The following is a 224,253-nucleotide window of genomic DNA, read 5'->3' as shown; positions in this document are numbered from 1 at the left end:
TCGTGTCGCGGCATATCTCGAGTGCGGATCGTGGTCTGGGCGATTTTGCACGTTAACGCGCTTGAGAGTGCTTCATGCGTTTTCCTTGGATGTCATACCATCACCAAATGATCGCGGATCCAGGAAACATCGTGCCGCAAGTCGGCAAGTTGTTGAGCTGTTGCGCCATCGACATCAGCCAGAGAGGTGGTGTGCGGCGCCGCATCCACGACATAGCCGCCATATTCCTGATAAGCCTTCGCGAGAGCGAGGCCTTCTGGCGTCAGGCCGGCGTGATCGAGATCGAGGTTGGCGGGCAACGCAAAGTGAGCGCCCATTGGAATTGTTCCTTTGTAAGCCGAGACGCTATTCGCGTCCGCTGCCACTGCTGGAAATACGAATTGATCGTACTGCGTAGCGCCTGCCTTCAGTTGACTTTCATCGAGCTCAATCGATAGAGCATGATTGATGGATAGCTTGTTCAGTTCGTCTCCGGTGACCAGACCGCCAAGGAGCGATGCTCCCGAAAGCACGAATTCCGCCGCTGATGCCGGTCGCTGTGCCCCAGCCTGTTCCCTCCAGATCTCCTTCCACTAGGTAGGCCGCGTGCCATGTTTGATGGGCGGAGTCGTAAGTTGCCAACCATGCTTCCCAGTAGTGGACCCCGTCCGGATCAGTAAACACGACGTCGCCGTCGTTACCTAATGCTGTCAAATCTGATGGGGTCGCTAGTTGAAGGCTTCCGTGTGTGGAAAATGAGCCGCCCACGTTTGACAGGTTCAAAACGTCGAAATTCCAAGTCATGTGCGCCGCGTTCTGTGGCGTGTGATTTAGAAGGCCATTGTCCGACTGAATCCAGCTGTTACCCAGGGTAGCGTCCCTGAACTGCACGTTCTGGATGGCGTCCGGCGTTGTATAGTTCGTAGTATTTGGATCTATGGCCGCATTCCATGCGCTTGCATTGGAAAAGAAGCGAGCTTGATCAACAGAAGCGGCTTCGCAGTTTGTTAAAATGTGCGAGCCATCTAACGCAGTCTGATCTCGAAAAGTCAACGTCCCATTGCTGTTATAGACGTCGTGCTCGGCGACGTAGCTGTGTCCCGTGATGTTTGAAAGCATCACGTCCTTGCTCTTGTCGGCGTGGATGACAGTTTCGCTGACCATCACGCCGTTGGCATAGGTCTGCAAGTCCGATGAGCCGTCGGCCTGGACGATGGAGCGGGTGAGGATCTTGCCGGCCGCATCGTATTGTGCGGTGACCTTGGCTCCATCCGACCCCAGTGTGTAGTTGTAATCGAGCGAGCCGTTGGAGTGCGTACGCGTGATGCTGGTCAGGACACCTGCGGGATTATAGACGTCGTGCTCGGCGACGTAGCTGTGTCCCGTGATGTTTGAAAGCATCACGTCCTTGCTCTTGTCGGCGTGGATGACAGTTTCGCTGACCATCACGCCGTTGGCATAGGTCTGTAAGTCCGATGAGCCGTCGGCCTGGACGATGGAGCGGGTGAGGATCTTGCCGGCCGCATCGTATTGTGCGGTGACCTTGGCTCCATCCGACCCCAGTGTGTAGTTGTAATCGAGCGAGCCGTTGGAGTGCGTACGCGTGATGCTGGTCAGGACACCTGCGGGATTATAGACGTCGTGCTCGGCGACGTAGCTGTGTCCCGTGATGTTTGAAAGCATCACGTCCTTGCTCTTGTCGGCGTGGATGACAGTTTCGCTGACCATCACGCCGTTGGCATAGGTCTGTAAGTCCGATGAGCCGTCGGCCTGGACGATGGAGCGGGTGAGGATCTTGCCGGCCGCATCGTATTGTGCGGTGACCTTGGCTCCATCCGACCCCAGTGTGTAGTTGTAATCGAGCGAGCCGTTGGAGTGCGTACGCGTGATGCTGGTCAGGACACCTGCGGGATTATAGACGTCGTGCTCGGCGACGTAGCTGCGTCCCGTTATGTTTGAAAGCATCACGTCCTTGCTCTTGTCGGCGTGGATGACAGTTTCGCTGACCATCACGCCGTTGGCATAGGTCTGCAAGTCCGATGAGCCGTCGGCCTGGACGATGGAGCGGGTGAGGATCTTGCCGGCCGCATCGTATTGTGCGGTGACCTTGGCTCCATCCGACCCCAGTGTGTAGTTGTAATCGAGCGAGCCGTTGGAGTGCGTACGCGTGATGCTGGTCAGGACACCTGCGGGATTATAGACGTCGTGCTCGGCGACGTAGCTGTGTCCCGTGATGTTTGAAAGCATCACGTCCTTGCTCTTGTCGGCGTGGATGACAGTTTCGCTGACCATCACGCCGTTGGCATAGGTCTGTAAGTCCGATGAGCCGTCGGCCTGGACGATGGAGCGGGTGAGGATCTTGCCGGCCGCATCGTATTGTGCGGTGACCTTGGCTCCATCCGACCCCAGTGTGTAGTTGTAATCGAGCGAGCCGTTGGAGTGCGTACGCGTGATGCTGGTCAGGACACCTGCGGGATTATAGACGTCGTGCTCGGCGACGTAGCTGTGTCCCGTGATGTTTGAAAGCATCACGTCCTTGCTCTTGTCGGCGTGGATGACAGTTTCGCTGACCATCACGCCGTTGGCATAGGTCTGTAAGTCCGATGAGCCGTCGGCCTGGACGATGGAGCGGGTGAGGATCTTGCCGGCCGCATCGTATTGTGCGGTGACCTTGGCTCCATCCGACCCCAGTGTGTAGTTGTAATCGAGCGAGCCGTTGGAGTGCGTACGCGTGATGCTGGTCAGGACACCTGCGGGATTATAGACGTCGTGCTCGGCCACGTAGCTGCGTCCCGTGATGTTTGAAAGCATCACGTCCTTGCTCTTGTCGGCGTGGATGACAGTTTCGCTGACCATCACGCCGTTGGCATAGGTCTGTAAGTCCGATGAGCCGTCGGCCTGGACGATGGAGCGGGTGAGGATCTTGCCGGCCGCATCGTATTGTGCGGTGACCTTGGCTCCATCCGACCCCAGTGTGTAGTTGTAATCGAGCGAGCCGTTGGAGTGCGTACGCGTGATGCTGGTCAGGACACCTGCGGGATTATAGACGTCGTGCTCGGCCACGTAGCTGCGTCCCGTGATGTTTGAAAGAAGTACATCTTTGCTGTTGTTCGGATATGCAATGGTTCGAGAAATGAGTACGCCGTTGAGGTATTCGAGACTTTGAGTAGAGCCATCGGAGAGCCTAGTGACAACTTTCGTGGAAGCCATTTGCGTTCGCCCACCTTAATTTCGTTGGACGAATGATGTAGAGAACAGGAGGTGTTGATTTCGCAAAAGCTAGCGATCGAGTCCTTCGCAATTTCTAAAGCGAATGTTAGGAAATGAAGTTCCGCTCCTGGAACTAGACTGACATTCTCGAGCCTGCCCAAAGTGTTGGTCGGCGGCGTTCTGGCAGCTGGCATAGCTAAGTCGAAAAAACGGGCTATTGTTGTCTACCCTGAATAGCTGCTACTTCGATTGCATAGCGCAGGGTGATCTTCGCAGCTCGTCTAACCTCGTTGTCGAGTTCAAGGAAATTTCACTGCGCTGACCAATCTTCCTTCCGACGGTTGAATAGCGATGGACAATCGGCCTCAAGAAAATAGCCCGCGCAGGAAATGCCAAGTGGAAACACAATACGAGAAGAAGAATTGATCGACGAAATGGCCGAATGAGGGCCAACGGATAACGGCGGCGCCAAAAAGAATGATCGCGGCCGAGCCGATCAGCGTCTCTTTGATGTCGCGGTGCATGTTCGTCAGCCCACTGAGTTGAAAAGCTAGGCGTCCACTTTCATCAAAGATAAATCTCCTTAAGCGTGAAGTCTGCTGCGCGTTTCTAACCACAGGACCCGGCGCGGCACCGGGCGCTATAAACCGTTGGCGCCGGCGCGACAGGCACCGTATGGTTATCGATCAGGCTACGGAGCGAAGTACTAGCAGTCTGATTTTTTGGCAACGAGGTGTGTTCTGATCAACCCGATACTTAGAACGTTTGTTTTTCTCCCGACGGTCCTGCCCGCGGCGGCACTGGCCGGGGGGACATGTCTCCTGCATCCGGAGCCATTCAAGCTTCAATCGGACACGGTTCGCTGGTCGTTCAAGATCGCGTCGGGCGGGCAATGCATCCAGGGCTTGCGATGGTCGACGATCATGATCGATCATATCGCCATCACGGAGATGCCCAAATCAGGCCAGGTCATCATCCAGGGACCTTCGTTCCGCTACTTGTCCAATGAGGGCGCTCGCGGAAGCGATTCGTTCAAGCTGAGCATCACGGGATCGTCGATGCGGATCTCCGGCAACTCGTCGATCGAAGTCGAAGTAAGCGCAGAATAAGCTTGCTAGTCTATGCGATAATGCGTTCGGCGTGAAGATTTTGGCTTGCTCTGAAGGGCGATCCCGCCACTGCATGCTCAGCGCGGCGGATTATTGGTCAGCCCAGTGTTGTTGCTGTTGACATTGGGATTCGCCGAGACCGCCGGCGGCACGCCCTGACCAATGGGATTTTGGAATGGATTGTTGCTCGGTTGAGTGGCAACCCCCCTTGCGCGCGGACTGTGGCTGGCCCCTCTGACCTCGTTGCTGCGTTCCTTGAGCATCTGCCGCGGTCGAGGCGCCGAGCATCGCGATGACGAGAGCAGTGAGTACGGACGAACGCATTGTTGCCTCCATCTAACGCAGTTGACCGACAGCTCAATAAAGCTAGGCGCGGAATTGCGAATTGGAAGGCGTCAGGGCTTCTTGCAATCGGTGTAGAGAACCCCGGTGGTCAGGACCACGCGCTCGATGCAATGCCTGGCATCGGTGATCTCTCCCGGGACCGTGAAATCGTAGGCCTGTCCCCTGAGGATCAGGGCGTACCGACCCGGTGCCAATTCAAGCTCGGGATCCTCACTATGCAGCTCGTACATCTCGGGTGCGTTTGGGAGCGGTGATGAACGGAACGGGAACGACACGTTCCTGATCACCCAGGTCGCCTCGCCGTCATCCGGCCTCTTTCCGGCGGCCTCGGCGGAAAATTCACGGGTGACCCTCGCCAGGATGCGAACCTCGGCCCGATCGGCGGCATTGGCCGAGGAATCGCGGCGGAACACGACGAATTTCGGGTGCCCATTCGGTAACACGGTCGGGCTCGGTGCCTTGAGCGCGGCCGACACCGCAACGCGAATATCTGGTGGCTTGCCGGGGAGGAGCGGCAGCTCCACGAGACGATTGTCGGCGACCGCGTAGATGCCGTAGTCCGTCGGCCGCAACGGATCGGGCTTCACCGGGGGAGGCGTGGGCGCCGGTGCGCTCGCGGGCTGGACCGGCGGCGGGGAGGCAATTGCTGTTTCCTGAGGAGCGAGATCCCGAGCCAAGTTTTGTGTGAGGTGCCACAACCGCTCCCGCTGCTGGACAGCGAGCAAAACGCCGCCGAGGACGACAAGCATCGCGGCAGTTCGTCGCTTCAGCGCAAACTGCGGGCTTCGGCCGCGACCTGCCACGTGGTCCGGTCCGAGGCGCCAGGCTGGCTCCGGCAGCGTCGGCTGCGCCGCCGCGGCCTGAGCGGCAATAGAGCCTGGCAGCTGGTCCAGTCGGGCCGGGCCCTCTTCGCGCTGAACCTTGGTCGGCGAGGGCGCAATGAGCGGCTGTTGTTGCGAGAAGTGTTCAACGCCCCGGATTGCGGTCTCGAGCGCCTGCTGCGCGCGCTTGATATCTTTGGCATCGGCGTGCGTGAACTGCTCCAGCAGTTTGTAGCGGGCGAGGTCGTAAATGGCCTGACGCAAATGCTCGGGGTTGTTGTCCACCGTCTCGATCATGCGGGCGATGACGAGCGCGAATTGGATCTCCGTAGGAGCCTGGTCCGGCCGTTCGGGATCGTTAGGAATTAGGTCGCCCGAGGTCATCGCCTGGGTGGCATTCTTGAGTGCATGACAGTCAGATTAAACCAATCCGCCTGCCACGAATACGGCATTTTCGGCTGTATCGGCGCCATGCATCTCGACTAGAATGGCTGGATGCGGCGGATCAAGTGGTCCGGTCGTCAGAAAAGCTGTCGTGCGGGAACATCACATGGTCGCTAACCGGAAATCGCCCTTGATGCTACTGGCCGTGACGTGTCTTGCGGTCGGTGCCCTTCCAGGGCACGCATCGGCACTCACGGCCGAGCTTGCGCGGAAATGCAGTGCATTGACGGCCAAGCAATTTCCGCCGCGCGAGCCCGGCAACCCGGCAGCCGGCAGTGCAAAGGGGTCAGGGCGTGCTCAGCACGACTATTTCAACAAATGTGTCGTCAACAACGGCAGGATGGACGCTGAAACGTCGTCCAAGTGAACACCGTCCAAGTGAACACCGTTCAACTGATTGCGGAGTTAGGCCCCATCGCAGGCACATCAGGATTGGCGCTGTGCGGATGAGGAAGGCGTCTGTGGAGCAGGAATATTGCCTTCCTTCTCCATACAATTCCTGAAATAGGCTTGGCGATCCCCGCTCATCCGCACCGATCCGGGGCGCTGATACGGATAAGCGATGTAGGAATAATGCATGCACTTGCGGGCCACCTCTGCGCTTGGACCGGCGACCGCCGCGGTCGGAACGAGCATACAGGCTAGCATGGCGAGGTTGATTGCGATCTTCAATTTTGTCTCGCATCATGGGAGGACAAGTGTGTTCGAACGAACCAGCCGAACCGGCTTTATACCCGTTCGTTTCACGGTCTTGCCAGCGTCGTCTCGCAAACCTGCTAACGGGATTTAGCTTCACATTTACCAATGCGGGCCCTTTGCGGCCGGGCCTTACCGAACGTTAGCCCGAGTTGGCGCATCGTCCTCAAAAAAGGATGGCGCCAGTGAAACCGTTCACTTTTCCCGCTCTCGTTATGCCGATGATCAGCGCTCTTCTCATCGGCCAAGCCAACGCGACCCCAAATTGCCTGCGAGATCATCAGCCCTATAAGCTCGCCGGCGACAGTATCGATTGGTCGATGACGATCAAGCCGGGCGCCAACTGCATTCAGGGCCTTCGCTGGTCGACCATGCAAATCTATAGCGTGTCCGTCGCGGAGCAGCCGAGAGGCGGCGAGCTCACATTGGTCGGTCCCGGATTTCGCTATTTCGCCAACTCGGACTTCAAGGGTAGCGACAGTTTTGCGCTGGTGGTGGTGGGAAAGAACCGCCACGACGACGAGGGACGGTCGGTCATTCACATCAAGGTCAGCGCCTCAAACGAGGGTCTCGTCGCCAATCTGGCGGGCTATTGAACTGAGGCTTGCTGGACCGTCGATCTGGCGTTAGTGGCTGGAGTGCCGCTGGAGCATTCAGAGCAAGACTTCGTAGCGAAGTGCTCGAGCTGGACGCTGCTAACGCGCGCGCACGCTGCCGGATAGGCCGGCGCGCACGACGCCTCGTATGCGATACAGCTAAGGAAGAAGCCGGCTTGCCAGTCTGCCTAGTTTTTTGGCTGCGGAACTTGAACAAACTTCATCTCAATGTGGCAATGTCGCTCTTCTGGAGCGAGGAGCCCGTTCATCGTCGAACAATTCGACCGATCGCGCAGGCGAAGGGTGAGGAACGGGCCCGTCGCGACCGAGTTGTGCAATTGCATAGCAATGCGGTGGCGAAAATGCGCCGTTGGACTGAGGAAGAGATCTCACGGCTGAGGATGCTGGCGCAGAAGCGGCGTGCATCTCAAATCGCAATTGAACTCGGCCGGTCAACCGGTGAAGTTCATCGCAAAGCCCGTGAGCTGGGTCTGTCTCTGCGTCTCCAATCTCAGACCAAGCCTCCGAGCCCTTGAGAAGGCCGCATCGCCGGCGTTGTTTGCCCCTTCAAAGCAAAAGATCGTGGACCACGGTGAGCGACGTTTGCGCTCAACTCCGTTCCAATGAAACTCGGCGCCCAACACATTCTCATTGCGCTGGCCGCCTTCGCCCCCGGAGTGATCTCCCAGGAAAAAGTCTGTCTCATGCGGTCGACGCAGACGCTCGCAAGAGGGATCGTCGGCGAACCGTTGTTGCGGCGCTGGTTTCCCCGAACCGCTCCGCGGCCGCGCAATACGGGCTTTGAGACGTTCCATCCACATGCCGACGTTGTCATGGTCGGTGAGAGCCTCACCGAGGCGGCGGAATGGCGCGACATGTTTTCCCGGTACGAGCATTGCGAATCGCGGCATCAGCGGTGATCGCACGGATGACATTCTCCAGCGAATGGACGCCATCGCTGCCGTCGGAGCACAGCGCGTCTTTCTCATGGTGGGTTTTAACGACTTCGCGCTCGAATCAGCCGGTCGCTGTCTCTTTTGAGAATTATCGAGGGATCATCGATCGGCTTCCCGCGCAGAAAGTCGATGTCTACATCCAGTCCACCATCACGAATGATCGAGGACGGTGTACGGCGGGATACTTGATGACATTCGTGCTCTCAATGAGCTGCTGCGCGCCCATGCCGACCAGAACGGACTGACATTCATCGACTTGAACAAGTCACTGTCGTCTGCGGAGAAAGGTCTATCAAGCAGTATACTTATGAAGGAATTCACCGGCTCGGCCTGGGGTACCTACAGTGGAGGGGGCTATCGAGCGGCACGTCCGGTGAGAGGCGAGTGTCTGGGGCGCGTCGTTTCAGTTGAGGTCGGAGTAGCGTTCCTTCAGCAAGTAGCGGACTTCGTCGTGGGTTTCCTACGGCGCGGCATGAGGCCCCATAGTGGTGCGCCATTGCGCGATTCTCTATCGTCCGGGCGCAGACTTGATCTTCCCGCAAGACAGCGCGGTTAAGGTTTATTCGGACTACTCCAGAACCTGCTCCAATGTTGGGCGTGCGAGCAGATAAAGAAGTGTACTAAGATGTTCGGTGGAACATCTGTCCCTATTGGAGCTAGGTTTTTCATGCGAATCGCGATGATCGGCACGGGTTATGTGGGACTGGTGTCCGGGGCCTGCTTTGCGGATTTCGGTCACGAGGTCACTTGCGTCGACAAGGACGAGAAGAAGATCGCCAGCCTTCATCGCGGCGAGATTCCGATCTACGAGCCCGGTCTGGATGAGCTGGTTGCCAGCAACGTCAAGGCCAAGCGGCTGGACTTCACCACCGATCTGTCGAAGCCGGTCGCCGAGGCCGACGCCGTGTTCATCGCGGTCGGCACGCCCTCGCGCCGCGGCGACGGCCACGCCGATCTGTCCTATGTCTACGCCGCCGCGAGGGAGATCGCGCAGGCGCTGTCCGGCTTCACCGTGGTGGTGACCAAGTCGACCGTGCCGGTCGGCACCGGCGACGAGGTCGAGCGCATCATCCGCGAGGCCAATTCTAACGCCGACGTCGTCGTCGCCTCCAACCCCGAGTTCCTGCGCGAGGGCGCGGCGATTCGCGACTTCAAGTTCCCCGACCGCATCGTGGTCGGCACCTCCGACGAGCGCGGCCGCAAGGTGATGGGCGACCTCTATCGTCCGCTGTCGCTGAACCAGGCGCCGCTGATGTTCACCGCGCGCCGCACCGCGGAGATGATCAAATACGCCGCCAACGCGTTCCTGGCGACCAAGATCACCTTCATCAACGAGATCGCCGACCTGTCCGAAAAGGCCGGCGCCAACGTCCAGGAGGTCGCCCGCGGCATTGGCCTCGACAACCGCATCGGCACCAAGTTCCTGCATGCCGGTCCCGGCTTCGGCGGCTCGTGCTTTCCCAAGGACACCAAGGCGCTGATCAAGATCGCCCAGGACCATGACGTGCAGCTCCGCATCGTCGAATCCGTGCTGGCGGTCAACGAGAACCGCAAGCGCGCGATGGCGCGGAAGGTCAGCCAGGCGCTCGGCGGTAGCTTGCGCGGCAGGACCATCGCGGTGCTCGGCCTCACCTTCAAGCCCGACACCGACGACATGCGCGATGCGCCGTCGATCCCGCTGGTCACCGGCCTGATCGACATGGGCGCGACCGTCAAGGCCTTCGACCCGGTCGGCATGGAGCAGGCGAAGGGTGAGCTGCCCAGCATCACCTATTGCGAGGACGCCTATTCCTGCGCGCAAGGCGCCGACGCGGTCGTCATCGTCACCGAATGGGTCCAGTTCCGCGCGCTCGACCTCGACCGGCTGAAGAGCGCCATGGCCCAGCCCGTCATCGTCGACCTCCGCAATATCTATCGCCCGGAAGAGATGGAAGCGGCTGGATTTGTCTACGAAAGCATTGGGCGGAGCTCCGCCCCAAGCTGACTAATGATGCCGGGCTCGGTTTCCAAATGCAGACGCTGTCGCTTGGCACTTTCTAAATCGACCAATTTTGGATGATCGGCCCTGCAATGCGATTGATCGTGGAGACGACATAGATCGTAAAAGTCGGTCAAGCTCCACGGAGAGATGAACAGCTTCCGAGATGCTCCCTGCGTTGGGCAGCCCTGGGCCGCTTTGATGCACTACTTGGTTTTTCTTAGATTTTGGCGAATGTCATCTAGCGGGCTCTCGATGACGAGCTCCTTAGCTCGAGCGTCCATGTTCTGTCTCAGTGATTTGAGATGTTCGTGAAAAATTTAGAGTGCGGGCCTGGTGGTGACGTCGCATGTTGTTAATCTCCTTAAGCAACGGAAGGCGTCGCAGCTGGGCTCCGTTCAGAAGCGTTTCGAAGAGAGACAAATCTTCTCTCGCTTGAACGTAAACTTCGCTGTTGACGGCATGTTGATCGAAGCCGTGGGAGTGGAGGCGAGCCTCGATGTCGCGGGCCGCGGATGGGTCGAGCTGCCAATCCACGGCGTTCTTGACGGTATAGACCTCCGCGAGATCTTGAAAGTCAGGCGAGATGCCGATCACGTCGATGCGACGCAGCGCCATCTCGATTGCTTTTTGGCGATAGGCGTTGAGTAGTCTGTGGCGTAGAAGACGATAGCGCTGCATTTCCCAAGACAGTTCCGCGATATCGGCGGCCAGTAGCCATTCGATCGCCGTTTGAGGATTGATGTCCTGGAAGATGGCGGCCTGAACAGCGTGATAGTCACCGATGCGTTCTCCAGGGAGAAGGTGAGGAGGCGGACATAGCGCCTTGACCTCGTTCGGCATCGTGGTCGCGGGCCTCTGAAGCCGGTTGAGTTGCGGGTTCATTACCGCGGCGTCTCCGGGATCGAGGCTGATATCGCTGGGGTGATTTGTGAACCCTCTGCCACATGGACAGGGCTCGCATCCCAAAGCTCCTTGGCAATCGATAGCGGAGCGATCTGCAGGTTCGCCCACCAGCCTCGCTCATCACCGTGCCGATGAAGTGATCGATGGTGTGACCGGCACAGCGGCACCGTAAACTCGTCGCTGACTTTGCGTCCCAAGGCTCGTGGCTGCGCGAACTTCAGGTGATGCGCGTCGGCAGGCGCTTTTTGGCAGACCAGACAACCTTGGCTACGGACGAAGGCGAGATGGTTCTTGCTGCGTCGCCGCGGCGGCTCCTTTGGGAAGGCAAGGCCAGCATGCTCTGGAGGAGAGCCAGCGGCAGCTGCCTCAACACCGTTGGATGCTGTGCCGGAAGCTTCAGGGACCACGGACTCGTCGGCCAGTGGGCCGCGGGGCTGTTGTGCTGCATCAAAGTCGCTGAGGACTATTCCTTCGAGTCTCTCCTGGTAGGCTGTTTCGAGGATGCGGGCGTCCGCCTGCAGAAGGGTGTTCTTGAGAGGCAGGCTAGCCTTGGCCCAGATGAGCAGCTCGTCAGTGCCCTCTTGGCGGGTTAGCTCGCCGAGCAGCCGTTGCAGGAGTTCGGCTGAGCGTTCCGGCGGCAAGACGGGGGCGCGGTTTAGCACCTCTTTGGAGTGCTTTCCTTGCGGCTCTGGGACGGTTTTTGGCTCGGCAGCGGCCGGAGGGCCTGTGATGACGTCTGGCGCGTCCAGATCGTCCTCGCCGGCGATACCGACGAGGGCGAAGAGGGCATAGCGGCGGGCGTAGGTCAGGGCCGCCCCCATTCGATGCGGCGCCTCGACCTCCTTGGAGGCGCAGACCGGCAGGTCTGAGGAGATCCATTCTCCAGAGGCATGTGCCAACAGGGTGGTCAGGTGGATCTGGCCCGTGCCCTGCTCGATCCGGGTGGTCTGGATGGTGGCAATCTCCTGCTGGCTGAGTGTCTTGCGAACAATATCGAGGCCTGCGGCGAGCGAGGCGTAGCGGAAGATTTTCGCCTGCTCCCGCGGGAACGGGGAGCTGATGATCGCGGTCAGGGTCTTCTCGGGGTTCATCAGTTCAGCTTGAGCTCGGGCGAGGGCGGCAGCGATGGTCCCGATATGCTCGCTAGAGCGATGCATGGGAGCCCTCCTTGATCAGGGCTTCGAAGCTGACAGCGCCGGATTTGGAGCGCTTCGCCTTGATGCCATGCCCAGCCGCTTCCTTGGCATCTTCCGGAACGAGCCTCCTGAGATCAGCCTTGGCGGCCTCATGCTCGCCGTGGGCTTCTCGCGTCCGCAGGTAAGTCGCCGCCAAGTCCGCCCATTGATTGGAGGAGGACATATCAACGACCTTGACCGCCTCCAGGCGCGGTCGGGGCGCTTCGATGTTGAAGAGAACAGGAGGCTCCCCGATTTGGACGCAGCGCCAAAATTTCTTCTCGGCGGTGAGCAGGACGTGCTGGTACAATGGGTCAGCGTGGATCGTGATTTCGACCCATTTGCCACCGCCGGTGATGATCGAGAGCACCGAATTGCGGGCGGCCATTACCCACATGTTGTGTTGCAGCTGCGCCATGTGTTTCTCGGCGGCGGCCTCCTCGCTGAAAGCCCAAGGCAGCATGAACTTGGCTTCGAAGACCGCTCCCGACTGCTCGACGATACCATCCAGGGTTGCGGCCATCCATTTGTGGACAGGATGGCGGACGCGTCTTTGGATATCCTTGACGGTGTGGCCGCTCGCGCGTTGGTACCAGGCACGGTTGAGGACCTCAGTCACAGTCCCGAGTTGAACGATCAAGTTGTCCGAGAGATCTTCTGGCTCAATCTCACCACGTTTCTCACGCCATAGTCGCAGGAGGGCGTTCTGGTCGTCGCCCATGACGATGCGGGCATCCGAGCCGCCGATGAAATGGCGGCGAACGTTTGGATTGAAGTTGATGATCTGGCGCGGTGTGGCTGAATCTTGTGCTCGAATTGATGATGTCACCGGTAACTCCCACTCAGGAACGCGCGACGTGGCTTGCCGCACTGCCCGAAGCCCCGGACTTGCGGGGCGGAAATACCGGCGAATGGCGTTGTTGTTCGCCTGTTGGAATCAGTAACGCTCCGATCGGGCGTGAATTCCAGTCCTTTCTGCAGCAACATTCTTGCTCTTTTGCAGGGCTTATTGCTGTTCTTGGGCCGCAGAGGCATCGTTGGAAGGAGAAGCTCGGGCCAGCTATGACGTCAAAACGACAATTCGAAGCCAATCGAGCAAACGCAAAGAAAAGCACTGGCCCCAAGACGAAAAACGGTAAGTCTCGTTCGAGCCGCAATGCACTTCGCCACGGGCTGGCGCGCGCTGCAGCGGATCGAGACTGTGGGCTGATGGCGCTGAGGAGCAGCGCACTGGGTCTGATGTCCGAGATGAGTCCGGAGTTCGCGACCAATCTGGCGCGGGTTAAGCTGAGATTGAATGAAGTCCGAGCGATCCGCTCACGGATGCTCGCTTCTCTGTTGGAAGGGTCATCGCCTGGTCAGGCCAAAGGGATCATCGCACTTGACCGCTATGAGAAAGCCGCACACCGCGAGCAGCGAAGGGTGCTCAAAGCTCTTCGCACGGACAGCTGATCACGACGCGAGCACGGCAAACGATTGCAGGACTTCGCCATCCGCGAAGGATCAGCGACGGGAACCGAGCCAAATCGATAATGCGAAGCCAAGCGAAACTAACGCAAAAAAGCTTAAGCAATCCGAAAAGTCGGTAGGTCTCGTTCGAACCCCAAGCGCTTCGGGACGGGTTGGCCCGCGTTGCGACCGTCAATTGCGCAGGGGCTGACGCATAGCACACCGGGGTTCACGCCCGAGATGGTTCGGACTTCCGACTGATTAGGTGCGTGTTCGGCTGACATTGAATGAGGTCCGAGCCATTCGCTCTCGGATGCTCGTCGTCGTTGTTGGAAGTCTTTCACCTGGGCAGGCCGAGCGGGGTCATCGCACTGATCGTTACGAGAAAGCCGCTCAGCGCGAACAGCGGAAGGTCCTGAAAGCTTTTGGCACGGACGTCGGATCATCATGCAAGATTGATCGCCCCCGCGGCGCTTCAGGCTTTTTTGGTTCGTAGGAATTGACGCAACAGCCTCAGCGGGTCGGCGCCCAATGCCTCGGCAATGGCGATGAACTCAATGACATCCAAGCGACGTTCGCCACCCTCGTATTTTGCCACAAAAGACTGAGGCTTGCGCAGTTTTTTGGCGAGCCCCTGCTGTCGGATGCCGGCCTTATGCCGCGTGGCGACAAGCAGGGCGACCAATCGGGCATATTCGGCGGATCTGAGGGACTTTTCCATTGGCCGCCGGGCGCTTTGATTCGGCGGCGGCCAATGTGATCCCAGATCAGGATTATCCCAAAATAGGATCAGATTAACTCTGTTCTGATATCAACCCGCGAGCCCGCTCGACTTCCGGCGCGGGCAGAGCGAAGTCCGCATCAGTTGATTGGACAAGCGTGGTGTCGAGATGAGCAAACGAGGGCTGCTAAGCGTGACAAAGGGTAGGGGCGATGGTCCGGAAGCTGCACCGTTTAGGGTAGCCGACGTGCGCTATATCAAGCTGGGTCCCGGCCGCAAATGGGCCGGTGATGCGATCAGGCGTGGCATCGTCCCGCTCGATTTCCGCGGCGTTGGCCATGATGCTTGTAACAGGGGAGATTGGGCCGAGGTTCGCCGGCAATTGATTGCGATGGGCCGCAACGAGCGCGCTTTGAAGGACGACGAGCGCGAGCTGAAAGAGTTCTATGGTCTCGGGGAGGACACGCTGTGGTTTACGATCGCGGATGGATATGTGTGGTGGACGTTCGCGCAAGCGGAGGTTCTGGAAGGCGACAGAGCCGGCCTTGAGGGGCCGCCCAGATATCGTCCGGTGCGAGCCCCTTGGTCGAACAGAAGCCTGAGCGGTCTTGAATTGACCGAACGCAGTGTCAGCTCGGCTCTGAGCCGGACCGCGAGTTATCAGCGGGCCATCTGTGCCGTACAAGAGGCGGACTATTTGCTGCGACGGATCAGGGGTGAAGATGAGCCACTTCGCCTCAGAGCTGATCAATTGCGTGAGGAGATGGCGGCAACGGCAGCGGAGATGGTGTGCCGGTTGGATTGGCAGGATTTTGAGACGCTGGTCGATCTGATCTTCGCCCATGGCGGCTATAAGCGCGAAACCGCGCTCGGCGGAGCTCAGGCGGATGTCGATTTCGTCGCTCGGCAGCCACTGATCGGAAGCAGCGCCTGGGTGCAGGTCAAGTCACAGGCAACGCAAGCGACGTTCGAGGACTATCTTGAGCGCTTTCGGCGGCAGGCGAGCGGCGGCACCTTCTTCTTCGTTTATCACACAGCCCGCCAGCCGATCCGACCGCCGTTAGATATGCCCAACGTCCACGTCTGGTCGGCGGAGAAGGTCGCCGAAGATGCGATCGATGCCGGCCTGTTCCGATGGATAGCCGAGCGCATTCTTTAGTGGAGCATGGCCGCGAGCGCCTACCTGTGAACCCGCTGCGCGCGCCCGGCCCAGCTATTCAGCGGCTTCACTCGGGCAGGCCTGACCGCCGAGGCGCCGAGCTGCAACCCCCTCGAACGCCTCGCCTGTTGCTTCCAGTACTGCCTCGAGTCCACACACTGCCTTGAGCCTGCGGAGTGCAACGTCGCAATAGCGCGGATCGATCTCGATACCGTAGCCGATCCGGCCGGTTCGCTCAGCGGAGATGAGGGTTGTGCCCGAGCCGAGAAAGGGATCAAGGATGATGCCTTTGCGCCGCGAGCAGTCGCGGATCGCATCCTCGACCATTGCCACGGGCTTGACGGTTGGATGCAATTGAAGGTCGGCGCGCGATGATCCGAAAGCGTTTACACCGGCATAGTTCCATACGTTGGTCCGGTTACGGCCGAACTTGCCGAGCTCGATATTGTTGATATGCGGGGCGGAGCCTGATTTGAACACGCACACGAGTTCATGCTGGGATCGATAGAACGAGCCCATGCCGGCGTTGTTCTTGGTCCAGACGCAAAGGTTCTTCAGCTCGGTGTAGACACCCTCGGCAGCCGCGAGCATGTCCTGGATGTGCCGCCAATCAATGCACTGGAAGTGAATTGCACCGTTCACCGAGTGGGCGGCGAGGTTGCGAAAGACCGCGTTCAGGAAGGCGGTGAACTCGTGTTTGGACATTTCGCCTGAGGCCATGGCGAACTCAGGGTGGATAATCTCGCCGTGACAGGAGACGTTTCCGGCGATCGGCACATTGTAGGGCGGATCCGAGAACACCATCTGAGCTCGCGCGGCACCGAGCAGGGCTTGATAGGTCTGAGCTTGGGTCGAATCGCCGCAGATCAAGCGGTGCTCGCCAATCCGCCAGAGGTCTCCGCTTTGACTGATGGAGGGTCCTGCAGCCGGCTCGATGAGCTTGTCCGCTACGTTGTCGCTGCGCTGCGCCGCGTCCGCGATGTCGCCGACCAGGATATCGATTTCGGGCGCCTCAAATCCCGTGATGGTGACATCGAAATCAATCTTGAGTTCGGAGAGATATTGCAGTTCGAGCCCAAGCAGGCGCTTATCCCAACCCGCGTTCTCCGCAAGCTTGTTGTCCGCGATCACGTAGGCCCGGATCTCCGCTTCGCTCATGTCGGCAAGACGAACGGTCGGGACCTCGCTGATGTCGAGCAAGTTCGCCGCGGCAAGGCGGCCATGGCCGGCGATCACGCCGTTGTCCTGATCGACGAGGATCGGATTGGTAAAGCCGAATTTCTTGATCGCGGTGGCGATTTGCTCGATCTGTTTTTTGGAATGCGTGCGGGGATTGGTCGGTCGGGGGGTGAGGCGGGTTCGGTCCTGATAGATGATCGTGAGTTGGCGATGATGCGGCGGACGGGGTGAGTTGTTGTGCACGAAGGAGTCTCCTTGTTTGACTATCAAGGAGGCTTACTCGACGGCCCTCAGGGGCTCATCCATGAAAAAGTGTCGTTATTTTCGTGAACTTATCTCGTTCAAAAACGACTTCCAACTGATCGGGAGCTTCCACTCGCTAACGACCTGTTCGGCCAACCGTTCATGCAGTGGCTCGCGAGTTCGCCCCTTCGGGGTTTTAACAGCACCCGCCCGGTTCGCGCCCTTCCTCGCGCGCACCGCTTGTTTCAGTAGGCGCTCGTATTGCGCAATCGCCGCTGAGAGGCAGACCTGATAGTAGAGACTCCTTGCAGGGCGGCCTCGTTTCGCTTTCAGCTTGCCCCGCACAGCCTGAAGGACCACGGGTCGCAACCACGATGGAAGTGGTTTGGCCCAGTTTTGGTCCAGCAAAGCGGCAAGCTGCTCTGAATCGGGCATTATCCCGCTCTCGATGCGCGGTCGCCAGAACTCCAGGTTGGTTTCGTCAAATATTTCGTAAAGCGTCGGTTGCGGGTCAGTCATTGGTTTAAATTGCCGTATTTCCTGCTATGCGCGAGCAAGGCCTGGCCGTAGACTGTCGGCTCGCCGCGGACGGCTTTGATGAACTCCTCGGCATCAAGGTTGATTGCGGTGCCTGGCTCAACCTTGTCTCTGGTGCGCTCCTCCTCCTCAGCGATGAATTCTTCGATCGATACGAGCTCCGGCACCACCAGGTAAGCTGCTTTCTGATCCGCCGCGTTCGGAGTCAGGCGCGCCCGCAGCCTGCTGAGCTCTTCCGCCGCCGCGGGCGAGCCCTGCGCTGCGAGAGCCTTCAGCTTGAGCAGGGTGACATCAAGCCGCGTCATCCGCTGTCGCTTCCCCGTGAGTGCGACGGGGACTTTATTTAATGCGAACTTTCGGGTGATGCCGGCGACGCTAACCGCCCCTTTCGGCCGACCGGCCGGATTGCCCGATTGACCCTTCTTGAACCGCGAGTCTTGGGGTGGAGCCTTGCGCTTGCCCGCGGCGCTTTTTTGGTTCGTCCCGTTAGTAGACATTCTCGCCTCCCGCGCGGGCCTGGCGGAGCGCCTCCTCTTTCAGCGCTTTCAGCCGCGCAAGATCGCGCTGATAGTCAGCGAGATAGGGCCTCAACGTCTCCTCGCTCCATGGCGGCGGCCCCTCGCGCTCGAGAATGTAACCTGCAAGCTCGAGAGGGACGTTTTTCGGAGCATGCACCACGACTGAGCACTGCAGGACCTCGGAGTCGAACAGACCAGCACGCTCGCACTCGCGTAGGAACTGCTTGATCGCTCGAAGCTGCCCCTGGATTATCCTGGCAAATAGGCCGCGAAGCATGGCCGCATGTGGATGCAGCTTGGTCCTCCGCCCGTTGATCTTGACCTCGATGGGCTGGTCCAAAACCCTTGCGAGATCTGGCTTTCGCTCAGAACGAGCGTCCCTCGCTAGGCCATGCCGCGCCGGCTGTGGACGGACCCCGAATTGAGTGGCCTTCGGCGGCTTTCCGTAACCGACCTCATATGGACGCCGCTCGGCCGGCGGGTGCGGTGCGCCGCGCTTATCGCTGGCGCCTTCATCAAATTCCATCGTCTCATCTCCATTTTGGTGGGCGTTCACGCCTTGGAGTGAGACCTTTGTACAGCAGAAAGCCGCACAAAGACGCCACAGACCGAGGCGCGAGGATCGCGCATCTCATCATGTCGGTTCTCGTTCGGATTTCTGAAGCGGCGAGTTCAGGTTCGTTGAACCCCCTCGCTAACGCTTACTTAGGGATCAAAATCTCAGCCGTCAAACATATTTGGCGCTTGCGCTTCCTGCAGCGGACTGCACGCATCCCGAAGGTCCAATCGGCGCATTGCGGCGAGCTTCCGGTCGATGGGGCGCCGTTTCCTGCAAATCGCAGGCCGATTTCCCGTGACCGATTTTGTGGGAATTTGGCCGCCAAAACCCTGTCGTTATTGGTCATTTCCCCGAAGTGCGATAGAAGCAGGGCCGGTTTTGCGGCGTTCGCCCTGTTAATTCCCGTAAGGTGTCAGCCTCAGATCATCCATGACCGACGACACGCACACGATCCACAGCGGCCTTCTCACCGCGACCATCAAGGCCCACGGCGCCGAGCTGTGCTCGCTGAAGGACGCAAGCGGCCTCGAGTTCATCTGGCAGGCGGGGCCGGAATGGCCGCGCCATGCGCCGCTGCTGTTCCCGATCGTCGGGCGTCTTGCGGACGACGAATTGCGGCACCGGGGCAGGACCTACCGGATGACCCAGCACGGTTTTGCGCGTGACAGTCGCTTTGCCTGGGCTGGGCGCGATACGACCAGTTGCACGCTGGTGCTCGAAGACAGCGAGGCGACGCGCGCGCTCTATCCGTTCGCGTTCCGCCTGACGGCCATCTATACGATCGACGACGCCGGCCTTGATCTCGTGCTCACGATCGTCAACACCGGCAAGGAGATGTTGCCGGCTTCGCTCGGCGGACATCCGGCCTTCAACTGGCCGCTGCAGGCGGGTGTGCCCAAGGAAAGCTATGCGCTGACCTTCGCCAACGCAGAGGCATCTGCCGTCCGCCGTCTCGATGGTGGATTGCTGCGCGCGGCAGCGGAGCCGAGCCCGGTCAACGGCACGGTGCTGCCCTTGTCCGAATCCCTGTTCGTCGACGATGCCATCATCTTCGACCGGATCGAGAGCAGTTCGGTCCGCTATGCCGCCGGGCAGGACGCATCCGCCGCGCCGTGGCTGAAGATGTCCTGGCGCGGCTTTCGCGAACTCGGCGTCTGGTCGAAGCCCTCAGGCGCGCCGTTCATCTGCATCGAGCCCTGGCGCGGCTATGCCAGCCCCAAAGGCTTCGACGGCGAGTTCGCCGACAAGCCCGGCCTGATGCAGATCGCGCCTGGAGCGGAACAGCGTTTGTCGTATCGGATCGAGATCGGATCGTCCTGAGATCGAGGCGCTCAGACCTCGATCCGCGTCAGGTCCTCGCCGAGCACGACAGGGCCCGAATAGTCCTTTTGCACATCCGCGAGGAGCGCATTCAGCATGGTGTCGTCGGTGCGCGGCCGGTGATGGGTCAGCGCGAGCTTCTTGACGCCGGCCTTGGCCGCGACCTTGCCGACGGTATCGCCGCAGGCGATCGTGTATTTCGCAAGCCGGCGGAAATGCTCGTTGTTGATCTCCGGTGTTGCGAGAAAGCAGACCTGGACGAGCAGGTCGGCACCTTCCGCCAGCCGTTCGAGACCAGGGCAGGGGACGGTGTCGCCGGAAATCGCAATGACCTTGCCCTCAGCCTCGAAGCGGTAGCCGAGGCACATCCAGCGCGCGAGGAAGGCCGGCGACATGTCGAGGCCGTCGCCATGCGAGACCAGCTCGGCGGTGATCTTCCAGCGGCCGGTGTCGAGGATGGGACCTGGAACGATGTCCTTTGCGACGACCGGTTTCCAGCCGCCGAAGGTCGGTTCGCCCTGATCGCGCCAAGCGATATCCTTGTCGTAGACCTGCGTGACCAGCGTGTTGACGAGCCGTTCGGTATCCGGCGGCCCGAAGATGCGCAGCTCGTCCTTGCGCCCGTGCATCCATGAATTGAGCATCACATCGTAGAGGTCGCCGATGTGGTCGAAATGGTGGTGGGTGAGAAAGACCGTGTTGATGGCGCCGAGCGGCACGCCGGCCTTGCCGAGCTGCACCATCACGCCGCGGCCGGCGTCGAACAGGATGTTCTCCTCGCCGAGCCGGATCAGCGTGGTCGTCGCCATGCGGCGCGGGTCCGGGCGCGGGCCGCCGGTGCCGAGCAGGATGACCTCCATGCGCCTTCTCCAGTGTGAAGCCGGGAGCGCACAGTAGATACCAAGGCTGCGGCGAGGCAAGCGGCGAAGGACGCGCGTTCAGTGCACGCCGGTCGCCGTGGCCGCGACGACGGGGCCGATGGCCGGGCGGGCGGACGCCGATGAGGTCAGGCGCTGCGCCAGGTCCTGGGTGTGCCGCTCGACCAGGTGCCAGGTCGCGCGCGCGAGGAGATAGCTGAGCGCGATGGTGACGAGGTAAGTCACCAGCAGCGAGGCCAGCCCGTCCGCGAACGGCCAGATCCGGTGCAGGCCCGAGATCACCGCAAAGTGCGACAGATACATCGAATAGGAATTGCGGCCGAGCGCCTCGATCGGCGACCAGTGTACCGCGAGGCGGATGCAGCCCGCCACCATCGCGCCGAGCACGAGGTTGATGATCAGATAGTTGAACTCGTGGGCGCCGGTCGCGCGATTGGCGAAGAAGGACAGCGCGATAAAGACGCAGAAGATCGCGGCGTCGGATCTGGTGAAGCCGTCGCGCAGCGAGAAGAACAGCGCACAGCCGATCAGGAAGACGGGCAGCTGGTTCAGGAAGCTGTAGTGCAGTGTGGTCCAGACGAAGGAGTCGTGGCCGGGGCCGTAATAGGCCGAGAACAGCTCGAAGGCCCACGGCTTGAACAGGCAGACATTGACGAGGTGCAGCAGAAGCGCGAGCGCGAGATAGAGACCGCGGCGCGATCCGAAGGCGACGATCAGGAGCGGGAAGACGAGATAGAACGTCATCTCCGCCGCGATCGACCAGTCTCCCGGCACCACGCTGTTGACGCTGTCGGGCCAGAAGCCGTGCAGGAACGTCGCGGTCAGGATCACCTGCAGCGGCCCGATTCCATTGGGCGCGTTGTAGCTCGGTCCCGTACCGTTGAGGACGAGGTAGAGCGGGATCGCGAGCCAGAACAGCGGCGCGATGCGCAAGGCACGCCGGATGTAGAATTTGCGCGTCGGGCTCGTTTCGCCGGCGCGCTGCGTCCACATCAGGCACATCGTCATCGCGCTGACGAAGTAGAACACGTTGACGCCGGTCCAGCCGCACATGAAGGCGTAGTCGATTGCGTGGATGTTCGACGGAAATGACTGCGAGACGTGGATCGCGATCACGCCGAGGATGGCGAGGCCGCGCAGGAAGTCGAGCGTGTGCGAGCGACTGAGGTGCGCTGCGCCTCGTTCGGTTCGACCGGCAGCCGACCGGGCCTGCCCCTGCATAACGCCTGCTCCGTGGTTTCGCACACCTGCAAGCGGAGACAATAGAGGCGCGGCCGGCTTTTCCGAAGCCGAAGGCTGTCTTTACGTTAACCAGTGGTTGAATCGGGAGCCGAATGTACCGGATCGGCGCTCGGCCGCCCCGACGCCGCTTGGCGCAAGCCAGGGCGGGCGCGATGGTGCGCGGCACGAGAATTGTGGGCCAATTCGGCTGCGCCGCAAGCTGATCGGCAGCGGCAGGCCCGTGATCGCGACCGCCGGCGTCGGCTACAGGCTCGCACTCAGCGAGCGGCTCTAGAGCACGATCCGGAAAAGTGCGCAGCGGTTTTCCGACAAGATCGTGCTCAAACATAACCTGAAGCGCAGGGGACGCATTGCGGTCAGCGCGAGGCGACCCGTTTCCACTTCGCTTCGATCCGCGCCCTGATGAGGCTGACCCTCGCTTCATGCGCGGCCCAATAGGCGCGGCTGGCGGCTGCCGTGCCCTGGCGGTAGCGCGCATAGACGTCCTTGGGACGCGTCGGCACCTTCTGCGCCGTCTTTGCTGCCTTTGCTGCCGCCGGAGGCGGATCCGGCACGGCCGCCGCCGGCGCGGGATCGAGCGCCGCAACGCCGCCTTCCAGAGCCGCCGAGTTCATCGCGACGAGACGGTTGCGGGCGCGGTTGCAATAGACTTGCGAGCGCGCCGTCATCGTTTCCTCGCCGTGACCTGCCCGATATTTCATCAGGGCGCGGCAGAGATCGCCGCCGGCGAGGCGCCATGCGCGGGCGAGATAAAGCACGCCGTAATGGATGTTGATATCAGGCTCCGCGAGCTCCGTATTGTTGCCGCGGAACCCGAGCATCGCGGCGGTTTCGGGCCGCACCTGCATCAGGCCGATCTCGCCGACGCTGCCGATCACGGCCGAATTGTACCCGCTTTCGACGAAGACGACGGCCTCTGCGATATCGGCAGGCAGGCCGGTCTTCGCGGTTTCCCGCTCGATGATTTTCCGGATCTCGGCACGGGACGATGGCGTTTCGCCGGCGCCGAGCTCCGTCATGCTCTCCGCAGCTGGCGTCGTGCGCGGCTCGTCCGGCGCGCCGTCCTTGCCATGCGCGCAGATCGGAATCGACAAAAGCAGGGCGACCGCGACGTATCTCCACGTCGCGCCGCGATTGAAGCGTGTCCGATCACGTCGCATGGGCCTGTCATAGGGCGTCGAAGTTAACAACGGGCTTCGGGAAGATGCCAAGACGGCCTCTCTCCGCGTCATTCGGGCCGCGCCACTTGGCGCGAGCCGGAATGAAGGATGAACGAGATGACGACTGCGCCCCGCCCAAGGAACGCCTCACCCGTCGCGTGTGTTGTGGTTTGGCGGACACCGGGTCGATGCTATGGTGTCCCGCTATCTCGATGACGACAGGACGAGGATATTTCAGTGGCTGATGTCAATCCCGCGGCGGGCAAGCTGGTCTCGCCGGACGCGCTCACCAACATTCCGCGGCTCGTGACGGCCTATTTCGCCGGCAAGCCCGATGCCGCCGATCCCGCGCAGCGGGTGGCATTCGGGACGTCAGGCCATCGCGGCACCTCGTTCAAGAACAGCTTCAACGAGGGCCATATCCTCGCGACCACGCAGGCGATCTGCGACTACAGACAAGAAAAAGGCCTCACCGGCCCGCTCTTCATCGGCATCGACACCCACGCGCTGGCCGAGCCGGCGCTGGCAAGCGCGGTGGAAGTGTTCGCCGCCAACGGCGTCGAGGTCATGATCGACAAGGACGGCGGCTATACGCCGACGCCCGTGATCTCGCACGCGATCCTCACCTACAACAAGGGCCGCACGTCGGGTCTCGCCGACGGCGTCGTCGTCACGCCCTCGCACAATCCGCCCGAGGATGGCGGCTACAAATACAATCCGCCGCATGGCGGCCCGGCCGACACCGACGTCACGGGTGTCGTCGAGAAGCGCGCCAATGCCTATCTCGCCGATGGCCTCAAGGGCGTGAAGCGCATCGACTACGCGAGGGCGCGCAAGGCCGCGAACGTGCACGCCTACGACTTCATCACCCCTTACGTCGCCGATCTCGGCAATGTCGTCGATCTCGATCTCGTCAAATCCGCCGGCGTCAATATCGGCATCGATCCGCTCGGCGGCGCCGCCGTGCATTACTGGCATCCCGTCATCGAGCGCTACGGCCTCAAGGCGACGGTGGTGAACGAGGCGATCGATCCGACCTTCCGCTTCATGACGGTGGACTGGGACGGCAAGATCCGCATGGACTGCTCCTCGCCTTACGCGATGGCGAGCCTGATCGCGATGCGCGACCGCTTCGACGTCGCGTTCGCCAACGACACCGACGCCGATCGCCACGGCATCGTGACGCGCAGCGGCGGCCTGATGAATCCGAACCATTACCTCGCGACCGCGATCTCCTATCTGTTCGCGCACCGGCCGAATTGGCGCAAGGATGCCGCGATCGGCAAGACCGTGGTGTCGAGCTCGATCATCGACCGCGTCGCGAAAAAACTCGGCCGCAAGCTGGTGGAGACGCCGGTCGGCTTCAAATGGTTCGTCGACGGCCTCGTTGGTGGCAGCTTCGGCTTCGGCGGCGAGGAGAGTGCAGGGGCCTCGTTCCTGCGCCGCGACGGCACGGTGTGGACCACCGACAAGGACGGCGTCATCCTCGGCCTGCTCGCCGCCGAGATCATGGCCAAGACCGGCCGCGATCCCAGCCAGCTCTTTGGTGACCTCACCGCCGAATTCGGCGTGCCCCATTACGCCCGCATCGACGTTGCCGCCACCGGGCCGCAGAAGAACATCCTGAAGTCGGTGACGCCCGAGCAGCTCGGCCTGAGGGACCTCGCCGGCGATCCGGTCCGCTCGACGCTGAGCAAGGCCCCCGGCAACGGCCAGCCCTTCGGCGGCATCAAGGTCGAGACCGATTTCGGCTGGTTCGCCGCGCGGCCGTCCGGGACCGAGGATGTCTACAAGATCTACGCCGAGAGCTTCCGCAGCACCGAGCACCTGAAGCGGATCCAGGAAGAAGCCCAGGCGGGGCTGAAGAAGGTGTTCGGGGCGTAGCCACCAACGCGGCCGCTCCTCTTACCCCTTCCTGGAGGGGGCCGCGTCCGCTTGGCCCGCAGTCACCGCCGTCATTCCCCGCGAAGGCGGGGAATCCAGTACTCCGCGGCGTCAATTTGTTCAGAAAACTTCCGCTGCGGAGTACTGGATCGCCCGCCTTCGCGGGCGATGACAGTGGAATTGGATCATCTGTATACACTTAATCACATTTGGGTATCATATTACGCCAATTTTGGCCTTGAACGATTTTCAGACCGGCGCTATTGTATACAGAACGAATACATAAGCCTCGGGAGCTACGCCCATGACAAAACCCTTCCCCATGAACGCCTGGTACGCCGCGGCCTGGGACGCGGAGGTGAAGCCGGCGCTGTTGCCCCGGACGATCTGCGGCAAGCATGTCGTGATGTACCGCAAGGCCGACGGCTCGGTGGCCGCGCTGGAGGATGCCTGCTGGCATCGGCTGGTGCCGCTGTCCAAGGGCCGGCTCGAAGGCGACACCGTCGTCTGCGGCTATCACGGCCTGAAATACAACGCGCAGGGCCGCTGCACCTTCATGCCCTCGCAGGAGACCATCAACCCGTCGGCCTGCGTGCGCGCCTATCCCGTGGTCGAGCGCCACCGCTACGTCTGGCTCTGGATGGGCGATCCGGCGCTCGCCGATCCCGCGCTCGTGCCCGACATGCACTGGAATCACGATCCGGCCTGGGCCGGCGACGGCAAGACTATCCACGTCAATTGCGACTACCGTCTCGTGCTCGACAATCTCATGGACCTCACCCACGAGACGTTCGTGCACGGCTCGTCCATTGGAAACGACGCCGTGGCGGAAGCGCCGTTCGACGTCACCCATGGCGAGAAGACGGTGACGGTGACGCGCTGGATGCGCGGCATCGAGGCGCCGCCGTTCTGGGCCAAGCAGCTCGGCAAGCCCGGCCTCGTCGACCGCTGGCAGATCATCCGCTTCGAGGCGCCGTGCACCATCGCCATCGACGTCGGCGTGGCGCCGACAGGCACCGGCGCGCCCGAAGGCGACCGCTCGCAGGGCGTCAACGGCTTCGTGCTCAACACCATCACGCCCGAGACCGAGAAGACCTGTCACTACTTCTGGGCTTTCGTGCGCAACTATCGTCTCGATGAGCAGCGCATCACCACCGAGATCCGCGAGGGTGTCTCCGGCATCTTCCGCGAGGACGAACTGATCCTCGAGGCGCAGCAGCGTGCGATGGACGAGAACCCCGACCGCATCTTCTACAACCTCAATATCGACGCCGGCGCGATGTGGTCGCGCAAGCTCATCGACAAGATGGTGGCGAAGGAAAATCCGCCGCCGCGCCTTCAGGCTGCGGAGTAGGTCATGGCCGAGCGTGAGGTCGACCGCTCTGTCTCGCAGACCGTGAAGGCGCAGCTGGCACTGCGCGACCAGATTCTGTCGGGGTCTTTACGCCCCGGCGAACGCATCTCCGAGCTGCAGGCGGTGGAGACGACGGGCGCCTCGCGCACCCCGGTGCGCATGGCGCTGGTGCGGCTGGAGGAGGAGGGGCTGTTGGAAGCGATTCCCTCCGGCGGCTTCATGGTGAAGGCGTTTTCGGAGCGGGACATCTCCGATTCCATCGAGCTGCGCGGCACGCTGGAAGGCCTTGCCGCGCGCTTTGCCGCCGAGCGCGGCGCCTCCGCGCGCGAGCTCGAGCCGCTGAAGGAATGCCTGGCTGCGATCGACGAGCTGCTGCGCCAGGTGCCGATCTCGATCGAGGCTTTCTCGTCCTATGTCACGCTCAACGCGCGCTTCCATGCCCTCCTGACCGAATTGTCGCGCAGCCCGCCGCTGATCCGGCAGATCGACCGCGCCTCGGCGCTGCCGTTTGCGTCCCCGAGCGCCTTCGTGATGGCGCAGTCGGCATTGCCCGAAGCGCAGCAGATCTTGATCATCGGGCAGGAGCACCACCGCGTCGTGATCGACGCGATCGAGAACCGCGAGGGCGCGCGCGCCGAAGCCGTGATGCGCGAGCACGCGCGGCTCGCGGTCCGCAATCTGCGGCTCGCACTGCGCAACCGTACCCATCTCGACCTCTTGCCGGCGCTCGCGCTGATCAAGACCGCAACCGACTGAGGGCAGTCACCATGCGCTTCGTTGAGACCTGGATTCCGGCAACGCTCGTTGAGACGCGCGATCTCGCCCCCGGCATCCGCGAATTCCTGATCAAGCCGGATCAATTCGACGGCGCGGCCTATCCGGTCGGCAGCCATATCAATGTCAGCGTCACCATCAACGGCCTGCCGGAGACGCGGTCCTATTCGCTCGTGGGCGAAGCCATCTCGCGCGGCTTCAAGATCGCGGTCCGTCGCGCGGAGGATTCCCGCGGCGGCTCGCGCTACATGTGGTCCTTGCAGCCCGGCGCGCGGCTCGACATCACGCAGCCGGCCTCGCTGCTCGCGGTCGACTGGTCGCGGGAACATTACTGCCTGATCGCCGGTGGCATCGGCATCACCCCGATCCTCGGCGCCGCGCAGGCGCTGGCCCGGCGCGGGGCAAACGTGACGCTGCACTATGCGGTGCGCTCGCGCACGGAGGCGGCCTATCTCGACGATCTCGCCGCGATGCTCGGCGATCGCCTCGTCGTTCATGCCAGCGACGAGGGCCGGCGCCTCGATCTTGACGCGCTGTTCGCCTCATTGCCGCAAGGTGCGCTGGCACTGTTCTGCGGCCCGATGCGGATGCTGGATGCCGCACGCCACGCCTGGATTGGCGCCGGCCATCCGCTCCCTGATCTCCGCTACGAGACCTTCGGCTCCAGCGGAACGCTGCCGACCGAGACTTTTCGCGTGCGATTGAAGGACTCGGACGTCGAGCTCGAAATCCCGCGCGAGCGTTCGATGCTCGATGTGCTCAACGCCAGCGGCCACGAGGTGATGTACGACTGCAAGCGCGGCGAGTGCGGCCTCTGCGCCATCGACGTCGTCGCCGTCGACGGCGAGATCGACCACCGCGATGTCTTCTTCAGCGATCACCAGAAGCAGAGCAACCAGAAGATCTGCGCCTGCGTCTCGCGGGCGAGGGGCACGATCACGGTGGACACGCTGCTGCGGGCGGATGCGGTCTGAGGTGAAGTCGTCATGGCCGGGCTCGTCCCGGGCATCCACGTTCTTCGTGCCGAGTGGTTAGGCGTGGATGGCCGGGAGATAGGCGAGCGGAAGCGACGGCGTCCTTCGGACGGCTATGCCCGGCCATGACGCCGCGGAGGCTCTGATAGCTACGCCGCAAACGTCGCCCGCAGCTTCTTCGTCTCCAGCAGCGCCATCACGCCGTCGGCGGGCACCGGCCGGCTGATCAGATAGCCCTGCACCTCGTCGCAACTGATCTGCCTGAGATATTCGAGCTGGTCCGCGGTCTCGACGCCCTCCGCGACCACGCCGATGCGCAAATCGCGCGCCAGCGAGATCACCGACTTCACGATCGCGGCGCAGTCGGGCTGCACCAGCATGTCGCGGATGAAGGATTGGTCGATCTTGATCCGGCTGAACGGCAGCTTGCGCAAATAGGTGAGCGAGGAGAAGCCGGTGCCGAAATCGTCCAGCGCCACCGTGATGCCGAGCTCGAGCAGCGCGTTCAGGATCGATGCGGCCGAGCCGTATTTCGACAGCAGCATCGATTCCGTGATCTCGATCTCGAGCCGGTGCGGAGCGACCTTTGCCTCCGCCAGCGCCTGCACGATGGTCTGGAGAATGCTCGTGTTGTGAAACTGCGCCGCCGAAAAATTCACGGCGACGCGGATGTCCTCGGGCCAGTCCGCCAGCGTCGCGCAGGCGCGGCGGATCACCCATTCGCCGATCTCGTGGATCAGCCCGGTTTCCTCCGCGATCGGGATGAACTCGCTCGGCGGCACGAGGCCGCGCGAGGGATGCTGCCATCGCAGCAGCGCCTCGAAGCCGGTGATGCGGTTCGCATCGAGATCGAGGAACGGCTGGAAGGCGAGGAACAGCTCGTTGCGCCCGACGGCGCCCGCGAGGTCCGATTGCAGCGCCTTGCGCTCGCGCGATGAGCGGTCGTCGCTGGCCTCGAAGAAGCAGACTGTGCCCGGGCCGGCCTTCTTGGCGCGGTAGAGCGCGGTATCGGCGTTCTTCATGATGTCGAGCGCTGAGCTGCCGTCGCACGGCGCCACCACGATGCCGACGCTGGTTGCGCCGACGAACTGGCGGCCCTCGATCTGGAACGGCTCCTTGAAGGCGCCAACGAAGCGCTCGGCGATCTCGAGCGCGTCTTCGGGGCGCGCCAGGTTGGCCATCAGCAGCGCGAACTCGTCGCCGCCGATCCGCGCGACGTGCTCGGCCGCGCGGGTGCAGCGTTGCAGGCGGCTTGCGACCTGGACCAGGAATTCGTCGCCGGCGGGATGTCCGAACTGGTCGTTGACCTCCTTGAAACGATCGAGGTCGAGCAGCAGCACCGCGAACTCCTCGCCGGACAGAGCGAGGCGCTTCAGCGCGGCATCGAGCGTCTCGCCAAAGGCGACGCGGTTCGGCAGCTGGGTCAGCGGATCCTGCCGCACCGTGCGCTCGGCCTCGATCTGCCGCATCACGCGTCGCGCGAAGGCGAACGAGTTCACGAACACGCCGCGCAGCAGCACGCTGCCATAGACCACGACGAGAAAGGCGATCAGCAGGAAGGCGAGGTCGCCGTTTCGCCCGAGGCAAATGGCGATCCCGACGAAGATGGGCGCGGTGAAAGAGATGGCTGCAATCGGGATCGTGGCGAAGGCGAGCGCGCCGCCGGCCAGCATGCCCGAGCAGAGACAGGTGATGACGAGCTGGCCGCCGGTCGAGGCGTTGTTGAAGAAGGCGACTGGGACGATGCCCCAGGCACTGCCGAGCACGAAGGCATTGCGCACCAGGCGGTGCATCGCCCGGCGTGAGACGAATTGCGGTTTGGTGATCCGGCGCGCGGCATGGGATTGCAGGCCGAACGCGATTGCGGCGCCGGCCACGATGACCGCCCAGATCAGGGCGAACATTCGCTCCGGCGACTGCCACAGCGCGATCGCCAGCACGACGGCGTTGCAGGCATTGGCGAGCATGATGCCGACCGAATAGCCGAGCACCAGCGACATTTGTTCCGCGCGGATATGGCCGGCCACGGCTTCGTCGGTTGCAGGACCGCCAAAGGCCGACAGATCGCCGCCAAACAGCCGCGCGAAATAGCTGGTCGTTTGAGTCCGCATCCCAGAGCCTAGCAGCACGAGCCGTTTGTCCGGCTCGATCCGGAGAATTCGCCATAAAGCTTTGACGAACTGTGAATTATCCACGCTTGCGGCGGGCTCTGTGACCACTTCTGCGTGTTCGATCGGGAGTATCGATAACAAATCGATACAAATGCAGGCCCGCGCGTTACGGCTGTAACGGACGGAAACATGTTCGCCACCAATTCCCGCTGTCATGCCCCGGCTTGACCGGGCTTGACCGGGGCATCCAGCAGGCTGCGGTGGATGTGGCGAGAGCGAGCTCTTCAATGCCCGGCTCTGGAGTAGTGGATCGGCAGGTCAAGCCTAGCGATGACAGCGTGCCCGAGGCTCACCGCCCCAACTGCTTCGGATCGTAGTAGAACCGCTCCTCGATCAGCTCATCACCCCGCCAGGTCTGCCAGGCGATCTCGTCCAGCGTTCGCGTGACGCCCTCGGCATTGGTGAAGCTGAAGATCCAGCGCGTCGCGACATTGTCGCCCTCGATCAGGCTCGGCCCGATGCGGACCGCCTTGACCTCCTTGAAGGCGGCCAGCACGCCGCGCTCCTTCGCTGCCAGCTTGTCCCGTCCGATCGTCGGCGCGGCGTTGTTCTCGTAAGTGGCGGCATCGGGCGTGTAGAATTGCTCGATCGCCCCGACGAAATCCCCATCCTCCAACCGCTTCGCAAAAGCTTCGACGATGTCACGGCTCGGCATGGCGCACCTCACGAATAAAACCGACTTATAGTCGGTAAATACCGACCGAGGGTCGAAAAGTCAACTGGCAGCGTCCGCCAAATTCAATTAGAGCATCAGATCAGATCGAGCCGCGTCCGCGAAGAAGGTGGGCTCCCTCTCCCGCTTGTTGGCGGGAGAGGCTAAGCGAGGCCGCGGCCTGATCTGCGCGAGACAGGAACAACATGGCGAAACAGGCAGAGCGGCGCGCGGCGACGACGGAGGCGATCCTGACGGCGGCGCGCCGGCTGTTCGGGACGCACGGCTTTGCCGCCACCACCATGGACGAGATTGCGGAAGGCGCCGGCATCGCCAAGGGCGCGGTCTATCATCATTTCAAGACCAAGGAAGCCGTGTTCGAAGCCGTGTTCGATTCCGTCTCGCGCGAGCTCGTTGCCGAGATCGACCGCACCGCGCGCGCCGAAAAGGACGTGCTCGCCGCGATGATCGCCGGCACCCAGCATTATTTTTCCGCGACCGCCAAGGGCCCGACCGGCCGGATCATCCTGCGCGACGGCCCGGCCGTGCTCGGCTGGGAACGCTGGCGGGAGATCGACGCGCGGCACTTCGGCGGCAAGATGCCGCGGGCGCTCTCCGCCGCGATGGACGCCGGTCTGATCGCACGCCAGCCGGTCGAGCCGCTGGCCCGCCTGCTGCTCGGCGCGGTGACGGAGGCCGCGGTCGCCTGCGCCGGGCGCGCCGACATCGCAAGGGCCGGTGCGGAATATGCCCGTGCGTTCCGATCGTTGGTCGAGGCGCTGCGTCTCTCCGCATGATTGTGCTAATGTCCCTGCAGAGAGCGCAGCAGCCATCTACCATGCGACCTGAACCTGTCGTATGGGCAATGACGCGCTCGCGCACGCGACACGCGTCCTGGATGGAGAACGGCTTGGCTATTCGACTACGGATCGGCACCCGCAAGAGCGCGATGGCGCTGGCGCAGACGGAGGAGATTGCGCGCCGTCTGACCGCCGCCAGGCCCGATCTCGAGGTCGAGATCGTCAAGTTCGACACCACGGGCGATCTCGACCAGACCAGCAAGCTGCTGCCGCATGGCGGCAAGGGCGGCGCCTTCGTGGCGCAGATCCGTGCCGCCGTGCTGTCAGGGGAACTGCAGGCCGCGATGCATTCGTTGAAAGACATGCCGGGCAACGAGGACACGCCCGGTCTCGTCATCGGCGCCACGCTGTCGCGCGATCCACCCGCCGATGCGCTGGTGCTGCGTGAAGGCGTGATGCTGGACGCGCTGCGCCAGTCGCGCGGCAAGGGTCTTAAAATTGGCACCAATGCGGTGCGCCGTGCCGCCTATGCGCGGCGGTTGTTTCCGGATGTCGAGGTGATCCACTTCCGTGGCGCCGCCGATACCCGCGTGCGAAAGCTCGACAATGGCGAGAAGCAGCGCCTGCCGGATGGCGGTGCTGTGGGGCCCGCGGATGCGCTGATCATGGCGCGCTCGGGCCTCGACCGCGTCGGTCTTGCGCATCGCATCGCCTACGAATTCACCGCGGCGGAGATGTTGCCCGCGGCGGGGCAGGGCATCGTCGCCGTCGAATGCGCCGCGCAGGACTGGCAAACGAGGCAAATTCTTTCATCGATCGACGATCCCGCTGCGCACGCCTCTGCTGATGCCGAGCGCGAGGTGCTGTGGGTCCTCAACGGCCACTGCAATTCGCCGGTTGCGGGCTTCTCGACCATCACGGGCGATCAGATGTCGCTCACCGCCTCCGTGCTCGACCTTTCCGGCAACACCATCATCGAAGCTTCGCGCATAGGCCCCGCCAATCGCCCGCGCGAGCTCGGTCGTGCGGTGGGTCTCGAACTCTTGGCAAAGGGTGCGGCGGAGATCATCGAGCGAAGCCGGCCCCGCTAGCTGGCTCTCTGCGAATTACGGTCGGCGAGATGATGGCATTATGCGCCTGTGTTGCCCGACGGGTCAAGTTATATTCGGAAACGGAGAATTTTCCACGGCGGCGAAATCTTCAATGATTCGTACTGTGCATGGGGTTGTTTCGCGGCCTTTGTTTTGTCCTTAGGCGCAGCGAAATTCACCCCCGCACCCGCTTGATCATCTGCTCGACATGGGCGATCGGCGTCTCCGGCTGGATGCCGTGGCCGAGATTGAAGATCAGCCGTCCTTGCGCAAAATTCGCCAGCACGTTGTCCACCGCGCGATCGAGCGCGGCGCCCCCTGATATCAGCACCAGCGGATCGAGATTGCCCTGCACGGCGACCTTGCTCTGCACGCGCTCGCGGATGAAGGCGGGCTCCGCGGTCCAGTCGATGCTGACCGCGTCGACGCCGGCCGCCTCGACGTAACCAGGCAATTGCGCCGCAGCGCCGCGGGGAAAGCCGATGATCTTCGCGTCCGGCACCTTTGCGCGCACGCCCGCGACGATGCGCCGCGTCGGCTCAGTCGACCAGCGCGCGAACTCGGCCGGCGGCAGCACGCCGGCCCAGGTGTCGAAGATCTGCAGTGCGTTGGCGCCGGCCTCTAACTGCGCCAGCAGATATGCGATCGAGCTCTCGACCAGCACGTCGATGATCTTCGCAAACGCTTCTGGATGCTGGTAAGCCATCATCCGCGCCGGCGCCTGGTCAGGCGTGCCGTGGCCCGCGACCATGTAGGTCGCGACCGTCCACGGCGCACCGCAGAAGCCGATCAGCGCGGTCTTGGCATCGAGCGCGCCGCGCACGAGCTTGAGCGCCTCGAACACCGGCGTGAGCTTGCCGAGATCGGCCTGCGCGGCGAGCGCTGCGACTTTCGCCGGATCATCCAGCGGCTCGAGCCGCGGACCCTCGCCGACCTCGAAGCGCACCGAGCGGCCGAGTGCGTAGGGGATCACGAGGATGTCGGAGAAGATGATCGCCGCATCGAAGCCGAACCTGCGGATCGGCTGCAGCGTCACTTCGGCGGCAAGCTCCGGGTTGAAGCAGAGATCGAGGAAGCCGCCGGCCTTGGCACGCACCTCGCGATATTCAGGCAGATAGCGGCCGGCCTGCCGCATCATCCACATGGGCGGGACGGGCTGACGTTGGCCGGAGAGGACGTCGATGAAAGGTTTCGTCGCAGGCTGGGGCACGAATGGTCCTGAAGCAGGTTATCGCCCCTGATACACCGCCGCGCGCCCCAGCGGAACAGGGGAACCAGTGCGTTACGGCCGCGTTGACCAGCCAACGGAGGAGATCATGGCTGAGACGTTCAATCCCGCGCCGCACGACAAGCATGCCGACGATCTGCGCGAGGCGCTCGCCGCCGATCGTCACGCCAAGCTCGACACCGGGCTGGAGGACACCTTCCCGGCATCCGATCCCGTCAGCGCCGCCCAGCCGACGCCTTCGAAGGCCGACGCGGAGGCGGACAATCCCTCGCTCTGGGACAAGGTTAAGGCGATCTTCAGCTAGCGAGGAGGGGCGCCGGATTCCGATAGGTTCGCTAATGTCTTGTTAGCGATGGATCGATTCCGGTGTCCGTACGACTACGGGAAACCGGGGATATGGCGGCCCATTCCGCCAATCGTTTCAGAGTTCAATAACAGAAGCGGCAGAGGTTCCGGAAGATCGGAGACCTCTGCCGCATGAACGTCGTTGCCCAAAGAGCCGGATGGAGCCGCCTGCCGCTGCGTGCGGCGGCGTTCGTCGTGCTGACTTGCGCGACCATCCTCGGCGTCAGCGGCTGGCGCGAATGGGCCGCGCGCGATGCGGTGCTCAAGGGCGCCGAGACCGAAATGGCGAATGTCGCGCGCTTGCTGACCCAGCATGCCGAGGACAGCCTCGATCTCCTGGATTCCGGCGTCGTCGGCGTCGTCAGCCGGCTGGAGATGGACGGCACCGAGCCGGCGACGATCAGCAAGCTCAGAAGCCTCCTGGAGGCGCGCAAGAAGGCGATGGAGCGCGTCCACAGCCTCGCCATCATCGATGACCAGGGCAATTGGCTGACTTCGCCCGGCACGATCTCCTCGACGCTCAGCGACGATGCGTTCTTCCGCCATCATCAACTCTCGCCGAAGCGTGAGCCCTTTGTCGGCCACCCCGTGAAGAGCCAGCTCGATGGCGAATGGGTCGTCACCCTGTCGCGCCGCTTCAACAAGCCGGACGGCAGCTTTGGCGGCGTCGTGCTCGCAACCATCAGCTCGCGCTATCTCTCGCATTTCTTCGAGCAGTTCGAGATCGGCCGCAACAGCTCCGTGGCGTTGATGCACGGCGAGGGCACGATCATCGCGCGCACCCCGCACAACGCAAAGTTCGTCGGCCGCAGCGTGGCCGAGACCCCGCTATTCCGCGACGCCAGCCTGCAGCGGCCGGCCGGCGCCTATCATTTCAAGTCACCGCTGGACGGCGCCGACCGCGTCAGCTTCTTCAAGCGCAGCGGGCGCTTTCCGCTTGTCCTGCTCGCGACCGTCGACAAGGACGAGCTGCTGGCGCCCTGGCGCGCGGCGGCCATCTCCCGCATGCTCTACGTGCTTGCGCTGGTCATGCTGATTGCGATCATCGGCGCGGTGCTGGTGCGGCAGTTGCAGCGGGGCCAGAACATGGCCGCCGCCCTGGTCGAGAAGGAAGCCCATTTCCGCCTGCTCGCCGAAGGCTCCAGCGACATGGTGACCCGGATCGGCCTCGACGAGCGGCTGCGCTACGTCTCTCCCTCCTCGGTCCGCGTCGTCGGCTGGCGCGCCAACCAGCTGATCGGAACGCCGGCGCTGGCGGGCATCCATGCCGACGACCTGCCGCAGGTCCAGGCTCTCGTCGATGCCATGAAGCGCGGCGAAAAAGAGGAGGCGCGGGTCACCTATCGCAACTCGCACCGGCAGACGGGCGAGGTCTGGCTCGAATCGACCATGCGGGTGACGCGGAGGGACAACGGTCGCGTCGACGGCGTGGTCGCAATCTCGCGCGACATCACCGAGCAGAAGAAGCTGGAGACCCGGCTCGAGACGCTCGCGATCGAGGACAGCCTGACCGGGCTAGCCAACCGCCGCCGCTTCGACGAGAGGCTTAGCGATGAATGGGCGCGCGCCTATCGCGACCGCTCCAGCCTCGCGCTGCTGATGATCGACGTCGACCACTTCAAGGCCTACAACGACGAATACGGCCATCCTGCGGGCGATGTCTGCCTGCGCGTGGTGGCGCAGGTCATCGCCGCCGAGATGAAGCGCCCCGGCGATCTCGCTGCGCGCTACGGTGGTGAGGAATTCGCAGTGCTGCTGCCGAACACCGATGCCGACGGCTGCGCCCGCATCGGCGAGCGAATCCGGAAGGCCATCCGCGAGGCGGGCCTCGTCCACAGCGCCAATCGCAGCTCTGGCTGCGTGACCGCTTCGTTCGGCGGCGCCGCCTGCCGCCCGGCGCTGGAGCGCACCGCCGGCGTCGGCACCCTCGTCGAGGCGGCCGACCAGGCGCTCTATGCCGCGAAGGAATCCGGTCGCGATCGGTTGATGATGTCGGTCGAGGTCGCGAGCCTGCCCAAGGCCGTCGGCGAGTAATATCAAACGGCATAAGAGCTATCGTGTCCCGGACGCGACGCAGCGTGAAACGCTGCGGCGCTGAGCCGGGATCCAGCACTCTTCTTCGCTGCAGCGATGGGCCCCGGTTCAGCAGCGCACCGCGAAGAGCGCGGCGCCCGGGGCACGAGGGCTAGTAGTGCGGCGGGCGCTCGTTGGCAGGGCCGGGCGCGTTGGCTTCGGCCTGCTGAAGACGCTCGCCGAGCTCTGCGACCTTCCGCGTCAGCGCATCGATCTGCTTCCACTGCGCGGTGATGGTCTGGTTCAGCGTCTCGATCGTGTCGTCCTGATAGGCGATGCGCATCTCCAGCGCGTCGATGCGCTCGCCCAGGTTCTTGATCTCATTGGTCACGTGCGGCGTCCTTGTCCCGTTCGCGCAAGCCGTGGCCGAGCGCCACGCGCTCGTCGAACACGAAACATTCGCCGCGCCAGCGGCTCTGCGCCTCCGGCACCTCTTCGAGATACTTCAAGATGCCGCCCTTGAGGTGATACACCTCGGCAAAGCCGCGCGCGAGCAGATGCGCGCTCGCCTTCTCGCAGCGGATTCCGCCGGTGCAGAACATCGCGATGCGCCGGTGCTTCGCGGGATCGAGTTTTTGCGCGGCAAAATCCTTGAATTGACCAAAGCTCTTGATATCAGGATCGACCGCGCCTTCGAACGTGCCCATCGCCACCTCGAACGCATTGCGGGTGTCGAGCACCAGCACGTCGGGCGCCGCGATCAGCGCGTTCCATTCGCTCGCATCGACATAGATGCCGACCAGTCGCGTCGGATCGGCCGCCGCATCGCCAAGAGTGACGATCTCCTTCTTCAGCCGCACCTTGAGCCGGCCGAACGGCATCGCGTCCGCAGTCGAGAATTTCAGTTCGAGGTCGTCCAGCCGGCCGCCGAACATGGCGCCGTGAGCGAGCTCATGAACGAAGGCGTCGATCGCCTCCGGTGCGCCCGCGATCGTGCCGTTGATGCCTTCCTCCGCCAGCAGCACACTGCCCTTCAGTGCTAGCCCAGCGCAGAACGCGCGCAGCGGCTCGCGCAGCTCGCGGTAATCGGGCAGGGCGGCGAATTGGTAGAAGGCGGCGACCTTGTGGATCATGGCGGCTCGTTTAGCAGGCGGCCGCCGCCCAGAAAACCCGCATGGATGCGGACGGCAAAAGGCCTATCGCCCAGCGGGCGGCTGCCATTTTCCTGGTATGCCAGGATTGCCCGGATGGGCAGGAATGTGTCATGTAGGCCCAGTTTTTCCGAGATGGCGCGCCTCCGCGCCGACGGTCTGAGAGAGCAAAGATTCAATGAGAAGCTTCCACTTCCCCGGCAGGTCCACGGTCCACGCCACCAACGCGATGGTGGCGACCTCGCATCCGCAGGCCTCGCTGGCCGCGATCGAGGTGCTGCGCGAGGGCGGGACGGCGGTGGACGCGGCGGTCGCGGGCTCAGCCATTCTCGCCGTGATCGAGCCGCAATCGACCGGCATCGGCGGCGACTGCTTCGCGCTGATCCAGCCGCGCGGCGAGGGCAAGATCATCGCCTATAACGGCTCCGGCCGCGCCCCGAAGGCGGCCAATGCCGACTGGTATCTCGAGCGCAAGATCAATTCCGTGCCACTAACCTCGGCGCATGCGGTCTCTATCCCCGGCGTGATCGACTGCTTCGCGACCGTGCTGCGCGATCATGGCAAGTTCGGCTTCGACCGGCTGCTTCAGCCCGCGATCAAGGCGGCCGAGGAAGGCTACGTCGTCGCCCCCCGCGTCGCCTTCGACTGGAAGAACCAGTTCGAGAAGCTCAAGGCCGGCACCAACACCGTGCGCTACCTGCTGCCGGGCGGCAAGCCGCCGGTGGCCGGCGACGTCATCCGTCAGGTCGAGCTCGGCAAGACGCTGCGCGCGATCGCCAAGAACGGCCGCGACGCCTTCTACAAGGGCGAGATCGCCGAGGACATGGTCGAGACCCTGCGTTCGATCGGCGGTCTCCACACGCTCGACGATTTCGCCGCGCACACCACCGAGACGACGACGCCGATCGGCACCATGTACAAGGGCTACGACGTCTGGCAGTGCCCGCCGAACGGCCCGGGCGTCACGGCGCTGTTGATGCTCAACATCCTGTCGCGCTTCGACTTGACCAAGTACGCGCCCGTCAGCGTCGAGCGCTTCCATCTGGAGGCGGAAGCCGCGCGCATCGCCTACATGAACCGCGAGATGCACGTCGCATCGCCCGAGCACATGAAAATCAATGTCGCCGAGATGCTCGAGAAGGGCTTTGCCGACGAGTATATCAGCAAGATCCGCATGGACGGCATGCTCGACCTGCCGAACGTCGCGCCGCCGATGAATCCCTCGACGATCTACATCACCGTGGTGGACAAGGACCGCAACGTCTGCTCGTTCATCAACTCGGTCGCGCATTCCTTCGGCTCGGCGATCGTCTCCAACAGGACCGGCGTCTTGTTCCAGAACCGGGCCGGCGGTTTCCGTATCCAGCCGGGCCATCCCAACTGCATCGAAGGCGGCAAGCGTCCGCTGCACACGATCATGCCGGGGCTGCTGACCAAGGGCGGCCGGTCCGCGATGTCGTTCGCAGTAATGGGCGGCCAGTACCAGCCGACCGGCCAGACCCATCTCCTGACCAATATCCTGGACTATGGCTGCGACGTGCAGGAGGCGATCGACATGCCGCGTGGCCTGCACTACGAGGGCCAGTACCAGCTCGAGGACAGCGTCCCGGCCAATATCGTCGAGGGCCTGAAGAAGCTCGGCCACAAGACCACCAGCGTCGTCGGACCGCTTGGCGGCGCCCAGGCGATCTGGATCGATTGGGAGAAGGGCACGCTGACCGGCGGTTCCGATCCGCGCAAGGACGGCTGCGCACTCGGCTATTGATCGCGCGCGGAACGAGTTCCGCGCGCGAGTTCAGGAAAATTTGACGAAGGGGCGGCGCGGCATTTGCCGTGTCGCCCCTCTCGCGTTCGGAACTGCGCTCATCGCTCCAAGTTGAGGGGCGAGCGGTGCAGGCGTGCGCTGCTTTGTCTTGAAGCGGCGGAGGCCGTCAATGTCCGACAATTCAAGTTCCCGATCATCCGGATTCGATCGTCGCGCCTTCATGGCAGGCGCCGCCGGCAGCGCCCTCGTTCCGATCACTGCGCGCGCTGCTGCGCAGGATGCGGGTGCGTCGTCCGCGCAGAATCCGGCGCTGCCCGTCGACGTCACGCTGCATGTCAACGGCAAGGAGAAGCGTCTGCACATCGACGCCCGCACCACCGTGCTCGATGCGCTGCGCGAGCACCTCAAGCTCACCGGCAGCAAGAAAGGCTGCGATCACGGCCAGTGCGGCGCCTGCACCGTGCTGATCAACGATCGCCGCGTGGTGTCGTGCCTGACGCTCGCGCTCGCGGCGGAGGGGCAGGAGATCACCACGATCGAGGGCCTTGCCACCGACGATCGCCTGCATCCGATGCAGCAGGCCTTCGTCGACAACGACGCCTTCCAGTGCGGCTATTGCACGCCGGGCCAGATCATGTCGGCGATCGCATGCGTAAAGGAGGGCCATGCCAACAGCGAAGCTGATATCCGCGAATATATGAGCGGCAACATCTGCCGCTGCGCCGCCTATCCCAACATCGTCGCCGCGGTGAAGCAGGCCGCGCCCGAGATCATGAAAGGCTAGGCACATGCGACCTTTCTCGTATCAGAGGGCGAGCGACCCCGATATGGCCGTGCAGGCGCTCAGCGCCGCCGCGGCTGCCAACCGTCCGCTGACCCAGGCCGCTGCGCAGCCGCTTGCTGGCGGCACCACGCTGATCGACCTGATGAAGCTGGACGTGATGCGGCCCGCTGCGATCATCGACATCAATCCGCTCGCGCGCAGCTGGTCGGCAATCGAGCCGGGCGGCGACAAGTTGCGGCTCGGCGCGCTCGCGAAGATGTCTGATGTCGCCGCGCATGACGGAATCCAGCGCGATTATCCGGTGATCGCCGATTCCCTGAAGCTTGCCGCCAGCGCCCAGTTGCGCAACATGGCGACGCTCGGCGGCAACGTGATGCAGCGGACGCGCTGCAACTATTTCCGCGATGTGTCCTATGAGAATTGCAACAAGCGCAATCCCGGCTCCGGCTGTGCCGCGATGGACGGCGTCAACCGCATGCATGCCGTGCTCGGCACCTCGGACCACTGCATCGCCACCTATCCCGGCGATTTCGCCCAGGCGCTGATCGCGCTGGATGCCACGGTCGAGATCACCGGCAAGTCCGGTACGCGCAACATGCTGTTCGCGGAGTTGCACAAGGCGCCCGGCAACACGCCTGATATCGAGACCACGCTTGAGCCCGGAGAGCTGATCTCAGCCTTCGTCGTCCGTGGCCGCTGGCCGCGTTCGGTGTACCTCAAGGCGCGCGACCGGCAATCCTATGAGTTCGCGCTGTCCTCGGCGGCGGTCGCGCTCGACGTGCAGGACGGCACGATCAAGGATGCGCGCGTCGCGCTCGGCGGCGTCGCCACCGTGCCCTGGCGCGCGCGCGAGGCGGAAGCGCTGCTCAAGGGCCAGAAGTTCGACGACGGGCTGGCGCAGCGTGTCGCCGATGCCGCTTTCGCCGACGCCAGAGGACGTCAGCACAACAATTTCAAGATCGCGCTCGGCAAGCGCGTGGTGGCGCGTGCGCTCCAGCAGGCCGTAACGATGGAGATCTGACCATGACCGCTGCTGCTCCCGAGCCGAAGGCGAATATGGGCCGGCCCGTGCCGCGCTATGATGCGGCCGCAAAAGTCACGGGGCGCGCGACCTACGCCTCCGACATGCCGCTGGACAACCCGGCCCATGCCTTCCTGGTCACCAGCGCCATCGCCAAAGGCCGCATCGACAGCTTCGACCTCGCTGATGCAAGGCGCGTCCGCGGCGTGATCGACATCGTCACGCACGAGAACGCCCCGAAGCTGAAGGAGTCGAAACTCTTCAGCAATGGCGGCTATGCCGGCACCACGATCCAGCCGCTGAAATCGGCCGACATCGCGCATGACGGCCAAATCATCGCTGTCGTGATCGCGGACACCTACGAGGCCGCGCGCGAGGCCGCCAACCGCGTCAAGGTCAGCTATACGGCGGCTACGCCCAGCGCGACCTTCGATTCCCCGGGGACGACGACAGCCGCCGCCAAGGGGCAGAACTCGCAGTTCAAGGAAGACCCCAAGGTCGGCGATTTTGCCAAGGCATTCGACGAGGCCGAGGTCAAGCTCACCGCCTCCTACGACACGCCGACCCAGCACCACAATCCGATGGAGCTGTTCACGACGAGCTGCGCCTGGATGGGCGACGACCTCGTCATTTACGAGGGCAGCCAGTACGTCTACGGGCTCAAGAACGGCGTCGCCGAGCAGCTCGGCGTCGACGCCGACAGGGTGCGCGTGGTCAATCCCTATGTCGGCGGCGGCTTTGGCTCGCGCGGCTCGATGACGCCGCGCACCGCGATCATCGCTGCGATTGCCAGGCGTCTGAACCGGCCGATCAAGCTCGTTGCCACCCGCGACCAGGGCTTTACCATCGCGACCTATCGCGCCGAGACGCGGCACGAGATCAGGCTTGGCGCCAGCCGCGACGGCAGGCTTACCGCGCTCAGGCACGAGGGCGCCGAGGTGTCCTCGCGTCCCGATCCCTATTGCGTCGGCGGCACCAAGACCACGACGCGGCTCTATGCCTGTCCGAACGTCGACAGCCTGGTGTCGATCGTGCGCGCCGACCGCAACACGCCGGGCTTCATGCGCTCGCCGCCGGAGGTGCCGTATCTGTTCGCGCTGGAGAGCGCGATGGACGAACTCGCGGTCAAGCTCAACATGGACCCAGTCGAGCTTCGCCGCATCAACGACACCACCAACGAGCCGATCGACGGCAAGCCCTACACGTCGCGGTCGCTGATGGCGTGCTTCGATGAGGCTGCCAAGGCGTTCGGCTGGTCGCGGCGATCGCCGGAGCCGAAATCGATGGCGGAGGGCGACTGGCTGATCGGCTATGGCTGCGCCGCCACCTGCTATCCGACACAGATGGCGCCGTCGGCCGCGCGCGTGCGTCTCCAGCGCGACGGCCGTACCCGCGTGGAGATCGCGGGCCACGAGATCGGCACCGGCGCTTACACGATCATCGCCCAGACCGCGTCCGAGCGGCTCGGCGTGCCGCTGGAGAAGGTCGCCGTCTTCATCGGTGACAGCGATCTGCCGCCGGCGCCGGTGGCCGGTGGCTCGAACTCGACCGCCAGTACCTGCTCGGCGGTGATGATGGTGTGCGACCAGATCCGCCAGCGGCTGTTCAAGGCGGTGATGCCGAATGCGAGCCTGACCGACAAAGCCAAGGAAACCATCGGCATGGGACAGACGCCGACGACGCAAGCCGCAAAAAGCGATCGTCCGCTCGATTTGGACAAGGCGTTCGACGCGCTCGGTGTCGGCGTCGTCGAGGAATATGGCGAGTGGAAGCCGGAAGGTGCGCCGCTGGATTCGTTCAAGGCCATGCACAGCGGGCACGCGCGCCTCGTCGGCGGGCATCAGATGAAGGACAAGATTGCCTACGCCTTCGGCGCGGAGTTCGCTGAGGTCCGCGTCAACCGCTTCACGCACGAGATCCGCAGCCCCCGTCTGGTCGGCGCCTTCGCGGCCGGCCGCATCATGAATCCGCGCACGGCGCGCAGCCAACTCATGGGCGGCTTGATCTGGGGCATGTCCTCGGCGCTGCTGGAGGCGACCGAGATCGACGAACGCTATGCGCGCTATGTCAACGATAATCTCGCCGATTATCTCGTGCCCGTGAATGCTGACACACCAAGCGTCGAGGTGATCCTGCTCTCCGAGCAGGACGATCACATCAATCCGGCTGGCGCCAAGGGCCTAGGCGAGCTCGCCAATGTCGGCACCAACGCTGCGATCTGCAACGCGATCTATCACGCCACCGGCCAGCGCATCCGCAAGCTGCCGGTGCGGCTGGAAAATATCGAGGTCTAAGGGGTGGAAACCCCACGCTCCTTGCGCTAGACACCTTCCGCCTCAAACCGAAGGTGCCTTATGCAGCGTTTTCAACGCGCAGTTCTCGCCATCATCTCGGCACTCGCGATCACTGTGATTGCCGGCGTGTCGGCTTTCGTTTCCACCACGGCCTCCGCCCAGACCGCAGGAAAGACCATGACCACAGCTTCAGGCTTGCAAGTCACCGACAGCGTCGTTGGCACCGGCGTATCGCCCAAGCCCGGCCAGATTTGCGTGATGCATTACACCGGCTGGCTCTATGAGAACGGCCAGAAGGGTAAGAAATTCGACTCCTCCGTCGACCGCAACGAGCCGTTTGAATTCCCGATCGGCAAGGGCCGCGTCATTGCCGGCTGGGACGAGGGTGTCGCCACGATGAAGGTCGGCGGCAAGCGCACCCTGATCATCCCGCCGCAGCTCGGCTACGGCGCCCGCGGCGCCGGCGGCGTGATCCCTCCGAACGCGACGCTGATGTTCGACGTGGAATTGCTCGCGGTGAAGTGACGGCGCAGCCGTCATTCCGGGGTGATGCGCCAACATCGAACCCGGAATCTCGAGACTCCGGGTTTGGTCCTTCGGACCATCCGGAATGACGGCACAAGCAAAAAGACCGGCCTTCGGCCGGCCTTTTCGCTTTCAATGCTGGCACGCGCTACTCCGCCGCGCGACGTGCTGCCGCAGCTGCGCGGTCCATGGCGTCCTTCGCTGCGTCCTTGGCATCGCCCATGGCCTGCTGGCCCTTGCCCTTCACTTCCTGAACCGAACCTTCGCCTTTCATGCGGTCGGAACCGGTGGCTTCGCCGATGCCCTGCTTGGCCTTGCCGATGGTCTCGTTGGCGGTGCCCTTGATCTTGTCCGTGGTGCTACCCATGAAACTCTCCTTCCATTTTGCTTGTGAGGGCAACGTCCCGCAGTTACGAGAGTTCCGATTTTGGTATGGCTTGCGGATGCGGCTTTGGGGTAGCTTGCCGCGCACGGAACCAACAGAAAGCACGTCCCATGACCGGCCATGACCATTCGCATTCCCACCATGACCACGATCACGATGATCGCTGGAAACATGACGGCGTGCGTGTCATTCCCGGCAACCAGCTCGACACCAACGTGCCGTCGACGGCGGGCATGGACCGCGCAGCCGCGATCAATTTCGCGCGGGTTGGCGCGCAGAAATTGTGGGCGGGCACCGTCAGCATCAAGCCCGATGCCAAGACCGGCGCCCATCACCACGGCCATCTCGAAAGCGTCATCTACGTGGTGAAGGGCAAGGCGCGGATGCGCTGGGGCGAGAAGCTGCAATTCACCGCCGAGGCCGGACCCGGCGATTTCATTTTCGTGCCTCCTTACGTGCCGCACCAGGAGATCAACGCCAGCCCGGACGAAGTGCTGGAATGCGTGCTGGTGCGCAGCGACGGCGAGGCGGTCGCGATCAACCTCGACATCGAGCCGGTCGAGAAGCCCGAGACCGTACTGTGGATCGACCCGGTGCACCGGGATCCCAACGAGAAGAGGTAGGACCGGCCCACGGGGCGGGGGCAGTGCCATCGCCCCAGCCGGCAAAAAATATCCGGAAGCGATGTCGGATGGCCGTCGGGCCATCCGTCCTTGGGCAGAACCCCGCCCAAGGAGTTTGCGATGCCCAGGATGATTTTCATCAATCTGCCGGTGACCGACCTCAAGCGCGCCACCGCCTTCTACGAGGCGGTCGGCGCGACCAGGAACCCGCAATTCTGCGATGACACCGCGAGCTGCATGGTCTTCTCCGAGACCATCTTCGCGATGCTGACGACCCACGACAAATTCCGTCAGTTCACGCCAAAACCGATCGCAGACGCGAAGACCTCGAACCAGGCGCTGTTCTGCCTGTCCGCGGACAGCCGGAACGAGGTCGACGAGATCGTCGCCAGGGCCGCGGCTGCGGGCGGGGTGGCCGATCCCAGCCCGAAGGACGAATACAGCTTCATGTATGGCCGCAGCTTTGAGGATCCGGATGGCCATATGTGGGGTGTGAACTGGATGGACATGGCAGCCTTTTCCGCGCAGCCCGAGATGGCGAACGCCTGATCGAAGCCCACGAATTCAGAGAATCTCGAGAAGGAGCATTCACGATGTCCAAGCTTGTCCCCTGCATGTGGTTCAACGGCGATGCCGAGGAAGCTGCGAAGTTCTACACCTCGCTCGTGCCGAATTCGGAGATCACGCACGTTCAGCAAAACGTTTCGGACGGCCCGTCCGGCAAGACAGGTTCAGTGCTGGTCGTCGAGTTCACGGTGGCCGGGCAGCCGCTGGTCGCGCTGAACGGCGGCATGAAGATGGAATACACCCATGCGATATCGCTGATGATCCATTGCGACGACCAGGCCCAGGTCGACAGCGTTTGGAACGCGTTCCTGGCGCATGGCGGCAGGGAAGAGCAGTGCGGCTGGCTCAGGGATCGCTGGGGCGTGGCCTGGCAGGTGGTGCCGAAGGTGATGTTCGAATTCCTGTCGAGCCCCGACAAGGCGGCTGCCGCGCGCGCGATGCAGGCCATGATGAAGATGGTGAAGCTCGACGTCGAAGCGCTTCGGCGGGCGTTCGAGGGCAAGTCCGCGGCGTGACTCGCACCACGCACTCAGTGCCGTAGGGTTGGGCAAAGGCGCGAAGCGCCGTGCCACCATCTGTCCATGGTCGAGAGAGGCGGTGGGCACGCTTCCGCCTTCGCTCTTCGAGCTACGCACGCCGATGGTCGCGAGCGGCGTCGTGATCTTGTAGGCGGTCTTCTCGGAATGGCCGGTGACGAAGCCGAACGCGCCTGTGATCATGCGGATCACGACGTCGCGATAGCTGTGCTCGTCGTTGAAGACGGTGCGGTCGAGCTTGAGCGTCGAACTCGGGCCGAGTGAGAGATTGGTGCTGTCGGCCATGACGAAGCGCGCGGCGCTGTCGGCGCCGGTGCGCACGATCTCGTCGCGCAGCATGCTGTCCCCGACATTGATCGGCCTCGTGGTCGCAGCGACGCGCGCCACCTCGTTCTGAATCACGACCGCTTCGCCGACGCGCGTGTGCGCCTGCGCGCCGGACGCCGCGCACAGCGCGGCCATCAGCAGGGTCGGGAAAACGAGAACGCAAATTCATTTCGCAATCGATCGATGTGTCCCTGATCGTACCGGATCGCGCACGCTTCCGATGTGGCGAAATTATCACAAGCGGCGCGGGACCTGCGCTATGCTTAGTGACAGTTGCGGCGGAATGCGTTCAATGAAAACGGCCGTCCAGTTTTTCGCCCCGGTGAAGCAGATTTGTCACGCAAAATATCCCCACAACAGCCGATCGAAGTGTCAGCGGTTCCGAAGCTATCGCAGGGCGCAGTGATCGCTGTCGCGATCTTTCTGGTTGCACATCTGGCGCTGCTGATTGGCCTGACGACGCCGGAAAAATTCGTCTTCGACGAGGTGCACTACGTGCCGGCGGGGCGGCAGATGCTGGCACCTCCGATGTCGCAGCCGATGCTCAATCCGATGCACCCGCCACTGGCCAAGGAAATGATCGCGGCCTCGATCGCAGCGTTCGGCGACAACGCATTCGGCTGGCGCTATCCCGCGACGTTGTTCGGCGCGTTCGCGATCGTCGCGATCTATCTGTGCGGGCTTGCACTGTTCTCGGCACAAGGGCCTGCGATCGCCGCCGCGCTGATCGCGACGTTCAACCAGATGCTGTACGTGCAGTCCCGCATCGCGATGCTCGACATCTTCGCGTTAGGGTTCGGTCTGCTCGCGATCGCCGCCTTCATGCATGGGTTTCGAAGAGAGCGCCCGCATGCGCTGTTCGCGCTCGCGGGCGCTCTGTTCGGCTTTGCTGCAGCCTGCAAATGGAGCGGTCTGTTTCCGCTCGGGGTCTGCATCGTCATCGTCGCGGTGATCCGCCTGATGCAGGGCTGGCGCACGCTGTTCGCCGACGCCAAGCCCGGTGACTGGTACCGGCCCGACCTCTGGCCCGACTTTCGTTTGCATCACGCCGCACTCTGCTTCGCGGTCTTGCCGGCGATCACGTATCTCGCCGCATTCGTCCCGCTCTATGGTTTCTCGCTATCGGATCTAATCGAGGCACAGCGCCGGATCTTCGCCGACAACACCACGACCGCGATCGCCGGTCACACTTATATGAGCGCGTGGCCGTCCTGGCCGCTGCTGGCGCGACCGGTATGGTTCCTGTTCGACAAGATGTCGGAAAACAGCGTGTCCGCGATCGTTTTTCTCGGCAATCCCCTGGTGCTGTGGCCGGCGCTGCTCGCGCTCGCAATCGTGCTGCGCGACTTCGTCGTCGCGCGCCGCTGGGATGCGTTCCTGATCGCGGCGTTCTATTTCGGCTGCTGGCTCGCCTGGGCGTTGCTGCCGCGCACGCTCGGCTTCATCTACTACTATCTGCCGGCCGCAACGATTGCATCGCTCGCGCTGGTCTATGTGCTGCGAAGAGAGCGGCTGCCGCGCTGGCTGCTTTGGGCCTATGTCGGCGTCGCCGCCATCGGCTTTGCGGTAATGCTGCCGATCTCGGCGGCTTTCATCGGCACGACGATGCAGATATTCAACCGCCTGATGCTGTTCCAGAGCTGGATCTGACAACAGAAGCCGCCTGCCGCCGATGCGGCAGGCGGCTCATTGATCGCCGCGATTATTTCGACGCGGTCTTGGTGTCCATGTTCACGACCTGGACGCGGCGGTTGATCGGGTCGGCGCCGTTGGCCGCATCCTTCAGCTTGGTCTTGCCGTATCCGACGGTGACCAGATCGGCGCTGTTGAGGCCGTAGTTCTGCACCAGGTACTTCTTGATGGTGTCGGCGCGACGTTCCGAGAGCCCCTGATTGAACTCTTCGCCGCCGATCGCGTCGGTGTGGCCTGCGACCACGAAGGTCGATCCCTTCAGCGCCGGGTCGGACAGGGCCTTGCCGAGCGCCTGCACCGACGACACCGAGGTCTTGGCGATGTCGGCCGAGTTGTAGTCGAACTGGATCTCCAGATCGATCTTCGGCTTGGTCGCGGCAAGCTCTGCGATCTGCTCGCGTTCGCCCATTGAGAGGGACCGGGTCGAGCGGTTGCGCACGGTGTTCAGGAAGGTCGCTTCCTTGGCCTGCGCGGTCGGATCGGCCTGCGGACCGACGGACAGGCCGCGGGTCGCCGGCTTCGGCTTCAGCGCATCCAGGATCTGGCTCGCGGAGACGTTGTTGTCACCGGCGAAAGCAAGGCCCGCCGTCATCGACAGCGCGGCGGAAAGAGCAATCGCCTTCAGTCCAAAAAACTTATCGAAACGGGTCATTGTCGTATCCTCGGTGTGACGCCTGATAGCGATTTGATGCTGAGAGCCTAGGACAGGTTCAAAGGCCCTGATGTGATGCGGGTCACATTCCAAATCGCCGGAAATGTCCTGTGCATCCTAGCGCCGGAGCCAGTTGGCATCCATGGCGAGCCGATCCCTTGGCAGCGCCCTAACAACGGGAAGAAGCGCTGTCGCATTCGGCCGTGGAAGCAGAATGCCGATCCTTCTCGCTTTTTCGGAAGAGTGTTCATTACCTGCTGGACTCGGCGCGCCCGCAGGTACAATCTCTTTCGTCATTGCTCGTCACCAGCCTGTATTGCCCGCTGCGTCAGCAGCCCGAAAAGCCGACGTCGCAGCGACTCCTAGCTCGGTTCGAGCAGGAGAAATCCCCGAGTGATCCAGATCACGGTGTGTCCTTGTGAGCTGGATCAGATTGCGTTCATCGGATCGGCGAAGGCCGACCCGAGAGCAGCGAAGAAGTTTGGATCAGGGGAGAATGATCATGCGCTTCTTGATCGCAGCAATTTCAATCGCAGCATTCATTGTCAGCGGCAACGCAGCTTTCGCGGACAAGCGCGTCGCCTTCGTCGTCGGCAACGCCGCCTACAGGAATGTCCCGCAGCTTCCCAACCCCGCGATCGATTCCAAGGCGATGGCCAGGGTGCTGCGCAATGTGGGCTTCGACGTCGTCGAGGGCGCCAACCTCACCCGCGACGCCATGACCGCAAAGCTTCTGGAGTTCGGCAAGAAGAGCGAAGGCGCCGACGTTGCGGTATTCTTCTATGCCGGCCATGGGATCGCCGTGAACGGCGTCAACTACCTGTTGCCGATCGACGCAGACCTGAAATCTGAGATCGACGTCAAGCTTGGCGCGGCGATCAATGTCGACCTCACGCTCGATCAGACGATGTCGGACGCGAAGGTGAAGCTCGTGTTCCTCGATGCCTGCCGTGACAATCCGTTCGCGGCGAAGATCCGCTCGGCCAAGGCCACCCGCTCCGTCAATGTGCAGACTGGCCTTGCCGAGATGAAGTCGGGCGAGGGCACGCTGATTGCCTTTGCCACGGGCCCTGGCCAGACCGCGCTCGACGGCGAAGCCGGCACCAACAGCCCGTTCACCCGCGCGCTCGTTGCCAACATCGTCCAGCCCGGGGTCGAGATCCAGCAGGCGATGACCAAGGTCCGCGCCCAGGTCAGCGACGAGACCAGCAAGGGACAATTGCCCTGGGGGCACACCAACCTCACGGGCAACGTGTATCTCAATCCGGTTGGGGTGCCGGCCGCGGCCACCACGGATACGTCGAACGCCCCGGCACAGGCCGCCAGCAAGCAAGGCTCGGACGTCGAGCTCGAGTTCTGGCGCTCGATCAAGGACTCCAACAAGGTCGAGGAACTCAACGCCTATCTCACCAGCTATCCCAACGGCACATTCAAATCGATCGCACTCGCCCGCATCGCGGCGTTGCAGGATGGTCCCTCCAACACCACCCGCAACCTCTCGGCCGGGATCGATCCTGCGACCTTTACGGAAGAGGCCAACCAGGTGTCCGAAGACCAGATTGGTCTCGACAAGAGCCAGCGCCGCGACGTGCAGCGCCGCCTTACCGGCCTCGGCTTTGATGTCAAGGCGACGGGCAAGTTCGACGAGGAGACCCGTTCCGTGATGAGGCGGTGGCAGGCGGCACGCGGCTATCCCGCTACCGGCTATCTCAACAAGCTCCAGCACAAGGCCCTGCTGTCGGAGATCGTCTCGACCCGCGCGGCCTCCTCCGAGCAGGCCGACGATGAGCCGGCGCGTCGCCGTTCCTCCGGCGGTGGCGGCCGGCGCCATTATTATAGCGGTGGTGGTGGCGGTCCGGCGGGCGGCCCAGGCGGGCTGCTCGGCGGTATGATGGGCGGGTTGTTCGGCCACCGCTGAGTAGAAGGCAGCGTTAGAGGCGGCCTGTCCGGGCCGTCTCTGTGTTCCGGAAACCCTTGCTCATCGCAAAGCCGTCGCGTGATGGCCTGCGTGCGAACAAGAATTCGGCCAGTTGCGCGCCTAGCACGCTCCGACAGCCACTCATGTACGAAGGGAGCCGAGTTCCGTCCTGTGCCGCGGCCAAGTGACTATCAGCGTGACTCCCAGTTCTATCGCAGTGGCCCGCCGGATCGGACCGTCTCTCTGAATTCCATGCCCATCTATATCGGCGCGGCGATGATCGCCGTGGCGATCCTGCTGTCGACGCTGATCACGGGGCTGACCTCCCGCTATGTCGGGCTCGAGGCGCCGACCGAAGAAAATATGTGGCTGGTCGACCGTCTCACCGGCAGCGTCTACCGCTGCCAGGCGGAAGGACGCGGCAGGGCCTCGTGCGAGCCCGATGTCGCCACAGGCAGTATCGGCGGCCGGTCCGGGATGCCGAAGGAGGGCCGCTGAGCCCTGTGCCGCTGGCCAACACGGACATGAGCAATGGCAAGATGAAGAGCGCCTGCATGCACTACATGAAGTCGCAAAAGGCAATGTCGATGAAGTAAGGCGCAAGGTGCCTCTCGTTTGGCCGCGCTGTCAGCAGACGACAGCGCGGCTTTCTCCTGTCCGCTGCCTGCGTTCTCTCTCGGCGCGAATCCCGCTACATTGCTCCCTGTAATGTCACGTGCGCCCAAACCGCTCCCGCTCACCACGACACAGGCCCGGCAGATCTGGCTGCATGCCCAGCGGCTGGACCAGCGTGCGCCGTTCGGCGAAGGCGCGCAGGCGGTGGCGGATGCCGTCACCCATCTCGGCTATGTGCAGATCGACACCATCAACGTCGTCGAGCGCAGCCATCATCACATCCTGTTCAGCCGCATTCCGGCCTATCGCCGCGCCGATCTGCGCCAGGCCCAGAGCGTCGACAGAAGCGTGTTCGAATACTGGACGCATGCGCTCTCCTACGTGCCGTCCGCCGACTTCCGCTTCTTCCTGCCGGCGATGCGCGAGCACAAGCGCGAGGGGCACAAATGGTATGCTTCGGTGAAGCCGGCCGACACGCGCAAGGTGATGCGGCTGCTGCGCGCCGGCCCGCTCACGATCCGTGACATCGAGGACGACGTGCTCACAGAGAAGGAGCACCTCTGGCAGAGCCGAAAGCCCTCGAAGCGGGCGCTTCAGCTCGCTTTCTACACCGGCGCCGTAACCATCAGCGCGCGCCTGGGCATGCTCAAGACCTATGACCTGATGACGCGCCATTTCGGCTGGGACAAGCTGCCGAAGCCGGCCTCCGCGAAAGAGATCACGGCCTATCTGCTCGACCGCGCGCTGCGCTCGCAGGGCGTCGTTAGCCTGGATTCGATCTGCCATCTCGACGCGCCGCGCAAGAAGGCGGTCGCCGGCCTCATCGCCTCGCGCGTCCGCCGCGGCGAACTCGTGCCTGTCGCGCTCGACGGCGCCGGCAAGCAGGAGCATTGGGCGACGCCCGCGGCGTTGGAGCCCGGCGAGGGCGCATCGCCCGATCTCGTCCACATCCTCTCGCCATTCGACCCCCTGATCATCCAGCGCAAGCGCACCAATCTCATCTTCGGCTACAACCATCTGTTCGAAGCCTATGTGCCGAAGGCCAAGCGCAAGCTCGGCTATTTCGCGCTTCCCGTGCTGGTCGGCGACGAGATCGTCGCCGCGCTCGATCTCAAGGCCGACCGGCAGGCCAAGAAGCTGTTGATGCAGAAATGGACCTGGGTCGGGCAGGGCAGGAAGACGGCGGGGCGCAAGGAGCTGAAGCGGGTGATCGAGGAAGAACTCGATCGATTCGAGCGGTTTCAGCTGGCGGAGTGAGAGCTGCTCGCCACGGCGTCGGTCCCGTAGGATAGGCAAAGCGAAGCGTGCCCACCATTGCCCCAATGAATGAAATCGAGAGCACGGCGTTAATTAGGTGGTTGTTGTTTGAGCATGATCTTTTCGGAAAGCGGCTGCGCACTTTTCCGGATCATGCTTTAGCGCGCCTTTGCCCACCCTTGAGGCCACGCATCGCGGCGAGCTGATCGATCCAAACGCCGACCGCAACCCCGACCGCATAGGCCATCAAATTCCATAGCGAGAAGATGCGGCCCAGCAGCAGCGCGCCGGCGGTCGTCAGCCGAAACGCATCAAGCCACGGCGTGTGCACCAGCCGGGAGAATTCGACGACGGCGGCGATCATCGCCGCAATGGCCGCGAGCTGCGCCCGCGACAGCCGCGGCAGCAGAACCCCGACCAGCAGATACACCATCGTCGCCCATAGCAGCGAGCCGCCGTACTTCACGACGAAGGCGGGAAGGCTGAGCGGGAAGCCATACCAGCGCAGGGACAGGCCGCAGGCAATCACGATCAGCGCCAGCCCTCCGCGCATCAGCGGCGTCCGAACGGGCGCAACAGTGTTGGCCGGCTGCGCCCCGTGCATTGCTTGCTCCATTGACTCTTTCGCGGCGATGCTCAAAACCCGGATCAGCCCAAAAAAGCAACAGCCCCGGGGGAAGCCATGAGCCAGACCACGATTTACGCCGGTTCCGCCGGCACAGCCAGGAGCGCCGTCGAGACCTCGACGATCCGCGCCATCTCCTGGCGCCTGATTCCGTTCCTGGTGCTGGCCTACTTCTTCTCCTACCTCGACCGCGTCAATCTCGGCTTCGCGGCGCTGACCATGAACGCGGACCTGAAGTTCACGCCGCTGATCTTCTCCTGGGGCGCCGGCATCTTCTTCATCGGCTATTTCATCTTCGAGGTGCCGAGCAATCTGGCGCTGGAGAAGTTCGGCGCCAGCCGGTGGATTGCGCGAATCATGGTGACTTGGGGCATCATCTCGGCGCTGATGGCGATGGTCAGCGGCGTCACCAGTTTCTACGTCCTGCGCTTCCTGCTTGGCGTCGCGGAGGCCGGCTTCTTCCCCGGCATCATCCTCTATCTCACCTATTGGTATCCCGCCGAATACCGCGCGCGCTTTCTCGCGGCGTTCGCCATCGCCGTCCCGGTCTCGACCGTGATCGGCGCGCCCATCTCCGGCCTGCTGCTCGGCCTCGACGGCATGATGGGCCTGAAGGGCTGGCAGTGGCTGTTCATTCTTGAAGGCATTCCCTCCGTGCTGCTGGGCATCGTCACCTGGTTCTATCTCACCGACAGGCCGGAGAAGGCGGACTGGCTCTCGGCCGAGCAGAAGGCCTGGCTCAAGGCGAAACTCGATGCGGAGATCGCGGCGAAGCAGGCCGTGAAGCATCTGACGCTCGGCGAAGCGCTGTCCTCGCCCAAGGTGATCACGCTGAGCCTGATCTATTTCGGCTTCGTCGGCGCGCTCTACGGCATGCAGTTCTGGCTGCCGCAGATCGTCAAGGCGTTCGGTCTCACCAACGCGCAGACCGGCTTCGTGACGGCGATTCCCTATGTGTTCGGCACGATCGCGATGATCCTGTGGGCGCGGCATTCGGACGCCACGCGCGAGCGCGTGATGCATGTCGGCGCGCCCATGATCCTGATCGCCATCGCGCTCGGCATCTCCTCCTATCTCACCGATCCGGCCATGACGATGGTGGCATTGACCTTCGCCGCCATCGGGCTGTTCTGCGTCTTCGGCGTGTTCTGGACCCTGCCGACCGCCTGGCTTTCCGGTACGGCCGCGGCCGGGGCCATCGCCCTGATCAATTCGATCGGCAATCTCGCCGGCTTCGGCGGCCCGTATCTGATCGGCTGGGTCAAGGAAGCGACGGGGCAGACCTCGACCGGTCTCCTGGTGCTTGCCGTGCTCCCGCTGATCGCCGGCATCCTGGTCTTCGTCGGCGGCCACGAGAGCAAGCACGAGTTCGCCGGGCAGGGGCGGTAGCGCCGAGTGAACGGTCCCGTAGGGTGGGCAAAGCATAGCGTGCGCACGGATAGTTCGTGGGCACGGCGCTAGCGCGCCTCTCCCTGCGGTGTCTGGCCCGAAGCCCGGCGCGGCTTGCTCGCGTAGAAATATCGGGCCCAATCCTTACCGCCCCTCAACGATCACGCTTTCCTGATGACTGACGATTATTGACTTTTATCAGTGATTAGTCGACATTCCTCTCATTCGAGAATAGGGGAGTGTCCTCTGATGTTCGTCCGGTCTGTTTTGTCGAGCTATTCCAGGCTTTTGGCAGGTGTGTCGCTGGCGCTGATGGCCGCTTCGCTGGCCGGGTGCAATGACACCGTGGCCGAGAATGCCGAGCCGTCGCGGCCGGTTCTGGTCGCGACAGCCCATTACGACGCCGAGACGCCAGAGCGGAGCTTCGTCGGCACCATCCGGCCCCGGATCGAGAGCGATCTTGGCTTCCGCGTGGTCGGCAAGGTCGCCAAGCGTCTGGTCGAGGTCGGCCAGACCGTCGAGGTCGGCCAGCCGCTCGCCACCCTCGATGAGGTCGATCTGAAGCTCCAGGCCGAGCAGGCTGTCGCCGAGCAGACCGCTGCGACCGGCGTGCTGGCCCAGGCCGCCGCCGCCGAGCAGCGCGCCAAGGACCTGAAGGCCAAGGGCTGGACCACGGACGCGCAGCTCGATGCGAGCCGTGCATCTGCCGACGAGGCCCGTGCGCGCCTCGACCGCGCTGTCCGCTCGGTCGAGCTGACTAAGAATTCCCTTTCCTACGCGACGCTCGTTGCCGACGCCCGTGGCGTCGTCACCGCAACCTTGATCGAGCCCGGCCAGGTGGTCGCCGCGGGCCAGGCCTCGATCCGTGTCGCCCGCTTTGCCGAAAAGGAAGCGGTCGTCGCGATCCCTGAGACGCTGGTCGGACGCGCCAAATCGGGCGTCGCCAGCGTCACTCTTTGGTCCGAGCCGGACAAGAAGTACACGGCGAAGCTGCGCGAGATCGCGCCGGCGGCGGATCCCGCCACGCGCACCTATCTTGCAAAGTTCTCGCTGCCTGAGGCCGACGACAAGGTCGCGCTCGGCATGACCGCGACGCTGACGCTGTCGGATGCCGCCACCGAGCGCGTGGCGCGACTGCCGCTGTCGGCGCTGTTCAACGAAGGCGGCAAGCCGTCGTTCTATGTCGTCGACGACAACGGCTCGGTCACGCTGCAGCCGGTCATTGTGAAGTCCTATGAGAGCAACGACGTCGTCATCACCGGCGGTGTGCCGGAAGGCGCCAAGATCGTCGCGCTCGGTGTCCAGAAGCTCGATCCGAGCCAGAAGGTGCGGGTCGTTTCGTCGCTGAGTTTCTAGTTCCTGTCATTCCGGGATGGTCCGAAGGACCAGACCACAGGTGCGCAATTGCGCACCGGGGAATCTCGAGATTCCGGGTTCGCCGTGCGGGCGCCCCGGAATGACAAAGGAAAGTCGAGTTACGTCGTGCAAGGCGAGTTTCGGCCCAAGCGCAAATGCTGGGGCTGAAGCGGCGAAGCGATCCAGAACCTGCCCAGCCCCCTGGATTTGCTTCGCTGCCTCGCGACGACGGTTTGAACAGGGCGGCTGCCGTTTTTGCAACTGGATCGTCTTTCGGAGAGAGCGATGAAGCGCTTCAATCTTTCGGCCTGGGCCGTCAGCCATCCGACGCTGGTTCTCTTCCTGATGCTCGTGCTCGGCGTCGCCGGCTTCTTCTCCTATCAGAAGCTCGGTCGCGCCGAGGATCCGTTCTTCACGGTCAAGGTAGTCAACGTGTCCGTGCTCTGGCCGGGCGCGACCGCGCAGGAGATGCAGACCCAGGTCGCCGACCCCATCGAGAAGAAGATCCAGGAGCTGCCCTATTTCGAGAAGGTGCAGACCTATTCCAAGCCCGGCTTCGCCGCGCTCCAGGTGACCTTCCGCGACAATACGCCGCCGAAGGACGTGCCTTATCTCTTCTATCTCCTGCGCAAGAAGCTGGTCGACGTGCAGGGCCAGCTGCCCTCCGGCATTCTCGGGCCCGTCGTCAACGACGAGTTCTCCGACGTCGATTCCATCCTCTACATGATGACCGGCGACGGCGCCGACTATGCCCAGCTCAAGAAGGTCTCCGAAGGTTTCCGCCAGCGCCTCTTGAAAGTGCCGGGCGTCACCAAGGTCGACGTCTACGGTAACCAGGACGAGCGCATCTTCGTCGAGTTCAGCCACGCCAAGCTCGCCACCCTCGGCATCACGCCGCAGGCGCTGTTCGATTCGCTCGCCAAGCAGAACAACGTGACGCCGGCCGGCACGGTCGAGACCGCCTCGCAGCGCGTGCCGCTGCGCGTCACCGGCGCGCTCGACGGCGCCAAGGCCGTGGCCGAGACGCCGGTCGAGAGCAATGGCCGCGTGTTCCGCTTAGGGGATATCGCCACTGTCACCCACGGCTATGTCGACCCGCCGAGCTTCGTCGTCCGCCAGGAAGGCAAGGCCGCGATCGGCATCGGCGTCGTCACCGCCAAGGGCGCCAACATCCTCGATCTCGGCAAGGAGGTCGAGAAGGCCACTGCCGAGTTCATGAAGGCCGTGCCGCAGGGCATCGAGGTCAAGCTGATCGCCGACCAGCCCAAGGTGGTCGAGCACGCCGTCGGCGAGTTCGTGCACTCCTTCATGGAAGCGCTCGTGATCGTGCTGTTCGTCTCGTTCCTGGCGCTCGGCTGGCGCACCGGCATCGTGGTCGCGCTGTCGGTGCCCTTGGTGCTCGGCATCGTCTTCATCGTCATGAACACGATGTCGCTTGACCTGCACCGCATCACGCTGGGCGCGCTGATCATCGCGCTCGGCCTGCTCGTCGACGACGCCATCATCGCGGTCGAGATGATGGTGGTGAAGATGGAGCAGGGCTGGGACCGCATGCGTGCGGCATCCTTTGCCTGGGAATCCACCGCGTTTCCGATGCTCACGGGAACGCTGGTCACGGCCGCTGGCTTCCTCCCCATCGGCTTTGCCAATTCGGCGGTCGGCGAATATGCCGGCAGCATCTTCTGGATCGTGGCGATCGCGCTGGTCGCCTCCTGGTTCGTGGCGGTGATCTTCACGCCCTATATCGGCGTCAAGCTGCTGCCGGAGATGAAGGCGCACCACAACCACGATCCGCACGCGGTCTACGAGACGCGCATGTACCGCGGCTTGCGTGCCATCGTGCAATGGTGCGTCAACCACCGCATCACCGTGGTCGCCGCGACCGTCGGGGTCTTCGTTGCCTCGATCGTCGGTTTCGGCCATGTCCAGCAGCAGTTCTTCCCGCTCTCGGAGCGGCCCGAGCTGTTCCTGCAGCTGCGCCTGCCTGAGGGCACCGCCTTCAACGTCACCGAGAAGGCCGTGAAGCAGGCCGAGACGCTGCTCAAGGACGACAAGGACATCGAGACCTATACGGCCTATGTCGGCCAGGGCTCGCCGCGCTTCTGGCTCGGTCTCAACCCGCAGCTTCCGAACGAGGCCTTCGCCGAGATCGTCATCGTCGCCAAGGGCGTCGAGGCGCGCGAGCGCGTCAAGGCCAAGATCGAGAACGCGGTCGCCGACGGCATGCTGACCGAGGCGCGCGTCCGCGTCGACCGCTTCAATTTCGGCCCGCCGGTCGGCTTCCCCGTCCAGTTCCGCGTGATCGGCCCTGACGCCAACAAGGTGCGCGAGATCGCCTACCAGGTCCGCGATGTCATGCGGCAAAACAAGAGCGTCAAGGACGTCCAGCTCGACTGGAACGAGCAGTCGCCTTACCTGAAGCTCGTCGTCGACCAGGATCGTGCCCGCGCCATGGGCCTCACCCCGCAGGATGTCTCGCAGGCGCTCGCGATGCTGATCTCGGGCTCGCAGGTCACGACCGTGCGCGACGGCATCGAGAAGGTCGGCGTGGTCGCCCGCGCGATCCCATCCGAGCGGCTCGACCTCGGCGGTGTCGGCGATCTCACTATCACCTCGCGCAACGGCGTCGCCGTGCCGCTGCAGCAGATTGCCAAGATCGAGTACTCCCACGAGGAGCCGATCATGTGGCGGCGCAACCGCGACATGGCGATCACCGTGCGCTCCGACGTCGTCGACGGCGTGCAGGCGCCCGACATCACCAACCAGATCACGCCGAAGCTGAAGGCGATCAAGGATCACCTCGAGCCGGCATACCGGATCGAACCGGGCGGCGCGTTCGAGGAATCCGCCAAGGGCAATGCCTCGATCTTCATCCTCTTCCCGGTGATGGTCATGGTGATGCTGACGCTGCTGATGATCCAGCTGCAGAGTTTCTCGCGCCTGATCCTGGTGTTCCTCACTGCGCCGCTCGGCATTGTCGGCGCCTCACTCGGGCTCAATGTCGCCAACGCCCCCTTCGGCTTCGTGGCGCTGCTCGGCCTGATCGCGCTCGCCGGCATGATCATGCGCAACACCGTCATCCTGGTCGACCAGATCGAGACCGACGTGTCTCATGGCCTGACCCGCCGGGAGGCGATCGTGGAGGCCACCGTCCGCCGCGCGCGTCCGGTGGTGCTGACGGCGCTGGCGGCCATCCTCGCCATGATCCCGCTGTCGCGCTCGGCGTTCTGGGGGCCGATGGCGATCACGATCATGGGAGGCCTGTTCGTCGCGACCTTCCTAACGCTTCTGTACCTGCCGGGCCTCTACGCCCTGTGGTTCAGGAAGAGCCTGGACGAGGCCGGTTCGGCCGAACAGCCTGCCGCATCGCAGCATGGGAGCGATGACCATCCTGCTATTCCGCTTGCTGAAGCGGCTGAATAAGTGAGATGAAGTACTGACGAACGAGTCCTGACAAAATGACACTGATTGCGGAACATATCGAAGGCGACACCCGGGATCGTATCCTCGAGGTGGCCGAGCGGCTGTTCCGCCAGATCGGCTATCAGAAGACCACGGTCGGGGACATCGCCAAGGAGCTCAGGATGAGCCCCGCCAACGTCTATCGCTTCTTCGAATCGAAGAAGGCGATTCACCAGGCGGTGGCGCGGCGCCTGATGGGCGAGGTCGAGCTGGAGGCGCAGCGGATCGTGGCCAAGCCCGGTCCGGTGCCCGAGCGCTTCCGCGAGCTGCTCACGACCATCCACCGCATGAACACCGAGCGCTATGTCGGCGATAACAAGCTGCACGAGATGGTCGCGATCGCGATGGAGGAGGACTGGGACGTCTGCGTCGCACATATGGAGTGCATTGCCGGCGTCATCGGCCAGATGATCGCCCAGGGCGCTGCCACCGGCGAGTTCGAGGCGCCGGACCTGCAACTGGCCTCGCTGTGCGCCTGCACCGCGATGATGCGCTTCTTCCACCCCCAGATGATCGCCCAGTGCGCCACCAAGCCGGGCCCGACCATCGACCAGATGATCGATTTCGTCATCGCGGGTCTGTCCCCGCGCCACTGAAGTCGTTTGCCCGATGTTTTAAGTTGACCGTCATTCCGGGCCGATGCGAAGCATCGAACTCCGGTGCGCAATTGCGCACCTGAGAATCTCGAGATTCCGGGTTCGGTCCTCCGGGCCGCGCTTGCGCGGTCCGCCGGACCGCCCCGGAATGACAGAAACGGAGAAACAGCGGCGTGACCGACAAAGACCTTTACTTCTACGAGCCGTCCAAGGGCCACGGCCTCAAGCACGATCCCTTCAACGCCATCATCGCGCCGCGGCCGATCGGCTGGATCTCCTCGCGCGACAGCAAGGGCCACGTCAACCTCGCGCCCTACAGCTTTTTCAACGCCTTCGCTTACGTGCCGCCGATCATCGGCTTCTCCTCCACCAACTGGAAGGACTCGGTCGAGAACATCCAGCAGACCGGCGAGTTCGTCTGGAATCTCGCGACGATGGATTTGGCCAAGCACATGAACGCGACCGCCGCGCATGTCGCCCCGGAGGTCGACGAATTCGAGATCGCGGGGCTGACCGCCGTGCCCGGCAAGCTCGTCAACGTGCCGCGCGTCGGCGAGAGCCCGGTCGCCTTCGAATGCAAGGTGTCCGACATCGTCCGCCTCAAGGGCGCCGACGGCAAGGAGGCCGATGCCTGGCTGACGCTAGGCGAGGTGGTCGCCGTCCACATCCACAAGGCCATGATCAAGGACGGCGTCTACCAGACCGCGGCCGCCCGCCCCATCGTCCGCGCCGGCCGCCGCGGCGACTATTTCGAGATCAAGCCGGAAAACATGTTCGAGATGGTCCGGCCGGATTAGAGAGCATGATCCGGACCCGAAGGGCCGCGTTAGCGCAAAGTGCGCAGCGGTTTTCCGAAAGGATCATGCTCAAACAATAACCTAAAGCGCGATGACGATTCATCCTGATCTCATCGCGCTTTAGGCTACTCCGCCATTCCGCGCCGCGCCGGCAGGCGCGAGCCCGGAATCCATAACCACGATCGGGAGTATGGATTCGGGGCTCACGCTTCGCGTGCCCCGGAATGACACGTGCGAAGACATCTCGTCCCATTCCCCCTCCCGGAACTGCCCGCACGCCCCGGCCGTTATGGTCCCGGGGGTGGCCGCCCGGCCGCGTCGATTCGCGTCTTTTTTGCCGCCGAGATGTTCACTTTCGCCGGCCACTTTCCGCTAAAATGCCGACACCCGCGCCGATCCATGAGGTCCGCCATGAGCTTCCGCCGCGACAAAATCACAAAGCCGATCTTCTCCTGGGCGCGCGGCGTGCTGCCGGCGATGTCCGACACCGAACGCGAGGCGCTGGAGGCCGGTGACGTCTGGTGGGACGCCGACCTCTTCACCGGCAACCCTGATTGGACCAAGCTGTTGAAGGTGCCGCAGGCGCGGCTGACCGCCGTGGAGCAGGCCTTCCTCAACGGCCCCGTCGACGAGCTCTGCGCCATGCTCGACGAATGGAAGATCTTCTGGGAATGGCGCGACCTGCCGCCGGACGTCTGGCATTTCGTCAAGCGCGAGAAGTTCTTCGGCATGATTATACCGAAGGAGTTTGGCGGCCTCGGCTTCTCGCCCTATGCGCATTCGGAAGTCGTGCGCAAGATCTCGACCCGCTCGATCGCAGCAGCGGTCACCGTGATGGTGCCGAACTCGCTCGGCCCCGGCGAGCTCTTGATGCGCTTCGGCACCAAAGAACAACAGGAGCGCTGGTTGCCACGGCTGGCCGACGGCCGCGACATTCCCTGCTTCGGCCTCACCAGCCCCGAGGCCGGCTCCGATGCCGCCTCGATGATCGACACCGGCATCATCTGCAAGGGCGATTTCGAGGGCCGCGAAGTCGTCGGCCTCAGGCTGAACTGGCACAAGCGCTATATCACGCTCGGCCCCGTGGCGACGCTGCTAGGGCTCGCCTTCAAGGCCTATGACCCTGATCATCTCGTCGGCAACCAGGAAGAGCTCGGCATCACCGTCGCACTGATCCCGACCAACCTGCCCGGTGTCGAGATCGGCCATCGCCATCTGCCGTCCATGCAGGTGTTCCAGAACGGCCCGAACTGGGGCCGCGGCGTCTTCATCCCGCTCGACTACGTCATCGGCGGCAAGGAACGCCTCGGCCAGGGCTGGAAGATGCTGATGACGGCGCTTGCCGCCGGCCGCGGCATCTCGCTGCCCTCGCTCTCCGCTGCCGGCGCGGCCTATGCCGCGCGCACCACCGGCGCCTATGCCCGCATCCGCGAGCAGTTCGGCATCTCCATCTCCAAGTTCGAGGGCGTCGAGGAGCCGCTCGCGCGCATCGTCGCCACCGCCTATCAGCTCGATGCAGCACGGCGGCTGACCTGCGCGGCGCTGAATGCCGGCGTTCATCCTGCCGTCATCTCCGGCATCATGAAGCTGCACGCGACTGAGCGGATGCGCACCGCCGTCGACGATGCCATGGATATCCACGGCGGCAAGGCCGTGATCGACGGCCCGCAGAATTATCTCGGCAACCTGCACCGTGCCGTGCCTGTGGGCATCACCGTCGAAGGCGCCAATATCCTTACGCGCAATCTCATCGTGTTCGGGCAGGGCGCGATTCGCGCGCATCCTTATCTGCTCGACGAGATGAACGCGCTGGCCGATACCGATCGCGAGCGCGGGCTCACCGCATTCGACAAGGCGTTCTGGAAGCATGTCGGCCATAGCTTGCGGACATTGTTCCGTGCCTTCGGCCAGAGCTGGACCTTCGGCGCCTTCGCGATGGCTCCGGATGCGGGCGACGCCACGCCCTTCTATCGCCAGCTCTCGCGCTACTCCGCGGCCTTCGCGCTCTGCGCCGATATGGCGTTGCTCACGCTGGGCGGCGCGCTCAAACGCAAGGAGATGCTGTCGGCGCGCTTCGGCGACATCCTCTCCGAGCTGTATCTGCTCTCGGCCGCGCTGAAGCGTTGGCAGGACGAAGGCCGGCAGAAGGAGGATTTTGCGGCGCTGGAATGGTGCATGGCAACGGGGTTCAAGACCATCGAGAACCGGCTTGCCGAGATTCTCGCCAATCTGCCCAACCGCTTCGTCGCCGGCTTCCTCAAGTTCGTGGTCCAGCCGTTCGGCGCCCGCGTGCTCGGCCCCTCCGACCGCGTCGTGCACGAATGCGCAAGCATTGTGCTGGAGCCGTCGGCCGCGCGGGAGCGGCTTACGCCGGATCTCGCCCATGTCGATGACGACAGCGGCTTTGCCCGGCTGGAGCGCGCATTCAAGCTCGTGGCAGGTGCCGACGCGATCGCCAGGCGCATGCGCGCTGCGCATATTTGGGACTGGAAGGACGCCGTCACCAAGGGCGTGATCACGCAGGCCGAGGGCGAGCAGCTCGCGGCCGCTCGTGAAGCCGCCACAAAAGTGATCGAGGTCGACGATTTTGCGCCGGAGGCCCTGTCGCCGATTTACAAGAAAATCGGCGACGTGCATCAGTTCTTCCAGGAACTCGGGGAACAGAGGGCGGCGAGCTGATGGCACGACCGGTTTTCATCGTCGACGGCAGCCGGACGCCGTTTCTGAAGGCGCGTTCCGGGCCCGGGCCGTTCACGCCGGTCGATCTCGCCGTGCAATGCGGCCGGCCGCTGCTGGCGCGCCAGCCGTTTGCTCCAGATGATTTCGACCAGGTCATTCTCGGCTGCGTCAACGTCATCGCCGACGAGATGAACCCGGCGCGCGTCGCCGCACTCCGGCTTGGCATGGGCGAGGACATGGTCGCCTTCACGGTGCAGATCAATTGCGGCTCGGGCATGCAGTCGATCGACACCGCCTATCGCTACATCCGCGAGGGCCACGCCGACATGATCCTGGCCGGCGGCACCGAGGCGCTGAGCCACGCGCCGCTGGTCTGGCCCAATTCCGGCGTGCGCTGGTTCGCCGGCCTTGCCACTGCCAAGGGCGTCGCCGCAAAACTCGCCGCCGCGTTCAAGCTGCGCCCGCGCTATCTCAAGCCGATCATCGGCCTCGAGCGCGGGCTGACCGATCCCATCACCGATCTCAACATGGGCCAGACAGCCGAAGTCGTCGGCCATCTCTTCGGCATCACGCGCGCCCAGTCCGATGCCTACGCCGCCGAGAGCCATCGCCGGCTCGCCCGCGCGCAGGCCGAGGGCTTTTTGAAAGGCGAGGTCGAGACTGCGTTCTCCCGCGACGGCAAGTTCTTCGATCATGACGACGGCGTGCGCCCGGACTCGACGGCCGAGTCACTTGCAAAGCTGAGGCCGGTGTTCGAGCGGCCCTGGGGCCAGGTCACCGCCGGCAATTCCTCGCAGATCACCGACGGCGCCTCCTGGGTGATCCTTGCTTCCGACGCGGCGGTGGCAAAGCACAGGCTGACGCCGAAGGCTGCGATCGTCGACAGCCACTGGGCCGCGCTCGATCCCAGCATCATGGGGCTCGGTCCCGTGATGTCGGCAACGCCGCTGCTTCAGCGCAACGACCTCACCATCAAGGACGTCGACACCTGGGAGCTGAACGAGGCCTTTGCCACACAGGTGCTCGGATGCCTCGCCGCCTGGAACGACGACAAATTCTGCCGCGAGATTCTTGGCCTCGACGGCGCTGCCGGCGAGATCGACCGTGAAAGGCTCAATGTCGATGGCGGTGCGATCTCGCTCGGCCATCCCGTCGGCACCTCCGGCAACCGCATCGTTCTGCATCTCGTCAATGCGATGAAGCGGCTCGGCACGCGGCGTGGTGTCGCCACCGAATGCATCGGCGGCGGGCTCGGCGGCGCGATGCTGATCGAGGTGGTGTGAGCATGGATTCGAAGATCATGACCGCGCTCGGCGATCGCGTATTGGAGCTCGGGCCGCAGCCCGCTCCGGACGGCCGCTACAAGCACTTCAAGCTGACGCGCGATGCCGACGGCGTCGCCTGGCTGCTGTTCGACCGTGCCGATTCCAGCGCCAACACGCTCTCTTCCGACGTGATGGAGGAGTTCGACGCAGTGCTCGCGGCGATCGAGACCGAGCGTCCGGCCGGTCTCGTGATCCGCTCGGCAAAACCCTCCGGCTTCATTGCCGGCGCCGACGTCAACGAATTCCGCGGCGCCAGCGATGCCGAGACGGTGGAGACACGCATCCGCGCCGCGCATGCGGTGGTGGATCATCTGGAAGCGCTCAAGCTGCCGACGGTCGCAGTGATCCACGGCTTCTGCCTCGGCGGCGGGCTCGAGGTCGCGCTGGCCTGCCAGTCGCGCATCGCCATCGACGGCGCGCGCTTCGGCTTCCCGGAGGTGATGCTCGGCCTGCATCCCGGCCTCGGCGGCACCGCGCGTTTCACGGCGCTGGTCAATCCCACGCAGTCGATGGCGCTGATGCTCACGGGGCGCACCATCGATGCGCGCCGCGCCAAATCGCTCGGCCTGGTCGATAGCGTGACGCAGGAGCGCCATGTCCGGGGCGCCGTGAAGGACGCGCTGTTCGGCCGCCTGAAGCGCGCGCGTCCAGGCGTCCTGACACGCGCGGCCAATTTCGGCACCGTGCGCGGGCTGCTCGCAAAACGCATGCGCTCGGAGGCGGCGAAGGCCGCGTCCCGCGAGCATTATCCGGCGCCTTACGCGCTGATCGATCTCTGGGAGAGGCATGGCGGCAGCAAGGCTGCGATGCTGAAGGCCGAGCAGGCATCATTTGCCAAGCTGATGGTGACGCCGACCGCGCAGAATTTGATCAGGGTCTTCTTCCTGCGCGAGCAGATGAAGAAGGTGGCCGGAAGCGGCAACGCGATCAAGCACGTCCATGTCATCGGCGCCGGCGCCATGGGCGGCGACATCGCGGCCTGGTGTGCGGGACAGGGGCTGCGCGTCTCGCTCGCCGACATGAAGGCGGAGCCGATCGCAGGCGCTGTGAAGCGTGCCGCCGAGCTCTACGGCAAGATCATCCGAAAAGCCACCGAGGTGCGCGACGCGCTCGATCGCCTGATTCCGGATATGGACGGGGAGGGCGTCCGCAACGCCGATCTGATCATCGAGGCCGTGCCGGAAAAGCTCGAGCTGAAGCAGAAGGTCTATGCCGGCCTCGAACCACGCATGAAGCCGGGCGCGATCCTTGCGACCAACACGTCCAGCATTCCGCTGCAGGATCTGCGGACCACGCTGGCGCGGCCGGAGCGGCTGGTCGGCCTGCATTTCTTCAATCCGGTGTCGCGCCTGCAGCTGGTCGAGGTCGTCGGCCATGACGGCAACGCCCCCGATGTGCTGAAAGAAGCGCTCGCCTTTGTCGGCGCTATCGATCGCCTGCCGCTGGCCGTCAAGAGCTCGCCCGGCTTCCTCGTCAACCGCGCGCTGACGCCCTACATGCTGGAGGCGATGGTGATGCTGGACGAGAAGATCGACCAGCGCCTGATCGATGCTGCCGCCGAACAGTTCGGTATGCCGATTGGACCGATCGAGCTCGCCGATCAGGTCGGTCTCGACATCTGCCTCGACGTCGGCGACATGCTGCGCGCCAAGTTCGGCGACCTCCTGCCGCCGACGCCGGCCTGGCTGCGCGAGAAGGTCACCAAGGGCGAGCTCGGCCGCAAGACCGGCAAGGGTTTTTACACCTGGAAGGACGGCAAGGCCGAGAAGGCACCGCTGCCCGAAACCGGCCCGCGCGTCACCGACCAGATGATCGACCGCCTGGTGCTGCCGATGTCCAATGTCTGCGTCGCGGCGCTTCGCGAGGGCATCGTCGATGACCCCGATGCCGTCGATGGCGCCATGATCTTCGGCACAGGTTATGCGCCGTTCCGCGGCGGCCCGCTGAACTATGCGCGCACGCGCGGCGTGGAAAATATTGTATCCACGCTGCGCGCGCTGGCCGAACGATTCGGCGGACGCTTCGCGCCCGATCCGGGCTGGGATAATTTCAAGTGAGAGCGATATGAACGAAAAGTCCGACGCCGCGCCGCGCGGCGATCTCTGCATCCGCACGCTGGCGATGCCCGCTGACACCAATGCCAACGGCGACATCTTCGGCGGCTGGCTGCTCAGCCAGATGGACGTCGGTGGCGGCGTGTTTGCTTCAAAGGTCGCGAAGTCGCGCACCGTGACGGTGGCGATCGAGGCCATGAATTTTCGCAAAGCGGTGTATGTCGGCGATCTCGTCTCGGTTTATGCCAATCTCGTGCGCGTCGGGCGCACGTCAATGACCGTGCATCTCGAAGCCTGGGCGCTGCGTCGCGGCGAGGAGCATCCGTTCCTGGTCACCGACGGCAATTTTACCTACGTCTCGATCGACGAGCACGGCCGGCCACAGGAAGTGCGCGCCCCTGACGCGTCGATCGCGACGTAAGCGCGCGCGGCGGACGACTGCGCGGCATCTCGTCCGCATCCGTCGCGGCTTCGCCAAGAACAGGTCATAAAACGGATGAGGTCCCGGCGTACTCAATTGCGTGTCGATTCGGGGTGGAAACGGCCTCAAATGCCCAGGAACCTTTGGGCCTGGATGCCGTTATCTGCGCGCACTGAGGACTTCACGGACCATGCCGGACAGCTACATCATCGAAGTTAATTCGCAGACCGCAGGTATCGTCGTTCGTTCCCAAGGAGGCTATTGCTTCTTCGCCTCGTCGCACCGCTTCAACCGCCTCGAAGGCCAACTCTTCCGCAACCCCCGCGAAGCCGAGCGCGCTGCGCGCAAGCTGGTCAACGGCGATGTGAAGGAGGCGGCGTAAGCGTCGCATCCGTCATTTCGGGGCGCGCGAAGCGTGGTCGGAATTTTTTGCAGCCCTTGATGCGGCTGCATTTTCCTTCCCTCATGTTCGCCGAAGCCTTGGCGAAGGCGGACATGAGCGGAGAGGGTGGGCGGTCACATCACAATTTCGTCGCGGCGCGCGACAAGAGCTTCCACTCGTCGCCCTGCTTCTGCCAATTCATCAGGATGTGAAGATTGGTCGACACTTTCTTCCCATCGGCCGCCATCTCCTGCTCGCCCAGCCAGTGGAAGCGCACGATCGCGGCGGGACCGACCACCTTGATGGTGGGGTCCTTGTATTCGATCGACAGGAATTTCGATTTGCCGTCGGTGGCGTTGGCGATGAAGGTCGCCTTGTCCTCGACCTTGCCGCTGGAATGGCTGTAGCTGAGATCGTCCCAGCACAGCGCGCCGAGCGCCTTCGGGTCGGCCGCGATCTGGGCGAGGCGGAAGGCCTCGACCTTCTTCGCCACGGCTTCTTCGTCCGCCGATGCGGCGAACGCAGGTGATGTGAGCGCAAGCGCCGAGACGGCGAGGGTCGAGAGAGCGAGGTCGCGTCGGTTGATCGTCATCGTTTCCTCCTTTTTGGTCTTGCACCGAGTGTTGCAGCCGCGCGCCACTTTGTCGAGTGGCGCATTGTCGTCATGTGGATGCGTCATTGCGCGATGGAGGCCATATTGATACGTGTCGCGCATCGATGCGTCGCGCATTTTAGAAAGTACGGAAATGATCGAGGCCAAACCGGGGACGATGGGCAGGGCATTGCTGTTCGACGTCGATGGCACGCTCGCCGACACCGACCCGTTGCACTTGAAGGCCTTCAACCAGGTGCTCGGCCCGCACGGCCATGTCTTCGACCACGCGCGCTTCTCCAGGGAGCTGCAAGGCTTCGCCAACGTCGCAATTGGCGAGCGCTTTCTGTCCCACGAGGCGCCGGAGCGGCGCACCCTGATTCTCGACGAGAAGGAGGAGGTCTTCCGCACGCTGGCTGCCGGGCAGATCGCGCCGCTGCCGGGTCTGATGGCGCTGCTCGACCGGGCCGACAGCGCCGGCATTCCCATGGTCGCCGTGACCAACGCGCCGCGTCTCAACGCCGAGCTGCTGCTGTCCGGCCTCGGCATCACGCACCGTTTCAGGGCGCTCGTGATCGGCGCCGAGTTGCCGCACGGCAAGCCGCATCCGCTGCCTTATCAAGAGGGGCTGCGGTTCGTCGGCGCGAGGCCGGAGGCTTCGATCGCATTCGAGGACTCCCGCACGGGCGTGCAATCCGCCGCAGCGGCCGGCATTCCGACCATCGGCATCCGCACCAGCCTCAGCCATGCTGACCTGGTTGCGTCAGGCGCGGTCGCCTCCGCCAGCGCCTATGACGATCCGGAACTGCTTGCGCGTCTCTCCGCCGCGATGGCGTGGTGAGGCCATCCGTTAACCGTGATCGGCGTGTGCATTGACCGGACGCGCGAACCGCCGCACCATGCGGCATTCTGATTTGAGGCCATTGCCGTGACCGGACTGACCCACCGCCAAGCCGAAATCCTCAACATCGCGCGCGCGTCCGGCCGTGTCACGGTCGAGGAACTCGCGCGCAAGTTCGAGGTCTCGGCGCAGACCATCCGCAAGGACCTCAACGATCTCTGCGAACGGAGATCGCTGACCCGCATCCATGGCGGCGCCATCATCGCCTCCGGCGTGGAAAACCTAGCCTACGAGGCGCGCCGCTTCGTGGCCGCGGATGAGAAGAAAGCCATTGGTGCCGCCGCCGCCTCGCTGATCCCGAACGGCTGCTCGCTGTTCATCAACATCGGCACCACGACCGAGGAGGTGGCAAGCGCGCTGACCTCGCACGAGGATCTCCTCGTCATCACCAACAATCTCAACGTCGCCATGCTGCTCTACCGCCATCCCCGCATCGAGGTGGTGGTCGCAGGTGGCACGGTCCGCCGCGCCGACGGCGCCGTGGTCGGTTCGACCGCGACGCAGCTGATCGGCCAGTTCAAGGTCGACTATGCCATCATCGGCGCGTCCGCGATCGACGAGGAAGGCGCGCTGCTCGACTTCGACTATCGCGAGGTGCAGGTGGCGCAGGCCATCATCGCCAATGCCCGCAGCGTCATGCTGGTTGCCGATTCGACAAAGCTCCGGCGCAGCGCGCCGGTGCGCATCGCCCACATCACCCAGATCCAGACCTTCGTCACCGACCAGGAGCTTCCCGAGCGCCTCGCCACCATCTGCCACAGCAAGGGCATCGAGGTGGTGGAGGCGATGCCGAAGGGAGCGGATATCGACGACACCCAGACCGATGCGCAGGACGCGGCGCCGGTCGTGCGGTTGAGATAGCGGCCTAAGCTTCGTCCCACGGGTTGAGTAGCGGCACGCCGAAGGGGGCAAAATCCTTCGTATTGCGCGTGACGAGCGTGAGGCTGTTCGTGAGCGCCGTGGCCGCAAAGAAGCCGTCCATAACAGACAATGCGACGCCGCTTCTGCGGCTCTGGGCCATCAGGTCGCCCCAGCGCTCGGCCACGGCGTGATCGATCGGCAGGACTCGTCGGGCGAACCGCGCCGGCAGATCGTTGGCAAGCCAGGCGGCCAGCGCGGTGCGCCGCCGGCCCTCCTCCAGCAATGCGATGCCGCGGCGAAGCTCAGCGATTGATGCAACGCTGATGAACGCACGGTCCTCGTCGATCGTATCGAGCCACGCCAGGACTTTCGGCGAAGGCGCAGGCCGCTGAACCTCGGACAGCACGTTGGTGTCGAGCAGCAGGTTCACGGCATTTCGTCGCGTGGCGTGTCGTGCACGCGATCGAGCTCAAGCTCGGCGCCGCGCAGTGGCGAGGCGAGCAGGAATTCGGCGAGGGTGCCCTTGCGCGCTGTCTTGCGCGCCCATTCCTCGGCGGAAACCACCACCGCATTGGGCTTGCCGTGTCGGGTGATGACCTGCGGTCCGGTTTGAGCGCGGTCGATGACCTCCGACAACCGCGCCTTGGCATTGGCGAGCGTCCAGGTGTCATCAATCGGAAGGGACTCACGTGCAGGGTTGTTATCGATCATGAAGCAGAAACCAATATGACTATTATGACTATAATTCTGCATCGCTGACGTTCAAGGGTGCGTCCGCCTCGAATCGCAGCTCCGAACTGCTTCATTTCCGGTCCAATTGCTCGCCAAAAAAAGTTCCTCTTTCACTTCGCTTCCCCTCTCTTTCATCTTGCTTTCGTTTTTTGGTGTGATCTAATCAAAAACGAAAGTAGTCGCTCGAGGAACGAGCGGTCGCCGGGGGATGCGTCTGTTGGAGCGTATTTTCGACCTCGCCATCATTGGAGGCGGTGTTAACGGCTGCGGCATCGCGCGCGACGCGGTGGGCCGCGGCAACACGGTTTTCCTGTGTGAAATGAACGATCTGGCGAGCGGGACGTCGTCCTGGTCGACCAAGCTGGTGCACGGCGGCCTGCGCTATCTCGAATATTACGAGTTTCGGCTGGTCCGCGAGGCGCTGATCGAGCGAGAAATCCTCTGGGGCATCGCGCCCCACATCATCCGGCCCCTACGTTTCGTCTTGCCGCATCACGCCGGGTTGCGCCCCGCCTGGCTGCTGCGCCTCGGTCTCTTCCTTTATGACCATATCGGGGGCCGGCACCTGCTGCCGGCCACCCGTTCGGTCGATCTTCGGCGTGACGAGGTCGGCAAGCCGCTGATCCCGAATCGCTACAGCCGCGCGTTCGAATACTCGGACTGCTTCGTCGACGACGCCCGCCTTGTCGTGCTCAACGCGCGCGATGCCGCCGACAAGGGCGCGGAGATCCGCACCCGCACCCGCGCCACCGAGATCCGCCAGTCCGACGGCATCTGGACCGTCGGCATGGTCAACACGCTGACCGGCGCGCGCTCGTCGATCCGGGCGAAGGCCTTGGTCAATGCCGGCGGCCCCTGGGTCGAGGACGTGCTCGGCCGCGGCGCCGGCGTCAACTCCAAAGCCAAGGTACGCCTGGTGCAGGGCTCGCATATCGTGGTCAAGAAGCTCTACGACCACGACCGCGCCTACATGTTCCAGAATGCTGACGGGCGCATCATCTTCGTGATTCCTTATCAGGACGATTTCACGCTGATCGGCACGACGGACCGGGATTATGACGGCGATCCTGCCAAGGTGAAGGCGACGCCGGAGGAGATCCAGTATCTCTGCACGGCGGCGAGCGAGTATCTGGCGAAACCCGTCACGTCCGATGACGTGGTCTGGACCTATTCCGGCGTGCGACCGCTTTATGACGATGGCGCCAACGAGGCCAAAGCCGCGACGCGCGATTACGTGTTCGAGCTCGATACCCCCGGTGGCGTGCCGCTGCTGTCGATCTACGGCGGCAAGATCACCACCTATCGGCGCCTCGCCGAAGAGGCGCTGGAGCGGCTCGCGCCCTATCTTCGCAGTGCAAAAGCGCGCGAGGGCTGGACCGGCAAATGGCCACTGCCCGGCGGCGACATGGGCGTGTCCGATGTCGACGGCCTGGTCGCCGAGCTTCAGCGCGGCTATCCCTTCCTCAGCCATGAGCATGCACGCCGCCTTGCGCGCGCCTACGGCACCAGGGCGATCAAGCTGCTCGGTGACGCCAAATCGGCCGCCGATCTCGGCCAGGTCTTCGGTGCGACGCTGACCGAGCGCGAGGTGCGCTATCTCATCGCCAATGAATGGGCGGTCACGGCCGAGGACATCGTCTGGCGCCGTTCCAAGCTCGGCCTGCGACTAAGTGCCGACGAGATCGCAGCGCTTGACGACTGGATCAGGACCCACGCTGTGCAGCAAAGTCCACTGCTGGAAGCAGGAGGACGCCCATGAGCGTGACACTCGATCACGTCACCCGGACCGTCGACGGCATCGCGCATATCCGCGACGTCTCGCTGACGCTCGAGAGCGGCACGCTCAACGTGCTGCTCGGACCGACGCTGTCGGGCAAAACCTCGATCATGCGGCTGCTCGCCGGCCTCGATAAGCCGACGACGGGCAGGGTGCTGGTTGGTGGCAAGGACGTCACCGGCGCCGACGTGCGCGAGCGGTCGGTCGCGATGGTCTACCAGCAATTCATCAACTACCCCTCGCTCACGGTCTATGAGAACATCGCCTCGCCCCTGCGCGTGCAGGGCAAGCCGCGCGAGGAGATCGAGAAGCGCGTGGCCGAGGCGGCAAAGCTGCTGCGGCTCGAGCCGTTCCTCAAGCGCACGCCGCTCCAGCTCTCCGGCGGCCAGCAGCAGCGCACCGCGATCGCGCGCGCGCTGGTCAAGGGCGCCGATCTCGTGCTGCTCGACGAGCCGCTCGCCAATCTTGACTACAAGCTGCGCGAAGAGCTGCGCGCCGAGCTTCCGCGCATTTTCGAGGCCTCGGGCGCGATCTTCGTCTATGCCACCACGGAGCCGACCGAGGCGCTGCTGCTCGGCGGCAACACGGTCTGTATGTGGGAAGGGCAGGCGCTGCAGATGGGCGAGACCGCCAATGTCTACCGCCGGCCGCAGACCTTGCGCGTCGCGCAGGTCTTCTCCGATCCGCCGCTCAATCTGGTCGGCATCGAGAAGAGGAACGGCTCTGTGCTATATGCCGGCGGCACGGCCTCGCCGGCCTCCGGCCTCTATTCCTCGCTCGCCGATGGCACCTATCGCGTCGGCTTCCGCGCCCATCAGCTTGGGCTTGCCGATGGCGAGGCCGACCGCCATGCCTTCCACGCCACTGTTACGGTGACCGAGATCACCGGTTCGGAGAGTTTCGTGCATCTGACCCGCGACGGATCGAACTGGGTGGCGGTGCTGCACGGCGTGCACGAGTTCGAGCCCGGCCAGACCATCCTCGATGCCGTGCTTGATCCCAACGATGTGTTTGTGTTCGATGCGGCTGACCGCCTGGTCGCCGCTCCGGGCCCTATAGCGTTTTCAAGCGAAGTGCCTAGCGGTTCGCGTGAAGAAAACGCGTCAAAGAAAAAAGCTTGAGGGAGATGCGCCATGGCCCGCATTGACCTCGTCGATCTCGCCCATTCCTACGGCGGCAATGATGCGCCGCAGGAAAGCTTTGCGCTGAAGCCGGTGACCATGACCTGGCGGCAGGGCGGCGCCTATGCGCTGCTTGGCCCGTCCGGTTGCGGCAAGACCACGCTGCTCAATGTGATCTCGGGCATCATCACGCCCTCGCGCGGCAAGATCCTGTTCGACGGCAAGGACATCACGCCGCTGTCGACCCAGAAGCGCAACATCGCCCAGGTGTTCCAGTTTCCGGTCATCTACGACACCATGACCGTCGGGCAGAATCTGGCATTTCCGCTGAAGAACCGCGGCGTACCGAAGGCCGAGATCGACAAGCGCGTCGCCGAGATCGGCCGCCTGCTCGACCTCGAGCCCTATCTGAACCGCAAGGCCACGCGTCTCACCGCCGACGCCAAGCAGAAGATCTCGCTCGGCCGTGGCCTCGTCCGCTCCGACGTTGCCGCCGTGCTGTTCGACGAACCACTGACGGTGATCGATCCCGAGCTGAAATGGCAGCTGCGCTCCAAGCTGAAGGCGCTGCATCGCGAGCTCGACCTCACGATGATCTACGTCACCCATGACCAAACCGAGGCGCTGACCTTCGCCGACACCGTCGTCGTCATGCATGACGGCCGCGTGGTGCAGAGCGGCACGCCGGCCGAGCTGTTCGACAAGCCGGCACACACCTTCGTCGGTTACTTCATCGGCTCGCCCGGCATGAACATCCTGCCGGCGGAGGTGAGGGGACGCGAGGCCAGGGTCGACGGCCACATCATCGCGCTCAACCGCGCCTACGACAATCTTCCGGCGGGTGCCAAGATCGAGATCGGCGTGCGCCCCGAATTCGTCGAGGCCGTCATGCCCGCGCCAGGCCTGCTCAGCGCGAAGATCGAACGCATCGACGATCTCGGCCGCATCCGCTTCGCGCGCGTGCGTGTTGGCGATGCCAAACTCGCGGCGCGCGCGCCGGCGGGCTTCACCTCATCCGACAGCACGGCCGGGCTCAAATTCGATCCGTCGCATGTCCACGTCTATGCCGACAGCCTTCTGGTGGAGGGAGCCGCCTGATGGACAAGACCGTCAACCAAAAAGCCTGGTTCCTGGTGCTGCCGGTGTTCTTGGTGGTCGCCTTCTCGGCGGTGCTGCCGCTGATGACGGTGGTGAACTATTCGATGCAGGATACCTTCGGCAACAACCAATTCTTCTGGAACGGTGTCGGCTGGTTCAAGGAGCTGCTCGACCCCTCGACCGATCTCGGCGGCCGCTTCCTCGCCTCGCTCGGGCGAAACCTATTCTTCTCGATGGTGATCCTCGCGATCGAGGTGCCGCTCGGCATCGTCGTCGCGCTGTCGATGCCGCGCCAGGGCTGGACCGTCGCGGCCTGCCTCATCATCCTCGCGCTGCCGCTCCTGATTCCGTGGAACGTGGTCGGCACGATCTGGCAGATCTTCGGCCGGCCCGATATCGGCCTGCTCGGCTACGTGCTGAACGCCATCGGCATCGACTATAACTACGTCTCCAACGAGATCGACGCCTGGGTCACCGTCATCGTGATGGACGTCTGGCACTGGACCAGCCTCGTCGCGCTGCTCTGCTATGCCGGCCTGAAGTCGATCCCGGATGCCTACTACCAGGCGGCCCAGATCGACGGCGCCTCGCGCTGGGCGGTGTTCAAGGCGATCCAGCTGCCGAAGATGAACCGGGTGCTGCTGATCGCGGTGCTGCTGCGCTTCATGGACAGCTTCATGATCTACACCGAGCCGTTCGTCGTCACCGGCGGCGGACCCGGCAACTCCACCACTTTCGTGTCGATCGAGCTGGTCAAGATCGCGCTCGGCCAGTTCGACCTCGGCAAGGCCGCCGCGCTGTCGCTGGTCTACAATCTGATCATTCTGATCGTGTGCTGGATCTTCTACACCGTCATGACCAATGCCGGCGTCGAACGAAAGGTCCAGGCGGAGAGCGAGCCGGCGGTGGAGCCCAAGCCTTCGGCCGCGCTGAAGCCCGTACCCGCGCTCAAGCCAAAGGAAGGAGTGGCCTGATGCATTCGATTCCCGGCCGCCGCCTCATCATGGGGCTGTTCCTGGTCTTCCTGCTGCTGCCGATCTACTGGCTCGTCAATATGAGCTTCAAGACAAACAGCGAGATCGTCTCGACAATGACGCTGTGGCCGCACACGCCGACCTTGCAGCACTACAAGCGCATCTTCACCGACGAGAGCTGGTATTCCGGCTACATCAACTCGTTGGAATACGTCGTTCTCAACACCATCATCTCGATCTCGGTGGCGCTGCCGGCGGCCTACGCCTTCTCGCGCTATCGCTTCCTCGGCGACAAGCATTTGTTCTTCTGGCTGCTGTCGAACCGCATGGCGCCGGCCGCGGTCTATGCGCTGCCGTTCTTCAACCTCTATTCGGCGATCGGCCTGTTCGATACGCCCTGGGCGGTGGCGCTCGCGCATTGCATCTTCAACGTTCCGCTCGCGGTGTGGATCCTCGAGGGCTTCGTCTCCGGTGTGCCGCGCGAGATCGACGAGACCGCCTTCCTCGACGGCTATTCCTTCCCGCGCTTCTTCATCAAGATCCTGGTGCCGCTGATTGCGAGCGGCATCGGCGTCGCCGCCTTCTTCTGCTTCATGTTCTCCTGGGTGGAGCTGCTGCTCGCACGCACGCTGACCTCGGTGCAGGCCAAGCCCATCGCCGCGATCATGACGCGCACGGTGTCGGCCGCCGGCATGGACTGGGGCTTGCTTGCGGCGGCCGGCGTGCTCACCATCATTCCGGGCGCGCTGGTGATCTGGTTCGTCCGCAACTACATCGCGCGGGGCTTCGCGCTCGGCCGGGTCTGACCCCATGATCCCGAAAAGTGAAAACCGGTTTTCGGACCAGGTCATGCGCAAGGAGTAAGAGCTATGGAATCCATCGCATGGATGGCCTGGACGCTGCCGACCGCTATCTTCTTCGCCGCGCTCGCCTGCACGCTGGCGGTGATGACGTGGCTCGCCGCGGTCTACCCCGAAACCGAGCGTGTCGGCGTGCTCAGCATTCCGACCACGCGCGGCGATCGCCTGTTCATCTCGCTGATCGCGGCCGCCGTGATCCATCTGCTCTGGATCGGCCTCGTCGGCACCGACGCGATCGCGACGCTGCCGGTCGGCGAGGAGGGTTTTGAAATCTCGAGCCTGTGGCTCGCATCAGGAATTTCGCTGGTCACGGCCGCGCTCATTTTCCGCACGGTCTGAAGCTCGCGAAGGGACGGCCAGATCCGGGATCTAACCCGGGCCTGTATAAAAGTTTGTCGCTGCAACGGAGGAACAACATGCGACAGTTTAGGAGAAGGAAAGGTCCATTGACCAAGAGCAGCTTTCTGACCATGTCCAGCGCCGCCGCGATCGTCGCGGTGTCGTTCGCCGTCTCGGCGCCGGTCCGCGCCGCCGACGAGGCCGTGATCCAGAAGTGGATCGCGGAATTCCAGCCCTCGACGCTGTCGAAGGAAGACCAGAAGAAGGAGCTGGAGTGGTTCGCCAAGGCGGCCGAGCCGTTCAAGGGCATGGAGATCAACGTCGTCTCCGAGACCATCACCACCCACGAATACGAGTCGCAGACGCTGGCCAAGGCGTTCTCCGAACTCACCGGCATCAAGCTCAAGCACGACCTGATCCAGGAAGGTGACGTCGTCGAGAAGCTGCAGACCCAGATGCAGTCCGGCAAGAACGTCTATGACGGCTGGATCAACGACAGCGACCTGATCGGTACCCACTTCCGCTACGGCCAGACCGTGATCCTGTCGGATTACATGACCGGCGAAGGCAAGGACGTCACCGACCCGATGCTCGACGTCAACGACTTCATCGGCAAGTCGTTCACCACGGCGCCGGACGGCAAGCTCTATCAGCTGCCCGACCAGCAGTTCGCCAACCTCTACTGGTTCCGCTACGACTGGTTCACCAACCCCGACTACAAGGCCAAGTTCAAGGCCAAGTACGGCTACGAGCTCGGCGTGCCCGTGAACTGGTCCGCCTACGAGGACATCGCCGAGTTCTTCACCAACGACATCAAGGAGATCAACGGCGTCAAGGTCTACGGCCATATGGACTATGGCAAGAAGGACCCCTCGCTGGGATGGCGCTTTACCGACGCCTGGCTGTCGATGGCCGGCAACGGTGACAAGGGCATTCCGAACGGTCTGCCGGTCGACGAGTGGGGCATCCGCATGGAAGGCTGCCGCCCGGTCGGCTCCTCGGTCGAGCGTGGTGGCGACACCAACGGTCCGGCCGCGGTCTACTCGATCACCAAATATCTCGAGTGGCTGAAGAAGTATGCGCCGCCGCAGGCGCAGGGCATGACCTTCTCCGAAGCCGGCCCCGTTCCGGCGCAGGGCAACATCGCCCAGCAGATCTTCTGGTACACCGCCTTCACCGCCGACATGGTGAAGCCCGGTCTGCCCGTGGTGAATGAGGACGGTACGCCGAAATGGCGTATGGCTCCGTCGCCGCACGGCGCCTACTGGAAGGAAGGCATGAAGCTCGGCTACCAGGATGCCGGCTCCGCGACGCTGCTGAAGTCGACGCCGGCGGACCGCCGCAAGGCAGCCTGGCTCTATCTCCAGTTCATCGTCTCCAAATCGGTGAGCCTGAAGAAGAGCCATGTCGGTCTCACCTTCATCCGTGAATCCGACATCTGGGACAAGTCGTTCACCGAGCGTGCGCCGAAGCTCGGCGGCCTGATCGAGTTCTACCGCTCGCCCGCGCGCGTGCAGTGGACCCCGACCGGCAACAACGTGCCGGACTATCCGAAGCTCGCCCAGCTGTGGTGGCAGAACATCGGCGATGCGTCGTCCGGTGCGAAGACGCCGCAGCAGGCGATGGACGCTCTCGCGGCGGCCCAGGACTCCGTGATGGAGCGCCTGGAGAAGTCCGGCGTGCAGGGCGCCTGCGGTCCGAAGCTGCACAAGAAGGAGACGGCCGAGTACTGGTTCGCCAAGGCCCAGAAGGACGGCACCATCGCTCCGCAGCGCAAGCTCGCCAACGAGAAGCCGAAGGGCGAGACGGTGGACTACGACACGCTGATCAAGTCGTGGCCGGCGCAGCCCCCGAAGCGCGCGGAAGCGAAGTAAGCGGCGTCTAGCTCGTCAAATGCGAAAGGCCGGGAGCGATCCCGGCCTTTTTTTGCACGCGGCAATCAGTGCGGCATTGCAAGCGCAGCGAAAGTGCCGCTGGTCTCGTCAGTCCCTACGCCTCACCAGATCCTCGATCATCGCCTGCACATGCAGGAGCCACGTCTTTCGTCGTTCCTCGTCCGCAAGATCAACCTGCGTATAGCTCGACAGCGTGTACAGGTTGGCGCGGTAGAAATAGGTCAGCGACAGGATGGACAGGTAGAGGTGAAAGAGATCGCAGTTCGGCCGGAACTCGCGCCGTTCGATGCCGCTCTGCAGCACCCGCTCCAGCATGCCCAGTTGAGTATTGGAGAAACTGCGGCGGATGTTGTTCTTGACGTGACGGCCTTTGAAGAGATTCTCCGTGGCGAGAATGCTCAACAGCTCCGGATGCGCCCAATAGTAGTTCCAATTGAACGCGACCAGCGCCGCAAGCGCCTGGCGCGGGCTGGAAAAATCGAGATCGAGCGCCTCTTCCGATGCGACCAGGTCAGCATAGCAATGCTCGATCACCTGGTGAAACAGCTTCTCCTTGCTCTTGAAATAGTAATAGAGCATCCGGTCGTTGCTCCTGGCGGCCTTGCTGATGCGATCGACCCGCGCACCGCCGTAGCCTTCGCGGGCAAACTCGGCGACGGCTGCATGCAGAATGGCTTCACGGGTCTTATCGGGCGCTCGCGTCCGTCGAACCGTTGATGCCCTTTTCCGCTTGCCAGGCCGCTTGAGGCGGGGGCCGGCCAGAGTGCGGGCTGGCTGCTCTGTGTCGTTGGCCATCATGTATCCCGGGAATCACGGCCAGTAGGATGGCGCCTACCGTTTTTTTGGCAAGGCCGCCGTTACTTCGCCGTTGACAACCATCAGCGCCTGGTATTCGCTATGTAGTAAGTACTACATACACTAGCCGATCCCAATGAAGGGAGGCTGATTTGCGCATTTCGGCTGTTGCGAAGCTTGTTGGACTGGCCTTGACCGCAACCTACGCCGGGGCGTGGGCGGCGGAGCCGCCGCCGATCAAGATCGGCGAGATATCGAGCTATTCAGCTCTCCCGGTCGGCACCCGCGGCTATCGCCAGGGCTGGGAACTCGCACGCGACGAGATCAATCGAAGCGGCGGCGTTCTCGGTCGCAAGCTCGACATCATCGCTCGCGACGACGCCGGCAAGCCGGACGTTGCAATCACCGCCGCCGGGCAGCTTGTCGATGGTGAGCAGGTCGATCTCCTCACCGGCACGATTCTTCCCCATGTCGGACTCGCCGTGGCCGATTTCGCCAAGCAGAGGCGGATATTCTTTCTCGCTTCGCAGCCGCTGACCGATGCGCTCATCTGGGAAAAGGGCAATCGCTATACGTTCAGGCTGCGGCCGAGCACCTATACGCAAGCGTCAATTCTGGCAAAAGAGGCGGCCAAGTTCCCCGCGCGGCGCTGGGCGACGATTGCGCCGAACTACGAGTTTGGCCAAGCCGCGGTGGCCAGTTTCAAAAGCGAATTGAAGCGATTGAAGCCGGAGGTCGAATTCGTCTCCGAACAATGGCCGCCGCTCGGCAAGATCGATGCGGGTGCAGTTGTGCAAGCGATGATGGCGGAGCAGCCCGATGCCATTTTCAACGCGACGTTCGGCGCCGATTTGACGAAATTCGTGCGCGAAGGCACGACGCGCAATGTGTTTGCCAAGCGCGCGGTGGTCAGCATCCTCTCCGGCGAGCCGGAATATCTCGCCCCGCTGAAGGATGAAGCGCCGCCCGGCTGGCTCGTCACCGGGTATCCCTGGAGCGAGATCAAGACCTCGGCGCATGACTCCTTCTTGAAGGTCTATGTTGCGCGTTTCAAGGAGCCTCCGAATATCGGCGCGCTGATCGGCTACACCAACACGCTGGTGCTGGCAAAGGCGATCGAGACGGCCGGCTCGACCAAGACCGACGAGCTGATCAAGGCGATGGAGCATCTCAAGGTCGACACGCCCGTGGGCCCGATTTCCTTCCGGACGATTGATCACCAATCCACCATGGGAGTCTATGTCGGACAGCTCGCGGTGCGGGACGGCCAGGGGGTGATGACGGACTGGCGCTATGTCGACGGCGCCGACTATCAGCCCGCCGACGCCGAGGTGTTGGCCAAGCTGAAGAACTAGAGGTGCCGCATGAACCTGCTTGCTCCGCGTAACAATTGGTATCCGCTCACGTGGTCGCGCAATGTGACGCGCTTGCTCGCGCGACACCGCATTCTCGGCATGGACCTCGTCGTCTATCGCAGCGAAGCAGGTGAGGTGGTTGCACTGGATGATGCCTGCCCGCACCGGCTCGCGCCGTTGTCGATGGGCAAGCTCAAGGGCGATGCGATCGAATGCGGCTATCATGGCATGACGTTTGGCCCGGACGGGCGCTGCATCCGGATTCCCGGCCAGCCGATGATACCGCCGAACGCGCGGGTGCCATCATATCCGCTTCGGGAAAAGATGGGCCTCGTCTGGATCTGGCCCGGCGATCCCGCGCTCGCCGACCCATCGCTGATTTATGATCTGCCGCAGTTCGGCCAGAGCGGTTGGCATGTGGCGGAAGGAGACGCGCTCCGGATCGGGACAAACTATCTGAACCTCGCCGACAATCTTTGCGATCCCGCGCATGTCAGCTTCGTGCACCTGTCGACGCTTGGCAATTCGGCCAGCGAAGAAATTCCGGTGGAGCACAGCTTTTCCGAGCGCGGCGTGCTGGTGTGGCGGTGGATCAGGAACGCCCCGCCTATCCCGCTGTTCGCCAAGTACGGCAACTTCGGCGGCAATGTCGATCGCTGGCACTATTACGACTATATCGCTCCTTGCATCGCAGTGATCGATTTCGGGAGCGCGGACGCCGGCGTGATCGTTGATCCCGAGGAGCGAGGAAGGGGATTGCGGATATTCGCCTGCCATTTCATCACGCCGGTGGACGATCACGTTTGCATCGATCACTGGCTCCATGTCCGCAATTTCGCTGTGGGCGATGCCGATGTGGACCAGCGTCTGCACGCCGATTTTCGTATCGCGTTCAACGAAGACAAAGACATTCTGGAGCGCATAGAGGAGGTCTCGCAGGCGCGCCCCAATGCAAAATGCATCCGGCTCGGCATCGACGCCGCCCCCCAGCGCATGCGTCGTATCGTCGAGCGGATGGTGGCGTCCGAGTCCGAGGCGCGCGCATCGGCATGAACCGGCAAAGGCAAGAAGAAGGCCGGGAGCTATCCCGGCCTTCTCCTTTTCGCTCGCAATGACGAGCTTGTGGCACATGCGTCCCACGTTCGCGTTGTCATCGCCCGCGACGGCGGGCGATCCAGTACGCCGCAGCTCGTCGTTTCTAGCCGCGCCGTCTCGGAATACTAGATGCCCCGCCTTCGCTGGGCATGGCAGTGTGCCCGCCGCTTACTCCGCCGGCTCGGCCGCCAGCGTCGGGTAATCGGTGTAGCCCTTCGCGCCGCCGCCGTAGAAGGTGCTCTTGTCCCAGTCGTTCAGGCCCGCGCCCTGCTTCACCCGCTCGACCAGGTCGGGGTTGGAGATGAACGGCTTGCCGAAGGCGATGAGGTCGGCGGCGTTCGCGTCCAGCACCTTGGTGGCAAGATCGAAATCGTAGCCGTTGTTGGCGACGTAGGCGCCGGAGAAGCGCTTGCGCAAGGATGCATAGTCGAACGGGGCGATGTCGCGCGGCCCGCCGGTGGCGCCCTCGACGACGTGGAGATAGACCAGCTTGAGCGCGCTGAGGCCGTCGACGATGTGGTCGTACAGGGCTTGCGGGTTGGAATCCGAGATGTCGTTGGCCGGCGTTACCGGCGAGATTCGGATGCCGGTGCGATCGGCGCCGGCCTCCGCCACGACCGCCTTCGATACCTCCAGCATCAGCCGCGCGCGGTTCTCGATCGAGCCACCGTAAGCATCGGTGCGCTTGTTGGCGCCGTCCTTGGCGAACTGCTCGAGCAGGTAGCCGTTGGCACCGTGGATCTCGACGCCGTCGAAGCCGGCTTCCAGCGCATTCTTCGTCGCGCGCTTGAAGTCGTCGATGATCCCGGGAATCTCGGAAAGCTCGAGCGCACGCGGCTCGGAGACGTCGACAAAGCTGCCGTTCACGAAGGTCTTGCCCTTGGCACGGATCGCGCTCGGCGCCACCGGAGCTGCGCCATTCGCCTGCAGATCGACATGCGAGATGCGGCCGACATGCCAGAGCTGGATGAAGATCTTGCCGCCACGCTCATGCACCTTGTCGGTAACCTTGCGCCATCCCGCCGCCTGCTCCTTGGAATAGATGCCGGGGGTGTCCTGGTAGCCCTGGCCCTGTTGCGAGACTTGGCTCGCTTCGGTGATCAGGAGGCCTGCGGAGGCGCGCTGGCCGTAATAATCGGCCGCGAGCGCCCCGGGCACGAATGTGCCGGGAACGGCGCGGTTGCGCGTCAGCGGCGCCATGACGAAACGGTTGACCAGCGTGATCGGGCCGAGCTTGTAGGTCTCAAACAATTTGGTCGAACGGCTCATGGGAATGCTTCCAGGCGGTGAGAGGTCAGCAACACTTGTGCATCGCGACAACCCGCGCAAGAGAGGAGCCATACGGAAAGTGCAGGCGAGCTACGCGTGGGACCCCGCCTAGCATAATTCATGTGCAATTTCGGCCACGACAGCAGAATCCTGCTGCCGCGGCCGTGCGATTGCGCAAATCAGGTCAGGCCCAATCGATTCAAACTCAATCAGTTCGAGCCCAATCAGCTCAAGCCCAATCAGCTCAAGCCCATGAAATCGCGCTTGCCGATCTCGACGCCGTTGTGACGCAGGATGCCGTGAGCGGTCGCGCAGTGGAAATAGAAGTTCGGCAGCGAGAACGTGCTCAGGAACTGCTGGCCCTTCAGGGTCGTGGTCTTGTCGGGCCCGGTCGGGAAGGTGACGTCCTTGGTGTCGGCGCCCTCGAACTGCTCCGGCTTGAACGACTTCACGTAGTCGATGGTTTTCGCCAGCCGCTGCTTCAATTCTTCGAAGGTCTTTTCGGTGTCGGGATTGGAGGGCACTTCGCTGTGGGTCAGGCGCGCGCAGCCCTTGGTGGCGAAATCGCTGACGAGCTGGATCTGCTTCGACAGCGGCAGCATGTCCGGGAAGAGGCGGGAGCCGAGCAGCACGCTCGGATCGATCTTTTTGGCTGCGCAATGCGCCTCGGCCTTGGTGAGCAGGCCGGTCATGCTGTTCAGCATTTGCAAATAAGGGGGGACGACGGCGTCGTAGAAGGACATGTGATGCTCGCTTCAATGGTGGAAATCTCAGGAGAAAACCTGAGCCACTCACATGGGAGCCTCATGGAAAAATACAATCGCGCAACGCTGCCTGTGCAGTGCGAAAATTCTACCGCCTCACCGCTCCCCCACCCACGGTGTCATCGCCCGCCTTGTGCGCACTAGCGCACTGGGGCGGGTGATCCAGTACTCCGAAACCGTCGTGGTCAAATCGACAGGTTGCGGCGTACTGGATTCCCCGCCCTTCGCGGGGGATGAGGACGGATAGACTATTTAGCGCATCACACCCGCCGGCTGCGCCTGCGCCGTGCCGCCGCGCATACGGGCGAGCAGCTCCGCCGTCGGCCAGGAATCCGCCGGCAGGCCGTACTTGATCTGCATTGCCTTTACGGCGGCGCGGCTCTGCTGGCCCAGCACGCCGTCGACCTTGCCGACATTGAAGCCGGCCTGGACCAGCAGCTGCTGCAATTGCTTGAGCTCGTTGAACGGCAGCTGCGCCACCGGCTGGGCAGGTTTTCGCATCGGCGCTGCGCCGGCGATGCGCGAGGCGAGATAGCCCGCGGTGGTCGAATAGATCAGCGAATTATTCCACTCGGTATAGGCCGCGAAATTCGCATAGGCCATGAAGGCCGGCCCATTGCGGCCCATCGGCAGCAGCACGGAGGCTGCGAGATTGTCGTTCGGCAGCGGCCGTCCGTCGGGATAAGTGACGCCAAGCTGCGCCCATTTCGAACGCGGCTCTCGCACCGTGAGATCGGTCTGCTCCCACGGCAGGCTCGAGGGCACCTTGATCTCCTCCAGCCACGGCTCGCCGCGCCGCCACTTCAGGCCGTTGGCGATGTAGTTCGCGGTCGAGCCGATCACGTCGGGGCCCGAGCGCAACAGATCGCGCCGTCCGTCGCCGTCATAGTCGACGGCGTAGTTGACGTAATGCACCGGCAGGAACTGGGTCTGTCCGAGCTCGCCGGCCCAGGAGCCGATCATTTCGTCGGGCGTGAGATCGCCGCGGTCGATGATCTTCAGAGCCGCGATGGTCTCGTTCACGAACATCTCCGACCGGCGGCAATCATAGGCCAGCGACACCAGCGATTTCAGCGTCGGCAGGTTGCCCATGTTGGCGCCGAAGTCGCTCTCAAGGCCCCAGAACGCGGCGATCACCGCCGGCGGCACGCCGTACTCCTTCTCGGCACGCGCGAACGCCGCGGCGTATTGCTTGATGTGCTGCTGCCCGTTCTGCATGCGATAGGGCGCGGCCATGCGGCCGGCAAATTCGGTGAAGAGCTGGCCGAACACGCGCTGGCCGCGGTCGCGATTGACGATGCTCTGGTCGTAGACGAGGTACGGCGACGCCTCTGTGATCGTCCGCTGCGACACGCCCGCGGCGACCGCCTGTTGTTTCACCTCAGCGAGGAAGCGATCGAAGCTCGCCCCGTTGTGGCACGAGGCCGCGCGCGGCGATGGCGTGGTGGCCTTCGGCGCGGCAGGCCTTGCGGGCGGCGGTGCGAACTGGGCGGAGGCGGTGGCGGAGCATGCGAGGAGCGCGACGGCCGCGATCAGAAATCGGGTCTGGACCATAAGGGTTCCGGCAGGGAAGGACGGACGAGGATTCGCGTGAAGTCTAAAGCATGATCCGGAAAAGTGCGAAGCGGTTTTCCGGAAAGATCATGCGCAAACAACAACCTAAAGCGCGATGACGATTTATCCAAGTCTCATCGCGCTTTAGGTGAACTGACAACCCTCAGGCCATCCTTTCCATGCCAGGCCGGGCCGCGGAATGCGAGCTAGCCAAACAGTCGCATCAGCAGCGCCTTCCCAACCGGGAGCGCTCTGACGCCCCGGTAGGCGCGCACATATTCGCCGGCATAGAACGCCCGGATCGCGTGCACACGCGTATCCATGCCCTCCGCGAAGCGGACCGCAAAACCGTCCGTCGTCCGCCGCACCACGACGGCCGCGATCGAGCGGCCATAGATCTGGCACTCGATCGTGCTGCCGGGAAGCGGCGGATCGGGATCGATCAGCCGGGCGCCCGTGATGGAGATGTCGGCAAGCCGCGCCAGATGCGACTTGCCGTCCTGGCGCAGCAGCACGGGTTCATTGCGGTGGAAGCGTTCCGCCTTTCGCTTGCGCGGCTGCTCGATGCAGACGAAGCAGACCACGGTGAGGATGAATGCGTTATAGAGGCTCCACGCCAGCGCCAGCCCGCCGTAGGCGATGTTCTCGCCGCGCAAATGCAGGATGAAAGCGTAGGCGATCGACACGAGCGTGATGACCAGCGCACTGCCATAGATTCGCAGCAACGGCCATTCGACGAATCTGTTGTCGCGGTCGCCGCCTTTCGCGGTGACCTTGAATTTGTGCCCCTGTGGCTTCAGCAGGCCGGCCGCCACCGCCTTCAGCACCGCGGGCGCGGCGATCAGTTGCGAGACGTCGGTCATCATCGCGAGCGACCGGCCGTGCGACAGCCAGGCCATGCTGAGTCCGTGCCAAACATAGAACGGCAGGAAGAAGCGGAGCAGCTCGGTGAGATCGGCCTGCACCGCCTTGATGCCGAACAACAGGAACAGCCAGGGCACGACGAGACCCGCGATCTTTGCGGAGTAAACCGCGGCCCAGCTCATGAAGGCGTCGAGCAGCGAGAGCCGGTCAATGAAAGAGAGTTTTGATGCCCGCGAAAACGGTCCGCTGCGGCCGCGGACGATCTGCATGAAGCCGAGACACCAGCGGGCGCGCTGGGTGATGTATTCCTTCAGCCCCTCCGGTGCGAGGCCGATCGTCAGCCGCTCGTTGAGATAGACCGTGGTGAGGCCGCATTCCTTCAGGCGAAGCGTGACGAGATAATCTTCCGTGACGGAATCGGTCGGAAAGCCGCCAATCTGCACAAGCCCTTCATAGCGAATGAGAGATGACGTGCCGCAGCAGAACGCGACGCCCCAGGCGTCCTTGGCCGGCATGAATATGTCGAAGAAGAAGCGCTGCTCGTCGGGCCAGACGTCGGTCGCGGCGAGATTGGTCTGGATCGGGTCGGGATTGATGAAATGCTGCGGCGTCTGCACCACGCCGACCGATGCGTCGTCCATCAGCGAGATGGTTCGGGCCAGGAAGTCCGGCCGCGGCATGAAATCCGCATCGAGGATGGCCACGAATTGCGGCGGCTCGGCCAGCGTGCCGACATGCCTCAGCGCATGATTGATGTTGCCGGCCTTGGCATCGCGGTTGTCGGGCCGCGTCAGATAACGGCAGCCGAGATCGCCGGCGAGCCGCCGCAGCCAAGGGCGGCGGCCGTCGTCGAGCAGCCAGACGCGGTAATTGCCGTACTCCATGCCGGTGGCGCCGATGATCGTGCGCTCGAGGATTGATCGCTCCTCGTTGTAGGTGCAGATGAAGACGTCGATCAGCGGCGCGCCCGGATCGCTGGCGCGGCTGGCGATCCTGGGCGCCTTGGTGCGGTCGCGCGTGCGGCTGAGGAACAGCAGCGACAGCGCGACCGCAACCAGCGAGGCGGCCTCCAGCAGCATGAAGGGATAGCCGGTCACGGCATCCGCCGTCAGGCGTAGCGGAGGCAGCGTCGAAGTCACGCGCCAATGAAGATAACGAAGCAGCAGCGCCAGCGACACCACGGCCAGGAACGAGCGGGCCATCGTGCTGTCGCGCCTCAGCAGCGGCGCGATCGCCGTGAAGGCGCCGAGCGCAATCAGGCCGGGCGCCAGCGCCATCGTCACGATGCGCCTTCGCGGCCGGCAAACACGACACGGCCGGTGCGTCCCACCGTGCAGCCGTGGGCGGCGGCATCAGCGAGCGCAACGGTCACGCGGTAAGGCTCCTTGCTCAGCGCGTCCGGATTGATGGCGAGATTGGCGGGCGCACCCGCGGCCCCGGTCAGATTGACGACCGTGCCCGAGATCGCCGCGCCGCCGTCGTTCGGCTCGAACGTGGCGTGATCTCCGAGCTGCAGGCGGTTGTAGACGTTCTCGGTGACATTGGCGGTGATGACGGCGCTGCTGCAATCGAGCACCTTGAGCAGCGGCTGACCCGCCTGCACGTCCTCGCCGGGCGAGGTCATCATCTCCCAGACGCGGCCCGCAACGGGCGTCGTGATGTTGGCCTCGGAGAGGTCGGCGAAGCGGACCTCCTCGACGATGATCTCGTTGGCGAGCCAGGCGATCTCGGTGTCGATGCGGGCGAGATCGGCCTCGAGGTCGCTGGCGCGCTGGCGCATCTCCTCCTCGCGCTGCACCGAGCTCGGGCGGTCGTTGTAGCTGTCGCCGAGGAACGAGCCGTTCTGTGCCGCGGCAAGCTCGACCTTGGCGGCATCCAGCCGCTTGCGCGCGCCGAGCTCGGTCTGCTGCGCCACCGAGAGCTCGCGCGTCAGCCGCGTCAGCTCGACGGTCGAGACATTGCCCGATTTCGCCAGCGACGAGGCGCGCTCGACCGCGGCGCTGGCCTCGTCGCGTCGCGCCGCGGCCGCTTCGATCGAGGTCTGAATCTCGGCGATGCGGGCTTCGAGCTGGAGGACCCGTCCGTCGCGGAATTGCGCGGCCTGCCGTGCCAGATCCTTCTGTGCGGATTGAGCGGAGGCGAGCTTGGCGGCCAGGCTCGGTCGCTCGTTCTCCAGGCGAGATTTCTGCCGCCGGAGATCGTCGAGGCGGGTGCGGTCGCTGCGTGAGTTCACCACGCGCAGGACCACGGTTCCGGCGTCGAGCCTCGCTTGATCGATCATGCGATGGGCGGCCGCGACGCGGCCACCGATCGGCGTTCGCAGGGTGACGAGGCGGGAATTCAGCACGGCCTCGACGCTCGAATATTCCCAGATCGCGCGCAGCGGCAGCCAGCCGAACACGGCGGTGATCGCAAGTCCGATCGCGATCTTGGCGCCACGTCGCAGATGCGGCGAGCGCCGCCCTGAGTCCGATGCGGTCTGCGCTTCGGGCGCGTGGCCGGGCTCGTCATTGGCGAACAGCTGCTCGTGCAGCGCCTCCTGCAATCCTTTCGCGTCGGTCTCGTGAGAGGAGGGAGCGGATGCGGAGTCCACGGAAGCGGCGCGCGAGCGGTCTACCATGACGGTCACCTTGCGGACGGAAGCCGATGGAACCGGTCAATGCGCAAGGGCCGCGCAGTGTGCCAGGTTACCGCCACTATGCCGACGCCGCGCTTTCCAGGTTGCTAAGCGTGCGCACGCGTTTTTGCACAATTCCCGGTCAAGCTTTAGCGGCTGGGGAAAGGCTGGCCGCACCGCCCTCGATCTGCGGCTCCGCGACGCATGAACCTTGCGGTGCACGGCGCCAATCATACTTCGAAGATGCCGGCCGAAGGCCCGCCCGCGGCCGGTTTGGGAGACGGCCATGAACGATCTTCGTACCGCAATGCTGCTCGCAGGCCTCACTGCCCTGTTCATGGGCGTGGGCTATCTGATCGGCGGTGCCTCGGGCGCCATGATCGCGCTCGTCATCGCGGCTGCGACCAATCTCTTCACCTACTGGAACTCTGATCGCATGGTGCTCTCGATGTACGGGGCCCATCAGGTCGACCGCGCCAGCGCGCCGGAACTGGTCGGCCTCGTCGCCGAGCTTGCCGGCCGCGCAGGATTGCCGATGCCGCGCGTGTTCGTGATGGATGAGCCGCAGCCAAATGCGTTCGCGACCGGCCGCAATCCGGAAAATGCGGCCGTCGCCGTCACCATCGGACTGATGAACCAGCTCAGCCGCGAGGAGCTCGCCGGTGTGATCGCGCACGAGCTTGCGCATATCAAGAACCACGACACGCTGCTGATGACCATCACCGCCACCATCGCCGGCGCGATCTCCATGCTGGCGCAGTTCGGCATGTTCTTCGGCGGCCACCGCGACAACAACGGTCCGGGCATCGTCAGCTCGATCCTGATGATGATCCTGGCGCCGCTCGGCGCGATGCTCGTGCAGATGGCCATCAGCCGCACCCGCGAATACGCCGCCGACGATCTCGGCGCGCGCATCGTCGGACAGCCGATGTGGCTGGCCTCGGCGCTGGTGAAGATCGAGGGCGCGGCGCACCAGGTCCCGAATTTCGAGGCCGAGCGCAATCCTGCGACCGCGCACATGTTCATCATCAATCCGCTGTCGGGCCATGGCGTGGACAATCTGTTCGCCACCCACCCCTCGACGCAGAATCGCATCGCGGCGCTCCAGCAGCTTGCGGCGCAGCTCGGCACACATGCGGCGCCATCGGTTGGCGCCAACGAGAACTATCCGCCGCAGGGCCCCTGGGGCCGCTCGTCCTCGCGCGGGCCGTCTCGTGGCCCTTCTCGTGGGCCTTGGGGCTGATGGAGCCGGTCAGGAATTGTGCCTGGGTTTGTGACCTGGCGCACAAAGGATGGCCCCAGCCGGTGTTAACACGCAGGCGAGCCACTTCCTTCGAAAGGGGATGCGTGGCCGGCCCGGCGCCGGCCACGATCGAAGATGACCAGAACTGCCGTACCATTGCTGATCGTCCTTTGCGTGCTGATCGGGCTGTCCACGCACATGGTCGTCAATTGCGGCGACGATGACGATCCCGACATCTGCTCGGCCGTGATCGGCTTCTCGCCGCTGCGCGGCTCGCTGATCGCCTTTGCCTATGAGGGGCGCGGACGGATCGCGCTGCGCCACGGCGACTTCCGCCGGGCGATCGGCGATTTCGATGAGGCCATCCACCTCAATCCCAATCGCGCCTCGCTCTATCGCGACCGCGCGCTGGCCCACCGCCAGAACGGCGACCTCGCACGCGCCATCGAGGATTACGACGAGGCGATCGCGCATGATCCAAAGCTCGCCGCGCCCTATCACCAGCGCGCCCTGGCGCTTGCTGCCACCGGCGATCTCGACCGCGCGATCCTGAGCTACAACACGGCGATCCGCCTCGACCCCTCGGACGCGCAGGCCCGCCTCGACCGGGGCCTTGCCTTCCTCGCCCGCGGTCAGGCCGACGACGCCCGCGCCGATTTCGAAGCCGCGCTGGCGCTGCCCGCCGGCAAGGACGTCCGCACCCGCGAGGCCGCACGCGCCAAGCTCGCCGAGCTCGCGAGCGCCGAGCCGACTCAGGTGGCGGCGCCGAGAAGGTGAAGAGTGCTTCTCTCCCTCTCCCGTTCTTGAGGAGCCGCGACGAGCTTCGCTCGCGCTGAGAGTGTTGAGGCGAGGGGCTCTATCCACACGCGCGACGGCCGCGGTACCTCTACCCCCTCACCCGGATCGCGCCGGACGATGCTTCGCATCGCCGGGGCAATCCGACCGCCCCGCAAGCAGCCCGCAAGCAGGGAGAGGTGACGCGGACGAGCCGCGCCTACTTCGCCTTCTTGGCTTTCGCCTTCTTCGCCTTGGCCTTCTTCGCCGGCTTCTCTTCCTTCGTCTTCTCCGCCTTCACTGCCACCGGCGTGCTCGCGGCAATCCGCATCGACCTGGCGTAGCTGTCGGCGACGTTGTCGGCGGACATCTGCAGGCGCCTGGCGGCAGCGGTGGCCTGCTCCATGGTGGCCTTGGCCATCATCTTGAAGCGCTCGCCGGCCTCCTTGTCCTTGGCCTTGGCCGCAAGGCCGTTGAAGCGATCCCGCCGCTCCTTGGCGCGGGTCATCAGGCCCGTATGCAGCTGTCTGGCCAGTTGCCGGATCACGACATCCAGGTCGGCGTCCGCCATGTTGTTCTATCCTCTTGAAAACAGTCTCGATGCGGGCGGGACTATGCAGATCGGGCCCCACCTTGGCAATTCCTCCCCAGGCGTCATCCGCAGCTTCCGGTTGGCAAAACAAAAAAGCCGCGCTGGCTGGCGCGGCTTTTGGGGTGGATTGGCGCAGACGCCTTATTTCAGCGAGGCGACCGGTCCGCTCGAGGCCGCCGGGTCGGGGTCGAAGCCGAACACGCCGACCAGATATTTGTAATAGTCCGGCATCTTCTCCTTGAGCGCCTCGCGCGACTTCGGATCGTGGAATTCGCTCTTGCCGGCCAGGAAGATGCTGCCGGTCACGGCAAAGAACTCCATGGGATTCTTCATCGCATAGGATTCCTTGGGCAGGAGATCCTTGGTCTTGGCCAGCGCGTAATAGAGGATCACGCCCTTGTTGGCGTAGCCGTCCGGCAACAGCCGGGCGTGATAGGCGTGCAGCAGCTCGTGCAGCAGCACGGCCTCCTTCTCGTAGCGCATCATGTCCGGGCGCAGCATGATGACGCCGAGGCCCGAATCGACCGCGAGGTCGACGGCATTGGGATTGGTCCAGCGCTGCTTGTCATGATCCCACACCGTCAGCGTCCGCGGCGCGCTGCGCTGGATGTCCGGCGTGACGCGGCCGTAGCAGGCGGTCGCGGCGCCCTCGTCGAGACAGGCGAACTCGCTCGCGACGATCGGGACGGTGCGGAAGAAGCGCAGCACGCGCGGCGACAGGCCGGCTGCTTCGACGACGTCGATCTGCTGCTTCACATTCTCGGTGAGCTTGTCGACGTCCTTGCGCTCGGAATTCTCCGTGAGGTCGAACATGTAGCCGCGGTAGCTCTGGAAGCCGGGCGGCAGCGGCTGCGCTGCGCCGGCGGCATCGAGCGAGCCGGCATGGGACGGATTGGCGAAGAGCGCGCCGACAATGGTTGCGGTCAGCAGCAACGCAATGCGCATGATGAACCCCCTGATGTCACTTCGCCGGGCAGGATAGGCCACCGTTGTTTGCGAAAAGTGAGTGGGGCAACACTAAGGCACTGATGTTGAGGCGTGCTTAACCGCCGGTTGCAGATCGCGCGGATGGATTAGGGACGGGTTAACCAAGGCCGACAGCGCGGGCGCCAGCCTGTCATCCGTCACCCTGAGGTGGCCGTTTCTTCAGCGGCCCTCGAAGAGCGACGGCCCAGCTGCATCGGGCCGTGCACCCTTCGAGGCTTCCCCTGCGGTGCTCTGCACCGCAGGCCTCGCACCTCAGGATGACGGGATGGGTACTGAGGTGTAGATTCATCGGAGGGCAGCAAGCCCCGAATCCAGACAGCCGGAAGGGAGGATGCCATGTATGCCGCCATCCGTCAGGCCAAGGCAAAAAGCGGGAGCGCGGAAGAGCTGGCGCGCCGCATCAAGGACGGCGCCGTTCCGATCATCAGCGACGTCGACGGTTTCCGCGCCTATTACGTCGTCTATGCCGGCGACGACACGGTCACCGCGATCTCGATCTTCGACAAGTTCGAGCAGGCCGAGGAAGCGAACAAGCGCGCCATCGCCTGGATCGAGAAGGATCTGGGCCCGCTTCTGGTGGGACATGCGAGTGCCGCTGCGGGGCCGGTGATCGTGCATACGCTGGCGTGAGGCGGGTCAGTCATGCCTCATTTTCCGCTGTCATGCCCTGCGAAGGCGGGGCATCCAGTACTCCGCGGCGTCTCGGTTCAATCACAGCCGCTGCGGCGTACTGGATCGCCCGCCTTCGCGGGCGATGACAGCGGTGGGTGTAGCGGATGCCTTCCGCCAAACGCGAAGCAATGCCCGCGCGATTCCTGCCCTCACAACTCCCTCGCATTCGAGAACGCGAAGCTCGATACCCGTCTCGTCGTCTCGTCCAGGATCAGCGTGCGCGTGATCGGCGGCTCGGCGCGCTGGGCGCAGTTTTCGCGCTCGCAGAGGCGGCAGTTGACGCCGATCGGCGTGCCCTCGGTCTTCTCGAGGTCCGTGCCGGCAGCGTAAATGAGGCGCGCGGCGTGGCGGATCTCGCAGCCGAGGCCGATGGCGAAGCGCGGCTGCGGCAGCGGATGCGGCGCCACGGGCCGACGCACCATCTGCGCGATCGAGAAATAGCGCGTACCGTCGGGAAGCTCGATCACCTGCTTGAGCAGGCGATCCGGCGTGTCGAAGGTCGAGTGCACGTTCCACAACGGGCACGTGCCGCCGAACTTGGAGAAGGGGAACGTGCCCGACGAAAAGCGTTTGGAGACGTTGCCGGCATTGTCGACGCGCAAGAGGAAGAACGGGATGCCGCGCGCGTTCGGCCGTTGCAGCGTGGTGAGGCGGTGGCAGACCTGCTCGAAGCCGGAATTGAAGCGCTGCGCCAGCACGTGGATGTCGTAGTTGAGCGCTTCGGCCGCCGCGAGGAACGCCGGATACGGCATCATCACGGCTGCCGCGAAGTAGTTGCCGAGCGTGATGCGGAACAGCCGGCGCGGGGCGTCGTCGAGCGGGCCGGCGCGGCCGATGATGGTCTCAAGGGCTTGCGCACATTCGCCAAGGCCGAGCTGAAAGGCGAGCTGGAACGCGCGGCCGGGCGGATCGACCAGTTCCGAGATCAGCAGCTGGCGGCGGTGGCGGTCGAACCGCCTGAGCGTCTCGCGCATCACGTCGACAGGCATGATGCGGGTCTGGATCGAGTGCTTTTCGCGCAGACGCGCGGCGAGCGCCGCATAGAGTCCTTCAGCCGGCACGTTCAGTTCGTCGCGCAGGGCCTCCGCTGCCTGCTCCAGCTCCGGAAAATAATTGCGGTTGGCCTCGATCAGCTCGCGCACGCGCTCGACCGGATTGGCCTCGAAGCGCGGGCCGACGTCGCGGTCAGCCATTTGCGCCGCCGCCAGCGTTTCGCCCTGGCGCGCCTCGGTATAGGCGGCGTAGAGCCGTTGCAGCGCGTGCGTGACGCCGGGGCAGAGTTCGGCGAGATCGCGCAGCTCCTGCTTGGGTACGTCGATCTGGCGGAACAGGGGATCGGAGAAGATCTCGTTGAGCTCGGCGAAGAAGCGGTCCTCGTCGGCGGTTGCGAGGTCGCGCAAATCGAGGTCATAGCTCTCGGCCAGCCGCAGCAGGATCTGAGCCGTCACCGGGCGCTGGTTGCGCTCGATCAGGTTGACGTAGCTTGGCGAGATCCCGAGCCCCTCGGCGATCTGGGTCTGCGACAGCCCCAATTGCTGCCGGATCCTCCGGAAGCGCGGCCCGACGAACAGTTTCTTCCCGGATTCGGCGGGCATCAGCGGCTCCCCTCTTCGCCTCGCTCCGCTTGCGGGGAGAGGCAGAGGCCGCCCTCGGCGGCCGTCCTGAACAACGCCGAAGCGAACCTTCGGCCATGGCGCATCGCAGATGCGATCCGGGTGAGGCGGGCTCTTCGGGAGGGAGGTGAGAGTCGGTCTCGCCGAGAGAGCCCCTCACCCCGACCCTCTCCGCGCAAGAAGGGGGAGCGGGAGAAAGCAGCGGATTTGGCAGGCATTTCTCAGACCTCCGTAGCGTGAAAGGCAGGCATGCTGACAAAAATTTACAAAATTGACAATATAACAACTATTACATGTTCTGATGTTACATGACATCACCATTCAAATGCAAGGCCTCTGTACGAACTTCCTTTTCTCGCGTTTAGCTCATGACACGCATTTCGCAATGCACTGTCAAAAATGTCGATGACGAGGGCGAGAGGCTTCGTCATCATTGAGAAGGATCAGGCACATGAATTACCAGCCCCGTGGCATCAGCGCTCTCGAGCGTCCGGCGTCCTATCAGAGCGAGATCGAGGCAGCCCAGGCGCTGCTTCAGACCAAGCCGACCTGGAACGGGGTGACGGCCGAGGCCGTCGCACGCATGCGCCTGCAGAATCGTTTCAAGACCGGCCTCGATATCGCGCGCTATACCGCGGCGCTGATGCGCGCCGACATGGCGGCCTATGACAAGGATCCGACCAAGTACACCCAGTCGCTGGGTTGCTGGCACGGCTTCATCGCCCAGCAGAAGCTGATCTCGGTCAAGAAGCATTTCGGCGGCAAGACGGATCGCACCTACCTCTATCTCTCCGGCTGGATGATCGCGGCGCTGCGCTCCGAGTTCGGCCCGCTGCCCGACCAGTCGATGCACGAGAAAACCGCGGTGCCGGCGCTGATCGAGGAGCTCTACACCTTCCTGCGTCAGGCGGACTCGCGCGAGCTCAACGACATCTTCCGTCTGCTCGACAAGGCGCGCAAGGAAGGCGACAAGGCCCGCGAGAAGGAGCTGATCGAGAAGATCGATAACTTCCAGACCCATGTCGTGCCCGTCATCGCCGATATCGATGCCGGCTTCGGCAATGCGGAGGCGACCTATCTGCTCGCCAAGAAGATGATCGAGGCGGGCGCCTGCGCGCTCCAGATCGAGAACCAGGTTTCCGACGAGAAGCAGTGCGGCCATCAGGACGGCAAGGTCACCGTGCCGCATGACGTCTTCCTCGCCAAGATCCGCGCCTGCCGCCACGCCTTCCTCGAGCTCGGCGTCGAAGACGGCATCGTCGTGACCCGCACCGACTCGCTCGGCGCCGGCCTGACGCAGCAGATCGCCGTCAGCCACAAGCCCGGTGACATCGGCGACCAGTACAACAGCTTCCTCGATTGCGAGGAAGTGACGCCGGAGAACGCCCGCAACGGCGACGTCATCATCAACCGCAACGGCAAGATGATGCGTCCGAAGCGGCTGCCCTCCAACCTCTACCAGTTCCGTCCCGGCACCGGTGCCGACCGCTGCGTGCTCGACTGCATCACCTCGCTCCAGAACGGCGCCGACCTGCTCTGGATCGAGACCGAGAAGCCGCATATCGAGCAGATCGCCAGCATGGTCGACCGCATCCGCAAGGTCGTGCCGAACGCCAAGCTCGCCTACAACAACTCGCCGTCCTTCAACTGGACCCTCAACTTCCGTTGGCAGGTCTACGACGCGATGAAGGAGGCGGGCCAGGACGTCAGCAAGTACAACCGTGCCGAGCTGATGAAGGCGGAGTACGACGACACGCCGCTGGCGAAGGAAGCCGACGAGCGCATCCGCACCTTCCAGGCGGATTCGGCCAAGCGCGCCGGCATCTTCCACCACCTGATCACGCTGCCGACCTACCACACGGCTGCGCTCTCGACCGACAATCTCGCCCGCGAGTATTTCGGCGAGCAAGGCATGCTGGGCTACGTCAAGAACGTCCAGCGCGCCGAGATCCGTCAGGGCATCGCCTGCGTGAAGCACCAGAACATGGCCGGCTCCGACATCGGCGACGACCACAAGGAGTACTTCGCGGGTGAAGCCGCCCTCAAGGCGGGCGGCGTCCACAACACCATGAACCAGTTCGGCTAACGCACCACGCGCTTCGAGAGGAGACTGACAATGACCAATGGCAGCAATTTCTGGGTGATCGGCGGCGAGTTCGGCTCGATGAACTTTCACAAGCTGGTGGAAGGCTCGGCCCAGGTCAAAGGCCCCTTCAAGACCCGCAAGGAAGCAGAGGACTGCTGGAGGGAAGTCTCGGAGGAGAGCCGCCACAAGGCCGGCGTCCGCTTCTCGATCGTGGAAGAGCCCTCGCGCGTCTCGGCCTGAGGGACTACCTGCCGAGCTGAATTAAGAAGACGTCCAAGGACGGATGGTCCCATCCAGGCTCTGCCTGGGTGGGATCGTCTGTTTTTGGCACAGGTCGGCGCCTGTGGGCACCGTAAGTATCTGGAATTGTGGGCCCTTTGCGGACGGTTTGGTTGCTGATAGGTTAATTGCGGCAAATGAGGACGAGGCCGACGATGTCAGAGCCCGAGACCAGCGGGACCCACCCCAGCCAGCCGCGCCCGGTGCGGCTGCGCGATGCGCTGCTGCGCGCGCGGATCGAGGCCGCCGATCGGACCGGCGTCGTCGTCGACCTCCGCGACGCGGAAGTGGCGCGGCTGGAGATCCTCAACGACGCGCTCGACCCGCTGTTCGCGCAGGTGCCCGATCAGATCGACCTGTTCGACCGCGGCATCAGCCAGGGCGAGACGCCCAGGCTCTGGATCGACGTGGTCGCGCACATCATGATGGGGCGCGACAAGCGGCAGTACCGCTTCGTCCAGGACACCCGCTTCGGCCGCGTCGTGCTCGCCGAATCGCACGACACGGCTGTCATCGTGGATGCCGTGACCGACTACGTCGCGCGCCGCATGATCGAGCGCGAGCGTGCGATGGTGGTCCCGCCCGAGCCGGTGCCCGAACTCGCGGAGAAGCCGCGGCGCCACTCGCGCGTCTGGCCGTTCGTGCTCGGCTTCATCCTCGGCGCCGCCGCGCTGTTCGGCCTCGCCCTTGTGGCGGCGTTGCGGAGCTGGTGAGAGTTTCGCTGTCATTCCGGGACGCGCGAAGCGCGAACCCGGAATCTCGAGATTCCGGGTTCGGCTCTTCGAGCCGTCCCGGAATGACGGCATGGGACTAGATCAACCTCGCATGCTTGACTTGCTGGATCTGAAATCCAGCCCCCAGCCCCCGCACCGTCTGCTCGCAGCGCCAGCCGGCGTTGTCCTTCTCAATCGTCAAGAGATTATACGCCGCCGCCGGATAGCGCCCATGCGCGAGCGCGGAGGCCGAGGGGACGCCGAGCGCGGGAATCTTGCCGTTGGGTCCCTCGAACCACATCGTCGAATGAACGTGGTCGTGCCCGTGCAGAATCAGCTCGACGCCGTGGCGCCTCACGAGCGCGAGCAGCTCGGCCGAGTCGGTCATCCGCTTCTGGCGTGCGAGCGACTTCAGCGGATGATGCACCAGCAGCACGCGGAACACGTCCTCTGCTGCGAGCCGTTCGAGCACCGCTGCGAGCGCGGCGAGCTGATTGCGCCCGAGCGTGCCCGTCGCCATCAGCGGCAAAGTCGGCACCGCCGTCGACAGGCTGATCAGCGCGAGCGGCCCGCGCCGGCGCACGCTCGGAAAGCCGATGCGGCCATCGTCGCCGGCAAGATAGGGCGCAAAGGTCTCGCCGAAGCGATGGAAGGTGGCGCGGACATAGGCATCGTGATTGCCGGGAATCGTGGTGACGCGGTCGGGCGGCCCGAGATCGTCGAGCCAGGCGCGGGCAGGGGCGAACTCCGCCTCCAGTGCGAGGTTGACGAGATCGCCCGTCACCGCGATGTGGTCGGGCACCTGCGCCTTCATGTCGGCGACGATGGCGTCGAGCACCTCGCGGCGCTGGTACTTGTGGCGGTTGCGCGTCCAGTTGACGTAACCGAGCACGCGCTTGCCCGCGAGCTCGACCAGCCGCGGCTTCGGCAGCGGCGGCAGATGCGGGTCGGACAGATGGGCGAGCGTGAAGGGGGTCAGCGTGTTGTAAGTCATGGCGCGCGATTGCCTCGCTATTCGTCCGCTGTAATGGCAAGGTCGCGGGCAGCGCGCAAGCCAGGCCTGACAAGCCAGGCCTGACAAGCCAAGCCTGACAAGCCGAGCCTGACAACCAAATCCTGAAGCGGAGCGTCAAGGAAGCCTGATGGGAGAACCTCTCGACCGGATGCGACGGAAATTCGAGCCGCTGCTGCGGCACGTCTTCCACACCTATTTCCTGTTCGTCCGCGGCATGACCCTCGGCGTCCGCGCCGTGGTGCTGGATGCCGAGAACAGGGTGTTCCTGGTCAGGCACAGCTATGTCAGCGGCTGGTATCTGCCCGGCGGCGGCGTCGACTATGGCGAGACCATGGAGCAGGCGATGCGGCGCGAGCTCAAGGAGGAGGGGGACATCGATCTCACCGGAGAGGCCGTGCTGCACGGCATCTTTCTCAACAGCCACATCTCCCGCCGCGACCATGTCGCGGTCTACGTCGTCAGGCAGTTCAAGCAGGATCGTCTGCCCAAGCCCAATCGCGAGATCGCCGAATGCGGGTTCTTCGCCATCTCGGCGCTGCCCGAGGGGACCACGCCCGGCACGCGGCTGCGGCTTGCGGAAGTCCTGGACGGCAGGCCGCTGATTGCGACGTGGCGGTGAGATTTCAATGCAAAGCCGGATGAGGCGGAAGGAACTTCCTTTTCTCGCGGCCCTGGTGTGCTAGGAAGAAGGCCGCATGGGGCAAAGCAACTTCATCCCGAGACTTGAATCTCTTCGCGGTGTGGCTGCCGTTCTGGTCGCCGTCTACCATTGCGGCGTCATGTACTTGCAATACCCGGCCTCGGGGTCTTCGCGGCTCTATTTCGCCTTTGCCAACGGTCTTGGCTGCGTCGTCGTTTTCTTCGTCATCAGCGGGTTTGTTCTCGCCCGAAGCCTGGACCGGGACGCTTCCATTTCCTTCGTTTCATTCGCCAGGAACAGAGCCTTTCGTCTCTTGCCGGCGTCCATAGCGGTCGTCGGCCTGCTCACGCTCCTTCATGAACGTTTTGGATTCTATGTTGGCTTCGAGGCTTCGTTTGCGCCACTCAACGTCTTGCTCAACATGCTTCTCATCAGGAGCGACATCAATGGCGTGATGTGGTCATTGACGGTCGAGATTGCCGCGACTCCACTGATCTTCATGTCTGTTCGAGCATACAGGAAACACGGCAGGACGCCTCTTCTCGCAGTTGCCGCCGTTCTGTTTGGCCTGTCGTTCGTTGGCCAGTATCGCGATCTCATTGGCGCGAATCTGGCGCCGCTTTACGCTTTTCTTGCGGGAATTCTCGTTCATTTTGAGGGACCGAAGATCGCGCGCTCCGTTTCCCCGCGAACTTCGATCTGGATTCCAATCCTCGGCGTAGCACTGTTCCTTGTGGCGGGCATGCTCAAGCAAGACGCCGGTCTGATGATCTTGATGGATTGCATCGGCGGAGCTTTGCTCGTGCTGGCGATTTCGCAGATGCCGCATCAGCGCATGATGAAGCCGCTCGATTGGCCGCTGATACGGTTCTACGGTCGGATATCTTATAGCTTCTATTTGCTGCACATGCTCACGGTCGCGCCTGCGATAGCTCTGGGCGCTCGGTTGTTCGAGCACTTGAACCCGTGGACAACTGCGATGACGCTGTCAATGGTGACGATCCTCGCAGCGGCCGTGCCTGCGCTGGCCTGCTACAAGCTGATCGAAATTCCAGGGATTAACCTCGGTCGGCGGCTGGCCGGTCTGAATGGCTTGCGCAGCCGCGCCGTTGCGCAGTGACCGCCCTATCTGTCCTCATGCCCCGCGAGCGAAAGTGCTTGAATCGATGGATCTGACCGAACCTTCTTCGATAAGCGCAGGGCCAGTTGGGACATTGCGTCAGGTGACCATGCCTGAACTCGAACTGACGATCTTGATGCCTTGCCTCAATGAGGCCGAAACGCTGGCAATTTGCGTTGCCAAGGCGCAGGCGTTTCTTCGTCGGGCCCGGATCGCGGGCGAGGTTTTGATTGCCGATAACGGCAGCACGGATAGTTCGCGGCACATCGCCGAGGCCGGCGGCGCTCGTGTCATCGACGTCCCCGTGCGCGGCTACGGCGCAGCGCTCCGCGCCGGTATCGCGGCGGCCCGCGGCCGCTACATCGTCATGGGAGACGCCGACGATAGTTATGATTTCTCACGCCTCGATGCATTCCTGGAACGCCTGCGGGCCGGTGATGATCTGGTGATGGGAAACAGGTTTCGCGGTGGCATAGAAACGGGCGCTATGCCGTACCTTCATCGCTATCTCGGAAACCCTATCCTGAGCTGGTTGGGCCGTCTGTTCTTCCGCACGCCTCTCGGTGATTTTCATTGTGGCATGCGGGGCTTTTCCAGAGATCCAATTGCGAAACTGGACCTGCGCACCACCGGAATGGAGTTTGCGAGCGAGATGGTTGTTCGTGCGACCATCGTTGGGCTCAAGATCTCCGAGGTGCCGACCACACTGTCGAAAGACGGCAGATCCCGCCCGCCCCATCTCAGAACGTGGCGCGACGGCTGGCGTCATCTGAAGTTCCTGCTGCTGTATTCGCCGAGATGGCTGTTCTTCTATCCGGGGGCGCTTCTTGTTGCCACGGGTACCATTCTCAGCAGCATACTTTTGTTCGGGCAGATCAGCATCGGTGGAATCGGTTTCGATATCCGGACGATGCTCGTCGCCTGTACCTGTCTCGTCGTGGGCATCCAGGGCATTTGTTTCGCGGCCATCGCCCGCAGTTTCGCCAAGGATATGAACCTTCTTCCGCCTTCCGAGAGATATGGCCGCATGCTCGAGGCCTGCACGCTCGAGTTCTTCGTATTCGGGGGGAGCGCGATCTTCGTGCTCGGGATCGCTGGCCTGACTACAGCTATCATCCAATGGAGCGAGGTCCATTTCGGGCCGCTCGACGTATCGAGCCTGCTCCGCGTCGTGGCGCTTTCCACGACTGCGATCACCGTTGGGGCCCAGTTGGTATTTGCGGGCTTCCTCGCAGGCCTGATGTCGATCAAGCACTCCTAGCGTCTGATGTCCGCGGGTCCTGGTCACGGTGATTGAATGAAATTTCTCAAAATGGCTTTCGGCCTGATCTGTCTCCTGATCCTCGCCAGCAACGTTCGTGTGATGTCGCATTGGACCGAAGCCCGCGGCGTATGGGACGACATATGCTATTTGCGCCAGGCGCACCTGTTTCAGCTCCATGGTATCGGCGGGCTGGATACGGATGTGTCACGGGATGAAGATCACTTCCTGCAAGGCAAGCTGAAGGAGATAGGTTATCCCGAGGGAGCCCCTGCACCGTGCCATCCTCCGACGGCCAGCGGAAAATACGTGATGCAGTATCCGCCAGGCACCGGGTTCGTGCTCGCGCTGTTTTCGCAGGGCCATCAGGTGGTGCCGCTATATGTCAGCGTCAATCTGATCGTCTGCGGATTTGCGTTGCTCGCCATCTTCTACGCGCGGTCGCCGTCATCGGTCGTGGCGGCTGGTGTGTTTGGCGCACTTGCCGTCTACATGATGATCAACCCGGCGAAGGCCAGCTATTCCATCGCGCCGACGATGGCGCTCTGCGCCGTCGTGGGTTATCTGACCGCCTTGTGGCTGATCAAGCCGAAGGACGATGTTTGGCTCGTGCTGTTGATCGGTCTCCTGCTCGGATTGTCGGTCAATCTCAGGCTGCCGAACCTATTCCTGGTTGCGGGTTACGTTCTGTCCTTGGGCGTGACCTTCCTCCGCTGGCGCACGGTCGCCACGTTTGTACGCGGATTGGTCTTTGGCCTCGCCTTTGCCGTCGGCATGGTTCCGACACTGGTCGCCAATGCGATCAATGCTGGCAGTCCGTTTGCGACCACCTATAGTTCCGACGATGCCACGGCCCCCGAAATCAATCTCGCGATCCTGAACGAGTATCTGCACGACATGCAGTTCGTCCTGGTCCTGCTCGCGGTCGGTTCGACCGCGTGGCTGCTGCTGACCGGCCGGGGCGGCGCACGGCAGCTCGCGCTCGTCGTTGGCGGCAATCTTGTCGTCAACCTCATATTCTTCGTCAGCCATCCGACGTTCACGCCCTATTATGTCGTTCCCATCACAATGCTCTCATTGTGGAGCGTGTGTTTCGCTCTCGCGATGCAACCTGCTGGATCGCGGAGCACGCCCGTCTCGGCCAGGCGGCACGCGCGTGAGGGTGCAACACAGCTCGATGGACCTTGTTGCGCGCAGATGCTATCTCGCATGCTGACATGACCGACCTCTCAGTGACCATCCTTCCCGAAGCCGCCGGCGACGCCCAGGCGATCGAGCGGCTGCATGAGCGCACCTTCGGTCCCGGCCGTTTCGTGCTCAGCGCCTACCGCATCCGCGAGCACGTCGATCATCTGCTCGACGTCTCCTTTACCGCGCGCATCGGCACGCTGCTGGTCGGCTCGGTCAGGCAATTGCCGATCCTGATCGGTGAGACCAAGGCGCTGCTGCTCGGGCCGCTCACCGTCGAGCCGCCGTTCCGCGACCGCGGCATCGGCCGTCAGTTGATGGAACGCGCGCTGAAGGACGCGAGGGAAAAGGGCCACGCGATCGTGCTGCTGGTCGGCGACGAAGCCTATTACAGCCGCGTCGGTTTCAAGCCGGTCCCGAAGGGCCGCGTCATCATGCCGGGCCCGGTCGATGCCGCTCGCGTCCTGGTGTACGAGCTGGTCGAGGGCGCGTTCGAAGGTGTGTCGGGCGCGGTTGTGCCCGACTGGAGCAGGGCGCGGGTGTAGCGGTGCGGGTCGAAAGAAACGTGTTCGCTACTGCTTGTTGCGATTCTTGCTCGCACCTCTGAGCGGCGGGGGCGATGACAGCGCACTCGCGGTCTCCGTCATCTGGATGCAGGTAAGCAGATCGACATAGCTCTGGGATCCCGCTGCAACCGCCTCGCCCTCGCAGGTGTCACGGACAGTGGACTTGGTCGTCGCCCACATCGTGCCGAGCTGTTGCTGTGCTGCCGTCTCGTCGCGCATGCAATCAGCAAAGCTCTGTGCCAGCGCCAATCCCATCGCCTTGTCAGTTTCGGACGTCATCTTGCAGAGCGTTTCGACCTTCAGTTCGGGGACGCGATCGGAGATGGGCAGCAACGAATGGCTTGCCAGCAATCCAAGCGAGAAAAGGACCAGTTTCATCTAGCTCTCCATCTCTAGAACTGTCCCGGCTGCGCCGGAGGGGCCGGCCAATCCGACCTGAAATTGTTGGGAGAGGCGCGATCGAACAGATCCTGTCGCAATGCAAAGCCGCGTACGGTCGAACGGGCATCGAGCGCAAATGGCACCTTGGGCCTGGTTGTGCCGATCGTTTTCTGCGGCGAAACATGACCGGCAGCTGCCGTTCCGGCAGGTGCGGTGTCTGCCATTGCGAGAGCGGCAACAGCGAGAATGAGGACGCACGATGCATTTGAGAACATATGGATTCTCCTGCAATCAAATCACGTCCAGAGCAGTGGGCCACCGCAGCGCGTGAATGATGTTGATCCAGATCAATATCGACGGGCGCAGAAAATGCTGCCCCGCATGATGACCCCTCCCCGAACCACGAGCTTCGCCCAATGGGAGCGCCCATATGGGACCGATCATACAACCCGGGCGACCCGACAGACCATCGCTATGCTTACGCCGGGAATATTCGGTCATCGGAGGAACGAACAACAGTGCAGCGCCATCGTACCGGCGGGACTGATGCGCGATCCGGGATTTTACGGAAAGTGGCACCAGGTTGTTCTCATGTGGCGACGTTCCGCCGCGTGGAGACATATCTCCGTTTCCCATCCGCCATTTTGATCTGTTGATCCATATCAAACCCCTTTTCTGCTTGCTGGAAGATGATGGAGTTTCATTTGAGGGGAGGCATTGCAATGAGCGGCATCCGATCCTTTCATCTCGTCGCGTTTTCGCTTTCCTTTGCATTGTCGGCGCCCGCATTCGCACAACAGGCTGGACAAGCTGAGCCACCCGGCTCACCTGCCGCGACCATCACCATTCCCGGCAACCAGCTTCCGCCACCTCCGCAGAAGTTCGGCGGCAAGATCGAGCGCGATGCCAGGGACTCGAAGCCTTACTGGCCGGCACGCGTCGTGCCGCCAAAGGGCGCGCCGAACGTTCTGCTCATCATCACCGACGATGCCGGTTACGGCGTGCCGAGCACATTTGGCGGCGTGATCCCGACGCCGACGCTCGACCGCATTGCGCAAAGCGGATTGCGCTATACCAACTTCCACTCGACCGCGTTGTGCTCGCCGACGCGCGCGGCCCTGATAACGGGCCGCAATCATCATTCCGCCGGGTATGGCGTCATTGCGGAACAAGCCACCGGCTATCCCGGCTACGACAGCATCATCACCAAGGACAAGGCCACCATCGGCCGGATTCTGACCGACAACGGCTATCACACTGCCTGGTTCGGCAAGAACCACAACACGCCGGAATACCAGGCCAGCCAGTCCGGTCCATTCGACCAGTGGCCGACCGGCATGGGCTTCGAATACTTCTACGGCTTCATGGGCGGTGACACCAATCAATGGGAGCCCGGCAATCTCGTTCGTAACACCACGCCGATCTATCCCTTCCAGGGAAAGCCCGGCTGGAATCTGGTGACCGCTATGGCGGACGAGGCGATCGATTACGTGAACCGCATGAACGCGCTGTCGCCGGACACGCCTTTCTTCGTGAAATTCGCTCCCGGCGCAACCCACGCCCCGCATCACCCGACGCCGGAGTGGGTCAAGAAGATCAGCGACATGCACCTGTTCGACCAGGGCTGGAACAAGCTGCGCGACACCATCTTCGAGAATCAGAAGCGGCTGGGTGTCATTCCGCAGAATGCCAAGCTGACGCCGTGGCCGAAGGATCTGATCAAGGAATGGGATCAGCTTTCGGCCGACGAGAAGAAGCTATTCATCCGTCAGGCCGACGTCTTTGCTGCATATGCGGCATACGCTGACAATGAAATCGGCCGGGTGATCCAGTCCATTCAGGATACGGGCAAGCTCGACAACACGTTGATCATCTACATCGAGGGCGACAACGGGACGAGCGCGGAGGGGCAACCGAACGGCACGCCCAACGAAGTGGCGATGTTCAACCAAATCAATCCGTCGGTGGAGGATCAACTCAAATATTTCTACGACGTCTGGGGCACCGACCGTACCTACAGCCACATGTCGATCGGCTGGGCCTGGGCGTTTGACACCCCGTTCTCATGGACCAAGCAGATCGCGTCCCACTTCGGCGGCACGCGCCAGGGCATGGCGATCTCCTGGCCGGCGGTGATCAAGGACAAGGGCGGCATCCGTCATCAGTTCCACCACGTCATCGACGTCGTGCCGACCATTCTCGAGGCAGCCCAGATCAAGCAGCCCGAATTCGTCGACGGCATCAAGCAGAGCCCGATCGAGGGTGTCAGCATGATGTATACTTTCGACGCGAAGAACGCGAATGCCGCCACGTCACACACGATTCAATATTTCGAGATGTTTGCCGACCGCGCGCTCTACAGCGACGGTTGGATCGCGAGCACGAAGGTGATGCGCCCGCCATGGGTGACGATCGCGAAAGTGCCGAACCCGCAGGACTACCCGTGGGAGCTTTATGACCTCCGCAATGACTGGACACAGGCCGAGGACGTCGCGACCAAATATCCAGACAAGCTGAAGGAGATGCAGGCGCTGTTCTGGAAGGAGGCAGAAAAATATCAGGTGCTGCCGCTCGATTCATCGGTGGCAGCGCGGCTGATCACGCCGCGTCCGAGCCTCAGTGCCGGCCGAACCAGCTTTGCCTGGATGCGGCCGATGACCGGAACGCCGAATGGCGACGCGCCGAGCCTGCTCAACGCCTCCTACAGTTTCAAGGCCGATGTGGAGATCCCGCAAGGAGGCGCGGAAGGTGTCCTGGTGACGCAAGGTGGCCGCTTCGGCGGCTATGGGCTCTATGTCCTGAAGAACAAGCCGGTGTTCACCTGGAATCTCGTGGATCTCAAGCGCGTGCGCTGGGAAGGTCCGGAACTGACGCCTGGCAAGCACGTCATCGAGTTCGACTTCAAATATGACGGTCTCGGCGCGGGGACCATGGCGTTCGGAAACTATAGCGGCATCGGGCAGGGCGGCATCGGCAGGCTGAAACTCGACGGCAATGCGGTGTCCACGGAAAAGATGGAGCACACGCTTCCGTTCATCCTGCAATGGGACGAAGCATTGGATATCGGCTCCGACACGGGCACACCGGTCGACGACAACGATTATCAGGTGCCGTTTGCCTTCACCGGCAAGATCAACCGGATCTCGCTCGACATCGACCGGCCCAAGCTGAGTCCGGAAGACGAGAAGCGGTTGCAGGAGGCCGCGCGTGCGGCTGGCGACGGTCCATCCGCCGACGACGCAAAGATGGCTTCCGCAACACCACGAGTCGGCACTGTCGGTCTGAGCCTGGTCGACAAGATCCAGTTGCGCATCGACAAGCGCGAGGGTTGTCGCAAGCAGGCAGAGGCAAAGGATCTCGGTGTGGTGGACCGCATCAAGTTCATCCAGGAATGCGTCGGGCAATAGGCCCGCGCTAGCGGCGGGAAGCCTGCCGGCTTCCCGCCGGCAAAATTCGCACGATGTCACGGTGGGAGAAGCCCATGAAACGTAATCCTTGGACATGTCTTTCGGCCCTTGCACTGATCGCCGGCCTGGCTCCCGGCGGAGCAGTGGCGCAGGCTGCCGGAGAGACAGTGCAGGGCATGCTCGCGACGCAGATCCGCTCGCAGGGATTTGTCTGCGACAAGGCGCTCGGCGCGACCAAGGATACGAGGCGCTCACGGCCCGATCATGGTGTCTGGGTGCTTAGATGCAGCAACGCGAGCTATCGGGTGAGCCGTGCGCCCGACATGGCCGCCAAGGTCGAGCCTCTTCGGTGACGTAGCGCTCGGGTCACAACAGTGATCGTCACGCGCAAGCCAATGACGGCTGAACGAGCGGAGCGGTGAGCGGACGTGGCACGAGGTTCGCGAAAGAACCGCAAGCGCGACAAGGTCCGCAAGGGAGGCACGCCCGAACCGGACAGTTCCGCACTGCAGCCACAGTCCCTCTCCAAGAGCGGCATGAAGCGGTCGGCCGTCGGCGCCGGCATGCTTGTTGGCGCGATCATCGTGGGGCTGCTCTGGTTCGAGGCGTCAAAGGCTCCAATCCAGCATCCCACATCCGTCGCACTGGCCTTTGTCGGGAGCGCGTCCTGTGCGGGCTGCCACCAGGCAGAGACGAAACTCTGGCAAACGTCGCAGCACCGCCACGCCATGGATCATGCGACCGCGCAATCCGTGCGCGGCGATTTCAACGACGCCGCCTTCGACTACGTCGGTACACGCTCGCGCTTCTTCCGGAAGGACGACAAGTTCCTGGTCGAGACCGATGGGCCTGACGGCAAGCTCGCCGTCTTCGAGGTCAAATATACCTTTGGCATCTATCCACTGCAGCAATACCTGGTCGAGTTCCCGGGCGGGCATGTCCAGGCCTTGTCCATCGCCTGGGATATGAGGCCGGAGCAGGAGGGCGGCCAACGCTGGTTTCATCTCTACCCGGATGCAGCCGTCACCAGCAGCGATCCCCTGCACTGGACTAAGCTGAACCAGAATTGGAATTTCATGTGCGCGGAGTGTCATTCGACGGGCGTGCGCAAGAACTACGACGCCGCCAACGACCGCTTCGCCACGAGATTCGCCGAAATCAGCGTTGGCTGCGAAGCTTGTCACGGGGAAGGTTCGCGCCATGTTGCGTGGGCCCGCCAGACGCCGGCGTCGCGCGGTCCGGACAGTGGTTTGCTCGTGAAGTTCGACGAGCGAACGGGCATCACCTGGTCAATCGAAGCAGGCACATTGACGCCGAAACGCAGCGCATCGGCGTCGGCCTTGCACAAGGAGGTCGAGGCTTGCGGTCGCTGCCACGCGCGCCGCGGCCAGATGTCGGAGGACTGGACGCCAGGCCGGCCGCTTTCGGAAACTCACAGCGTGTCGCTGCTCGACCGCCAGCGCTTCCACGCCGATGGCCAGATGCGCGACGACGAGGAGACCTACAACTACGCACCGTTCCGGCAGAGCAAGATGTTCGCCAGGGGCGTGACCTGTAGCGACTGCCATGATCCGCATAGCGCCTCACTGAAGGCCGGCGGGGACGGCGCTTGTGCGCAGTGCCATGCGCCCGAGAAGTACGAGACCGCCGCGCACCGTCACCACGCCGACGTTTCGCCGCCACCAGGCTGCGCGTCCTGCCATATGCCGGAGCGGCGCTACATGGTCGTCGACCGTCGCCACGATCACGGCTTCCGCATCCCTCGCCCGGATCTCTCTGTTGCCACGGGCGCGCCGAATGCCTGCAACGACTGTCACCGCGACAAGCCCGCGGTATGGGCGGCCCGGCAAGTCGAGACCTGGTTCGGCCCGGAGCGGCGCGGCTATCAGAACTATGCGCGCGCGTTCCACGCGGCGTGGATCCAAGCCCCCGATGCACAAGCCCTGCTCGCTGCTGTCGCCGGCTCCGGCGACATTCCGGGCATCGTGCGCGCCAGTGCGTTGGTCGAACTTCCCGTGCCTGATCTCGGTCTGGTCCGGCGCGGACTGTCCGATCCCGATCCGCTCGTCAGGCTGGGAGCGCTCGACGCGCTGGAAGGCGTTTCGGCCAGCCAGCTCTGGACGCTCGCTTCGCCCCAGCTGACTGATCCCGTGCGCGGCGTACGCATCCGCGCCGCCGAACTTCTTGCTTCCGTGCCTTCCTCTCAACGACCTGCAGCCGATCGCGACGGGTTCGCGCAGGCCGCCGCTGAATTCGTGGCGGCGCAAAAGCTGAACGCTGATCGGCCCGACGCGCGCACCGCGCTGGGGGCCTTCTTCGCGCGCCAGGTCAATATCGGTGCCGCGGAGACCGAATATCGGGCTGCGCTCAGGCTTGATCCATCGTATGCCGCTGCCGCCATCAACCTGTCCGATCTCTATCGGCAGCTTGGACGTGACGGCGACGGCGAACGCGTCTTGCGCGAGGCCCTATCCGGATCGACGCAGGATGCTTCGCTTCACCATGCGCTTGGTTTGACCCTGGTGCGCCAGAGGCGCAACGAGGCCGCTCTCGATGAGCTGCGTCAGGCGGCGGCACTGGACACGAGCCAGGCGCGCTATGCCTATGTCTATGCCGTGGCGTTGAACTCTGCGGGCCGACGCGACGACGCTCTTGCAGTATTGAAGGAGACGTTGCGCAGACACCCCAACGACATCGATGTGCTTGCCGCCGCGATCAACTTCAGTCGCGAGAGCGGCGACATCGCGGCCGCTCTCGATCACGCCGAGCAGATGGCGCGGCTTCGCCGCGGCGATGCGGGGCTGGCCAACCTGATCAGGGAGCTGAAACGATAGCTCGACCAAGCGCAACGATGTCGGGGCCCTTCAGGCCCCGGCCCAAGCCTAGAACTTGAAGTTCGCGAACGCCCGCACGCCAATGCCGGGCAGCAGCACCTGGTCCTTGGTGTAGGAAACGGCGTTGCGGATGTTTTCGTTGAGCAAATTGTTGCCGAGAAGTCCTACCGTCATCTCGCGCGCGCCGAACCAGGAAGGATCGAGCTTGGTCTTGTAGCTGACTTCGGCCTTCAACAGATTGTAGCCGGGCGTCGGGGTTTCCGCGATCGGGGCGATATCGTTCTGTGCAAAGGCATGCAGGAGGTTGACGCGCATGAGCCAGTTGTCGTCGCGCCAGTAGACGCCGCCGCCGACGCGCATCGGGGGAATCCGTGGCACGTTGGTGCCGTCTGTGAAGGTGGCGCGCACGATGTCGAACTGGTTCTCGATGCCCCAGATGCCGCCGTTCAGTGGCCCGACATCGAGCTGGCTCTGGAACTCGCCGCCGCGGAAGATGGCGTCGCGCTGCGAATATCTCGCTTGCTGCAGCTCAAGTTGGTCCGGATTGGCTATGTCCACACAAGCCGCACTGTCGCATGTGTTGCCGGTCAAGCGGCGGAATATGAAGCCGTTGAACTTCGTGTAGTAGCCGGTGAGTTCGAATCGCAACGGCCCTGTCGCCCGCCGTAACCCGACCTCGATCGATTTTGCGGTCTCTATGCCGAGATTCGGATCGCCGATATCGAAGGTGGCCGTGGCATCATGGGCCCCGCGTGAAAACAGCTCTGCCGGCTTCGGCGCGCGTTCGACGTATTGACCGGTAACGCTGGCGACCAGATCCCACGGCAGATTCTGGATCAGGCCGATGCTCGCGCTCTTTGGCGTGAAGTTCAGATTGCGCGGCGTGGCGGGACCAATACTGGCCGGGTCGATGTTGACGTCGAACACGGGAGGTATGAATGCCGGCGTCGTTCCCGCGAGGTTGACGTGCTCGATGCGTCCGGCAATCTGCGCCTTGGTGGTCTCGCTGAATTTCAGCTCGTTGAAGACGTAACCGGCGACCCTGTTGTTGTTGTTAGGGTTCCACAATCCGTTGAGCGGGCTGCCCGGATCGTCCGGGCTTGGGGCGGTCAGCTCCTGATGGCCTCCCTGCAGGCCGAACGCGGTGGTTACCTGCGCGAAGCGGGCGTTGAACGGCATCATCTGCACTTCAACGCGCGCCTCCTGCTCCTTGTTGGTGAAGGTCTGGCGTACGCCGTCGCTGAAGGGATCGGCTGGGTCGGCCAGCCCAAGCTCGTTGTGCCGGTAGTCGGTCGCGCCGGCCCAGAGACGGATCGCATCGATGGCCGCCGCATCCGGCCGGTACTCGCCCTTCATCGTGATTTTGGTCTGATGCGCATCGATCCGGGTGTCGTGGTCGGCGCCATCGATGCCCGGGACGTGATAAAGCGAATCGTTCTGCGTGATGGCAGCGCCAATAAAGCCGCCTGTGAAGATATACGAGCCGCCGATCGAGGCGCCGTCCGCTTGCATAGCCGAATTCGGCTGCTGTCCACCGACCGGTCGGGTGTGGTCGAACAGGTAGGGATAGCTGGGGATGTTGTAGTCGCTGGCCTTGCGACCATAGGCATCGGCATGAAACGCGAAATTGCCTCCGCCGGTATCGAGCAGGATGCCGCCGTCGACGCCACGATCAACGGAGTTCACCGCCGTTCGCGTCTCGACGTTCACGCAAGGCGCCGATGGCGCATTAGCCAGCGGCGCTTTCGTTGGAAGTCCGTAGGTCTGGAACGGAGGGGCCGCGCATGTGGGCAGGGCGTCCGGAATGCGGTTGTTGGTCGCACTCACGATGCCGCCGATCGACGTCGAGCCGTAACGCATCGCTGCCGGACCGCGAATGACCTCGACCTGGTTGGTGGCAAGCGGATCGATCGGCACGAAATGATCTTCGCCGAGATCCGAGGCGCCGCCGGCGTTATTGCCGTTCTCGAGAATTCCAACCCGATTGACGTCAAGGCCGCGAATGATCGGCCTGCTCGACGCTCCCGGCGCAAAGGTTGAACCGGTGATGCCGGGCTTGGAGAACAGGAGGTCGCCGAGCTGGGCGGTGCCCTCACGGCGAATTTCCTCGTTCGGCACCACGGTCACCGTTGCGAACTGATCGGTCACGACCTGCAGCACGCCCTGCTGCGGCGTTGCCGGGGCCGCCGGCGTGGTTTCCGCCGCGCGTTCGCGGCTGCGTGTCCGCGCGGTTCGTGTGGCGCGGACGGGGGTGCGGGACGGCACGACCGCACGGCGGACGATGGGACTGGGAGCCGTTACGGTGACGGAGGGAAGCTCGGTGGCGGCCGGCTTATCTTGCGCCAGCGCCGGGGTCGCGGCGACGCCGAGCAGGAGCAGACTTGCTCCGCTCAGGCGCTGCGCGCGTCGCAATTCAAATGACATGATCCTGATTCCTGTCAGGCGGCCGTCCGAATGTATGCTTGTTGATCGGAGGCGGCCTGCCGTCGCGGCGCGACGGAATTCGACTTCAGCGGCTCTTGAGCGTTCGCCGACTGCGGCGGGCCCAGGGGTGATCAATCGATGGATCAGGAGACGGGAGGAGCGCGTGGCTGGAACGCGGAGCCGGCCGATTCCAGATGGATGAATTCGGCGTCCGTGGTGCGGTAGAGAAGCTCGATCGCTTGCGGCAAGAGCAGCAGAGGCGGCGTCGCGAACGAGACCGTGCCGGCCATCGCGACCAATGCGCAGATCGCGCAATTGTCGTCACCCGGCTGCTCGCGGTCGGGCTTTGCCGGAGACTGCTTCTGGACCGCCGCGTGGTCGGTCGACGCGATGGTCTTGGCAATCCCCTTGGCGCTGTCGGCCAGTTGCGACTGCGCCAGCGGCGCGGCCTGCGCGAACCAGTGGCTGTGGCCGAAGGTCAGCGCGAGCTGCACCAGCATCGCGAACAACGCGAGCCGGGCACCGTGCCTGATATTCGACCGGAACCACTTCATCTGCAAACGCCACCCCGCATCGCGAGACGCCGATAAGGCGTCGCGATGTTATATTGTAACATCGCAAGAGACGGGAGCGGATGTCAACCGCGGGAGCGCTGGATCGCGCGGCGTGGCCGCGCGATGTGTCATTCGTGCAACTGCGTACGAGGAGATCAGGCCTAACTAAATTAGTGCGGCGCGCATTCCCTCCCTTGTGGGGAGGGAATGGGGAGAGCGCTGATGGTGGCCAGATTGAATTCGACGTCTACTCAGCACGCCTCATCGCCCCTCGCGGACCCAGGTCGCGGCGAAGGCGCCGAGCAGGAGGAGCAGGCCGATCAGGCCGGCGAAGATCGGCAGCACGCCGACGCCCTTCACGACGCTGGCGTCGCGCATCCGCACGCCCATCCAGCCGTCGCCGGCGAAGACACTCGCCGAGCGCGACGGCACGATGCGCGGCAGCTCGACGCTGGAGCCACTGGCGACGCGCACGGCATTGCCGCCGGTCGCCTGCGTCAGCGGCTTCAACGTCTCGGTGGTGGAGGTGACCTCCGAAAACTCCTTCGGATTGGTCGGGCCGACATTGATCAGCGCCTTCAGCGTGCCGTCGGTGGCCTGCCACAGGCCGAGCTCATTGGCCGGCAGGCTGGCGCGCCACTCGCCGGGATCACCGGCGCTCAGCGTCAGGTCGCGCGACACGCCCGATGGCGAGGTCACGCTGACGGGGGGAACGCTGTCGGTCATGGTCTGGCGCACCACGACGAGATCCTTGCCCTGCACCTGGAGGCGCAGCGCCTCTTCGTCGAGATCAGGCTGCTTCATCAGCCAGTGCGACATCCGCCTGAGCAGATCGAGATGCGGCCCGCCACCTTCATAGCCGCGCGCCCACAGCCAGATGTGGTCGGAGAGCAGCAGCGCGACACGGCCCTCGCCGAAGCGCGACAGGAACAGAAGCGGCTTGCCATCCACGCCGGTCATGACAGGCGGGTTGACCGCATTGCGGGTGTCGACCGTGCGGAAGAAGCGGCTCCAATGCGGCGGCTCGCTGGCCGAGCCTTCCAGCCCGCGCGTGACGGGATGGCGTTTGCCGATGTCGGAGAGATGCGCATAGAACGGCTTTTCGGTCACGCCGACGGGCTCGGCCGGCAGCACCGAATCCAGTGGCGTGCGCCAGATGCTGGTGTTGGAGGCATAGTCCGGACCGGCCGAGACCAGCACCGCGCCGCCCGCGCGGACATAACGCGCGATGTTGTCGAAATAGGCGATCGGAAGCACGCCCTGGCGGGCGTAGCGATCGAAGATGATCAGCTGGAATTCGTTGATCTTCTGCTGGAACAGCTCGCGGGTCGGAAACGCGATCAGCGACAGCTCGTTGATCGGCGTGCCGTCCTGCTTTTCCGGCGGACGTAGAATCGTAAAGTGCACGAGGTCGACGCTGGCGTCGGACTTCAAGAGGTTGCGCCAGGTGCGCTCGCCGGAATGCGGCTCGCCGGAGACCAGCAGCACGCGCAACTTGTCGCGCACGCCGTCGATGGCGACGACGGCGCGATTGTTCACCGGCGTCAGCTCGCGTTCCAGCGGCGAGGCCTCGATCTCGACGATGTTCGGGCCGGCATGCTTGATGTCGACGTCGACGCTCGCGGTCTGGCCGCTCGAAAGCGTGCGCTCGTTGATGGTCTCGCCGTCGCGGCGGACCGTGACCTTGGCGCGTTCGCCGGAGAGGCCCTGGTCATCGAGGCGGTAGGTGATGGTCTGGCTCTGGCCGACGATGCCGAAGCGCGGCGCCGCGGTGATCGCGATGCGGCGGTCGCGCTCGTCCTTCTGCCCGGTGATCAGCGCGTGCACCGGTGCCTGGAAGCCGAGCGCGGCGGCACTGGCCGGAATATCGTGGACGCGGCCGTCGGTGATCAGGAACGCGCCGGCGACGCGGTCGACCGGCACGTCCGACAAGGTCGAGGCGAGGGCGCCGAACAGCCGCGTGCCGTCGGTCTCGCCATCGGCCTGTCCGGCGTCGACGACGCGAACCTCGAGCCCCTTGATCTTCTTCAGGCCGTCGACCAGCGCTTCCTGCGCCTGGGCTGCCTCGCGATTGCGGTTGCCGAAATTCTGGCTCGGGCTCTTGTCGACGACGACGGCCGCGACCGAGGTGAGGGGATCGCGGTCCTCGCGGGTGAAGGAGGGATTGGCGAGCGCCAGCAGGAACAGCGCCAGCGCCGCCACGCGCACGGCCGCGCCGCGCGCGCGCGCCACCAGCAGCAAAAGCGCAATGACCACGATCGCAGCGAGCGCGATCCACAGCACGATCGCGGGTACAAGCGGCGTAAAGGCGATGCCGTAATTCATCAGACAAACCTATCGACGTCATTCCGGAGCGATGCGAAGCATCGAATCCGGAATCTCGAGATTCCGGATCTGGTCCTTCGGACCATTCCGGAATGACGGGGTGTGTAGCTCAAGCTCGTCACCCGCATCATTGTCCCAGCCGTTCAATCAACGCGGGCGCGTGCACCTGGTCGGCCTTGTAGTTGCCGGTCAGGGTGTACATCACGATATTGGCGCCGGCACGGTAGGCGAATTCGCGCTGGCGGGGGTCGCCGCCGACGACGGGCAGCATGGACTGGCCGTCGGGCCGCACCGCCCAGGCGCCGGCGAGATCGTTCGAGGTGATGATGATCGGCGAGACGCCGTCACCGCCGCGCGCCGGCCGCTGCGCAGCCTCGTCGTCCTCTTCGCGCGGCAGGGTCTCGACCCAGGTCTGGCCGGTGCTGAAGCGGCCGGGGAAGTCGCGCAGCAGATAGAAGGTCTTGGTCAGCACGTGCTCGCGCGGCACCGGTTCGAGTTCGGGGACGTCGAGCGACGACAGGATCTCGCGCAGCGTCCGCATCGCCGGGGTCTGCGACGCGCCGTTGTCGCCCGGCCCAGCCTCGATGGCGTCGCGGGTGTCGAACAGCACGGTGCCGCCCTGCTTCATGTAGGCGTCGATCTTGTTGATCGCGTCCTGCGGCGGCTTGGGCGCGCCGGGCACGATGGGCCAGTAGATCAGCGGGAAGAAGGCGAGCTCGTCGCGCGCGGGATCGACGCCGACGGGATCGCCGGCCTCGAGCGCGGTGCGCTGCGCCAGGAACAGCGTCAGTCCGGACATGCCGGCCTTGACGATGGAATCGACGTCGGCGTTGCCGGTGACGACGTAGGCGAGTCGGGTTTGCGACACCGCCTTCATCGCGAACTCGTCGGACGCGCTGTCGGCGCGCAATGGCGTGGGCGAGAGCGATGCGAGGCCTGCGAGCACGAGGCCAAGCACGATCGTTGCGGTCGCGGCACGGCGGCGCAGCAGCGCGGCGAGGCCGCCGCCGAGCACCGCGACGATGATGGCGTCGATCAGGAACAGCGCCAGCGCCGTCGACAGCAGCCAGCCGCGCAGGTCGCGCGGCTCGGCATTGGTGTAGGTGGCGTGCCGGGCGCGCAAGCTGGTGGTATTCAGCGCGGCGATGCGGTCGGCAGCGGCAAGTGTGTTCACGGCGAGCGGTCCTTCTGCCGGACCATAGAAGCCAGGCGGATGATCGGGGGTGGCGCGGTCGCGATAATCCGCAGGCAGCGGCTTCGCGGTCGCCGGCGGCGGGCCGAACGCGCCAAAACCGTCGAGGATGTGCAGCGGCGCCACCGTCTCGGTGGTGGCCTCGGCGGCAACGCCGGCCCCGGGCTTGGCGGTGTAGCCGGACATGTCGACGACGCGCCTCAGCATTTCGACGAAGGTGCCCGACATCGGCAGATCCGACCAGCGCATGTCAGCGCTGACATGGAACAGGCTGACGAGGCCCTTGCCGCGATGCTCGCCGGTGACCAGCGGCGTGCCGTCCTCCAGCGAGGTCCAGCTCTTGGTGGCGAGCACGGCATCGGGCTCGGCCAGCACCTGCCGGCTCACGGTAACGTCCTTCGGCACGGCGACGCCGGCGAATGGACCGTCGGCGGCGAAGGAGGCGAGATGCTGCGGCTTCTCCCAGGTCAGGCTGCCGCCGAGCGTGCGGCCGCCCTTGCGCAGTTTGACCGGCACGAGGTCGTCCTCGGCCTGCGCGAGGCGGGGGCCTGCGAACCGCACCAGCACGCCGCCTCCGTCGATCCAGGCGTTGAGCCGCTCGCGCAGCTCCGGCGCGATGGTGCCGACATCGGCGAGGACGATCATCGGCAGCTTCTGGTCGAGGAACTGGGTGATGCCCTGCTGCGGCGAGCCCTTGTCGGCGAGCCGCACGTCGGCGAACGGCGCCAGCGCGCGGGTGAGATAGAAGGTCGGCGCCAGCAGCGGCTGCGCGGTCTCGCTGGTCGAGCCCGAGACGATTCCGATGGCGCGGCGGCGCCAGCGCTTGTCGAGCAGCTGCACTGCGCCGGCGGAGCGCTCGCCCGAGATCTCGAGCCGCGTGATGTCGTTGCGCAGCTCGACCGGCAGGTCGAACGCGGCGTCGGTCTCCTTGTGCTGTGGGCCGAACGAGAAGCGCGCCTCGCCGATCGGCGAGGCCTTCTGGTCGAGCGCGCGCACGATGCCCGCGGCAATGCCGCTGTCGGTGCGCAGCACCTTCACCGTCATCTTCGCCGCGGCGTTCTCGGCCGCGACCAGCGCCAGCGGCGCGGAGGTGCCGCCTTCGAAAATGGTCAGGTTTCGATCGCCGATGGTCTTGCCGAGGCCAGTCACGAATTCCTCGCCGCGGCCGGTGTCGACGCCGTCGGACAGCCAGGCGATCTCGCAGTCACCGGTTGCCTTCAGGAAACGGTCGATCGCGGTCAGGGTCTCGACCCGGTCGATCGAATAGGGCTTTGGCGCGAGCTGCCGCAGCGCGACGCGCGCAGCGCCTGCCGGCATCAGCGTGATGTCGCGGTTCGGCTCCGACAGCGGCACCAGCGCGATCGCGCGGCGGTCGTTGTCGGCATTGGCGATCAATTCGTCGGCCGCTCTGATCCGGATGTCCCAGTTCGAGGCCGCGCTCCAGCCGTCGTCGAACATGATCATCAGCGGCGCCTTGCTGCCGGCAAGCCCGTTCTGCGGATTCCAGATCGGGCCGGCAGCGGCGAAGATGACGAGCGCCGCGGCGAGCAGGCGCAATGCGGTCAACCACCACGGCGTCCGCGATGGCGTCTCTTCCCTCGGTGCGATGTCGAACAACAGGCGCGTCGGCGGAAACTCGATGCGGCGCGGCCGCGGCGGCATCACGCGGAGCAGCCACCACAGCACGGGCAGGCTGACGAGGCCGATCAGGAGCAGCGGTTCGGTGAAGGCGAGCGGCAGTCCCATCATGCGGCCGGCCCCGCCTTGATGGTCGTGGTGCGCGCGCCCGACTTGCTCACCTGCATGCCGGCGTGCAGATACAGCAACAGTTCGGCAGCCGAGCGGTCGGTCGCATGGGTCGTGAACAGCCAGTCGAGCTTGCTCGTCTCGGCACGGATCTGGTCGCGGTGCAGCGCGAGGCGCGCGGTGTAGTCCTGCACCCAGCTCTCGGCGCGGCCGGCGGTGATCACGCCGAAGCCTTCAGGCTCGACGAACTCGATGCGTCCGGAATAGGGGAAGGATTCCTCGGCGGGATCGACGATCTGCACCAGCGTGCCATGCGCGCCGGAGCCGGAGAGACCTGCGAGCATGGTCCTGATCTCCGCGATCGGCGACCAGAAATCCGACAGCACGATGATCTCGGCCAGCGCCGCCGGCACGAAGGACGGCGGCAGGCTGAGCCGGTCGGCATCGTCATGCAGCATCGCCTGCGCCATCTTATCGATGACGCTGCGGCTCGCGGTCGGCGCCATCAGCCCGGGAATGCCGACGCGCTCGCCGCCGGAGACCAGCAGCTCGGCCAGCGCGAAGGCGACGATCAGCGTACGCTCCAGCTTGGACTCGCGCGCGACCTTCGAGGCGAACGCCATCGACGGCGAGCGATCGGGCCAGATCCACACCGTGTGCGAGGCTTCCCATTCGAGCTCGCGGACATAGAGATGGTCGTCGCGCGCCGAGCGGCGCCAATCGACGTTCTGCGCCGGCTCGCCGGAGACGAAGCGGCGGTATTGCCAGAAATTCTCGCCGGAGCCGGCACGGCGGCGGCCGTGCAGGCCGTGGATGACGTTGGCGGCGATGCGGCGGGCTTCCAACACCAGGCGCGGCAGCGAAGCGGCGAGCGTGCGGCTTTCGCCATCGGCACGTCGGATCGCGATGATCTCCTTTGCTGTGTGCCCGGTCTCTGCGGCCATCAACCGATCCGTGTCTTGAGTTGCCTGATCACGTCCGGAATCGTGCGGCCTTCGGCGCGCGCCTGGAACGTCAAGGCCATACGGTGCTTCAGCACGGGCTCGGCGAGATCGAGCACGTCGTCGACCGAGGGGGCGAGGCGGCCGTCGATCAGCGCGCGGGCACGCACGGCCAGCATCAGGGATTGGCTGGCGCGCGGGCCGGGGCCCCAGGCGATGAACTTGCCGGCTTCGCCGCTCTCCGCGCCCGGACGGGCCGAGCGCACCAGCGATAGGATCGCCTCCACCACGGAATCGCCGACCGGCAGGCGGCGCACCAGCCGCTGCGCGGTGATCAGCGCGTCCGCGCTCATCGAGCCCTTCGCCAGCGTCTCTTCCGCACCTGTCGTCTCGAACAGGATGCGGCGCTCGGCATCGCGATCGGGATAGTCGACGTCGATCTCCATCAGGAAGCGGTCGAGCTGCGCTTCCGGCAGCGGATAGGTGCCTTCCTGCTCCAGCGGGTTTTGCGTCGCGAGCACGTGGAATGGCTTGGGCAGATCGTGACGCGCGCCGGCGACGGTAATGTGCTGCTCCTGCATCGCTTGCAGCAGCGCCGACTGCGTGCGGGGGCTCGCGCGGTTGATCTCGTCGGCCATCAGCAGCTGCGCGAACACCGGACCGGCAATGAAGCGGAACGCGCGCCTGCCGGCGGTGCTCTCGTCCAGCACCTCGGCGCCGAGAATGTCCGACGGCATCAAATCGGGCGTGAACTGGATGCGCTTGGCATCGAGACCGAGCGTGACGCCGAGCGTTTCGACCAGCTTGGTCTTGGCGAGGCCCGGCACGCCGATCAAGAGCGCATGGCCGCCGGAGAGGATCGTCACCAGCGTGTTCTCGACGACGCGATCCTGGCCGAAGATGACGGAGCCGATCGCCTCCTTCGCCGCGCGAATCTGGCTCGACACCTGCTCGGCCGAACGGACGATCCCGTCCTCGAGTTTCTCGACACTCTCCGCCATTCGCTCGCTCCTTCAGCCTGCCACGAGGCTTGCTTGCGTCGTCACATCAGCACGTCGGCTGGATCATGGGCCCCATGCTAGACTTGCAGGAAGGCCATGTATTCGTTGAATTAACCTATCCCCACCTTATCGGCTTCGGGTTATGTACGGCATCACGAAGTGGCGACCTCCACACCGGACTAGTCCGGGGTGGAACCGAGCGCCCGATGACAACGTAGACCTGCACCATTCGTGCCAAACGACATTCGTGCCAAATGACAGAGTCAGGGCAAACCATGGCGAACCAAGGGCAGAGCGCCGATCGCGGTCTTGAGGGGCTGACTGCCGCCGCCAAAAGTGCTGCCAGTGCCGAAGGCGCCAAAAAGGGCCTGCCTCCGGTGCATCTGTGGAATCCGCCGTTTTGCGGCGATCTCGACATCCGAATCGCGTCCGATGGTACTTGGTTCTACATGGGGACGCCAATCGGCCGTCACGCGCTGGTGCGCCTGTTCTCGACCATCCTCAAGCGCGAGGGCGACAAGCATTTCCTGGTCACGCCGGTCGAGAAGGTCGGCATCCGCGTCGACGACGCGCCGTTCATGGCGGTCGAGATGCTGAAGAGCGGCGAGGACAACCATCGCGTGCTGAGCTTCCGCACCAATGTCGACGACTGGGTCACCTGCGATGCCGCGCACCGGCTGCGCTTCGAGCAGGCCGAGGACGGCGGGCTGACGCCGTATCTGCACGTGCGCGCCGATCTCTGGGCCAAGGTCACCCGCGCGCTCTATTACGATCTGGTTGACATGGGCGAGGAGCGGATGATCGATGGCCAGCCGATGTTCGGCGTCGAGTCGGCCGGCGAGTTCTTCGCCATGGCCGACGCGGAGCAGGTGAGGGCCGCGCTTTGAACAAGCCTATCCCCAAGAGTGGCCCTGAGCGTGAGCCCGTCGCGATCGGCGCGGCGGAGTTTTTCGCGCGGTCCCGGGCAAGGCTCGGCTTCGATGTGCCGCCCGGCCTCTACGATCCCAACATCATTCCCGCCTCCGGTGATCCCGGTACCGACAAGATGCTGGAGATCATCGCGCGCGAGCAGCCGGTGCGCCCCGCAGCGGTCCTGATCGCGGTGGTGGACCATCCCGAGCCGACCGTCCTGCTGACGCAGCGCTCGGCGCATCTCAACGACCATGCCGGCCAGATCGCCTTTCCCGGCGGCAAGATCGATGCGACCGATTCCTCGCCGCTCGATGCGGCGCTGCGCGAGGCCGAGGAGGAGGTCGGGCTGTCCAGGGATTTCGTCGAGCCGATCGGCTATCTCGATCTCTACGGCACCGCCTTCGGCTTTCGCATCCTGCCGACGGTTGCGAGGGTCCGCCCGGGCTTCTCGCTCACCATCAACCATTCCGAGGTTGATGATGCCTTCGAGGTGCCGCTATCCTTCCTGATGAACCCGGCGAACCACCAGGTGCACAGCAAGGAATTCCGCGGCATGGAGCGTTTCTATTACGCGATGCCGTTCGCGGAGCGCTACATCTGGGGTGCGACGGCCGGAATGCTGCGTGTGTTGTATGAGCGGATCTATTCATCATGATCCGGACGGTTCTGACCGAGATCGGAATCTTCCTCATCCCCTTTGCCGTCTACGCGCTATTCCTGGCCGCCAGCCGCTCCGGCCTGTTCGTGCAATCGTCCTGGCCGGTCACGGTCCTCGCGCGCCTCGTGCTGGCGGCACTGGTGCTGGTGATCGCAGGCCTGATCGGTCTTGCGCATTTCTCCGGTGCGGCGCCGGATTCGACCTACACGCCCGCCCATATCGAGAACGGCAAGCTCGTGCCGGGCGTGGAAAGATAGGGGCGGGCCGATGAGCGCGGAGCCGTTGCTTGCGCAAGCGCCCTGGCTGATCTCCGGCGGCACCGCGCGCGTGCTGAAGCTGCTCAACGCCGACGGCGAGGAGGCACGCGTGGTCGGCGGCGCCGTGCGCAACGCGCTGCTCGGTCTCGTGCCCGGCGACATCGACATCGCGACCACGGCGCAGCCGGACGAGGTGATCCGCCGGGCCAAGGCGGCCGGCATCAAGAGCGTGCCGACCGGCGTCGAGCACGGCACCGTCACCCTCGTCATCGACGGCCATCCGTACGAGGTCACGACGCTGCGCGAGGACACCGAGACCTTCGGCCGCAAGGCCAAGGTCGCGTTCGGCCGTGACTGGGTCAAGGACGCCGAGCGGCGCGACTTCACCATGAACGGCCTGTCGGTCGATGCGAGCGGCGTCGTCTACGACCATGTCGGCGGCATCGCCGATGCCAAGGCGCGGCGCGTGCGCTTCATCGGCGATCCCGATCAGCGCATCGCCGAGGATTATTTGCGCATCCTGCGCTTCTTCCGCATCCACGCCGCGTTCGGCGCCGGCGAGCCCGACCGCGGCGGCTATCTCGCATGCATCCGCGGACGCGCGGGGCTGGCCAGCCTGTCAGCGGAGCGGGTGCGCATGGAGATGCTGAAGCTGCTGGTGGCACCAGGCGCATCCGCCGCCGCGCTGGCGATGACCGAGGGCGGCTTGCTGCAGGCGCTGATCGGCGGCGTCGCCTATACCGGGCCGCTCTCGGCGATGATCGCGATCGAGCGCGAGCTCGGCCTCACCGCAAGCGCAACGCGGCGCCTCGCCGCGCTGGCGGTCGCCGTGACCGAGGATGCCAAGCGCGTCGCGATGCGCCTACGGCTCTCCAATGCCGAGGCCAAGGCGCTGGATTCGATGGGCCATCGCTGGTGGCGCTTCGCCGCCAAGGACGAGGCCCATGCGCGGCGGCTGCTCTACCGGCTCGGCGCGGAGCGCTATCAGGATCGCGTGCTGCTGGCCTGGGCCCGGGACGGCGGCGATACCGGCTCGTCGCGCTGGCGCGCGCTCGCCGAGCTGCCGCAGCGCTGGACCGCGCCGAAATTTCCGCTGAAGGCCGCCGATTTCATCGCGCGTGGTCTCGCCGAAGGTCCCGCGCTCGGGCACGTGTTGACGCTCGCCGAGGACGCTTGGCTTGCAGCGGATTTTCCCCTAGAGGAAGCCGCGCTCGCTTCCATCGCCGATCAAGCTGCGGCACGCATCAGCCGCGACCAGAAAAATTGACCATCGCATCAGGCTTCGCCGACATCTCGCTTCCGCAGCTCCTGCTGGTCGCGATGATGGCGTTGTTTGCTTCGATCATCGGCGGTCTTGCCGGCTACGGCACCGGCGCCTTGATGCCCTTGGTGCTGGTGCCGCTGGTCGGCGCCGAGCCGGTGGTGCCGATCATCGCGATCTCGGCGATGCTGACCAATGCGAGCCGCGCCCTTGCCTATGTCCGCTATGCCGACCGCCGCCGCGCATTGATCGTGCTCGCCTGCGCCGCGCTGACGACCGCGCTCGGCGCCTACGGCTACACGCGCCTCACCAACGCGGGCGCTGCAATCGTGATCGGCGCCATGCTGATCCTGAGCGTGCCGCTGCGCCGCGTGCTCCGCCGCCGCAAGGTCAGGATCGGCGACACCGGCCTTGCCGCGGGCTCGGTCGGCTACGGCGTGCTGGTCGGCGGCACGTCCGGCTCCGGCGTGATCCTGCTCTCGCTGCTGATGGCCGCCGGCCTCGAAGGCGCCGCCGTAATCGCCACCGACGCGATGATCTCGCTCGGCACCGGCCTCATCAAGATCTCGGTGTTCGGCCTCGCCGGCGCAGTGACGACGCAGGTGCTCGCCTTCGCGCTGTTGATCGGCGGTGTGGCCGTGCCCGGCGCGTTCCTGGCAAAAGCCTTCGTCGAGCGGATGAGCGTGCACATCCACACCGCGATCCTCGACGTCGCGGTGATCACCGGCGGGCTGGTGATGATCTCGGCGGCGGCGCGGCAGCTGATCGCATAGATGCGGATCGAAGCTCGTCAGGGCGTGTGCGCAAAGACGCTGGCTCCGAGTGCAAATTAGCCGTCATCGGCGGCCTTTAACCTCATTGCTGACATTCCGGGCGCCGCGTAGTCTTGCCGACGTTGCGAGAAAGCAGGGGCGTCTCATGGATAGGCGTTATGCAGTTGGTCTTTGCGCGAAGGCGTTGATCTTGCTGGTCGTGTTCCCGAACGCCAGCATCGCCCAGGGAACGTCTCTTCGGGATCAATTGGTAGGCACCTGGACTTACGTGTCCAGCACCGCGACCCGTGAAGATGGCAGTGCCGTAGAACGGCCCAAGCTACAAGGTGCGGTCACCTATACCGCCGACGGTCATTTTCATTTCATTACTGTCCGCTCCGACGCTCCAAAATATGCATCGGGCGATTCTGCACGTCCCTCCGCCGAGGAGGCCATGGCAATTGCCTCAGGTGTCGTCGCCTACACCGGGACATACAAAGTGGACGAGAGCACCAAGACGATCCACGTCAACATCGAAACGAGTTCGTTTCCGAATTTGGTCGGAGCGCCAAATCAACGGCGGATCGTGCAATCGATCAGCGACGAAGAATTGAAGTTTACAAATCCGCGCACCCCGGCCGGCATTACGCTGGAGCTAGTGTTCAAACGAGCGAAATGACCCTCCAAGCAGCGGTTTGCCCCCGGCGTTAGCGTGCTTCTGGCACATCGCGCCCCTGCTCGATCCAGTGCACCAGGTGGCGCTCAACCCGCAGAGTTGGGCGATCTCCTCGCGCCGCGGGCCCGGCCGTGCGTGCGGCCAGCTCCTAGCCGGTGTTTCTGACCGCCTCAGCCAGAATGGCGTAAAGCTGCTGCTTGCTGAATTCCTTGGGCTGCCGCTTGTCGGCTTTGTTCCGCGACACCTTCTGTGCGGCTCGATTGGTGCAGGCTGCCGATGACATCAGCTTCGGGGGCGGCCTTATCTTGGGTCTTGCCGTCGGCGGCTTGCGGCCCCGCCTCAGGCCCTGACGGGTCAGCATGCCGCAGACCGCGTTACGACTGCAGCCGAGACGACGTGCAATCTCCGCTGCGCTCCGTCCTGCGGACCAGAGCCTCTTGAGAAGCGCTATGTCTTTCGCGTCCCAGCCCATGGGAGATATTATAAAGCCAACCGTCGAACGCGCGCTAGTCTAAAGCATGTTCCGGAAAAGTGCGAAGCGGTTTTCCGGAAAGATCATGCGTACACAACAACCCAAAGCGCGATGACAATTCATCCAAATCTCATCGCGCTCTAGTCTTCGTCCGGCTCGCGCACGACCGCCGGTTCGTCATCGTCATCTTCCTCTTCGTCGTCTTCGTCGTCTTCGTCCTCGTCGTCTTCGTCGGGATCTCTTGGCGGCATCGCCGCGCCCGTAGGCACGGGCGGTGTCCAGCCGGCCGCTGGGGTGAAAAGTGCCTCGGAGGTGCGTTGCTTCATGTTGTTGCTACTCCTCGAAAGGAACGCGCAGTCGCACGTTCCCGGTTGACGACATGCACATGCTCAGAGGCGCGGTCGCTGCTAGCGCGACGGGGATCCGGTTGACGCATCAGCCGCGGGCGGCACCCGCCACGCAAGCGGTGACGTGGCTACCTCATGCCTGAGGACCCGTGGGGCTCCATGTTCACCAAAACCTCGCCGGCGAAGATCTCGGGAACTCCGAGATCGAGGTCAAGCAGACTTGCTTGAACGAACGCCAGTATCTTGGCGTTCGCCGCCTCGGCGCTTTCGCGGTCCTCGAATATCATCACGGCGATACCAACGCCGTCGCCCGCATCCAGCACATGGTAAGATCTGAATCCGGGCGATTGCCTCAGGATCTCGCCGACGCCGCTCTTGGCGCGGCGGGCAGCGTCCGCCACCGAACGAACCTCGGTGTACTTGCGAATGACCATGTACATGAGGTCACCACGCGCCACACGCCCCCACGCATCAAAACATATCGATCCCGATCAGACTAGGGCCTACTTCCGAGATGGCTTACACCGGCCTGTTCGGCGGGCCGCGCAGGCGCGCCTTGTTCCAATGAGACGTCCTCGCCCCGCAAGCGGGGCGAGGTGCCGAGGCTCAGGAGCCCTCGAATTTGAACGATACGTTGAGCTTGGCGCGATAGGCCTCGACTCTTCCATTCTCATCCAGCTGCATATCGAGCTTGACGACCTCCGCGATGCGAAGATCTCGGAGCGATTTTGCGGCTTGCTCGACCGCATTGGCGGCCGCCTTCTCCCACGAGTCGCTGCTGGTACCGACCAGTTCTATGACTTTGTAGACGCTATCGGGCATGTCGTCCTCCTGTCCGGTATGACCCAGGAAATCTAGCATTAGGCGGGTAGGCGGAAAAACGTCCGATTGGCTGTCACTTTTCTGACCGGGATCGCAATACGATCCAGTTCAAGTCGCCGGCAAAATGTCGTGTCTCCACGAGAGTGCACGTCGCGAGGCGAGCCGACAGGTTCAATCCGTGCTTGCGACGGCCAGCCGTGTCGGCGACGAGCAGCACCATCAGGATATGCGCCAAGCCTTGCGCGTACTATGCACCATCGATAGTTCATTGCGCGATCGGCTTACCGTTCTAGCTCGAATCCAGGAACGCTTAACCATGCTCACCGTCTATGGCGAAGGTCGCGGCTTCCGTGTCGTTTGGCTGCTCGAGGAATTGGGATTGGCGTATCGGCTGCGCCCGGTCGATCTTCTGGCAGCCGAGGTTGATCGCGATTTCCTCGCCATCAACCCCGCCGGCTTCATTCCCGCACTGCAGGACGGTGAGACGATCATGGTCGAATCGATCGCGATTCTGCAGTATCTGCTCGTCCGCTACGGCTCAGGTTCGCTTGCGGTCGCCCCGGACGATCCCGCCTTCGCTTCCTATCTGCAATTTCTTCACTTGGGCGAGGCCGGGCTCGCCGGGCCGATGAACGCCGTCCTTGTCGGCCGCCAACTGGCGCCCGAAGCCGAGCGAAATGCCCGGGTTACCCGCTGGGCAAGCGAGACCTTCGAGAGCCGGCTGGGATTGGTGATTCGCCGCCTCGCGGATTGCCCCTATCTCGCCGGCGACCGATTCACCGCTGCCGATATCTCGGTGAGCTACGCCCTGCTGCTCGGCCTGCGAACTGGCAACTACGTCCCCGGTCCTACCGAGCGGGACTATCTCACCCGCACGACGGCACGCCCTGCCTACGCCCGAGCGATGGAAAGCTGCCAGGCCACCAAGGCCTGGGCGGCGAGATCACCGGGATTGTAGGGCTCGCGTCAATCCGCAGGGCAATCGCATCTGCGGATAATGCTGCAGGTTCGATGTGTCTCGTGAGCAGCCGATCGCTCCACAAACTCGTCATGCCCGGGCATAGCCGTCCGCAAGGACGGCGTCGCTTCGCTCGCCTATGTCCCGGGCATCCACGTTTTGTTTTGCAGGAGTGAAGACGTGGATGGCCGGGACAAGCCCGGCCATGACGATGTGGAAACGGTAGCGCCAAAAATTACGCCGTTTTCATATGCGATAGCCCTGCGTCAATCCGGCTGTGGGCTCCGCGCTTGCGGGTCGACGGCCAGGATCAATATTGAAGCGAGTTCTTAAACGCGAGCGAACTGTCGTGTGCCAAAGCGCGATGAGATTGGGATGAACCGTCATCGCGCTCTAGGTTGTTGTTTGAGCATGATCTTTTCGCGAAACCGCTTCGCATTTTCACGGGAGCGGAAGGCTCCGGCCTAACCAGGACGCGGCCTCAAGGCGTGCCTAATCGTCGTCTTCGTCCTCGTCTTCGTCGTCCTCTTCCTCGTCGGGGTCTTCCTCCACCTGCACGAGCGTGGCCAGCGGCAGCGTCTCGCGGAACAGGTCGCCTTCCATGCCCATCCAGAGGCAGAGCACGTCGTCTTCTTTCACTTCCGCGACGGTCAGCGGCTGGCCGCCGGATTTCAGCATCACGACATCGCCGGCTTTCAAGTCCATGGATTGTCCTCCTGAGTGGTCTACGAGGAGGACGCTAGCAAGCCGTCATGACAGGGCGATCACGCAAGGCGCGTGTCGCAGGCAATCGCCGCCTCGGCCCTCGTCTCAACTGTCCGCGTTCGCGAACCGCTTGGCCGGCGAGCATCGGTGGCCGAAGAAGCCGGTCTCGCGCGTCATGTAGCAGAGCAGGCCGGCCGGGCGATATCGCACCCGGATGCGGTCCAGCTGCGCCATCGTCAGGGTCATGAATGCATCGATCCGTCGGGCCTGAAGCTGCAATCCGTGCTGATTGGCTTCCTGCAGCTTGGGGAGTTCCAGCTTTCGGTCGCGCGGAAGCTCGCCGGCGGGCCCGAGGCTCTGCTTGCCGAGCTGACCATACAACGTCTCCGCGCAATGATTCATCACGAGCACGTGGTGCTTGGCACTCAGCCAGTTGACCGTGACGACCTTGTGCAACGGGTTGATCGTGCCATCCGGCTGCCGGGCACAGAGGTTGAGATAGGCCTTCGGCCCATTTGCCTCCGGGTCATTGCAAAGCTCTTCGGTGGGACGCCCCGGATCGGCTCCGTTAAAGATCGCGCCATTGAACTGCGGAAGATTGGCTTCGGCGTTACAGTCGAAATTATACTTGGTGAGCAACGTTTCGGTCAGCGGATCCTGATCAAGAGTCTGCTTGCCAGCGGGATTCCGGCCTAGGTCACTCGGCCAGTCGATGTAGATCTCCGCCTTACGGCCGAAAATGGCGCCGCTCTGTCGCAGGGACGTGCGTGCCTTCCAATAGTCCGTGCCCGGTGCGAGCGTTTTCGTCTCGACCTGCATGAAGGCCCCGCTCAACTGGGGCTTTGGCGCGCCGCTTTGCTCCGCCAATATGTTCTCCTGCTGCGTTTGCACCTGGGCGAACGCATCCGAGATCTCGAGAAAGGTTTTGGTCGCCCATTCCATGTCGGTCTTGGCTTGTTCACCCATCTTCTGGTCGTACAAGTTCATGTACTGGAAGTATCCACCAACCAGTCCGGTCAGCACCGTCACGAGCGACAGGCCTTTGACGAGGGAGAACCCACGATCGAATTTAGTCAGCTAGCTCAGCGGTCCCGCGGCGGGAGGCTGCGTGTGCGTTGCGTCCTTCTCCTGCTCCATTGGTCGCCTCCAACTCGCTCCACGCCCCATGGCACGAGCGTACCGCAATTGGTGATTGCGAACTGTGAGGCATTTCACTTCAAGTGGGGCAGGGGAGCTGCCGAATGTCGGCAGGCAGTGGCTCGCTAGAGCATGATCCGGAAAAGTGCGAAGCGGTTTTCCGGAAAGATCATGCGAAACAAAAACGTAAAGCGCGACGACGATTCATCCAAATCTCATCGCGCTTTAGAGCAATCGCTTTGAAGATTTAGCAGGTCGTCATGCCCGGGCTTGTCCTGGACAAGCCCTGCCATGACACGGTGGATGTTTTGGTGCGCCCAATCATACGCAATTAGCCCCGCCAAGCAGGCAGGTGCAGCTCACGCAGCTGTCCATCGCAGACGTCGCGACGGTGACATCATGCCCCTGTTTTGCCCGACATGTCAACGGTTGTTCGGAAAATCAGCAGGTCCTTGAATTTGCCGCCGTCCGGCTACTGTGCATGGGGTTGTTTTCGATTTTTGCTCCCGTTCCCGATCAAGTCCGGTCCGGCACGAGCTCGGTCAGCGAGCGGATGATGCGGTCGGGCCTGATGGTCGAGCCTGCGGGCAGGCCCTCGCCATGCACGTCGATCCAGATCGCATAGATGCCGAGACGCTGCGGCGTCACGACTTCCCATTCGAGGTTGTCGCCGATCATCCAGGTGTCCTTCGCGGTAACGCCGAGCGCCTCCATCGCGTGCAGATAGGCGCGCTCCTCGGGCTTGCCGAAACCGTGCTCGCCCTCGATCTGGATGTGGTGGAAGCGGTGCGCAAGCTCGAAGCGCTCGACCTTGGCGCGCTGGGTATTGGCCGCGCCGTTGGTGACCAGCGCGAGCTTGACGCCGAGCGCTTTCAACTGGTCGATCGCCTCATGCGCGCCGGGGAAGACGAACATCTCCTCCTCGCGATAGGCGGTGAAGCGGTCGGCGATGCGGATGGCGAGTTCGTCGGGGAGAGCAGGGTGGCCGGCCGCGGCGAGCGCGGCGAAGCCGCCCTTGACGGTGATGTGCCGCGCCTCGGCGAGCTTGAGCCGCCACGAGGCGTCCGCATTGGCCCAGAAGTTTCGCGCGAACGCCAGCACCGCGGTTGCAACCTCGTGCGGCGGCAGCGGCGCAAGCTCTGCGGCGAATTCGTTGGCGATGGTGTTCCAGGCGATCTCTGGCCGGCCATAGGCCGACAGGATGGTGTCGTCCATGTCGATCAGCATGGCGCGCGGCAGCGGCGGCATTGCAGCGCTCATGGCCATTTCACCTCCGGCGGCAGCGAGGACAGGATGGAATCCACATTGCCGCCGGTCTTGAGCCCGAAGATGGTGCCGCGGTCGTAGAGCAGGTTGAATTCGACATAGCGGCCGCGCCGGATCAACTGCTCCTCGCGATCAGCAGCCGTCCAGGCGCTCGCGAAATTGCGCCTGACGATGTCAGGATAGACCTTCAGGAAGGCGCGGCCGACATCCTGGGTGAAGGCGAGGTCGGCGTCCCAATCGCCGCTGTCGTGCCAGTCGTAGAAGATGCCGCCGATGCCGCGCGCCTCTTTCCGGTGCGGCAGATAAAAATACTCGTCGCACCACTTCTTGTACTTGTCGTAATCGGCGACGCCGCTCGGCTGATTGCAGGCCTCCTTCATCGCGGCGTGGAAGGCGAGCGTGTCGGCATCCTCCTGCGTGCGCCGGCGCTCGAGCACCGGCGTCAAATCCGCGCCGCCGCCGAACCAGGCCTTGGTGGTGACGACGAAGCGCGTGTTCATGTGCACGGCCGGCACATGCGGATTGCGCATATGCGCAATCAGCGAGATGCCGGAGGCCCAGAAGTTCGGGTCTTCCGCCGCGCCCGGGATCTGCGCGCGAAACTCGGGCGCGAATTCGCCGTGCACGGTCGAGCAATGCACGCCGACCTTCTCGAACAGGCGCCCATGCATCATCGACATCACGCCGCCGCCGCCGGCGGCGCCGCTGTGATCGGTGCGCTGCCAGGGCGTGCGCTTGAAGCGGCCGGCCTCGCCCGGATAGAGGCTTTGCGGTGCGTCGTCCTCGAGCCGCTCGAAGCTTGCGCAGATGTCGTCGCGCAAGGCCTCGAACCAGGCGCGGGCGCGGCTCTTGCGGTCTTCGATTGTCGATGCGTCCATGTTCATTCCAGTGTGGACTGCCGTAGGGTGGGCAAAGGCGCCCTTGCGCCGTGCCCACGATCTGTCTCCGCCATCTCGAATGGTGGGCACGCTACGCTTTGCCCACCCTACGAGATGCTCACGCGTGCGGACCGTAATAGGTGCAGCTCTCGTTGCAACTGTCGCGGTGGATGCTGACGCGGGTCAGCTGGCCGATATGGGCCAGCCGCTCCCAGACGAAGCGCGAGAGGTTTTCCAGCGTCGGCGCGCCCAGCCCCTCGATCTTGTTGAGGTACTTGTGATCGAGCGCGAGCCGCACGTCTTCAATCGCACGCTGGACGAGGCCGAGGTCGACCACCATGCCGGTTGCAGGATCTGGCGTGCCGCGCAGCGTCACCTCGGCGCGGAAGGAGTGGCCGTGGATCTCTTCGCTCGCGGCACCGAAGGTCGTGCCGGATAGTGAATGCGCCGCCTCGAAGCGGAACGATTTCGTCAATTCCCACATTTTTCGAAAACCAGTCCTATCTGATGCCGAGCGACTTATGCGTCTGCACGCTCAGCCGCCACTGCGGGTGGCGCAGGCAATAATCGATCGCGCGCGCGGTGTTCTCGGTGACCTCAGGTCCATCCATCGGCTGCAGCGAGAAGCGCTCGAAGGCGAGGCCCTCGAAGGTCTCGGGAGCGGCGAGGGCCTGCGGATAGACCAGCTTCAGCTCATGGCCGCGCGTCTGCACGAGCTCGCTGCCACCCTTGGGGCTGACGCAGATCCAGTCGAGGCCGTCGGGAGCTGCAATCGTGCCGTTGGTCTCGACGCCGATCTCGAAACCGCGCGCATGGAGCGCATCGATCAGGTCGGCGTCGACCTGGAGCAGCGGCTCGCCTCCGGTGAGGACCACGTAGCGGTTGTCGCTCGAGGCGGTCCACTGCGCGGCGATGGTGTCGGCGAGGTCTTCAGCCGAAGCGTAACGGCCGCCGAGCGTGCCGTCGGTGCCGACGAAATCCGTGTCACAGAACTTGCACACGGCCTCGGTGCGGTCGGCCTCGCGGCCGCTCCAGAGGTTGCAGCCGGCAAAACGGCAGAACACCGACGCGCGCCCGGCATGGGCGCCTTCGCCTTGCAGGGTCAGGAAGATCTCCTTGACCGCGTAACTCACTGGTCTCTCCTCAATGGTCTCGAACTTGCGGGTTCCGGAGCTGCCGCAGCGCTTCGCCCGCGGCCATCGCCGCGGTCATGGCGACATTGAGCGACCGCAGCCCCGGATTGATCGGGATCACCAGCCGCGCGTCGGCGGCCTCGATCACCGCGTCGGTGACACCGGCGCTCTCGCGCCCGAATAGCAGGATGTCCGCCGTCTGGTAACGGAAATCGCGGTAGTCGGTGGCACCCTTGGTGGTGAACAGCAGCAGGCGGTAGCCCTGTGCCGCGCGCCACTCCTCGAACTTCGCCCAGGAGTCGTGTCTGACGATGCTGACATGGTCAAGATAATCCATTCCCGCCCGGCGGAAATGCCGGTCGGAGATCGGGAACCCTGCCGGCTCGATGATGTGGGCGCCTAGCCCCAAGCAGGCGCAGAGGCGGAGAATCGTGCCGGTGTTCTGGGGGATGTCGGGCTGGAAAAGCGCTATCTGCATGGCTTGGCTTCGGGTTGGGCGGGACCGAATTGTCTCAATAAAACATCGCTGGCGCGGGAATTCGTGCATTGCACGCTCCCGCGCCGTTAGCGGGCTTGCGCTCGCTCGGCAAGGGTGCCAATAGAACGATTCTGGACTGCTGTTTTCGCCCTTGTTTTGGTGGGGACAAGTGAAGTTCTGCCGCCGCGGGGGGCCGCGGGCGCCGGCAGGCTGTTCTGGGGACCTTGGGGGCTCCCGGAGCGGTTCCGCCGGCAGCATAAGAAGAAAGGGTTGGAATCGTGACGACAGCGTCTTCGGCGGACCATCCGACACGCCGTGATTTCTTATTCGTTGCAACGGGGGCAGCTGCAGCAGTAGGGGGCGCGGCCGCGCTCTGGCCCTTCATCTCCCAAATGAATCCTGATGCGTCGACCATCGCCGCCGGTGCGCCGATCGAGGTCGATCTCAGCCCGGTCGCCGAGGGCCAGGACATCAAGGTGTTCTGGCGCGGCAAGCCGATCTACATCAGCCACCGCACCAAGAAGCAGATCGACGAGGCGCGCGCTGTCAACGTGGCGAGCCTGCCCGATCCGCAGTCTGACGAGGCCCGGGTCAAGTCCGGCCATGAGCAGTGGCTGGTCGTGATCGGCATCTGCACCCATCTCGGCTGCATCCCGATCGCCCATGAGGGCAATTACGACGGGTTCTTCTGCCCCTGCCATGGTTCGCAATACGACTCGTCCGGCCGCATCCGCCAGGGGCCCGCGCCCGCGAACCTGGCCGTGCCGCCGTACCAGTTCGTTTCCGACACCAAAATCCAGATCGGCTGAGCTGCGGACCTGCGTCCGAAGTTTCGCGCCGTCTCGTCGTTATATTTCCTCAGGATCGCATCATGAGCGGACCATCCGACTACCAGCCGAGCAATCCGGCCCTGCAATGGATCGAGCGGCGCCTGCCGATCATGGGTCTCATCCATTCCTCCTTCGTCGTCTATCCCACCCCGCGCAACCTGAACTACTGGTGGACGTTCGGCGCCATCCTCTCCTTCATGCTGGGGATGCAGATCCTCACCGGCGTGATCCTGGCGATGCACTACACGCCGCATGCCGATCTCGCCTTCAAGTCGGTCGAGCTGATCGTCCGCGACGTCAATTACGGCTGGCTGCTGCGCAACATGCATGCCTGCGGCGCGTCGATGTTCTTCTTCGCGGTCTATGTCCATATGCTGCGCGGCCTCTATTACGGCTCCTACAAGGAGCCGCGCGAGGTGCTCTGGATCCTCGGCGTCATCATCTACCTCCTGATGATGGCGACGGGCTTCATGGGCTATGTGCTGCCCTGGGGCCAGATGAGCTTCTGGGGCGCCACCGTCATCACCAATTTGTTCTCCGCCATTCCCTATGTCGGCGAGAGCATCGTGACGCTGCTGTGGGGCGGCTATTCGGTCGGCAACCCGACGCTGAACCGCTTCTTCTCGCTGCACTATCTCCTGCCGTTCCTGATCGCGGGGGTCGTCGTGCTGCACGTCTGGGCGCTGCACGTCGCCGGCCAGAACAATCCTGACGGCGTCGAGCCGAAGACGGAGAAGGACACGGTGCCGTTCACGCCGCACGCGACCATGAAGGACATGTTCGGCGTGTCCTGCTTCCTGCTGCTCTACGCCTGGTTCATCTTCTACATGCCGAACTATCTCGGCGATGCCGACAACTACATCCCGGCCAACCCGGGCGTGACGCCGCCGCACATCGTGCCGGAATGGTACTACCTGCCGTTCTACGCGATCCTGCGCTCGATCCCGAACAAGCTTGCGGGCGTCATCGCGATGTTCTCGGCGATCATCATCCTGTGCTTCCTGCCCTGGCTGGACAGCGCCAGGACGCGGTCGTCGAAGTACCGTCCGCTGGCCAAGCAGTTCTTCTGGATCTTCGTCGTGGTCTGCATCCTGCTCGGCTATCTCGGCGCGCAGCCGCCGGAAGGCATCTATGTGATCGCCGGCCGAGTCCTGACGGTGTGCTACTTTGCCTATTTCCTGATCGTGCTGCCGCTGCTCTCGCGGATCGAGACGCCACGGCCGGTGCCGAACTCGATCTCGGAGGCGATCCTCGCCAAGACCGGCAGCAAGTCGACGCCGATGGTATCGACCGCGATCGTGCTCGCGCTCGCCGGCGCCCTGTTCGCGGGCTCTGTCGATACCGCCAAAGCGTCCGAAGGCAGTGACAGGCCGCCGGGCAACAAATGGTCGTTCTCAGGTCCGTTCGGCAAGTTCGACCGCGGCGCGCTGCAGCGCGGCCTGAAGGTCTACAAGGAGGTCTGCGCCAACTGCCACGGCCTGTCCTTCGTCGCCTTCCGCAATCTCGCGGAAGCCGGCGGTCCCGGCTATTCGCCAGCACAGGCGGCGGCGTTTGCGTCCGACTACAAGATCAAGGACGGTCCAAACGATGCTGGCGACATGTTCGAGCGCCCAGGCCGGCCGGCCGACTACTTCCCTTCGCCGTTCCCGAACGAGCAGGCTGCCCGTGCTGCCAATGGCGGCGCGGCGCCGCCCGACCTGTCGCTGATCACCAAGGCGCGCTCCTACGGCCGCGGTTTCCCCTGGTTCATCTTCGACTTCTTCACCCAGTACCAGGAGCAGGGCCCGGACTATGTCGCGGCGGTGCTTCAGGGCTTCGAGGAGAAGGTGCCGGAGGGCGTGACGATCCCGGAGGGCTCCTACTACAACAAGTACTTCCCGGGCCATGCCATCAAGATGCCGAAGCCGCTCAGTGACGGCCAAGTGACCTATGACGACGGCTCGCCGACCACGGTGGCGCAATACGCCAAGGACGTCACCACGTTCCTGATGTGGACCGCCGAGCCGCATATGGAAGCGCGCAAGCGCCTCGGCCTCCAGGTGTTCGTGTTCCTGATCATCTTCGCGTTCCTGATGTACTTCACCAAGAAGAAAGTTTGGGCCGACTCGCACTGAGCGGCGCGCGACGAGAAATGAAAAAGCCCCCGCGAGGGGCTTTTTTGTTGGACTGTCATTCCGGGGCGATGCGTCAGCATCGAGCCGGAATCTTGAGATTCCGGGCTCGCTATCGCGCGCCCCGGAATGACGAGAGTGTGGATTGCCTCACGCGCTTGCACCCGCCAAAATACCGCCAACCGCTCCCCAGAAACTCACCGGAGGACACCATGGGAACCACCATCACCTTCAAGCGCCCGGACGGCAAGGACGCCTCGGGCTATCTCGCCAATGCCGCGCGGGGCAACGCGCCGGGCGTGGTCGTGATCCAGGAATGGTGGGGCTTGTCGGACCAGATCAAGGGCCTGTGCGACCGCTTTGCGCTGGCCGGCTTCGATGCGCTGGCGCCCGATCTCTACAAGGGCAAGGTGGTGCCGTATCACGACACGGATTCCGCCAACAAGGAGATGAACTCGCTCGACTTCATGGACGCCACCACGCAGACCGTGCGCGGCGCCGCGCAATATCTGTCGCGCAACGGCGCCAAGGTCGGGCTGACAGGCTTCTGCCTCGGCGGCGCCGTCACCATCATCGGCGCGGTGCATGTGCCGGAGCTCGCCGCCGGCGTCGTGTTCTACGGCATCCCGCCGGAGCAGGCGGCCAAGCCCGCCGACGTCAAGATCCCGCTCCAGGCCCATTTCGCCAATAAGGACGATTGGTGCACGCCGGAGCTGGTGGGCGGCTTCGAGAAGGCCATGAAGGCCGCCGGCAAGTCGCTCGAGCTGTTCCGCTATGACGCCGAGCACGCCTTCGTCAACGAGCAGCGCCAGGCCGTGCACGACCGCGAAGCCGCCGAGCTCGCCTGGGGCAGGGCCACGGAGTTTTTCCGGAAGCATCTGGGATAATTGTCGGCAGCCCAGAGTTGGGCGGCGCCCTTGACGCCGCCCCCGGGCCATGGTGAGTATCCGCCCCATGAGCACCGCCGTCCGCCCAGCCCGTCTTTGGTGGCGCACCTCCTAAGAGGTGGCCGGTGCGATTTTCCTTTCCCAAATCGTCTGAGGTCGCCAGCACAGCGCGGCGGCCTGATCGTTTGTCCTGTGTGGCGTTCCCTCGACAAGTTTCGTAAGAGGACCACATGAACAGGACAGTCTTTGCCCTCCCGGCCAGAAGTGAGTACGCCACCCGCGCGGGTCTCGCGATCACGCGCGTGGCGGAGCAATTCACCGGCGGCGCCAACCGGCTCGACGACCTCATCAACCTGCTTGATCGCCGCCGCGGCGTGGTGCTGTCCTCGGGCACGACCGTGCCCGGCCGTTACGAGAGTTTTGACCTCGGCTTCTCCGATCCGCCGCTCAAGCTCGAGACCACGAGCGTCAATTTCAAGCTGGAAGCCCTGAACGGGCGTGGCGAGGTTCTGATCGCCTTCCTCGGCGACGTGCTGCGCGAGCCCTGCGTCGTGATCTCCGAAAAGATGCCAACGCGCCTTGCCGGCCATATCGTTCGCGGCGAGGCGCCGGTCGATGAGGACCAGCGCACGCGGCGCGCCAGCGTGATGTCGTTGGTGCGCGACATCGTCGCCGCCTTCTCCTCCAATGACGATGGCCTGCTCGGCCTGTTCGGCGCCTTCGCCTATGACCTCGTGTTCCAGATCGAGGATCTCGTGCAGAAGCGCCCGCGCGAGGCCGACCAGCGCGACATCGTGCTGTACGTGCCCGATCGCCTGCTGGCCTATGACCGCGCCACCGGCCGCGGCGTGGTGCTCACTTACGATTTCGCCTGGAAGGGCAAGTCGACGGAAGGTCTGCCGCGCGAGACCGCCGAGAGCCCGTATCTGAAGACGCCGCGCCAGGGTTTTGCCGATCACGCCCCAGGCGAGTATCAGGCGACCGTCGAGACCGCGCGCGCGGCGTTTGCACGCGGCGATCTGTTCGAGGCCGTGCCCGGCCAGCTGTTCGCCGAGCCGTGCGACCGCTCGCCGGCCGAAGTCTTCCAGCGGCTCTGCGTCATCAATCCGTCGCCCTATGGCGCGCTGATGAATCTCGGCGAGGGCGAGTTTCTCGTCTCGGCTTCGCCGGAAATGTTCGTGCGCTCCGACGGACGCCGCGTCGAGACCTGCCCGATCTCGGGCACGATCGCACGCGGCACCGATGCGATCGGCGATGCCGAGCAGATCCGCCAGCTGCTGAACTCGGAGAAGGACGAGTTCGAGCTCAACATGTGCACCGACGTCGATCGCAACGACAAGGCGCGCGTCTGCGTCCCCGGCACCATCAAGGTGCTGGCGCGGCGGCAGATCGAGACCTACTCAAAGCTGTTCCACACTGTCGATCATGTCGAGGGCATGCTGCGCCCCGGCTTCGACGCGCTCGACGCCTTCCTCACCCATGCCTGGGCGGTGACTGTCACCGGTGCGCCAAAGCTGTGGGCGATGCAGTTCGTCGAGGATCACGAACGCTCGCCGCGGCGCTGGTACGCCGGCGCGATCGGCGCGGTGAACTTCGACGGCAGCATCAACACCGGCCTCACCATCCGCACCATCCGCATGAAGGATGGCCTCGCCGAGGTGCGCGTCGGCGCCACCTGCCTGTTCGACTCCGATCCGGCCGCTGAAGACCGCGAGTGCCAGGTCAAGGCTGCCGCCTTATTCCAGGCGCTGCGCGGCGATCCGCCGAAGCCGCTCTCGACCTTTGCGCCCGATGCGACCGGTTCGGGCAAGCAGGTGCTGCTGATCGACCACGACGACAGCTTCGTGCACATGCTCGCCGATTATTTCCGCCAGGTCGGCGCCAGCGTCACCGTGGTCCGCTATGTGCATGCGCTCGACATGCTCAAGCAGAAGAGGTGGGACTTGCTGGTGCTGTCGCCCGGCCCTGGGCGCCCTGAGGATTTCGGGATCAGGAAGACGATCGATGCGGCGCTGGAGAAGAAGCTGCCGGTGTTCGGCGTCTGCCTCGGCGTGCAGGCGATTGGCGAATATTTCGGCGGCGAACTCGGCCAGCTGACCCATCCCGCCCATGGCCGTCCCTCGCGGGTGCAGGTGCGCGGCGGCCGCCTGATGCGCAATCTGCCGAACGAGATCGTCATCGGCCGCTACCACTCGCTGTTCGTCGAGCGGGACAGCATGCCGGAGGTGCTAAGCGTCACCGCCAGCACCGAGGACGGCGTCGCCATGGCGCTGGAGCACAAGACCCTGCCGGTCGCCGGCGTGCAATTCCACCCGGAATCGCTGATGTCGCTCGGCGGCGAGGTGGGCTTGAAGATTGTTGAGAATGCGTTCCGGCTGGATGCCGGGACGAATTGAGTGCAGGATATTTCACCTCGTGTTCCGGGATGATGCGCAAGCACCAGACCCGGGATCTCGAGATTCCGGCTTCGGTGCTACGCACACCCCCGGAATGACATGAAACGAGAAACGAATGACCTTTGACCACGACCTGAAGGCGAGCGTCCGCACCATCCCCGACTATCCCAAGCCGGGGATCATGTTCCGCGACATCACGACCCTGCTCGCGGATGCGCGCGCATTCCGCCGCGCCGTCGACGAGCTCGTCAATCCCTGGGCCGGCAACAAGATCGACAAGGTCGCAGGCATGGAAGCGCGCGGCTTCATCATCGGCGGTGCGGTGGCGCATCAGCTCTCGGCCGGCTTCGTGCCGATCCGCAAGAAAGGCAAGCTGCCGCACACCACCGTGCGCATCGCCTATTCGCTCGAATACGGCATCGACGAGATGGAGATGCATGTCGACGCCATCCAGCCCGGCGAGCGCGTCATCCTGGTCGACGATCTCATCGCCACCGGCGGCACCGCCGAGGGCGCCGTGAAGCTGCTGCGCCAGATCGGCGCCAATGTCGTCGCCGCCTGCTTCATCATCGACCTGCCCGAGCTCGGCGGCGCCGCCAAGCTGCGCGCCATGGACGTGCCGGTGCGCACGCTGATGACGTTCGAGGGACACTGAGGGGGCGTAGAATAGCGCCCGGGCTATTTTGTTTGGATTGCTGTCGGCTGCGGCCTCCGTCCACCTCTCCCTGCGGGAGAGGTGGAGTTCGTCGGCCGAGCACACTCTATGACCGCTGCAGGATCAGGTTGAGCTCCAGCTCGCGGAAGGCGAGATAATTGCGCCGGATCCACTGGTGCAGCTCGGTCGAGGAGTCCTTCTCCTGACGCAGATAGCCGGTGAAGGAGAAGGTCAGCCGGTCGATATAGGTCTTCAGGAAGCCGGGCAGCGCGGGCAGGCGGAACAGACGGCCGCCTTCCATCGCGGCGGGCAGCTCGCCGCGGACGACATATTCATTGTCCACCGTGATCAGGTTCATCCGGGGGATCTGTCCGCGCAGCATCGCGTGGGCGCGGGCCGAGACGCGGTCGGTGTCGGCCACGAACATGATCTGCGGTGCGACATGGCGGCGTGCCGCTTCCTTGAGCAGGCCGATCTCCTCCGTCATCTTGAAGAACTCGTCGAAGGCGTGGAAGCCGAGGTCGATCACCTTGGCGAGACCGTCATCGACGATGACGCGGTCCATCAGCTGCATCTTGCCGTAGGTGTCGATCACGTCGGCGGTCTCCGTGATCTTCGGCAGATAGTCGAGCAGCGACGGCTCCTTCAGGTTGACGTCGAAGGCCGCCACATTGCCGTTCTTCAGCAGCAGGAATTCGCTCAGGAGCCGCGCCAGCAGGGTCTTGCCGACTTGCGGGCGGGGCGAGCAGATGATGTAGACGGGTGTCGCGGACATTGCGGATGATTATTTGAGCGAACTTGCCGCCCAATCCAGCCGTATCCGCCCGAGGTTCGCAACTATTTTTCGCTGTTGCGGGTCACCGGCTTCGAACCGACGATGTCGGTCAGGCGGATGCGGTCGTACTCGCTCCAGACATTGGCCAGCCAGTGCCGGACATAGCCGCGCAGCACGAACGAATAGTTCGCCGCCTCGTCGCTGATGCCCTTGTTGGCGACGAATTTCAGGAACGGAACGGAGGACACCTCGACCTGCTCATAGGCCATTTCGTTGAGCTTGGGGATGGTCAGCTCGGTGGCGTCCTTGATGCGGTGGAAGTAGGAATTGTAGGTCGCCTGATCCCACTGGAAGAACTGGGTGTCGTTGATGAAGTTCTTCACCAGGAAGTATTTCGCGCCGGTCATGAAGCCGGCGGTCTCGGCGATCTCCTCCAGCGAGGCGATCGAGGGGCCCAGGATATGGAACACCGCGAAGGTGATCTGGCCGGCCTTGGCGGCATCGAGGAAGCCGATGTCGCGCAGCGAGGCCAGCGCCGGCGAGAGCAGGCCGGCGCGGACGTCGATGACGGTGACCGACGGGCTGACCGCGTTGAGCGTGTCAAAGATCTTCATCTGGTCGGCTGTCGTCGTCATGTCGACGATCTCGGTGATATCAGGGTGAAAGCGCTTCAGGGTTCCGCGCGGCGACTCCGTGTCGAACGCGCGCGTCGGCACGTTGTTGGCTGAGAAATAATCGAGCAGGGTGCGCGATACCGTGGTCTTGCCGACCCCGCCCTTGTCCGCGCCCACCACAACCACTGCCGGCTTTGCCATTGCTGTCCCCTAACGCGCGCCCCCGATCGCGAGGTCGCAATCGGCCGGGCCCCAAATCGATGTCCCGAGTCTGCTGTTGGGCGCGAACATGGCAGAAACAAGGGAGAATTCAAATCCTCGGCACGCTCATGCGGCTATTCGCGGGGGTTTTTCCTGATCGTTGCGAAACCGCCGCATGCGGTGCCTGCTTCAACGGCGGCCCCAGGGACCGATGGGATTGCAAGCCGCGGTTCCGGAGGGTCTGGACGCGGGGACGGGCGGCGGACTGGCCGGATCGGCTGCATCGCCCCACGGTCCCTGCGACAGTGGCGGCGGGGTGGTCTGCGCATCAGACTGCGGCTCGGGCTGATCCGTCGCTTCAGCCGGGTCGGGCAACGGGCCGGGATCGTGGCCGCCGGCAAACTTGACCAGCGCGTCGATGCGCGACTGCACCGAGGGATGGGTCGCGAACAAATCGGCAAAGCCCTCGCGCGGATTGTCGACGCAAAGCTCCATCACCGCCGAGGTCGCGCCCGGCAGCTCGCCGCGGCCCTCGATCTTGCGCAGTGCCGAGATCATGGCATCAGGATCCTTGGTCAGTTCGACCGAACCGGCGTCGGCGAGAAATTCACGCGAGCGCGACAGCGCCAGCTTCACCACCTGCGACATCAGCCAGGCCACCACGATCAGCACGACCGCGATGATGATGACGATCACCGCGCCGCCGCCGGAGCTCTTGCTGTCGCTCGACGAGGAGGACGACCGCGACGACGAGGAGGAGCCCGACGACCACGAGCCGCCGCTGGTGTTCCAGCTGAAATTCGTGAACACGCGGAAGAACAATTCGCCGAAGAAGCCGACCACGCCGGCGATGATGACGGCAACCACCATCAGCTGCACGTCGCCGTTCTTGATGTGGGTCAGCTCGTGCCCCAGCACCGCCTCGATCTCCTTGTCATTCAGCGCATCGAGGAGACCGGTGGTGACGGTGACCGAATATTGCCGCGGGTTGAGGCCGGTCGCGAACGCGTTCAGCGCCGGGCTTTCCATGATCTTCAGCTTCGGCATGGTGATGCCGCGCGAGATGCAGAGGTTTTCGAGCAGGTTATAGAGCCGCGGCTCCTCCTGCCGGGTGATGTCGTGGCCGCCGGTCACCGCGTCGATCATCGACTGGTGGAAGAAATAGGCGATCACGACCCAGGCCACTGTGACGACCGTCGCAATCGGCGCGGCGACGATCAGATCATGCAAGGCGCGGCTCAGGTAGAAGGCGGCGGTCCGGTTGCTGTCGATGAGGACTTCGGCGACCAACGCACCGGCATAGACCAGCACATAGACCAAAGCGAACAGGCCGGCGAGCAGCAGCATCGAACGAAACTTGTTCGAGGCGATATGCGTGTAGAGACCATACGCGGCCATGGCTGCTTCCGTTTAACCTTTGTCATTCCGGTGCAGGCCACAGGCCTGAAGCCGGAATCCAGAGGTTGGTGATCTCGAAGAGATTCCGGGTTCGATGCTGCGCATCGCCCCGGAATGACACCCTTGGTGAGCAGCAATCAGAACTTCACCTGAGGCGTCGCTTCGACTTCGGTGCGGCTGCCGCCGAGATCGAAGAAGTCCTTTCTAGTGAAGCCGAACATGCCGGCGAACAGCGCGGCGGGCATCTGCTGGATGCCGGTGTTGTACTCCTGGACCGCGTTGTTGAAGAAGCGGCGGCTCGCCGCGATCTTGTTCTCGAGGTCGGAGAGCTCGGATGCGAGTTGCTGGAAATTGGCGTTGGCCTTGAGGTCGGGATAGGCCTCCGACAGCGCGATCAGGCGGCCGAGCGCGCCGGAGAGCTGGTTCTCGGCCGCGGACACCTGTGCCGGACCCTGCGCCGACATCGCCGAATTGCGCGCCTTGATGACGTCGTCGAGCGTGCCGCGCTCGTGCGAGGCATAGCCCTTCACGGTCTCGACGAGATTCGGGATCAGGTCGTGACGCTGCTTGAGCTGCACGTCGATGTCGGCAAAGGCCTGGCCGACGCGCTGGCTCAGCGCCACCAGGCGGTTGTAGGCGCTGAAGGCCAAGAATACGAGGACGACGATGACGCCGAGAACGATCCAGCCGGTCGACATGGAGGACTCCTGAAGGGCATTGAGGCGGGCGTTAGGGTAGACCAAATTGGCGCAGGGCGAGAGCCCCGGCGCAGAGGGCAAGTAAGACTTGGTCGAACCGGGAACCATCCAAGTTCAAGGCGAAAGCCTTGAATGAGGTTAACTTTCGGCAACAACGGCATCGCCCCAGCGCCAGCGCCGGGCACCTGCATAGGTGGCTTTATCGCGGCGGGCGACCTTTGCCAGTTCGACGCCGCCCTCGGTACAGAGCTTGGCCGCGATCTCGGCCTTGCCGACATCGGGCGGTGCCAGCACGCGTGAGGCACGCGTTGTTGGCGGCGTACGGGTCAGGGCGACGTAGATGAAGCGTTCGTCCTCGAACGGGACCTCGGCGCCCTTGATCTGCCGGTGCGCCTGCGAGCGCGGCAGGCGCTGGCTGAAATGGCACCAGTCGGGTGCTGTGAGCGGGCAGGGTTTTTCGTGCGGGCAGGGCGCAACGACGTAGGCGCCAGCCGCGATCAGCTGCTGGCGCAGCGCGAGGATGCGGGCGTAGCCCGCGGGCGTGCCGGGCTCGATCACGACCAGCGCGCGGCGCGCTTTGGCCCACATTGCCTCCGCGAGTATGCGCTGGTCGCCTTCGCTGAGCTCGCCGATGATGTAGCTGGCGATGACGAGATCGGCTTGCGAGAGCTCGCCGAGGTTGCCGCCGGCATCGCCCGGCAGATAGCGGCACTCCGAAAGGCGCGAGCTGTCGCGTGCCAATTCGAGCGCAAGCCGGCTCAGCGTGGTGTTGGCGTCGAGCAGGGTGAAATCCTGCAGCGATGGAAACGCCTCAGCGGCGGCCCAGGTCGCGGTGCCTGGACCTGCGCCGACATCGAGCAGTGTCTCCGGGGCGAGATCAGGAGCGATTTCGGTCAGCGCATTCAGGCTCGCGGTCACGGCCGCGTAGGTCGCCGGCATGCGCGCCAGCGCATAAGCCAGCGCATCGGCCTCCGACTTGATCGTGCCGGAGCCGCCGCCGGCGCGATAGGTGGTCGAGATTTTCTGCGCCCGCTGGGCAGCGTCGGCGCGGGAGAAGCCCTGAAGCTTGCCGTCGAGGGCGGCTTTCAATTCGGCGGGGAGCGTGGGGGCGATCATAACAACCTCGCGTCATTCCGGGACGCGTGAAGCGCGAACCCGGAATCTAGAGATTGTAGCGCGAGATCCGGGTTCGATGCTGCGCATCGCCCCGGAATGACGGTCAATCCTCTCAAGCCACGTTCTGGTCGAGAATATCCACCGCCTCTTGCAGGCTCACCGAGACCAGCTGCGAGACGCCGCGCTCGGCCATGGTGACGCCGAACAGGCGGTTCATCCGCGCCATCGTGATCGGATTGTGCGTGATGATGATGAAGCGAGTGTCGGTCGAGCCGGTCATCTCGTGCAAGAGGTTGCAGTAGCGCTCGACGTTGTGGTCGTCGAGCGGCGCGTCGACTTCGTCCAGCACGCAGATCGGCGAGGGGTTGGTCAGGAACACCGCGAAGATCAGCGCCATCGCGGTCAGCGCCTGCTCGCCGCCCGAGAGCAGTGACAGCGTCTGCGGCTTCTTGCCCGGCGGTTTTGCGATGATCTCGAGACCGGCCTCGAGCGGGTCGTCGCTCTCGATCAGGTGCAGGGCGGCCTCGCCACCGCCGAACAGCTCGACGAACAGCCGCTTGAAATGGTTGTTGACGACCTCGAACGAGGTCAGGAGCCGCTCGCGCGCTTCCTTGTTGAGGCTCTGGATGCCCTGACGCAGCCGCTTGATGGCCTCGACCAGGTCGTCGCGCTCGGTGACGAGGCCCGTGTGCTGGGTCTCGACCTCGCGCAGCTCTTCCTCGGCGCGCAAATTGACTGCGCCGAGGCGCTCGCGGTCTCGGCGCATCTTTTCGAGGTCTTCCTCGATGTCGTGCAGCGGCGGCAGCTCTGCGCCGGGCTCGATCTCGGCAAGGCCCGCGACCGCCTGCGGCTCGACCTCGAGCATGTCGCGGATCTCGCGCTCGATGTCCTCGAGCCGGCGCCGCGCGCCTTCCATGCGCTCCTCGGCGCGCGCGGTGGCCTCGCGGGCGCTGGAGAGCGCCTCGAGCGTCAGCTTGGCGACGCGGTCGGTCTCGGCCATCGCGGTCTCCGCGGTCGCCAGCGCGTCGGCGGCCATGCGGCGGTCGTTCTCGGCGTATTCGATCTCGGTGATCAGTGCGCTGCGCTTCTCAGCGAACACTTGCGGCGCGTTCTCGAGCTCGCTGCGCTCGATCGTGAGCTCGGCGATACGGGCCTGGATGGTGTCGATATGGGAGGCCGCGCTCTCCTTGCGGTTCTGCCACTCGGTGCGCTCGGCGAGGATGGCCTGCACGCGGCGGTCGGCGAGCTCGGCCTCGCGCGCCAGTGCCTGCGCCTCGGCGCGGACCTGGGCGGCCATGCGGCGATGAGCCTCGATGTCGCTGCGGACGGCGGCGAGGCGGGTCTCGGTGTCCTCGCTCGACGGCAGCTCGTTAATGCCAGCCTCGGCATATTCGTAGGCGGCTTCGGCCTCGGCGCGGTCTGCCGCGAGGCGGCTGTGCGCTTCCGACAGCGTCGCCTTGCGCGCCGCGTGGCGGCTGATCTCGCGCTCGGCGCTCGCATGGCGCTCGCGCGCGGTGTTGAGCTCGCGCTGCGCGGCGCGCCAGGCTTCGCGGCTGGCAGCTTCGGTGCTGGCGGCCATCTGCAATTCGGACTCGGCATTCTCAAGCGCCTGGCGCTTGATCTGCGCGTCGATGCGGGCCTGCTCCAGCTCGTTCTCGATGTCGACGAGGCGGGCGCGCTCGGCAAGGCGCCGCGCGGCGCCGGTCGGTGCGTGCGCCGCGGCGACGAAGCCGTCCCAGCGCCAGACGTCGCCCTCCGGCGAGACCAGCCGCTGGCCGGTCTTGAGCTGCGAGACCAGCTCAGCGCCGCGCTCGCGCGGCACCACGCCGATCTGCGCCAGGCGGCGCGCCAGCTCGGCCGGCGCCTGCACGTGGTTGGCGAGCGGGGTGACGCCCTCGGGCAGCTCCGGATCGCCCTCGGTGACGCCGGCATTGGTCCAGCGCATTGGCGCCGACGGGTCGACCGGTGCGTCGAGATCGTCGCCGAGCGCGGCGCCGATCGCCTTTTCAAAACCCTTGTCGACGGTGATGCCGTCGATGATCGGCGGCCACAGGTTCTTGGTCTCGCCATTGACGATTTTAGAGATCGTACGCGCTTCGGTCTCCAGGCGCTGCACGCGCTTGTCGGCTTCATTCAGCGGCGAGCGCGAGGATTCCAGCGTCTGGCGTGCGGCGAGGTGCGCGGCTTCGCTCGCCTGCGCCGCGGCTTCGGAGGCTGCCAGCGTCTGCTCGGCGGTCTCGACCAGAGCAGTCAGCTCGTCGAGATCGCCGAAGCCGCCGGTCTCCTGCGCAAGCTTCTGCTCTTCGGCGGTGACGTTCGCGATCTCCTGGTCGAGCCGGGCGAGCTTGTCGCGATGGGTACGGACATTGGCTTCCAGTTGATTGCGCTTGGCGGTGAGGTCGGCGAGCGCGGTGGTGAGCTCGGCGAATTGCCGCTCGGTCTCGGTCAGCACAGCCTCGGCCTCGGCGACGCGCTCGTCGACGCCGGACCGCTTCTCGACGCGCGACTTGATCTCTTCCTTCAGCTCGGCGTCTTCGGTGTCGAGCCGCTGTAGCGCGACGTCGGCATCCATGGTTTGTTGTTGAGCACGGGAAATGTCGCCCTCGAATTGCGCAAGCCGGCGCTCGAGCTCGGCGACGCGCTCCTTGGCGCGCTCTTCCTCGCGGTCGAGCTGCTCGCGGGCATTGGTGAGGCGCTGCAGCCCGGCCGCGGCGCGCGCTTCGGCATCGCGCAGCGCCGGCATTTCGGCGGCGCGGATCGCCTGGATGCGGGCGGCTTCGGCCTGGTGCTGCGTGCGCTCGGCCATCTCGCGCACGGCGAGGTCGTGGGTCTGGCCGGACTCGTTGACGTCGGCGTGGGCGCCGATCCAGCGCAGGTGGAACAGCGTGGCCTCGGCCTTGCGGACCTTGGCCGCGACCTCGCGATAGCGCACGGCCTGGCGGGCCTGCTTCTTCAGGCCTTCCATCTGGCCGGAGAGCTGGCCGATCACGTCCTCGACGCGGGTGAGGTTGGTTTCGGCGGCCTTCAGCCGCAGCTCGGCCTCGTGCCGGCGGGCGTGCAGGCCGGCGACGCCGGCGGCGTCTTCCAGCACGCGGCGGCGCTGCTCGGGCTTGGCCTGGATGATCTCGCCGATCTTGCCCTGGTGGACGAGGGCTGGCGAGCGCGCGCCGGTGGCGGCGTCGGCGAACAGGATCTGCACGTCGCGGGCGCGCACGTCGCGGCCGTTGATGCGATAGACCGAACCGGCCTCACGCTCGATGCGGCGGGAGATCTCCAGAATCTGGCTGTCGTTCATCGCCGCCGGCGCGGTGCGATCGGCATTGTCGATCGTCATCGTCACTTCGGCGTGGTTGCGCGCGGGACGGTTGCCGGAGCCGGCGAAGATCACCGCGTCCATGTCGGCGGCGCGCAAGCTCTTGTACGAGGTCTCACCCATCGCCCAGCGCAGCGCTTCGACGAGATTCGACTTGCCGCAACCGTTGGGGCCGACCACGCCGGTCAGGCCGGGCTCGATGACGAAGTCCGTGGGCTCAACGAAGGACTTGAAGCCGTGAAGGCGCAGGCGGGTGATTTTCATAAGCACGCATCTCTGTTGGCAGGCGCGAATCCCCCTGCCGGGACAGTACCATGGAAGGCAATGTCGCTGTCTGGGCGAGTCGCGCGAGGCGGCTCGTGCGGCTGGACAATGGCCGCCGGGCGCCGCGAGGGCAACCGGCGAAAGCCGCTTTTCCCAAGGGATTTATGGCGGGAATGATACGGCTTTCGAGATGAGAATCAGGATCTTGACGAGCGAATCAGCTCTTGAGCAGCGCGTTGATCTTCTTGGCGAACTCCTCGAACGAGGCCTCGCCCTTGATCTTCTCGCCGTTGATGAAGAAGGTCGGCGTCGAATCCACCTTCAAGATGTCGCTGGCGTATTTCTGGTCGGCGGCGATCTTGTCGAGCAGCGCCTGATCCTTCAGGCAGGCCTCGACCTGCTGCTGGGTCAGGCCGGCCTGCTTGCCGATCCGCGTCAGGGTCTCGGTGGTGTTCTTCATCACCCAGTCGCTCTGCTGGCGGAACAGCATGTCGGTGACCGCGAAGTATTTCGGCGCGTCGCCATTGGCGATGCAGCGCGACAGCATCGAGCCGGCCGCGGCCTTGATGTCGAGCGGGAACTCGCGGAAGATGTAACGGATCTTGCCGGTGTCGATGTATTCCGACTTGATCTTGGGGAACACCTGCTCGTTGAAGGCCGCGCAATGCGGGCAAGTCATCGAGGCGAATTCGGTGATGGTGACCGGGGCGTCCTTCGGGCCGAGCGCCATGTCGGGCAGCGACACCGGCTTGGCGACGTCGGCGGCGGTCTGCGCCTTTGCTTCAGGGATCATTGCCTCGGAGATGAACCGCAGCGGCGAGAGGCCGGCGACCGCGGCAAGCCCGGTCAGCGACAGCATCGTGGTGAAGGCGCGGCGGGTGATGATCACGGTCGGCTCCCGAATTGGCGAGGTGTTGCCCGAGGTTCCCGTTCGGGCGGCCTGTCGCTAGCTTGAAACCTCGTTCGAGGCAATGGCGAGGGACAAGGACCGGTCCAGAATAGCCAGGGAATGAGGCTCAATTTCGCTTGATGGCGGCCCCGAGCCGCGCCAGCGCCGTCTTCAACTCTTCATCTTCGATGCCCACGAGGCTTTCCGCCACCTTGGCGACGCTCTTGGGGTCCGGCGGGCCAGGTCGCTTCCGGACCTGGGGACGGGACAGGGGGGCCTGGCGGAAGGCCAGCTTGCCGACGGCGCTCCAGCCGAAGAAGCGGTTGACCCGCTCCAGGATGACGTCGGCGGAGTGCTGGATCTCCAGCGCCATCGGGCCCTCGACCCGCAGCACCAGCGTCGCCGGCTCCTGCGGCTGGCCCTCGACCGGCCGCGGCCACTGCATCTTGAGGGGTTCGGCATGGGCCGCGATCTCGGGCCCGGCAATCTGCGCCCACCGCGTCACCAGCTCGCGCGCCGCAAAACCTTGCTTGGCATAGGCCTCGGCAAAGACGTCGTTGAGCAGGATCCCGAGTGGCTTCGCGCTGATAGGACCGGGTTTGAAGATGGGGCCGGATTTGGACATGGGCGCCTTATAGCACTTCGGCGGGTGGACCACAGGCCCGCGGCTCGTCACGGCCGGGCATAGCCGTCCGAAGGACGGCGTCGCTTCGCTCGTCTATGTCCCGGCCATCCACGTTCTTCCTTCGAAGAAAGACGTGGATGCCCGCGACGAGCGCGGGCATGACGTAGAGAGGCCGGTGCATTTGCCGTTACAGTGAGGCATGAGTTCCAGATCCGTCCGCAAGCCGAAGCCGAAACCTTCCCTGCCGGAGACCACATCGCGTCCGTTCGCGCTCCTCCAATGGTATGACCGCCATCGCCGCCGGTTGCCCTGGCGCGCCGCGCCGGGCGAGGCGTCGGACCCTTATCGCGTCTGGCTGTCGGAGATCATGCTGCAGCAGACCACGGTGAAGGCGGTCGGGCCCTACTTCGAGAAATTCGTCGCACGCTGGCCTGACGTCACGGCGCTGGGGAGCGCTTCGCAGGACGAGGTGCTGCGGATGTGGGCCGGGCTCGGTTATTATTCGCGCGCACGAAATCTCTACGCCTGTGCCGTTGCCGTCACGCAGGAACATGGCGGTGTGTTTCCGGACACGGAGGAGCGGCTGCGGACACTGCCGGGCATTGGCCCTTATACAGCGGCGGCGATTGCGGCAATCGCGTTCGGCCACCGCACCATGCCGGTCGACGGCAATATCGAGCGCGTGGTGTCACGGCTGTTCGCGGTCGAGGAGGAGCTGCCGCAGGCGAAGCCGCTGATCCAGCAATTGGCCGCGACGCTGCTGGCGGATTCTCGCGCCGGCGACAGCGCGCAGGCGCTGATGGATCTCGGCGCCTCGATTTGCACGCCGAAGAAGCCGGCCTGCTCGCTGTGCCCGTTGAACGAGGATTGCACCGCGCGTGCGCAGGGCACGCAGGAGACCTTCCCGCGCAAGGCGCCGAAGAAGAGCGGGACGTTGCGGCGTGGCGCGGCCTTCGTCGTCACGCGCGGCGACGACCTGCTGGTTCGCTCAAGGCCCGAAAAGGGCCTGCTCGGCGGCATGACGGAAGTGCCGGGCTCGGACTGGCTCGCCGGCCAGGAGGATGCGACGGCGAAGCAGCAGGCGCCCGAATTGACTGGGCTGTCGCGCTGGCAGCGCAAGGTGGGCGTCGTCACCCACGTCTTCACACATTTTCCGCTGGAGCTGGTGGTCTACACGGCGAAGGCCGAGGCTCGCACGCGCGCGCCTGAAGGCATGCGCTGGGTGCCGATCGCGACCCTCGCGAACGAGGCGCTGCCCAACGTCATGCGCAAGGTGATCGCGCACGCATTGGACCTCTAGCCGGCTATCCTGCTGCCACTATGGTGTCAGCAGGGCTCGGTTACCTGTCGGCAGCAACGGAGGTGCCGCATGGTCAAGACCGCGCTCGACAATTTTCCGAGGCCGCCCTGCGCCGAGCTGTTGGGATGGCGCCTGCTCGACGCCCGCCCCGAAGAGGGCTGGATCAAGCTCTCCTTCGACGGCAAGCCGGAGTTCTGCAACCCCGCGGGCTTCATCCAGGGCGGCATGCTCTCTTCCATGCTCGACGACACAATGGGTCCGGCGGTGCTGGTGATGAGCGAGGGCCGGCTCTACACCACCACCATCAGCATGACAGTGAACTTTTTGGCGCCGGCAAAGCCCGGGCCGATCATCGGCGAAGCCAAGGTGACGCAGCTCGGGAAGACGATCGCGTTCATCGAGGGCAAGCTGACGGCGGAGGACGGCACGGTGCTGGCGACGGCGAGTGCCAGCGAGAGGTTGTTGGAGGCGGCGAGAGTGGTGAAATAAGGCGGGCGCTTTCCGCTTCGCGTACGATGTCAGCGTTCGCGCGCCCAAGCTTCTGCATCGTCATGGCCGGGCTTGTCCCGGCCATCCACGCCTTGCCAAGCGGAACGAAGAACGTGGATGCCCTGGAACAAGCCCGGGCATGACGAACCCTGGAAAGCCGCGCTATCAGGGAATGACCCTTACATCTCCGCGCGCGCGTCCTTGCTCACGATCGGCGGCTTGGCGTTGAGCGCCTCCACCTGGAATCCCGCGACGCGCTTGTAGTTCGCAGCGATGTCTTCCAGCTCCTGCTGCGACAGCACGTCGGTGACCACCTTGTAGCCATCAGGCGCGCGCTCCTCGACCAGTTGCATCACCTGCTCGGGTCCGTTCTTGCGGTTGAGCAGGACGAGGTCGGTGGTTGCCGGCCTGCGCTCGGCCTCGTAGGCTAGCAGCGCGGCCTGCGTCGGGCCGTGCGCCAGGATCTCGCGGGTGATGACGCGGGCATCGAGGATCGCCTGCGAGGCGCCATTGGAGCCGATCGGATACATCGGATGCGCGGCATCGCCCATCAGCGTGACCTTGCCGAATGTCCATTGCGACACTGGATCGCGGTCGACCAGCGGATATTCGTAAGCGTGCGGGCAGTTCCTGATGAGACCGGGCACGTCGAGCCAATCGAACTGCCAGCTCTCGAACCAGGGCAAAAACTCATCGAGCCGCGCGGTGCGGTTATAGTCCTCGCGCCGCCACTGATAGGTCGGCGGCATGTGCCGCTCGGCCACCCAGTTGATCAGATGGTTGCCTGATTCGTCCGGCTCCTTGGAGATCGGATAGCAGACGAATTTCAGGATTTCGTGGCCGGCCATGATCATGGTGCGGCCGGTGAGGAAGGCCTTCGATGGCGTCACGCCGCGCCAGAGGATGCGGCCGTTCCAGATTGGCGGTCCCTCCTGCGGATAGAGCTTTTCGCGCGCGGCGGAATGGATGCCGTCGGCGGCGATCAGGATCGCGCCATCATAACTGCCGGCGGCCTTGCCGGTCGCCCGGTCGATGAAGTCGGCGCGCACGCCGTTGGCCGTCTCAGTCCAGCCGGTCAGATGATGGCTGGTCAGGATGTTCTCGCGGCCGAGCCGCTCGACCGCGATATCGAGCAGGATTTGCTGGAGCGTGCCGCGGTGGATCGAGAATTGCGGCCATTTGTAGCCGGCTTCCAACCCGCGCGGCTCGCTCCAGATCGGCTTGCCGTGCTTTGAGAAATAGGCGAGCTCGCGGGTCCGCACACCGCTGGCATCCAACTTGTCCATCAGCCCGAGCTCGATCAGCTCGCGGACCGCATGCGGCAGCACGTTGATGCCGACGCCCAGCGGCTTCAGTTCCGCGACGCTCTCGAGCACTTTTACGGGAACGCCGATTTGATGCAGGCTGAGCGCAAGCGTCAGCCCGCCGATGCCGCCACCGGCGATGAGTACCGTCATGACAAATCCCCCTCCGATCCTCGGCGTCTTGGCACAGGCGGGCGGCGGTGGGCAACTGCGAACAGGATATCGTGCTATGGACCTGGGCTCCGGCAGCCGTTAATTTCCAATTTTCCCATGAGGTCCGACATGCTCAAGCTCTACTACGCCACCGGCACCTGTGCGCTCGCCACCTATATGACCCTGGAGGAGGCCGGCGCCGACTACACGGCCGAACGGCTGAGCTTCAAGGACAACCAGCAGAACAGCCCGGACTATCTCGCGATCAACCCGAAGGGCCGCGTGCCGGCGCTGGTGACCGATCGCGGCGTCCTCACCGAGACGCCGGCGATGCTGGCCTATATCGCGCAAATCTTCCCGAAGGCGAAGCTCGCGCCGCTCGACGACCCCTTCGACTTCGCGCAAGTGCAGTCGTTCAACTCCTATCTCTGCTCGACCGTGCACATCAACCACGCCCACAAGATGCGCGGTGCGCGCTGGGCGACCGAGGAGAGCTCGTTCGCCGACATGAAGGCGATGGTGCCGAAGACCATGGCCGCCTGCTTCAAGCTCATCGAGCAGAAGATGTTCAAAGGCCCCTGGGTGATGGGCGATCAGTTCACGATCTGCGATCCCTATCTCCACACGCTCTCGCACTGGCTCGAAGGGGACAGCGTCGACATCAACGCGACTCCGAAGATCGCGGATCACTTCAAGCGCATGTCCAATCGCCCGGCGATCCGCAAGGTTATGGACGCGCAGAAGGCGTAGGAGCACTGCTCCGCTGGGGTGGGCAAAGGCGCAACGCGCCGTGCCCACGATCTTTTCTCCGGCAGTGACAGAAGGTGGGCACGCTTCGCTTTGCCCACCCTACGAGAGCTTGCGCTTGGCTTGCTCCAGCTCCCGACCGGTCTGGAGCATCAGGCGCCGCAGCCAGATCGAGCCCGGATCCATCTGCGCGCGGGTCGGATAGAACATGAACTGCTCGTCGATCCCGGGGTCGAGCGGCGGCGTCACCGTGACGAGGCCGAGCTGCCTGGACAGCGCCGCGATCAATCGGCGCGGCACGAAGGCGACGAGGTCCGTTCGCGCCGCGACGTGCAGCGCTTCGAGATAGCCCGATACCACCAGCGCAATGTGCCGCTCGATGCCGTGGCTGTGCAGCCAGGTGTCGATCAGATCCTCAGCATTGCCGCGGATGATGACGCCGACATGGCGCGCGGCCAGGAACGTCTCACGTCGCTTCAGCTTCGCTCCAACCGGATGCCCGCGCCGCACCGCCAGCGCATCGCTATCGGTGTAGAGCAGCTGGCGGTGAAATCCTTTGAAGGCGTTGCCGATCGAGATCACGAGGTCGATGGTGCGGGCAAATTCGGCGTGGAAGATCGCGGGCCCCCGCCACGGCACGACGTCGATGCGGACGTTGGGCGCAAGGCGCGTCACCTTCTCCATCAAGGGCGGCATTAGCAGCTCGACCGCGAGATCCGGCATCATCAGGCGGAATTGCCGCTCGCTGCGCGCGGCATCGAAGTCCTCAGGCAGGAACAGCCCGCGGACCTGGTCGAGCGCCTGCGCCAGGGGCGCGCGCAGCGCCTGTGCCCGCGGCGTCAGCTCCATCCGCGCGCCGGTGCGCACCAGCAGCGGATCGCCGAAAATGTCGCGCAGGCGCTGCAGCGCGTGACTCGCCGCCGGCTGCGACAGGCCAATCCTCATCGCGGCGCGGCTGACATTGGCCTCGCGCAGCAGCGCGTCGAGCGCGGAAAGGAGATTGAGGTCAAGGGAGTTCAAATTCATGAGGTGAATAGATATCATATCTGATATCGATTTGAAGAATTTCGATCAGCAAACGATGATCTCCGTGGTTCTTACCAAAGGAGATGCCGCCATGAGCGCGAGCGCCAACAAGAAACTGATGCAGGATATTTTCGCCGCCGCCGCCAATCCCGATCCGGCCGCGCGCGATCGCGCCCTGTTCACCGCAAGCCTTGCCGACGATGCCAGATGGGTCGTGACCGGCCAGTATTCCTGGTCGCGCACCTTCACCGGCAAGGAGGCGATCCTCAACGACCTGCACGGCTATGTGCGCACCCGCCTGCGCGATCGCACACGCACCGTGGCTCACCGCTTCATCGCCGATGACGACATCGTCGTGGTGGAAGCCAAGGGCGACAACGTCACGCCCGAGGGCGTGCGCTACGACAACGATTATTGTCTGGTGTTTCAGATCGAGGACGGCAAGATCAAGGAGATCCGGGAATACTGCGACTCCGCCCTGACCGAGAAGGCGCTTGGCCCGTTTCCGCAAACGGGTGTGAGGGCCGCGAGCTGACCGGATTGAACGACACCGCGTCGGCCGGCCGGTCCCATTCGTCACGGCCGCCGATCGTCGTGCGAGCATGGCGGACGCTGGTGGACGTCATGCGGGTTCGGCGGGAGCAGTCGCGCGCCCGTTGCCAGCTCGCTGCCATGACCGAACGGGAGCTTCAGGACTGCGGCATGACCCGGTCGGAGATTGCGTATGAGCTGAAGAATCCCATTCGGCGGAAGTAAAACGGCAGAGCGGACATCGGCGCGCCCTTCATCTTCGCAACCCGAGATGGTGAGCGCGCCGATTCATGCATAGCTGGCTATAAAATCAGCAAATTTTGCGCGCTTCGCCGCAGGTCTGCGCGAAATATTGGAAGGTTCAATTAACGAGTGTCCCCCATTGTGTCGCGGTGCAGCGTGAGTCGCCTTCACAGCGCGACGCGCGGCTGCCAGGGTGGCCGTGACGATTGCCGGATTCGTTCGGTCCGCTCGAATTCACATGCATCTGGGTGGACAGTGGGAATGCCGAAGTTTCGTTTGCGGATCAGGGGACGCCTGTACGCAGGCTTCATGGCCCTGGTGGCGGTCGGTCTCGTGATGGCGGTGGTTGCCATCTGGAATTTGAGGTCCGTGCAGGAGCAGGTCGCGAAGGCCTCGGCATTTTCGGACAGCACGGCGCGGGTCCTGGAGATCTCGACCCATCTCCAGGCGATCCAGCGGGCCAATCTGCGCTACATCTACGACGCCAATGAATCCACGATGAGGGAGGCGTCCGAGCGGGAGGCCGCGGCGACCGAGCTGCTGCAAGTCGGCGCGAAGGGGACGGCCTCCGAGGAGCGGCGGAAGCTCTACAACGATCTGATCGCCGACATCGCCAGGATGCGAAGCCTGCGCGACAATCTCGGCGATGCCGTCAACGAGGCGCGCACGGGCAAGGCGACGCTGCTGCCGAGCGGCGACGAGCTGACCGTCAAGATGGGCAAGCTGGTCGACGTCGCACGCGCGGCGGTCGACGAAGACACCGCGGCGCTGGTTGCGGATCTCGAATCGAGGCTGCTCGTCGTGCAAATCGCAAACTGGCGTTTTCTGGCTCTGCGCGACACCAAGGGGCCGGCCAACTTCAGGACCAATGTGGACAGAGCGATGCAGCGGCTATCGGCGCTCGAAAAGAGCCCGCAGGCGAGCGAGCTGCGCACCACGCTCGCGCCGGTGAAGACCTCGCTCGGAATCTATAAATCCGCGTTCGAGACCACGTCGGCGGCGATGCTCCAGGCCGACGAGATCTACCATAAGAACCTCGCGCCGCTGATCGTCGACAGCATCGCCAAGCTCAGGGCCGCGGAAACCACCCTGAAGAAGGACTACAAGGAATCCCGCACCCAGGCCGAAGCTGTCATCGACGGCACGACGACGGTGCAGGAGATTGCGGGCGGCATCGCCGTCCTGTTCGGCCTGATCGTGGCCTTCCTGACTGCCCGCAGCCTCGTCGGTCCCCTGACCTCGATGACCCGTGCGATGGGGCTATTGGCCGGCGGCAATCTCGACGTCGAGATTCCCGGACGCGGCAAGGCCGATGAGATCGGCGACATGGCCAAGGCGATCCAGGTGTTCAAGGACAACATGGTCGAAACCGAACGCCTGCGCGCCGAGCAGGTCGAGGCCGAGGCGCGGCAGGCCGAAAGCCGCAAGAAAGACATGGTCCGGCTGGCCGACCAGTTCGAGCAGGCGGTCGGCGAGATCGTCGACACCGTCTCGTCGGCATCGAGCGAGCTGGAGGCCTCGGCCGGGACGCTCACCACGACCGCCTCGCGTGCCCAGGACCTGTCGACGGAAGTCGCCTCCGCCTCGCAGGAAGCCACGGCCAACGTGCAGGCCGTCGCCTCGGCGACGGAAGAGCTGTCCTCCTCGGTGAGCGAGATCGCCCGCCAGGTGCAGGAATCCGCCCGCATCGCCACCGAGGCGGTCGGCCAGGCGAGCCGGACCAATGCGCGCGTCGGCGAGCTGTCCAAGGCCGCCGCCCGCATCGGCGATGTGGTGGAGCTGATCAGCACCATCGCCGGCCAGACCAATCTGCTCGCGCTCAACGCCACCATCGAGGCGGCGCGCGCCGGCGATGCCGGCCGCGGCTTTGCCGTGGTCGCTTCCGAGGTCAAGGCGCTCGCCCAGCAGACCGCGAAGGCGACCGACGAGATCGCCCAGCAGGTCTCCGGCATCCAGTCCGCGACCGAGGAATCGGTTGGCTCGATCCGCGAGATCAGCGGCACCATCGAGCGGCTGTCGGAGATCGCCTCGACTGTGGCCGCGGCCGTGGAGCAGCAGGGCGCGGCGACGCGGGAAATTTCCCGCAATGTCCAGCAGGCCGCTCATGGCACCCAGCGTGTCTCGACCAATATCGGCGACGTCCAGCGCGGCGCCTCCGAGACCGGCTCGGCCTCATCGCAGGTGCTGTCGGCGGCACGCTCGCTGTCGTCGGACAGCAGCCGCCTGAAGCACGAAGTCGCGCGGTTCCTGAGCTCGGTCCACGCCGCCTGAACCTCGAAAAGCAAAAGGCCACGCGCATGCGCGTGGCCCACGCGCATGCGCGTGGCCTTCAAACCGCGGCAGGACGCGATCAGGCCACCTTGGTCGTCATGTGCCTGAACATGTTGCGGCGCGCCTCGTCGTCCATCTCGGCCTTGAAGGTGAACTTGTCCTTCAGCGCGATCGCGCGCGCCGCCGCCGGCCGCGCCGAGATCTCGTCGACGAGCCGCTTCACGTTCGGGTAGCGCGCGAAGGCGCCATCGCCGAGCTTGAACGGCACCATCCGCGCCCAGCCCCACAGCGCCATGTCCACGATCGAATAGGCATCGCCGACCATGTAGCTGCGGCCCTTGAGGTGACCGTCCAGGATCGTGTAGTGGCGATCGGTCTCGTACTGGTAGCGGTTATGGGCGTAGTCGTGGTTCTGGTCCTTCGGCGCGAAATGCTTGAAGTGCACCGCCTGACCCGAATACGGTCCGACGCCGGTCGCCACGAACATCAGCCACGACAGCAATTCGGCGCGATTGGCGGGCAGAAACTTTCCGGTCTTCTCGGCCAGATAGAGCAGGATGGCGTTGGAATCGAACACGATCGTGCCATTGTCGTCGATCGCCGGCACCTTGGCGTTCGGATTGATCTTCAGATAGTCCGGCGTGAACTGCTCGCCCTTGCGGGTGTCGACCGCGACGGGCTCGAACGGCAGTCCGGATTCCTCGAGGAAGAGCGCGACCTTGGTCGGGTTCGGCGATCCGTTGAAATAGAATTTGAGCATTGAGCATCTCCCCAGTGTGTTGCCGAGAGCGAACGCGTGGCGACCTCTCTTGCCAAACCCGGGGCCGGACGCGCAACCGGCGAGTTTGCCGGGCGGTATCTGCGCGCCACGCAGATCAGCCGGCGTAACAAAGCCCGATCGCCGCCGTAACGACCATCGCCGCGCCGATCGCCTCCAGGCGCAGTCCAAGCTTGGCGGCCAGATGCATGTCGGACGCCCGCGCCGCGCGCTCCGTTTGCCGGGCATAGCCGTGCACGATGACGTCGTGGTTGAAATTGTCGTGCGCCTCGTTGCTGCTGGAGAGGCCGACGCAGACCACGAGCACGCCGAACAGCGCGAGGCCGAAGAAGCCGAGCAACGCGATCAGGAACATCGGAAACATGCCGAGCAGGAAGATCGGCAGCAGCGGTACCAGCAGCAAAGTCTCGGACTGTCGTCGCATGAGGGCCAACCGTCAGGACGGGGCTGATGCCGCAAGTTTACTCCTGGCTGTTGCCTCATTCAAGGCGCCGCAGGGTGGGCAAAGCGAAGCGTGCCCACGTTCTGCATCTACGGAGAAGGATTCGTAGGCACGGCGCTTCGCAAGCCCCGGAATGACGATGGAGGGACCTTACTCCGCTGCCATCCCCGCACGGATCTCCGCACGCAGCTCGTCGATCAGCTTGAGGCCCTTCTTGGTCTCGACGTGCCAGAAGGTCCAGCCGTTGCAGGCCTGCGCGCCTTGCGCGACCGCGCCGATGCGGTGGATCGAGCCGACCTTGTCGCCGAGCATGATGGCGCCGTCGGCGCGCACCAGGGCGCCGAGCTTCTTCTTGGCGTCGAACAGTTTCGTGCCGGGCATGATCATGCCGCGCTCGATCAACTCGGCGAACGCGACGCGCGGGGCTTCGCGCGCGGTCATGAACGGGGCGAGGCTCTCTTCCGGCAGCGGCTCGACCTTGGCGATGCGCGCTTCCGCGGCCTTCGCATAGGTCTTGTCGCGCTCGAAGCCGATATAGGAGCGGCCGAGGCGCTTGGCGACGGCACCGGTGGTGCCGGTGCCGTTGAAGGGATCGATCACGAGATCGCCGGGCTTCGACGACGACAGCAGCACGCGCGCGAGCAGGCCTTCCGGCTTCTGCGTCGGATGCACCTTCTTGCCGTCGGCGCCCTTGAGGCGCTCTTCGCCGGTGCAGAGCGGGATCAGCCAGTCCGAGCGTGCCTGCACGTCCTCGTTGGCGGCCTTCAGCGCTTCGTAGTTGAACGTGTAGCCCTTGGCTTTTTCGTCGCGCGCGGCCCAGATCATGGTTTCGTGCGCATTGGTGAAGCGGCGGCCGCGGAAATTCGGCATCGGGTTGGTCTTGCGCCAGACGATGTCGTTCAGGAGCCAGAAGCCGAGGTCCTGCATGATCGCGCCGACGCGGAAGATGTTGTGATAGGAGCCTATCACCCAAATCGTCGCCGACGGCTTCATCGCGCGGCGCGCGGCCAAGAGCCAGGCGCGGGTGAAATCGTCATAGGCGGAAAACGAATCGAACTTGTCCCACGCGTCGTTGACGGCATCGACATGGGATTCGTCGGGACGCTTGAGATCGCCCTTGAGCTGGAGATTGTACGGCGGATCTGCGAACACCAGATCGACGCTGCCGGCCTGAAGCTTCGACATCTCGGCGACGCAGTCGCCGACGATGATGCGATGCGAGGCGGACTCAAAATTTGTGCGGGGCGCCCTTGCAGACGCCCCGCGACGCGACTCTACCATGACTCAAGAACTCTGACTCAGGCGACGCTGTCGGCGACGCGGGACCAAACAACCGACTGGTCGTTACCTTGCAGCGGCAAAGTAAAAAACGACTTAACCCGCTGCTTTTCTGAGAAGGCCTCGCATTAGTGGCCTCATGCGTTGTGGTGCGCGCAATCGCTGTGTTTTACAGTATATTTCGCATTCATCTGCGGCGCAGCGGCCGCCGCGGCTGCAAATTTCTCTCGGAAAAAATTGCACGCGGACAGGAAAAAATTGCTGGTGCGGACGTGCTGTCGCACTAGGCAATTTTTGCCGACCGGGATATTGATTAACGCAATGGAAATTTTACCTGTGTGGTGCGTTGAGCTTTTGCGTTTCTGTGCGCCGACAAAACTGAATCAGGGACTCCCAAATCAGGGACCGCCAAGGGACAGCCGCCATGCGTTACGATGACTTCCGCCGCAGCGACGACATCGAGGATCGTCGCGACGAAGGTGGTGGCTTTGGCGGCGGTGGAGGCGGCGGGTTCGGCCTGCCGATGGGCGGCGGCGGTCTCGGCATCGGCACCATCATCGTGCTCGGCCTGATCGGCTATGCGTTCGGCATCGATCCGCGCATCCTGATCGGCGGCGCCGAGATCCTCTCCGGCGGCGGCCAGGCGCCGAGCTACCAGACCGATCGGCAGTCGACCTCCGCCAAGCGCGGCGCGCCGACGGATGAGATCGGCAGCATGATATCCGGCATCCTCGGCGAGATCGACGATCGTTGGAGCGAGATTTTCCAGGCCAGCGGCCAGTCCTATACCGGTCCGAAGGTCGTGCTGTTCCGCAACGCCACCAATGGCGGCCGCTGCGGCATGGCGCAGTCGGCGATGGGGCCGTTCTACTGCCCGCCGGACCGCACCATCTTCCTCGACACCAGCTTCTTCCGCGAGGTCGAGACGCGCTTCCGCGGCTGCTCCGGCAAGTCGGCGTGCAATTTCACCACGGCCTACATCATCGCGCATGAAGCCGGCCATCACATCCAGAACCTGCTCGGCATCATCCCGCGCGTGACGCGGCTGCAGCAGCAGGCCGGCAGCAAGGCCGAGGCCAACGCGCTCCAGGTCAAGGTCGAGTTGCAGGCGGATTGCCTCTCCGGCGTCTGGGTCAATCGCGAGGCCAAGAAGCGTCCGAACTTCCTCGAGCCCGGCGACATCGACGCCGCGCTGACCACGGCGAGCGCGATCGGCGACGACACGCTGCAGCGCCAGGCCACTGGCCGCGTCGTGCCCGACTCCTTCACTCACGGCTCTGCGGCGCAACGCAAGCAGTGGTTCATGACCGGCTATCAGCAGGGCACGGTCCAGGCCTGCAACACGTTCGGCAGCGGGGCGTTGTAGTTCGTCATTCCGGGGCGCGCGCAGCGCGAACCCGGAATCCACAAGTTGCGGCGCGAGGTTCCGGGTTCTCGCATTGCGAGCCCCGGAACGACGAGTGAAGGTGAAGAATGGCCTCGATCGATGAATCCAAACAGTTCATCCCGCTCAACATCGCGGTGCTCACCGTCTCCGATACGCGCGCGCTGGCCGACGACAAATCCGGCCAGACGCTCGCCGACCGCCTGACCGCAGCCGGTCACCATCTCGCCGCGCGCGAGATCGTCACCGACGACGTCGAGGCGATCCGCGCCGTCATCCGCCGCTGGATCGCGGACGCCGGCATCGACGTCGTCATCACCACCGGCGGCACCGGCTTTACCGGGCGCGACGTCACGCCGGAGGCGATCGAGCCGCTGTTCGAGAAGCGCATGGACGGCTTCTCGATCGCCTTCCACATGCTGAGCCACGCCAAGATCGGCACGTCGACGATTCAGAGCCGTGCCACCGCGGGCGTTGCGGGCGCGACCTACATCTTCTGCCTGCCGGGCTCGCCCGGCGCCTGCCGCGACGGCTGGGACGGCATCCTCGCAAGCCAGCTCGACTACCGCACGCGCCCCTGCAATTTCGTCGAGATCATGCCGCGGCTGGACGAGCATCTGCGCAGGCCAAAGGCGCAGGGCGCGACAGTGTAGTCTGTTCTTTCTTCCCTTCCCCCCTTGTGGGGGAAGGTGGCATAGGCGGCCTGCGGCCGCCGTTCTTAAGAACGCCGAAGCGAAGCTTCGGCTATGGCGCCGGATGAGGGGTATCTATCAGCATGGAATGCGAGGAGACATACCCCTCACCCTAGTGAGGTTGTGTCTACTTGCGTCGCTGCCCTCTCCCGCAAGCGGAGAGGGCACCACAATGCGCATCGCTCCATAATCTACGCAGCATCGCGCTTTACAGATCCATCTCCCAGGTCTCGCCAATCAAATCCTGCCCGAAGCTGTGATGCGGCTCCGTGGCGACGAGCTTGAAACCGGCACTCTGATAGATGCCGCGCGCGGCGACCAGGATGCTTTGCGTCCACAGCGTCATCCTGCTGTAGCCGCGCTCGCGTGCGCCCTGGATACATTGCTCGACCAGCGCGCGGCCGACGCCGAGGCCGCGCGCCTTCTTCTCCACCTGCAACAGGCGCAGCTTGGCGATCTCGTTGGTGGCCTTGACCAGGAAGACCGAGCCGACCGGCTCGCCGCCGACCTCGGCAATCCAGCAGTGCTCGCGCGCGGCGTCGTAATTCCTGATGAACTGGGCGCAGATCTCGGCGACCAGCGCTTCATAGCTGATGTCCCAGCCGTAGTCCGCGGCATAGGCGGCGCCTTGGCTGGAGATGACCCAGCCCATGTCGCCGACGCGATGGCTGCGCAGCATGAACGAAGCGGGCTGGCTTCGTCGTTGCTCCAGCACGGCCTCGATGGTCGCCATGGCCTGCGTGAGCCGCGTTGCATCGCTGGCCGACAGCTGAGCCAGCATGGCGGCGACCTCGTTTTGCGAGCCGAGGTTCAACTGGGCAAAGGCCTGGCGGCCCTTGGCGGTGAGGCTAAGCTGATATTGCCTGCGATCTGCGGGCAGGGGCGTTCGCGTGATCAGCCCCTTCTCGTCAAAGCTCTGCACGATGCGGCTGAGATAGCCGGGGTCGAGACCGAGCTCGTTGCCGATCTCCTTTGCCGAAAGATCGTCGCGATGTGCGAGCTCGTAGAGCACGCGCGCCTCGCTGAGGGAGAACGGGCTCTTTCCAAGATGCTGGTCGAGCACGCCGAGCTTGCGGGTGTAAAAGCGGTTGAAGGCGCGGACTGCCGCGATCTGGTGGTCGGTACCGTTGAATGACATCGGGACACCTCAATAATTGCCATTGTCAAATAATTACTTGACTTTGGCAAGTATTGGGCGGCCTCAGCCGACCATGACGATCCGGCTGCGCAGCATGGTCCGGGACGAGCGCCCGAGCCGGCGGAGCAGCCGCGCCTCGGAACGGCGGGCTTGGGGCGGATAGCCGCCGACCCGATCGTAATGGTCACGCGCGATCAAAAGTCCCTGATCGGCCAGCGGGCCGACGAGCTTGCGCGCGACGGCGCGGAGCAGGTCGCGCACACCGGTATCTGCGTAAGGTGAGCGGGCATAGCGGAACACCGCTGCGCGATCCCGTCCGCTGGTCGAGACGGCCTGGATGAACTGGGTGGTCTCCTCGATCCAGCCGGTTTCCAGCATGGCGCCGGCGGGCAGGAACATCAGCCAAGGCGAACGGGCCTGATGCGCGCCGGCGGCGAGCGCGGCGCCATGAGAAGATCCCTCGAAGGCAATGAAACGGCAGCCCGCGACGTCGGCAACCCGCTCAATGACGCCGTTGCGGGTGCCGTCGACCAGCAGGACTTCGCGGATGATGCCGGCGGCGGCACCGGGCACCAGCGCGGCCAGAGTTGCGACCGCCGTCTGTTCGACGCCTTCGGTCGGAATGATAACGCTCAGCATGATTGTGGCTTCGATGTCCGCAATTCGGGAGAAGCGTAGCTTGTTATGACTTTGTCATAAACATGCGGCGTTACCGAGTGCAACTTTTTGGCGGTGCTCCGGGATGCGATGGTAAACCGCGCCCGCCCATCGCAGCCAAATGTGTCGCGCGCAGGGGGACAATATTGCCGAATGTTTCGGCGAATTTCGGGCTTCGTGAGCTTCAAACGGGGCTGTCTTCGCCGATATGATCGAGGTGAAGACGCTACTGGTCCGCAAGCCTGCATCGGCGGTCTGACATGGACCTTACGACCGGAAAACCCGCAACCGCCGGTGCCGAGAGTGAGATAGTCGAGTGACCGCCGATCAACTTCCCATTGGCACCACGCCAGCACCGCCGAAACCGGACGCCGCGCCGACCTTGCGGATTCGCGCCGTGATGCTCGGCGAACGCATCAATGCCTCCGGCCTCGAGATCGGCACGCTCGTCTCCTCGACGCCGGCCGCGTTCCGCGTCCATGGCGGCCTTGCCGTGATCTTCCGCTACGGCGTCGTCGTGCTGATCGGGCTGCTTCCCTCGGAAGAGAAGGTGCTGATCGACAGCCTCAAGTCCCGCGTGATCGGCGAGTTCAGCCCCTATGAGGAAGAGAACGCGCAGGCCCAGCTCTGCAAGGACGAAAACGCCGAGGTGATCCAGCCGGGCGGGCCGATCTGCCTTGCCAGGTTCTCCGACGACCGGCTGCTCCTGATTGCGGATGCGCTCGCCAAGAGCACCTCGCTGGCGCGTGATGAGCGGCGCGTGGCCGCCGTCTTCGATGTGATCGAGCCCTTCGCGCGCAAGCTCGCCGAGCAGGGCCGCACGCCGCCGCGCCGCAAGGGCATGCTGCAACTGATCGGCAATGCGCTCCTGGTCCAGCAGCGCGTCGCCGGCCGTGTCGCTGTGGCCGAAAAGCCGGACGTGCTCTGGGAAAAGCCCGAGCTCGACCGGCTCTATGCCCGTCTCGAGGACGAGTATGAATTGAAGGAGCGCCTCGACACGCTCGAGCGCAAGCTCACCGCGGTGTCGGAAACCGCCAACGCGCTGACCGACATCATCGACACCCAGCGCTCCCTCCGCCTCGAGGTCGCGGTGGTGGTGCTGATCGTGATCGAGGTCGCGATCGGGTGCTTTCAGATTCTTGCGGGTATTCACTGAGCTTTGTTGTGCCCCCCTGTCTCCGCGCGTCCAGTATCGTAGGGTGGACAAAGGCGCACTTGCGCCGTCCCACAACCTCGAATTGGTGGGGCACGCTTCGCTTTGCCCACCCTATGATACTACGATGCTAAGCCTTCGCTCGCAGCACCGCCGCGCAGTGCCGCGCGATCGTCAGTTCCTCATTCGTCGGAATGACGAACACATCGATGGCGCTGTCGCCGCTGCTGATCCGCTCGCGTCTCGCGTCATTCGCCGCCGCATCGATGCGCACGCCAAGCCACGCAAGGCGCTCGCCGATCGCGCTGCGGATCTCGCTCGCATGCTCGCCGATGCCGCCGGTGAAAACCAGACACTCCAGCCCGCCGAGCGTGGCCGCCATCATTGCGACCTGCTGCGCCGCGCGAAGCGTGAAGAGATCGACCGCCTCCCGCGCAGCGGCCTCGCCGCTTGCGAGCAGCGTGCGCATATCGGCGGAGAGGCCGGAGACGCCGAGCAGGCCGGACTGGCGATAGAGCAGATGCTGGACGTCTTCGGCGGACATCTTCTCGTGCTGGTGCAGATAGAGCAGCATGCCGGGATCGATCGTGCCGCAGCGCGTGCCCATCACGAGGCCGTCGAGCGGCGTCAGCCCCATCGTGGTGTCGACACTGCGACCGTCGCGCAATGCGCAGAGGCTGGCACCATTGCCGAGATGCGCGATGACTGTGCGCTTCGCCGTGAGCTCTGGTGCGATCCCGGCGAGGCGGCCGGCGACATATTCGAAGGAGAGACCGTGAAACCCGTAGCGGCGGATGCCGCGTGCCTCGAAGCGCCGTGGGATCGCGAAACGGCTCGCCGGCGGCGCCATGCTGTGATGGAAGGCGGTGTCGAAACAGGCGATCTGCGTGAGGGCAGGCTTGATTGCCGCGATGGTTCGGATCGGCTCCAGGCATCGCGGCTGATGCAGCGGCGCCAGCGGGGTCAACGCCTCCAGCCTTGCTTGGACATCATCGGTCAGTTCGACTGGGCCTGAATAATCCGGCCCGCCATGAACGATGCGATGACCGACGGCGCGCAGGCGATGGTCGCCAATACGATCTTCGACGAAGCCGATTACGTCGGCGAACAGACGGCCGCTGTCCGCATCCGCCACGTCCCTTTGCGTCTCGAACAGATCTTCGCCGGCAGGGTTCTTCACGACGAGCCGGGGCTTTGCCTCATGCTCGTCGAGCAGGCCCTTGCAGAGCAGGGTGGGCTCGGCCGCGGAAATATCGAACAGGCCGAACTTGATGCTCGACGAGCCCGAGTTGAGGACGAGGACCGCATCGGACATGGCGGGCATCAATCGCCGGCTTCCGCCGGCGTGTTGCCGCCGGCGCTGTTGGGCCAGACCCAGTCGCGCACCTCAGGCATGTCCTCGCCGTGCTCGCGCACGTAACGCGAATGCTCGATCAGCCTGTCGCGGAACTGCTGCTTCACCTGCGCGGCCTTGGTCGCCAGGCCCGGCACGCGTTCGATCGCCTCGATCGCGAGGTGATAGCGGTCGAGCCCGTTGAGCACGACCATGTCGAAGGGCGTGGTCGTGGTGCCTTCCTCGGCAAAGCCGCGCACATGCATGCCGGCATGGTTGGTGCGGTTATAGGTCAGGCGATGGATCAGGTAGGGATAGCCGTGATAGGCGAAGATCACGGGCTTGTCGCGCGTGAACAGGCTGTCGAAGTCGCGGCCGGAGAGGCCGTGCGGGTGCTGCTCGCTCGGTTGCAGCGTCATCAGGTCGACGACGTTGACGACGCGGATCTTCAGGTCAGGCAACGCCTTGCGCAGCAGGTCGACGGCGGCGAGCGTCTCCAGCGTCGGCACGTCGCCGGCGCAGGCCATCACCACGTCGGGCTCGCTGTCGGCATCCTCGTTGCCGGCCCAGGTCCAGATGCCGATGCCGGCATCGCAATGCGTCGCCGCCTCCTGCACCGATAGCCATTGCGGCGCCGGCTGCTTGCCGGCGACGATCACGTTGATGCGATTGTAAGTGCGCAGGCAGTGATCGGCGATCCACAGCAGCGTGTTGGCGTCGGGCGGGAGATAGATGCGGACGATATCGGCCTTCTTGTTGGCGACGAGATCGACGAAACCGGGGTCCTGATGGCTGAAGCCGTTGTGGTCCTGGCGCCAGACATGCGAGGTCAGGAGATAATTGAGCGAGGCGATCGGGCGCCGCCATGGCAGATGCCGCGTCACCTTCAGCCATTTGGCGTGCTGGTTGAACATGGAATCCACGATGTGGATGAACGCCTCGTAGCAGGAGAAGAAGCCGTGGCGGCCGGTGAGCAGATAGCCTTCGAGCCAGCCCTGGCAGAGATGCTCGCTCAGCACCTCCATCACGCGTCCGTCTTGCGCCAGATGCACGTCGGAATGTTCGGTCGGCTCCATCCAGACGCGCTCGGTGGCCTCGAACACGGCGTCCAGCCGGTTGGACGCGGTCTCGTCCGGCCCCATGATGCGAAAGTTACGAGTCTCGGTGTTGAGCTTGATGACGTCGCGCAGGAATTTGCCCAGCTCGCGCGTCGCTTCGGCGATGACGCCGCCGGGCTGCGGCACATCCAGCGCATAACTGCGGAAGTCCGGCAGCTTCAGCTCCTTCTTGAGCAGCCCGCCATTGGCATGCGGATTGGCGCCCATGCGCCTGTTCCCATCGGGTGCCAGCGCCTGAAGCTCGGGCATGAGCGTACCGTTCGCGTCGAACAGCTTGTCCGGCTCGTAGCTGCGCATCCAGTCTTCGAGCAGTTTCAGATGCGCCGGGTTCTCGCGGCAGCTCGCAACCGGCACCTGATGCGCGCGCCAGAAATCCTCGACCTTCTTGCCATCGACCTCCTTCGGGCCGGTCCAGCCCTTCGGACTGCGCAGCACGATCATCGGCCAGCGCGGCCGCTCGATGGTCTTGCGTCCGTCGCGGGCGTGCTGCTGGATCGAGCGGATGCTGGCGAGCGCGACGTCGAGGGCGTCCGCCATGGCCTGGTGCATCAATTTGGGATCGTCGCCCTCGACGAACAGCGGCTCGTGACCAAGCCCGCGGAAGAGGTCACGGATCTCGCTGTCGGGCATCCGCCCGAGCACGGTCGGACCCGCGATCTTGTAGCCGTTGAGGTGCAGGATCGGCAGCACCGCGCCGTCATGGGCCGGGTTCAGGAACTTGTTGGAATGCCAGGAGGCCGCGAGCGGGCCGGTCTCGGCCTCGCCGTCGCCGACCACGCAGGCGACGATCAGATCGGGATTGTCGAATGCCGCGCCATAGGCATGCACCAGCGCATAGCCAAGCTCGCCGCCTTCGTGGATGGAGCCGGGCGTCTCCGGCGCCGCATGGCTCGGAATGCCGCCGGGGAAGGAGAACTGTCTGAAAAGTTTTCGCAATCCGTCCGCATCGCGGGCGATGTCGGGGTAGATCTCGCTGTAGCTCCCTTCGAGATAGGTGTTGGCGACCATGCCCGGGCCGCCATGGCCGGGCCCGCAGACATAGATCACGCTGAGGTCAAGCGTGCGGATGACGCGGTTGAGATGGGCGTAGATGAAGTTCAGCCCGGGCGTCGTGCCCCAATGGCCGAGCAAACGCGGCTTGATGTGTTCGGGCCGCAGCGGCTCACGCAGCAGCGGATTGTCCAGCAGGTAGATTTGCCCGACGGAGAGATAGTTGGCGGCGCGCCAATAGCGATCGAGCAGACCGAGGTCGCTGCTCGCCGCACGCGATTGTTGTTGATTTGTCATGTTCATGCCGACCTTCACCGGGGATGGTCACCAACATTGTTCCGCGACGATCGATCCCTTGCCGGCATCAAACGGGATCGCCTCGCAAGCGTGTTGCGTGAGGTCAAAGCCGCGCGCGAGAAATTTGGGCGGCTACTGTGCATGGGGTTGTTTTCGAGTCTTTTGTCTTCGTTCTTGATTTGTTCCTCTGTCGTGCTATCTTGTCCGCATGAGTCCAGCAGCATCCTCTCATGCTCTCAAGCACCCGCCGGTCACGGCGCCCTCCGAGCCGGCGGGTGCGGGCTCTGATTTTCCCGAGCTTGGCGTCGCCATTGATCGCGCGCGCAGGCGAGGGCGGGGCGCACAATCCAACGCCAGCGGCCGTTATGAGGCCGAGGCCCGCGTCGCTTTCGACGATGGCTGGCAGAGCCTGGAAGATCTGCCGCCGTTCAAGACCACCGTCGGGGTCGACACCTCGCGCAAGGTGATCACCCGTAACGATTCGCCCGACATCGGCTTCGATCGCTCCATCAATCCCTATCGCGGCTGTGAGCATGGCTGCGTCTATTGTTTCGCTCGGCCGACGCATGCCTATCTCGGCCTGTCGCCGGGGCTCGACTTCGAGTCAAAGCTGTTCGTGAAGCCCGAAGCGCCCTTGCTACTCGAGAAGGAGCTCGCCGCGCCCGGTTACGAGCCGCGGATGATCGCGATCGGCACCAACACCGATCCCTATCAGCCGATCGAGCGCGAGCGCAAGATCATGCGCGGGATTCTCGAGGTGCTGGAGCGCACCGGCCACCCCGTCGGCATTGTCACCAAGTCGACGCTGGTGGTTCGCGATATCGACATTCTCGCGCGGATGGCCAAGCGTAACCTCGCCAAGGTCGCGATCTCGGTGACCTCGCTCGATCCGAAGCTGGCGCGCACCATGGAGCCGCGTGCCTCGACGCCGCCGAAGCGGCTGGAGGCGCTGAAGCAGCTCTCCGAGGCCGGCATTCCCACCACAGTGATGGTCGCGCCCGTGATCCCCGCGCTGAACGATTCCGAGATCGAGCGCATTTTGGATGCCGCCGCCCATGCCGGCGTCAAGGAAGCCTCCTACGTATTGCTGCGGCTGCCGCTCGAGGTGCGCGATCTCTTCCGCGAATGGTTGATGGCCAATTTTCCCGACCGCTATCGCCACGTCTTCACGCTGATCCGCGACATGCGCGGCGGCCGCGACTACGACGCGAAATGGGGCGAGCGGATGAAGGGCACGGGGCCGATGGCCTGGACCATCGGCCGGCGCTTCGAGATCGCCTGCGAGAGGCTTGGTCTCAACAAGCGGCGGTCGAAGTTGACGACGGATCACTTTGCCAAGCCGAAGCGGAACGGCGAGCAGCTCAGCCTGTTCTGATCGAAACGAAGGGGCGTCGCATGAGCAAGGAACTCCCGGCTCCGGTGCCGCGGCTCACCGTCGTCACGCTCGGCGTCAGCGACATCCGTGCCAGCATCGCCTTTTACGACGCGCTCGGCTTTGCGCGCCGGCTGAAAGGAACCGGCGAGGCCGTCGCGTTCTACGACACCGGCGGTCCGGTGCTCGCGCTCTATCCCTGGGATCAGCTCGCAGCCGACGCCAAGCTGCCCGACGATCCGAGGCCATCAACCTTCCGCGGCATCACGCTCGCCTGGAACTGCCGGACACGCGAGAAGGTCGACGCCGTGCTGTCCTTCGCCCTCGGCAAGGGTGCGGCTCTGCTGAAAGCGGCGCATGAGACTGATTACGGCGGCTATTCCGGCTATTTCGCCGATCCCGACGGCCATCCCTGGGAAGTCGTGGTTGCGCCTGGCATCGAGGTCGGCGAGGACCGGCGGGTCCATCTGGCGGAGTAGGGGACGGTCTGAATAACGGGAATTGCGCGGGGTTCCCGGTTGCGCTGGCCGGATCGCTTGCGCACGATCCCGGCCATGATTCGGGACAAGTCTGCCAAGAAGCCGGCCAAAGACGCGCCCAAGGCGAGCGCCGCTGCGAAGAAGGCCACACCTGCCAAATCGGGCAAGGCGTCTGCCGTCGAGGCCGCGCCGGCCCTGCCCGGCAAGAAAGGCATCATCGCGATCGCGCCGCCGAGCTTTCGCCGCGAGCGGGCGCTGATCAAGCGCGGCATCTGGCCGGTCGCGGGCTGCGACGAGGCCGGCCGCGGGCCGCTGGCTGGTCCCGTGGTGGCAGCCGCCGTGATTCTCGATCCCGACCGCATCCCGCGTGGCATCGACGATTCCAAGCGCCTGACCGCGGAAGAGCGCGAAAAGCTGTTCGACAAGATCTGCGCCACCGCGCAGGTGTCGGTCGCCGTCGCTTCGCCGTCGCGAATCGACCGCGACAACATTTTGCGCGCCTCGCTGTGGGCCTTGAAGCGCGCCGTGGTGGCGCTGCCGGAAGCGCCCCGCCACGTCTTCGTCGACGGCCGCGACCGGCTCGATACGGCTTGCGACTGCGAGGCCGTGATCGGCGGCGACGGCATCGTGCTGTCGATCGCCGCCGCCTCGATCGTCGCCAAGGTGACGCGCGACCGCCTGATGTGCGCGCTGGCGCAGGACTGCCCCGGCTACGGTTTCGAGCAGCACAAGGGCTATGCCGTCCCCGAGCATCTCGAGGCGCTCGATCGCCTTGGTCCCAGCGTCCACCACCGCAGCTTCTTCGCCCCCGTCGCCGCCGCCCGCGCCAAGCACATGCCCTGGACCGTCGAGCCGGTGCAGGATTTGTTCTCGGTGAGCGAGGTCGAGGTGCAGGTGGAAGCGAGCGTCGAGGTCGATATTTCAGCAAATCTCTAGGGCCTCGCCCCGCAGCTTCCGAATTATCATGACCGGGCTTGACCCGGTCATCCACGTCTTTCTTGCGGCTTGAAGAACGGGGATGCCCGGGCATGACGAGCAGACGGTCGTTGCCACGACGCGCAGCGCCCATTATCAAAACAGGTGTGAGCGAATAGGGCCGGCTGGACGGGTTGGCTGCATCTTTCGGACCTTGCATGCGGTTTACCTCCCTGGTCATCGAGCTCATTCGCGCCCGGCCGCGGCTGATCGTGTGGATCGCCGTGCTGCTCCAGGCTTTGATGTGGCTGTTCGTGGCGCTGGCGTTCTATCGCAGCCCGCCCGGCAGCCTTGCGACGCTGCTGGCGTTCGGCCGCGAATACCAGGTCGGTACGGATCTGGGCCCGCCGCTGCCGATCTGGCTCGCTGATATCGCCTACCGCGCCGCCGGCGGCCACGTGTTCGGCGTCTATGTGCTGGCCCAGCTCTGCGAGATCGCGACCTTCATGGCGCTCTACCATCTCTCGCGTGCCGTGGTCGGCTCGCAGCAGGCGGTGCTCGCCGTGCTCCTGACCATGACGGTGCTGGCCTTCTCCTCGCCCGCGCTCGACTTCGGCCCGCTGGTCCTGGCGCGGCCGCTCTGGGCGCTGCTGCTGCTGCATTCCTGGCAGATCATCGGCCAGCGCCGCGGCAACGCCTGGTTCGCCTGGTCGATCGAGGCCGGCCTGCTGCTGCTGACCACGCCTGCCGCGATCTTCCTCCTGCTGCTGATCGTCGTCTTCGCGCTCGCGACCGCCGGTGGCCGTCGCACGCTGCGCTCGCTCGACCCGCTGTTTGCGCTGATCGTCGTCGCGGTGCTGGCGCTGCCCTATGCGGTCTGGCTGATGCGCGCCGAGACGTTTGTAATGCCGGCCTTGCCGCAAGTCACGGAGCTCAGCGCCCGCGCGATCCATGCGGCCTGGTTGCTCGGCGGGCTCGTGCTCGGCGCGGCGGCGATCCCGGCGCTGACCTTCCTCAACACCGGCCTGTTCGTCGCCAAGGGCGAGGAGGCGCCGATCATTTTCCGCCCGCCGGTCGAGCCGCTCGGGCGCAACTTCGTTTACTTCTTCGCCCTGGCGCCGGCGCTCGGCGCGGTGCTGATCTCGGGCCTGCTCGGGCTCGACTCCGTCGTCGGCGGCCCCGGCGTCGTGCTGGTGATGTCCGGGCTTGCCGTGGTGGTCGCGGCCGGCGACCTCATTGCGATGCGCCGCGCGCGGATGCTGCGGACGGTGTGGGCTGCCGCCGTCGCCGCGCCGGCCGCCGGCGTCGTGCTCGCCGTGCTGTTCCTGCCCTGGACCGGCACCAATGAGATCGCAACCTCGATGCCGGCGCGTGCGATTTCGGATTTCTTCGACGAGAGCTTCGCCCGCCGCACCAACCATCGCCTGCGCGCGGTCGCCGGCGAGACCCAGCTTGCCAGCCTGATCACGCTGCATTCCGGCCGGCCGCATCTGTTCATCGATGCCCAGCCTTCGCGGACGCCGTGGATGAGCCAGGCCAAATTCAGCGAGACCGGCGGCGTCGTGGTCTGGCGCGCCTCCGACACCGCCGGCACCCCGCCGCCGGAGATCCTCGCGCGCTTTCCCGGCATCGTGCCGGAAGTGCCGCGTGCGTTCGAATGGCTGGTCAATGGTCGACAGGGATTGCTGCGCATCGGCTGGGCGATCGTGCGGCCGAAGGGGTCGTGAGACGGGTCTCTCGTGCCCCGGACGCAGCGCAGCGCTGTCCTGGCGATGCGAAGCATCGTCCAGTTCGGCGGTGCGCCGCCGAGCCGGGGCCCATCTCACCGCATTGGACTGTATCGCGATCTGGGTCCCGGCCCTGCGAAGCAGCACCATGGCGCTGCTTCGCGTCCGGGACACGAGAGTGTCATCCCGCCAGCACCTTCGCGATCGCGCGCAGATCCTGCCAGGCCAGCCGCTTGTACGCCGGCGAGCGCAAGAGGTAGGCCGGGTGAAACGTCGGCAGCGCGCGGATGGTGCGCTGGCCGGTCTCGTACTCGAACCAGCGGCCGCGCGTGCGCATGATACCCTCGCGCGTCGACAGCAGCGTCTGCGTCGAGGGATTGCCGAGCGTCACCAGCACGTCGGGATTCACCAGCTCGATCTGGCGCTGGATGAAGGGCAGGCAGATCTGCGTCTCCTGCGGCGTCGGCGTGCGGTTGCCGGGCGGCCGCCAGGGAATGACGTTGGCGATGTAGGCGGTGGTGCGGTTGAGGCCTATGGCACCGATCATCAGGTCGAGCAGCTTGCCGCTCCGCCCGACGAACGGCAGTCCCTCGATGTCCTCGTCGCGGCCTGGCGCCTCGCCAACGAACATGATGCGTGCCTGCGGATTGCCGTCGGCGAACACCAGCCGCGTCGCGGTGTGCTTCAGTGCGCAGCCCTCGAAGTTCTGCATCAGCTCGCGCAAGGCCTCGAGCGTCGGCGCGGTGCGCGCGGCCTCGCGTGCGGACGCGATGGCGACATCGGGCGCAGGTGCGGCCTCGCCGCGCATCACCGCAGGCGCGGCGACCGGCCGCGGTGCCTCGACCGGCGGTGCCGCGCGCGGGGCCGGAGGCGGAGCGTCCAATTCCGCCAGGCGGTCGATCGGCTCCTCCGCGAGCGCGCAGTCGACCCCGGCCTCCAGATAGAAGGCGAGAAGCTCTCGAACGGTGGGTGCGGGCTCGGGGACCATTTGGAAAGTCAGACTATTAGTTCATCTTAAGGCGCCTTGCATCCCAGCGGAACGCATTTCCGTGGTTGTCCTACCCGGAAAAATCGGAAACAAGGGAGCGCAAATGACAAGGAACCGTCTCAAGGGCTGAGATCAGATGAGCACCGAAGAACTTCCCCCGCGCGAATCCATGGAATTCGACGTCGTCATCGTCGGCGCCGGCCCCTCGGGCCTGGCCGCGGCGATCCGGCTGAAGCAGCTCAACGCCGATCTCAGCGTCGTCGTCGTCGAAAAGGGATCCGAGGTCGGCGCACACATCCTTTCGGGTGCGGTGATCGATCCGATCGCGCTCGACAAGCTGATCCCCGACTGGCGCGAGGATCCCGACTGTCCTTTGAAGACGCAGGTCAAGGACGACCACTTCTACTGGATGTTCGGCGACAACCGCATCAAGCTGCCGAACTTCGCGATGCCGTCGCTGATGGACAATCATCACTGCTACATCGGCTCGCTCGGCAATGTCTGCCGCTGGCTCGCGCCCAAGGCGGAAGCACTCGGCGTCGAGATCTATCCCGGCTTTGCCGCGACCGAGGTGCTCTATGACGAGAAGGGCGCGGTGCGGGGCATCGCGACCGGCGACATGGGCATCGCCAAGGACGGCACGCACAAGGATTCCTACACCCGCGGCATGGAGCTGCTCGGCAAGTACACGCTGTTTGCCGAAGGCGCCCGCGGCTCGCTGTCGAAGCAATTGATCGCGAAGTTCGCACTGGACGCCAAGAGCGAGCCGCCGAAGTTCGGCATCGGCCTGAAGGAAGTCTGGCAGATCGATCCGGCCAAGCACAAGAAGGGCCTGATCCAGCACTCGTTCGGCTGGCCGCTCAACAATTCCACCGGCGGCGGCTCGTTCCTCTATCACTACGACGACAACCGCGTCGCGGTCGGCTTCGTCGTGCATCTCAACTACGACGATCCGTATCTGTCGCCGTTCGATGAATTCCAGCGCTTCAAGACCCATCCCTCGATCCGCGACGTGTTCGAGGGTGGCAAGCGTCTCGCCTACGGTGCGCGCGCCATCACCGAAGGCGGCTACCAGTCGGTGCCGCGCCTGACCTTCCCGGGCGGTGCGCTGGTCGGCTGCGCCGCGGGCTTCGTCAACGTTCCCCGGATCAAGGGCGTCCACAACGCGATGGGCACCGGCATGCTCGCCGCCGAGCATGTCGCCGCCGCGCTCGCCGAAGGCCGCGCCAATGACGAGGTCGTCGCCTACGAGAACGCCTGGCGCGACTCGGCTGTCGGCAAGGACCTGTTCAGGATCCGCAACGTCAAGCCGCTGTGGTCGAAGTTCGGCACGCTTCTCGGCGTCCCCCTTGGCGCGCTCGACATGTGGACCAACCAGCTGTTCGGCATCTCGCTGTTCGGCACCCTGCCGCACGGCAAGCCCGATCGCGCCACGCTTGATCCGGCCAAGAACCACGCACCGAAGAACTATCCGAAGCCGGACGGAAAAATCTCTTTCGACAAGCTGTCCTCGGTGTTCCTGTCGAACACCAATCACGAGGAGGACCAGCCGGTCCATCTGAAGGTCACGGACATGAACCTGCAGAAGACCTCGGAGCACGACGTGTTCGCCGGTCCCTCGAGCCGCTATTGCCCGGCCGGCGTCTATGAGTGGATCGAGGAGAGTTCCGGCCCGCGCTTCCAGATCAACGCTCAGAACTGCGTTCACTGTAAAACCTGCGATGTGAAGGACCCCAACGGCAACATCACCTGGGTTCCTCCGGAGGGCGGCGGCGGGCCGAACTACGAGGCGATGTAATCCGGGGGTAGCCACGGCCGATGTGACCGAGGTTGTGCGTCCCGGCATTGTGACGCACGTTCGCGTGAGAACCGGGCTACCACGGCAGCCCGTGGTCACGATAAGGCCATACTGGCAGCGTCTTGGGGCGTTGTCGGCCGATTTGGGACGTCCGGAGGGGATCGCGTGCCCGAATCCTTGCGGTCAAGCGCCAAAAGCGGCATTGTCGGCCCGACGGTTCCGGGTCCCGATGCCACCGGCCGCGTTCGCATGCGAGACGGCCTTCTGCTGCAAACCCAGGCACTACCAACTCAAGGCGAGCCCTGATGTTTTCATATCGTTTCAACCGCTGGACTGTTGCCGCCATCGCCCTCATGGGCACCGCGATCGCGACGGTCCCCGGCGCGGTCCTGGCGCAGACGCCGGACCATCCGTCCGACACGGCGGCGCAGTTTCCGACCCGGAACGATCTGAAGTCGCTCACCACTGCCGGCAGCTATCTCGCCGCCCGCCACGCCAGCGTCGAGCGCGATGCGGCCTCGGCGGCTGCGTTTTACCGCTCGGCCTTGCGCGCCGATCCGAAGAACAACGAGCTGCTCGACCGCGCCTTCATCTCGTCGGTCGCCGACGGCGACATCGACGAAGCGGTCAAGCTCGCCGAGCGCATCCTCACCATCGACAAGACCAACCGCGTCGCGCGCCTCGTCGTCGGCGTGCATGATCTCAAGCTGAAGAAGTACGCGACCGCGCAGAGCAACATCAATCAGTCGATCCGCGGTCCGATCACCGATCTCGTCGCCACGCTGCTGTCGGGCTGGGCCGCCTATGGCGCCGGCGATGCCAAGGGCGGTGTTGCCGCCATCGACAAGCTCGCCGGTCCGGAATGGTATCCGCTGTTCAAGGATCTCCACGCTGGCATGATCCTCGAGCTCTCGGGCAAGGAGAAGGACGCCGGCACCCGCTTCGAGCGCGCCTACAAGCTCGACGATTCCATGCTGCGCGTGACCGAGGCCTATGCGCGCTGGCTGTCGCGCAACAAGGATTCGGCTGCAGCGACCAATGTCTACCAGGCGTTCGACAAGAAGCTCGCCCGCCATCCGCTGATCGTGGAGGGGTTGCGCGACACGAAGGCCGGCAAGAAGCTGCCGCCGCTGGTCGATTCCGCACAGGCCGGCGCGGCCGAAGCGCTGTACGGCATTGGCGCCACACTGACCCGCCGCGGCGGCGAGGATCTGGCGCTTGTCTATCTCCAGCTCTCGCTCTACCTGCAGCCCAGCCATCCGCTGGCGCTGCTCTCGCTCGCCGATCTCTACGAATCGGTGAAGCGGCCGCAGATGGCGATCAAGGTCTATGAGCGCGTGCCGGCGTCCTCGCCGCTCAAGCGCAACGCGCAGATCCAGCTCGCCATTGACCTCGATTCCGCCGACCGCACCGACGAGGCGATCAAGATCCTCAAGGGCGTCACCACTGAGGATTCCAAGGATCTTGAAGCCATCATGGCGCTCGGCAATATCGAGCGCGGCCGCAAGCGGTTCGGCGATTGCGGCGCGACCTATTCGCAAGGGATCGACGTGCTGCCGGCCGGCAACGACAAGGCCAACAGCGTCTGGTATTACTATCGCGGCATCTGCGAGGAGCGCTCCAAGCAGTGGGCCAAGGCCGAAGCCGACATGAAGAAGGCGCTGGAGCTGCAGCCCGACCAGCCGCACGTCCTCAACTATCTCGGCTATTCCTGGATCGACCAGGGAGTGAATCTCGACGAGGGCATGAAGATGATCAAGCGCGCCGTCGAGCAGCGTCCCGACGACGGCTACATCGTCGACTCCCTCGGCTGGGCCTATTACCGCATCGGCAATTACGAGGAGGCGGTGAAGAACCTCGAGCGCGCGATCGACCTCAAGCCCGAGGATCCCACCATCAACGACCATCTCGGCGACGCCTATTGGCGCGTCGGCCGCACGCTGGAGGCCAAATTCCAGTGGTCGCATGCGCGCGATCTCAAGCCCGAGCCGGAAGAGCTGCCGAAGATCGAGGCCAAGATCGCCAATGGTCTCACCGACGACAATTCGAATTCTTCTGCGGCGCAGGCCGAGAAGAAGAAGGACGACGGCAAGGGCGGTTGAGCCGGGCGCATGATCCGGAAAAGTGTGTGGCGGTTTTCCGCAAAGATCATGCGCAAAGGAATTTGTTCTGGGGGCTGATCGCCAATGCCGGCGTTGATTGAAGAAGGGCGCGCGAAGGTCAATTTGAGCCTTCGCGTCGTTGGCCGTCGTGCCGACGGCTATCATGATCTCGAAAGCGTGGTCGCTTTTGCCGACTGCGCCGACCGGCTCACGCTGGAGCCGGGCGATGAGCTGAAGCTCACTACCACGGGGCCGCTGGCTGCCGCCTGCGGCGATACCGCTGACAATCTCGTGCTCAAGGCGGCCAAGCTGTTGGCCGAAGCCGTGCCGGACCTGAAGCTCGGCGCCTTCGCGCTCGACAAGGTGCTGCCGGTTGCAGCCGGCATCGGCGGCGGCTCGGCCGATGCCGCTGCGGCGCTGCGGCTCTTGGCGCGTCTCAACAATCTCTCGCTCGACGATCCCCGCTTGCAGAAGGTCGCACTCGCGACCGGCGCGGACGTGCCGGTGTGCCTGCTCTCGCGCGCCTGCGACATGACCGGCGTCGGCGAGCAGCTGCTGCCGCTCGCGCTGCCGAGCATGCCCTGCGTGATGGTCAATCCGCGCCTGCCTGTTGCGACCAAGGACGTGTTTCAGGCGCTGGGCCTGCGCAACGGCGAGCTTCTGGTCGGCGCCACCTCCGTCCTCGAAGCGCCGGCCTGGCCGGACGAGGGCGCCTCGATCGCCGATTGGGTCGACGTTCTCGAAACCGTCGCCAACGATCTCGAAGCGCCCGCGATGCGCATCGAGCCCGTGATCGGCGAGGTGCTGGAAGCGCTGCGCTCTTCCGCCGGCGTCAAGCTCGCCCGCATGTCCGGCTCCGGCGCGACGTGCTTTGCGGTCTACGGTGCGGCGACTGATGCCCATGCCGCCGCTGAACGGATTCGCCGTGACCACCCCGGCTGGTGGGTGCATGCGGGGACGTTGAGCTAGGTAATTTCCGCGGCGAGGGTGCCGTAGGGTGGTCAAAGGCGCGACGCGCGGTGCCCACCGTCAACCGAGATTTGAACGGGTAGATTGGTGGGCACGCTTCGCTTTTGCCCACCTACGGCAGCGGGCCTAACCGCCGCTGTCCGCGGCCAAACCCAAAAACCGCCGGATCTCGCCCAGCACTTCCTGCGGTTTGTCATGCTGCAGCCAGTGCCCGGCGCCCGCTATCGTCTCAATGCGCGCCTGCGCGAAATAGCGCTCCAGACCTGCTCCCCTGGTGCCGGCGAGAAAGCTTTCGCCGGCATTGAGCAGCAGTGTCGGGCAGTTGATCCGCGACCACAGCGCGACGTGATCGTCCGGCCAGAGCCGGTGCGGCGCACTAGCGCGCTGATAGGGATCGAACTTCCAGCTGTAGGTGCCGTCCTCGTTCTGCCGCGCGCCGTGGGTGGCGAGATGCAGTGCGAGCTCGCGCGACAGCCGCTTGTTGTGCAGCACCATCTGCGCGGCCGCGTCTTCCAGGGTCGCATAGCGGCGCGGCGTGCGGTCGTGCAGTCGGTCGAGCTGGCTCACCCATTTGCCGATGCGCTCATGCACCGGTGGCTTCGGTGAATCCGGCAGCATGGTGATGCCGTCGAGCACGACGAGCTTGGTGACCAGCTCGGGAAACGATCCTGAAAAGATCAGGCTCACCATGCCGCCCATGGAATGGCCGACGAGAGTGACTTGAGGTGCGGCGATCGTCCGAACCAGCTGCGCGAGATCGTAGACATACTCCGTCAGCGCATAGCTGCCGCCACGCGTCCAGTCGGAATCGCCGTGGCCGCGCAGATCGGGCGCGATCACGTGAAAATGCGGCTGGAGCGATCGCGCGATGACGTCCCAACTGCGGCAATGATCGCGGCCGCCATGGACCAGGATGAGAGGCGGCGCGCCCGCGTTGCCCCAATCGGCATAATGCAGCCGCAGGCCGTGCGATTCATAGAAGCGGCTTTGCGGCGCGCTAGCCATTTGCCGGCCGCCGCGCCAGCGCGAGCGAGAGGCCGAGGCCGGCGATGAAAACGCCGGAGCCCTGCGTCAGGCGCCGCATCAGATGCGGCTGTCCGATCAGCTGCGTGCGCGTCGCCGAGGCCATCAGCACCACGACGACGTCGGCGAGCGTGTTCAGCGCCACTGAGATCGTACCCAGCATGATGAATTGCAGCGTCGGGCTCGATCCCACGGGGTCGAGGAATTGCGGAATGAAGGCGAGGAAGAACGCGGCGGTCTTGGGGTTCAGCGCCTCGACCAGCACGCCGTCGCGAAACGCGCGCTTGTCGCCGACGGCTTCGCTCTCCAGCGACATCGCGCGGCCGGCGCTGCGGAACGTCTTGATGCCGAGCCAGACCAGATAGAGCGCGCCGACGAATTTCACCGCGCCGAACAGCTCCGCGCTGGCGAGGATGATCGCGGAGATGCCGAGGCTGCCGGCGAGGACATGGACCATGCCGCCGAGCGCCGTGCCCGCGGTCGAGGCAAAGCCGCTGGCGCGCCCTTCCGACAAGGTGCGCGCCGCGACATAGAAAATGCCGGGGCCGGGAATTGCCGCAATGAGGAATGCTGCGGCCAGGAACAGCCAGAAATTGGTGTCGATCATCCTGTTTTCGTAGCGCAGCGCGCCACGATTGCAAGGCCTCTCGTTCAGCCCATCCGGCGGAAGATCGCGCTGGCATTGACCCCGCCGAAGCCAAATCCGTTCGAGATGGCGTGCCGCATCGGCATCTGCCGCGCGTTGCCTGAGACGATGTCGATGCCGTCGGCGCTCGCGTCGGGGTTTTCGAGATTGAGCGTCGGCGGCGCGATCTGGTCGCGCAATGCGAGGATGGTGAAGATCGCTTCCAGGCCGCCGGCCGCGCCGAGCAGATGACCGGTGGCCGATTTGGTCGCGCTGACGGCGATGTTTCGGTTGCGGCCGAACAGCGCGCCGATGGCGCCGAGTTCGCTCTCGTCGCCGGCGGGCGTCGAGGTCGCATGCGCGTTGAGGTGCTGCAGATCGCCGGGCTCCAGCCGCGCCTGCCGCAGCGCCAGCTCCATGGCGCGGCGGGCGCCGTCGCCGTCGGGCGGACCCGATGTCATGTGATAGGCATCCGCCGTCGTGCCGTAGCCGACGATCTCCGCGATCGGCGTCGCCCCGCGCGCCAGCGCATGCTCGAGATCCTCGATCACGAGGATGCCGGCGCCTTCGCCCATGACAAAGCCGTCGCGGTCGCGGTCGAACGGGCGCGAAGCGCGCGCGGGCTCGTCGTTGAAGCCGCTTGAGAGCGCGCGTGCGGCGGCAAAGCCGCCGAGGCTGACGATATCGATGCAGGCCTCCGCGCCGCCGCAGATCGCGACATCGGCTTCGCCCGCGCGGATCATGCGCGCGGCATCGCCGATCGCCTGCACGCCCGCGGCGCACGCGGTGACAGGCGTGCCCAGCGCACCCTTGTAGCCGTATTTGATCGAGACATGGCCGGCGGCGAGATTGGCGAGGAAGGAGGGGATCGTGAACGGCGACAGCCGCCGCGCGCCGCGCTGCTCGGTGATGCGCACGGCTTCCGCCATCGCTGGAAAGCCGCCGACGCCGGAGGCGATGATCGTCGCGGTCCGCTCCAGCGCGCTTGCATCCTGCGGCGTCCATTTGGCCTGCGTCACCGCTTCAGCGGTGGCGAGCAGCGCGAACAGGATGAAACGGTCCATCTTGCGCTGGTCTTTTGGCGCAGCGGCCTCTCCCGGATCGAATCCGCCGTCGGCATCATCGGCCTTGTCGGGCACGAGGCCGGCGATGCGTGCGGGCAATGATTGCGCCCATTCGGGCAGCGGTCGCAGTCCGCTCTGGCCGGCAAGCAGCCGGCGCCACGACAATTCGACACCGCAGCCGAGCGGCGACACCGCGCCCATGCCTGTCACGACGATACGACGCATGTCAGTCTCCAGCCGGCGCGACGGCCGGGTTCATGGCTTTGAGCGAAGCGAGCCGTGCGCGCATGCCGCGGCTGGCGCGGGGCCCCGGAATGGCGACCGTATTGGCGAGCGTGATCGGACGCATGTCGCTCGCATTGACGACGACCGGGTCGAGTGGACGGATGCCGTCCCGGCTCGCCAGCAGGATGGATTCGCCTTTCGGCGCGAGGTGCTTGTTGCCCCAGGCGAGCAGCGCGGCGACCACGGGAAAGAAGTCGCGCGCCTTGTCGGTCAGCACATATTCGTAGCGCGGCGGGCGTTCGTGATAGCGGCGGCGCGCGAACATGCCGCTCCTGGTGAGATGCGCAAGCCGCCGCGACAAGATGTTCGGCGCAATCCCGAGGCTCTGTTGGAATTCGTCGAACTTCGTCGCGCCCTGAAACGCATCCCGCAGGATCAGGATGCTCCACCACTCGCCAACCGTCTCCACGGCACGGCCGACCGGGCATTCCAGGATGGATGGGGATTTGGGTTGCATGGGCGAAAGGTAGGGAATTGACTTGCAAAATGCAAGTGACTGGGAAGCAACTGTCGTGCGGGTGGAGGGACGATGAAGAATTTGGAGTTAGTTCGCTGGTGAGATGGGATAGGAGAGCGATGCGTGTGTTGCCGCGGGCCCAAATGGTGAGATGTGCTGGACAACCGCTCTCGTGCCCCGGACGCAGCGCAGCGCTTCTTCAGCGGTGCTCTGCAGAGAGCCGGGCCTATGTTGCTGATCGCTCGGTGCTACGTGGGTCCCGGCTCAGCGCAGCAGCGTTTCACGCTGCAGCGCGTCCGGGACACGAGAGATGTGCTGTTGCGCCAAACTCCGTGCAGCTGTCGGTCGCCGTCCCCTGAGGTTGCAACACGAGCGACGCGGTCGCCGCGCTTGTCGAGCCTCGCGCCTAATGCGACCTTGCCAGACAGAACGCCACCACCTGCTCCAGCGCGCTCTTCATCGGCGAGGGCGGGAACAGCGCCAGGGCGTCCACGGCCATGGCGCCGTAATGCTGGGCGCGGCTCAGCGTGTCCTCGAGCGCGCGGTGCTTGTTCATCAGGCCGATGGCGTGGTCGAGATCGGCATCGCCGATCTCGCCGCGCTCGAGCGCGCGGATCCAGAAGCCGCGCTCGGTGTCGTTGCCGCGCCGGAAGGCGAGCACCACGGGCAGGGTGATCTTGCCCTCGCGGAAATCATCGCCGGTGTTCTTGCCGAGCTTCGCGCTCTTGCCGCCATAGTCGAGCACGTCGTCGACGAGCTGGAAGGCGATGCCAAGATTCATGCCGACGGAGCGGCAGGCGGTCTGCTCCGCCTTTGGGCGGTTGGCGATGACGGGCCCGACCTCGCAAGCGGCTGCGAACAATTCGGCGGTCTTGCCGCGGATCACTGCGAGATATTCATCCTCGGTGGTCGCGGTGTTCTTGGCGGCGGCAAGCTGCATCACCTCGCCTTCGGCGATGGTGGCGGCAGCCGCGGACAGGATGTCGAGCGCGCGGAGCGAGCCGACCTCGACCATCATGCGGAACGCCTGTCCGAGCAGGAAGTCGCCGACCAAGACGCTCGCCTCGTTGCCCCAGAGCATGCGCGCTGACAATTTGCCGCGGCGCATCTCGCTCTCGTCGACGACGTCGTCGTGGAGCAGGGTTGCGGTATGCATGAACTCGACGGACGCGGCGAGCTTGATATGGCCGTCGCCGGTGTAGCCGGCGAGGTTGGCCATGGCGAGCGTCAGCATCGGCCGCAGGCGCTTGCCGCCGGAGGAGATCAGGTGGTTGGCGACCTCGGGGATCATGGTTACGTCTGAGCCGGTCCGCGACAGGATCGTGGCGTTGACGCGTTCCATGTCGGGAGCGACAAGGGCAACCAGCTCTTCGATCGACGCGCCGGGAGTTTCGAAAGGTACGATGACGGCCACGCCGGTCTCCAATATTTGCCCCGGAGGGGCTATTCTGATGGAAAGACAATAGAAACTGGCAGCGGATGCGGCAAGGCCCGCGGAACCATTGACATTTGCCGCTTAAGCCCCTTTCAGGCAGGAGACCTGCGTTTTGCGTGAACTGGTTCGGACCAACGACATGGTGCTGGTGTCGGCGATCGGCGCGCTGCTCGACGGCGCCAATATCCATCATCTGGTGCTGGACCAGAACATGAGCATCATCGAGGGCTCGCTCGGCATTTTGCCGCGGCGGATCCTGGTCCATGAGGACGACGCCCAGGAGGCCCGGCAGATCCTGACCGAGGCGGGTCTCAGCCACGAACTGCGCGGCGATGAGTGAGGTTTTGGCAGACATCACCGAGGACGCCTTTCTCGGCGGGCAGTTGCTCCTGAAGCAGAAGCGCAGCGGACATCGCGCCGGCCATGACGCCATTTTGCTGGCGGCGGCGACCGAGGCGAAGGCGGGCGACCGCGTCGTCGATCTCGGCGCCGGCATCGGCGCGGCTGGGCTCGCGCTGGCGCGCCGCGTCGAGGGGATCAGGCTCAGCCTGGTCGAGATCGATCCGGAACTGGCGGAGCTGGCGCGCGCCAATGCGGCGGCAAACGTGATCGCTGCCGAGGCTATCGTGCTCGACGTCACCGCGGATGCGCAGACCTTCGCGGCAAATGACCTGCCGCCCGACAGTGTCGACGTGGTGCTGATGAATCCGCCCTTCAACGATCCTGCACGGCACCGCGTCTCGCCCGATCAGGCGCGCCAGATCGCGCATGTCGCGACCGACGAGACGCTGCATGCCTGGGTGCATGCAGCACGGCGCATCCTCCGATCGAATGGCGCGCTCACCTTGATCTGGCGTGCAGATGGAATCGGCGATGTCTTGGCAGCGCTGTCACGCGGCTTCGGGGGCCTCGCGATCCTGCCGATTCATGGCGAAGCGGGACGGCCCGCGATCCGCGTGCTGGTCCGCGCCGTCAAGGGCGGTCGGGCGCCGACGCGATTGCTGCCGGGCCTCGTGCTCAACGATGAGTCACGCGTGCCTAAAAAAGAGGTCAGCGATATTCTGGAGGGGAGGGCGGCCTTGCCGCTGGCGGAGCCGTGATCGCTTACTGGGGAAGCGACTCCGACTGCTGTTCTTGCGGGGACGTAAAGCGAATCGCCGTGAAAAGCGCACCGATCAGCATCAACAGCAGATAGATCTTCATGGCGTTTCCTCCGCTGCTTCATTGCAGCTTCCCTACGCGGATTCTGCAAAACACGTTCCAGGCACCTTCAATGACAGTCGCGTGATAAGAAATGGTTAAACAGAGGTAACGGCATGGCCGAACAATTGAACGATCGAGACAGTTCCGGCCTGGCCGACAAGCTCATGGAATATCTGCCGGCGCGCTTTCGCCCCGGCACGGCTGTGGTGCCGGTGGTGCGGCTCTCGGGCGTGATCGGCGCGGTGACGCCGTTGCGGCCGGGCATGACGCTCGCCGGGGTAGCGCGAATCCTGGAGCGGGCGTTTTCTTATCGGAACGCCAAGGCGGTGGCGCTGGTGATCAATTCGCCCGGCGGCTCGCCGGTGCAGTCGCGCCAGATCTACTTGCGCATCAAGCAGCTCGCGGCGGAGAAGAAGCTTAAGGTCCTGGTGTTCGTCGAGGACGTCGCGGCCTCCGGCGGCTACATGATCGCCTGCGCAGGCGACGAGATCATTTGCGATCCATCCTCCATCCTCGGCTCGATCGGCGTGGTCGGCGGCAGCTTCGGTTTCCAGGACGCGATCAAGCGACTCGGTATCGAGCGGCGGCTCTATACCGCCGGCGCGCACAAGGCGATGCTCGATCCCTTTCTGCCCGAGAATCCGGATGACGTCGCCAAGCTGAAGGCGATCCAGCGCGAGATCCACCAGATATTCATTTCGCTAGTGAAGGACAGCCGCGGCGTAAGGCTGAAGGGCAATGACGACACGCTCTTCACGGGAGAGTACTGGGCTGGCGAGAGCGCGATCGCGCTGGGGCTCGCCGATGGCATCGGTGATCTCCGCTCAACTCTTCGTGCCCGCTACGGCGACAAGGTTCTCACCCCCGTGATTGCCCAGCCGACCGGACTTCTCTCCGGCCTTTTTGGGCGGAAAGCGCCCGGCGCTGGGCAGCTTTTGGCCATGGAATCAATGGCCGGGCTGCCGGACGAGCTGATCTCGGCGGTCGAGACGCGAGCGATTTGGGCGAAATTCGGGTTCTAAGACGCGCCCTCCCGCGCCATTTGGTCCAAGGGGAATCGAAGCCGAGCCAATTGCGGCGTAGCCCCGACTGCGCGACAATGCATGTGGGGGCTGAGCACTAGACAAGGATCGACCGATGCCGCCGTTCGTCGCTTTCGCAGGCGTCCTGGGCGGGCTTGCCGTGGTCCGCTGGGCCTACAAGACCGCCGTCCGCATCAACCAGGAGCTGGAGGAAATGCGCCTGTCGCGCGTTGCTGAAGCCGCCCGCATGGGGGACATCCAGACGTTGAAGCGTGACCCCGTGACCGGAGCTTATAGGCCGGGTTAACCGCACTTTTCCATACGCACCGTCATTCCGGGGCGCCCGAAGGGCGAACCCGGAATCTCGAGATTCCGGGCTCGATGCTCTCGCATCGCCCCGGAATGACAGCCATTTCCGCCCCCTTCGCCTTGATTCCCATCCCCGCCGTCGATACGGTCCCGCGCGATTCAAACCCCCCGCGAGAGCCCGATCTGACGATGGACGCCTCATTGCCCGCCCATATGCGCCCGGAACGTTCGTTCCAGGGCTTCATCCTCGCGCTCCAGCGGTTCTGGGCTGAGCAGGGTTGCGTGATCCTGCAGCCCTACGACATGGAGATGGGCGCAGGCACCTTCCATCCGGCGACCACGCTCCGCGCGCTCGGGCCAAAGCCCTGGAACGCAGCCTATGTGCAGCCCTCGCGCCGCCCCAAGGACGGGCGTTACGGCGAGAATCCGAACCGGCTGCAGCACTACTACCAGTTCCAGGTGATCATGAAGCCGTCGCCGCCGAACCTTCAGGAGCTGTATCTGAAGTCGCTTGCCGCGATCGGCATCGATTCCGCCGTGCACGACATCCGCTTCGTCGAGGACGATTGGGAGAGCCCGACGCTCGGCGCCTGGGGCCTCGGCTGGGAGTGCTGGTGCGACGGCATGGAGGTGAGCCAGTTCACTTACTTCCAGCAGGTCGCCGGCTTCGAATGCGCCCCTGTCGCGGGCGAACTGACCTACGGGCTCGAGCGCCTCGCGATGTATGTGCAGGGCGTCGACCGCGTCTACGACCTCAACTTCAACGGTCGCGAGGGCGATCAGAAGGTCACCTATGGCGACGTCTTCCTGCAGGCCGAGCAGGAATATTCGCGGCACAATTTTGAAGTCGCCGACACCGCGATGCTGTTCGAGCAGTTCAAGATGGCCGAGGCGGCCTGCCGGAAATATCTCGACGCTGGCTGGCGCGAAGGAAGTAACAGCAAGCAGCACCTGATGGCACTGCCGGCCTATGACCAGTGCATCAAGGCAAGCCATGTCTTCAACCTGCTCGACGCGCGCGGCGTGATCTCGGTGACGGAGCGGCAGAGCTACATCTTGCGTGTGCGCGAATTGGCAAAAGCCTGCGGCGAGGCCTGGATCCACACTGAAGCGGGCGGAGTGGCCTGATGCCCGAACTTTTGCTTGAACTGTTCTCGGAAGAAATCCCCGCGCGCATGCAGGCCAAGGCGGCCGACGATCTGCGCCGCATGGTCACCGACAAGCTCGTCGCCGAGGGTCTCGTCTACGAAGGCGCGAAAGCCTTCGCGACGCCACGCCGCCTCGCGCTGACCGTGCACGGCATCCCCGCGCGCCAGCCTGATCTGAAGATCGAGCGTCGCGGCCCGAAGGTCGGCGCGCCCGATGCGGCCGTGCAGGGTTTCTTGAAAGCGACGGGTCTCAAATCGCTCGATGAAGCCAAGATCCAGCGCGACCCCAAGGGTGATTTCTACATCGGCTTGATCGAGAAGCCCGGACGCGATGCGATCGACGTGCTCGCGGAAATCCTGCCCGTGATCATCCGCACCTTCCCCTGGCCGAAATCGATGCGTTGGGGCGCGCGCTCGGGCAAGCCGGGCTCGCTGAGCTGGGTACGTCCGCTGCACGCGATCACCGCGACCTTCGGGCTCGAGACCGAAGAGCCCGATGTCGTGAAGTTCGAGGTGGATGGCATCGAGGCCGGCCAGACGACTTACGGCCACCGCTTCATGGCCCCTGGCGCGATCTCCGTGCGCCGCTTCGAGGACTACGAGGCCAAGCTGAAGGCGGCCAAGGTCATCCTCGATCCGCAGGCGCGCAAGGACATCATCTTCGCCGACGCCAAGGAGCTGACCTTCGCGCAGGGCTTTGAGCTGGTCGAGGATCAGGTGCTGCTCGACGAGGTCTCGGGCCTCGTCGAATGGCCCGTCGTCATGATGGGATCGTTCGAGGAAGAATATCTCGCGATCCCGGACGAAGTGATCCGCGCCACCATCCGCAACAACCAGAAGTGCTTCGTCGTCAAGGATCCCAAGACGGGCAAGCTGACCAACAAGTTCGTCCTCACCGCCAATATCGAGGCGGCCGACGGCGGCAAGGTCATCGTATCAGGCAATGAGCGCGTGATCCGTCCGCGCCTGTCGGATGCGAAGTTCTTCTATGAGACCGACCTGAAGACGAGGCTCGAGGACCGACTGCCGAAGTTCGAGCAGATCGTGTTCCACGAGAAGCTCGGCACCCAGGCCGCGCGCATCAAGCGCATCGAGCGGCTAGCGGCCGAGATCGCGCCGCTGGTCGGCGCGGATGTTGCGAAGGCCAAGCGCGCCGCGCATTTGGCGAAGGCCGACTTGCTCACGGAGGTTGTCGGCGAATTCCCGGAAGTTCAGGGCTTGATGGGCAAGTACTATGCGCTGGCCCAGGGCGAGGACGCGTCTGTCGCTGCGGCTTGCGAGGAGCACTACAAGCCGCAAGGGCCGGCGGATCGCGTCCCGATTGATCCGGTCAGTGTTGCGGTGGCGCTTGCCGACAAGCTCGATACGCTTGTTGGCTTCTGGGCCATCGACGAAAAGCCGACGGGATCGAAGGACCCCTATGCGCTGCGTCGTGCGGCGCTGGGTGTGATCCGATTGATCGCCGAGAATGCGCTACGTTTGTCGCTGATGAAGGTGGCGGCGTCCGCGCTCGCCGGCTTGTCGGTGCAGCCCGCGGACGCGCAGACGCTCCCGAGCGATCTGCTCGCCTTCTTCGCCGACCGCCTGAAAGTCCAGCTCCGCGAGCAGGGCGCTCGTTACGATCTCGTCGATGCCGTGTTCGCGCTTGGCGGCCAGGACGATCTGTTGATGATCGTCCGCCGCGTCGAGGCGCTCGGAAAATTCCTCGACAGCGACGACGGCAAGAACCTGCTCGCCGGCACCAAGCGCGCCAGCAACATTCTCGCGATCGAGGAGAAGAAGGACAAGCGCACCTTTGATGGCACGCCCGATGCTGCGCTCTACAGCCTCGCCGAGGAGAAGGCGCTGGCGAAAGCGATCGGCGAGGTGAAGGGGGAGGCAAGCGCCGCCGTCGCCAAGGAAGACTTTGCCGCCGCGATGAGCGCGATGGCGAAGCTGCGTCCGCCGGTCGATGCGTTCTTCGACAAGGTGCGCGTCAATGACGACGATGCGAAGGTGCGCGAGAACCGCCTGAAACTGCTCAACGAGATCCGCAGCGCCACGCGTGCGGTGGCGGATTTCTCGAAGATCCAGGATTGAGGCGCGGTCGCGCGACAAATACCACTGTCATTCCAGGGCGGTGGGCAGTACCGAACCCGGAATCTCGCAATTCCGGGTTCACGCTTCGCGCGCGCCCGAATGACGTCGCAAAAAAGCCCCGCCCGGCGGGGGGAGGACCGGGCAGGGCCTGATGTCCGATTTAATACTGCTCGCGCCAGCCTGATGTGACGCGCCGGACATCGAGTTGATCGACAGCGCTTTCGCGCGAAGCGGAGACCGGTTCGCGTGAAGAACAACGCGTCCAGACACCAGCCTAGTCCAGCACCTCGACGATGCGGCGCGAACGCGGCTCGACCAACACGGTCTCGCCGTTCACGACGGTGTAGCGATAGGTGGTGGCGCCGAAACGTTGCGGCACGTCATAATAGGTGATGCCGGTCTCCGGTAAGGTGGCGCCGACCACCACGCGATCCGGGATACGGAAGGCCGGCACACGTTGTTCGACGACATATTCGCGGAAGGCCGGTCGCTGTTCGACCGCGATGGTTGGGCCAGAATCGACTACGACAGGCGCGCGTCCGATCGTGACCCCGCTTTGCGCTTGCGCCGCCAAGGGCGAGCCGATCGCGGCCGCAAGCGCTGCAAGAGCAAGAATCCTGTTCCGCATGGAAAACTCCTTCGACGTGATCCTTTGGGAAGCGCGAGTAGCGCAACCGGTTGCCAATGCGTGCCTCTTCGCAATGTTCCGGGGAAAGCCCTGCCGCATCAGCGGCAATTTCGGGCAGTTTTCGTGAGTGGCGGGAACCGGCCTGGCGCTTGCGCGTCTCTACTCGCGGAACCAGGGCCGCTATGATCCGCCCGCGATTCGCCTCACCTCATGGAAAGATAGTTCATGCACATCACCGTCGCCCACATTTCGCCGATCCTGTCGTTGATTGCGGGCGTGCTCATCCTCATCATGCCGCGGCTGCTCAACCTGATCGTCGCGATCTTCCTCATCATCAATGGCGCGATCGGGCTTGGGCTCCTGAAGTGGCTTCACCTCTAGGGGTTCACTTTCCGGAACAGTCCGACTTGCGCGGGCCCGCCCAAAATGGTGTAAGGCCCGCGATTTCCCCTCCCTCTCGCAGGTTGTGTGCAAGCCATGGCCAAAGCCGCCTCGAAGCCCAATAAAACTTCAGCGAAATCAAAGTCTTCCGCTGCCGCGAAAGCCGCGCCGCCAGCCCGCAAGGCACTGGCCAAGAGCGCCCCGAAGTCGGTTGCTAAGCCTGCAGCCAAGCCCGCAGCCAAGTCGGCTGCGAAACCCGCTGCCAAAGCTGCAAAGGCTGCGACCAAGCCGGCTGCGCCGAAGACGGCTGCCCCGGCCAAGGCTGCCCCCGCCAAGGCTGCCCCCGACAAGGCTGCCCCCGCCAGGGCTGCGCCGGCTGCGGTCAAGGCCGGCAAATGGGTGTTCACCTTCGGTGACGGCAAGGCCGAGGGCCGCTCGGAGATGCGCGACCTGCTCGGCGGCAAGGGCGCCAACCTCGCCGAGATGGCCAATCTCGGCCTGCCGGTGCCTCCCGGCTTCACCATTCCGACCTCGGTCTGCACCTATTTCTACGAGCACGGCAAGACGTACCCGAAGGAGCTGAGGCCGCAGGTTGAGAAGGCGCTGGACTATGTCGGCAAGTTGACTGGCAAGGTGTTCGGCGACACCAAGAACCCGCTGCTCGTCTCCGTGCGCTCCGGCGCGCGCGCCTCGATGCCGGGTATGATGGACACCGTGCTCAATCTCGGCCTCAACGACGAGACCGTCGAAGCTCTGGCCGCGCTCTCGGGCGACCGCCGCTTCGCCTATGACAGCTATCGCCGCTTCATCACCATGTATTCCGACGTGGTGCTCGGCTTCGAGCATCATCACTTCGAGGAGATCCTCGACACCTTCAAGGACAGCCAGGGCTATTCGCTCGACACAGACCTGTCGGCCGAGGACTGGGTCGAGCTGGTCGGCAAGTACAAGGACGCCGTTGCGCGCGAGACCGGCAAGGAGTTTCCGCAGGATCCGCACGATCAGCTCTGGGGCGCGATCGGCGCGGTGTTCTCATCCTGGATGAACGCGCGCGCGGTGACCTACCGCAAGCTGCACGACATTCCGGAATCCTGGGGCACCGCGGTCAACGTGCAGGCCATGGTGTTCGGCAACATGGGCGAGACCTCGGCGACCGGCGTTGCGTTCACGCGCAATCCCTCGACCGGCGAGAGCAAGCTCTACGGCGAGTTCCTGATCAACGCGCAAGGCGAGGACGTGGTGGCGGGCATCCGCACGCCGCAGGACATCACCGAGGACGCTCGGAAAGAGTCGGGCTCCGACAAGGCGTCGATGGAATCGGCGATGCCGGAAGCCTTCAAGGAGCTGACGCGGATCTACACGCTGCTCGAGAAGCATTACCGCGACATGCAGGACATGGAGTTCACGGTCGAGCAGGGCAAGCTGTGGATGCTGCAAACCCGCGGCGGCAAGCGCACCGCGAAGGCGGCGCTGCGCATCGCGGTCGAGCTCGCCAATGAAGGCCTGATCTCGAAGAAGGAAGCGGTGACGCGGATCGATCCCGCCTCGCTCGACCAGCTCCTGCATCCGACGATCGATCCCAACGCCAAGCGCGACGTGATCGCGACCGGCCTGCCGGCTTCGCCAGGCGCGGCCTCAGGCGAGATCGTGTTCTCCTCGGACGAAGCCGCCAAGCTGCAGGGCGACGGACGCAAGGTGATCCTGGTCCGCATCGAGACCAGCCCCGAAGACATCCACGGCATGCACGCGGCCGAAGGCATCCTGACCACCCGCGGCGGCATGACCTCGCACGCGGCGGTGGTCGCGCGCGGCATGGGCAAGCCCTGCGTCTCCGGCTGCGGCACCATCCGGGTCGACTACGGCCGCGGCACCATGAGCATCGGCTCGCGCACCTTCAAGACCGGGGACGTCATCACCATCGACGGCTCGCTCGGCCAGGTGCTGGCCGGCCGCATGCCGATGATCGAACCGGAGCTGTCCGGCGAGTTCGGCACGCTGATGAACTGGGCCGACCAGGTCCGCAAGATCGGCGTGCGCGTCAATGCCGACACGCCGGAGGATGCGCGCACCGCGATCAAGTTCGGCGCCGAAGGCATCGGCCTCTGCCGCACCGAGCACATGTTCTTCGAGGAGACGCGCATCCGCACCGTGCGCGAGATGATCCTCGCCGAGGACGAGCAGGCGCGCCGCGCGGCTCTCGCTAAGCTGCTGCCGATGCAGCGCGCAGACTTTGTCGAGCTGTTCGAGATCATGAAGGGCCTGCCCGTCACGATCCGGCTGCTCGACCCGCCGCTGCACGAGTTCCTGCCGCACACCCATGCCGAGGTCGAGGAAGTGGCGCGAGCCATGAACACCGATCCGCGGCGCCTCGCCGATCGCGCACGCGAGCTCTCGGAGTTCAATCCGATGCTCGGCTTCCGCGGCTGCCGCATCGCGATCGCCTATCCTGAAATCGCCGAGATGCAGGCGCGCGCGATCTTCGAGGCGGCGGTCGAGGCGCAGAAGCGCACCGGCAAGGCCGTCGGCCTCGAGGTGATGGTGCCGCTGATCGCGACCAAGGCCGAGCTCGATCTGGTCAAGGCGCGCATCGATGCCACCGCGCAGTCGGTGATGCGCGACGCCAACACCAAGCTCGCCTATCAGGTCGGCACCATGATCGAGCTGCCGCGCGCCTGCCTGCTCGCGGCCGAGATCGCGCAGTCGGCCGAGTTCTTCTCGTTCGGCACCAACGATCTCACGCAGACGACCTACGGCATCAGCCGCGACGACGCGGCGAGCTTCCTCGGTCCCTACGTGGCGAAGGGTATCCTCTCGGTCGATCCCTTCATCGCGCTCGATCAAGAAGGTGTCGGCGAGCTCGTCAAGATCGGCGTCGCGCGGGGCCGCAAGACGCGTGCCTCGCTCAAGGTCGGCATCTGCGGCGAGCACGGCGGCGATCCCGCCTCGGTCGCCTTCTGCCACAATATCGGCCTCGACTACGTCTCCTGCTCGCCCTATCGCGTGCCGATCGCACGGCTTGCCGCAGCGCAGGCCGCGCTCGGCAAGGCGATCGCGAGCCAGGCGTAAGCGCGAAGCGCACGATTGGACTGAGAGAGGCGGGGTTTGGCTCCGCCTCTTTTCATTTTGCGCGCCGCTGCATCCATACTGTCATTGCGAGCGCAGCGAAGCAATCCAGACTGTCTCTGCGGCAAGACTCTGGATTGCTTCGCTGCGCTCGCAATGACCAGTTTGTGGGATGCACTTGCCGCTCACTCGCTGTCATCGCCCGGCTTGACCGGGCGATCCAGTACGCCGAGATAGCAGTGATAGAAGCGATAGGCCGCGGCGTACTGGATGCCCCGCCTTCGCGGAGCATGACACTCGTTGCGGAGAAGCATCTCGTGCTTATGCCGGGAACTCATCACGCGTCCCGAAATGAGACGCGCGCGCAAGAGTTCCTTCACCATTCGCATTGACCGATTGTTTACCGCTTCAAATGAGGCGGCATTTACCACGCAGGCAATCGCTCCGTGAAAACACCTGTGTTCGCTTGAGTGTGCCGCGCGCGCAACGCCGATTAACGCCCCGGCAACCTAAATTAGATACTTACGAAAAAGATCGAATTGCACGGACGTACTGAGTTCGATCGAAACGGGCGTAAGCGTTGCGTGAGCGTATCGATGTCAGTGTTGCGTAACCATCCGAAGGGCGCGCGGTTCGCGTCCTTCGGCATCGGTCTCTGCATCTTTGCATTGATGCCGAGAGAGACCGGGTATCAGGACATTGCCTCTCTGCTGGCCCGCCAGCCCGGCGTCGCCGAGCGTTGGCAGAAGCAGGTGTTTTCCGCGGCGTCCTCGATCCAGCTCGCGACCTACAGCTTCTCCCGCCCGATTGGTACGTCTGCGCCGCAGAGCGCGATGATTCGGCTCGCGAGCCTCGATGCTCGCGACGTCACCGGCGCGATCAGCCGCAATCCGGTGCTGCAGGCGCCGCCGCGCTACCAGGCCGCCGATTTTCCCAAGGTCGATCGCTCGCTGAAGGGTGATCGTCTCGCAACCGTTGCGCCAACGCAGGCGCCTGAGACGACGGCTCCGGCCGCGGCACCCGCGCAGGAAGATCCTGCGACCTCGAACAGCTCGGTGTTCGGCGCGAAGACCGCTACCTTGCCGCAAGCGATGTCGCAACCAATGTCGCCCGAGTCCGCAGCCGCGCTCGATCCCGAGCTCGCCGAAGCGCTGCGCGCGCCGCCGCTGCCGCAATATGCCAATCCGCCAAAGGCCAGCGACCTCGCCCGCTCGTTCCCGGTGCAGCCGCTGGAAGCGCTGAAGCAGGAGACGCTTCCGACGGCACCGCCGCGCGATCCGTTCAGTGTCAAGACCGCGAACCTGTTCTTCGGCAGCTCCTCCCTCGGCGGCAATCTCGAGAGCATCGAGAGTTGGCAGCCCGGTGCCGAGCCGATGATCGTGATGCCCGATCCCGACATGAAGGTGACGGCCTCGCTGACGCCGCCGACCGAAGAGATCGCCAGGGGATATCGAGAGCGGCGAGAGCGTCGCGGCGAAAGGCGAGGTCAACGTCGACAACCAGCGCGCCAGGTCTCCGGCGGAGCGGCTCGCGCTCGACGACAAGTCGCGCGCGAAATCAGAAAAATGTCTCGCCGAAGCGATCTACTTCGAATCCCGCGGCGAAGCCGTGCGCGGCCAGATGGCGGTCGCGCAGGTGGTGATGAACCGCGTGTTCTCCGGCAAATATCCCGATACCGTGTGCGGCGTGGTCTACCAGAACAAGTATCGCCACTTCGCCTGTCAGTTCACCTTCGCCTGCGACAACAATCCCGACGTGATCCGCGAGCCCGAGATGTGGGAGCGCGCCAAGAAGATCTCGAAGGCGATGCTCGACGGCCAGATCTGGCTGCCCGAGGTCGGCAAATCCACCCATTACCACGCCTATTGGGTGCGCCCGTCCTGGGTCGCTGAGATGAAGAAGATGTACAGGACCGGCGTGCACACCTTCTACCGCCCCCGCGCCTGGGGCGATGGCAGCGAGGAACCGAGCTGGGGCACGCCGGCGCAGACAGCCGCGCTGTCGGCCGAGCTCGCGCAGGAAGCCAAGAGCTCTGCCGAGATGGGCGCGAGCGAGCGGAGGTAGCATCTCGACTGCGTCATGGCCGGGGCTTGTCCCGGCCATCCACGTTCTTGGACTAGCGCAAGAAGCGCGTGGATGCCCGGGACAAGCCCGGGCATGACGATCTCGTGCAAGCCGCGCCCCTCACGCCTCGATATCAAGCGCGCAGTCGAAATTCGGCGCCGAATGCGTCAGCGCGCCGGCTGAGGCGTAATCGACGCCGGTCGCGGCAATCGCGGCGATCGAGTCCAGCGTGACGCCGCCGGAGGCCTCCAATTCGAGGCGGCCCTCCGTCATCCGCACCGCCTCGCGCAAGGTTGCAAGGTCCATGTTGTCGAGCAGCACGGCGTCGGCAAGGCCCGTATCGAGCACCTCGCGCAGCTGCGCCAGCGTATCGACCTCGATCTCGATCTTGACGAGATGGCCGGCATGGGCACGGGCGCGCTCCAGCACCGGGCGGATGCCACCTGCGACCGCGACGTGGTTGTCCTTGATCAGAATCGCATCGTCGAGCCCGAAACGGTGGTTGAAGCCGCCGCCGCAGCGTACCGCGTACTTCTCCAGCGCCCGCAATCCCGGTGTGGTCTTCCGCGTGCAGCAGATCCGCATCTTCGTGCCCTCGGTGCGCGCGACATAGTCGGCCGTGAGCGTTGCAACACCCGATAGCCGGCCGACGAAGTTTAGCGCGGTCCGCTCCGCCGTCAGAATGGCGCGCGCCGGGCCCGAGATCGTCAGCACATGCTGGCCGCGGGCAACGCGGGCAGCGTCGCGGATATGCGCGCGCACCTCGACGTCGGACGAGAGCTTTTGCAGCGTCGCCAGCGCCAACGGCAATCCGGCCATCACGCCGGACTGGCGCGCGACCAGGATGGCCTGCGCTCTGGTCGCCTCGGGAATCGTTGCGAGCGAGGTGATGTCGCCGGCGCGGCCGAGGTCTTCCGCCAGCGCGCGCTGCACGGCCTCGTCGATGGCGAGGGGCGAAACGAAGGCATCGGGATAGAGCAGGGAGGTCGGGGTCATATCGAGTTTCCTTCAGGCGATCATGGGTTGAGCGGTGCGCGGCAGCGGACGCTCGCTTAGGCTGTCCGCGACTTCGCGCGCAGCGGTGAGCGTGGTCATCGTCCGCTGCGCCAGCTCTGGGACATCGGCCGGATGGTCGGAACGGAAATGCGCGCCGCGGCTCTCGCGCCGGCTCAAGGCGGCGGTTGCGACGAGAAGGGCCGTGGTTGCCATGTTGCGGACGGTGATGCTCGTCGCCTCGCGCTCCAGTGCAGCAAAGCTGCGCGCGGCCTGTGCAAGCCCGTCACCATCGCGGATCACGCCGACATGCGCACTCATCATCGCCCGCAGCCGCGCCACGTTCGCTGCATCCGGAGCGCCGCTGCGCTGTATCACCAGCGCATCCGGGAGCGGGGCCGGCGACGGGATCGCACGGCCGGCGATGTCGTCGGCGATGCGCGCGGCATAGACCACGGCCTCCAGCAGCGAATTGGAGGCGAGACGGTTGGCGCCATGCGCGCCGGTGGACGACACCTCGCCGCCGGCCCAGAGTCCGTCGATCGAGCTGCGGCCGCGTGCATCCACCGCGATGCCGCCCATGTGATAGTGCGCGGCTGGCGCGATCGGGATGGCTTGCGTCGCGGGATCGATGCCGGCGGCGATGCAGCTTGCATGCACGGTCGGAAACTTTTCCGCGAAGCGCACGCCCAGCGCCGCCCGCGCGTCGAGGAGGGCGCCGCGTCCGGTCGCGATCTCCGCGAATACGCCCCGGGCGACGATGTCGCGCGGCGCGAGCTCGGCGAGCGGATGGCGCGCAAGCATAAAGCGCTCGCCATGGCGGTTGATGAGTATCGCGCCTTCGCCGCGCAGCGCTTCGGTCGCGAGCGGCGCGGGATCGCGCCCGACCATAATGGCGGTCGGGTGGAACTGCACGAATTCGGGGTCGGCGATGACCGCGCCGGCGCGCGCGGCGATCGCAAGGCCGGAGCCGCTGGCCTCAATCGGATTGGTGGTGACGGCATAGAGGTGGCCGATGCCCCCGGTCGCAAGCACGATCGCACGCGAGGCCAGCATAACCGGCCGCGCGGCTGGATTGGCTGCCTCGCGCAATTGAAGACCGGTGACCGCGCCGTCCTCAGTCAACAGCGCTTCGGCGACAAAACCTTCGATCAGCCGGATCGAGGGCGTGCGGCGCACGGCCTCGGTCAACGCCGCGATGATCGCCGCGCCTGCTCCGTCGCCGCGCACATGCACGATGCGCCGCGCCGAATGCGCAGCTTCCCGACCGACGGCGAGCCGGCCCTCGAGGTCGCGATCGAACGGCACGCCATAGGCGAGCAGATCGTCGATCCGCGGCGCCGCCTCGCGCGCGATGCCGAGTGCGACGGCTTCGTCGACGATACCGCCGCCAACGGCAATGGTGTCAGCAGCATGCGCTTCGGGTGTATCGCCCTCGGCCACCGCCGCGGCGATACCGCCTTGCGCCCATGCGGAGGATGCGCCTTGGCCAAGCGGCGCGGCCGAGATCAGTGTCACCGGCCGCGGCGCGAGCTTGAGTGCGCAGAACAATCCGGCGAGGCCGCCGCCGACGATGACGACGTCGTCAGTGGTGCGGGTGAGATTGTGGATGTTTGTCATGATAGTTCCTCTTGCTCCGCTGCCGTCCCTGCGAAAGCAGCGACCCATACGCCGTGGCGGAAGTTGTTGCGCGAAGTTCTGCAATGCCGTTCTTCGCCAAATATCTTCCGGTGGTTATGGGTCCCGGATCGGCGCTCCGCTCCCGACCACGCTGCGCGTTGTCTGGAGTTTCGCTTATCCGGGACGACAGCTGTGTCGTTGCTGCGCTTCGCTCTCAATTCTTCAGATTAATCATCCGCTCGACCGATCGCCTTGCGCGCGCCGCAAGCGCCGGCTCGATCGTGACTTCCTCGCGCAGCGTCAGCAGGCTGTCCAAAATGTTGGCGAGCGTGATGCGCTTCATGTGCGGGCAGAGATTGCAGGGGCGCAGCATCTCCACGTCGGGCAGCTCGGCGCGCACATTGTCGGCCATCGAGCATTCCGTGATCATCACCAGCCGCCGTGGCCGCTTCGCGCGCACCCAGTTGATCATATGCGCGGTCGAGCCGGTGAAGTCGGCTTCGGCCAGCACGTCCGGCGGGCATTCGGGATGCGCGATGATCTGGACCGACGGGTCGGCGTCGCGAAACGCGCGCAGCTCTTCGCCCGTAAAGCGCTCATGCACCTCGCAGGCGCCCTTCCAGGCGATGATCTTGACGTCGGTCTTCGAGGCCACGTAGCTGGCGAGATAGCGGTCGGGCAGGAAGATCACGGTCGGCGAGTTCAGGCTCTCCACCACCTGCACCGCATTCGATGAGGTGCAGCAGATATCGACCTCGGCCTTCACCTCCGCCGACGTGTTGACGTAGGCGACGACGGGCACGCCGGGGAATTTTTCGCGCAGCAGCCGCACGTCGGCGCCGGTGATGCTGGCGGCGAGCGAGCAGCCGGCGCGCCAATCCGGGATCAGCACCGTCTTCTCCGGGTTGAGCAGCTTCGACGTCTCCGCCATGAAGTGCACGCCGCACTGGACGATGATGTCCGCCTTCACCTTGGTGGCTTCGACCGCGAGCTGGAGCGAGTCGCCGCCGATGTCGGCGACGCAGTGGAAGATCTCCGGCGCCTGGTAGTTGTGCGCGAGGATCACCGCGCCGCGCGCCTGTTTCAGCTCGTTGATCGCGTGAATCCTGGGCGCCATCAGCGGCCACTCGATCGGCGGGATCACGTGCTTCACGCGCTCATAGAGCGGCGCGGTGGCGCGCTCGACCTCGTCAGTCCATTCCAGCGAGGGCATCGGCAGCGCAGGTCCCGTGCGCGCCGGCGCAGCCCGCGGGGAGGTTGTGGCTTGGCCCTGCGGCCGGCTTGCAAAGTCTTCGGGCCCGTAAAGTCCAGTGATCGGCATGGAAGCCTCCCGTGTGTCGGTTGTGCTCGATGTGAGTATATATTCGGCCTGAGAAATCCGGCCGCGAGGGCCGGTGGCGTATCGTCAGAGCTTCGATATACTCATTATGAGTAAATCGAAGATAGCAGGTCGTCCGGGACGCCGCTAGGGCCAGCCGCACACATTCTCGTCAAGTCACTCTCCGGCGAGGCCGCAAGGAAACGCAATGCTCCCGCAGCAGCCCTTCGTGGAACGCAATCGTTTTTGACTTGGGATTTTCATGCATCTGCATTAAACGCGGTATCGCGGCTGCCTATTCCGGATCCGCCAATGACGATGAGGAACACGATGTCGACGCAGATAGGCGAACTCGGTCCGGTCTCACGTTCTTCCTCCTGGCGCACGCCGGCGATCATCATTCTCTGCGGCTGCGCCATCGGCATGCTCGGCTTCGGTCCGCGCTCGGCGCTGGGCTTCTTCGTGCAGCCGATGAGCCACGAATTCGCTTGGGGCCGTGACGTGTTCGGCCTCGCGATCGCCGTGCAGAACCTGTTGTGGGGATTGGGCCAGCCCTTCGCTGGCGCGGTCGCCGACCGGTTCGGCCTGTTCCGCGTGATGTGCGTCGGCGCGCTGCTCTATGCCGGCGGCCTCCTGCTGATGCGCTACTCCTCGACGCCCTTGTCGCTCAACATCGGCGCAGGCGTCATGATCGGCTTCGGTCTTGCCGGCTGTTCGTTCAACCTGGTGCTGTCGGCGTTCACAAGACTGCTGCCGGCGGAAAAGCGCGGCCTTGCGCTCGGCGCCGGCACCGCGGCGGGCTCGTTCGGCCAGTTCCTGTTCGCACCCATTGGTGTGGCGCTGATCGACAATTTCGGCTGGCAGCAGGCGCTCTCCGTATTCGGCTTCCTGATGCTGCTGATCATCCCGCTGTCGCTGGCGCTGTCGACACCACCGGTCGCGAGCACGGCAAATGCGGCGCCCGCCGATGAGCAGACCTTCACGAGGGCGCTCGCCGAAGCGTTTGGTCATCGTTCCTATGTGCTGCTGGTGCTCGGCTTCTTCACCTGCGGCTTCCAGCTCGCCTTCATCACGGTGCATCTGCCGGCGTTCCTGGTCGATCGCGGCATCTCGGCACAAACCGGCGGCTGGGTGATCGCGGCGATCGGCCTGTTCAACATCATGGGATCGCTCGGCGTCGGCTATCTCCAGAATTCGCTGCCCAAGCGCTACATCCTCTCGACCATCTACTTCACCCGCGCGCTTGCGACGCTCGCATTCATCTCGTTCCCGATCACGCCGTTCTCGGCGATCGCGTTCGGCGCCATCTCCGGCCTGACCTGGCTGTCGACGGTGCCGCCGACCTCGGCGCTGGTGGCGCTGATGTTCGGCACGCGCTGGCTTGCCACGCTCTATGGCTTCGCCTTCGTCAGCCATCAGGTCGGCGGCTTTCTCGGCGTCTGGCTTGGCGGCATCGTGTTCGAGAAGTTCGGTTCCTACACGCCGATCTGGTGGCTCTCGATCCTGTTCGGCGTGCTCTCGGCGCTGATCAATCTTCCGATCGTGGAGAAACCGGTTCAGCGAGTGGTTGCGCAGCCTGCCTGATCGGCTAAACATCCCCGGCAAACAAGTCAGGGAGTGCAGCCGTGGCCACATTCAAGGCGATCCGGATCGACAAGACGGACAAGGGCACCACCGCGCAGCTCGCGCAGTTCGACGAAGCCGAGCTGATGGAGGGCAATGTCAGCGTCCGCGTGGAATGGTCGACGCTGAACTACAAGGACGGCCTCGCGCTCACCGGCAAGGCGCCGGTGGTACGCCGCTTCCCGATGATCGCCGGCATCGACTTCGCCGGCACGGTGGAAGCCTCCTCGCATCCGCAATGGAAGGCGGGTGACAAGGTCGTCTGCACCGGCTGGGGCATGGGCGAGACCCATCTCGGCGCCTATGCCGAGAAGGCGCGGGTGAAGGGGCGACTGGCTGGTCGCGTTGCCGCAAGGGCTTTCGGCGCGCGACGCCATGGCGATCGGCACCGCCGGCTTCACCGCGATGCTCTCGGTGCTGGCGCTGGAGAAGCACGGCATCTCGCCGAAGAGCGGCCCCGTGGTGGTGACGGGCGCCGCCGGCGGTGTCGGCTCGGTCGCAACCGCCGTGCTGTCGAAGCTCGGCTATCACGTCATCGCCTCGACCGGCCGCGCCTCCGAGGCGGACTATCTGAAAGAGATCGGCGCCGCCGAGGTGATCGATCGCAATGAGCTGTCGGCGGCGGCCAAGCCGCTGGCCAAGGAGCGCTGGGCGGGCGGCGTCGACAGCGTCGGATCGACCACGCTCGCGAATCTTCTGTCGATGACGAAATACGGCGGGGCGATCGCGGCCTGCGGCCTGGCGGGCGGTATGGACCTGCCGTCTTCCGTCGCACCCTTCATTTTGCGCGGAGTGTGCCTTCTCGGCATCGATTCCGTGATGTGCCCGATCGAGCCACGCAAGGCCGCCTGGCAACGTCTGGCCTCGGACCTGGACCGGATGAAACTCTCTGAAATAACTCAGGAAATTTCGCTCGACCAAGTTCCGGAATGGGGCGCGAAAATCCTCGCGGGCCAGGTCCGCGGTCGAGTCGTGGTAAAAATTCTCTAACGGCGTTCAGACTTTACCAACCAAGCTGCTTCAATGTTGCCTTGGTTAGTATGGTAAGCAGCGGGTAAAGAGATAAAGGCATCGCCCGCTGCGGGGGTTGGTTCGGAGTAGAGCATGCTTGCGCGTATTGTGTTGGGGGCTGTCACGGCGGCAGCGACGTTTGCGCCGGCCATTGCTGGAAGCATGAATGCCGATGAGGCGCGCCGCTTCGTCGCCGGCAAGGTGTTCGCTTTCACCTGTTTCGACGGCACCCGCGGCGCAGGCCGCATCCTCGATGACCTCGGTGCCGCCGGCGCGGTGCAGTTCTCGGGCTCGGGCCCGGTGCGGCATCTTCGCCTGCCCGGCAACACGCTCCAGATTCGCGGCCAGAACGTCTGCGCCTCGATCAAGGGCATTCCGTTCGAGCCCTGTTTCAACCTGGAGAAGACCGACGAGCGCAGCTTCCGCGGCTCGGTGTCAGGCATGGGCTTCGCCTATTGCGACTTCCATCATCAGGGCGGCAATCAGATGCTGATGGCCCGCGCCACGGCGCGTCCGCGCTCGCTGCGCTCGTCCGAGCACACCAGATCGATCGGCGCCTCCAACACCGAGGTCGCCGCGCGGGTGGAGACGCCGCGTGTGGAGAGCAGCCGGCTCGAGCCCGTGAAGGCCGAGCCCGCCAGGAACGACGCCCCGCTGGAGCTGCGCCGCTCGACCCAGTGAGCCGGCCGCGGCATCCACCGCGTACGCTCGAAGAGCCCCACCGAGCACGAAGCCGCTGCGCCGTAATCATACGGACGGCGGCTTTCATGCGTTGGTAGCTAGTCGCCCCCAAGTTTGCGCAGGGCCGGGGGAGCGCAAGGGTTCTACGATGTCGCTGTATTTCTTTCGCATCAGCACCGGCCGCTATTCCGGGGCCGCCGACCAGCCGTACGAGTTCGAGGACCGGGCGGCCGCCTGGACCGAGATGACCGAGGTGTGCGCCAATCTGCTCGGCGGCATCGCGCGTGGCCTGAAGCCGAATGCCGAGTGGCGCATGGAGCTGCTTGACGAGAACAAGAAGCCGGTCTTCCGCGTCAGTCTGGTCGGCGAGACGATCTGCTGACGGCCGCGAATCGGCGACACTCGTTAATGGCCACAAGGCATGCAAATTCGCGAAGTGCAGATTCGCTGCACGCGAAAAGTGCGCAAATCCGGCGGGTTGAGCGGCTTTTTCGGTATTTCTACCTAGGCCACGCTGCGCTCACTTAACGTTAATGAGGAACCTCTCGGCTAGCTTTTCATGACTGTTCACGCGCGTCCGCGCGGCCATGCGTAGCCGGGATATCTCGATGTCGTTCATTCAAAATCTGCGAATTGGCACCAAGCTCGCCGTCACCTCCGTGCTGACGATCGGGCTCGTCGCGCTGATGATCTTCCTTCAGATGAGCGGCGGCGCCGAGGTCCAGAAGCTTGGCATGAGCGCGGCGGGGCAGCAGGCGATCGCGCAGAATGCTGCCGAAGCGAAGGCCTCGGTCCGCGGCATGCAGATCGGCATTCGCGACATCCTGAGCTCATCCTCGCCGGTCGAGATGCAGAAGGCGGTCGGTTATTTTAACGACCGCCAGACGGCGGCCCAGAAATTCGCCGGTGAAATGGCGAAGCTTTCGCGCTCCCCCGAGAACCGCCAGCGGATCGATCGCTTGACCGTGCTGATCGGCGATTTCGGCAAAGGCGCGCAGCAGATCGAAGCCATCCGCAAGCAGGAGCTCGCGTTCGAGGGAAAGAAGGACGGCGAGGCGGCGGCGCAACACGCAAAGCTCGCGGCCGAGATCGATCGCGTTCGCAAGGGGACGCTGGCGCCGATCAACGAAGAGATTTCGGAGCTGTCCAACAAGATCACCGAATTCGCCAAGCAGAGAAGTGTCGAGACCCGCGCCGAGGCCGAAGCGGAGGCCGCGTCGGTCGCACGGACGTCGCTCGTCGTCGGCGTGCTGGTCGCGCTGGTTCTCGTCGGCGCATGCATCTTCTCCGTCTTCAGCATTGCGCGGCCCATGCGTGCGCTGACGCTCGCGATGGAGAAGCTTGCAGGCGGCGATTTCTCCGTGGTGCTACCGGGCCTCGGCCGCAAGGACGAGGTCGGCGAGGTCGCCGGTGCGGTCGAGAAATTCAAGATCGTGTCCGAGCAGAAGGCGCATGCGGAAGCCGAAGCCAAGATGCGGCAGGATCAGATCGCAGCCGAGCAGCGTAAAGCGGAGATGCGCAGGCTCGCCGACAGTTTCGAAGGCGCCGTCGGCGAAATCGTCGGCACGGTGTCGTCGGCCTCGACCGAGCTCGAAGCGTCCGCCACGACGCTGACCTCGACCGCAGAGCGTACGCAACGCTTGACCACTGTGGTCGCGGCCGCTTCGGAGGAAGCCTCCACCAACGTGCAGTCGGTGGCCTCCGCCACAGAAGAGCTGTCGTCCTCGATCACCGAGATCAGCCGCCAAGTGCAGGAATCGGCACGCGTCGCGAGCGAAGCCGTCGGCCAGGCCCGCACCACCACCGAACGCGTCAGCGAACTGTCCAAGGCGGCGACGCGGATCGGCGACGTGGTCGAGCTGATCAACACCATCGCGGGCCAGACCAATCTCCTGGCGCTCAATGCCACGATCGAGGCGGCACGCGCCGGCGAGGCCGGCAAGGGGTTTGCGGTCGTCGCCTCCGAGGTCAAGGCGCTCGCCGAGCAGACGGCGAAGGCGACCGGCGAGATCGGCCAGCAGATATCCGGAATCCAGGCCGCGACACAGGAATCGGTTGGCGCCATCAAGGACATCAGCGATACCATCGAGAAGCTGTCCGAGATCTCCTCGACCATCGCAGCAGCGGTGGAAGAGCAGGGCGCCGCGACGCAGGAAATCTCCCGCAACGTGCAGCAGGCCGCGCAGGGCACGCACCAGGTCTCGTCCAACATCACCGACGTACGGCGCGGCGCAAGCGAGACCGGATCGGCTTCCTCGCAGGTGCTGTCTGCCGCGCAGATGCTGTCGGGCGACAGCAACCGTCTCAAGCTCGAGGTCGGCAGATTTCTCGAGACAGTGCGCGCGGCCTGACGGCGCATGGTGATCAGCGCGGCCGGCTTTCGCGTTAAGCGATGCCTGTCGCGCTGCAATGCATGGTTGCAATGAAAATAGCGGCGGTCATCCTTGCTTCGATAGTTTCACGTAGGTTCCTGTTAACGCCTGTTTGCAATTATCGGAGCAATCTTACCGGATAAGAACCAGCCAGCATCGTTGCATGAAGCCGGCCCTGTCGTCCGTTGCGGCGATTGCGGCGTGGGTAAGTGTGCGTTGCCAGGTATCAGCGGGATGTCGTGATGTCGAAGTTGTCGATCGTCTTCAAGCTTCTGACCGTGCTCTCGGTCCTCGTGCTCTCGCTCGCCGGCGTCGGCGTGACGGCGATCGGCACGATGCAGAACATCAACGCCCATACCGTCGAGATCGCCGAAAGCTGGCTGCCGAGCGTGCGCGCGCTCGGCTCGCTCCGCGCCGACATCAACGAGCTGCGCGTCGCGCTGCGGCTGCACCTGATGCAGGAGAGCGCCGAGGGCAAGGAGGCGGCCGAGAAGCGCCTCGCCTCGCTGCGCGACCGCATCGAGCAGACCCGCAAGGTCTACGAGCCCCTGATCACCTCGTCGGAAGAGCGCTCGCTCTATCAGCAATGGACCACGGCCTGGGGCGAGTATCTGAACGGCGTGCAGGATGTGATGGCGCTGTCGCGCAAGAGCGTCGGCAAGTTCCCGACTGAAGCCAACGAGATGCTTCAGACCAAGGTCGCCAAGATGGCGCAGGCGGCCGACCCGCTGCTCCAGAAGGGCATCGAAATGAACAATCGCGGCGCCGAGCTGGAGACCAAGCAGGCGGCCGACAGCTACGCCACGATCTTCCGCGTGCTGGTCGCCATCATCGTGCTCTCGGTCGTGATCGCGATCAGCGCCGCCTATTATCTGGTGCGCGATGTGTCGCGTGGCATCGCCTCGATCATTAAGCCGATGCAGTCGCTCGGCGAGGGCGATCTTTCGGCCGAGGTGCCGCATCGCGGTGAGAAGACCGAGATCGGCTCGATGGCGGATGCGCTCCAGATCTTCAAGGAAGCCCTGATCGCCAAGAAGGCCGCCGACGAAGCTGCCAGGCTCGACGCCGAAGCCAAGATCGAGCGCGGCCGCCGGGTCGACGCCATCACCCGCAGGTTCGAGGCCATGATCGGCGAGGTCGTCGGCACGGTCTCCTCTGCCTCGACCGAGCTCGAGGCGTCGGCGTCAACCCTGACCAGCACCGCACAACGCGGGCAGGAGCTGGCAACCGTGGTTGCCGCCGCCTCCGAGGAAGCCTCCACCAATGTCCAGGCGGTGGCCTCCGCCTCGGAAGAGCTGTCGTCGTCTATCACCGAAATCAGCCGGCGCGTGCAGGATTCGGCGCGGATGGCGGCGGAAGCGGTCGAGCAGGCTGCGCGCACCAACGAGCGCGTCAACGCGCTGTCGCAGGCGGCCTCCCGCATTGGCGACGTAGTCGAGCTGATCAACACCATCGCGGGACAGACCAATCTGCTGGCGCTGAACGCCACCATCGAGGCCGCGCGCGCCGGCGAAGCCGGCCGCGGCTTTGCCGTCGTCGCCTCCGAGGTCAAGGCGCTGGCCGAGCAGACCGCGAAGGCCACCGGCGAAATCGGCGCGCAGGTCTCGGGCATCCAGGCCGCGACGCAGGAATCCGTCACCGCCATCCAGGAGATCGGCGGCACCATCGAGCGGCTGTCCGAAGTGTCAGCTGCGATCGCTGCCGCCGTCGAAGAGCAGGGCGCGGCCACGCAGGAGATCTCGCGCAACGTGCAGCAGGCCTCGGTCGGCACGCAGGAGGTCTCCTCGAACATCACCGACGTGCAGCGCGGCGCGATCGAGACCGGCGAGGCCTCGGTCGAGGTGCTGTCGGCGGCGAAATCGCTCGCGACCGACAGCACGCGCCTTAAGGTCGAGGTCGCGCAGTTCCTGGAATCGGTCCGCGCGGCCTAGCGCTCGCTCTTAGTTCGCCTCTCCCCGCTGGGCAGAGGTGAAGTACCTCGTCCCACGCTCTAGCTGCTCGTCTGCGGAGCCGGCGGCGGTGCGACCTGCCGCCGGAACAGGATGCGCTGGTACAGCCAGCCGATCGCGACCAGCACGATGCCGAGGCACATGAACGACAGCGCGCGGTAGATGCCCGTCAGCGTCGACACGTCGATGACGAAGGCCTTCAGGATCGTCAGCGCGATCACGACGGCCGACGCCAGGCGGGCGCGCTCCGAATTGACGAGAACGCCGACGCCGAGCAGCACCACGCCGAAGCCGAGCCAGCCGATCGAGTAGGTGTATTGCTCCGCGCCCGTCGTAGACCCCGTGGAGAGGATCGGGCCGTGATAGAAGCGGCGGATCTCCAGCGTGACGTAGGCGAGCGCGAACACCAGCGCGCCGCCTGCGATGGTGTTGGCGTAGACCTTGCCGCGCGCGCCGACCACGGCATAAGAGAGCAGCAGCATCAAGATCGCAGGCAGCGCGTAGCCGAGCAGCAGTAGGTTGAACACGGCGCCGCCGACATCGACGCGCCAGATCAGCGGGTTCTCCAGGATGAAGAGACCGAACACGCTGATGAGGCCGGCGATCACGGTAAGCACGACCGCGCCGACATTGTGCACGATGCTGCGGCTGCGCAGCCGCAGGCGCTCCAACCCGATCGCCATCGCAAGTGCGACGCAGACCTGCAGCGCGAATTCGAGCAATGACGGCGGCGAGATCATGTCGCCGCCGGTCGCAAGGTGCCGGATCTCCATGAAGGCGAGCAGCGCGGTGAACAGGATCGCAGCCGCTTCGACCACGCGCAGCGGGGCGTCATCGCCGCGGCGGCGCAGGAACATGCTCGCGCCCCAGAACGAGGCCGCCGGCAGGCCGTAACCCCAGAGCAGCCAGTTGAAGATCGGCGTCGTGCCGACGACATCGCCGACGATGCGCGGATCATAACCGATGCGTGCGGTGACGATCGCAGCTAGCCGGCGCAGCACCGGAATTGGCCGCTGCAACGAGATCCAGGCGGTCCCGAGTGACATCAGTGCGAGTGCAATGGTGAGCCAGCCCTTCTCCAGTGCGAAGGTCAGCGCCAGCGCCAGCGCGCCGAGCGTGCCGGTCGCGAACAATGCGATCGAGGCTGCCACGCCCGGTCGCTCTTCGCGACGCATCAGCGCTTCGGTCGCAGCGGCGAAGGCCGCGGCGAGCAGCACCGCGAGGATCGCGAACGGGATGGAGCGGTCGAGATGGGCGATGCGCGCATAGAGCGCAACCAGGATGGCGATCGGCGTGGCGACGCCGGCCGCCGACCACACCACCGGAACGATCGCCGAATTCGAGCGGCCTTGCGCGAGGAAGCCCGCGACGCCGAAGCCGCTGGCGAAGATCGCGGCCATCACCAGATGCAGCGTCACCGAGCTGTCGGTCGCGACCGGCCCGACGCCGGGCATCGGGCCGCCCGGCAGCACCAGCATGTCGGGATTGGCGCGCACCGCCCATTCGGCGAACACGATGAAGACCGTTGCAGCGGCTGCGCCGAGCGCGCCGGTCGCCGCCGGCGCCGGCCAGGCGACGAACAGCGTTCCGCCCACGAGCAGCGTGAAGGCGGTCAGCGCCAGATCCGCATGCGCGCTCGACAGCACGATCAGCATCGCGCCGAACAGATAGGCGCCGAGCGAGCTCGACGACACCGGCTCGATCTCGCCGTCCTCGATGGCCGGGCCGAACATGAAGCCGCAGACCACGAGCAGTGCGGCGAGCACGAAGCCGGCGATGACGTGGAAGGCGTGCGGCGCGACCTGCAAATCGCTGGTGTCGAGCCCCGGGAAGACCCACAGCACGGCGAAAACGATGCTGGTCACTGCGAGCCAGCGCCACAGCCGGATGCGGGCGAGACCAAAGCTCGCGGCGGTGACGATCGCGAGATAGATGTAGAGCGCCCAATAGTCCGGCTTGCCGCTGGAGACGAGGATCGGCGTCGCGAATGCGCCGACAACGCCCAGGCCGGCGAGTGCAGGGCCATGCAGCAGTGCCGCAGCGAGCGTGCCCATCGCAACGATGCCGAGCAGCACGAAGGCCGTGGCGGGCACGAGGAAGCCGTAGAGCGCGTAGGCCGCATAGATGGTCGCGAACGCCACCGCCGTTCCGGCGGCGGTGAGAATGGCGGGGATGTTGGCGATCGGCAGCGCCGCGATGTTGGAGATGCTCTCCTTGCGCCGCGTCCATTCGCCGGCGCCGAGCAGCGCGGCTGCGAACAGGCCGCCGAGGAAGACGCGCACGCCGGGGCCGACGAGGCCGGCCTCGATCGAATAGCGCACCATGAAGAAGCCGCCGAGCGCGAGCGCAAGGCCGCCGATCCACACCACCCAGCGCGTGCCGAGCCGCTCCTCGAAGCCGGGCGCCGGCGCGGGCAAAGGCGGCGGCGCTGCATCGGCTGCGGTGCTCGCTTCAATCGGCGGCTGTGAGGCCTCTTCAGTGACGAGCGGAGGCGCCGCGGTCTCGGCCTCCGGCGCGAGCGGCGGCGGCTCGGCGGCAGCAGCCGTCGCCGGCGCCTCGGGCTGCACCTGGGTCGGCGGCAGCGGCGGCGGCTGCACCTGCCGCTGCGCATAAAACATCGCTTCGAGCGAGCTCAGCCGGCGGCGCAGCTCGGCCGCCTGGCTGGAAGCCTTGATCGCGATCAGGAAGGCGATGATCGCAATGATCAGCGCGAAGACGTCAAACGGGCCGTCGAACATGAAGCCTCCAGGCAACCGGCGCGCAGATCACGCAATGCTCTAGCGCCGGGAGCGTACGCGCAAGCCTGGCGCGGGCCGCTCCTGGAGCACCTCGCGGCGGAAGCGGTAGAGCGCCGCCGGCCGTCCGCCGGTCTGTGTCGACATCACGCCGGTCGGTTCGACCAGGGCTTCGGTTTCGACCAGGCGGCGGAAATTCTGCTTGTGCAGATGCCGGCCGGAGATCGCCTCCACCGTATGCTGCAATTCCGTAAGTGTGAACTCGGCGGGTAAAAGTTCAAACACCACAGGGCGATACTTCAGTTTTGCGCGCAGCCGCGCGATTGCCGTGGCGAGAATCCGGCGGTGGTCGAAGCGCATGGAGATGCCGAGCGCAGGCAGCGCCTTGCGCGCTAATGCCGCAGGGCGGCCGTCGCGCCGCGCCTCCTCGATCAGGCCGGCCTCGTAGAGCAGCTCGTAGCGGTCGAGCACGCGCTCCTCGTCCCACGGCGCGCCGTCAAGGCCGAAATAGAACCGCACGCGATCCTTTCGCGGCAGTGCGCGTGTGGTCTCCGGCGTCTCCTCCTCGGCCCATTTGGTGAGCGCCGGGATGATGTCGCGGGCGATGATCGCAGGCGGCTGCTCGCGCCAGTCTTCCCAGGGGAAGAAGCGATACCAGGGCTCGAAGCTCGCCCCGGTTGCGGCGAGCTCGCCGTCCACCGCGCGCGTCAGCGCGAGATAGCCGATCGACACCATATGCGCGCCAGTGTCGCCGGCCTCCGCGTGACGGCCGCGATCGCCGAAGGTGTAGAGCTGCTCGACATAGCCGAGCCTCAAGGCCGCCTGTTCCTCGACCCAGGCACGCAGGCCGATCTCGAAGGTGCGATGGCTGAGCGCGTCGAACGGGCCGAACGGCAGTCCGGCCAGCCCGTCGCTGCCGCGCGCGGTGAGCACCAGCGGCTCGTGCTCCGCGATCGCAACGATCGCCGCGGTCAACCCGATCTCGATCGGCGTCAGCAGCTTGTCGCTCATGCGATGATGATCGCGGGTGTTGAGAGAAAGATATGCCGGTTGATTTTGGCAGCATCACCGCGGGCTCGCTGTAACGTCTCCCGCTTGCGGCAGAGGCGCAGGCCGCCCTCGGCGGCCGTAATTAGACACGCCGAGGCAAAGCCTCGGCTATGGCGTAGCGCCGGGTGAGGGCTTACTCCTCTAGGGGATTGTCCCGTTGCGGAGACACCCGCTCCCGCAAGCGGGAGAGGGGGCGCACCTGAGTTGCGGACCACAACGCTCATTCGAGCTCGATCGCGAAGGGGCGGCCTTCGACCATCATGGCGCCGGGGCCCATCTCGTCGAGCGCGCGCAGCATGCGGCCGTTGCGCCCGAGCGCGCGGTCGGCAAGGCTGACGATGCGGCGGTTCGGGGAGGCGATTGGCGAGGCCGCACGGATTTTCCTGGCGATCTCGATCTCGTCGCGCTCCGGATTGAGCGCGCACACGGCGGCGAATGCGCTCGCAGTGGAGCGGCTGATGCCGGCATAGCAATGCACTACCAGCGGCGCACTGCGGTCCCAGCCACGCACGAAGTTCAGCACCTGCTCGATATGCGCCTCCGACGGCGCGACGAAACCGTCCATCTCCTCGGTGATGTCGTCCATCGACACCTTGAGATGGTTGGCCGGCAGCACCGACACGGGACGCGCGACCTGCTCGACATTGGCCATCACCGTCAGCACATGGCTGGCCTTGGTGAGGCGGACAGTTTCGGGAAGCGCGGCGAGGGAACAGACGTGGATCATGGCGGACCTTTTTTGCCGCTGATTATAGCGAGCGCTCGTGGGGTGGGCAAAGGCGCATCGCGCCGTGCCCACCATTTCGCACCGCGCGCATCTCGCCCAGTTTGGTGGGCACGCTTCGCTTTGCCCACCCTACGAAGGGATGATGCTACGCAAACACCGCGCCAAACCGCTCCAGAAACTGCTTCTCCGCCCGTGCCGCGGTCCACGGCGTGAGATAGTCGCGCCGGACACTGTCGGACAGGCCCGGATCCTTGCCGAACAGGCGCTTGGCCTCGCTTTCGCTGAAGCCGGCGAGCTCGGTCGCCTCGAGATACGCCGCGCCGCGATCGGCGGCCTTGATCGCCTGCGTGATTTCGTCGGGTAGCACCGGCGGCAGGCCGAAGCGGATGTGGATGGCGCCGAGCAGGCGCTTCTCCACTGCCTTGTAATGGCCATCGAGCACGGCCTTGAACGGCGAGATCATGTCGCCGATCACGTATTCGGGCGCATCGTGCAGCAGTGCGGCGAGCCGCATGCGCTGGTCAACGTTCGGCATCTCGTGCCGCATCACCGTCTCCACCAGCAACGTATGCTGCGCGACCGAGAAGATGTGCGCGCCCGTCGTCTGCCCGTTCCAGCGCGCAACCCGCGCCAGCCCATGCGCGATGTCGGCGATCTCGACGTCGAGCGGCGAGGGATCGAGCAGGTCGAGCCGGCGGCCCGACAGCATGCGCTGCCAGGCGCGGCATTGCGCATCGCGCGCCGTCTTCTTCCCGGTCATTTGGCCTTGAGGCGCGGCTTGCGCTGCGTCTTGCCGCAAGTCGCGTGGCAATGGCAGTCGACGAGATGGTCGTTGACCATGCCGGTCGCCTGCATGAAGGCATAGACGATGGTCGGGCCGACGAACTTGAAGCCGCGCGAGGACAGCTCCTTCGAGATCTGCACCGACAACGGCGTCGAGGCCGGCACGCTCGCGGTGGTCTTGAAATGGTTGACCTTGGGCCGCCCGTCCATGAAGTCCCACAACAGCTTTGAGAAGCCGGGGCCCTTCTCCATGATGTCGAGGTATGACTTCGCGCTCAAAATCGTGCCCTCGATCTTGGCGCGGTTGCGCACGATGCCAATATCGTTCATCAGCGCGTGAACCTTCTTCTCGTTGTAGCGCGCGATCTTTTCCGGCTGGAAGTCGTCGAAGGCTCTGCGGAAATTGTCGCGCTTGCGCAGGATCGTGATCCAGGAGAGGCCGGCCTGAAAGCCGTCGAGGATCAGCTTCTCGTAGAGCGCGCGGTCGTCATATTCCGGCACGCCCCATTCGGTGTCGTGATAGGCGACATAGAGCGGATCCTCGCCGGGCCAGGGGCAGCGGGTCTTTCCGTCGGGATGCAGGCGGGGGGCTCGGCTCATGCGGTGGGCTGCTTGGCTGGAATACGCACGGCGTCGGGTTCGGCGAGGGTCAGGGGCAGGCCGCCGGCGGTGAGCGGCTGCCCGGCATCGAGTGCATCGGCGACGCGGTCGATGCGCACCAGCGCAATGCCCTTGCCTTGCGCCGACGAGCCCATGGTGCCGACTTGCTTGTCGCCGGCCATGACGCTGACACCGACCTCCGGCGAGAGGTCGTCGAGCAGCACCTTGACGCTGCGGGTTCGCGCGGTGCCGCGATGCTGCATGCGCGAGACGACCTCCTGGCCGACATAGCAGCCCTTGTCGAAGTCGACGCCGGCGAGGCGGTCCATGTTGGTCTCGTGCGGGAACGCGTCGCTGTACATGAAATCGAGCCCGCCGCGCGGCACCCCAAGCGCAATGCGGTGCGCTTCATATTTGGCGGCGTCGACAAGCTCGGCGCCGATCAGGTCCGACAATTTCTGCTTGAGATCCTCGGGGATCAGGATGCGGATGCCGAGCTCGGCATTGCGCGGATCGGCAAAGGCGAGGTCCGGCTGCGCCGCAGGCTGACCGCCCCAGGCCGCGAGCACGCCGAGATCGAGGATTTCCACCGTGACCTTGGCGCGCAGCTTGTAGAATTTCAGCTTGGTGGCGAGTCCCTCGGCCAGCGGCTTCGGGCAGTCGATCAGGAACCCGCCGCCATGGCCCGCGGGCACCTCCGTGATCAGGAAGTCCACGATGATCTTGCCCTGCGGCGTCAGCAGCGCGCCGAATCGCCCCAGGCCCGGCTTGAGCCTGTCGACGTCGGTGGTGATGAGGCCGTTGAGGAAGTTGCGCGCATCCTCGCCCGCGACCTTGACCACGCCCCGGTCGGGAAGAAACGCTGATCTCATGCGAAAATCTCTTGCGACATGTTGCTCCGGAACGTAAGCCCGCAAGGCATAAACGACAAGACCTCGAGCCCTGCGCTTGGGGATGAGAGAGGCCCCATGACCCAGCGTTTCGATGTGATCTTGAGGGGCGGCACCGTCGTCAACCAGGACGGCGAGGGTGTTCGCGATATCGGCATCACGGGCGGTCGCGTCGCCGCGCTGGGGGCGCTGTCGCAAGGCTCCGCCGCCGAGGTGATCGACTGCAAGGGCCTGCACATCCTGCCCGGCGTGATGGACACGCAGGTGCATTTCCGCGAGCCCGGGCTGGAGCACAAGGAAGACCTCGAGACCGGCTCGCGCAGCGCCGTGATGGGCGGCGTCACCGCCGTGTTCGAGATGCCGAACACGGCGCCGCTCACGGTGACGGAAGCCACCTTCACCGACAAGGTGAAGCGCGCCCATCACCGCATGCATTGCGATTTCGCCTTCTTCATCGGCGGCACCCGCGAGAACGTGCAGGACCTGCCGGTGCTGGAGCGCGCGCCGGGCTGCGCCGGCGTGAAAGTGTTCATCGGCTCCTCGACCGGCGCGCTGCTGGTCGAGGACGACGAAAGCCTGCGCCGCATCTTCCAGGTGATCCGCCGCCGCGCCGCCTTCCACGCCGAGGACGAGTACCGCCTCAACGATCGGAAATCGCTGCGCATCGAGGGCGATCCGCGCTCGCATCCGGTCTGGCGCGACGAGACCGCGGCGCTGATGGCGACACAGCGCCTGGTCAAGCTCGCGCACGAAACAGGAAAACGCATCCACGTGCTGCACATCTCGACCAAGGAAGAGATCGAATTCCTGCGCGACCACAAGGATGTCGCATCCTGCGAGGCGACGCCGCATCATCTGACGCTGGTCGCGCCCGAATGCTACGAGCGGCTCGGCACGCTCGCGCAGATGAACCCGCCGGTGCGCGGCGCCGATCACCGCGCCGGCATCTGGCGCGGCATCGAGCAGGGCATCATCGACGTGCTCGGCTCCGACCATGCCCCGCATACTCTGGAAGAGAAGCAGAAGACCTATCCGGCGTCGCCTTCCGGCATGACCGGCGTGCAGACGCTGGTGCCGCTGATGCTCGACCACGTCAATGCCGGCCGCCTGTCGCTGGCAAGATTCGTCGATCTCACCAGCGCCGGCCCCGCGCGCCTCTACAACATGGCCTGCAAGGGCCGCATCGCCGCCGGCTATGATGCCGACTTCACGGTGGTCGATTTGAAGCGCAGCGAGACCATCACCAACAAATGGGTGGCGTCGAAAGCCGGCTGGACGCCGTATGACTGTGTGCGTGTGACGGGCTGGCCCGTCGGCACCTTCATCCGCGGCCGCCGCGTGATGTGGCAGGGCGAGCTGGTGACGGCCTCGCAAGGAGAGCCGGTGCGGTTTCTGGAGACGCTGAAGCAGTAGGCGGCGCGGACTAGACACTTCGCGGGCAATGACAGAGTGCCAGGAAGCCCGAGCGCAAATTGGGAGAGAGCAATGTCCCAACCGACGCCCCTCATCACCACCGAGCAACTTGCCGCCATCCTCGGTGATCCCAATCTGCGCCTCTACGACTGCACGACCTACAACGAGCCTGTCCCGCCGGGCAGCGACGTGCCGTATCGCGCGGTGCCCGGCGACAAGACCTTCGCGGCCGGCCACATCCCTGGCGCCGATTTCCTCGACCTGCAAGGCGAATTCTCAGACACCTCCGCGCAGCAGTTCTTCATGATGGCTGATGTGCCCCAGCTGGAAGCCGCCTTCGGCCGCCACGGCCTTGATGCATCCAAAACCGTCGTTCTCTACAGCATCGGCACCATGATGTGGTCGACGCGGTTCTGGTGGATGCTGCGCTCGCTCGGCGTCGATGCCCGCGTGCTCGACGGCGGCCTCGACAAATGGAAGGAAGAGGGGCGGCCGATCGAAACAGGCGCACCGAAGGGTTATCCGGCGACGACCTTCAAGGCTTCGCCGCGCGCGGGCTTCTTCGTCGACAAGAATGTCGTGAAGGCGCGGATCGGCGATCCCTCGACCGTGATCGTCAATGCGCTCGGACCACAGTTTCACCAGGGCTTGGAGCCGAGCCGCTACGGCCGGCCCGGCCGCGTACCTGGCAGCGTCAACGTTCCCGCCGCGACGCTCGCCAACGCCGACAAGACGCTGACAACGCTGGCCGATGCCGAAGCGAAATTCGCGGCCCAAGGCGTCACGCGCGACAAGAATGCGATCGTATATTGCGGCGGAGGCATCTCGGCGACGATCGACCTGCTGATGCTGACGCAGCTCGGCTACGACAAGCTGGCGCTGTACGACGCCTCCATGGGCGAATGGGCGAGGGACCCCTCGCTCCCGATCGAGACGGATTAGGACCTTTCTTACCCTCCGCTCCAGGTCCTTCCAGGCGAGGGTAAGGGCCGGACGAGAAAACTGGGAACCTTTTCCCTTGGCCCGCATCCAACGTCCGGAATGACGCAAAACAAGCAGGTGACCGCCATGCAACGGACCGCAGCCGGCCTCTCCGCCGGTCTCAGGACATCGGAAGCCGAGCTGATTGACCGGGCCCGGGGCCGCGACGAGGCCGCGCTGCGCGAGATCATGCAGGCCAACAACCGCAGGCTCTACCGCCTCGCGCGCGGCATCCTGCGCAGCGACAGCGAAGCTGAGGACGTGGTGCAGGAGACCTATGTCCGTGCCTTCACCCATCTCGAGGGCTTCCGCGGCGAGTCCGGGCTGTCGACCTGGCTGTCGCGCATCGCCATCAACGAGGCGCTTGGCCGGGCGCGCAGCGCCAGGCCGCATGTCGAGCTCGGCGCGGTGCCCGAAGAGGCGCTCGAGGCGCAGATCATCAAATTTCCCGTTTCTCCCGCAGGCGATCCGGAAAGGACCATGGCCCAACGTGAAATCCAGCGCGTCGTCGAACGCGCCATCGACGAGTTGCCGGATGTCTTCCGCATGGTGTTCGTCGCGCGGGTCATGGAGGGCATGAACATCGAGGAGACCGCCGATCTGCTCGGCGTCAAGCCCGAAACCGTGAAGACGCGGCTGCACCGCGCCCGCGCCATGCTGCGCGAGAACGTCGAGAAGGAGATCGGCCCGGTGATGATGGACGCCTTCCCGTTCGCCGGCTGGCGCTGCGAACGGCTGACGGAGGCCGTGCTGAAGCGGCTCGGCATCGGCGGCTGAAGATTTTCGGGAACGTTTGCGCGAGACGTCCATCCAATTCCTGTGAAGCAACGCGCCGGCAAAACGTCCGGCAGCACAGGAGTGTCAAGCCATGTCCGTTCGTTGGAGCGCGGCGACCGCCGCAGCCATTCTGTTGTTCAGCCCCGTGCTGCTGCAAGGCGCGCACGCTGCCGACAAGCTCAGCGATCCGCAGATCGCGCACATCGCCTACACCGCCGGCGTGATCGACATCAACGCTGCCAAGCAGGCGCAGAAGAAGGCCAAGAACAAGGACGTCAAGGCGTTTGCCGACGACATGCTGCGCGACCACGAGGCGGTCAACAAGCAGGCGCTGGCGCTGGTCAAGAAGCTCAACGTGACCCCTGAGGACAACGACACCAGCAAGGCGTTGTCGAAGCAGGCGAGCGACAAGCTGGCCGAGCTCGACAAGCTGAGCGGCGCGGCCTTCGACAAGGCCTATGTCGCCAATGAGGTCGCCTATCACAAGACGGTCAATGGCGCGCTCGAGACCCAGCTGATTCCGTCGGCGAGCAATGCCGAGCTGAAAAGCCTGCTGCAGACCGGTCTGAAGATCTTTCAGGGCCATCAGCAGCACGCCGAGCACGTCGCATCCGAGCTGAAGTAGGAGGGTGTGAGATGAAGCCGGGACGCCTCGCAGCGATCACGCTTGCGGCCATCTTCATGCCGATGGTCGTCCCGGCACACGCCGCGACCATCGAGATCACGATGGAGAATCTCGTGATCTCACCGGCTGAGGTGTCGGCGAAGGTCGGCGACACCATCAATTGGATCAACAAGGACGTCTTCGCCCACACCGCCACGGCGAAGAACGGCGATTTTGACGTGGCGCTGCCGCCGAAGAAGTCTGCCTCATTCGTTCTGAAGAAATCGGGAACGGTCGAGTACTACTGCCGCTATCATCCCAACATGAAAGCGACGCTCAAGATCGAGCCGTAAGCGCTTACTGCCTTGAGACGCCGACCGAGAATTCGCCGTTGCGCACCCGGCCAGGAAGACCCTCGACGAATTTCGCCACCGCGTCCTCGCCATAGGTGCCGACCAGCTCGGCGAAGGCGGCGAAAAGGCTCGCCTGCGCCAGGCAATCGCCATCGACGCCGTCATGACGCGCCTCGGCCCAGGCCTCGTTGAGATAGCTCAAGGCGGCCTGCTTCTGCTCGTGATCGGGCAGCGGCGCGCGGGCGGGGGCGTAGGAAATCGGCTGGCTCATGAAACTCGGTCAGGACTGGGCGCGATCCACGGCGATGCGCTGTGCGAGAGGTGTAGCACGGGCGTTAACGACCGCTAGAGCACATCTTTAAGAACGGTTAACGGCTGTGAACAAAGTCGATGACAGGGTTCCCGTCACTGTCAGTCCGGGGCGCGACGAAGTCGCGAACCCCGGAATGACGAGGAGAGAGTTTCAGTTCGCGTAACGCGCGGTGAGATCGCGCGAGATTCTCGAGCCTTCCTCGATATAGCGGCGGATCGCGACCGTGGCCGCCGGCGTGCAGCTGCGGTAGGTCTGCTGGAAGCCGTTATAGCCGCGGTTGAAGCCGGCGATCATGCGGGTGCGGCGCTCGCCAGAGGGGGTTTCGGCATCGATCAGCGCCTGCATCTCGCTGCGCCATTTGTTGCCCTCGTTGGATCCGCAGATGCCGCGCAGATAGTGCAGGCCGCCCAGGATCTCGGCCAGCCGCTGCAAATCGGCGTCAAACGGCGCCGCCACGTCCTGGGCCCTCGCGGGCACGGAGGCGCAGGCGAGAAGCAGGGCAAAAATGGCCAGAGATCGCGTGGACATCGCCGCGTGTATGCCCCCTCGGGACGGCGGGCGCAAGGCGGGATGGTCAGGCGCCAATCAAGCGCGCAGCGGACTGGATGACGTCCTCCAGTCCCCCGGTCAGCTTGACCTCGCCGAGGCTCGCGAGCGCATCCGGGGCGATCCAGCGGTAATCGTCGAGCTCGTCGTTGAGCGCCGGTTCCCTGGCCACCCAGCGGGCGGCAAAGGACATGATCAGGTAATGGCCGGCGCCGGGCGCGGACGGCAGCACCTCGCGCCAGCCGGCAAGGCCGACGATCTCGATGGAAAGGCCGGTCTCTTCGTCGACCTCGCGCTTGAGCGCCTGGTGCAGCGATTCGCCGAACTCGACGCGGCCGCCCGGGAGCGAATAGAAGCCTTTGGCGGGTGAGCGGGCACGGCGAGTCAGCAGCACCTTGCTGTTGCGAAAGATCGCGGCACTGACCGCGATCTGGGGATGGGTGGGCTGGACGACCGCCGACATTTTCTTGGAGACCCTGGCTCAGTTGGCCATGATGGTGTCGACGTCGGCTTCCGCGCCGCCATTGATGATGCCGCCGCAGGCCGCGATCAGCGGCTTGACCCAGAGAGTGGCCTGCTCGGCGAGGCGGACGCGAGTCGAATCCTTCTCGACCTCGCGCATGGCCGAGCCAACCGCGGTCAGAATCGATGTCATGGTGTCGGTGATGTGGTCGAACTGGGCGCGCACATTCGGATCGGCTTTCTCGTAGGCCTCGATGGCGAGATCACGTGCCTTGAAATTCGACGCCGTGAAATGCTCGGCATAGGACAGCGGCGACCAGGTCAGAAAATCTTCCGCGCATTCGGGCATGTCGGGGACCATTTCCAGCAGCATCACGGCTTCATTGAAATGGTTGAGATAGTCGGTGGCAAGCCCGGTCCGCGGGTTGATGTTGGCCACGCGCAGCCGTTCGGCCCAGGCCTCGGCCTCGGGGCCCGTCTGTACATGCGTCCGCGCGGGTTGGGAGGCCATTGAGCTCATCGGCCGCAGTGTTAACGTTCGGGGTTAAAAGGACCTCAACGGACCCTATATTGGCCCAAGGATGTGTGGACGCTTCGTCATAACTTCAGCCCCCGCGGCTTTACGGCAACTGTTCGGCTATATCGAGCAGCCGAATTTCCCGCCCCGGTACAATGTCGCTCCGACACAACCGATTCCGGTCGTTTTGATCGAGAACGGCGCGCGCCATTTCCGCCTGATGCGTTGGGGCCTGCTGCCGAGCTGGGTCAAGGATCCCCGCGGATTTACGCTCCTGATCAACGCCCGCTCGGAGACGGTGCTGGAGAAGCCCGCGTTCAGACACGCGATTCGCCGCCGGCGCGGGCTGATCCCGGCCGACGGCTATTACGAGTGGAAAACCATCGAGGGCCGCAAGCAGCCCTTCTTCATCCACCGCGCCGACCGCGAGCCGCTCGGCTTTGCCGCGGTGTTCGAAACCTGGATCGGACCGAACGGCGAGGAGCTCGACACGGTCGCGATCATCACCGCTGCGGCGGGCGAGGATCTCGCCGCGCTGCATGATCGCGTGCCGGTCACCATCAGCCCGCGCGATTTCGAGCGCTGGCTCGAGATCCGCGGCGACGAGGTCGATCACGTGTTGCCGCTGATGAGGGCGCCACGCATCGGCGAATTCGCCTGGCACCCGGTCTCGACCCGCGTCAACCGCGTCGCCAATGACGACGAGCAGTTGCTGTTGCCGATCAGTGCGGAGGAGATGGAGGCGGAAGCGCCGAAGCCGAAGAGAGTGGCGCGGAAAGTTGCGGCGAGCTCGGCCGATGACGGGCAGGGGTCGTTGTTCTAGCCAAGCTGGCGCCCTTCACTCCGCTGTCGTCCCGGATCTGCGCTTGTGCTTGTCCGGAACGACAGTTTGGAGTTTGTGGCTGCGTCCTCACACAATCTCCCGCGCCCTGAGCGCCGCGATCTCCGCCGCATCGAAGCCCAGCTCGCCCAGCACCGCGTCCGTATCCGCTCCTAATTCCGGCGCCATCCGGTCCAGCCGTCCGCCGCCATGCGCGAGCTTGAATCCGCTGCCGGCGAAGCGCAGACGGCCGTAGGGCGTATCCAGCTCCTGGATGGCGCCGCGCGCCTTGATTTGCGGATGGTCGATGACCTCCTCCACCTTCCAGATGCTGGCGCAGGGCGCGCCGGCGTCCTCCAGGATCGTCTCCCATTCGCGTGCCGGCCGTTTCGCGAGCGCCTCCTCGATGATGGCACGCAGGGCCGGCTCGTTCTCGTTGCGCGAGAACCAGTCGGCAAACCGCGGATCGGAGAGCGTATCCTCACGGCCGAGCGTGGACATCAGCGCGCGGTACTGCTTCTCGTTGTTGACGGCGAGCAGGATGTAGCCGTCACCGGCCTTGAACAGGTTCGCGGTGGTCTTGCGGCTGACCGCCTGGTTGCCCGACAGCTGCTGGCGATGACCGGCGACCGACCAGTCAGCGATCTGGCCCGAGAGGAACGCCATCGTCGCCTCCAGCATGGAGACGTCAATGAGCTGGCCCTTGCCGGTGCGGTCGCGCTGGTACAGCGCGCTCGACACGCCGAACGCGGCGGTCGCGCCCGAGAGCACGTCGCATACCGCAAAGCCCGCGCGCGTCGGCCCGGTCTCGGGATGGCCGGTGATCGCCATGATGCCCGACAGCGCCTGCATCTTGCCGTCATAGCCGGGCCGCAAACGATCCGGCCCGGTCTGGCCGAAGCCTGACACCGCGCAATAAATCAGCTTGGGATTGATCGCCGACAGCGCCTCATATCCGATGCCAAGCTTGTCCATCACGCCGGGGCGGAAATTCTCCATGACCACATCGACCGTTGCCGCAAGTTTCTTCACGATCGCGATCGCATCGGGCTTTTGCAGGTCGAGCGTCAGGCTGCGCTTGTTGCCGTTGATGGCCTGGAACGCCGGAGCCAGCCCGCGCTCGGCCCATTCGCGGGACAGCGGCGTGCGGCGCATGTCCTCGCCCTCGCGCCGCTCGACCTTGATGACGTCGGCCCCCAGCAGCGCGAGCTGGTAGCTCGCATAGGGGCCGGCCAGCACTTGCGTGAAGTCCAGGATCTTCACGCCCTCGAACGGTCGCGTCACGTCGCTCTCCCCATTGCTTATCGTTATCGGAGGATGTCAGGCGGCGCGGTTGCCGCGCGCGATCTCCTTCTGCTTGTCGAATTCGGCGCGGCGGCGGGCGAGCTCTTCCGGCGAAAGCTGCGCGACATTGTTGTAGTCGAGCTTCCAGGAGGCATCCTCGCTCCAGCGCAGCGGCGACTGCATCGTGGTCTGCGGCCCGCTCGCGGTCTCCAGCAACCTCAAGGCCAGCTCCAGGGTCTGCGCCTGGGAGGCGACGTCATGCGGCTTGCCGGCGGAATTGCCGAGCGGGAAGTCGCTGAACAAAAAGCGCGGCACGGCGGCGTGCTCGATGATGTCCTTGGCGCAGCCCATGATCACCGTCGAAATGCCGTTCCGCTCCAGGTGCCGCGCCACCAGCGCGGTGGTCTGGTGGCAGACCGGGCAGTTCGGGACCAGCACCGCGACGTCGACCTTGTCGGCCAGGCAGCGCGAAAGAATCTCCGGCGCGTCGGTGTCGATCGTGACGCGATGGCTGCGGTTGGTCGGCGCGCCGAAGAAGCGCGGGGCGACTTCGCCGATCCGTCCCGCCGCGCTCGCCTTCAACAGCTGCGGCAGCGGAAACCAGGTGCCGCTGTCGGTGGCCGAGGTGTGCTTGCGGTCGTAGCCGATATGCGAGATGCGCAGGTCGTGCTGCTTCGAGGTGTCGCCGTCATAGACCTGGTAGAACTTCGCGCTGCCATTATACGCCGCGCCCGGACCCTGGTCGCCCTTGTCAGGATCGTACGGCGCCGCCGTCGTGATGATGGTCACAAGCGATTGCGCCAGCGGCTTTTTCAGCGGCCGGAACGGCGCCTCGGTGTAATGCGCCCAGCGATACGGCGTGGTGTAGCCGATCGCCGCGTAATAATCCCGCGTGCGCCGCATATAAGGGACGGGGGAATCATAGTCGGGCGCAAAGCCGAATTCGTCGTCGCGCGGAGCGGACATGGGCGCGTCTCCTGGTTCTTGGTTGAGGCCAGACTAGAGATAGTTTTGCGGTTGCTCAACGGGGAGCAGGGCGGCGCAGGTCAGAATTGCAGCCGACGATGAAGCCGCGCGCACTGTGTCACTTACCCTCCCCTGGAGGGGGAGGGTCGATCGCGCACAGCGCGAGCGGGGTGGGGTGATCTCTCCACACGGGCACTGTTCGTTGCGGAGAGACCGTCACCCCACCCCGTCTCGCATCTT

Annotated in this window: 205 protein-coding genes and 5 pseudogenes; 114 read left to right on the top strand and 96 right to left on the bottom strand. The window is 64.5% G+C overall.

Features of this window, described 5'->3' with window-relative positions; all coding sequences use genetic code 11:
* Nucleotides 1-92: 92 nt before the first annotated feature.
* From ACVWY3_RS21605 to ACVWY3_RS21595, 3 genes are all read right to left on the bottom strand, one after another.
* Nucleotides 93-317 carry a hypothetical protein gene (locus ACVWY3_RS21605; protein WP_456840286.1) on the bottom strand — a complete coding sequence of 75 codons (225 nt, stop codon included), beginning with the start codon at nucleotides 315-317 and terminating at the stop codon, nucleotides 93-95.
* A gap of 109 nt (nucleotides 318-426) precedes the next feature.
* Nucleotides 427-3,189: a hypothetical protein gene (locus ACVWY3_RS21600; protein WP_456840285.1), complete on the bottom strand. Its 2,763-nt coding sequence runs from the start codon at nucleotides 3,187-3,189 to the stop codon at nucleotides 427-429.
* Nucleotides 3,190-3,554: 365 nt separating this feature from the next.
* Nucleotides 3,555-3,713, bottom strand: coding sequence for a hypothetical protein (locus ACVWY3_RS21595; protein ID WP_456840284.1), 159 nt, complete (start codon nucleotides 3,711-3,713; stop codon nucleotides 3,555-3,557).
* 399 nt (nucleotides 3,714-4,112) lie between these two features.
* Here ACVWY3_RS21595 and ACVWY3_RS21590 point away from each other — a divergent pair, with 399 nt between their 5' ends.
* Nucleotides 4,113-4,298, top strand: a complete 186-nt coding sequence (locus ACVWY3_RS21590; RefSeq protein WP_456840283.1) for a hypothetical protein — start codon at nucleotides 4,113-4,115, stop codon at nucleotides 4,296-4,298.
* A gap of 395 nt (nucleotides 4,299-4,693) precedes the next feature.
* Here ACVWY3_RS21590 and ACVWY3_RS21585 read toward each other — a convergent pair whose 3' ends face one another.
* Nucleotides 4,694-5,848 (bottom strand): hypothetical protein, encoded by a 1,155-nt coding sequence (locus tag ACVWY3_RS21585; protein ID WP_456840282.1) that lies wholly within the window; start codon nucleotides 5,846-5,848, stop codon nucleotides 4,694-4,696.
* A 486-nt stretch (nucleotides 5,849-6,334) separates the two neighbouring features.
* The gene (locus ACVWY3_RS21580) at nucleotides 6,335-6,580 is read right to left on the bottom strand and encodes a hypothetical protein (RefSeq protein ID WP_456840281.1); all 246 of its coding nucleotides are present in this window, start codon (nucleotides 6,578-6,580) and stop codon (nucleotides 6,335-6,337) included.
* Nucleotides 6,581-6,789: 209 nt separating this feature from the next.
* Between ACVWY3_RS21580 and ACVWY3_RS21575 the strand changes: the two genes are divergently transcribed.
* From ACVWY3_RS21575 to ACVWY3_RS21565, 3 genes are all read left to right on the top strand, one after another.
* The gene (locus tag ACVWY3_RS21575; RefSeq protein WP_456840280.1) at nucleotides 6,790-7,200 is read left to right on the top strand and encodes a hypothetical protein; all 411 of its coding nucleotides are present in this window, start codon (nucleotides 6,790-6,792) and stop codon (nucleotides 7,198-7,200) included.
* Between the two features lie 623 nt (nucleotides 7,201-7,823).
* Nucleotides 7,824-8,120, top strand: coding sequence for a hypothetical protein (locus ACVWY3_RS21570; RefSeq protein ID WP_456840279.1), 297 nt, complete (start codon nucleotides 7,824-7,826; stop codon nucleotides 8,118-8,120).
* A gap of 703 nt (nucleotides 8,121-8,823) precedes the next feature.
* Entirely contained in the window at nucleotides 8,824-10,140 is a 1,317-nt protein-coding gene (locus ACVWY3_RS21565) for a UDP-glucose dehydrogenase family protein (RefSeq protein WP_456840278.1), read from the top strand.
* Nucleotides 10,141-10,401: 261 nt separating this feature from the next.
* Here the strand turns inward: ACVWY3_RS21565 and ACVWY3_RS21560 are convergent, their stop codons facing one another.
* Genes ACVWY3_RS21560 through ACVWY3_RS21550 form a run of 3 tightly spaced genes read right to left on the bottom strand, consistent with a single transcriptional unit; the run spans nucleotide 10,402 to nucleotide 12,999 of the window.
* Complete coding sequence (locus ACVWY3_RS21560; RefSeq protein WP_456840277.1) at nucleotides 10,402-11,019, bottom strand: hypothetical protein; 618 nt, start codon at nucleotides 11,017-11,019, stop codon at nucleotides 10,402-10,404.
* A complete protein-coding gene (locus ACVWY3_RS21555) occupies nucleotides 11,019-12,197 on the bottom strand; it encodes an ERF family protein (protein ID WP_456840276.1) in 1,179 nt (392 codons plus the stop codon). Before ACVWY3_RS21555 ends, ACVWY3_RS21560 begins: the two co-directional genes overlap by 1 nt.
* Nucleotides 12,184-12,999 carry a YqaJ viral recombinase family protein gene (locus tag ACVWY3_RS21550; RefSeq protein WP_456843417.1) on the bottom strand — a complete coding sequence of 272 codons (816 nt, stop codon included), beginning with the start codon at nucleotides 12,997-12,999 and terminating at the stop codon, nucleotides 12,184-12,186. The genes ACVWY3_RS21555 and ACVWY3_RS21550 overlap by 14 nt, the downstream gene beginning before the upstream one ends.
* Nucleotides 13,000-13,277: 278 nt before the next feature.
* On the opposite strand from ACVWY3_RS21550, the gene ACVWY3_RS21545 reads away from it, so the two are divergent.
* Nucleotides 13,278-13,667: a hypothetical protein gene (locus ACVWY3_RS21545; RefSeq protein ID WP_456840275.1), complete on the top strand. Its 390-nt coding sequence runs from the start codon at nucleotides 13,278-13,280 to the stop codon at nucleotides 13,665-13,667.
* A 472-nt stretch (nucleotides 13,668-14,139) separates the two neighbouring features.
* On the opposite strand, the gene ACVWY3_RS21540 is transcribed toward ACVWY3_RS21545, so the two are convergent.
* Nucleotides 14,140-14,385, bottom strand: a complete 246-nt coding sequence (locus ACVWY3_RS21540) for a helix-turn-helix domain-containing protein (RefSeq protein ID WP_456840274.1) — start codon at nucleotides 14,383-14,385, stop codon at nucleotides 14,140-14,142.
* A 247-nt stretch (nucleotides 14,386-14,632) separates the two neighbouring features.
* Here ACVWY3_RS21540 and ACVWY3_RS21535 point away from each other — a divergent pair, with 247 nt between their 5' ends.
* Entirely contained in the window at nucleotides 14,633-15,544 is a 912-nt protein-coding gene (locus tag ACVWY3_RS21535; RefSeq protein WP_456840273.1) for a restriction endonuclease, read from the top strand.
* 54 nt (nucleotides 15,545-15,598) lie between these two features.
* Here the strand turns inward: ACVWY3_RS21535 and ACVWY3_RS21530 are convergent, their stop codons facing one another.
* Nucleotides 15,599-16,780: a DNA modification methylase gene (locus ACVWY3_RS21530; protein ID WP_456840272.1), complete on the bottom strand. Its 1,182-nt coding sequence runs from the start codon at nucleotides 16,778-16,780 to the stop codon at nucleotides 15,599-15,601.
* Between ACVWY3_RS21530 and ACVWY3_RS21525 the strand changes: the two genes are divergently transcribed.
* Nucleotides 16,766-16,954, top strand: a complete 189-nt coding sequence (locus ACVWY3_RS21525; RefSeq protein WP_456840271.1) for a hypothetical protein — start codon at nucleotides 16,766-16,768, stop codon at nucleotides 16,952-16,954. The genes ACVWY3_RS21530 and ACVWY3_RS21525 overlap by 15 nt on opposite strands.
* An 87-nt stretch (nucleotides 16,955-17,041) precedes the next feature.
* On the opposite strand, the gene ACVWY3_RS21520 is transcribed toward ACVWY3_RS21525, so the two are convergent.
* From ACVWY3_RS21520 to ACVWY3_RS21510, 3 genes are read right to left on the bottom strand one after another with little or no spacing between them, the layout of a single operon-like run.
* Nucleotides 17,042-17,485: a hypothetical protein gene (locus tag ACVWY3_RS21520; RefSeq protein WP_456840270.1), complete on the bottom strand. Its 444-nt coding sequence runs from the start codon at nucleotides 17,483-17,485 to the stop codon at nucleotides 17,042-17,044.
* The gene (locus ACVWY3_RS21515; protein WP_456840269.1) at nucleotides 17,482-18,000 is read right to left on the bottom strand and encodes a DUF5681 domain-containing protein; all 519 of its coding nucleotides are present in this window, start codon (nucleotides 17,998-18,000) and stop codon (nucleotides 17,482-17,484) included. Before ACVWY3_RS21515 ends, ACVWY3_RS21520 begins: the two co-directional genes overlap by 4 nt.
* Nucleotides 17,990-18,577, bottom strand: coding sequence for a hypothetical protein (locus ACVWY3_RS21510; RefSeq protein ID WP_456840268.1), 588 nt, complete (start codon nucleotides 18,575-18,577; stop codon nucleotides 17,990-17,992). Before ACVWY3_RS21510 ends, ACVWY3_RS21515 begins: the two co-directional genes overlap by 11 nt.
* Before the next feature lie 432 nt (nucleotides 18,578-19,009).
* Between ACVWY3_RS21510 and ACVWY3_RS21505 the strand changes: the two genes are divergently transcribed.
* Nucleotides 19,010-19,900 carry an aldose 1-epimerase family protein gene (locus ACVWY3_RS21505; RefSeq protein WP_456840267.1) on the top strand — a complete coding sequence of 297 codons (891 nt, stop codon included), beginning with the start codon at nucleotides 19,010-19,012 and terminating at the stop codon, nucleotides 19,898-19,900.
* An 11-nt stretch (nucleotides 19,901-19,911) separates the two neighbouring features.
* Here ACVWY3_RS21505 and ACVWY3_RS21500 read toward each other — a convergent pair whose 3' ends face one another.
* On the bottom strand, nucleotides 19,912-20,760 hold the full coding sequence (locus ACVWY3_RS21500; RefSeq protein ID WP_456840266.1) for an MBL fold metallo-hydrolase: 849 nt from the start codon (nucleotides 20,758-20,760) through the stop codon (nucleotides 19,912-19,914).
* Nucleotides 20,761-20,838: 78 nt separating this feature from the next.
* Nucleotides 20,839-21,999, bottom strand: coding sequence for an acyltransferase family protein (locus ACVWY3_RS21495; protein ID WP_456840265.1), 1,161 nt, complete (start codon nucleotides 21,997-21,999; stop codon nucleotides 20,839-20,841).
* A 205-nt stretch (nucleotides 22,000-22,204) separates the two neighbouring features.
* Here ACVWY3_RS21495 and ACVWY3_RS21490 point away from each other — a divergent pair.
* Nucleotides 22,205-22,294 (top strand): annotated as a pseudogene (locus ACVWY3_RS21490) (DNA-binding response regulator); the annotation flags it as partial.
* An 82-nt stretch (nucleotides 22,295-22,376) separates the two neighbouring features.
* Here ACVWY3_RS21490 and ACVWY3_RS21485 read toward each other — a convergent pair.
* Complete coding sequence (locus ACVWY3_RS21485; protein WP_456840264.1) at nucleotides 22,377-23,180, bottom strand: lytic transglycosylase domain-containing protein; 804 nt, start codon at nucleotides 23,178-23,180, stop codon at nucleotides 22,377-22,379.
* 237 nt (nucleotides 23,181-23,417) lie between these two features.
* Here ACVWY3_RS21485 and pgm point away from each other — a divergent pair, with 237 nt between their 5' ends.
* From pgm to ACVWY3_RS21465, 4 genes are all read left to right on the top strand, one after another.
* On the top strand, nucleotides 23,418-25,064 hold the full coding sequence (gene pgm, locus ACVWY3_RS21480) for a phosphoglucomutase (alpha-D-glucose-1,6-bisphosphate-dependent) (RefSeq protein ID WP_456840263.1): 1,647 nt from the start codon (nucleotides 23,418-23,420) through the stop codon (nucleotides 25,062-25,064).
* A gap of 304 nt (nucleotides 25,065-25,368) precedes the next feature.
* Nucleotides 25,369-26,418 (top strand): aromatic ring-hydroxylating dioxygenase subunit alpha, encoded by a 1,050-nt coding sequence (locus ACVWY3_RS21475; protein WP_456840262.1) that lies wholly within the window; start codon nucleotides 25,369-25,371, stop codon nucleotides 26,416-26,418.
* Between the two features lie 3 nt (nucleotides 26,419-26,421).
* Nucleotides 26,422-27,174, top strand: coding sequence for a GntR family transcriptional regulator (locus ACVWY3_RS21470; RefSeq protein WP_456840261.1), 753 nt, complete (start codon nucleotides 26,422-26,424; stop codon nucleotides 27,172-27,174).
* Nucleotides 27,175-27,185: 11 nt separating this feature from the next.
* Nucleotides 27,186-28,166 carry a PDR/VanB family oxidoreductase gene (locus tag ACVWY3_RS21465; RefSeq protein ID WP_456840260.1) on the top strand — a complete coding sequence of 327 codons (981 nt, stop codon included), beginning with the start codon at nucleotides 27,186-27,188 and terminating at the stop codon, nucleotides 28,164-28,166.
* 149 nt (nucleotides 28,167-28,315) lie between these two features.
* On the opposite strand, the gene ACVWY3_RS21460 is transcribed toward ACVWY3_RS21465, so the two are convergent.
* Both ACVWY3_RS21460 and ACVWY3_RS21455 read right to left on the bottom strand, forming a co-directional pair.
* A complete protein-coding gene (locus tag ACVWY3_RS21460) occupies nucleotides 28,316-30,277 on the bottom strand; it encodes a putative bifunctional diguanylate cyclase/phosphodiesterase (RefSeq protein ID WP_456840259.1) in 1,962 nt (653 codons plus the stop codon).
* A 349-nt stretch (nucleotides 30,278-30,626) separates the two neighbouring features.
* A complete protein-coding gene (locus ACVWY3_RS21455) occupies nucleotides 30,627-30,992 on the bottom strand; it encodes a nuclear transport factor 2 family protein (protein WP_456840258.1) in 366 nt (121 codons plus the stop codon).
* A gap of 203 nt (nucleotides 30,993-31,195) precedes the next feature.
* On the opposite strand from ACVWY3_RS21455, the gene ACVWY3_RS21450 reads away from it, so the two are divergent.
* Entirely contained in the window at nucleotides 31,196-31,786 is a 591-nt protein-coding gene (locus ACVWY3_RS21450) for a TetR/AcrR family transcriptional regulator (protein WP_456840257.1), read from the top strand.
* 113 nt (nucleotides 31,787-31,899) lie between these two features.
* Nucleotides 31,900-32,880, top strand: a complete 981-nt coding sequence (gene hemC / locus ACVWY3_RS21445) for a hydroxymethylbilane synthase (protein WP_456840256.1) — start codon at nucleotides 31,900-31,902, stop codon at nucleotides 32,878-32,880.
* 175 nt (nucleotides 32,881-33,055) lie between these two features.
* Here hemC and hemE read toward each other — a convergent pair whose 3' ends face one another.
* Nucleotides 33,056-34,090: a uroporphyrinogen decarboxylase gene (gene hemE / locus ACVWY3_RS21440; RefSeq protein ID WP_456840255.1), complete on the bottom strand. Its 1,035-nt coding sequence runs from the start codon at nucleotides 34,088-34,090 to the stop codon at nucleotides 33,056-33,058.
* A 106-nt stretch (nucleotides 34,091-34,196) separates the two neighbouring features.
* Here hemE and ACVWY3_RS21435 point away from each other — a divergent pair, with 106 nt between their 5' ends.
* Together ACVWY3_RS21435 and ACVWY3_RS21430 are read left to right on the top strand one after the other, a co-directional pair.
* Complete coding sequence (locus ACVWY3_RS21435) at nucleotides 34,197-34,412, top strand: hypothetical protein (protein ID WP_456840254.1); 216 nt, start codon at nucleotides 34,197-34,199, stop codon at nucleotides 34,410-34,412.
* A 173-nt stretch (nucleotides 34,413-34,585) separates the two neighbouring features.
* Nucleotides 34,586-36,487, top strand: coding sequence for a sensor domain-containing diguanylate cyclase (locus tag ACVWY3_RS21430; RefSeq protein ID WP_456840253.1), 1,902 nt, complete (start codon nucleotides 34,586-34,588; stop codon nucleotides 36,485-36,487).
* 151 nt (nucleotides 36,488-36,638) lie between these two features.
* On the opposite strand, the gene ACVWY3_RS21425 is transcribed toward ACVWY3_RS21430, so the two are convergent.
* Together ACVWY3_RS21425 and trhO are read right to left on the bottom strand one after the other, a co-directional pair.
* A complete protein-coding gene (locus ACVWY3_RS21425; RefSeq protein ID WP_456840252.1) occupies nucleotides 36,639-36,857 on the bottom strand; it encodes a SlyX family protein in 219 nt (72 codons plus the stop codon).
* Nucleotides 36,847-37,599, bottom strand: coding sequence for an oxygen-dependent tRNA uridine(34) hydroxylase TrhO (trhO, locus tag ACVWY3_RS21420; protein ID WP_456840251.1), 753 nt, complete (start codon nucleotides 37,597-37,599; stop codon nucleotides 36,847-36,849). The genes ACVWY3_RS21425 and trhO overlap by 11 nt, the downstream gene beginning before the upstream one ends.
* Before the next feature lie 196 nt (nucleotides 37,600-37,795).
* Here trhO and ggt point away from each other — a divergent pair, with 196 nt between their 5' ends.
* The 5 genes from ggt to ACVWY3_RS21395 all read left to right on the top strand — a co-directional run bounded on the left by ggt (nucleotide 37,796) and on the right by ACVWY3_RS21395 (nucleotide 44,006).
* Complete coding sequence (gene ggt / locus ACVWY3_RS21415) at nucleotides 37,796-39,382, top strand: gamma-glutamyltransferase (protein WP_456840250.1); 1,587 nt, start codon at nucleotides 37,796-37,798, stop codon at nucleotides 39,380-39,382.
* 220 nt (nucleotides 39,383-39,602) lie between these two features.
* Nucleotides 39,603-40,166 carry a (2Fe-2S)-binding protein gene (locus ACVWY3_RS21410; protein ID WP_456843416.1) on the top strand — a complete coding sequence of 188 codons (564 nt, stop codon included), beginning with the start codon at nucleotides 39,603-39,605 and terminating at the stop codon, nucleotides 40,164-40,166.
* A gap of 4 nt (nucleotides 40,167-40,170) precedes the next feature.
* Nucleotides 40,171-41,187: an FAD binding domain-containing protein gene (locus ACVWY3_RS21405; protein ID WP_456840249.1), complete on the top strand. Its 1,017-nt coding sequence runs from the start codon at nucleotides 40,171-40,173 to the stop codon at nucleotides 41,185-41,187.
* 2 nt (nucleotides 41,188-41,189) lie between these two features.
* Complete coding sequence (locus tag ACVWY3_RS21400; RefSeq protein ID WP_456840248.1) at nucleotides 41,190-43,481, top strand: xanthine dehydrogenase family protein molybdopterin-binding subunit; 2,292 nt, start codon at nucleotides 41,190-41,192, stop codon at nucleotides 43,479-43,481.
* Between the two features lie 60 nt (nucleotides 43,482-43,541).
* The gene (locus tag ACVWY3_RS21395) at nucleotides 43,542-44,006 is read left to right on the top strand and encodes an FKBP-type peptidyl-prolyl cis-trans isomerase (RefSeq protein WP_456840247.1); all 465 of its coding nucleotides are present in this window, start codon (nucleotides 43,542-43,544) and stop codon (nucleotides 44,004-44,006) included.
* Nucleotides 44,007-44,154: 148 nt separating this feature from the next.
* On the opposite strand, the gene ACVWY3_RS21390 is transcribed toward ACVWY3_RS21395, so the two are convergent.
* Complete coding sequence (locus tag ACVWY3_RS21390) at nucleotides 44,155-44,373, bottom strand: CsbD family protein (RefSeq protein ID WP_456840246.1); 219 nt, start codon at nucleotides 44,371-44,373, stop codon at nucleotides 44,155-44,157.
* Between the two features lie 128 nt (nucleotides 44,374-44,501).
* On the opposite strand from ACVWY3_RS21390, the gene ACVWY3_RS21385 reads away from it, so the two are divergent.
* From ACVWY3_RS21385 to ACVWY3_RS21375, 3 genes are all read left to right on the top strand, one after another.
* A complete protein-coding gene (locus ACVWY3_RS21385) occupies nucleotides 44,502-45,014 on the top strand; it encodes a cupin domain-containing protein (protein WP_456840245.1) in 513 nt (170 codons plus the stop codon).
* A 120-nt stretch (nucleotides 45,015-45,134) separates the two neighbouring features.
* Nucleotides 45,135-45,563, top strand: coding sequence for a VOC family protein (locus ACVWY3_RS21380; RefSeq protein ID WP_456840244.1), 429 nt, complete (start codon nucleotides 45,135-45,137; stop codon nucleotides 45,561-45,563).
* 44 nt (nucleotides 45,564-45,607) lie between these two features.
* A complete protein-coding gene (locus ACVWY3_RS21375) occupies nucleotides 45,608-46,096 on the top strand; it encodes a VOC family protein (protein WP_456840243.1) in 489 nt (162 codons plus the stop codon).
* Nucleotides 46,097-46,204: 108 nt separating this feature from the next.
* Here ACVWY3_RS21375 and ACVWY3_RS21370 read toward each other — a convergent pair.
* Nucleotides 46,205-46,682, bottom strand: a pseudogene (locus ACVWY3_RS21370) (FecR family protein); the annotation flags it as partial.
* Between the two features lie 131 nt (nucleotides 46,683-46,813).
* Between ACVWY3_RS21370 and ACVWY3_RS21365 the strand changes: the two are divergent.
* A complete protein-coding gene (locus ACVWY3_RS21365; RefSeq protein ID WP_456840242.1) occupies nucleotides 46,814-48,094 on the top strand; it encodes a phospholipid carrier-dependent glycosyltransferase in 1,281 nt (426 codons plus the stop codon).
* Between the two features lie 52 nt (nucleotides 48,095-48,146).
* Here ACVWY3_RS21365 and ACVWY3_RS21360 read toward each other — a convergent pair whose 3' ends face one another.
* Nucleotides 48,147-48,788: an OmpA family protein gene (locus ACVWY3_RS21360; protein WP_456840241.1), complete on the bottom strand. Its 642-nt coding sequence runs from the start codon at nucleotides 48,786-48,788 to the stop codon at nucleotides 48,147-48,149.
* Nucleotides 48,789-49,290: 502 nt separating this feature from the next.
* Here ACVWY3_RS21360 and ACVWY3_RS21355 point away from each other — a divergent pair.
* From ACVWY3_RS21355 to ACVWY3_RS21345, 3 genes are all read left to right on the top strand, one after another.
* Nucleotides 49,291-50,706 (top strand): caspase family protein, encoded by a 1,416-nt coding sequence (locus ACVWY3_RS21355; RefSeq protein ID WP_456840240.1) that lies wholly within the window; start codon nucleotides 49,291-49,293, stop codon nucleotides 50,704-50,706.
* A gap of 252 nt (nucleotides 50,707-50,958) precedes the next feature.
* Nucleotides 50,959-51,204, top strand: coding sequence for a hypothetical protein (locus tag ACVWY3_RS21350; RefSeq protein WP_456840239.1), 246 nt, complete (start codon nucleotides 50,959-50,961; stop codon nucleotides 51,202-51,204).
* Between the two features lie 210 nt (nucleotides 51,205-51,414).
* The gene (locus ACVWY3_RS21345; protein WP_456840238.1) at nucleotides 51,415-52,578 is read left to right on the top strand and encodes a winged helix-turn-helix domain-containing protein; all 1,164 of its coding nucleotides are present in this window, start codon (nucleotides 51,415-51,417) and stop codon (nucleotides 52,576-52,578) included.
* Nucleotides 52,579-52,729: 151 nt separating this feature from the next.
* Here the strand turns inward: ACVWY3_RS21345 and ACVWY3_RS21340 are convergent, their stop codons facing one another.
* On the bottom strand, nucleotides 52,730-53,182 hold the full coding sequence (locus ACVWY3_RS21340) for a ribosomal maturation YjgA family protein (protein WP_456843415.1): 453 nt from the start codon (nucleotides 53,180-53,182) through the stop codon (nucleotides 52,730-52,732).
* A gap of 78 nt (nucleotides 53,183-53,260) precedes the next feature.
* Here ACVWY3_RS21340 and ACVWY3_RS21335 point away from each other — a divergent pair, with 78 nt between their 5' ends.
* The 10 genes from ACVWY3_RS21335 (at nucleotide 53,261) to ACVWY3_RS21290 (ending at nucleotide 67,664) form a co-directional block, all read left to right on the top strand.
* Nucleotides 53,261-54,592: an MFS transporter gene (locus ACVWY3_RS21335; protein WP_456840237.1), complete on the top strand. Its 1,332-nt coding sequence runs from the start codon at nucleotides 53,261-53,263 to the stop codon at nucleotides 54,590-54,592.
* A gap of 249 nt (nucleotides 54,593-54,841) precedes the next feature.
* Complete coding sequence (locus tag ACVWY3_RS21330; RefSeq protein ID WP_456840236.1) at nucleotides 54,842-55,948, top strand: efflux RND transporter periplasmic adaptor subunit; 1,107 nt, start codon at nucleotides 54,842-54,844, stop codon at nucleotides 55,946-55,948.
* 285 nt (nucleotides 55,949-56,233) lie between these two features.
* Nucleotides 56,234-59,371, top strand: a complete 3,138-nt coding sequence (locus tag ACVWY3_RS21325; protein ID WP_456840235.1) for an efflux RND transporter permease subunit — start codon at nucleotides 56,234-56,236, stop codon at nucleotides 59,369-59,371.
* Nucleotides 59,372-59,406: 35 nt separating this feature from the next.
* Nucleotides 59,407-60,006, top strand: a complete 600-nt coding sequence (locus ACVWY3_RS21320) for a TetR/AcrR family transcriptional regulator (protein ID WP_456840234.1) — start codon at nucleotides 59,407-59,409, stop codon at nucleotides 60,004-60,006.
* A gap of 173 nt (nucleotides 60,007-60,179) precedes the next feature.
* Nucleotides 60,180-60,803: a flavin reductase family protein gene (locus tag ACVWY3_RS21315; RefSeq protein WP_456840233.1), complete on the top strand. Its 624-nt coding sequence runs from the start codon at nucleotides 60,180-60,182 to the stop codon at nucleotides 60,801-60,803.
* A 411-nt stretch (nucleotides 60,804-61,214) separates the two neighbouring features.
* Entirely contained in the window at nucleotides 61,215-63,482 is a 2,268-nt protein-coding gene (locus tag ACVWY3_RS21310) for an acyl-CoA dehydrogenase (protein WP_456840232.1), read from the top strand.
* The gene (locus tag ACVWY3_RS21305; protein WP_456840231.1) at nucleotides 63,482-64,765 is read left to right on the top strand and encodes an acetyl-CoA C-acetyltransferase; all 1,284 of its coding nucleotides are present in this window, start codon (nucleotides 63,482-63,484) and stop codon (nucleotides 64,763-64,765) included. The genes ACVWY3_RS21310 and ACVWY3_RS21305 overlap by 1 nt, the downstream gene beginning before the upstream one ends.
* Before the next feature lie 2 nt (nucleotides 64,766-64,767).
* Nucleotides 64,768-66,864 (top strand): 3-hydroxyacyl-CoA dehydrogenase NAD-binding domain-containing protein, encoded by a 2,097-nt coding sequence (locus tag ACVWY3_RS21300; RefSeq protein WP_456840230.1) that lies wholly within the window; start codon nucleotides 64,768-64,770, stop codon nucleotides 66,862-66,864.
* 7 nt (nucleotides 66,865-66,871) lie between these two features.
* The gene (locus tag ACVWY3_RS21295; RefSeq protein WP_456840229.1) at nucleotides 66,872-67,282 is read left to right on the top strand and encodes an acyl-CoA thioesterase; all 411 of its coding nucleotides are present in this window, start codon (nucleotides 66,872-66,874) and stop codon (nucleotides 67,280-67,282) included.
* Between the two features lie 190 nt (nucleotides 67,283-67,472).
* Entirely contained in the window at nucleotides 67,473-67,664 is a 192-nt protein-coding gene (locus ACVWY3_RS21290; RefSeq protein ID WP_456840228.1) for a hypothetical protein, read from the top strand.
* Nucleotides 67,665-67,803: 139 nt separating this feature from the next.
* On the opposite strand, the gene ACVWY3_RS21285 is transcribed toward ACVWY3_RS21290, so the two are convergent.
* A complete protein-coding gene (locus tag ACVWY3_RS21285) occupies nucleotides 67,804-68,256 on the bottom strand; it encodes a nuclear transport factor 2 family protein (protein ID WP_456840227.1) in 453 nt (150 codons plus the stop codon).
* A 154-nt stretch (nucleotides 68,257-68,410) separates the two neighbouring features.
* On the opposite strand from ACVWY3_RS21285, the gene ACVWY3_RS21280 reads away from it, so the two are divergent.
* Both ACVWY3_RS21280 and ACVWY3_RS21275 read left to right on the top strand, forming a co-directional pair.
* On the top strand, nucleotides 68,411-69,097 hold the full coding sequence (locus ACVWY3_RS21280; protein ID WP_456840226.1) for an HAD family hydrolase: 687 nt from the start codon (nucleotides 68,411-68,413) through the stop codon (nucleotides 69,095-69,097).
* Nucleotides 69,098-69,184: 87 nt separating this feature from the next.
* Nucleotides 69,185-70,018 (top strand): DeoR/GlpR family DNA-binding transcription regulator, encoded by an 834-nt coding sequence (locus ACVWY3_RS21275; protein ID WP_456840225.1) that lies wholly within the window; start codon nucleotides 69,185-69,187, stop codon nucleotides 70,016-70,018.
* Between the two features lie 4 nt (nucleotides 70,019-70,022).
* Here ACVWY3_RS21275 and ACVWY3_RS21270 read toward each other — a convergent pair whose 3' ends face one another.
* Both ACVWY3_RS21270 and ACVWY3_RS21265 read right to left on the bottom strand, forming a co-directional pair.
* On the bottom strand, nucleotides 70,023-70,448 hold the full coding sequence (locus tag ACVWY3_RS21270) for a PIN domain-containing protein (RefSeq protein WP_456840224.1): 426 nt from the start codon (nucleotides 70,446-70,448) through the stop codon (nucleotides 70,023-70,025).
* On the bottom strand, nucleotides 70,445-70,729 hold the full coding sequence (locus ACVWY3_RS21265; RefSeq protein ID WP_456843414.1) for a type II toxin-antitoxin system Phd/YefM family antitoxin: 285 nt from the start codon (nucleotides 70,727-70,729) through the stop codon (nucleotides 70,445-70,447). The genes ACVWY3_RS21270 and ACVWY3_RS21265 overlap by 4 nt, the downstream gene beginning before the upstream one ends.
* Before the next feature lie 229 nt (nucleotides 70,730-70,958).
* On the opposite strand from ACVWY3_RS21265, the gene glpD reads away from it, so the two are divergent.
* From glpD to ACVWY3_RS21230, 7 genes are all read left to right on the top strand, one after another.
* Nucleotides 70,959-72,509 (top strand): glycerol-3-phosphate dehydrogenase, encoded by a 1,551-nt coding sequence (gene glpD, locus ACVWY3_RS21260; protein WP_456840223.1) that lies wholly within the window; start codon nucleotides 70,959-70,961, stop codon nucleotides 72,507-72,509.
* The gene (locus tag ACVWY3_RS21255; protein ID WP_456840222.1) at nucleotides 72,506-73,648 is read left to right on the top strand and encodes an ABC transporter ATP-binding protein; all 1,143 of its coding nucleotides are present in this window, start codon (nucleotides 72,506-72,508) and stop codon (nucleotides 73,646-73,648) included. The genes glpD and ACVWY3_RS21255 overlap by 4 nt, the downstream gene beginning before the upstream one ends.
* 12 nt (nucleotides 73,649-73,660) lie before the next feature.
* Complete coding sequence (locus tag ACVWY3_RS21250; RefSeq protein WP_456840221.1) at nucleotides 73,661-74,746, top strand: ABC transporter ATP-binding protein; 1,086 nt, start codon at nucleotides 73,661-73,663, stop codon at nucleotides 74,744-74,746.
* The gene (locus ACVWY3_RS21245; RefSeq protein WP_456840220.1) at nucleotides 74,746-75,720 is read left to right on the top strand and encodes a carbohydrate ABC transporter permease; all 975 of its coding nucleotides are present in this window, start codon (nucleotides 74,746-74,748) and stop codon (nucleotides 75,718-75,720) included. The genes ACVWY3_RS21250 and ACVWY3_RS21245 overlap by 1 nt, the downstream gene beginning before the upstream one ends.
* Nucleotides 75,720-76,526, top strand: a complete 807-nt coding sequence (locus ACVWY3_RS21240) for a carbohydrate ABC transporter permease (RefSeq protein ID WP_211407701.1) — start codon at nucleotides 75,720-75,722, stop codon at nucleotides 76,524-76,526. The genes ACVWY3_RS21245 and ACVWY3_RS21240 overlap by 1 nt, the downstream gene beginning before the upstream one ends.
* Nucleotides 76,527-76,589: 63 nt before the next feature.
* Nucleotides 76,590-76,919: a DUF2160 domain-containing protein gene (locus tag ACVWY3_RS21235; protein WP_456840219.1), complete on the top strand. Its 330-nt coding sequence runs from the start codon at nucleotides 76,590-76,592 to the stop codon at nucleotides 76,917-76,919.
* Between the two features lie 131 nt (nucleotides 76,920-77,050).
* Nucleotides 77,051-78,793 carry an ABC transporter substrate-binding protein gene (locus ACVWY3_RS21230; RefSeq protein WP_456843413.1) on the top strand — a complete coding sequence of 581 codons (1,743 nt, stop codon included), beginning with the start codon at nucleotides 77,051-77,053 and terminating at the stop codon, nucleotides 78,791-78,793.
* Nucleotides 78,794-78,901: 108 nt separating this feature from the next.
* Here the strand turns inward: ACVWY3_RS21230 and ACVWY3_RS21225 are convergent, their stop codons facing one another.
* Nucleotides 78,902-79,609, bottom strand: coding sequence for a TetR family transcriptional regulator (locus ACVWY3_RS21225; RefSeq protein WP_456840218.1), 708 nt, complete (start codon nucleotides 79,607-79,609; stop codon nucleotides 78,902-78,904).
* Nucleotides 79,610-79,767: 158 nt separating this feature from the next.
* Between ACVWY3_RS21225 and ACVWY3_RS21220 the strand changes: the two genes are divergently transcribed.
* The 3 genes and pseudogenes from ACVWY3_RS21220 to ACVWY3_RS21210 all read left to right on the top strand — a co-directional run bounded on the left by ACVWY3_RS21220 (nucleotide 79,768) and on the right by ACVWY3_RS21210 (nucleotide 82,017).
* Nucleotides 79,768-80,964 carry an ABC transporter substrate-binding protein gene (locus ACVWY3_RS21220; RefSeq protein WP_456843412.1) on the top strand — a complete coding sequence of 399 codons (1,197 nt, stop codon included), beginning with the start codon at nucleotides 79,768-79,770 and terminating at the stop codon, nucleotides 80,962-80,964.
* 9 nt (nucleotides 80,965-80,973) lie between these two features.
* A pseudogene (locus ACVWY3_RS21215) lies at nucleotides 80,974-81,255 on the top strand (Rieske 2Fe-2S domain-containing protein); the annotation flags it as partial.
* Between the two features lie 33 nt (nucleotides 81,256-81,288).
* Nucleotides 81,289-82,017 carry a hypothetical protein gene (locus tag ACVWY3_RS21210; protein WP_456843411.1) on the top strand — a complete coding sequence of 243 codons (729 nt, stop codon included), beginning with the start codon at nucleotides 81,289-81,291 and terminating at the stop codon, nucleotides 82,015-82,017.
* 210 nt (nucleotides 82,018-82,227) lie between these two features.
* Here the strand turns inward: ACVWY3_RS21210 and ACVWY3_RS21205 are convergent, their stop codons facing one another.
* The 5 genes from ACVWY3_RS21205 to ACVWY3_RS21185 all read right to left on the bottom strand — a co-directional run bounded on the left by ACVWY3_RS21205 (nucleotide 82,228) and on the right by ACVWY3_RS21185 (nucleotide 89,130).
* Nucleotides 82,228-83,328 (bottom strand): alkene reductase, encoded by a 1,101-nt coding sequence (locus tag ACVWY3_RS21205; protein WP_456840217.1) that lies wholly within the window; start codon nucleotides 83,326-83,328, stop codon nucleotides 82,228-82,230.
* Between the two features lie 239 nt (nucleotides 83,329-83,567).
* On the bottom strand, nucleotides 83,568-84,071 hold the full coding sequence (locus ACVWY3_RS21200) for a DUF1993 domain-containing protein (RefSeq protein WP_456840216.1): 504 nt from the start codon (nucleotides 84,069-84,071) through the stop codon (nucleotides 83,568-83,570).
* A 273-nt stretch (nucleotides 84,072-84,344) separates the two neighbouring features.
* Nucleotides 84,345-85,646 carry a lytic murein transglycosylase gene (locus tag ACVWY3_RS21195; protein WP_456840215.1) on the bottom strand — a complete coding sequence of 434 codons (1,302 nt, stop codon included), beginning with the start codon at nucleotides 85,644-85,646 and terminating at the stop codon, nucleotides 84,345-84,347.
* Between the two features lie 206 nt (nucleotides 85,647-85,852).
* Entirely contained in the window at nucleotides 85,853-87,793 is a 1,941-nt protein-coding gene (locus ACVWY3_RS21190; protein WP_456840214.1) for a glycosyltransferase, read from the bottom strand.
* Nucleotides 87,790-89,130 (bottom strand): HlyD family secretion protein, encoded by a 1,341-nt coding sequence (locus ACVWY3_RS21185; protein WP_456840213.1) that lies wholly within the window; start codon nucleotides 89,128-89,130, stop codon nucleotides 87,790-87,792. The genes ACVWY3_RS21190 and ACVWY3_RS21185 overlap by 4 nt, the downstream gene beginning before the upstream one ends.
* Before the next feature lie 283 nt (nucleotides 89,131-89,413).
* Between ACVWY3_RS21185 and htpX the strand changes: the two genes are divergently transcribed.
* Entirely contained in the window at nucleotides 89,414-90,370 is a 957-nt protein-coding gene (gene htpX / locus ACVWY3_RS21180; protein WP_456840212.1) for a zinc metalloprotease HtpX, read from the top strand.
* 135 nt (nucleotides 90,371-90,505) lie between these two features.
* Complete coding sequence (locus tag ACVWY3_RS21175) at nucleotides 90,506-91,147, top strand: tetratricopeptide repeat protein (protein ID WP_456840211.1); 642 nt, start codon at nucleotides 90,506-90,508, stop codon at nucleotides 91,145-91,147.
* Nucleotides 91,148-91,364: 217 nt separating this feature from the next.
* On the opposite strand, the gene ACVWY3_RS21170 is transcribed toward ACVWY3_RS21175, so the two are convergent.
* Nucleotides 91,365-91,715, bottom strand: a complete 351-nt coding sequence (locus tag ACVWY3_RS21170) for a hypothetical protein (RefSeq protein ID WP_456840210.1) — start codon at nucleotides 91,713-91,715, stop codon at nucleotides 91,365-91,367.
* A gap of 162 nt (nucleotides 91,716-91,877) precedes the next feature.
* A complete protein-coding gene (locus tag ACVWY3_RS21165; protein ID WP_456840209.1) occupies nucleotides 91,878-92,681 on the bottom strand; it encodes a hypothetical protein in 804 nt (267 codons plus the stop codon).
* Nucleotides 92,682-93,059: 378 nt separating this feature from the next.
* Between ACVWY3_RS21165 and ACVWY3_RS21160 the strand changes: the two genes are divergently transcribed.
* Nucleotides 93,060-93,353 (top strand): antibiotic biosynthesis monooxygenase, encoded by a 294-nt coding sequence (locus tag ACVWY3_RS21160; protein WP_456840208.1) that lies wholly within the window; start codon nucleotides 93,060-93,062, stop codon nucleotides 93,351-93,353.
* 191 nt (nucleotides 93,354-93,544) lie between these two features.
* On the opposite strand, the gene ACVWY3_RS21155 is transcribed toward ACVWY3_RS21160, so the two are convergent.
* Complete coding sequence (locus ACVWY3_RS21155; protein ID WP_456840207.1) at nucleotides 93,545-94,990, bottom strand: helix-turn-helix domain-containing protein; 1,446 nt, start codon at nucleotides 94,988-94,990, stop codon at nucleotides 93,545-93,547.
* Nucleotides 94,991-95,459: 469 nt separating this feature from the next.
* Here ACVWY3_RS21155 and ACVWY3_RS21150 point away from each other — a divergent pair, with 469 nt between their 5' ends.
* From ACVWY3_RS21150 to ACVWY3_RS21140, 3 genes are all read left to right on the top strand, one after another.
* Complete coding sequence (locus ACVWY3_RS21150) at nucleotides 95,460-97,094, top strand: isocitrate lyase (RefSeq protein ID WP_456840206.1); 1,635 nt, start codon at nucleotides 95,460-95,462, stop codon at nucleotides 97,092-97,094.
* 30 nt (nucleotides 97,095-97,124) lie between these two features.
* Nucleotides 97,125-97,334, top strand: a complete 210-nt coding sequence (locus ACVWY3_RS21145; protein ID WP_235539943.1) for a DUF4170 domain-containing protein — start codon at nucleotides 97,125-97,127, stop codon at nucleotides 97,332-97,334.
* Between the two features lie 194 nt (nucleotides 97,335-97,528).
* The gene (locus ACVWY3_RS21140) at nucleotides 97,529-98,086 is read left to right on the top strand and encodes a hypothetical protein (protein ID WP_456840205.1); all 558 of its coding nucleotides are present in this window, start codon (nucleotides 97,529-97,531) and stop codon (nucleotides 98,084-98,086) included.
* A 97-nt stretch (nucleotides 98,087-98,183) separates the two neighbouring features.
* Here ACVWY3_RS21140 and ACVWY3_RS21135 read toward each other — a convergent pair whose 3' ends face one another.
* Complete coding sequence (locus ACVWY3_RS21135; protein WP_456843410.1) at nucleotides 98,184-99,065, bottom strand: metallophosphoesterase family protein; 882 nt, start codon at nucleotides 99,063-99,065, stop codon at nucleotides 98,184-98,186.
* A 163-nt stretch (nucleotides 99,066-99,228) separates the two neighbouring features.
* Here ACVWY3_RS21135 and ACVWY3_RS21130 point away from each other — a divergent pair, with 163 nt between their 5' ends.
* From ACVWY3_RS21130 to ACVWY3_RS21110, 5 genes are all read left to right on the top strand, one after another.
* Complete coding sequence (locus ACVWY3_RS21130; RefSeq protein WP_456840204.1) at nucleotides 99,229-99,720, top strand: NUDIX domain-containing protein; 492 nt, start codon at nucleotides 99,229-99,231, stop codon at nucleotides 99,718-99,720.
* Nucleotides 99,721-99,796: 76 nt separating this feature from the next.
* Nucleotides 99,797-100,861 (top strand): acyltransferase family protein, encoded by a 1,065-nt coding sequence (locus ACVWY3_RS21125; RefSeq protein WP_456840203.1) that lies wholly within the window; start codon nucleotides 99,797-99,799, stop codon nucleotides 100,859-100,861.
* A gap of 109 nt (nucleotides 100,862-100,970) precedes the next feature.
* Nucleotides 100,971-102,122 carry a glycosyltransferase family 2 protein gene (locus tag ACVWY3_RS21120; protein WP_456840202.1) on the top strand — a complete coding sequence of 384 codons (1,152 nt, stop codon included), beginning with the start codon at nucleotides 100,971-100,973 and terminating at the stop codon, nucleotides 102,120-102,122.
* 36 nt (nucleotides 102,123-102,158) lie between these two features.
* Entirely contained in the window at nucleotides 102,159-103,343 is a 1,185-nt protein-coding gene (locus tag ACVWY3_RS21115) for a hypothetical protein (protein ID WP_456840201.1), read from the top strand.
* Nucleotides 103,340-103,855: a GNAT family N-acetyltransferase gene (locus tag ACVWY3_RS21110; RefSeq protein ID WP_456840200.1), complete on the top strand. Its 516-nt coding sequence runs from the start codon at nucleotides 103,340-103,342 to the stop codon at nucleotides 103,853-103,855. The genes ACVWY3_RS21115 and ACVWY3_RS21110 overlap by 4 nt, the downstream gene beginning before the upstream one ends.
* Before the next feature lie 27 nt (nucleotides 103,856-103,882).
* Here ACVWY3_RS21110 and ACVWY3_RS21105 read toward each other — a convergent pair whose 3' ends face one another.
* A complete protein-coding gene (locus tag ACVWY3_RS21105) occupies nucleotides 103,883-104,254 on the bottom strand; it encodes a hypothetical protein (RefSeq protein WP_456840199.1) in 372 nt (123 codons plus the stop codon).
* A gap of 725 nt (nucleotides 104,255-104,979) precedes the next feature.
* Between ACVWY3_RS21105 and ACVWY3_RS21100 the strand changes: the two genes are divergently transcribed.
* The 3 genes from ACVWY3_RS21100 (at nucleotide 104,980) to ACVWY3_RS21090 (ending at nucleotide 110,498) form a co-directional block, all read left to right on the top strand.
* Entirely contained in the window at nucleotides 104,980-107,664 is a 2,685-nt protein-coding gene (locus ACVWY3_RS21100; RefSeq protein WP_456840198.1) for an arylsulfatase, read from the top strand.
* Nucleotides 107,665-107,738: 74 nt separating this feature from the next.
* Nucleotides 107,739-108,017 (top strand): hypothetical protein, encoded by a 279-nt coding sequence (locus tag ACVWY3_RS21095; RefSeq protein ID WP_456840197.1) that lies wholly within the window; start codon nucleotides 107,739-107,741, stop codon nucleotides 108,015-108,017.
* A gap of 75 nt (nucleotides 108,018-108,092) precedes the next feature.
* Nucleotides 108,093-110,498, top strand: a complete 2,406-nt coding sequence (locus ACVWY3_RS21090; protein ID WP_456840196.1) for a multiheme c-type cytochrome — start codon at nucleotides 108,093-108,095, stop codon at nucleotides 110,496-110,498.
* A 48-nt stretch (nucleotides 110,499-110,546) separates the two neighbouring features.
* Here ACVWY3_RS21090 and ACVWY3_RS21085 read toward each other — a convergent pair whose 3' ends face one another.
* The 6 genes from ACVWY3_RS21085 to ACVWY3_RS21060 all read right to left on the bottom strand — a co-directional run bounded on the left by ACVWY3_RS21085 (nucleotide 110,547) and on the right by ACVWY3_RS21060 (nucleotide 120,681).
* Nucleotides 110,547-112,922: a TonB-dependent receptor gene (locus ACVWY3_RS21085; protein ID WP_456840195.1), complete on the bottom strand. Its 2,376-nt coding sequence runs from the start codon at nucleotides 112,920-112,922 to the stop codon at nucleotides 110,547-110,549.
* A 143-nt stretch (nucleotides 112,923-113,065) separates the two neighbouring features.
* Complete coding sequence (locus tag ACVWY3_RS21080) at nucleotides 113,066-113,476, bottom strand: DUF2946 domain-containing protein (RefSeq protein ID WP_456840194.1); 411 nt, start codon at nucleotides 113,474-113,476, stop codon at nucleotides 113,066-113,068.
* 261 nt (nucleotides 113,477-113,737) lie between these two features.
* Nucleotides 113,738-115,801: a hypothetical protein gene (locus ACVWY3_RS21075; RefSeq protein ID WP_456840193.1), complete on the bottom strand. Its 2,064-nt coding sequence runs from the start codon at nucleotides 115,799-115,801 to the stop codon at nucleotides 113,738-113,740.
* 127 nt (nucleotides 115,802-115,928) lie between these two features.
* On the bottom strand, nucleotides 115,929-118,742 hold the full coding sequence (locus ACVWY3_RS21070) for a DUF4159 domain-containing protein (RefSeq protein WP_456840192.1): 2,814 nt from the start codon (nucleotides 118,740-118,742) through the stop codon (nucleotides 115,929-115,931).
* Nucleotides 118,739-119,683 carry a DUF58 domain-containing protein gene (locus tag ACVWY3_RS21065; RefSeq protein ID WP_456840191.1) on the bottom strand — a complete coding sequence of 315 codons (945 nt, stop codon included), beginning with the start codon at nucleotides 119,681-119,683 and terminating at the stop codon, nucleotides 118,739-118,741. The genes ACVWY3_RS21070 and ACVWY3_RS21065 overlap by 4 nt, the downstream gene beginning before the upstream one ends.
* Nucleotides 119,683-120,681, bottom strand: coding sequence for an AAA family ATPase (locus ACVWY3_RS21060; protein WP_283081336.1), 999 nt, complete (start codon nucleotides 120,679-120,681; stop codon nucleotides 119,683-119,685). Before ACVWY3_RS21060 ends, ACVWY3_RS21065 begins: the two co-directional genes overlap by 1 nt.
* Nucleotides 120,682-120,956: 275 nt before the next feature.
* On the opposite strand from ACVWY3_RS21060, the gene ACVWY3_RS21055 reads away from it, so the two are divergent.
* From ACVWY3_RS21055 to ACVWY3_RS21030, 6 genes are all read left to right on the top strand, one after another.
* Nucleotides 120,957-121,568 (top strand): DUF1285 domain-containing protein, encoded by a 612-nt coding sequence (locus ACVWY3_RS21055; RefSeq protein WP_456840190.1) that lies wholly within the window; start codon nucleotides 120,957-120,959, stop codon nucleotides 121,566-121,568.
* A complete protein-coding gene (locus tag ACVWY3_RS21050; protein WP_456840189.1) occupies nucleotides 121,565-122,248 on the top strand; it encodes a CoA pyrophosphatase in 684 nt (227 codons plus the stop codon). The genes ACVWY3_RS21055 and ACVWY3_RS21050 overlap by 4 nt, the downstream gene beginning before the upstream one ends.
* Nucleotides 122,245-122,508 carry a DUF6111 family protein gene (locus tag ACVWY3_RS21045; RefSeq protein ID WP_456840188.1) on the top strand — a complete coding sequence of 88 codons (264 nt, stop codon included), beginning with the start codon at nucleotides 122,245-122,247 and terminating at the stop codon, nucleotides 122,506-122,508. Before ACVWY3_RS21050 ends, ACVWY3_RS21045 begins: the two co-directional genes overlap by 4 nt.
* Nucleotides 122,509-122,518: 10 nt before the next feature.
* Nucleotides 122,519-123,775: a CCA tRNA nucleotidyltransferase gene (locus ACVWY3_RS21040; RefSeq protein WP_456840187.1), complete on the top strand. Its 1,257-nt coding sequence runs from the start codon at nucleotides 122,519-122,521 to the stop codon at nucleotides 123,773-123,775.
* On the top strand, nucleotides 123,772-124,542 hold the full coding sequence (locus ACVWY3_RS21035) for a TSUP family transporter (RefSeq protein WP_456840186.1): 771 nt from the start codon (nucleotides 123,772-123,774) through the stop codon (nucleotides 124,540-124,542). The genes ACVWY3_RS21040 and ACVWY3_RS21035 overlap by 4 nt, the downstream gene beginning before the upstream one ends.
* A gap of 145 nt (nucleotides 124,543-124,687) precedes the next feature.
* Nucleotides 124,688-125,200 (top strand): lipocalin-like domain-containing protein, encoded by a 513-nt coding sequence (locus ACVWY3_RS21030; protein WP_456840185.1) that lies wholly within the window; start codon nucleotides 124,688-124,690, stop codon nucleotides 125,198-125,200.
* A gap of 145 nt (nucleotides 125,201-125,345) precedes the next feature.
* Here ACVWY3_RS21030 and ACVWY3_RS21025 read toward each other — a convergent pair whose 3' ends face one another.
* The 4 genes from ACVWY3_RS21025 to ACVWY3_RS21010 form a co-directional block, all read right to left on the bottom strand.
* Complete coding sequence (locus ACVWY3_RS21025) at nucleotides 125,346-125,669, bottom strand: GcrA family cell cycle regulator (RefSeq protein ID WP_456840184.1); 324 nt, start codon at nucleotides 125,667-125,669, stop codon at nucleotides 125,346-125,348.
* A gap of 140 nt (nucleotides 125,670-125,809) precedes the next feature.
* Nucleotides 125,810-125,995: a hypothetical protein gene (locus ACVWY3_RS21020; protein ID WP_456840183.1), complete on the bottom strand. Its 186-nt coding sequence runs from the start codon at nucleotides 125,993-125,995 to the stop codon at nucleotides 125,810-125,812.
* A 149-nt stretch (nucleotides 125,996-126,144) separates the two neighbouring features.
* A complete protein-coding gene (locus ACVWY3_RS21015; protein ID WP_456840182.1) occupies nucleotides 126,145-126,456 on the bottom strand; it encodes a hypothetical protein in 312 nt (103 codons plus the stop codon).
* 166 nt (nucleotides 126,457-126,622) lie between these two features.
* Nucleotides 126,623-126,838, bottom strand: a complete 216-nt coding sequence (locus ACVWY3_RS21010; RefSeq protein ID WP_456840181.1) for a dodecin family protein — start codon at nucleotides 126,836-126,838, stop codon at nucleotides 126,623-126,625.
* A gap of 316 nt (nucleotides 126,839-127,154) precedes the next feature.
* On the opposite strand from ACVWY3_RS21010, the gene ACVWY3_RS21005 reads away from it, so the two are divergent.
* Entirely contained in the window at nucleotides 127,155-127,796 is a 642-nt protein-coding gene (locus ACVWY3_RS21005; protein ID WP_456840180.1) for a glutathione S-transferase family protein, read from the top strand.
* Nucleotides 127,797-128,288: 492 nt separating this feature from the next.
* Here ACVWY3_RS21005 and ACVWY3_RS21000 read toward each other — a convergent pair whose 3' ends face one another.
* From ACVWY3_RS21000 to ACVWY3_RS20970, 7 genes are all read right to left on the bottom strand, one after another.
* Nucleotides 128,289-128,501: a YodC family protein gene (locus tag ACVWY3_RS21000; RefSeq protein ID WP_456840179.1), complete on the bottom strand. Its 213-nt coding sequence runs from the start codon at nucleotides 128,499-128,501 to the stop codon at nucleotides 128,289-128,291.
* Nucleotides 128,502-128,606: 105 nt separating this feature from the next.
* Entirely contained in the window at nucleotides 128,607-129,530 is a 924-nt protein-coding gene (locus ACVWY3_RS20995) for a hypothetical protein (protein WP_456840178.1), read from the bottom strand.
* Between the two features lie 624 nt (nucleotides 129,531-130,154).
* On the bottom strand, nucleotides 130,155-130,904 hold the full coding sequence (locus tag ACVWY3_RS20990) for an HAD family hydrolase (protein ID WP_456840177.1): 750 nt from the start codon (nucleotides 130,902-130,904) through the stop codon (nucleotides 130,155-130,157).
* The gene (hemF, locus tag ACVWY3_RS20985; protein WP_456840176.1) at nucleotides 130,895-131,782 is read right to left on the bottom strand and encodes an oxygen-dependent coproporphyrinogen oxidase; all 888 of its coding nucleotides are present in this window, start codon (nucleotides 131,780-131,782) and stop codon (nucleotides 130,895-130,897) included. The genes ACVWY3_RS20990 and hemF overlap by 10 nt, the downstream gene beginning before the upstream one ends.
* 118 nt (nucleotides 131,783-131,900) lie before the next feature.
* Nucleotides 131,901-132,266: a 6-pyruvoyl trahydropterin synthase family protein gene (locus tag ACVWY3_RS20980; protein ID WP_456840175.1), complete on the bottom strand. Its 366-nt coding sequence runs from the start codon at nucleotides 132,264-132,266 to the stop codon at nucleotides 131,901-131,903.
* A 16-nt stretch (nucleotides 132,267-132,282) separates the two neighbouring features.
* Complete coding sequence (queE, locus tag ACVWY3_RS20975; protein ID WP_456840174.1) at nucleotides 132,283-132,915, bottom strand: 7-carboxy-7-deazaguanine synthase; 633 nt, start codon at nucleotides 132,913-132,915, stop codon at nucleotides 132,283-132,285.
* Between the two features lie 10 nt (nucleotides 132,916-132,925).
* Nucleotides 132,926-133,393 (bottom strand): tRNA (cytidine(34)-2'-O)-methyltransferase, encoded by a 468-nt coding sequence (locus ACVWY3_RS20970; RefSeq protein WP_456843409.1) that lies wholly within the window; start codon nucleotides 133,391-133,393, stop codon nucleotides 132,926-132,928.
* A 278-nt stretch (nucleotides 133,394-133,671) separates the two neighbouring features.
* On the opposite strand from ACVWY3_RS20970, the gene petA reads away from it, so the two are divergent.
* The 5 genes from petA (at nucleotide 133,672) to ACVWY3_RS20945 (ending at nucleotide 140,272) form a co-directional block, all read left to right on the top strand.
* Nucleotides 133,672-134,202: a ubiquinol-cytochrome c reductase iron-sulfur subunit gene (petA, locus tag ACVWY3_RS20965; protein ID WP_456840173.1), complete on the top strand. Its 531-nt coding sequence runs from the start codon at nucleotides 133,672-133,674 to the stop codon at nucleotides 134,200-134,202.
* A gap of 62 nt (nucleotides 134,203-134,264) precedes the next feature.
* On the top strand, nucleotides 134,265-136,337 hold the full coding sequence (fbcH, locus tag ACVWY3_RS20960) for a cytochrome b/c1 (RefSeq protein ID WP_456840172.1): 2,073 nt from the start codon (nucleotides 134,265-134,267) through the stop codon (nucleotides 136,335-136,337).
* Between the two features lie 209 nt (nucleotides 136,338-136,546).
* Nucleotides 136,547-137,221 carry a dienelactone hydrolase family protein gene (locus ACVWY3_RS20955; protein ID WP_092217875.1) on the top strand — a complete coding sequence of 225 codons (675 nt, stop codon included), beginning with the start codon at nucleotides 136,547-136,549 and terminating at the stop codon, nucleotides 137,219-137,221.
* A 230-nt stretch (nucleotides 137,222-137,451) separates the two neighbouring features.
* On the top strand, nucleotides 137,452-139,617 hold the full coding sequence (locus tag ACVWY3_RS20950; RefSeq protein ID WP_456840171.1) for an anthranilate synthase component I: 2,166 nt from the start codon (nucleotides 137,452-137,454) through the stop codon (nucleotides 139,615-139,617).
* Between the two features lie 115 nt (nucleotides 139,618-139,732).
* A complete protein-coding gene (locus ACVWY3_RS20945) occupies nucleotides 139,733-140,272 on the top strand; it encodes an adenine phosphoribosyltransferase (RefSeq protein WP_011085277.1) in 540 nt (179 codons plus the stop codon).
* A 106-nt stretch (nucleotides 140,273-140,378) separates the two neighbouring features.
* Here the strand turns inward: ACVWY3_RS20945 and ACVWY3_RS20940 are convergent, their stop codons facing one another.
* From ACVWY3_RS20940 to ACVWY3_RS20905, 8 genes are all read right to left on the bottom strand, one after another.
* Nucleotides 140,379-141,047, bottom strand: coding sequence for a hypothetical protein (locus ACVWY3_RS20940; RefSeq protein ID WP_456840170.1), 669 nt, complete (start codon nucleotides 141,045-141,047; stop codon nucleotides 140,379-140,381).
* A 62-nt stretch (nucleotides 141,048-141,109) separates the two neighbouring features.
* A complete protein-coding gene (locus ACVWY3_RS20935; RefSeq protein WP_456840169.1) occupies nucleotides 141,110-141,862 on the bottom strand; it encodes a hypothetical protein in 753 nt (250 codons plus the stop codon).
* Between the two features lie 189 nt (nucleotides 141,863-142,051).
* Nucleotides 142,052-143,260: a M48 family metallopeptidase gene (locus ACVWY3_RS20930; RefSeq protein ID WP_456840168.1), complete on the bottom strand. Its 1,209-nt coding sequence runs from the start codon at nucleotides 143,258-143,260 to the stop codon at nucleotides 142,052-142,054.
* Between the two features lie 137 nt (nucleotides 143,261-143,397).
* A complete protein-coding gene (locus ACVWY3_RS20925) occupies nucleotides 143,398-143,958 on the bottom strand; it encodes a LemA family protein (RefSeq protein WP_456840167.1) in 561 nt (186 codons plus the stop codon).
* Between the two features lie 138 nt (nucleotides 143,959-144,096).
* Nucleotides 144,097-145,074, bottom strand: coding sequence for a small ribosomal subunit Rsm22 family protein (locus tag ACVWY3_RS20920; RefSeq protein ID WP_456840166.1), 978 nt, complete (start codon nucleotides 145,072-145,074; stop codon nucleotides 144,097-144,099).
* 112 nt (nucleotides 145,075-145,186) lie between these two features.
* On the bottom strand, nucleotides 145,187-148,651 hold the full coding sequence (gene smc, locus ACVWY3_RS20915; RefSeq protein ID WP_456840165.1) for a chromosome segregation protein SMC: 3,465 nt from the start codon (nucleotides 148,649-148,651) through the stop codon (nucleotides 145,187-145,189).
* Between the two features lie 217 nt (nucleotides 148,652-148,868).
* Entirely contained in the window at nucleotides 148,869-149,540 is a 672-nt protein-coding gene (locus ACVWY3_RS20910) for a DsbA family protein (protein ID WP_456840164.1), read from the bottom strand.
* A gap of 127 nt (nucleotides 149,541-149,667) precedes the next feature.
* Nucleotides 149,668-150,165 (bottom strand): DUF721 domain-containing protein, encoded by a 498-nt coding sequence (locus tag ACVWY3_RS20905; RefSeq protein WP_456840163.1) that lies wholly within the window; start codon nucleotides 150,163-150,165, stop codon nucleotides 149,668-149,670.
* 199 nt (nucleotides 150,166-150,364) lie between these two features.
* Here ACVWY3_RS20905 and mutY point away from each other — a divergent pair, with 199 nt between their 5' ends.
* Together mutY and ACVWY3_RS20895 are read left to right on the top strand one after the other, a co-directional pair.
* The gene (gene mutY / locus ACVWY3_RS20900; protein WP_456840162.1) at nucleotides 150,365-151,465 is read left to right on the top strand and encodes an A/G-specific adenine glycosylase; all 1,101 of its coding nucleotides are present in this window, start codon (nucleotides 150,365-150,367) and stop codon (nucleotides 151,463-151,465) included.
* A gap of 69 nt (nucleotides 151,466-151,534) precedes the next feature.
* A complete protein-coding gene (locus tag ACVWY3_RS20895) occupies nucleotides 151,535-151,954 on the top strand; it encodes a PaaI family thioesterase (RefSeq protein WP_456840161.1) in 420 nt (139 codons plus the stop codon).
* A gap of 179 nt (nucleotides 151,955-152,133) precedes the next feature.
* On the opposite strand, the gene ACVWY3_RS20890 is transcribed toward ACVWY3_RS20895, so the two are convergent.
* Nucleotides 152,134-153,411: a flavin-dependent oxidoreductase gene (locus ACVWY3_RS20890; protein WP_456840160.1), complete on the bottom strand. Its 1,278-nt coding sequence runs from the start codon at nucleotides 153,409-153,411 to the stop codon at nucleotides 152,134-152,136.
* Between the two features lie 129 nt (nucleotides 153,412-153,540).
* Between ACVWY3_RS20890 and ACVWY3_RS20885 the strand changes: the two genes are divergently transcribed.
* Complete coding sequence (locus tag ACVWY3_RS20885) at nucleotides 153,541-154,161, top strand: glutathione S-transferase family protein (RefSeq protein WP_456840159.1); 621 nt, start codon at nucleotides 153,541-153,543, stop codon at nucleotides 154,159-154,161.
* 99 nt (nucleotides 154,162-154,260) lie between these two features.
* Here the strand turns inward: ACVWY3_RS20885 and ACVWY3_RS20880 are convergent, their stop codons facing one another.
* Nucleotides 154,261-155,184, bottom strand: a complete 924-nt coding sequence (locus tag ACVWY3_RS20880; RefSeq protein ID WP_456840158.1) for a LysR family transcriptional regulator — start codon at nucleotides 155,182-155,184, stop codon at nucleotides 154,261-154,263.
* Nucleotides 155,185-155,275: 91 nt separating this feature from the next.
* Here ACVWY3_RS20880 and ACVWY3_RS20875 point away from each other — a divergent pair, with 91 nt between their 5' ends.
* The 3 genes from ACVWY3_RS20875 to ACVWY3_RS20865 all read left to right on the top strand — a co-directional run bounded on the left by ACVWY3_RS20875 (nucleotide 155,276) and on the right by ACVWY3_RS20865 (nucleotide 158,229).
* Complete coding sequence (locus ACVWY3_RS20875; protein WP_456840157.1) at nucleotides 155,276-155,719, top strand: nuclear transport factor 2 family protein; 444 nt, start codon at nucleotides 155,276-155,278, stop codon at nucleotides 155,717-155,719.
* A gap of 89 nt (nucleotides 155,720-155,808) precedes the next feature.
* The gene (locus tag ACVWY3_RS20870) at nucleotides 155,809-155,940 is read left to right on the top strand and encodes a DUF1127 domain-containing protein (protein ID WP_456843408.1); all 132 of its coding nucleotides are present in this window, start codon (nucleotides 155,809-155,811) and stop codon (nucleotides 155,938-155,940) included.
* 279 nt (nucleotides 155,941-156,219) lie between these two features.
* The gene (locus tag ACVWY3_RS20865; protein ID WP_456840156.1) at nucleotides 156,220-158,229 is read left to right on the top strand and encodes a HAMP domain-containing methyl-accepting chemotaxis protein; all 2,010 of its coding nucleotides are present in this window, start codon (nucleotides 156,220-156,222) and stop codon (nucleotides 158,227-158,229) included.
* Between the two features lie 79 nt (nucleotides 158,230-158,308).
* Here the strand turns inward: ACVWY3_RS20865 and ACVWY3_RS20860 are convergent, their stop codons facing one another.
* From ACVWY3_RS20860 to ACVWY3_RS20850, 3 genes are all read right to left on the bottom strand, one after another.
* Complete coding sequence (locus tag ACVWY3_RS20860; RefSeq protein WP_456840155.1) at nucleotides 158,309-158,989, bottom strand: glutathione S-transferase family protein; 681 nt, start codon at nucleotides 158,987-158,989, stop codon at nucleotides 158,309-158,311.
* Nucleotides 158,990-159,104: 115 nt separating this feature from the next.
* Nucleotides 159,105-159,431, bottom strand: a complete 327-nt coding sequence (locus tag ACVWY3_RS20855) for a hypothetical protein (protein WP_456840154.1) — start codon at nucleotides 159,429-159,431, stop codon at nucleotides 159,105-159,107.
* 168 nt (nucleotides 159,432-159,599) lie between these two features.
* Nucleotides 159,600-160,730 (bottom strand): DNA methyltransferase, encoded by a 1,131-nt coding sequence (locus tag ACVWY3_RS20850; RefSeq protein WP_456840153.1) that lies wholly within the window; start codon nucleotides 160,728-160,730, stop codon nucleotides 159,600-159,602.
* 421 nt (nucleotides 160,731-161,151) lie between these two features.
* Here ACVWY3_RS20850 and ypfJ point away from each other — a divergent pair, with 421 nt between their 5' ends.
* Together ypfJ and moaB are read left to right on the top strand one after the other, a co-directional pair.
* Nucleotides 161,152-162,093, top strand: coding sequence for a KPN_02809 family neutral zinc metallopeptidase (gene ypfJ / locus ACVWY3_RS20845; protein WP_456840152.1), 942 nt, complete (start codon nucleotides 161,152-161,154; stop codon nucleotides 162,091-162,093).
* Nucleotides 162,094-162,200: 107 nt separating this feature from the next.
* Entirely contained in the window at nucleotides 162,201-162,764 is a 564-nt protein-coding gene (gene moaB / locus ACVWY3_RS20840) for a molybdenum cofactor biosynthesis protein B (RefSeq protein WP_456840151.1), read from the top strand.
* 247 nt (nucleotides 162,765-163,011) lie between these two features.
* On the opposite strand, the gene ACVWY3_RS20835 is transcribed toward moaB, so the two are convergent.
* On the bottom strand, nucleotides 163,012-163,941 hold the full coding sequence (locus ACVWY3_RS20835; RefSeq protein WP_456840150.1) for a bifunctional helix-turn-helix transcriptional regulator/GNAT family N-acetyltransferase: 930 nt from the start codon (nucleotides 163,939-163,941) through the stop codon (nucleotides 163,012-163,014).
* Nucleotides 163,942-164,004: 63 nt separating this feature from the next.
* Nucleotides 164,005-164,580, bottom strand: a complete 576-nt coding sequence (locus ACVWY3_RS20830; RefSeq protein WP_456840149.1) for a glycosyl transferase — start codon at nucleotides 164,578-164,580, stop codon at nucleotides 164,005-164,007.
* A 334-nt stretch (nucleotides 164,581-164,914) separates the two neighbouring features.
* Here ACVWY3_RS20830 and ACVWY3_RS20825 point away from each other — a divergent pair, with 334 nt between their 5' ends.
* A complete protein-coding gene (locus ACVWY3_RS20825; protein ID WP_456840148.1) occupies nucleotides 164,915-165,754 on the top strand; it encodes an RMD1 family protein in 840 nt (279 codons plus the stop codon).
* A 127-nt stretch (nucleotides 165,755-165,881) separates the two neighbouring features.
* On the opposite strand, the gene ACVWY3_RS20820 is transcribed toward ACVWY3_RS20825, so the two are convergent.
* Entirely contained in the window at nucleotides 165,882-167,066 is a 1,185-nt protein-coding gene (locus ACVWY3_RS20820) for an acetate/propionate family kinase (protein ID WP_456840147.1), read from the bottom strand.
* 8 nt (nucleotides 167,067-167,074) lie between these two features.
* Nucleotides 167,075-169,489, bottom strand: coding sequence for a phosphoketolase family protein (locus tag ACVWY3_RS20815; RefSeq protein WP_456843407.1), 2,415 nt, complete (start codon nucleotides 169,487-169,489; stop codon nucleotides 167,075-167,077).
* Between the two features lie 208 nt (nucleotides 169,490-169,697).
* Between ACVWY3_RS20815 and ACVWY3_RS20810 the strand changes: the two genes are divergently transcribed.
* The 4 genes from ACVWY3_RS20810 to ACVWY3_RS20795 all read left to right on the top strand — a co-directional run bounded on the left by ACVWY3_RS20810 (nucleotide 169,698) and on the right by ACVWY3_RS20795 (nucleotide 173,982).
* The gene (locus ACVWY3_RS20810) at nucleotides 169,698-170,864 is read left to right on the top strand and encodes a PA0069 family radical SAM protein (RefSeq protein ID WP_456840146.1); all 1,167 of its coding nucleotides are present in this window, start codon (nucleotides 169,698-169,700) and stop codon (nucleotides 170,862-170,864) included.
* A gap of 20 nt (nucleotides 170,865-170,884) precedes the next feature.
* Complete coding sequence (locus tag ACVWY3_RS20805; RefSeq protein ID WP_456840145.1) at nucleotides 170,885-171,340, top strand: VOC family protein; 456 nt, start codon at nucleotides 170,885-170,887, stop codon at nucleotides 171,338-171,340.
* Nucleotides 171,341-171,415: 75 nt separating this feature from the next.
* Nucleotides 171,416-172,276, top strand: coding sequence for a ribonuclease HII (locus ACVWY3_RS20800; RefSeq protein ID WP_456840144.1), 861 nt, complete (start codon nucleotides 171,416-171,418; stop codon nucleotides 172,274-172,276).
* A 197-nt stretch (nucleotides 172,277-172,473) separates the two neighbouring features.
* Entirely contained in the window at nucleotides 172,474-173,982 is a 1,509-nt protein-coding gene (locus tag ACVWY3_RS20795; protein ID WP_456840143.1) for a glycosyltransferase family 39 protein, read from the top strand.
* 181 nt (nucleotides 173,983-174,163) lie between these two features.
* Here ACVWY3_RS20795 and ACVWY3_RS20790 read toward each other — a convergent pair whose 3' ends face one another.
* Nucleotides 174,164-174,970 carry a uracil-DNA glycosylase gene (locus ACVWY3_RS20790; protein WP_456840142.1) on the bottom strand — a complete coding sequence of 269 codons (807 nt, stop codon included), beginning with the start codon at nucleotides 174,968-174,970 and terminating at the stop codon, nucleotides 174,164-174,166.
* A 136-nt stretch (nucleotides 174,971-175,106) separates the two neighbouring features.
* On the opposite strand from ACVWY3_RS20790, the gene ACVWY3_RS20785 reads away from it, so the two are divergent.
* The 3 genes from ACVWY3_RS20785 to ACVWY3_RS20775 all read left to right on the top strand — a co-directional run bounded on the left by ACVWY3_RS20785 (nucleotide 175,107) and on the right by ACVWY3_RS20775 (nucleotide 179,839).
* Nucleotides 175,107-176,768: an electron transfer flavoprotein-ubiquinone oxidoreductase gene (locus ACVWY3_RS20785; protein ID WP_456840141.1), complete on the top strand. Its 1,662-nt coding sequence runs from the start codon at nucleotides 175,107-175,109 to the stop codon at nucleotides 176,766-176,768.
* 305 nt (nucleotides 176,769-177,073) lie between these two features.
* Complete coding sequence (locus tag ACVWY3_RS20780; RefSeq protein WP_456840140.1) at nucleotides 177,074-178,870, top strand: tetratricopeptide repeat protein; 1,797 nt, start codon at nucleotides 177,074-177,076, stop codon at nucleotides 178,868-178,870.
* Between the two features lie 84 nt (nucleotides 178,871-178,954).
* Nucleotides 178,955-179,839: a 4-(cytidine 5'-diphospho)-2-C-methyl-D-erythritol kinase gene (locus ACVWY3_RS20775; RefSeq protein WP_456840139.1), complete on the top strand. Its 885-nt coding sequence runs from the start codon at nucleotides 178,955-178,957 to the stop codon at nucleotides 179,837-179,839.
* A 126-nt stretch (nucleotides 179,840-179,965) separates the two neighbouring features.
* On the opposite strand, the gene ACVWY3_RS20770 is transcribed toward ACVWY3_RS20775, so the two are convergent.
* From ACVWY3_RS20770 to ACVWY3_RS20750, 5 genes are all read right to left on the bottom strand, one after another.
* Nucleotides 179,966-180,844 (bottom strand): alpha/beta fold hydrolase, encoded by an 879-nt coding sequence (locus tag ACVWY3_RS20770; protein WP_456840138.1) that lies wholly within the window; start codon nucleotides 180,842-180,844, stop codon nucleotides 179,966-179,968.
* Nucleotides 180,837-181,469, bottom strand: a complete 633-nt coding sequence (locus ACVWY3_RS20765) for a LysE family translocator (protein WP_456840137.1) — start codon at nucleotides 181,467-181,469, stop codon at nucleotides 180,837-180,839. The genes ACVWY3_RS20770 and ACVWY3_RS20765 overlap by 8 nt, the downstream gene beginning before the upstream one ends.
* 44 nt (nucleotides 181,470-181,513) lie before the next feature.
* Entirely contained in the window at nucleotides 181,514-182,776 is a 1,263-nt protein-coding gene (fabF, locus tag ACVWY3_RS20760; RefSeq protein ID WP_456840136.1) for a beta-ketoacyl-ACP synthase II, read from the bottom strand.
* Between the two features lies 1 nt (nucleotide 182,777).
* Nucleotides 182,778-183,293, bottom strand: a complete 516-nt coding sequence (locus tag ACVWY3_RS20755; protein WP_456840135.1) for a winged helix-turn-helix transcriptional regulator — start codon at nucleotides 183,291-183,293, stop codon at nucleotides 182,778-182,780.
* 406 nt (nucleotides 183,294-183,699) lie between these two features.
* Nucleotides 183,700-184,707 carry a polyprenyl synthetase family protein gene (locus tag ACVWY3_RS20750; RefSeq protein WP_456840134.1) on the bottom strand — a complete coding sequence of 336 codons (1,008 nt, stop codon included), beginning with the start codon at nucleotides 184,705-184,707 and terminating at the stop codon, nucleotides 183,700-183,702.
* 133 nt (nucleotides 184,708-184,840) lie between these two features.
* Here ACVWY3_RS20750 and ACVWY3_RS20745 point away from each other — a divergent pair, with 133 nt between their 5' ends.
* The 6 genes from ACVWY3_RS20745 to glyS all read left to right on the top strand — a co-directional run bounded on the left by ACVWY3_RS20745 (nucleotide 184,841) and on the right by glyS (nucleotide 190,489).
* Entirely contained in the window at nucleotides 184,841-185,068 is a 228-nt protein-coding gene (locus ACVWY3_RS20745) for a putative signal transducing protein (RefSeq protein ID WP_456840133.1), read from the top strand.
* Complete coding sequence (locus ACVWY3_RS20740) at nucleotides 185,061-185,828, top strand: tRNA1(Val) (adenine(37)-N6)-methyltransferase (protein WP_456840132.1); 768 nt, start codon at nucleotides 185,061-185,063, stop codon at nucleotides 185,826-185,828. Before ACVWY3_RS20745 ends, ACVWY3_RS20740 begins: the two co-directional genes overlap by 8 nt.
* Nucleotides 185,829-186,044: 216 nt before the next feature.
* The gene (locus tag ACVWY3_RS20735; RefSeq protein WP_456840131.1) at nucleotides 186,045-186,953 is read left to right on the top strand and encodes a S49 family peptidase; all 909 of its coding nucleotides are present in this window, start codon (nucleotides 186,045-186,047) and stop codon (nucleotides 186,951-186,953) included.
* 115 nt (nucleotides 186,954-187,068) lie between these two features.
* The gene (locus ACVWY3_RS20730; protein ID WP_028178670.1) at nucleotides 187,069-187,260 is read left to right on the top strand and encodes a hypothetical protein; all 192 of its coding nucleotides are present in this window, start codon (nucleotides 187,069-187,071) and stop codon (nucleotides 187,258-187,260) included.
* Between the two features lie 191 nt (nucleotides 187,261-187,451).
* Nucleotides 187,452-188,390, top strand: coding sequence for a glycine--tRNA ligase subunit alpha (locus ACVWY3_RS20725; RefSeq protein WP_456840130.1), 939 nt, complete (start codon nucleotides 187,452-187,454; stop codon nucleotides 188,388-188,390).
* Nucleotides 188,390-190,489: a glycine--tRNA ligase subunit beta gene (gene glyS / locus ACVWY3_RS20720; protein ID WP_456840129.1), complete on the top strand. Its 2,100-nt coding sequence runs from the start codon at nucleotides 188,390-188,392 to the stop codon at nucleotides 190,487-190,489. Before ACVWY3_RS20725 ends, glyS begins: the two co-directional genes overlap by 1 nt.
* A 274-nt stretch (nucleotides 190,490-190,763) precedes the next feature.
* Here the strand turns inward: glyS and ACVWY3_RS20715 are convergent, their stop codons facing one another.
* Nucleotides 190,764-191,117 (bottom strand): DUF1236 domain-containing protein, encoded by a 354-nt coding sequence (locus ACVWY3_RS20715; RefSeq protein WP_456840128.1) that lies wholly within the window; start codon nucleotides 191,115-191,117, stop codon nucleotides 190,764-190,766.
* Nucleotides 191,118-191,342: 225 nt separating this feature from the next.
* On the opposite strand from ACVWY3_RS20715, the gene ACVWY3_RS20710 reads away from it, so the two are divergent.
* Together ACVWY3_RS20710 and ppdK are read left to right on the top strand one after the other, a co-directional pair.
* Complete coding sequence (locus ACVWY3_RS20710; RefSeq protein WP_074077234.1) at nucleotides 191,343-191,498, top strand: DUF3096 domain-containing protein; 156 nt, start codon at nucleotides 191,343-191,345, stop codon at nucleotides 191,496-191,498.
* Nucleotides 191,499-191,594: 96 nt separating this feature from the next.
* Complete coding sequence (gene ppdK / locus ACVWY3_RS20705; protein WP_456840127.1) at nucleotides 191,595-194,564, top strand: pyruvate, phosphate dikinase; 2,970 nt, start codon at nucleotides 191,595-191,597, stop codon at nucleotides 194,562-194,564.
* A 182-nt stretch (nucleotides 194,565-194,746) separates the two neighbouring features.
* Here the strand turns inward: ppdK and ACVWY3_RS20700 are convergent, their stop codons facing one another.
* Complete coding sequence (locus ACVWY3_RS20700; protein ID WP_456840126.1) at nucleotides 194,747-194,899, bottom strand: hypothetical protein; 153 nt, start codon at nucleotides 194,897-194,899, stop codon at nucleotides 194,747-194,749.
* A gap of 258 nt (nucleotides 194,900-195,157) precedes the next feature.
* On the opposite strand from ACVWY3_RS20700, the pseudogene ACVWY3_RS20695 reads away from it, so the two are divergent.
* A pseudogene (locus ACVWY3_RS20695) lies at nucleotides 195,158-196,625 on the top strand (cell wall hydrolase).
* Between the two features lie 120 nt (nucleotides 196,626-196,745).
* Here the strand turns inward: ACVWY3_RS20695 and nadC are convergent.
* From nadC to nadA, 3 genes are all read right to left on the bottom strand, one after another.
* Nucleotides 196,746-197,621, bottom strand: a complete 876-nt coding sequence (gene nadC / locus ACVWY3_RS20690) for a carboxylating nicotinate-nucleotide diphosphorylase (RefSeq protein ID WP_456840125.1) — start codon at nucleotides 197,619-197,621, stop codon at nucleotides 196,746-196,748.
* A 12-nt stretch (nucleotides 197,622-197,633) separates the two neighbouring features.
* The gene (locus tag ACVWY3_RS20685) at nucleotides 197,634-199,238 is read right to left on the bottom strand and encodes an L-aspartate oxidase (protein ID WP_456840124.1); all 1,605 of its coding nucleotides are present in this window, start codon (nucleotides 199,236-199,238) and stop codon (nucleotides 197,634-197,636) included.
* Nucleotides 199,239-199,452: 214 nt separating this feature from the next.
* A complete protein-coding gene (gene nadA, locus ACVWY3_RS20680; RefSeq protein ID WP_456840123.1) occupies nucleotides 199,453-200,559 on the bottom strand; it encodes a quinolinate synthase NadA in 1,107 nt (368 codons plus the stop codon).
* 327 nt (nucleotides 200,560-200,886) lie between these two features.
* Here nadA and ACVWY3_RS20675 point away from each other — a divergent pair, with 327 nt between their 5' ends.
* From ACVWY3_RS20675 to ACVWY3_RS20650, 6 genes and pseudogenes are all read left to right on the top strand, one after another.
* Nucleotides 200,887-202,140: an MFS transporter gene (locus ACVWY3_RS20675; protein ID WP_456840122.1), complete on the top strand. Its 1,254-nt coding sequence runs from the start codon at nucleotides 200,887-200,889 to the stop codon at nucleotides 202,138-202,140.
* 41 nt (nucleotides 202,141-202,181) lie between these two features.
* Nucleotides 202,182-203,169 (top strand): annotated as a pseudogene (acuI, locus tag ACVWY3_RS20670) (acrylyl-CoA reductase (NADPH)).
* Between the two features lie 114 nt (nucleotides 203,170-203,283).
* Complete coding sequence (locus ACVWY3_RS20665; RefSeq protein ID WP_456840121.1) at nucleotides 203,284-203,871, top strand: hypothetical protein; 588 nt, start codon at nucleotides 203,284-203,286, stop codon at nucleotides 203,869-203,871.
* Between the two features lie 148 nt (nucleotides 203,872-204,019).
* A complete protein-coding gene (locus tag ACVWY3_RS20660; protein WP_456840120.1) occupies nucleotides 204,020-204,253 on the top strand; it encodes a DUF6894 family protein in 234 nt (77 codons plus the stop codon).
* A 226-nt stretch (nucleotides 204,254-204,479) separates the two neighbouring features.
* Entirely contained in the window at nucleotides 204,480-206,222 is a 1,743-nt protein-coding gene (locus ACVWY3_RS20655; RefSeq protein WP_456840119.1) for a methyl-accepting chemotaxis protein, read from the top strand.
* Between the two features lie 263 nt (nucleotides 206,223-206,485).
* Nucleotides 206,486-208,174: a methyl-accepting chemotaxis protein gene (locus ACVWY3_RS20650; RefSeq protein WP_456840118.1), complete on the top strand. Its 1,689-nt coding sequence runs from the start codon at nucleotides 206,486-206,488 to the stop codon at nucleotides 208,172-208,174.
* Nucleotides 208,175-208,233: 59 nt separating this feature from the next.
* Here ACVWY3_RS20650 and ACVWY3_RS20645 read toward each other — a convergent pair whose 3' ends face one another.
* The 6 genes from ACVWY3_RS20645 to ygfZ all read right to left on the bottom strand — a co-directional run bounded on the left by ACVWY3_RS20645 (nucleotide 208,234) and on the right by ygfZ (nucleotide 214,959).
* On the bottom strand, nucleotides 208,234-210,930 hold the full coding sequence (locus ACVWY3_RS20645; protein ID WP_456840117.1) for a DUF2339 domain-containing protein: 2,697 nt from the start codon (nucleotides 210,928-210,930) through the stop codon (nucleotides 208,234-208,236).
* Between the two features lie 39 nt (nucleotides 210,931-210,969).
* A complete protein-coding gene (locus ACVWY3_RS20640; protein WP_456840116.1) occupies nucleotides 210,970-211,938 on the bottom strand; it encodes an NUDIX hydrolase in 969 nt (322 codons plus the stop codon).
* Between the two features lie 259 nt (nucleotides 211,939-212,197).
* Entirely contained in the window at nucleotides 212,198-212,704 is a 507-nt protein-coding gene (locus ACVWY3_RS20635) for a tyrosine phosphatase family protein (RefSeq protein WP_456840115.1), read from the bottom strand.
* Between the two features lie 145 nt (nucleotides 212,705-212,849).
* Nucleotides 212,850-213,464, bottom strand: a complete 615-nt coding sequence (locus ACVWY3_RS20630) for a YfbR-like 5'-deoxynucleotidase (protein ID WP_456840114.1) — start codon at nucleotides 213,462-213,464, stop codon at nucleotides 212,850-212,852.
* Nucleotides 213,461-214,087, bottom strand: a complete 627-nt coding sequence (locus ACVWY3_RS20625; RefSeq protein ID WP_456840113.1) for a DNA-3-methyladenine glycosylase I — start codon at nucleotides 214,085-214,087, stop codon at nucleotides 213,461-213,463. The genes ACVWY3_RS20630 and ACVWY3_RS20625 overlap by 4 nt, the downstream gene beginning before the upstream one ends.
* Entirely contained in the window at nucleotides 214,084-214,959 is an 876-nt protein-coding gene (gene ygfZ, locus ACVWY3_RS20620; RefSeq protein ID WP_456840112.1) for a CAF17-like 4Fe-4S cluster assembly/insertion protein YgfZ, read from the bottom strand. The genes ACVWY3_RS20625 and ygfZ overlap by 4 nt, the downstream gene beginning before the upstream one ends.
* A 96-nt stretch (nucleotides 214,960-215,055) precedes the next feature.
* On the opposite strand from ygfZ, the gene ACVWY3_RS20615 reads away from it, so the two are divergent.
* The 5 genes from ACVWY3_RS20615 (at nucleotide 215,056) to ACVWY3_RS20595 (ending at nucleotide 219,105) form a co-directional block, all read left to right on the top strand.
* Nucleotides 215,056-216,390 carry a dihydroorotase gene (locus tag ACVWY3_RS20615; RefSeq protein WP_456840111.1) on the top strand — a complete coding sequence of 445 codons (1,335 nt, stop codon included), beginning with the start codon at nucleotides 215,056-215,058 and terminating at the stop codon, nucleotides 216,388-216,390.
* Nucleotides 216,391-216,462: 72 nt separating this feature from the next.
* Nucleotides 216,463-217,332, top strand: a complete 870-nt coding sequence (locus ACVWY3_RS20610; RefSeq protein WP_456840110.1) for a sulfurtransferase — start codon at nucleotides 216,463-216,465, stop codon at nucleotides 217,330-217,332.
* Nucleotides 217,333-217,458: 126 nt separating this feature from the next.
* Nucleotides 217,459-218,148, top strand: coding sequence for an RNA polymerase sigma factor (locus tag ACVWY3_RS20605; protein WP_456840109.1), 690 nt, complete (start codon nucleotides 217,459-217,461; stop codon nucleotides 218,146-218,148).
* 91 nt (nucleotides 218,149-218,239) lie between these two features.
* Nucleotides 218,240-218,773: a DUF4142 domain-containing protein gene (locus ACVWY3_RS20600; protein WP_456840108.1), complete on the top strand. Its 534-nt coding sequence runs from the start codon at nucleotides 218,240-218,242 to the stop codon at nucleotides 218,771-218,773.
* Between the two features lie 11 nt (nucleotides 218,774-218,784).
* Entirely contained in the window at nucleotides 218,785-219,105 is a 321-nt protein-coding gene (locus tag ACVWY3_RS20595) for a cupredoxin domain-containing protein (RefSeq protein WP_456840107.1), read from the top strand.
* Nucleotides 219,106-219,109: 4 nt separating this feature from the next.
* Here ACVWY3_RS20595 and ACVWY3_RS20590 read toward each other — a convergent pair whose 3' ends face one another.
* From ACVWY3_RS20590 to ACVWY3_RS20575, 4 genes are all read right to left on the bottom strand, one after another.
* Nucleotides 219,110-219,376 carry a hypothetical protein gene (locus tag ACVWY3_RS20590; protein ID WP_235539844.1) on the bottom strand — a complete coding sequence of 89 codons (267 nt, stop codon included), beginning with the start codon at nucleotides 219,374-219,376 and terminating at the stop codon, nucleotides 219,110-219,112.
* A 192-nt stretch (nucleotides 219,377-219,568) separates the two neighbouring features.
* Nucleotides 219,569-219,946, bottom strand: a complete 378-nt coding sequence (locus ACVWY3_RS20585) for a TIGR02301 family protein (protein WP_456840106.1) — start codon at nucleotides 219,944-219,946, stop codon at nucleotides 219,569-219,571.
* 46 nt (nucleotides 219,947-219,992) lie between these two features.
* Nucleotides 219,993-220,427: an NUDIX hydrolase gene (locus ACVWY3_RS20580; RefSeq protein WP_456840105.1), complete on the bottom strand. Its 435-nt coding sequence runs from the start codon at nucleotides 220,425-220,427 to the stop codon at nucleotides 219,993-219,995.
* A gap of 18 nt (nucleotides 220,428-220,445) precedes the next feature.
* Nucleotides 220,446-220,946, bottom strand: coding sequence for a hypothetical protein (locus tag ACVWY3_RS20575; protein WP_456840104.1), 501 nt, complete (start codon nucleotides 220,944-220,946; stop codon nucleotides 220,446-220,448).
* 61 nt (nucleotides 220,947-221,007) lie between these two features.
* Here ACVWY3_RS20575 and ACVWY3_RS20570 point away from each other — a divergent pair, with 61 nt between their 5' ends.
* Nucleotides 221,008-221,766: an SOS response-associated peptidase gene (locus ACVWY3_RS20570; protein WP_456840103.1), complete on the top strand. Its 759-nt coding sequence runs from the start codon at nucleotides 221,008-221,010 to the stop codon at nucleotides 221,764-221,766.
* A gap of 87 nt (nucleotides 221,767-221,853) precedes the next feature.
* Here the strand turns inward: ACVWY3_RS20570 and ACVWY3_RS20565 are convergent, their stop codons facing one another.
* Nucleotides 221,854-223,047 carry a CaiB/BaiF CoA transferase family protein gene (locus tag ACVWY3_RS20565; protein ID WP_456840102.1) on the bottom strand — a complete coding sequence of 398 codons (1,194 nt, stop codon included), beginning with the start codon at nucleotides 223,045-223,047 and terminating at the stop codon, nucleotides 221,854-221,856.
* 36 nt (nucleotides 223,048-223,083) lie between these two features.
* Complete coding sequence (locus ACVWY3_RS20560; RefSeq protein WP_456840101.1) at nucleotides 223,084-224,013, bottom strand: glycine reductase; 930 nt, start codon at nucleotides 224,011-224,013, stop codon at nucleotides 223,084-223,086.
* Nucleotides 224,014-224,253: the final 240 nt, after the last annotated feature.

The organism is Bradyrhizobium sp. USDA 4486 (genome assembly GCF_054057995.1).
Note: the sequence above shows the minus strand (reverse complement) of the source record. Positions and strands in the feature narration are given on the sequence as shown.

Bases quoted from the DNA above. Each gene is read 5' to 3' on its own strand.
- ACVWY3_RS21605 (WP_456840286.1), bottom strand. From the start codon at position 317: ATGGGCGCTCACTTTGCGTTGCCCGCCAACCTCGATCTCGATCACGCC.
- ACVWY3_RS21600 (WP_456840285.1), bottom strand. From the start codon at position 3,189: ATGGCTTCCACGAAAGTTGTCACTAGGCTCTCCGATGGCTCTACTCAA.
- ACVWY3_RS21595 (WP_456840284.1), bottom strand. From the start codon at position 3,713: ATGCACCGCGACATCAAAGAGACGCTGATCGGCTCGGCCGCGATCATT.
- ACVWY3_RS21590 (WP_456840283.1), top strand. From the start codon at position 4,113: ATGATCGATCATATCGCCATCACGGAGATGCCCAAATCAGGCCAGGTC.
- ACVWY3_RS21585 (WP_456840282.1), bottom strand. From the start codon at position 5,848: ATGACCTCGGGCGACCTAATTCCTAACGATCCCGAACGGCCGGACCAG.
- ACVWY3_RS21570 (WP_456840279.1), top strand. From the start codon at position 7,824: ATGAAACTCGGCGCCCAACACATTCTCATTGCGCTGGCCGCCTTCGCC.
- ACVWY3_RS21565 (WP_456840278.1), top strand. From the start codon at position 8,824: ATGCGAATCGCGATGATCGGCACGGGTTATGTGGGACTGGTGTCCGGG.
- ACVWY3_RS21560 (WP_456840277.1), bottom strand. From the start codon at position 11,019: ATGAACCCGCAACTCAACCGGCTTCAGAGGCCCGCGACCACGATGCCG.
- ACVWY3_RS21555 (WP_456840276.1), bottom strand. From the start codon at position 12,197: ATGCATCGCTCTAGCGAGCATATCGGGACCATCGCTGCCGCCCTCGCC.
- ACVWY3_RS21545 (WP_456840275.1), top strand. From the start codon at position 13,278: ATGACGTCAAAACGACAATTCGAAGCCAATCGAGCAAACGCAAAGAAA.
- ACVWY3_RS21540 (WP_456840274.1), bottom strand. From the start codon at position 14,385: ATGGAAAAGTCCCTCAGATCCGCCGAATATGCCCGATTGGTCGCCCTG.
- ACVWY3_RS21525 (WP_456840271.1), top strand. From the start codon at position 16,766: ATGGCCGGCGATCACGCCGTTGTCCTGATCGACGAGGATCGGATTGGT.
- ACVWY3_RS21520 (WP_456840270.1), bottom strand. From the start codon at position 17,485: ATGACTGACCCGCAACCGACGCTTTACGAAATATTTGACGAAACCAAC.
- ACVWY3_RS21515 (WP_456840269.1), bottom strand. From the start codon at position 18,000: ATGTCTACTAACGGGACGAACCAAAAAAGCGCCGCGGGCAAGCGCAAG.
- ACVWY3_RS21505 (WP_456840267.1), top strand. From the start codon at position 19,010: ATGACCGACGACACGCACACGATCCACAGCGGCCTTCTCACCGCGACC.
- ACVWY3_RS21500 (WP_456840266.1), bottom strand. From the start codon at position 20,760: ATGGAGGTCATCCTGCTCGGCACCGGCGGCCCGCGCCCGGACCCGCGC.
- ACVWY3_RS21495 (WP_456840265.1), bottom strand. From the start codon at position 21,999: ATGCAGGGGCAGGCCCGGTCGGCTGCCGGTCGAACCGAACGAGGCGCA.
- ACVWY3_RS21485 (WP_456840264.1), bottom strand. From the start codon at position 23,180: ATGCGACGTGATCGGACACGCTTCAATCGCGGCGCGACGTGGAGATAC.
- ACVWY3_RS21475 (WP_456840262.1), top strand. From the start codon at position 25,369: ATGACAAAACCCTTCCCCATGAACGCCTGGTACGCCGCGGCCTGGGAC.
- ACVWY3_RS21470 (WP_456840261.1), top strand. From the start codon at position 26,422: ATGGCCGAGCGTGAGGTCGACCGCTCTGTCTCGCAGACCGTGAAGGCG.
- ACVWY3_RS21465 (WP_456840260.1), top strand. From the start codon at position 27,186: ATGCGCTTCGTTGAGACCTGGATTCCGGCAACGCTCGTTGAGACGCGC.
- ACVWY3_RS21460 (WP_456840259.1), bottom strand. From the start codon at position 30,277: ATGCGGACTCAAACGACCAGCTATTTCGCGCGGCTGTTTGGCGGCGAT.
- ACVWY3_RS21455 (WP_456840258.1), bottom strand. From the start codon at position 30,992: ATGCCGAGCCGTGACATCGTCGAAGCTTTTGCGAAGCGGTTGGAGGAT.
- ACVWY3_RS21450 (WP_456840257.1), top strand. From the start codon at position 31,196: ATGGCGAAACAGGCAGAGCGGCGCGCGGCGACGACGGAGGCGATCCTG.
- ACVWY3_RS21435 (WP_456840254.1), top strand. From the start codon at position 34,197: ATGGCTGAGACGTTCAATCCCGCGCCGCACGACAAGCATGCCGACGAT.
- ACVWY3_RS21430 (WP_456840253.1), top strand. From the start codon at position 34,586: ATGAACGTCGTTGCCCAAAGAGCCGGATGGAGCCGCCTGCCGCTGCGT.
- trhO (WP_456840251.1), bottom strand. From the start codon at position 37,599: ATGATCCACAAGGTCGCCGCCTTCTACCAATTCGCCGCCCTGCCCGAT.
- ggt (WP_456840250.1), top strand. From the start codon at position 37,796: ATGAGAAGCTTCCACTTCCCCGGCAGGTCCACGGTCCACGCCACCAAC.
- ACVWY3_RS21410 (WP_456843416.1), top strand. From the start codon at position 39,603: ATGGCAGGCGCCGCCGGCAGCGCCCTCGTTCCGATCACTGCGCGCGCT.
- ACVWY3_RS21405 (WP_456840249.1), top strand. From the start codon at position 40,171: ATGCGACCTTTCTCGTATCAGAGGGCGAGCGACCCCGATATGGCCGTG.
- ACVWY3_RS21400 (WP_456840248.1), top strand. From the start codon at position 41,190: ATGACCGCTGCTGCTCCCGAGCCGAAGGCGAATATGGGCCGGCCCGTG.
- ACVWY3_RS21395 (WP_456840247.1), top strand. From the start codon at position 43,542: ATGCAGCGTTTTCAACGCGCAGTTCTCGCCATCATCTCGGCACTCGCG.
- ACVWY3_RS21390 (WP_456840246.1), bottom strand. From the start codon at position 44,373: ATGGGTAGCACCACGGACAAGATCAAGGGCACCGCCAACGAGACCATC.
- ACVWY3_RS21385 (WP_456840245.1), top strand. From the start codon at position 44,502: ATGACCGGCCATGACCATTCGCATTCCCACCATGACCACGATCACGAT.
- ACVWY3_RS21380 (WP_456840244.1), top strand. From the start codon at position 45,135: ATGCCCAGGATGATTTTCATCAATCTGCCGGTGACCGACCTCAAGCGC.
- ACVWY3_RS21375 (WP_456840243.1), top strand. From the start codon at position 45,608: ATGTCCAAGCTTGTCCCCTGCATGTGGTTCAACGGCGATGCCGAGGAA.
- ACVWY3_RS21360 (WP_456840241.1), bottom strand. From the start codon at position 48,788: ATGACCCGTTTCGATAAGTTTTTTGGACTGAAGGCGATTGCTCTTTCC.
- ACVWY3_RS21355 (WP_456840240.1), top strand. From the start codon at position 49,291: ATGCGCTTCTTGATCGCAGCAATTTCAATCGCAGCATTCATTGTCAGC.
- ACVWY3_RS21350 (WP_456840239.1), top strand. From the start codon at position 50,959: ATGCCCATCTATATCGGCGCGGCGATGATCGCCGTGGCGATCCTGCTG.
- ACVWY3_RS21345 (WP_456840238.1), top strand. From the start codon at position 51,415: ATGTCACGTGCGCCCAAACCGCTCCCGCTCACCACGACACAGGCCCGG.
- ACVWY3_RS21340 (WP_456843415.1), bottom strand. From the start codon at position 53,182: ATGCACGGGGCGCAGCCGGCCAACACTGTTGCGCCCGTTCGGACGCCG.
- ACVWY3_RS21335 (WP_456840237.1), top strand. From the start codon at position 53,261: ATGAGCCAGACCACGATTTACGCCGGTTCCGCCGGCACAGCCAGGAGC.
- ACVWY3_RS21330 (WP_456840236.1), top strand. From the start codon at position 54,842: ATGTTCGTCCGGTCTGTTTTGTCGAGCTATTCCAGGCTTTTGGCAGGT.
- ACVWY3_RS21325 (WP_456840235.1), top strand. From the start codon at position 56,234: ATGAAGCGCTTCAATCTTTCGGCCTGGGCCGTCAGCCATCCGACGCTG.
- ACVWY3_RS21320 (WP_456840234.1), top strand. From the start codon at position 59,407: ATGACACTGATTGCGGAACATATCGAAGGCGACACCCGGGATCGTATC.
- ACVWY3_RS21310 (WP_456840232.1), top strand. From the start codon at position 61,215: ATGAGCTTCCGCCGCGACAAAATCACAAAGCCGATCTTCTCCTGGGCG.
- ACVWY3_RS21305 (WP_456840231.1), top strand. From the start codon at position 63,482: ATGGCACGACCGGTTTTCATCGTCGACGGCAGCCGGACGCCGTTTCTG.
- ACVWY3_RS21300 (WP_456840230.1), top strand. From the start codon at position 64,768: ATGGATTCGAAGATCATGACCGCGCTCGGCGATCGCGTATTGGAGCTC.
- ACVWY3_RS21295 (WP_456840229.1), top strand. From the start codon at position 66,872: ATGAACGAAAAGTCCGACGCCGCGCCGCGCGGCGATCTCTGCATCCGC.
- ACVWY3_RS21290 (WP_456840228.1), top strand. From the start codon at position 67,473: ATGCCGGACAGCTACATCATCGAAGTTAATTCGCAGACCGCAGGTATC.
- ACVWY3_RS21285 (WP_456840227.1), bottom strand. From the start codon at position 68,256: ATGACGATCAACCGACGCGACCTCGCTCTCTCGACCCTCGCCGTCTCG.
- ACVWY3_RS21280 (WP_456840226.1), top strand. From the start codon at position 68,411: ATGATCGAGGCCAAACCGGGGACGATGGGCAGGGCATTGCTGTTCGAC.
- ACVWY3_RS21265 (WP_456843414.1), bottom strand. From the start codon at position 70,729: ATGATCGATAACAACCCTGCACGTGAGTCCCTTCCGATTGATGACACC.
- glpD (WP_456840223.1), top strand. From the start codon at position 70,959: ATGCGTCTGTTGGAGCGTATTTTCGACCTCGCCATCATTGGAGGCGGT.
- ACVWY3_RS21255 (WP_456840222.1), top strand. From the start codon at position 72,506: ATGAGCGTGACACTCGATCACGTCACCCGGACCGTCGACGGCATCGCG.
- ACVWY3_RS21250 (WP_456840221.1), top strand. From the start codon at position 73,661: ATGGCCCGCATTGACCTCGTCGATCTCGCCCATTCCTACGGCGGCAAT.
- ACVWY3_RS21245 (WP_456840220.1), top strand. From the start codon at position 74,746: ATGGACAAGACCGTCAACCAAAAAGCCTGGTTCCTGGTGCTGCCGGTG.
- ACVWY3_RS21240 (WP_211407701.1), top strand. From the start codon at position 75,720: ATGCATTCGATTCCCGGCCGCCGCCTCATCATGGGGCTGTTCCTGGTC.
- ACVWY3_RS21235 (WP_456840219.1), top strand. From the start codon at position 76,590: ATGGAATCCATCGCATGGATGGCCTGGACGCTGCCGACCGCTATCTTC.
- ACVWY3_RS21230 (WP_456843413.1), top strand. From the start codon at position 77,051: ATGTCCAGCGCCGCCGCGATCGTCGCGGTGTCGTTCGCCGTCTCGGCG.
- ACVWY3_RS21225 (WP_456840218.1), bottom strand. From the start codon at position 79,609: ATGGCCAACGACACAGAGCAGCCAGCCCGCACTCTGGCCGGCCCCCGC.
- ACVWY3_RS21210 (WP_456843411.1), top strand. From the start codon at position 81,289: ATGGGCCTCGTCTGGATCTGGCCCGGCGATCCCGCGCTCGCCGACCCA.
- ACVWY3_RS21205 (WP_456840217.1), bottom strand. From the start codon at position 83,328: ATGAGCCGTTCGACCAAATTGTTTGAGACCTACAAGCTCGGCCCGATC.
- ACVWY3_RS21200 (WP_456840216.1), bottom strand. From the start codon at position 84,071: ATGTCCTTCTACGACGCCGTCGTCCCCCCTTATTTGCAAATGCTGAAC.
- ACVWY3_RS21195 (WP_456840215.1), bottom strand. From the start codon at position 85,646: ATGGTCCAGACCCGATTTCTGATCGCGGCCGTCGCGCTCCTCGCATGC.
- ACVWY3_RS21185 (WP_456840213.1), bottom strand. From the start codon at position 89,130: ATGGTAGACCGCTCGCGCGCCGCTTCCGTGGACTCCGCATCCGCTCCC.
- htpX (WP_456840212.1), top strand. From the start codon at position 89,414: ATGAACGATCTTCGTACCGCAATGCTGCTCGCAGGCCTCACTGCCCTG.
- ACVWY3_RS21175 (WP_456840211.1), top strand. From the start codon at position 90,506: ATGACCAGAACTGCCGTACCATTGCTGATCGTCCTTTGCGTGCTGATC.
- ACVWY3_RS21170 (WP_456840210.1), bottom strand. From the start codon at position 91,715: ATGGCGGACGCCGACCTGGATGTCGTGATCCGGCAACTGGCCAGACAG.
- ACVWY3_RS21165 (WP_456840209.1), bottom strand. From the start codon at position 92,681: ATGCGCATTGCGTTGCTGCTGACCGCAACCATTGTCGGCGCGCTCTTC.
- ACVWY3_RS21160 (WP_456840208.1), top strand. From the start codon at position 93,060: ATGTATGCCGCCATCCGTCAGGCCAAGGCAAAAAGCGGGAGCGCGGAA.
- ACVWY3_RS21155 (WP_456840207.1), bottom strand. From the start codon at position 94,990: ATGCCCGCCGAATCCGGGAAGAAACTGTTCGTCGGGCCGCGCTTCCGG.
- ACVWY3_RS21150 (WP_456840206.1), top strand. From the start codon at position 95,460: ATGAATTACCAGCCCCGTGGCATCAGCGCTCTCGAGCGTCCGGCGTCC.
- ACVWY3_RS21145 (WP_235539943.1), top strand. From the start codon at position 97,125: ATGACCAATGGCAGCAATTTCTGGGTGATCGGCGGCGAGTTCGGCTCG.
- ACVWY3_RS21140 (WP_456840205.1), top strand. From the start codon at position 97,529: ATGTCAGAGCCCGAGACCAGCGGGACCCACCCCAGCCAGCCGCGCCCG.
- ACVWY3_RS21130 (WP_456840204.1), top strand. From the start codon at position 99,229: ATGGGAGAACCTCTCGACCGGATGCGACGGAAATTCGAGCCGCTGCTG.
- ACVWY3_RS21125 (WP_456840203.1), top strand. From the start codon at position 99,797: ATGGGGCAAAGCAACTTCATCCCGAGACTTGAATCTCTTCGCGGTGTG.
- ACVWY3_RS21120 (WP_456840202.1), top strand. From the start codon at position 100,971: ATGCCTGAACTCGAACTGACGATCTTGATGCCTTGCCTCAATGAGGCC.
- ACVWY3_RS21115 (WP_456840201.1), top strand. From the start codon at position 102,159: ATGAAATTTCTCAAAATGGCTTTCGGCCTGATCTGTCTCCTGATCCTC.
- ACVWY3_RS21110 (WP_456840200.1), top strand. From the start codon at position 103,340: ATGACCGACCTCTCAGTGACCATCCTTCCCGAAGCCGCCGGCGACGCC.
- ACVWY3_RS21105 (WP_456840199.1), bottom strand. From the start codon at position 104,254: ATGAAACTGGTCCTTTTCTCGCTTGGATTGCTGGCAAGCCATTCGTTG.
- ACVWY3_RS21100 (WP_456840198.1), top strand. From the start codon at position 104,980: ATGAGCGGCATCCGATCCTTTCATCTCGTCGCGTTTTCGCTTTCCTTT.
- ACVWY3_RS21095 (WP_456840197.1), top strand. From the start codon at position 107,739: ATGAAACGTAATCCTTGGACATGTCTTTCGGCCCTTGCACTGATCGCC.
- ACVWY3_RS21085 (WP_456840195.1), bottom strand. From the start codon at position 112,922: ATGTCATTTGAATTGCGACGCGCGCAGCGCCTGAGCGGAGCAAGTCTG.
- ACVWY3_RS21080 (WP_456840194.1), bottom strand. From the start codon at position 113,476: ATGAAGTGGTTCCGGTCGAATATCAGGCACGGTGCCCGGCTCGCGTTG.
- ACVWY3_RS21075 (WP_456840193.1), bottom strand. From the start codon at position 115,801: ATGAATTACGGCATCGCCTTTACGCCGCTTGTACCCGCGATCGTGCTG.
- ACVWY3_RS21070 (WP_456840192.1), bottom strand. From the start codon at position 118,742: ATGATGGGACTGCCGCTCGCCTTCACCGAACCGCTGCTCCTGATCGGC.
- ACVWY3_RS21065 (WP_456840191.1), bottom strand. From the start codon at position 119,683: ATGGCCGCAGAGACCGGGCACACAGCAAAGGAGATCATCGCGATCCGA.
- ACVWY3_RS21060 (WP_283081336.1), bottom strand. From the start codon at position 120,681: ATGGCGGAGAGTGTCGAGAAACTCGAGGACGGGATCGTCCGTTCGGCC.
- ACVWY3_RS21055 (WP_456840190.1), top strand. From the start codon at position 120,957: ATGGCGAACCAAGGGCAGAGCGCCGATCGCGGTCTTGAGGGGCTGACT.
- ACVWY3_RS21045 (WP_456840188.1), top strand. From the start codon at position 122,245: ATGATCCGGACGGTTCTGACCGAGATCGGAATCTTCCTCATCCCCTTT.
- ACVWY3_RS21040 (WP_456840187.1), top strand. From the start codon at position 122,519: ATGAGCGCGGAGCCGTTGCTTGCGCAAGCGCCCTGGCTGATCTCCGGC.
- ACVWY3_RS21030 (WP_456840185.1), top strand. From the start codon at position 124,688: ATGGATAGGCGTTATGCAGTTGGTCTTTGCGCGAAGGCGTTGATCTTG.
- ACVWY3_RS21025 (WP_456840184.1), bottom strand. From the start codon at position 125,669: ATGGGCTGGGACGCGAAAGACATAGCGCTTCTCAAGAGGCTCTGGTCC.
- ACVWY3_RS21020 (WP_456840183.1), bottom strand. From the start codon at position 125,995: ATGAAGCAACGCACCTCCGAGGCACTTTTCACCCCAGCGGCCGGCTGG.
- ACVWY3_RS21015 (WP_456840182.1), bottom strand. From the start codon at position 126,456: ATGTACATGGTCATTCGCAAGTACACCGAGGTTCGTTCGGTGGCGGAC.
- ACVWY3_RS21010 (WP_456840181.1), bottom strand. From the start codon at position 126,838: ATGCCCGATAGCGTCTACAAAGTCATAGAACTGGTCGGTACCAGCAGC.
- ACVWY3_RS21005 (WP_456840180.1), top strand. From the start codon at position 127,155: ATGCTCACCGTCTATGGCGAAGGTCGCGGCTTCCGTGTCGTTTGGCTG.
- ACVWY3_RS21000 (WP_456840179.1), bottom strand. From the start codon at position 128,501: ATGGACTTGAAAGCCGGCGATGTCGTGATGCTGAAATCCGGCGGCCAG.
- ACVWY3_RS20990 (WP_456840177.1), bottom strand. From the start codon at position 130,904: ATGGCCATGAGCGCTGCAATGCCGCCGCTGCCGCGCGCCATGCTGATC.
- hemF (WP_456840176.1), bottom strand. From the start codon at position 131,782: ATGGACGCATCGACAATCGAAGACCGCAAGAGCCGCGCCCGCGCCTGG.
- ACVWY3_RS20980 (WP_456840175.1), bottom strand. From the start codon at position 132,266: ATGTGGGAATTGACGAAATCGTTCCGCTTCGAGGCGGCGCATTCACTA.
- ACVWY3_RS20970 (WP_456843409.1), bottom strand. From the start codon at position 133,393: ATGCAGATAGCGCTTTTCCAGCCCGACATCCCCCAGAACACCGGCACG.
- fbcH (WP_456840172.1), top strand. From the start codon at position 134,265: ATGAGCGGACCATCCGACTACCAGCCGAGCAATCCGGCCCTGCAATGG.
- ACVWY3_RS20955 (WP_092217875.1), top strand. From the start codon at position 136,547: ATGGGAACCACCATCACCTTCAAGCGCCCGGACGGCAAGGACGCCTCG.
- ACVWY3_RS20950 (WP_456840171.1), top strand. From the start codon at position 137,452: ATGAACAGGACAGTCTTTGCCCTCCCGGCCAGAAGTGAGTACGCCACC.
- ACVWY3_RS20945 (WP_011085277.1), top strand. From the start codon at position 139,733: ATGACCTTTGACCACGACCTGAAGGCGAGCGTCCGCACCATCCCCGAC.
- ACVWY3_RS20940 (WP_456840170.1), bottom strand. From the start codon at position 141,047: ATGTCCGCGACACCCGTCTACATCATCTGCTCGCCCCGCCCGCAAGTC.
- ACVWY3_RS20935 (WP_456840169.1), bottom strand. From the start codon at position 141,862: ATGGCAAAGCCGGCAGTGGTTGTGGTGGGCGCGGACAAGGGCGGGGTC.
- ACVWY3_RS20930 (WP_456840168.1), bottom strand. From the start codon at position 143,260: ATGGCCGCGTATGGTCTCTACACGCATATCGCCTCGAACAAGTTTCGT.
- ACVWY3_RS20925 (WP_456840167.1), bottom strand. From the start codon at position 143,958: ATGTCGACCGGCTGGATCGTTCTCGGCGTCATCGTCGTCCTCGTATTC.
- ACVWY3_RS20920 (WP_456840166.1), bottom strand. From the start codon at position 145,074: ATGATCGCCCCCACGCTCCCCGCCGAATTGAAAGCCGCCCTCGACGGC.
- smc (WP_456840165.1), bottom strand. From the start codon at position 148,651: ATGAAAATCACCCGCCTGCGCCTTCACGGCTTCAAGTCCTTCGTTGAG.
- ACVWY3_RS20905 (WP_456840163.1), bottom strand. From the start codon at position 150,165: ATGTCCAAATCCGGCCCCATCTTCAAACCCGGTCCTATCAGCGCGAAG.
- mutY (WP_456840162.1), top strand. From the start codon at position 150,365: ATGAGTTCCAGATCCGTCCGCAAGCCGAAGCCGAAACCTTCCCTGCCG.
- ACVWY3_RS20895 (WP_456840161.1), top strand. From the start codon at position 151,535: ATGGTCAAGACCGCGCTCGACAATTTTCCGAGGCCGCCCTGCGCCGAG.
- ACVWY3_RS20890 (WP_456840160.1), bottom strand. From the start codon at position 153,411: ATGACGGTACTCATCGCCGGTGGCGGCATCGGCGGGCTGACGCTTGCG.
- ACVWY3_RS20885 (WP_456840159.1), top strand. From the start codon at position 153,541: ATGCTCAAGCTCTACTACGCCACCGGCACCTGTGCGCTCGCCACCTAT.
- ACVWY3_RS20880 (WP_456840158.1), bottom strand. From the start codon at position 155,184: ATGAATTTGAACTCCCTTGACCTCAATCTCCTTTCCGCGCTCGACGCG.
- ACVWY3_RS20875 (WP_456840157.1), top strand. From the start codon at position 155,276: ATGAGCGCGAGCGCCAACAAGAAACTGATGCAGGATATTTTCGCCGCC.
- ACVWY3_RS20870 (WP_456843408.1), top strand. From the start codon at position 155,809: ATGCGGGTTCGGCGGGAGCAGTCGCGCGCCCGTTGCCAGCTCGCTGCC.
- ACVWY3_RS20865 (WP_456840156.1), top strand. From the start codon at position 156,220: ATGCCGAAGTTTCGTTTGCGGATCAGGGGACGCCTGTACGCAGGCTTC.
- ACVWY3_RS20860 (WP_456840155.1), bottom strand. From the start codon at position 158,989: ATGCTCAAATTCTATTTCAACGGATCGCCGAACCCGACCAAGGTCGCG.
- ACVWY3_RS20855 (WP_456840154.1), bottom strand. From the start codon at position 159,431: ATGCGACGACAGTCCGAGACTTTGCTGCTGGTACCGCTGCTGCCGATC.
- ACVWY3_RS20850 (WP_456840153.1), bottom strand. From the start codon at position 160,730: ATGGTAGAGTCGCGTCGCGGGGCGTCTGCAAGGGCGCCCCGCACAAAT.
- ypfJ (WP_456840152.1), top strand. From the start codon at position 161,152: ATGCGTTACGATGACTTCCGCCGCAGCGACGACATCGAGGATCGTCGC.
- moaB (WP_456840151.1), top strand. From the start codon at position 162,201: ATGGCCTCGATCGATGAATCCAAACAGTTCATCCCGCTCAACATCGCG.
- ACVWY3_RS20835 (WP_456840150.1), bottom strand. From the start codon at position 163,941: ATGTCATTCAACGGTACCGACCACCAGATCGCGGCAGTCCGCGCCTTC.
- ACVWY3_RS20830 (WP_456840149.1), bottom strand. From the start codon at position 164,580: ATGCTGAGCGTTATCATTCCGACCGAAGGCGTCGAACAGACGGCGGTC.
- ACVWY3_RS20820 (WP_456840147.1), bottom strand. From the start codon at position 167,066: ATGTCCGATGCGGTCCTCGTCCTCAACTCGGGCTCGTCGAGCATCAAG.
- ACVWY3_RS20815 (WP_456843407.1), bottom strand. From the start codon at position 169,489: ATGACAAATCAACAACAATCGCGTGCGGCGAGCAGCGACCTCGGTCTG.
- ACVWY3_RS20810 (WP_456840146.1), top strand. From the start codon at position 169,698: ATGAGTCCAGCAGCATCCTCTCATGCTCTCAAGCACCCGCCGGTCACG.
- ACVWY3_RS20805 (WP_456840145.1), top strand. From the start codon at position 170,885: ATGAGCAAGGAACTCCCGGCTCCGGTGCCGCGGCTCACCGTCGTCACG.
- ACVWY3_RS20800 (WP_456840144.1), top strand. From the start codon at position 171,416: ATGATTCGGGACAAGTCTGCCAAGAAGCCGGCCAAAGACGCGCCCAAG.
- ACVWY3_RS20795 (WP_456840143.1), top strand. From the start codon at position 172,474: ATGCGGTTTACCTCCCTGGTCATCGAGCTCATTCGCGCCCGGCCGCGG.
- ACVWY3_RS20790 (WP_456840142.1), bottom strand. From the start codon at position 174,970: ATGGTCCCCGAGCCCGCACCCACCGTTCGAGAGCTTCTCGCCTTCTAT.
- ACVWY3_RS20785 (WP_456840141.1), top strand. From the start codon at position 175,107: ATGAGCACCGAAGAACTTCCCCCGCGCGAATCCATGGAATTCGACGTC.
- ACVWY3_RS20780 (WP_456840140.1), top strand. From the start codon at position 177,074: ATGTTTTCATATCGTTTCAACCGCTGGACTGTTGCCGCCATCGCCCTC.
- ACVWY3_RS20775 (WP_456840139.1), top strand. From the start codon at position 178,955: ATGCCGGCGTTGATTGAAGAAGGGCGCGCGAAGGTCAATTTGAGCCTT.
- ACVWY3_RS20770 (WP_456840138.1), bottom strand. From the start codon at position 180,844: ATGGCTAGCGCGCCGCAAAGCCGCTTCTATGAATCGCACGGCCTGCGG.
- ACVWY3_RS20765 (WP_456840137.1), bottom strand. From the start codon at position 181,469: ATGATCGACACCAATTTCTGGCTGTTCCTGGCCGCAGCATTCCTCATT.
- fabF (WP_456840136.1), bottom strand. From the start codon at position 182,776: ATGCGTCGTATCGTCGTGACAGGCATGGGCGCGGTGTCGCCGCTCGGC.
- ACVWY3_RS20755 (WP_456840135.1), bottom strand. From the start codon at position 183,293: ATGCAACCCAAATCCCCATCCATCCTGGAATGCCCGGTCGGCCGTGCC.
- ACVWY3_RS20740 (WP_456840132.1), top strand. From the start codon at position 185,061: ATGAGTGAGGTTTTGGCAGACATCACCGAGGACGCCTTTCTCGGCGGG.
- ACVWY3_RS20735 (WP_456840131.1), top strand. From the start codon at position 186,045: ATGGCCGAACAATTGAACGATCGAGACAGTTCCGGCCTGGCCGACAAG.
- ACVWY3_RS20730 (WP_028178670.1), top strand. From the start codon at position 187,069: ATGCCGCCGTTCGTCGCTTTCGCAGGCGTCCTGGGCGGGCTTGCCGTG.
- ACVWY3_RS20725 (WP_456840130.1), top strand. From the start codon at position 187,452: ATGGACGCCTCATTGCCCGCCCATATGCGCCCGGAACGTTCGTTCCAG.
- glyS (WP_456840129.1), top strand. From the start codon at position 188,390: ATGCCCGAACTTTTGCTTGAACTGTTCTCGGAAGAAATCCCCGCGCGC.
- ACVWY3_RS20715 (WP_456840128.1), bottom strand. From the start codon at position 191,117: ATGCGGAACAGGATTCTTGCTCTTGCAGCGCTTGCGGCCGCGATCGGC.
- ACVWY3_RS20710 (WP_074077234.1), top strand. From the start codon at position 191,343: ATGCACATCACCGTCGCCCACATTTCGCCGATCCTGTCGTTGATTGCG.
- ppdK (WP_456840127.1), top strand. From the start codon at position 191,595: ATGGCCAAAGCCGCCTCGAAGCCCAATAAAACTTCAGCGAAATCAAAG.
- ACVWY3_RS20700 (WP_456840126.1), bottom strand. From the start codon at position 194,899: ATGAGTTCCCGGCATAAGCACGAGATGCTTCTCCGCAACGAGTGTCAT.
- nadC (WP_456840125.1), bottom strand. From the start codon at position 197,621: ATGACCCCGACCTCCCTGCTCTATCCCGATGCCTTCGTTTCGCCCCTC.
- ACVWY3_RS20685 (WP_456840124.1), bottom strand. From the start codon at position 199,238: ATGACAAACATCCACAATCTCACCCGCACCACTGACGACGTCGTCATC.
- nadA (WP_456840123.1), bottom strand. From the start codon at position 200,559: ATGCCGATCACTGGACTTTACGGGCCCGAAGACTTTGCAAGCCGGCCG.
- ACVWY3_RS20675 (WP_456840122.1), top strand. From the start codon at position 200,887: ATGTCGACGCAGATAGGCGAACTCGGTCCGGTCTCACGTTCTTCCTCC.
- ACVWY3_RS20665 (WP_456840121.1), top strand. From the start codon at position 203,284: ATGCTTGCGCGTATTGTGTTGGGGGCTGTCACGGCGGCAGCGACGTTT.
- ACVWY3_RS20660 (WP_456840120.1), top strand. From the start codon at position 204,020: ATGTCGCTGTATTTCTTTCGCATCAGCACCGGCCGCTATTCCGGGGCC.
- ACVWY3_RS20655 (WP_456840119.1), top strand. From the start codon at position 204,480: ATGTCGTTCATTCAAAATCTGCGAATTGGCACCAAGCTCGCCGTCACC.
- ACVWY3_RS20650 (WP_456840118.1), top strand. From the start codon at position 206,486: ATGTCGAAGTTGTCGATCGTCTTCAAGCTTCTGACCGTGCTCTCGGTC.
- ACVWY3_RS20645 (WP_456840117.1), bottom strand. From the start codon at position 210,930: ATGTTCGACGGCCCGTTTGACGTCTTCGCGCTGATCATTGCGATCATC.
- ACVWY3_RS20640 (WP_456840116.1), bottom strand. From the start codon at position 211,938: ATGAGCGACAAGCTGCTGACGCCGATCGAGATCGGGTTGACCGCGGCG.
- ACVWY3_RS20635 (WP_456840115.1), bottom strand. From the start codon at position 212,704: ATGATCCACGTCTGTTCCCTCGCCGCGCTTCCCGAAACTGTCCGCCTC.
- ACVWY3_RS20630 (WP_456840114.1), bottom strand. From the start codon at position 213,464: ATGACCGGGAAGAAGACGGCGCGCGATGCGCAATGCCGCGCCTGGCAG.
- ACVWY3_RS20625 (WP_456840113.1), bottom strand. From the start codon at position 214,087: ATGAGCCGAGCCCCCCGCCTGCATCCCGACGGAAAGACCCGCTGCCCC.
- ygfZ (WP_456840112.1), bottom strand. From the start codon at position 214,959: ATGAGATCAGCGTTTCTTCCCGACCGGGGCGTGGTCAAGGTCGCGGGC.
- ACVWY3_RS20615 (WP_456840111.1), top strand. From the start codon at position 215,056: ATGACCCAGCGTTTCGATGTGATCTTGAGGGGCGGCACCGTCGTCAAC.
- ACVWY3_RS20610 (WP_456840110.1), top strand. From the start codon at position 216,463: ATGTCCCAACCGACGCCCCTCATCACCACCGAGCAACTTGCCGCCATC.
- ACVWY3_RS20605 (WP_456840109.1), top strand. From the start codon at position 217,459: ATGCAACGGACCGCAGCCGGCCTCTCCGCCGGTCTCAGGACATCGGAA.
- ACVWY3_RS20600 (WP_456840108.1), top strand. From the start codon at position 218,240: ATGTCCGTTCGTTGGAGCGCGGCGACCGCCGCAGCCATTCTGTTGTTC.
- ACVWY3_RS20595 (WP_456840107.1), top strand. From the start codon at position 218,785: ATGAAGCCGGGACGCCTCGCAGCGATCACGCTTGCGGCCATCTTCATG.
- ACVWY3_RS20590 (WP_235539844.1), bottom strand. From the start codon at position 219,376: ATGAGCCAGCCGATTTCCTACGCCCCCGCCCGCGCGCCGCTGCCCGAT.
- ACVWY3_RS20585 (WP_456840106.1), bottom strand. From the start codon at position 219,946: ATGTCCACGCGATCTCTGGCCATTTTTGCCCTGCTTCTCGCCTGCGCC.
- ACVWY3_RS20580 (WP_456840105.1), bottom strand. From the start codon at position 220,427: ATGTCGGCGGTCGTCCAGCCCACCCATCCCCAGATCGCGGTCAGTGCC.
- ACVWY3_RS20575 (WP_456840104.1), bottom strand. From the start codon at position 220,946: ATGAGCTCAATGGCCTCCCAACCCGCGCGGACGCATGTACAGACGGGC.
- ACVWY3_RS20570 (WP_456840103.1), top strand. From the start codon at position 221,008: ATGTGTGGACGCTTCGTCATAACTTCAGCCCCCGCGGCTTTACGGCAA.
- ACVWY3_RS20560 (WP_456840101.1), bottom strand. From the start codon at position 224,013: ATGTCCGCTCCGCGCGACGACGAATTCGGCTTTGCGCCCGACTATGAT.